This is a genomic window from Pontibacillus sp. ABV4_188 (assembly GCF_056311905.1).
Window position 1 is genome coordinate 1903163 of sequence record NZ_CM149975.1, and the last position, 230686, is coordinate 2133848.

Sequence of the window (230686 nt, forward strand, 5' to 3'; positions counted from 1 at the left end):
ATACCAGAATAATAAAAAACTAACATTCATTAAATATGGCCCCTATCTTTTTTAAAGGGGCTATATTTATGAGCAATTTAGCGAATAGAGGAGAACGTATGAATAAAACAAGGCTATTAATCCCAGTAATTTTAGCATTTACTTTCAACACCTCATTTTCTTCTATAGATGAACCAACAACTAATTTAGTAAGAGAAAAAGAGTCAGGTTCCGTTAGTTTCAAGAATCTAAGCCCTATGTTTCTAACAGGGGAGGTAAGCTATGTATCTAGTAAACTGTTATCACAAAAGCCAAATTGGAATGTTGCAGACTATGATTTATACGAAACATTTCAAGGGGAAGCGGAGTACATGTTTTTAAAAGCTGAATCATTTAAAAACCCTCTGAACGTCCCTTTACTAAACCAAATGGATGCACCCAGACTATATAATGGGTGTGAAGTCACTAGTTTAGCAATGGTATTAAATTATCATAACGTTGATGTAACAAAGAATGAGCTTGCAAACCAAATAGAGCGAGTCCCGCTTACTTATTCGAATGGTTTAAAGGGCAATCCAAATAAGGGTTTTGTTGGAGATATGGAAAATGGTCCTGGTTTATCGGTCTACCATGGACCTATTTATGAACTTGCCAAGTCATATGTGGGTGAACGGGCCGAGGATTTAACAGGCAGTGACCCTGAGACATTATATGAATTTGTAAAGGTTGGAAAACCAATATGGGTCATCACTACAGGAAATTTTGCCCCTACTAATGATTTCAAAACATGGGATACACCACACGGTGAGGTGGATGTAAGCTATAGTGTTCATAGTGTTGTTATAACAGGATACTCAGAAGAGTATGTCTATATTAATAATCCGTATGGAGAGAAAAACCAAAAGGTAGACCGGACCTTATTTGAAAAAGCCTTTAAGCAAATGGGGAGTCAGGCTATAGTGATTAAGTAAAAGGCTTCGGTGTGTATGGGCTTTCATTTGCGCCATGAAGGCTTTTGATAATATGTAAAAAAAGCTCACATGTATTGACAGAATATGATTCATTACATACAATGAAGATACATAAACGTTACGATAAGGAGGGCTAAATCATGAATGATGAACTACGAAGATCGATGCCTCTATTCCCGATAGGGATTGTAAAATCACTTACAGACCTTTCTGCACGACAGATTAGGTACTATGAAGAACATGATTTGATTCATCCTGTTCGCTCTGATGGAAATCGACGTTTATTTTCGTTCAATGATGTAGATCGTTTATTAGAAATTAAAGCATTAATTGAAAAAGGGGTTAACCTTGCAGGCATTAAGCAAGTGTTGTCCATGCAACCTCAACAACAAAATGATTACTCAGAAGAAGAGATTAAAGAAGTAAGAGAAGAGTTATCTGAGAAAGAGTTGCGAAAGATGCTTAAAAACGAACTGTTTCAAGCAAATAGGTTCGGGAAATCCTCGTTGCGTCAGGGAGAATTATCACGATTCTTCCATTAATATAAACTTATGTATACCGGGAGGAGAAAGTCGCTTATGGCAGCTAAATTGAGTAAGGATCAGATCCTTGAAAAGATCCAAGAAGAGAATGTTAAATTCATTCGATTACAATTTACAGACTTACTAGGAACGATTAAGAACGTAGAAATTCCATTCAGTCAGCTTGATAAAGCACTCGATAACCAAATGATGTTTGACGGGTCTTCCATTGAAGGCTTCGTACGTATTGAAGAATCTGATATGCTTTTATATCCTGATCTTGATACGTTTGTAGTATTTCCATGGACATCTGAAAAAGGGAAGGTAGCTCGCTTTATTTGTGATATTTACAATCCCGATGGTACACCATTTGAAGGGTGCCCGCGCTATAACTTGAAGCGTAACTTAAAGAAAATGGAAGAGCTTGGCTTCTCTGCCTTTAATCTTGGTACAGAACCTGAATTCTTCTTATTTAAGTTAGACGAAAAAGGCGAACCTACAATGGAGCTAAATGACCGTGGTGGTTATTTTGATTTAGCTCCAACAGATCTTGGTGAGAATTGTCGTCGTGACATTGTACTTGAACTAGAAGAGATGGGCTTCGAAATTGAAGCATCTCATCACGAGGTTGCTCCTGGGCAACACGAGATTGATTTCAAATACGCAGATGCTTTAAAACACTGCGATGATATCCAAACATTCAAACTGGTAGTTAAGACGATTGCTCGTAAACATGGTTTACACGCGACGTTTATGCCTAAACCCCTTTTCGGTGTTAATGGTTCAGGTATGCACTGTAATATGTCCTTGTTTAAAGATGGAACGAATTCTTTCTTCGACGAAAAAGGCGATCAGCAATTAAGTCAGACAGCTTATCAGTTTATTGCTGGTATTGTGAAGCATGCAACGAACTTTACAGCGGTGACAAACCCAACGGTTAACTCTTATAAACGTTTAGTACCTGGATATGAAGCTCCGTGTTATGTAGCTTGGTCTGGTCAGAACCGTAGCCCACTCATTCGTATACCGGCTTCACGTGGACTGAGTACACGCATTGAGGTTCGTAGTGTAGACCCTTCTGCAAACCCTTATCTAGCGATGGCTGTTCTGTTAGCTGCTGGACTTGATGGTGTTGAGAACGGTCTAAAAGCACCAACTCCAGTAGATCGCAATATTTACGTAATGGATAAAGAAGAGCGCATCAAACACGGCGTTCAAGACTTGCCGGCAACACTTTCTGACGCACTAGAGCTACTTAAAAAAGACGAAACAATGGTTAAAGCCCTGGGAGAACATCTATTTGAACATTTCATTGAAGCGAAAGAAATCGAATGGGATATGTTCCGTACACAGGTTCACCCATGGGAGCGCGAACAGTATTTATCAACTTACTAAGATTGAAAACCCTTGATGCCATTGGTGTCGAGGGTTTTTATTTTTTGGTCAAAAGTATATTGTTAAATCTCATAATCCTACTTGACCAAAATATGACCAAAAATATAAAGATCATTTTAGAAATTGTTTTGTATATGTTTCGAATTTGGTCATTGTTTCTTTTTCGATTTTCTTACTAACATGAGCATATACATCAGAGGTGATCTCAATACTTCCGTGGCCCAATCTTTCCTGAATGTATTTCATACTTGCTCCTGATTCTAATTGTAGAACTGCATGGGTGTGTCTTAAGGAATGAATAGGTAGGGAAGGAAGTTCAGCTCTCTTTAAGATGCGAGAAAAAGAATTAAATAAGGAAGACTTTGGCATGAAGTTACCGTCATTCCTTGCTAAAACAAGATCGAGATCATGATGGTATATATTGTTCAAAGCTAATTTGTTTTGGTTTTGATATTTCTTATGGTATTGCAAATCATTAGTGAGGGATTGGCTTATTGAAATACATCGTTTAGATGAGTAAGTTTTCGTATCACCAAAAAGCTCTTCTTTTTTCTTAGCACTAAAATCTAATGTTTTTGATATAGAGATTGTCCTTTCTTTTAAATCTACATCAGACCACTGAAGTGCAGCCGCTTCCCCTTTACGCATGCCAGTTTCTATTAGAACTTTAAAAAAGATCCAATAGATATACCCATATTTATAAGACTCTTGAAGAAAGTCAGGGATCTCACAGCTTTCAATAAATTCAATCTCTTTTTTCTTGCGTTCACCTTTAATAGTTACCCCATTACAAGGATTTGATTTGATTAAATTGATTTGAACAGCTTTTTTTAAAGCGTTTGACATAGTGGCATGCACAATCTCAACAGTTCGTTTACTATAACCTTGGTTGACTAATTGGCTAATGAACTTTTGATAAATCATTGGTTTTACATCATCGAGGTTAACATCTTTGAAGTATGGGATAATATGATTGGTAATGTTCGCTTGATGCAAGTTAAACGTATTTTTTCTAATAGTTCCTTCTTTATGCTCAAGTAGCCAATCGTTAAGGTATTTCTTTAAAGTAGGTGGACGTTGATAAAACCCCTCTTCTAATTCTTCTTCCATCACCCTTGCCGCAAGTTGAGCTTCTTTCTTAGTTTTAAATCCACTTTTTGATTTAACTTTGTGTTTATGCGTTAGCGGATCTTTATACGAAACTCTATATTCCCACTTTTCTCCTCTTTTGCGGAAAGTAGCCATATTATTCACCTCTCCATTTACAATACTAGATTAATTAAGCTTTGATGGTTAATTCAAATAACAGCCTCCTTTCATCAAGATTTTATTTATAGCCAACTCTATAGACTCTGTGTATATTGAATTGCTTTACCTATGATACGAACTGGATAAGTTTCATCGACTACAATAGGGTCAAACTCACTATTGTCGGGCATTAATAAAATGCGCTCTCCTTGCTTTCTAACCCTTTTTAAAGTAGCTTCTGTATCTCCGTTTACTAAAACTGCAGCAATTTCTCCAGTTTCTACATCTTCTTGTTGTCTAAATAAAACCTTTGAACCTTCAGGGATCGTAGGTTCCATAGACTTTCCTTTAGCTATAAGTCCAAAAACATTGCCTTTAGGCATCTGATCCGCAGGTACAGTAAAGTATCCCTCGATATTTTCCTCCGCAAGTATTGGGTCTCCACAAGCTATATTCCCTAAGATTGGAACGGAATAAGAGTCACTAGTCAGTTTGTATATATTAGAAGGTTTAACACTTTCTTCTAAAATATAGCTTTTTGGAAGATCAAAATGATCAGCGATTCTTTGAATAGCTCCCATTCTAGGCGATGATTTTTTTAAGATCCACTTACCTACAGTTGATTCAGACACACCTGCTATTTTACTCAGTTTTGATTGATTAATGTCATAATCGTTAAGAAGCTTTACTAAGTTATCAGAAATAATTTCTCTCATGCTCTTTTCAGTCAAAAACATTCCCTCCCTTCGTCTTAATTTAATTATGCACTATAATTGTAGCATTTTATTCTAGTAAATCAACATTTTTATAAACTAAAATAGAATTAATTTCTTGTTTCTCTTTACAATAGAATTTAATTCTAGTAACATAAAATTACAGAAAGGAGGTCAATGGATGGCGGATACTAAAGAAATGCCTCAAATAACTTTAAAAGCAGCAAGGGTTAATGCAGGCCTCAAACTAGTGGATGCTTCTAGACTTTTAGGCATTTCACATAGCACACTTGTAAAATGGGAGCGTAACCCTGGTACTGTCACACCAATATGGCAGAAAAAAATTCAAGAGATATATTCGTTTCCAATTGACTATATTTTTTTTGGAAGGTGAGTAGAATTTAATTCTAATAAGAGGTGAATAATTTGCTTAATATTGAAATCGACCAGTATCAAGCTAAAGAATTACTTAAGGAAAAAATTAATGAAGTAGTAAACAACATCGATACGGAGTTAGTTTATTGGGATACTGCAGAACTTAAACGAAGAACTTGCATGAGCTGGAACACTATCAAAGAATATTTCTTCTTTGATGAAAGGTGCCCTAAAGTCAAGTTGGGAGGAAAATACTACTTTCCTGCAGATAAAATGAAGCAGTTCTTGCTTCAATGGCTTGAAGAACAAAAGAATTGGAGCTCATAACGTGTTTAATATTAATTGGGGTAATAAGGAGGATCAAATGAGTAAAGCAGGTGATGTTCTTTTATTTCTCAGTAGTATGGCGTTTTTTTATATAGGTTTACTTATGAGTTAATCAGTAATGAAATTAAAGCTATAAAAAATTATTTAGGAGGTAGTCGCTTTGACAGATGAAGAAAATCAGAATCCTATTCTACAAAATGTTAAAACATTTAATGATTTTATTTCATTTAGCCAAAACATCGATATTGTTGAAGTAGAAAATCTTAGGAATACTGCTTTTTTCCAGTTTCTTGATGAGATTGTTGAACAATCTATGAATAGTGATGAGGGGATTACGTCTTTTGAAATTTTGGAAGGTCTTAATCGTGCTAATGAATATGCATTAGAGGAGTCAATGAAGACAGAAAAAACAAATACTTTACAGATTTTTGCACGACGTTTTAATCAAATAAAAGATTCTAAAGATAACTCTACTAAGGAAGCTCGTTTAACAAATCTCATGAACGATTTAGAGCAAGCCTTTAGGATTCCAGTTTTTCAAAACGATGTATTTGAAAAGAAATATCCAGAAGTAATTAAACTTTATCGAGATGTATCATTTGCACGTGACATGTAAGGAGGGATAGATGTTGAAAGCAACAGGGATTGTAAGAAAAGTAGATAACTTGGGGCGAATTGTGCTACCGATTGAACTTCGTAGAAGTTTAGGTGTTAACGTGAAGGATCCTATTGAAATCTATTTGGACAACGACAAAGTGGTTTTGAAAAAGTATCATCCAAGTGAAGAACGAAATAAAGCTCTAGAAAATCTGCGCTACCTAAAAAAAGGTGCAGATAATCAAGAGCTAGAGATAATTGAAGAACTCGTTAACTATGTGAATCGTTAACGAGTAAACAAAATTAAGTAGCAGCTTATTTTGTCTCAATTGTACTAATAATATCAAAATGCCTATGTAAGTGTAAATGAGCTATTGTTACCTCATCCCTTAGGATAGACATATTTCTTTTAAGACAAGAAACGTTATCCAGGGGATGTGGTTTTAATGAGAAACTAAGGTAAGAGGTGTTATAGGATGGCGAAATTTAGGCAAGTGCACACTACGTTTTGGGAAGATCCTAAAGTAACTGAGGATATGACTCCTGAAGATAAATACTTTTATCTATATTTACTGACAAACCCTAATACTACGCAAATTGGAGTCTACCAAATTACTAAGAAGAAGATGGCCTTTGACCTTGGCTATTCAATAGAGTCTATTAGAGCTTTAATGGAACGTTTTATAGAAAAACACAGTGTTATTCACTACAACGAAGAAACAAGAGAGGTAGCTTTATTGAATTGGGGGAAGTACAACTTAAATAAATCTGGAAAACCAGTAATGGATTTAATGAAAAAAGAGCTCGGTGAAGTTAAAGACACAACAATGTTAAAAGAAATTGCTAAGAATATAGAAAACGAAAAGGTTAATTGCTTATTTAAAGCCTTTTTTGACGACCCGTCTACGACCCGTGGTACGAGAGGGGGACAAGAAGAAGAACAAGAACAAGAAGAACAAGAACAAGAAGAACAAGAAGAAGGAGAACAAGAACAAGAAGATCAAGAACAGAAGTGTTTAGCTGGTAGTAGGAATGCTCACACATTTTACCAAAACAATATTGGCCCATTAAGTCCATTTATCTCTGAACAAATAACCAGCTATTGTGAAGATTCTTCAGACGAACTAGTAATCATGGCATTAAAAATCGCTTTAGAAAAGCAGAAGCAATGGGATTACACCAAGGGGATCTTGAATAAATGGTTTAACACAAACGTAAAAACCATAGAGCAAGCTGAGGCTGCTCAAGAACGTTACCGTAAGCAACATAAGGGAAGTCAACCACCTAACGATATGGCTGAAGATGAATATGACAAGTTATTTTAAGGAGGATTGCTGATGAACGGTTTTATAAGCCCAAAAGACTCTCCAATACTCCAAAACACCGGGATCCAACATATTGGAGACCGAACTTGTGAAAACTGTTGTTCGTCGGTTCCCATCTATTTAAGGGATGGCGAGGAAATAAGTGTTTGCCTAGCTTGCGACACTAAGAAATTAGCAGAAGAAAAGAGCAGTAAATACATTCCTCCCAAAAGACGTGAGCTGGTTAGCGTTTTGGAGCGAATAGAATACATTCCACCAGAGCTTCAGGAGGTAAATTTCGAAGATTACATTCCTAAGAAACCTGAACAGGAAGAAGCTATGAAACTAGTACATCAATTCATTAAAGGAGAACACAAGTCTTTGGTTTTTCAAGGTGCTCCAGGGACAGGTAAGTCTCATCTGTTCAGGTGTGCTGCTAGAGAAATGAAGCAAAAAACGATTGAGTATGAAGAAAACGGTAAGAAATGGACTGTACCTATAACGGTATTGTTTCTCAAGATACCTGAGTTAATGAAAACTATCCAAAGCACCTTTGGTAGTGGACGTAAAGATGGTTTAACAGAAGCTAAAATTTTAGATGCCATTACAAAAGTAGATGTATTAATACTCGATGAGATAGGTGGAGAACGATCTAAGTCTGATCCTAACGGTTTTGAATCTTGGAGCGGTGACATTCACTATCAAATTCTCGATCACAGACAAGGGGGCCGCAACTTATACAACCTCAACTATGATAGTAAGTCTGTGAAATCAAAATACGGAGAGGTTCAAGGCAAACGCATCCTCTCCAGAATGATGTTCGAAGCAAAGCACCATCATGTAGTCGGTCCAGATCATCGGATTATAGGTTTGAAATGATGGGAGGTACTGTTATTGACGATTCAAACGGAAGCGGATCGTGTATCCATTATAGAACAACTAACACTTGTTACAGGATACGGTCGTGAATATTACGAAAAGCTCTCTAATGATCAGCTGGATCACAAGATGAGAGAGTTATACGCACAATAAGAAAGGCGGGGAGAACATGTGTAGCATTTGCGGTGGAGAATATTCAGTCCGTACACCAGTTGATTATGGTTTTTTATATCAACCGTGTCCACAGTGCGGTTCACAATCTCAAGAAGAGCACGATAAAGAGTTTGCTGAACTCTACAGACGCCTGGATGAGGCAGAAGCTAGAAGTAAAAAGGGGAGGTCGGCATGAGTAAAGATCGCCTTTATATCGCTCTTGATAAGTGTAATTTGGATTGGTGGGAATCTGAGGTGAAGAGATTCCAAGAATATTGGGGCCAGGGCTATAGCTTTAAAGAAATAGCTAAGATGTTAAGACGGTCGCAGAAAGATGTATTGGCCTTGATGCTAGATCAAACAACGGAAGAACTTGTTTCCGGAAGACATGGAGGTTATTTAGGTAATGAATGGGGAGGAAAACTTGTTAAGAAAAGCGGTTAATGCTTCACGTCGGAGACAGTATTTGATCGATGTACTCCTTGATATGGATGTAGAAACTTCAGCTGATGGTACACCTATTAAAGAGCTGTCTCTCCATGAATTAGAAGTCCTGCACATTAGTAAGAAGTACCGGTTTGCTAATAGCGGGGTGAAGTCATGAAGCAAAATAGGCGAGCTGTGACTACGTACACTTTAAGCTCTGAGGAGCTAGAAAAGAAGCGGATAGGTGCTAAGTGCAATATTAACGATGGGCAGAATAGGAGAAAAGTAAGATATGAGTGGCCTGGTAACAAAGGGAAAGGCAAGAACTAATGGGGAAGCGTAAAGGCTGGAAGGTGATCTGATGGAACAACTGAATATTTTCGGTGAGATCGCTGAACATGGGTGGCCCAATAAAGGCGATGAGTTTCTGATTGAGGACGATGTGAAGATCAAGGTACTGTGCTTCAAGCGTACCTGGTCTTCCACTCAATCTAAAGAGCTCATCATTTGCACAGAAAAGAAGAGTCATTACGGAAAGGCTTATACGCTGGAAGAGTTCTCTGACAAGTTAGCAAATGCTCAGATCAGGAGAGCTTGAAGAAACAAAGTAAGCATTGTGTGTAATTCGAAGTGAGAGTAATAAAAATGGGTGTTTACATGGAAACGAAACATGACGCTTTTAACTTAACATTTAAAAAACATGAGGTATTTCCAAAAAGGTTGGTAGTTGTCGACGAATCAGATACGCCGGTGTTATGGCTTAACGAAGAAACAGGGAAGGTATAAAAAAAGCCTTGGTATCCCAAGGCAAGACTTTCTAAGCAGTTATGTAATCTATTATCATAGGTCCACCCTGATCATAAGAAACTATGATAATAGATTCATTAAACAATGTAATGGAATCTGTATTCATCACTTTATTTGTGCCAGCATAGTGAACGATCTTTCGAGTAGAGTATGTGTAGCCTTTTGAAATAGTGTAAAAGTAATTGGATAAGTCTTTCAATTCTTCTTGGTTTAAGAAAGCTTCGAAACTTTCAACAGAGTGAAGGTCTTTGGAGTAGAGATACTCATTCTCAGTAAGTGTAAAAGGTAAATTATTTTGGACTGAATCTTTAATGTTACTCCATGGCAAAATGTTTAAATCGCTATTATTAACTTGAATTGATGGAGTTCCTTCGCTATTAAGGATTGAAATTATGAGATCTTCGTTTATTATCTTTTTTACAAATGAAAGATTATCATCTTGAACAGTTTCACCAGGAGTATCCCTGATTAATGTTTCAATTTGAAAGACTTGTTCATCAGCAAGCCTTTCTCCCATACGCTCGGTATTAATTGTGTAGTGTCCCTCGTCATTCCTTTTCCAACTTTTAAGTGAAGGGTTGTTATTCATAATTGAAAAGCTCTTAAAGTTACTTGGTATTTCTCGAACCCCAAGTAAATCTGATATTTGTTTCAAGATCATTCTTAGCCCACCTTTTTTCTTAATAATTTATATATCGACCAAATATATAAATTATTTACAGGGAATTTGTCTTTTTGGATATAAAATCCATTTGGCGATTCAGTTTAATTAGTTTCAGATTGATGTGTTCATTAAATGGGTTCATTAATGAAGTTAGATGAAAAGGTGCACTAGGTTTACAAACATGATTAATAAGTAACGGAAACATTAAATTTCACAAAAGATATTATAGCTGAGGCGAAGAAGTAAGAGTTTAACGGGACAGAATGAAACAAAATGATAGTTGAGAATAATTGAGGGGGGTACCAATGTTCAACTTTTACTGCAGTTCTTGTGGAAAGCAATGGTGGTCAGTAAGAATTGAAGTAATATTATGTTGTGGATCTTATGTAGAGCACGTAGAAATGGAATATTAAAAAAGCCAGGGAAGGCCCTGACTCTTAATAGCTTATGTGGTGTAACTATTATAACATATTGGGGGTCTTGCCTGTGCGTTTACGTGAGGTAGAAGTAAATATAAATGATAACAAAATTAACTTTGATGTAGAAGGAGATCAGCCGTTTTGTGTAGTATATTGTGGAGGGAAGGCAAAAATTGCCGAATTACCTCCATATGGTGAGACAAAAGTCATAACTCATCAAGGGAAGGTGAAACGCTTGAAGTTTGATGAGGGGGAAGATTTTTAACTCAAATGACAAATTATGATGGAATGCTAAATAAGATTAAAAAGCTTTTGATTTTATTAATCATCTTAGCGCTTTTTTTACCAGTAATAGTAGTGGTTTGTTACTACTGGGGTGTAAATGAAAATGTTATGTCACTTTTATATAAGATACTGTCCTATGTAGGTGTTATTATCGGTGCAATAATCGGTATAAATAGTGCATTATACGCAGTTTTTATTAGTTTAAATCATCAAAGTAAGAATGAATTAAAGAAGGAAGCAACAAGAAAATTGCACTCTATTAATAAAATTAATGCAATTAATAATGATTTTACACTTGTATCCTTTAATGAAGGAATAGATCTACAAAGTTACAATATTAATGAAGCTTCAGCAAAATATATTAATAAGTTCCTTAGCTTTTACAATGATTTAATGGATAATGCATTAAATGAAGATATGGAATTCTATTATAACTGTGAGGAACTTTTTAAAGAGGTTAATTTTCTAATTAAAGTTTTATTAAACGCCTCTAAAAATGAGCATAAAATCGCAGATGTTAATCTGGGCGCTTCATTACTGAATTTAAAAATGCTTGATAAACAAAATACAAAGTCAATTATAGAGAGTTCTAATGATTTGTATAGAGAATTAGATGAACCCACCTTCGAGGAAAGGGGGTACTACAACATATATGAGTTAAGCTTTATTATTCGGAGTGAAATCAATACAAGGTTGAGAGAGTTATCTACTTTAACAAATGAACATAGGAATTCTCTATTAAAAACAATAAAAGAATAGGTTCTACCGGCCCACTGGAGGACACTGATTAAGTAAATTGCTAAATGCAATTGCTTGATTGGTGTCCTTTTTTATTTGCTTAGAAAGGGAGTATGGGAATGTCAGATCAACTAAGGGATCAACTGAAGAAGTACAAAAAGAAGCATGGCATTAAGACGCCAACACCAAAGAAGAGAAAGCGTAAGAAAAAGGCAGAGAACTTCTCTCATGATGATATTGAGGAGCTTGTGGGAATATATCGATCAACGTACAAAAAAGGTCGTGGCGGAGCTTATAAACAAAACTAGGGGTGTGATTCTAATGGTTAATAATCAATTGAGTTTCGAGTTACCTAAAATCAATCGTCAAGAAACAAAAGAGCGTGTGGAAGCTGCTCTTGAAAAGTATCGTATGTTCAAGCTCATGGAACCATTAGATGCTTCTACCAAGATCACGTCCTCATTCAAAGAGGTTGCGTCCAGCCCAAATGGACAGAATAGCTCTAAGACTGAAGAAGCTGCTATTCGAAAAGTGGACGATGAACGATACAGGGCTCAATACATGAAACGTATTGACCTGGCATTGAAGCGCTTGAATCGCAAGGAACATGCCATCATTACGAAGCGCTACATGGAAGATGATGATGTGTTTGATTACGAGACCTACAACGAGCTGGGGTATAGTGAGCGAACGTACTACCGCATAAAAGGTGATGCGTTCTACAAGCTGGCCTTCATATTAAAAATAGCTATGTATGAGGAGGTAGAATCATGAATTTAGTGCAACCGATACGGGATCCATTGATGATCCAGAAGATTAAAGACTACTTCCTAGTTGATAACGAACGGAACTACATGCTGTTTGTCATGGGGATCAACACAGGGCTTCGTATTTCGGACATTCTTCACCTGCAGGTAAAAGACGTTACGGGCATGCATATTAACCTACGAGAACAGAAGACACGCAAGCGAAAGAAGATCAGGATCACACCTCAGCTTCGACGGGAGGTCAAATGGTATGTGGAGGATAAGCAACCAGATGATTATTTGTTTAAGAGCAGAAAAGGGGTTAATCAGCCTATTGGACGGAGCATGGCATACAAGATATTAAGGAAAGCAGCAGATCATTTCAGACTCCAAGAAATCGGCACGCATACGCTTCGAAAGACATTCGGTTATCACTTCTACTTGCAGACAAAAAACACTGCTATGCTACAGGAGCTCTTTAATCATTCCAGCGAGAAGATCACGTTAATCTATATAGGTATTAACCAGGATACATTAGATAAAGCAATGTCAAAATTTAAAATCTAAACGTGGAGGAATATGGGAAATTGTGTAGAATAATACGAGTTGTAGAAATTTATTGGAGGTATTAAGATGACTGTAACATTGTATTATTCTAAGGTGAATGTTAGTTCACATATCTTAAAAGTATATGGTGATAAAGGATTGATGGGTGAAATCACCAACAAAATTTCAAATAACATAAAAGATAACATCACAGTTTCTAGGAAACAATTCTTACCAGATAAAGAGGGAGAAGAACGTTTCACTGAGAGAAAATATAAGTTTCATGCTATAGAAAAGAACTTTGGTGATGAATTAAACAATACAATTAAAGGGAAAATCGTAAAAGATAGTTTGATCTTTGCTTCAAAGTATGATGAGAAGACAGAACAACAGACTAAAGTTCCGATTGAGAGTAGCGAAGTAATTGATTTCTTCTATGATATAAAAAAGGAAATAGTGGTATTCCATACTCGGGATAGGTTTGGGTATGCGGACTTTACTGATGCGTTCCAAGAATTGTTGAATAAGAGCATGGAGAATGAAGAAGAAAAATTTTTATTTAAAGTGAGATTGGTAAGAAAAGGGTTAAGCGTTGAATTAATCAAGGAACAGTTAAAAGCTATTGGACAATTGCAAGAACTCAGAATAGAGATCGACCCTCCAAACCCAAACGATGATTTATTGGATAACATCCAGGATGATGGGGAAGAATATTTGGAAAGTATCAAACAGGGAAACATTACACAAAGAAGTGTATTATTTACATCAGATGCACCAGAAGGATTGAATGTAGATGCTAAGTTAATTAACAAAGAAATTAATCAGATCGATAAGATACACTCAAAACTCTCGGCAGAAAAAGCAACTAAAAATGGTTATGTTTATGTAGGGGCTAGAAATAAAGCTGGAAGAAGTTATTCGACTAAGCAAAACGAACTTGTTAGAGAGAGGGTTGAGGATTTACCTAGCAACCCAAAAGAGTTTGCTTTATTCTGTAAAAAGAAGGTTAGCGAGATGTTACGATCCGTCTTGTAGGAGGAGATCGTGTTATGAAACAAATGGGGAAAAGAATGTTTGATAGGTTTAAAGAGAACCGCAAATGGAAGGACTATGTAAACGCTCGGCAATTTGAATGTAAGGTATCATTTGTATTCGCCTTAATTTTTGTCGTACTTGCTGTTACAGCTGATTTTCATGAGAATTTTAACACTTACGTTCCAATGCTTAGGAATGTAACATTGTATATAGTTCAAGCCCTTATAGGGGTAATTGGAATAATTATTGCTGGAGTCACAATAGTGTTTAGTGTATTTAATAAAGATGTGGTAAAGTCCATTGAACGAGCAAGTAAAGCAAATGTGCAAAATTTAGTGGTAAGCTTTGAGTTTTTAGCTTTTAATGTAGGTGTGGGAATTTTCTTGTTTTTAATAATACATTTCAGCTTATACTCAACGTTCTCGTTATTTAGTGAATATTTATTATACTTTTCTTATGGGATAGTAACATACTTTTTGTTTTTTATAATTTTTTATTCCATCAGTTTGATAAGTAATATAGTTAGAATGTTTTATATATCAACTATATATGAAGGTATTAATGAGCATGAAAAAACTATTTATCATGTAGTAAATGAAGTGAGAATCGATTACATTTTAAATACCTTGTTAAAAGGGACCGATATTAAGAAAGAAGATTTCCTGAAGTCTTTAGATGAGATGGTAGAGGTTAGTAATGTAAACGATAAAGAAGCGATAAAGAGATATCTGGAGCAATACTACAGGTAATATTGATTATTACATTCGCGTAAAGTAAAAAAACACCTTAAGTAAGGTGTTTTTTTATTTGCTGAAATTCGAAGGATAATAATGGGTGATGTCGAAATAAAACCAGAGCAAGATAGAATTACTCACAGTAATAGACCGGGGTAATTCATATTCGGAAGTGAGTCAATAAGAGTGATATCAAGGCTTTCAGCCTTGGGTTGAATGAATCAAACTATAAGATGTGGGTAATTTAAAAGCATTTAATGAGGAGTGAAATACTTGAAAAGGGATATAGATTACTAAGAGAGCTATAGATTGAGATCTAAGGAAGCATTGATAGTCAGGGTGATTCTTTGACTTTTTCTAGTAGAGGATAGTGGAGAGCATTCAAATAAAAAAGCAAATGGTAAAACCATTTGCTTTTATTTTTTGAATAAATTAGTTATGAAGTTGGGTATTTTGGTATTATTCATGGAAGCTACATACTTTGTTATTCTGTAGACGTACGTTGATCCAATGAATCCAATCACATAATAGTGACAATTAACTAATTGGTTTTGAAGTATATTTGGATCATTTATTAATGTACTAAAAAAAGAATGGGCAGCTGTACCAGCAGTTATAGCGATTAAGTTTCCAGCAAATATCCACGTCTTGGCTGTGACTTTATGATCCTCCAGCTTGGATTCATCCTTAACTGCGTTCGGAAAAATGCCTAAAGCTCCATCGCAAATGGCAAGGATTAATAAAAAGATAAATCCATTTGTTAGTTGTTCTACTGAAAAACCACCAAAGTTAAGGCTAAATGTAAATAATAAAGCCATAGGGATTTTTAGTAATAATCCTTCATTAAAAGTCGCACTTAGCTCATTTTTAAAAGCAATAAAAGGTGTAGGCAAAGTGAAGGTCATAGTCATCACCCTTTTGGGAAATTTGAATATATCCATTATATGACCAATACCCGACTTTCTATACTTATATGTTTGAGAACCTTCAATTGTGTATCTATGTGAGTAAATAACTTTTTTAAAAATAAGGTCTTCAGTCTCTTTATTTAACCTGTTTAACTCCGACTGAATTAATTGTAGCTCATACTCAGATTCTTCAAGGCGTAAAAGGACTTCTCGATACTCATCTAGCTGTGGAGGAGGAGTTTTGTCTCTTTTTTTATTTAGAGTAAATCCGTGGTTATCAATTGTCATTTGAGCCATTTTTTCTCCTCCTTAAGAAAAATTCGTGTTTTGATATGATTTTTTCCCCATGGTAAAGTCGTAATTGGTACATTCCTTCTACATTAGTTTTAAATTCAGTTACTCTTAGTGACTGAAATACAAACCTTCTATGCTTCCTTTTGCACGGTTCTAAGGTAATGGAGTCTTCAAAGTTTTCTGCCTCTTTTGTAGGTCCGATCACTTCTATTCTTATAGTTCTATCTTCATTTTCCAAAAGAGTGTATTCTAGACCCATTATAATAGAGAACTCTATTTCATCTTGGTCTTTTTCAAAATCTAGTTTTTCAAATACTCCTTCGAAATTGAATGTGTTATTTATTCCTTTTTCTACATTTAAACACGTTAAAAAATACTTAGGAAAAACGAATGATGTTTGCATATTTTTAAACACTCTTTCTAATTAGAACTTACGATATGTAGTTAATAAATTCGGAACTTTTGTATGAAAATCCTTCTAATATAGTAAAATAAATGTTAATTTTTGTCCACTTTGGTATTTTTGTAGATGAAGGTATTCATTTGATTGTTGGCAGAAAATTGGCAGAAATATAGCAGAGCGCATCATTAAAAATGCTTTATAGTAGTAATATGAAGTAATAAAAAGGTGAGTCTATGAAGCAATTTGCAAAGAAATTTTATAATTCTATATCTTGGCGCAGTTGTCGGGATGCATATTTTAATTCTCAACATGGATTATGTGAAAGGTGTGGCAATCCGGGGAAGATAGTTCACCATAAAGTGTGGCTTAAACCGGAAAACATTAATAATCCAATGGTTACTTTAAACCATAGTCTACTGGAGCTATTATGTCAGGTTTGTCATAACAAAGAACACCATAGTACAAGTAGTTCTGTTCGAGATGATGTAATGTTTGATGAACAAGGGAAATTAATTAAACGCTAGTCCCCCCCTTTTTTTATTTAAACATCAGCTATTATGGGTACCGATGGGGGGAGATTCGTGTAATACACAGGTCATTTTCACATAACCCCCTCCCCTGAAAGAAGGTGATTTTATTTCGGCCAATGAAATGACTGAAAAAGAGAAGGAAATCAAAAAAGAATTCAATCGACTACGGCGTATTTTGAAAAAGTTTGATATCGATAAGAATCGTCTTTCTACGGCTGAGGGTTTGCTTCATGAATCAGCTTTTATGCGGGTTACACTGCAAGAGCTTAAGGAAGACATTAACCAAAATGGGGCCATTGATGAAATGCCCCAGGGCGACTACTCAATTATGAGGGAAAGCCCTTCGGTGAAAACATACAATACGATGGTCCAAAGATACGCTACAGTGAACAAAGAAATTTTCAGCTTGCTTCCTAAAGATCAACCGAAGGCAGATGATGATGGTTTTGAGTCGTTCGTGATGAAACGATGATCAATTATCCTTTAACCTACAATCCTATAATCGAATACTGGAATAAGATCCAGTCAGGCGAAGAAGTTGTAAGTGACAAAGTGCGCAGGGTTTATAAAAAACTCGTTGCCGACATCCATGATCAGTCTTCAATATATGAGTACAGTCCTGCGCGTGCCAATCACTCGATTGAGTTTGTAGAGAACTTTTGCAAGCACTCTAAAGGTGAAAAAGCGGGACAAGCTTTCGAACTTGAATTATGGCAAAAAGCGATGCAAGCTGCACTCTTCGGTTTTATACACAAAACCGAAGAGACTAGGAGGTATCGCGAATTAATTTTTATTGTTGCTCGTAAAAACGGAAAATCAGCTTGGGGATCAGCGGTTGCGTTGTATATGATGACTGCTGATGGTGAAGGTGGCCCCGAAATCGTAAGCGCTGCTACGAAAAAGGACCAGTCGAAGATCATATGGTTAGAGTCGAAGCGCATGGTTAAAAAGTCTCCTGTACTTAGAAAAAGAATCAGATCTTTAGTTTCTGAACTTCTATCGGATTTTAACGACGGTTCATTTAGGCCGTTATCAAGCGATTCAAATACGTTAGATGGATTGAATCTTCATTGCTCACTCATCGATGAGCTCCATGCTATTGAAGATAAAAATCTTTACGATGTTATCGTCGATGGAATGAGTGCTCGTCTACAACCTCTCTCCATTATTACAACTACTGCAGGTACGGTTAGAGAAGGGATCTTTGATATCAAGTACGATGAGATTGAAAAGATCATTAATGGATATGATGATCCAGATGGATACCATGATGAACATGTGCTCCCTATCGTATATGAACTGGATCGACGTGAAGAATGGACCGATCCAAAGATGTGGAAGAAAGCTAACCCTGGCTTAGGAACTATAAAAAATAAGGGTGAGCTTGAACGAAAAGTAAACAAAGCGAAAATGAATCCTTTGTTGGTAAAGAACTTACTGACAAAGGATTTTAATATTCGAGAAACATCCAGCGAAGCCTGGCTAACTTTTGAGCAGTTAGACAATAAAGATGTTTTCGATATAGAAGAATTGAAGCCTAACTATGGCATAGGCGGTGCAGACTTATCGAGCACCACTGACTTAACAGCTGCTTGTGCCACTTTCATGTTACCGGATGATCCCACCATTTATACCACAGCCATGTATTGGTTGCCTGAGGATTTACTAGAGCAAAGAACGCAAGAGGATAACATTCCTTACGATCAATGGCTGGAACAAGATTTACTAAGGACCACGCCAGGAAACAAGGTTCATCATAAATTTGTGACGAAGTGGTTCTTGGAGCTGAGAGACGAATATGGCCTTTACCTACCTTGGATTGGTTACGATAGTTGGTCTGCGAATTACTGGGTGGAAGAAATGAAAGGATACTTTGGTAAAGAGGCTATGGTCCCAGTCATTCAAGGTAAAAAAACATTATCTGGTCCTATGAAGTCACTAGGGGCGGATCTTGAAAGAAATAAAGTTAACTACAACAATAACCAGATTACAAAATGGTGTTTATCTAATACATCAGTTGAGGTCGATAAGAATGACAACTATCAACCAGCTAAAGGGAAGCAACAAAGAAAACGAATAGATGGTACAGCTGCGCTTTTAAATTCTTATGTAGTGCTTCAGGACAAGATGAATGATTACCAGAACATGATATGAGGGAGGTGAAGGAACTGGGGTTATTTGATTGGATGATGGGTCGCAGACCTGAACCGAAAACAACAACGAGTTTTAAATTACTCAATGATAGTAGTGAAGGTTTCTATGACTGGAACGGAAATTTGTTTAAGAGCGATATTGTTCGAGCCTGTATTAGACCGAAGGCTAAAGCAATAGGGAAGCTTCTAGGCAAACATATCAGAGAAAACGAAAGTGGTTTTCATAAGAACCCCGATCGAAATATTCGATTTCTTTTAGAAGATCCGAACCCTTTAATGTCGGGACAGATGTTACAAGAAAAGATTGTTATACAGCTCGATCTAAATAACAATGCCTTCATATTGATTAAAAGAGATGAAAACTTTCTACCTGTCGCACTCTATCCGTTACCAGCATCTATGGTTGAAGCTAAAGAGGGAGCGCTTGGGGACTTGTATCTTAAATTTACCTTTCGTAACGGGAATCATTTAACAGTCCCTTATGTGGATGTCATTCACTTGCGTCAGGACTTCAACGAAAATGATATATTCGCTGATCCTCCTGGAGAAGCGTTGCAAGAATTAATGGATGTAGTGACAACCATTGACCAAGGCATGAAAAAAGCAATTAAGAATAGCGCAATTATTAAATGGATTTTGAAGTTCAATAGCGTTTTAAAAGATGGGGACAAGCAAATGCAAGTAGAAGATTTCACGAATCGGTATTTGGATATCGAGAATTCTGGAGGTGCTGTAGCGTCTGATCCAAGGTACGAAGCTGAACAAGTCACTCCTCAAAGTTTTGTTCCTGAGGCTAAGCAGATGAATGCAACCACAAAGAGAATCTTGGACTTCTTCAATACGAATGAAGCAATTGTCCAAAGTAAATACAACGAAGATGAGTGGAATTCTTACTATGAGCAAGTAGTAGAACCAATATCGATGCAACTATCTGGAGAGTATACCCGCAAGTTGTTTTCCAGGAGACAAAGAGAACGTGGCAATAGAATTATTTTTGAGTCCGTTAATTTACAGTATGCTTCCATGAAAACGAAGTTGAATTTAAGAGAAATGGTAGATAGAGGAGCCATGACGCCGAATGAATGGAGGAGGGTTTTGAACATGCCACCAATCGAAGATGGCAATAAACCTATTCGCCGATTAGATACAGCTCAAGTTAATGAAGGAGGTGAAGATGATGGACAAGGAAAAAGTGGAGCAAAGGGAACTAGCGACGAAGAAGATTGAGATTCGTGAAGATGATGATGGAACAAGGTCTGTTGCAGGATATGCTTTGAAGTGGGAAATGAAATCAGAAGTGTTAGGGTTCTTCCGTAAGTTCCGAGAACAATTTACTAAGGGTGCTTTCGCTGAATCATTGTCCAAAGATGATCAGCGTTTTTTGTGGTCTCACGATGTGAGTAAAGTGTTAGGACGTCGATCTAACGGGACCTTGCGTTTGTATGAAGATGATGTTGGATTACGTTTTGAATTAGATTTACCAGACACCACGTTAGGAAGGGATACTTATCAATCAATCAAACGCGGTGATGTAGATGGTGTGAGCTTTGGATTTGGCATGGAGAAGCAGGAAATTGATGAATCGGATGAAGACAATATAATCCGTACGGTAACAAAAGCGAAATTGCTAGAGGTTAGCGCTGTAGCTTTTCCGGCTTATCCTGACAGCGAGGTATCTGCCAGAGGCTATGATCCGATTAAAGATCATGTGGAAGCCCGGCAAGAGGAAGAAAAACGAAAAAGATTAATATTAAAAACTTATTTGTAAAGGGGAATGTTCATGTACTCAAAGAAAGAAGTAACACCTTCAGTTGTGATGCGATCCATGCTCCGTCTAGGAGACCTACAGTTTTTCAATGGGAAAAAGGAAGATCGCAAAACAGAGATCGTAAATCGTAAAGCGGAAATTCGTACGAAACTGGAGAGCGACGAGAAATTAGATTTGGATAAGCTTAGTGAAGAGTTGCGTGATCTTGAGGCGGAGTTGGGAGAAATTCAAAAGCGCGAGCAACTCATGAAAGAAACAGAAGAATTCAATTCAGGAGGCGGTGAAGCTCGCACGCTAGAAACGTTTAATACTCAAACTGAAAATCCTGAAGAACGCCAGGAAGAACAAAAGGTAGACTGGGAACAACGGGGAAAGAATCTATATGACCGTCGCTCTGTAACTGTTGCAAGTGGAGACCTAGTACTCCCCAAACATGATTCTCCTACCATCAAAGGGACTTTCAATCAGGTATCTACATTGCTTGATCGTGTTACAACTGTTCCTTTAGATGGCGGTGAAACCTACACCTCTCCTTATGAAATTCAACACGGTGAAGGTGCTTATACTGCTGAAGGCCAGCCATATTTTGATGTGGATGTTGACTTCGGTTATGCGACTATTAATAAAACGAAAGTGACTGCTTATTCCGAAGTTACAGAGGAAGTATTAAAGCTCCCACGAGCTAACTATGCTCAGCGTACTATTGATGGTGTTCGAAAATCTTTACGCAAGAAGATCACTAAGGAGATCTTAGTAGGAACCGGTAATGCCGGTCAATTTACAGGTATCTTTTCTGCAAACGCAACGGCCATTAACCCAGCAACTGATATCGAAATTTCCCAAATTGACGAGGATACACTTGAGGACATCATTTATGCTTATGGTGGAGATGAAGATGTTGAAGATGCTTCAGTATTAATTCTTTCTAAGGATGATCTTCGCCAGTTTGCTAAAATACGACATTCTGATGGGAAAAAGGCATATGACATTGTAAACAATGGAAACACAGGCATAATTGATGGGGTTCAATACATCATTAACAGTTCTGCTGGTGTATTAGCCACAGCTGCAGATGGTGATTACTTGATGGCTTATGGTCCATTATCTAATTATGAAATGGCAATCTTCAGTTCAACAGATGTAAAGCGCTCGGAAGATGTGAAGTTTAAAGAGGGTATGATTGCTCACCGAGGATCTGTATTTGCAGGTGGAAACGTAGTAGCTCAAAACGGTTTCTTGCGTGTGAAGAAAGCTCCAACAGTCTAATTAGGGAGGGGATTATATGAAAAACAGAGTAAAACGGTCATTTATTGATAAAGAAACTAAAGAACGGTATAACGCGGGCGATATCTATAAACATGAAAATGAGGATAGAGTCGCTTTTTTAGTAGATAAAGGTTTCTTGCAGGATAAAAATCTTCAAACTGTTGGAGAAGAAAATACAGACATTTCTTCGGAAAGTAATGATTTGGAATTTGAGGGAATTAAGCATACTGGCGGTGGCTGGTATAAGTTGCCAAACGGTGGGAAGGTGCAAGGGAAAAAGGAAGCTGAAGAAGCATTGGCTGAACTAAAAGCAGGTGAGTAGATGTTTGACTCTATCAAGCAAGCATTAAGGATTACAACTACAGCTTTTGACGAGGAAGTTCGAGACTTAGTTGAAGCAGCTCGTTCTGAATTAATTCAGGCTGGAGTTTCATCTGATAAAGCTAATGATGATCGAGATCCTTTAATTAAACGGGCAGTTATCGTATACTGCAAGGCTAATTTTGGGTACGACAATCCAGAAGCTGAGCGTTTTCAGAACTCTTTTGAATTGATAAAGCAACAATTGTCCATGGCTGGTGATTACAATACGACACAATGATGTGATTCATCTAATGACACCAATAATAACAAGAGATGAATACGGAAATGAAATTCAAAGCAATACTTCTCGGATGGTTTACGTTAACAAAATGGGAGTAGGCCAACAAGAATTTTACAATGCATTAGCGCAGGGATTGAAACCTAGTAAGCAATTCGAGTTCTTCGGATTTGAGTATGGTGGCGAATCTGAGTTTAAGTACGAAGATGATCTATATAAAATTACCCGCACTCAAGAGAAGGGTGAGAGGATCCGAATCACAGGCGAAAGGTTGTGAGAAGATGGATATAGCTAATGAGATCGCCCAAGCCTTGTCTGACTACAAAGAAGAAGTTACAAAGGGTCTAGAAGAGGCTAAAGAAGAGATTGCTAAAGATACAGCGAAACGCTTGAAGTTATCAAGTCCGAATTTAACTGGCGATTATGCTAAAGGGTGGCGGGCTAAAAAAGCTGGTAATGGGTGGGTTGTTCACAACAAGACAGACTATCAGCTTACACACTTATTGGAGCATGGTCATGCTAAACGAGGTGGTGGGCGAGTCACTGCTGATCCTCATATTGGCCAGGCTGAAGATAAAGCAATTCAAGAGTATTTAGATAGGATGGAAAGGGTTATTAGAAGATGACATTGGTAGATTTAGTGGTTTTGTTGAAGCAAACCGGATATCCAGTAGCTTATTCTCACTTCACAGATACAGAATTTAGACCAGCTCCTGCTCCGCCATTCATCTGTTACACCACGCCTGATACATCTAACTTTTTTGCGGACAACAAAGTTCATTTGAGACTGGAGAATGTAAATATTGAATTGTATACAGACAAAAAGGATCCTCTTGCGGAGCAAACGCTTGAGGATCTTTTAGATCAATACGGAATTCCTTATGATTGTATCCAAACCTTTATACAAGGGGAAGGGCTTTTTCAAAAATTATATGAAATAGGAGTGATATAAATGGGCAATAAAATCACTTATGGTTTGCAAGATGTACACTATGCCCCAATCACAAAAGATGAAACAACAGGTGAAATGAAGTATAGTTCTCCTGTTCCATTACCTGGAGGTGTAGAACTTTCCTTAGAACCTCGTGGAGACATGGTCGAATTTTATGCGGATAACATGCTATTCTATTCTGCTTCTAATAACCAGGGCTATGATGGAACTCTCTCGATTGCCACGATCCCTGAACAGTTCGCTATAGATGTGCTGGGAGAAGAAAAAGACGAAACAGATATGGTGTTAACAGAAAAAACGACTGCTAAACCGACTCCATTTGCATTACTCTTCCAATTTGAAGGGGACGTAAAGGCAACACGCCACGTTATGTACAATTGTGCAGCGAATCGGCCAACGATTTCTTCGTCGACTAAGACCGATTCAGTAGAGCCGAATGCCAATGAACTAACGTTCGTATCAAGTCCTCGGGAAAAAGATTATGCAGTCAAAACGAAAACCACAGTCAACACCCCTAAAGAGGTGTATGAAAACTGGTATTCAGCTGTATATGAAAAAGATTCTACGCCAGTAGTATAGACTTGGAGGTGGGTTAAATGGAGAAAACAATCTTAATTGATGGAAAAAAAGTACGGTTCGAATCTAAGGGTTCAACTCCTTTACGATACAAGAAGCAATTTAATAGTGATTTCTTTTCAGATTTACTCAAGATGGAGAGTTTAGCCAAGGTTAAAAAGAAAAACTCTCTCTCATATGAGGAATTAAAAATGCTGGATATGGAAGTCTTTTATAATATTTGTTGGGTATTAGCTAAAACAGCTAACAAAGATATTTCAGAACCATTAGATTGGCTGGATGAATTCGAAGAGTTTCCTTTGTTTGAAATTCTTCCCGAACTACAACAGCTACTTACGAGCTCTTTACAAGGTAAAAAAAAATAAAAAAACAAGAGTCAGGTGGGGAAACGCTCACTACTGACTCTTTTTTATTTATTTGTAAGAGATGTGGTTTAGTATTTGAGGACTTAGAAGTAATGACAATAGGTATGTGTCTAGATTACGTTGAGGAATTTGTTGAAAATAACAATCCAAACAAGAAAGGTCGAGATATGAAAGCCAAACAATCTGACTTTGACGCGTTTTAACCCGAGAGTGAGGTGTTTAAGTGGGGAAAAGGGTTAAAGGAATAAGTATTGAAATTGATGGCGAAACCAGAGGGTTGGATAAAGCTTTAAGTAACGTAAATAAGCGATCTCGTGATTTGTCAGCTGAATTAAGAGACGTGGATAAACTGCTCAAATTCAATCCTGGTAATGCGGATTTAATTGCACAAAAGCAAAGGCTGTTGGGAGATCAAGTCGAAAATACTGCACAAAAACTGGAACAGCTTAAAGACGCTCAAAGTGAAGTGAATCGGCAATTTCAGGCGGGTGAGATAAGTGAATCTCAATATAGGGCTTTTAGAAGAGAAATCGTGGAAACAGAAAGCAGGTTGCAACATTTTAGGGGGCAATTACAAACCTCCGAGCAAAGTATAGACAACTTCGGAGATCGTGTAGAGAACACAGGTCGAAGCATGAATGAAATTGGAGAAGGTTTAAAAAATACGGGCGCGAAAATGTCAGCTGGGTTTACAGCTCCTGTAGTAGGTGGATTAGTTGCCGTTACAAAGGGAACCGAAGATTTGCGAGAAGGACTAGCCAGGTTAGAACAGAATGCCACTTCTGCTGGTGTAAGCTCCGAATCTATGAAAAAATCATTAGTTTCATTAAATGGTGTAACGGGAGAAGCTGATTCAAACGTTGAGGCCTTATCCAATTTATTGGCCTCAGGTTTTGATGAGCAAGGTATGAAATCTGCTGTTGATGCTCTGAGTGGAGCGGTTATTAAATTTCCGGATACTATGAAGATTGAAGGACTGGCTGATGGGTTGCAAGAAACATTAGCTACTGGGGAAGCGGTCGGACCCTTCGCAGAATTGTTAGAACGAATGGGCGTAGATCTCGATCAATTTAATGAAGGGTTAGCGCAAGCAGCTCAAAATGGAGAAGCTCAGAATTATGTTTTACAAGCACTAGCTGATACCGGCTTGTCCAAGGTTAACAAAGAATACAGAAAAAATAATGAAGAGCTAGTTAAGTCAAAAGAGAGCGCTGCCAGTTTCCAACAAGCTATTGCACAGATGGGAGAAACACTAGCTCCTATTGTCACCAAAGCCACTGCTTTCATTACAAAATTAATCAATACATTTAACGGTCTTAACCCCGTAGTGCAAAAAATTATCATAGCTGTAACGGGGTTAGTTGCTGCTATCGGTCCTTTGCTTATGGTGATCGGCTCAGTGGTGAGCGGATTCACCACCCTGCTGCCTATTATAAAGTCAGTCGGGGCAGCTATTGGTGTATTAAGCAGTCCAATCGCTTTAGTAGTTGCTGCAATTATAGGTCTGGTTGCAGTGATCGTCATGAATTGGGAGCAAGTAAAAACCATAACCATTAAGGTGTTTTCTGCAATTGAAAATTTCTTAATTAGTACATGGAATGGATTGCTCTCTAGTGGTAAGTCTATTTTTCAGACTTTGAGTACCTTTTTTGCTACCTTCTTAGAGGGTGCAAAAAGTTTGTTTACAACCATATTTAAGGCTATATCAGCTGGTGTTCAAGCGATCTGGAATGGTTTGAAATCAGCGGGTATGGCTATTTTTGATGGCTTAAAAGCCTATTTCTCCACAGTTTTCGGCATTTATAAATCCATTTTCACGACAAGTTTTAATGCAATTAAATCCATAGTGACCACTGTGCTAGGCGCATTGAAAAGTGTAGTTACAACCGGTTTTAATTTCATTAAGAATGCCATTTCTTCTGTACTCAATTCCGCCAAAAATATTGTATCCAGTATATGGGGTGGCATTAGTAGTGTTGTAGGTTCAACAATCGACAACATTAGAAGTGTTGTTAGCAGTGGGTTCAGTAAAACTAAAAACACAATCTCTAACATAATGCAGTCTGTAAAGGATCTAATATCAAATATTTGGAGCAAGATTACCGGTGGATTACGTGACAAGATTAGTAACTTTACCAGTATAGGTAAGGATCTAATTAAAGGCCTTATAAATGGCGTTAAAAATATGGCCACTAGCCTGATTAAAAGCGTGAAAGGTGTCGTAGGAGATGCTGTCCAAGGAGCAAAAAACTTGCTGGGGATCAATTCACCTTCGAAAGTGTTTATGGAAATTGGGGAATTTACAGGTGAGGGACTTGCCATTGGCATGGAGTCCATGAAAAAGAAAGTGGCTAAAGCTGGGGAGCGAATGGGCAAAGCTTCAATACCGAATACCCCTACATTGGAGCCTCCAACACCTTTCATGAATAATAATAATGACCCATCAATAGAGGGGAAAGGGCTCCCGGAAGGTGCATCTCATAGCGGAGATATAATTATCCAAAATATGCAGGTACAAAAAGAAGCTGATATTAAGAAGATTGCGAGAGAATTATATAACTTACAAAGACGAACGAACAGAGGGGTTGGTTTAACATGAGCGGATTAACTTTCAATGGTGTTCATTCTAGCTTGTTTAAATTAGCTATCCTAAAAACCAGTCGTCCCTTGCTTCCTGAGAATAAAGATAAGTATATAGATGTACCGCACAAGGATGGCAGTTTACTAGTACCTGATAACAGTAAAAAAGATGTAACGATAGAAGTAGAGTTCTTGATTAAAGATTCAGAAAACATTTATAGGGATGCACGAAATATTGCTGCTTGGCTCTCAACTGTTGAAAGAAAGAAGCTCATTTTCGATGATGACCTTAACCATGCTTATATCGGTAAAGTGATTAATAACATTGAGCTAGAAAAAGTGGTGCGGTTTGGGAAGTTTAGTGTGCAGTTTAGGTGCTTGCCATAAAGAAGGGAGGGGTGACTAAGTATGTCGGGAATGACAAATTATTTAGAAAAGCTGTTGCTGGAAGCAACTTTAAATGGCCAAACCTTCATGGGTCCATCAAAGGTGTATGCAGGGCTTTATACTTCTAATCTCTCAGAAGATGGAGCGGGGACTGAAATCCCTCAAGGTTCCTATTCGCGTCAAGTTGTTAGTTTTTCTGCACCAAACACTACAGATCAAGATGTGTCCTATGTAGAAAATACAAATGAAATAGAGTTTGAACCAGGAGTCTCTGAATACGGAGCAATTACTCATGTGGGGATTTCCGACAGCGCTTCAGGTGGGAATGTTCTTTTTTATGCCGAGTTATCTACTGCCATTGTGGTTCCAGCAGGGACTGGAATAAAAATGCATGCTGGTGATCTTCGAATCACATTAGACTAATGAAAAGAAAGGATTGAATTACAGTGTCAGATCTTACGATACATGGCTCTTCAGTAACCGAAGAGCAAGCTAAACAACAACAAACTTATGAAGATGCTGGGTACAGGTTTGATGAAGTATGGAAAATGACTGAGGGGGTAACATACCCGCGGTTACAGTATGAGACGCTGAATCCATCTGTAACACTTAACGGAAGTGGAACAGAAGAAGACCCTTATATTGTTTCAAGTCCAGAAGAGTTACAGGCTATTGCTTCTTATCTGCAAGAGTCAGCTTTCTTTACTCAGACTGTTGATATAGATTTGGCATCATTCGCCAATTATAAGCCTATAGGTACTATTGATACTCCTTTTGACGGTACCTATGAAGGCGGAGGATATAAAATATCAAATTTAATTGTTTCTGATGACGCTAATAGAAACATTGGTTTATTTGGTTATGCAGATGGCGCAACGTTTAACGACATGCAATTAGAAAGTGTAAATGTAACTGGAGGAGAAAAAGTAGGCGGTTTAATTGGATCAGCTAAGAATGTTTCAATTTCTAATGTTAGTGTTTCAGGTGATACCAAAGGTCAACTTACTGCTGGTTTGCTAGCAGGTCACTTGGAGGGGACAGAAGAGGTACCCGGAAATGTTGATAATGTAGTTGTTAACGGAAATCTTATAGCTGAAGATATGGGGTATTCAGGTGAGTTAAAGGATATTGGTGGCATGATCGGTAGTATCAAACACATCTTAGTTAAGGGCTCTCAATCAATTATTTCGGTGAATTGTGAAACTCACAATGGTGTGGGCGGCCTTGTTGGGAAGATGTATGCCGGGGGATATTACGCAGTGGAAAATGTTTTGGTTGAAGGTTCAGTTACCTCTAGTGGAACATATATAGGAGGTGTTATGGGAGATGTTCAGCTTGGACATGCTCTCATTGATGGTAGTTTTAAAGGTGATGTTTCAGGTCAGGATCGTGTAGGAGGTCTTTTAGGTAGCTTATTAGCTGAAGGTGTAGTTGAACGTTCCTACTTTGAAGGAAATGTTACAGGGAATAATTTTGTAGGGGGATTAATTGGATCGAGTGAATCGACTATAAAAGAATCTTTTGCAAGTAATGGTATCGTAATCGGTGTTGATCAAGTAGGTGGCCTAGCAGGTAATATGTCCGGAACCATAGTAGATAGTTATTCGGATATTGACGTATCTGGTGATTCCAACGTGGGTGGATTATCAGGGAAACAAGATGCAAATGGGTTAGCCCGGGGATATGCTGCTGGATCTATTACAGGGAGTAATGGAGTCGGCGGATTATTTGGTTTTTGCACGGATGGAGCTTTTGTTACAAATGGATTCGCATTAAATACATCCATACAGAGAAAAGCTGGCTCCACAAATACAACCTTTGCGGACGTGTACGGTGATACAGATGGTTCAGTATCTATTAGCGGTAGTTCTTCTCTGGATACTATAGAATTTATACAATTGTAGGTGAGATATGATGTGGTGGTCCATTCAAGCTGGGAATTCCCAAAGCTGGCATAAGATCCAAGCAAATAACAGTATATCTGCTGAAGATGCAAATGATTGGGCCATCTACTCTTCCGTTGGATGGTCCTCAGAGGTTTGGAATATAAAAGATGAGGATTCCTTTCCAACGCACAGAAATCTAGGAAGTACGCGGTTAACTGTAGAGTTAGGTTCTCATTCAAACTTAAATGTATTAGGTTACTCTCTTCCAAATTCTTATCAAATCTTAAAGCCACTGATTGTTTCGAAATCGAGCTTTATGGCATATGCAAACCCCCAAGCTGAAGTCGATCTTGGTCATTATATTATAGTTCGCAGTCCAATTGATCATTCAATACTAACAAGGGTTTATGCCATTATAGATCCCCTCATCAGCGAGGAGATCAACGCTGGTTTTACTTTCACTTTTGAAACAGTCTTTGATGAAAAAGTGAAATATCTCAAATACCCTAATCTTGTAGAGGTGGATGGTAACTTTTTTAGTATCACCAGAGTTCAAAAAGAAAGAAATGAATCCATCTCCGTTACGGTAGAATGCGAACATGTATCTTATAGTTTACTAAGGAAAAGCGATTATAAAGAAGAGTATGAAGAACCATTAATAAGTATAGCTAGGAAAATGATTCGTTACACACAGTTCACCATAGGGAAGGTTGAGTCAAATTGGATATCAACTAAATACTTCAAACCTAATCGTAAAGAAGTGAGAAAGAGGTTGCTTGACTTAGCAGATCTGGCAGGTGGGGAAATCGTATTTGATAAATATACCATACATCTGTTAAACGAAAGAGGCGGAAATAAAGGGGTAACATTTAATTTAGGAGAGAACATACTGGGCGTGTCAGAAGAGGTCGAGACGTCGGAAGGGTTTGAAAGAAAGGCTTATGAGGTGGATGTTCTTGATCTAGCTCATTTACAAGAATATGAGCAACTATCTACAGCAGACATAGGAGATACTGTAACAATTATTGACCCTGTGCTCCAGATTCATGAAACACTCAGGATTGTTACTCGTGAGTATAATCCCTTTGAAAAGGTCAATCCAAGGGTTCAAATAGGCAACGTTATTCGAGACATTACGTATTACGAAAAAGAGAAAGAGGAAGAAGATCAAAATGAAGACTCAACCGGTGAACCAGAAACACCAGTTCAAGAATATTACATTGAACATGAAAGTGCACCCTTTAGTGATAAGATTACATTTGAATTTAAGCGTAAGTATGATGAGGTGGTTTCTGTTACGACAGGCCTTTTAGGTAACGTGCAGGGTAATATTATGTTGCCGATTACCATTATACGAAGTGATGCCAAATGTAGCGGAGTTGAAATTGAGCCTATAGCGGATTTGGAAGAAGGACCATTGAAAGTTAGTATGCATGCCATTTGTCGAAATAAACCACCTGAAGAGGAGGAAGAGGGATGAATGGGGAATTTGGTGGGGGTGATGGTACCCAAGGAGCTCCTTATCTAGTCGAAGATGCTATCGATCTCATGGCATTGACCAGTGTAAACATGGGATCTTATTTCAAACAAACTAGAAATATTGATTTAAGTATTGTTGGGAATTGGGAACCACTAGGGACAGGGGAGGTACCTTTTATTGGGCACTATGATGGACAGAACTATAAAATAACAAATCTAATTGTTAATACAGATAAACAATTGATGGGGTTATTTGCATTTTGTCTTAGATCTACCTTACAAAACATGATTATTACAAATGCTGATATAAAGGGTAGTTACTATTCTGGTAGAGGAGGTATTCTAGCAGCTCTCCTCGACTCATGTGAGGTTATTCATTGTATATTAAGTGGATCTGTTGAAAATCTGGAAGGTAACGTAGGGACACTTTGCTGTAACTTTTATAACTCCTCTGCAGAAAGGTGTTCGTTTAATAATGTTATGGTAAAGGGATATCAGGTAGGAGGAATAGTTACGTTTGCGATAGATTCTTCCGAGGTTAAGGATTGTTATGTTCAAGGTGAATTGGTAGGTAATGGCGGTCCAAGTTATATAGGTGGTATAGCCAATAATATTTATGAGGGAGCGCTTTTCTCGAACAGCTATTCAGTGGTGAAAATATCAAACTACCAAAGAGTTTCATCATTTGTAGATCCAATCACAACTTTAACTCAAGAAGATGCGGTCATTAAGGGATGCTATGCTGATGTTAGTTTCTTGCAAAACGATCAATGGGGAGGAAACGACCAATGGGAGGGAAAAAGCACTTATGGAAATGGGGCATATGGTCGCGGGACTAATCAAATGCAGACTAAAGAAAACTATGTGGATTGGGACTTCGATGATGTATGGAAAATCAGAGAAAATGCGTACCCTGAATTAAGAAGTTTTTCTAAAGTAACATGCAGAGTTTTAACGATAAATAACTTTATGGCTTAATAGGCTATTTGTTAAAAAAATATGAAATTAGTTTTAATCATATACCAACTTATATTAAAAGGACCTCAAATTATAGAGGTCCTTTATTTAAGTTAGGGGGGGCAAATCATGGATAAGGGTTATATTACACGAGAAGAGTTTAATGTTCTGGACGAAAAAGTGGATGAGCTCCAGAATGAGCAGACGAAAACAAAGCAAAGGGTAGAGCATATGGAAAAGAAGCTAGACAAGATTGAAGATAATACCACATGGATTTTACGCCTTACTCTAGGCGCTATTATTTTGGCCATTTTAGCTTTTGTTCTGCAGTCACCGGAAACCAATATCTCAACGGGAGGCTTTATTAGTGGAAAATGAGATGATGGCTCAGGTATTGATGTTTGCGACCGTAATCAGTCCATTTGTGGCAGGCTTACTTGAGGTGGTGAAACGCCTGGCAGCTTTACCAAAAAACTTCTTACCAATGATTGCTGTCATATTGGGGGTGGTTCTTGGCTTTGTATCTTACCCATTTACGGAAATGGATGTTGCTCTTAGATTGTGGGCTGGTGCCGGAGCAGGTCTTTCTGCAACAGGGTTGTTTGAGTTGGTACAGAAACGGACTGGTCACACTACGAAAATCAAAGAGGACTAATCATGTTTAATTTTTGAGAATTTACCATAGTTAATAACTTAGTCGGAAAACGGTGCACAGAGGTAGTTAACTAATTGCTCAACAAAACTTAGCTACTTACAGCCATCCATATTGACGTTCTTAAACGAGGAATCAGTCAATTTCAATAATAAATCAATACAAAGTACTGCTGTCTTGCGTGGATTGATGCATGTTTTTTTGGGAGATAAAAGGTAAGAACAGAAGAAATTATTCGAAGAAAAGAGGGATAAAATGAGAATATCTTTACAGACACTAATTGATCGATCAGTTAAAGGAATGGGATCTGTACACTCTGTCGTTAAACAGAAGGCTATCTTACTTATCCAGCAAGCATACGTAGAGGGAATAAACGTACAAATCAGTTCAGGATATCGATCTAACTCTCAGCAGGAGCAGTTGTTTAACCAAGGACGTACTACATCAGGGAGAATTGTAACCAACGCTAAGCCAGGGCAGTCAGTCCACAATTATGGTTTAGCCATTGACTTTTTCTTGACTACAGAGGACGGGTCTCAAGCAGTGTGGACAGTAAATAACGATTGGCGCAGAGTTGCTGAGATAGGTAAGTCACTTGACTTCTCCTGGGGTGGTGATTGGTCATCATTTAAAGATTATCCTCACTTAGAATTAACGGGGGGGTTAACGTGGCAAGACCTCTCTCAAGGTAAACGGCCAACTCATTTGCTGGAAAGTTACCTCAAAAAGGGCATAAGTGGGGAGGAGGTTAAAGACCTCCAAGATAGACTTAATAAGCTGGGGTATGATATTGGAAAGTTTGGTGTAGATGGAGTGTATGGTGTAGACACAGAACGTGCTGTTAAAGAATTTCAAAAAGATCATAGTCTTAAATTAGATGGAGTATATGGAAAAAACACCAAAGCGCAATTGGATAAAGCGCTAATATCAAGTAAATCAGTTCATATTCAGACTGGTGGGTTAGGGCCAGAGGGAATAAAAAAAGTATCTGAATACTTCATAGTACATGATTGGTGGGCCAAGATTAAGTTCTCTGGTGGTAGAAACCCAACAGCTATAACAGGTGGATTGAATTATAAGCGCTGTCTTGATTTTGAAAGGTGGTTGAATCAGCTTGGTTGGTGGTATAAAGTGATTAAATAAGTGATAAAAGCCCCTTGGCCTTAATAGGTTGAGGGGCTTTTGATATGCTGGGGGTTAGAATGTGGTTTTATTCAGGTTGTGGATTACTTGTAAGCAATGTTGATGATCTTCGAGAGAACTTGACTTGCTTCTGCTTCTGTCATAGTCCCTTCATCATCTACTCTTCTATATGCTTCTCCCATTACAATAACATGTTTATATACTGGCGGCAGATCTTCTTCATCTGCTACAAGATCGATGATGTGCTCAATAGGAAGCTTCTCTAAATCTTCTGTAGTGATATCCCATATAGTCATAACATCCCTCCTTTCTACAAATACTTACATTCTCTTTAGGAGTAAACCTTTCCTTCTAATTTCAGGAATTGTGCAGAAATTGAAAAACTGTGTTTATCTTCAAGGGAATATGGTTATAATAAGAACAAGCGTTCGTAATTTTATTGGGAGGAGTTATGATGGAAGGAATGCTGTTAACGCAAAACAAAATCGAGTCACACTCGAAATGATTTTCTTATCAAAAGATGGCCAACTTTATCAAAGGAAGGTAAAGATCTTGAATACAGGGAAGTTATATATCTTAGCTTATTGTTATGACAGGAAAAAGGTAAGGAAGTTCAATCGTAACAGTATTCTTTCTATTGGTCCTCTCCGCAAGAAGGTGGGCTAAAAATGAATGAAGATCGATTGAAAGACAGAGGGACCATTAAATGGAATTCCCTAATGCTTCCTGAACATGTGGAAATGTTAAAAGAAGTTTGGAAAGAGGATGAAACTGAAGAAAAAGGAATGCTTGCAGAAGATCAGGCTGCGGAGATTGATTATAAACTACAAAGCGCTTTGAAAGACAATTTAACTGTTGGTTTAAAGTACTATAATGGACTTAATTACACTACGAAATCAGTAAAAATAATCAATATTGATAAAAATAAGCTGAAATGTAAAGATGAGGATTTAAAGGGAATTGTAAATATTAGTATAAATGCAATAGTAGAAATGAATATAATATAAAAGAAAGAGTTCAGTTTATACTGACTCTTTCTTTCTATGGCTATAAAACTTTATACTGGGTTGGGGTTAAAGTTCGCATTTCTGAGATATTCCCATAAACCACATAGCTTTTGGCACTATTACGTTCCGTGTTGAATTCATAAAGTCTGTAAAGGTAATATTTATTAGAGTTTACTTGCGAAAAATTAATTTCATTTATGCTCATATAATAAGGAGTTTTTGCTCCTCCTTTTGTAGTTTTCACCTCAATATACTTTCTCTGTCCATCCAAAGTCCAAGAAAGAATGTCATACCCTGCACCATCTCCTTCTATTTTAGATGTGTGAAAAACCTTCTTAGCAAGATCATTTCTTCCAATCTCACATAAATGTTTTTTTTCCCATAATACCACTAGTTCTTCACCTGCGAGCCCCAATGAGTGATTTCTTATGTTCTCTTGAGCAAAGTCTATCTGCTTGGAATAAAAATTTGTAGACGAATTCCCCTTTTTAGGCGATATCTCTGGAGGTTCTGTAAAAGTCAAAGTATTAACATTACTATTGAATTTCTCTTCTTGCTCAGTATTATTAGAAATGATATTTAAATTTGTGTATTTCTTTACTCCTTCTGTATCCCAATCTAAAAGCTGCCACTGAAAGTGAACAGGTTGTTCATGGTTAGGGTCATGTCCAATGTAGGCAAGTCTACCTAGATAGGTATAAGGTTCAGATTTCTTAGTTTGTGAATTAATCTTATTTGTTCTAAGAAATAAATAGATGTTATTAACCAAATGGTTATGACTTATAAATTGCTTAATTCTACGATCGGTAAGTTTTTGTTTAGGCTGTGATTGCCAAGTCAAAATACCTTCATTGTTAATACCCTCTTGAAAGGCGAAATCCCCCTCTTTATGACCAAAGGTAACAAAAAAGACGTAGTCATTACTCCTCCCAGGTATGTTAACTATACCCTGAAGCCCCCACGTACCTCTTCTAGGTTCAAAATTTGAAAACGGATCAAAAATGTCATGTACTTCTCTCCTGGTATATTTTTCGAATAGGTTTAATTTCACTAATAAATTCTCCTTTATAAGTCAAGACATTACAAGTAATTAATCATGCAAGGTTCAGGTAAAATTATGTTTTATTCCAATATATTGTAATATATAATTAGGTATAATGACATAATTATATTTAGTTAATGGTGACCCCAAGAATGTGTAAATTTATAAAGTTATTGGAAATTAAAAATTATAAGATGGGATGTGGTAAATAATGAGTTTTCCCAATATACCCAACACACTAAATACCTCAGATAATAACCTTACATCTGAATTTTACACCCCGTGCTTTAAATGGGCCAATCAATATGATAGAGGGGTAGGCTATTTTACTTCAGGATGGTTGACAGAAAATTCGGAGGGGATGAGCGACTTTGCCTCGAGAGGTGGAATTGCACGATGGATTACTAGCCCAATAATAGAAGAGAGAGATTTAGCCGGTCTAATGAACGGGACAAAAAAACCAGATGATATAGACCTTTTTAAGACGCTAAAAAATAATGTCGAAGAATTAAGGAAACATATGGAAATTAAAACGCAAAATGTGATTGGCTGGCTTATATATGATGAAATATTAGATTTCAAATTTGCGGTTCCAAGGCATAACTTAGACGGTGGAGATTTTCATGACAAATTTGGAATATTTCAAGATGATGAAGGAAATAAATTATCATTTATTGGTTCAATAAATGATAGTAAAAAAGGTTACATAAATTATGAGAGCTTAAAAGTATTTTCGAGTTGGAAAGGAATGACTAGCTTCATAGAAGATGACATTTTGAGGTTTAATAAATTATGGAATAATCATGATGAAAATGTCAGGGTATATGATTTACCAGAAGCGATTAAAGAAGACGTATTTAGATTAAGGAATTCAGATAGGCCTTATAAGAAAACAAACAAAAAAACATATAATAAATGGAAGCATCAAGATGAAGCGGCAGAAGCTTTTCTGGCTACAGGAAATGGTGTTTTGGAGATGGCTACAGGAACAGGGAAAACTAGGACGGCTTTACAGATAGTGAATCAATTGATAAGCAGTAAAAAAATAAATAATGTGGTTATAACCGTTAGTGGAACTGATTTATTAGAGCAATGGTGTTCAGAAGTTTCTTTAAGAACAAATTTAACGGTTTATAGGCAGTTTTCAGGACATAAGGAATTTGCAAGCTTTAAAATTGCTAACGATAAATCAGCTCTAATTATATCAAGAGATTTTCTTAAGGATTCTATTAATTACATGAGTGATTCATTTTTAAAAAAATCAATTATAGTTTGTGATGAAGTTCATGGTTTTGGTGCTCCCTCGATAGTAAACTCTCTATCAGGCAAGATAAAGGACTTTAAATACAGATTAGGACTTAGTGCAACTCCTGAGAGGGATTATGATGAGTCTGGTAATAACTTCATAAAGACTGAAATAGGAGAAAAAGTATACGAATTTAAGATAGAAGATGCTATTAAGCGTGGAATATTGTGTGAATTTGATTACCACCCTCTTGAATTTGAATTAACAGAAGATGATAAGAAGAAAGTAAAAAAGATTATTGGTGCATACCAAACTAGAAAGAAACTAGGGAAACCTGTAAGGATTGAAGATCTATATAGGGACTTAGCTCGGGTAAAAAAAGTTTCAGAAGCAAAGATCCCTGTTTTTTTTAATTTCCTAAAGAACAATCCAGAAATATTGAATAGGTCGATCATTTTTGTTGAAACAAAAGAATTTGGAGAGAAAATACAAAATATGATAATTCGTTATGAATCAAATTATCATACTTACTATGGTGAAGATGATAGAAACAATCTCATTAAATTTAGCGATGGTACTTTAAATTGTTTGATAACCAGTAAGAGGATATCTGAAGGAATTGATATAAGGTCTGTAAATAACATAATTTTATTCTCAGCTGACAGAGCTCGAATTCAAACTATACAACGTATTGGGAGAAGCTTAAGAACAGATCCATCTAACCCTGACAAGAAAGCTTCTGTTGTAGATTTTATTAAGATTGATAATGATACAGACACACAAGAAGGCTCAGACAAAGAAAGGGAAGCGTGGTTAAGTGAAATGTCCAATGTGGTAAAGGAGAGTGAGATATATGAATAAAAACTCAGAGCTAAAAGAAGCCGTAGAAGTAGTTTTAAAAAGTGAAACTGAGTTAACAAATCAGTTTAAACGAAGGTTTACAAGATTGATAGAGAACGCTTTCAAAGATGAATATCGCGATGATGATATCATTAACGTTATGGAATTACTGGAAAAGGAGGATAATTCTAATGAGAATTAGTATTCTAGGTTGGTCTTATAACAACATACGAGGCGTTAATAATTTAGAAGTTTCATTAGAGAAACAGTATAACGATCCGTATCATGTGAGTTTGATAATGATGCCTAATGGAACAGGAAAAACAACTACTCAAACACTATTAAGAGCAATCTTTGATGGTAATGCCGAAATGTGGAGTAAGGAAGAAGTTCTGGATTTTTCGCCACCATCTAGCGACAATCAAAGAGGGGAATTTCAAGCAACACTCTTAATAGATGAAAAAATTCACAAGATAACTATACACCTGGATTACCATACTGGAATAGCAAGTTATTCGACTGCTAGAGTAGGTGATCAGGGAGGGCTTGAACCTGGCCATAATATCCCTGCTCTCTTAAAAAGTACTTTTACAGAAGAGTTTGTTAAAAGGTTTGTTTTTGACGGTGAGCTAGCTAAAGAAATTATAGGTAAAGAAAGTGAAGAAGCTGAGCGAACTATCAGATACTTGTATCAATTGAATCGGTTACCTGAAATGAGAAATCGGATTGATGAAATAGTTAAAGTAAAACAAAAAGAAGCTGAGAAAAAAACTACAGCTAAAACAGAACAAAGTTTGAATAAATTTAAATTCGAGGAAGACTCTCTAAAAAAGACGCATATCAAATTAACGAGAAAGAAAAAATCACTTGAAAGAGATATTAAACATGATCAGGACAGGTTAAACGAAATCAAGAATGAAAAGGCTGAGCATATTAAATCCGATGATAATTTACGGAAAAGAGCTGAAGAAATAGAAAAGAAACAGAGCGAAGTGGAAAGTAAAGCTAATCAAAGCATAAATTATATTCAACATAATATTCGTAATCCTTATTTACTTTCAAAAAAACTGTCTGAACAACTAAGTGGTTTAGCTAATAAAATGACAGAATTGAAACTTCCTAAAACTATGTCCAAGCAATTTTTTGAAGATTTAAGTCATCATGACAAATGTATATGTGGCAGAGAAATCGGTCATGCAGAGAAAGAGCATATTTTAAATTGTGCTGATGACTACTTAGCTGAAGACCAAATAGGGGTCATAAATGCTATAAAAACTACAATAAGAGACCGGAATTACAGTGAAGACTTGAAAGAAGAAATTAATAATCTTAGTAGTACGCTTTCTGATAGGAATAAATTAAAACAAGATTGGGATAGGATTCAGACTGAAAGAATAAGCTCTGGTGACTCAAAACTTGAAGAGTTAGAATTAGAAGAGAACTTATTAACAGAACGAGTTAGGTCAAATAACGATGAACTAAAAACTCTTACTACAAAAGATCTGTACGAGAGAAGACTACTTGATTCTGGAAGTAATATTACTATATGTGAACAAGAATTAGAAAGTATAAGAGAAAAAATAATGCAAGTATCAGAAACTCTTAGTCTACACAAAAGAGCAAAAAAGTTAAAAGATTTGTTATTAGAAGTAGAAGATACTACATTGCATAAATTAAAAGAAAGAATAAAAAATGAAACAAATATAAAATTGTCTCAAATAATTAAGGATGAACCTATTTTAGTAGAAGATATTGAGGGTTCATTAAAATTAAAACATAAAGCTGGTGCAAGTGAAGGTCAATCTTTAGCGATAGCATACTCTTTCTTAGGCTCTATGTTTGAGACATCTTCATATACTCTGCCATTCATAGTTGATACCCCAGCAGGTCCCTTAGACCTCAGTGTAAGGCACGAGATTTCTTCAATATTACCGAACTTGTTTGAACAGTTAATTATATTTATTACTTCTGGAGAGCGGGAAGGTTTCACTGAGAATTTTATGGATAGTGATAATGTTCAATTTATGACAATTCACCGAGAAAGCAATCACACTAAATGTGTTATTGGTAGAGAATACTTTGAGTCTTTCCAAAGTGTGGAGGTTAACTCAAAGGCGGAGGAGCGAGTTTAAATGCCATTTAAATTACCAAAAGCTAGCGAAGATTACTTTAAATTGATAAACGATAAATTTAAGTATAAATTTGATATATATTATTTATGTTTAATGTTAGGGTTGCAAGATACAAAGTTGGGCTTGCCTGAGGAAGTTAAAACTGAATATTTCATAGATTATTATCCAGAGCCTTATGCGGATAAAGCTGAGTTAATAACTGGACTACTAATTAACGCTGAGATGGAAAGGTTAGATATAGAAAGTCAAGATAGGGGAGAAATAGAAAGGCTTATACTCCAGTTAATTGATAACAATTCACATATAAAATTGAGTGATAACGGAATGAAACTTTTAAATTGTTATGCAGCAGGTGGTATGCAATTGATAAGAGAGAAAATACCTAAAACAGGGGAGATAGAGACTTTTTATGTTCTTTACCATGAACTGATTAATAGTGAAAGCGAAGCTGTTTCTCAATCGTACTGAGAGTTTCACGAAACAGATGTTGTAAAAGAATTCTAAGTGTATTGATGAAACAGGGGGAATCATACCACAGCTAAAGAAGCAGCCTTTTTTGATTAGCTGCTCCTCTAAATGGTTGACCAAAATAATGACCAAAAATAGACCAAAAAAGATAAATCTAAGTTGATATCTATTGATATTAGGAAATGAAAAAGTGATGTAATAAAGTATATTTGATTGCGTTTAATCCGTGTTTCTTCCTATAGTATATGTTCCGTACACAGGTTCACCCATGGGAACGCGAACAGTATTTATCAACTTACTAAGATTGAAAACCCTTAATGCCACTGGTATTGAGGGTTTTTATGTGGGCAGTGTTTTAAATAGTGCTGATAATAAGGTTTGTATGTTTATTAGTAGAGAGCGTTGAAATAATCGAATATAAATAAACTATTTCATACAAAAAAGCATCGAATTAAACATTCGATGCTTCTCTGGGTTTATGACTTTTTTTAAAGTGAGGTTGGTGTAAATAAACGTTCTTAATCACTAATGGATATGGCGATATAATCCAACTACTTTACCTAGTATACTTACATTTTGCACAATGATTGGGTCCATCGTTGCATTCTCAGGCTGCAGTCGAATATGAGTTGATTCTTTGAAGAAGCGCTTAACCGTTGCCTCGTCATCTTCTGTCATAGCGACTACAATATCTCCGTTTTGAGCGGTTTGCTGGCGACGAACAATAACCATATCCCCGTCTAAGATCCCAGCCTCAATCATACTTTCTCCTTGAACAACTAGAACAAATATATCGTCATCTTGAGCTGCAAGTGTATCGGGTAGGGGTACATACTCCTCAATATTCTCAATAGCAGTAATAGGCATACCTGCTGTTACTTTACCAATTACAGGAGCATACGTTGCTTCTCCCTTAGGAATCGTTGTAATAGAATCTTCTTCTAATTCTAGCACTTCAATTGCTCTAGGTTTAGTAGGGTCTCTACGAATATATCCTTTTTTCTCTAACCTGGACAAATGCCCGTGTACAGTTGAGCTAGAGGCTAGACCTACAGCTTCTCCTATCTCTCTTACAGAAGGTGGGTACCCTTTTTCTAGTACACGGTTTTTTATGAAATCTAAAATTGCTTCCTGCCTTTTTGATAGTTTCGTCATATTTTCTACACCTCGTACATATCATTTATTACCGTCATTATACCATGGTAGGAAAGGTTATACAAACATTCGTTCGCAAAAAGTGTTGACAAGAACGGATGTTCGTATATAATGTGAACTAGACACGAACAAAAGTTCTTATTTTTCTGGAGGCGATGAATATGTTTCAAAATCTATCAAAACTAGACGTAGTGTATTTCTTGTTATTTGCAGGCAGTTTAGCCTTTATGTATATTGGGTTGCTTTCAAGTTAATCTTTACGGAACGAGGCATATCCTTATATGATAGAGAAAAAAGGAGATTCTATGAAAGCTATCATCTATTGTCGCGTCAGCACAGAAAAAGAAGCACAAGTTTCATCATTAAAACGTCAACGAATTGAACTAGAAGAACTAGCTACTCAACACCAATTTGAAATTCATAAAATTATAGAAGAACAAGCAAGTGGATACGAAATTGAAAGGGACGGCATCTTAGAAGTATTGGAAATTCTATCAAACAACGAAGCAGACTTGCTTCTCATTCAAGATGAAACAAGGCTTGGGCGGGGAAATACGAAAATTGCCTTGTTTCATCAACTTACAAAACTCGGCGTTCCTGTCTATTCCGTTTCTCATCAAGGAGAGCTTACTTTATCAGAATCAGATTCAATGGTGCTGCAAATTGTGGGAATTGTAGAAGAGTACCAAAGGAAAATACATAATATTAAGATAAAGCGCGGTATGAAGCGGGCTGTAGAAAATGGATTTAATCCAGCTCAAAACCTCTCTAACCAGCACTTGGCACATGGTCGAGAAAGAAAGGACTTCCCAATTGAAGAGGTTGTTCGATTGCGTCAAAACAATTTAACGTTCGATGAAATAGCAGCGACTCTGAGGGGGATGGGGTTTGATGTATCAAAGGCCACCGTCCACAGAAGGTACAAGGAATTCGTTTCACTTGAAAACAACGTCTAAACGCGTTACGATATAGGGAGTAGAAAGGCGGGCATCCTACTTTGGACTCTTGCCTTTTTTACTTGGAGCTTAACAAGTAAAGGAGCATGTAAATGATTTCTCAAGATAAATTAAACCGAATTAACGAACTATCTCATAAATCTAAACAACAAGGTCTAACTATGACTGAACAAAATGAACAAAAAAAATTACGTCAGGAATATCTTAAAAACTTTCGTAACTCTTTCAAGAGCCAGCTAAAAGGCATGAAAGTTGTAGACCCTGAAGGTAACGACGTAACACCAGAGAAATTAAAAGAAGAACAAGAACGAAATAAAAAGCATTAATCGAAACACACGAATATTCTTCGTGTGTTTTTTATTTTATTATGTAAAGGTGTTGTTAACAGGATAGGGGAGGTTACTAAAGAATTGGGACTTACGTGGTATATTTTCCATTCGATTTAGCACAGTGTAAGGGGGGGCCTATAAACTGAAGCAATTGCAATCACTCAAAAACTCAGTAGGCTCTTCTAGCTGAAACACCTCAACTTTGAGACGTACTCTTTTAGATCATGTGAAAAAAAGCGGATGAGGTTATTCTAAATTCATAATAACGCTCTATGCATAAGAAAACCCTTATAGTCACAATTTAAACTAGTCAAGAAAAAGAATTTTCGACTCTTTTCCTTGGAATGCTTGTCACTTAAACGATTTCATTATAGTATTTAGACTGTACATAGTTCGCGTAACGCGAAATTGAAAGGAGCAATTACATGACACATCAAACAGAACAACAATCTATTAATACAATCCGCACACTTTCTATTGATGCGGTAGAAAAAGCAAATTCAGGTCACCCAGGTATGCCAATGGGCGCTGCTCCAATGGCTTATACGCTTTGGACTGAATTTATGCAGCATAATCCTAAAAACTCTAGCTGGTTCAATCGTGACCGCTTTGTATTATCAGCAGGTCATGGTTCTATGCTTCTATATAGCTTACTTCATCTATCTGGCTATAATGTTACAATTGATGACCTTAAAAACTTCCGTCAATGGGGTTCTAAAACACCAGGGCACCCAGAGTATGGTCATACAGACGGTGTTGAAGCAACCACAGGCCCTCTAGGCCAAGGTTTAGCGATGGCTGTAGGAATGGCTATGGCTGAGTCTCACCTAAGTGCGAAATATAATAAAGATGACTTCAACGTTGTTGATCACTATACGTACTCTATTTGTGGAGATGGCGATTTAATGGAAGGGGTTTCTCAAGAAGCAGCTTCATTAGCAGGCCACTTAGGACTAGGGAAACTTGTTGTGCTTTATGACTCCAACGATATCTCATTAGATGGTGACTTACACCGTTCATTCTCAGAGTCTGTAGAAGATCGCTTCAAAGCTTATGGCTGGCAAGTCATTCGCGTTGAAGATGGAAATGACACTCAGACACTTCGCCAATCTATTGAGGAAGCGAAAGCTAATACAGATCAACCGACTTTAATTGAAGTGAAGACTGTAATTGGTTATGGTTCCCCAAATAAATCGGGTAAATCTGCTTCTCACGGTGCTCCACTAGGAGAAGAAGAAGCGAATCTGACGAAGGAACATTATAAGTGGGGCCATGAACCATTTAACGTTCCACAAGATGTGTACCAGGATTTTGAAACGAAAGTTCAAACTCATGGTGCGGATGCAGAATCAAAATGGAATGACTTAGTAAAACAGTATAAAGAAGCGTATCCGGAACTAGCAGAAGAATTCACTCGTGCTATTAACGGAGAACTTCCTTCTGATTGGGATAAAGAACTTCCTCAATACACACCAGGTGAGGACAAACTTGCTACTAGAGCAGCTTCTGGTGAAATGATCAATGCATTATCTAAACAAATTCCAAACTTCTTCGGTGGTAGTGCGGATCTCGCAGGTTCTAATAAAACAACCGTAAACGGAGAAGAAGATTTCTCTCGTAACAATTATGCGGGTCGTAATATCTGGTTTGGTGTACGTGAATTTGCCATGGCTTCAGCTATGAATGGTATGGCTCTTCATGGTGGATTAAGAGTTTATGGCGGTACTTTCTTTGTCTTTAGTGACTATTTACGTCCAGCAGTTCGCCTTTCTGCGTTAATGGGTGTCCCTGTAACATATGTATTCACTCATGATTCAATTGCGGTTGGAGAAGATGGTCCTACACACGAACCAATTGAACAATTACCTTCATTACGTGCAATGCCAGGCTTATCTGTTGTTCGTCCGGCTGATGGTGTAGAAACAGAAGCAGCATGGCGTCTTGCTTTAGAATCTACATCAACACCTTCTGCTCTTGTGTTAACTCGTCAAGGGTTGCCAACACTTGAAGGCTCAAGTTATGAGGGAGTTAAGAAGGGTGCTTATGTAGTGAGCCCGGCAAGTAAAGAAGAACCGGATTGCCTGTTGCTAGCAACTGGTTCTGAAGTTCAATTAGCGGTACGTGCTCAAGAGAGTCTTCGTGAAAAAGGTGTTGAAGCAAGTGTAGTCAGCATGCCTTCATGGGATCGCTTTAACGCTCAGGATAAAGCGTATAAAGAAGAAGTGTTACCAAGTAATGTGAAAGCGCGCCTAGCTATTGAGATGGCTTCCCCGCTAGGTTGGGAGCGATACGTAGGTCTAGAAGGAGATGTGCTTGGAATTGAAACATTCGGTGCATCAGCTCCTGGAGACCAGGTCATGGAGGAATACGGATTCACAGTTGAAAATGTAGTAAACCGTGTAGAGAACCTTCTAAAATAAAGCAATATAAAGCAATATAAAGCCTGTAAAAGTGCTCTTTTACAGGCTTTATTTTTTTTGTATCTATTATGGTTGAATGGTCGGATTCAGATGTTTATTTATTAGATAAAAAAGTTTTCGTTTTTATGAAGGTTAAGAGGAAGCGGGAAGGGTTCAATTTCTTCGAGTAAATGCTATCAAATGAGGGAGCTAAAGGGCTTCTAAGATAAGTACCACCTATATGAATAGATGCGAGAGGTAAAATAGCTATTAAATTCGACAAAACTTTCGCTGTATCTGTGACGAAATTAGACACATAATTTCTTCCAAATCGGGTAGAATGTCTCTAACAAGGGGGACATGCTATGCGTGAATATGCTTTATTTTGGATTAAGGACGAATTTTCAAGCCACTATTTTCATAAGACCAATATTCTATTTGACTTTTTGAAAGAATGGAAATACCATCCTGATCATACGTTGTCTACTACACAATTTCAGTATGTCACAAAGCCAATTCCGCTAGATATGTTAGTCCATTATGTCACAGAAAAAAATCGTAAACCTGTAGAAATGACCTATTATCAAAATAAAATGTCGTTTGTGATACAGTGTAAAGGTCAAAATATTCGTTTAACCCAAATGAGTGATCGAGAAGTACGGATTACCGCTGAGAGCCTTCATCAAGCAGAATCCATGATCTTTGAAACACTGCGCACATTCAATCATTCTTTTTTTATTATGGATGAAGATATGCGACAGTACGGGTGGATTGCTCCTATTAAAAAGGAAGCGATTCTCTAGCCTACTATTGTATTATCCTCCTCAATTTACTATAATATTTGAGAGACAACATGAAGGAGGAAATTTGTACGATGTCCTTAGGTATTGTTTGGGTAATTGTAATTGCCGTTGTAACGCTACTTGCTGGCGTAGCACTTGGTTTCTTTATCGCCAGAAAGTACATGATGAACTATTTAAAGAAAAACCCACCGATTAATGAACAAATGTTACGTACATTGATGATGCAGATGGGCCAGAAGCCATCGCAGAAGAAAATTAATCAAATGATGCGTGCTATGAATAACCAACAACAAAAATAAACTTCAAAACGCACAAAAAATCCTTCTCTTTTATGTAAGAGAAGGATTTTAATTATGGGTTAATGATTGTGTAACTTTGAATCTCTTTCATTGTAATGAGAAGTGATCCAATTTTTTAATTGAGTCAGTATAGCAAATGACCACACGAAATTAATAGTAAGGACACCCGCTAACAAGGACAGGTCATGGTATATGATATAATCATAAGGTTTTACAGCTACAATGATGGTAGACTGAACAATTAGAAGAATAATACTTGCAACCAGGGAAGCCGTGATCCGCACCATACATTCGTCCTCCTTTTTTAAAAGGGTTCCTTTTAGTAATTTTAATATACAATATATTCACAATTTGTTCAATTTTTAATCACATTTTTGTCAATTATTAAAAACAGATGAATCGTAGAGTTTCAAAACGTTATTGTTTACAATGATTAGGGAGAGTTTTCTACTCCTGTGTTAATTTTAAAATAAAGGAGCTTTACTACTATGGATCTTAATTTGTTTTTAACTTTTGGGGCAGGGTTTTTGTCATTTATTTCTCCCTGTGTATTACCCTTATATCCAGCTTTCCTCTCTTATATTACAGGAATGAGTGTAAATGAATTGAAATCTGAGAATGCTATGCTTAACCGAAGAAGTGTTCTACATACAGTCTTATTTTTACTGGGTTTTTCAAGCATTTTTATCTTTTTAGGCTATTCGACCTCTTTTATTGGGGAATTCTTTTATCAGTATCAGGACTTGATCAGACAATTAGGTGCTATTCTAATTATCTTCTTCGGTTTTGTCATTATTGGAGTATTTAATTTTGAATTTCTCATGAAAGACCGTAAAATTACCTTTAAGAACCGTCCAGGAGGATATGCTGGTTCTTTCCTTATAGGCATGGCTTTCTCTATGGGATGGACACCATGTACTGGCCCCATTTTGGCAGCGGTTTTGACGCTTGCAGCTCAAAACCCTGAAAGCGGAATGATCTATTTAATTACGTATTCTCTAGGTTTTTCTGTACCTTTTTTGATTTTGTCTTTCTTTATTGGTCGAATGAATTGGATCAAACGCCATAGTGCTCGAATAGTTAAAACTGGTGGATATATCATGATCTTTATGGGGATCTTTTTATTCTTTGATTTAATGACTAAGCTAACGTCATACCTAGCTGGTTTATTTGGGTTTAGTGGTTTCTAATCCATGATGGCATTCAAGGCACATTTATATTATTATAGAACTATGTTTGGAAAAGGAGAAATCTAAATGCGGACAAATGACCTAATACTACGAACAACAACAATACTTATTGCATTTATTTTGTTAGCATTTTCAATTTACCTATTCTTGGCCGGGCATAATGCTCCTGGCGGAGGGTTCATTGGAGGGCTGATGACATCAGCAGCATTCGTTTTAATGTATATGACGTATGGCTATGACCAAGTTAAAAAGATTATACCTGTCAACTTTCGTTATATCATTCCGATCGGACTTTTAATTGCAGTTTTAACGGGTGCTGGGTCCTTTTTATTCGGTGAGCCTTTCTTAAGTCAAACGTTTGCTCATTTACACCATGTTCCAATCTTCGGAGAGATGGAGCTTGCTACAGCAATGTTATTTGATCTAGGTGTTTACCTAACGGTCGTAGGTATTACCTTAACCATTATACTATCTATTGCTAACGATCAATAAGGGGTTTATCGTGCAAGGGGGGAGACATCTTTGGCTAACATATTAGTTGTCGATGATGCTAAATTTATGAGGATGACTTTAGGAACAATTTTAGAAAAAGGGGATCACAAGGTGGTTGGTGAAGCTGAAGATGGGCAAGAAGCCATTGATATGTTTCATAAACTCAAACCTGATTTAGTAACTATGGATATTACGATGCCAGAATTAAACGGACTCCAAGCAGTCGAATCGATCTTAACATCTCACCCTTCTGCTAAAATCATAATGTGCTCTGCTATGGGTCAGCAAAAGATGGTGGTGGAGGCAATTGAAAGAGGAGCAAAGGATTTTATCGTAAAGCCTTTTGATGAAACAAGAGTCCTTGACGCCATTAAACGGGTTTTGTAAAAGACCGTGAGTTTCAAAATACATATGATTAAGACATTCGAAGAGGGTTGATTTCATGTTTTGGGCGATAGCCAGTACCTTGGGTGCAGCCATAATGGCAACAACAATGATTTTTGTTCGAATGCGAGCTTCAAAGAAGCCCGCATCTGTAAAGAAAATTATATTACCACCATTTTTCATGAGTACAGGCGCATTAATGTTTGTTTTTGAACCTTTTAGGGTTGAATGGATACAAGTGTTAGAGGCATTCTCTGTAGGTGTATTCTTCTCTATATTTTTAATTAAAACATCTACATTTGAAGTTAGAGATCAGAATATTTATTTAAAGCCTTCAAAAGCCTTTGTTTTTATTTTATTTGGATTGCTTATTCTACGTATTATTCTAAAGTTAATTATTGGACAGACCGTCTCTCTAGGAGAGACAAGTGGAATGTTTTTCTTATTAGCATTTGGAATGATTTTAACTTGGCGTATTGCGATGTTAGTAAAATATATTCGACTACAAAGAAAGCTAGATGCAAGTGTCGGTGGAAAATGGAATGCTACAAATTAAAAAACCTGCAACAATATTGTTGCAGGTTTTTTATATTCTATCTTATTGTTCAAAAAGTGGTTGATAAGGTTGAATGTCAATATTTTTTTCGTGTAACGTTTTCTTCAAGAATTTATGGTCTCTCTTCGGGGTGGCCAGTATATATCCTTCAATAATAATCTCTTGTGTAATAGCAGTAGCTTTTTTTTGTAAGGCCACTTCAGCAATACGGGCCGCAATTTTCTGTTTAGCCACATCCCGGAATAACTCAGGAACAGGCGTTACCAGCTCTTCTAAAAATTGCTTTTGTTCATCGCCCCACATGTGAAGGGTTTGGTCAATATAATGTTCTTCCCAATCAATAATGGATTTCCCGTCTTCTTTTGGTAAGCGCTTCAAGAATTTACGAAACATAAAGAAGCCGCCAATGGCTAATAAGATTACCATTATGACAGTCCAGCCCAGGATTAAGAAAGCGAAGGTAGAGTTCATCCAATCACCTTTTCTGTTGTAATAAACTTACCTCTAGTATAGAACAGGTTATAACAGGATTCAATATGCATAACCACTTTATACCATTGTAATTAGACTTCCAAGAGGAATAGTTTATTCTTTACGAGAATAGGATGAGAATGTGTTAAATGTTATTTTTTAAACAAAACTACTAGTTTTTTGAAGTTTTTTAAGTAGTTTTCTTGAACGTTGTTAAATGGGTGGGATAAAATGTTATTATGTGTTGTAAGGAAGAGGAGGGCAGGTAGGATGAAGGATAAATCAGAACATACGTCCGTAGAACATCAATATACCGATTCTTTGTTGGTCTCATATACATCATTAGCTGATCTTCCACCTGTATTCCAGAGGTGGATTGATTCTTATGGGTTTGACCTCATAAGTGTATGTGACAAGCAAGGGATTATTCAATATGTTACTGCTTCCTCAAAGAAGTTAATGGGCTATCCCAAGGATACATTGTTAGGTACAAACAGCTTGGATTATGTTTCACCTCAAGATAAAAATCGGTTACTAAAATTACATAAAGATTGTGAAATTGGCGAATTGGTTACCTCTGAAGTGCAGGTTAAACATCGTTCAGGAACCTATGTGTGGGTTGAAGTTGTCTCTTCATCAGTTTACGACCCTAATACACATTCTCAAGTTTTTATCGCTGTACTAAGAGATATATCGGATCGTAAAGAAGCTGAAGAAATGATGATACGTTCAGAGAAAATGTCAGTAGCTGGTCAATTAGCTGCTGGAATTGCCCATGAAATCAGAAACCCTCTAACCTCTTTGAAAGGCTTTATGCAATTATTACAAGCAGGAATAGAGGGGAAAGATGAATATTACTCCATTATGGGAGAAGAAATCGACAAAATTGAAAATATTACATCAGAATTATTATTCATTTCTAAACCGATGACCAATGATCCTAAAGAAGAGTCTGTACTATCTTTAATGAAAGACGTATGTATGTTGATGGAAACGCAAGCTCATTTACATAATGTCAATCTTGTGATAAAACAAGAAGAGCCAATAAACGTATATTGTGACCGATCCCAGATTAAACAAGTATTTATCAATATCATAAAAAATGCCATAGAAGTAATGAGTGAGAGTGGTGGGACGGTAACGGTTAATGTTTATAAGAGGAATGATGTAGCTTGCATGGATATAATGGATGAAGGTCCTGGGATTCCGGTTCATTTAATTGAAAAAATTAAAGAACCTTTCTTTACAACTAAGAAAAATGGAACAGGGCTTGGGTTAATGATTACAAATCAAATTTTAGAAAAGCATGACGGGAGCTTAAATATTTTGGACAATGAACCTAGAGGGAGCATATTTAGGATATCTTTACCTCTTTATTAGCGCTACTGTCGGAAATTGATGCATGAACGGCGTCCTCTTACGCCTATGTTACCTTTGACAAGAGATATTTAGGAGGAATACATCGTGATTGATAAAGACATAAAAGATGAAATAGTAGAGGATGTCTATGAAAGGTATTTAATTCATTATCCTGAACTGTTTGTATATTATGATGAAACAAAACTAGCACATATAAAAAAAGATACTTACTACCATCTAGAGCACCTAGAGGCTACATGGCCAATAAAGATGGATATTATTTTCTTAGATTATGTTGAATGGGTGGATTCTGTCTTATCTAGCAGGGGCGTAGAAACTAGGTTATTAAAAGATTGCTTCGATTGGATGAAAGAAAGTTTGTTATCTTACAAATCATCAGAAGAAATTTCCTACTATATTTCATTGTTAGACCAAGCTTCCAATCAATTACAGATCGAAAAGAGTAAGTAAAAAAGGACCAACACCATATAGGTTTGGTCCTTTATTTATTCTACATATCATGAGATGAGTGGTTCTTTTGACGAGTGTGATTACGGTTTTTCACTTTATGAGAACCACTTGTTGGTTCCCCGTATGGTTGTTTGGGACCTTTAGGTAATGAAACACGATCTTGTTGCTTAGGGCCTTTTGGCTTACCAGACATAATTATCTCTCCTTTCAGGATTAGATTTCGACGTATCTTTCACTTTTATACAAGTGAAGGTATGGAAAGTTTAAATGTACATACACTAACTAGGAAATTAACTAAAGGAGTGGAATTATGCCTTATCATAAAAATAAACAACAGGCTTTTCAAGCAGCCCAGCAAGGTTACGAACAAGCAATTGATGCAAACGAAACTCGCCTTCAATCTGTAGATCAAGCTGACTATGGTAAAGAATTGGCTCACTTGACTCAAGAAGTTAATGAGGCCTATCAACAAATCGACAAAGCACTCGAAGTAGCCAGCGAACACCAATATGAACAGCTTAAACAGTATCAAAATCAGCTAACACAAATTATGTCCGAATTAGATCAATAAGAAAGTGTCCTTCCCTTACGGGTTAGGACACTTTTTTGTGGTTCAGTCCAGTCTATACGTTGCTAATCGGGCACTTACGCTTTAGTTACATCCAGCTTCAGTGCCCAGCAACTAGTAGACTTCCTTCACCTCTGGTCGATAAGTCAACATCGATTCGCTAAAGCTCTTCGTGTTTCCTTTATCTCACTCCGGTTCAGTCCAGTCTATACGTTGCTAACCGGGCACTTATGCTTTAGGTTATTACTGATTTTTTTTGCGTTTTTTATTATTTTGACGTTCTTCTGCGCTCAGTGGATGTTGTGGGGTTTCTTCGTTGTAGCCAGCTCCTTGTCCTTGTGCAGAAGCGTCATTCATGCCTGGTCTTACGTGATTGGCTTTACGTTTTTTACTCATATCATTCACCTCCACACTTATTATGAGGAAAAATTCGACGAAATATTTTACTTATAAATCGTTTTCATTTAAAATGAAAGTTGCAGAATTTTTCTTTCAATTCTTAATTGGAAGTCAAACAATGGGGGATCGATGAAACGTACTATTCGTTTCAAAGGTTTCATTATCATTGAGGGGGTAAAAGAATATGGCAGTAAATGATGCTTATAATTCGCGCAAGCAATTTGAACTTAACGGAAAAACGTACAACTATTACCAATTAAAGGCGCTAGAGGAAGCTGGATACGGAAAGATTTCTCGTCTCCCATATTCCATTCGCGTTTTACTTGAATCAGTACTACGCCAATATGATGGCGAAGTCATTCAAAATGACCATGTAGAAAAACTAGCAAAGTGGGGAGAAAAGGATTCAGAGAGCGTAGACGTTCCTTTTAAACCGTCTCGCGTTATCCTTCAGGACTTTACTGGAGTTCCTGCTGTAGTAGACCTTGCATCTTTACGTAAGGCAATGGTTGATATGGGAGGAAGTCCCGATAAAATTAACCCTGAGGTTCCTGTAGACCTAGTTATTGACCACTCGGTACAAGTTGATAAATATGGTACTCAGGATGCCCTTCAAGTTAATATGGAATTAGAATTTGAGCGTAACAAGGAGCGATATGAATTTCTAAATTGGGCTAAGAAGGCCTTTGATAACTATGAAGCAGTGCCGCCAGCAACAGGAATTGTTCACCAGGTGAACCTTGAGTACATTGCGAATGTGGTACATGCTTTAGAAAATGAAAATGGTGAATACGAAACATATCCTGACACATTAGTGGGTACTGACTCACATACTACGATGATTAATGGTTTAGGTGTATTAGGTTGGGGTGTTGGTGGCATTGAAGCTGAAGCTGGAATGCTTGGTCAGCCATCCTATTTCCCTGCTCCAGAAGTAATTGGTGTGAAATTAACAGGTGGTTTCCCACAAGGAACTACTGCAACTGACTTGGCACTAAAAGTTACTCAGAAACTTCGTGAGAAAAATGTGGTTGGGAAGTTTGTAGAATTCTTCGGGCCTGGATTAAAAGATATGCCACTTGCTGATCGTGCTACGATCTCTAATATGGCGCCTGAATACGGGGCTACATGTGGTTTCTTCCCGGTAGATGAAGAATCTCTTGAATACTTACGCTTAACAGGACGTAGTGAAGAGCATATTAAGGTTGTAGAGCAATATTGTAAAGAAAATGATCTGTTCTATTCTCCTGAATTTGCTGATCCGGAATTTACGGAACTTGTTGAGATCGATTTATCTGAACTTGAACCAAACTTATCTGGACCTAAACGTCCACAAGACTTAATACCTTTATCTGAAATGAAGAAGTCATTTAATCATGCATTAACAGCGCCTGAAGGAAATCAAGGCTTCGGACTTACAGAGAAGGAAAAAGAAAAAGAAGTGACCATCGAACATCCAAATGGTAAATCTTCGAATATGAAAACTGGTTCAGTTGCAATCGCAGCCATAACATCATGTACGAATACTTCTAACCCGCACGTTATGTTAGGTGCAGGTCTTGTTGCTAAAAAAGCAGTTGAAAAAGGTTTAGAAGTACCTGAATACGTTAAGACTTCACTTGCCCCAGGGTCTAAAGTTGTAACAAGATACTTAGAGGATTCTGGCCTTATGGAGTATCTGCAACATCTAGGGTTTAACCTTGTAGGGTATGGCTGTACAACATGTATCGGTAACTCTGGCCCACTTGCAGAAGAAATTGAAGAAGCTATTGCTCAGAATGATTTAACTGTTTCTTCTGTTCTATCTGGTAACCGTAACTTTGAAGGACGCATTCACCCACTTGTGAAAGCGAACTATTTGGCTTCGCCACCACTTGTTGTAGCCTATGCATTAGCAGGTACAGTTGATGTTGACCTTAAGAATGATCCAGTCGGTACAGATAAAGATGGGAAGCCTGTTTACTTTAATGACATTTGGCCATCAATAGAAGAGATTAAAGCTGAAATTGACAAAAATGTTAATCCTGAAATCTTCCGAAAAGAATATGAAAATGTATTTGATTCAAACGAAAAATGGAATCAAATTGATACTACAGATGAGCCTTTATATGATTGGGATGAGAATTCTACTTATATTCAAAATCCTCCGTTCTTCGAAGGGCTTTCAAAAGATCTTGAATCTGTAAAGAGTCTTAACAATTTACGAATGGTTGGAAAGTTTGGCGATTCTGTAACAACGGATCACATCTCTCCAGCAGGTGCAATTGCAAAAGATATGCCAGCAGGTCAATATCTTCAAGACAAAGGTGTTTCTCCGCGAAACTTTAACTCATATGGTTCTCGTCGTGGTAATCATGAAGTAATGATGCGAGGTACATTCGCTAATATTCGTATTCGTAATCAATTAGCTCCAGGAACTGAAGGCGGATATACAACTTACTGGCCTACTGGTGATGTAATGCCTATTTATGATGCGGCTATGAAATACCAACAAGATGGTACGCCATTACTTGTTGTAGCGGGTAAAGACTACGGCATGGGAAGTTCTCGTGACTGGGCTGCTAAAGGTACAAACTTATTAGGCATTAAAACAGTTATTGCTGAGAGCTTTGAACGTATTCACCGTTCTAACCTTGTCATGATGGGTGTGCTTCCACTACAATTTAAAGCAGGTGACAGCGCTGATTCCCTAGGTTTAACAGGTCAGGAAACGTTTAATGTAGAGATTGATGAATCTGTTCAACCTCATGATGAAGTGAAGGTTGTTGCTACAGATGATAAAGGCAATAAAACAGAGTTTAACGTTATAGCTCGTTTCGATAGTCCTGTAGAAATTGATTATTACCGTAACGGTGGTATTCTTCAAAAAGTTCTTCGAGACAAAATGGCATCTAAATAAAACATTGTTAAAAAGCAGCTGCTGTACTAGCAGCTGCTTCTTTATGTAGTATGCAATTAAAATCGTTGTAAATAGAGTTTCCATAAGAATAGGTATTTATACAATGTTAAGGTACAATTTAACAATTTATTTACGATGAGGGGTATATGCTTTACATAGATTTGAATCAAATATAATATAGAAAGTAATATAATTGTCTAGGGGTTGAAGTATGGAGATTCCTTCACTAACAATCGGTCCAATCTTTATCCAAAGTACATACTTACTATGGACTTTTGGGGCAGTTGTAGCATTTTTTTGGATCATTTTAATAAACCTGTATAATAAGAAGCCTCATGGGCGCTTCTTTGCCTTTGAGTGGGTACAATCGCTATTACTTATAGCGATCATTTGGAAGTTCAGTTATTTTTTGAGTCACCCCATTAAAGCTATTCAGTCACCAGAGACAATACTTTTCTTAAATGGTGGTACTCTTGGAATCATTTTGGGGATTTTGGTTTCATTTGTTGTTTATATTAGATCTATACATAAAGCAGGTTTTTCACTCATATATTCCATTAATTTATGGATGTCAGCTCACTTTCTGTGGTTTGGAATTACACAAATTGGGTTCACGTTAGGATTCACAATTTATTATATCCCTTTGTGGTTGTATGGGTATTTTGTAATTCTTGCGTTATCATACCTTTTTGTAAAGAACTTGTATCACTATAGAGTCATTGCAAATTATATCCAACTAGGTCTCTTGGGTTGGGTGTCATATAGAGTATTCTTTACCACTATACATTCTGGAGATTTAGCTGTCTGGTTTTCGTTTGTAACGATTGTAGGAATATCTCTTGGTAATTATGTGATAAATAAAGGACGTGAAGCCACGTGGTAAAACGAATATTGGGCGCAGTTGTCATTCTTGTATTGTTTGGGTTTGCTATTATAAATGTGGTTCAAAAAGATGAGGCTGGAGGAGAAGCTGTCTCATTAGATAATAAGAACGGAACTGCTATGCAACCCCCGGATGCTCCTGAAGGATTAAAAATAGGGGAATATGCACCTAACTTTACGGTAACAACATTCGAGGGAAAAGAAGTGAAACTATCTGATCTAAAAGGAAAGAAAATATTTTTAAATTTCTGGGCGACATGGTGTCCACCTTGTCGAGTAGAAATGCCTGAGATGCAAAGATTCTATGAAGAATTTGGAGAAGAGGTAGAGATTATGGCAGTCAATGTCACTTCAACTGAGAAAAGTGTTAAAGATGTGACTTCTTATGTTCATAATGAAGGATTTACATTCCCTATTTATTTAGACCGAGGTCGTGATGCCGAAGATCAATACCGGATCCCTGGCTATCCTACCACTTATTTTATAGGTACAGATGGAAAAATCCAGAGCCAATCGTATATTGGAGCGATGGATTACGATTTCATGAAGAAAATGAAGAATAAATTAGACTAAGTAGGTATATTTTCTGACAATTCAGCCGATCCTGATATTACTATAATAAAGGAGTGAAGGGATCGTGCCAAGAAAGAAAAAACCGACTTTTGAAGAACTAATACAGGAAAATAGAAGAAAAATTATAGAAGATGAACAATTGATAAATCAGATTGAAGAACGGATTGAAAAACGAATCAATGACACGCTAAACAGATAGCTTTTATGCTATCTGTTTTTGTATAGTTTTTATTATAGCGCGTAAACTAAACGGTGTAACCAAGAGAAAGGATGTGGCTACATTATGGGAAATCCGAAAAAGGATTCTAAACACTTTGCTCCTAGCCATCCAGGGACGCAACCTCGAGAAGCAGGGAGTAATAAAGGTAAACAAATGCAAATGCAAGATGCACATAAACCGAAAGTTATTCAAACTAAGGGGAAAAAATAGAGGGGGAAGCAATATGGGTAAAGAGAACCAACGATATGCGAATCCTGATGACCGTAGTGATAATGTAGAAAAGTTACAAGAAATGGTGCAAAATACGATCCACAACTTAGAAGCTGCTCATGAAACGATGCAGTTTTCTTCAGAGGAAGAGAAACGAAAGATTATGGATAAAAACAAACGGCGAGAAGAGTCCATTGCATCGTTCCGTAATGAAATTAAAGATGAAGCAAAGCATAATAAAGAAAAGTAAACTAAAGGAAAAGAGGGCTCTTATAAAGAGCGCTCTTTTCTATTTAGTAATGTGATTTTATAACTTATATGTCTAGTTCTTTGTTTCTGACCTGACTAGGAAAGTGTAGGGTTTACTAAGGAATTCATAAGGCTTTAGTGGAAGCAGCATAAAACATCATCATCAACGTCGAGGGCTTACTTATGATACAATATGTGAATGGATTAAGTATAGTAAGGATGATGACATGATGATTGATACAGAACAACTCGAAAACATACAAAAATGGACTACATTAAGCGCACATCCTCCTCTAAATGAAACGGAAGCGTTACGCCTTATTAATGACTATGAGCAAGGAACTAATCATATAGGTACTTTATTTGTAAGTAGGTTATATAGTTTGATTGCTTATTACCGATTAAATCGCACGATTAGCAATCGGGACCAAATAGCAGAAGAATTTATCTTAAAAGCGAAAAACTTAGCTGAAAACGATTCTGTTGTGGCAGAGCTTCAGGAACTAATGAACGTACAGTCTCATCTCCAAATGCTCAAAGGCCAAACGTATAAAAACTTGGCCGTGCATGAAACGGATCACCAATCAGTTAAACGAAAAAAGTTACAACAGATTTCAGAAATCGTAGAACCATTAGAAGAGAATTGGTCTAACCAATACTTTTATTCAAAAGATAGTAAGAGGACTCACTTCCAAAGCCTATTTGAAGAGGGCCAGCGATTATTTGATGAGTTAATCCAAGAGATAGAACCTCATAAACGTAATGAAACAAATGGGTTTAACCACGTATCAACGGTACGTATTAACCAATTATTAAGAGAGTTGGACCAATTGACCGTTGATCTTGAAGAATTATTACCCGGAGGTGTGGATCAACACCAGGGAAAAGATCCTTTAAAACAGTTGGATGAAATGGTAGGACTAACAGAGGTGAAAGCGTACATCCATCGCTATTATCACTATTTAAAATACCAGCAGTACCGTAAGGACATTGGTTTTCAAATGGTCGATGAACCAGAACTGCATATGATTATTACGGGAAATCCTGGTACAGGTAAAACCACAATTGCAAGATTACTGGCCAATATTTATTATGATCTTGGTTTACTTGAGACAAGAGAAGTAATTGAAGTCAATCGTTCTCATTTAGTAGGCTCTTATGTGGGGCAAACTGAAGAGAACACAATGAATTATGTGCAGCAAGCCATTGGGGGTATCCTTTTCATAGACGAAGCCTATAGTTTGCAAAGGGAAGGTCAAACCGGAAATGACTATGGTCAAGCTGTAATCGATACACTTGTATCTGCGATGACTAGTAAGGAATATGGGGATAAATTTGCAGTTATTTTGGCTGGTTATCCCGATGAGATGCGACAGTTTTTATGGGGAAACCCAGGCCTTAGAAGTCGGTTCCCTGAACAAAATCATGTTCATCTTCCCAATTATTCGATCCCTGAATTAATTGAAATTGGTGAACAAACAGCTCTAGAAAACGATTATTTCTTTACTAAGAGTGCCGTCTTAAATCTTGAACGCTCTATTGATAAACAACAAGTAGATGATACTTTTGGCAATGCGCGTGCTGTTCGAAATATAGTTCTTCAGGCCATTTTTCAAAAAGGGGCAAGTGAATCCGATCAAGCACATCATGAATCTAAGCTTGACCTAATGCGAATAGAGGAAAAAGACTTTGCTTCCCCCTCAGATAGTCAAGACGACTCAAAATCACCTATGGAACGGTTAGATCAATTAATTGGTTTGAAGCCTGTTAAAGATGAAGTGAAAAAGCTTTCTTCTTTCGTTAGGTTGCAAGGAAGGCGAGAAGAAAAAGGTCTTCCATCTGTGCCAATTCAATTGCATGCTGTTTTTTCAGGAAATCCAGGAACGGGAAAAACAACCGTTGCCCATATTTACGCAGATATCTTGAAAGAATGCGGACTCCTAAAGAGAGGCCATGTCATTGTAGCTTCAAGAAGTGACCTTGTGGCAGGCTACGTGGGACAAACTTCAATTAAGACAAAGAAAAAAATTCGAGAAGCGTTAGGTGGAGTTCTTTTTATTGATGAAGCGTATTCACTTTTCCAATCTGGATCTAATGATTTTGGAAAAGAGGCGGTAGATACTCTTGTTGATGAAATGACAAAGCACAATGAAAATTTAGTAGTAATATTAGCTGGGTATAAAAATGAAATGAGGACACTTATTCAGAGCAATCCTGGATTATCTTCAAGATTCAAAAAGTTTCTTCACTTCCCGGATTATGATGCAAAAGAACTTGTTGAGATGACGAAGTACCAGGCGAGTTTGTATCAATATGAGTTGGAAGAAGAAGGTGTAATGTATTTAGAAGATGTTTACACAACAAACGTTATTGATGGTAACGGTCGCTTTGTTAAAAACCTAATCGATGAAGCCATTCAATATCAAGCGCTAAGACTTGATGAACAAGATAGTGAAGCTCAGTATGAGGTCTTGTCAAGAGAAGACCTAGAGCTTGCATGGAGTGCTGTTAAAGGGAGAGAAGTAGGATGATTACGACAACTGAAGTAAAGGTACGGTATCAGGAAACAGACCAGATGGGAGTTGTTTATCATGCGAACTACCTGGTTTGGTTTGAGCTTGGGCGAACAGCCTTTATAGAAGCGTTAGGATTTCAATACCACGAAATGGAGAGGAGCGGGATTGTTTCTCCTGTGGTCGATGCAAATATTCAATTTAAAACACCGCTACGCTACGGCCAAACAGCAAAGGTAAAGACATGGTTAGAATATTATGATGGGATTCGGGTCACCTATGGATATGAAATTCAAACCCCAGAGGGTGAAGTTGCTGTAACGGGGACGACCAAACACGTTTGTGTCAAGAAAGATACCTTTAAACCTGTATCGATTAGACGCGTTTTTCCTGACTGGCATGAAGCTTACATGAAAGCTAAAGGAGAATCATAACGTGGCTTTTGGAATAAAGCGTGAAGAGGTAAATGAATGGAAGCGACTAGTAAAGTTAGGTAAAATCGCTTTTTTAACTCACTATTGGATAGATGATCGCTTTCCGGATGTGAAGACGGTTACCAAAGTGGGGTGTATGGATCTTCATAAATTAACAGAATGGGGTAAGCAATACGGATTGAAGCCTCAATGGATTCATAATGACCCCCGTTTCCCTCATTTTGATTTAATGGGAGAAACACAAAAAAAGATTCTAGACAAAGAAGGCCTTCACGAACATATAGAACGTTTCAACTTGTAGTAAGGCTTTATAGAGTGTTAGTCATTCGTAACAGAGCCAAATAGGTAAAAAAGTGCCATGATAGATCTCTATCATGGCTCTTTTTTTATGATTCATTTTCAGGTTCGTAGTAATCGAAATCAGGTTCTTGTTTATCTCGGTCATATTTGACGGTTACATTGTAATGATCAAAATACCAAGCGTCTTCTTGTTCTACATAAAAGCGTATGCCTTCTTGCTTGTCTTCAGCAATAGGTTCAGCAGGGTTATCTGGGCGAACCCCAAGAGACATACCAGGCTGAAGCCCGCCTACACCACCATATCGAACAAAAAAGCGTAAGGAATCGTTATCTTCTAGTTCTAATTCATTCTTGTACCATTGTGCTGCTTCTTCTTGTACTTTTAATATCATTTTTTCAACTCCTTGCAGGTATTGGCTTACTATCCATCGTAATACAATAAAGATTGGGATTCAAATAAACGGTACTAGGAATAGTTTTATAGGAGAGAAAAAGAAAAGAGGCTGAGATAAAAATAGACAAGTGTCAAAAAGACACTTGTCTATTTTTTACGTTTCTTTTCTGGCACATAATCAAATCCACCAGGGTGAAAGGGGTGGCATTTAACAATTCTTTTGATTGTTAACCATCCACCTTTAAGAGCTCCAAATCTTGAAATAGCTTCAATCCCGTATTGAGAGCAAGTAGGGTAAAAGCGACATGTAGGAGCTGGTTTTAATGGAGAAATGGCTTTCTGATAAAAACGGATAATCCATAAAAATATGGTTTTCATGCTGTTCACCCTCATTAATGCTATTCTTCAGTCTTATCATACGTTACTTCTGCAATGGCATCGTGAAGATGAATGGACTCTTCATTTCGGCATGCTACATAGAAACATTCCACAAAAGGAAGTTCATACAGATCAGCCGCAACTAATCGAACAATGTCTTCGACGAACCGAGGGTTTTCATAAGCTTGTTCCGTAACAGCTTTTTCATCCGGACGCTTAAGTACGGGATGGATACGGGCTGATGCATTTGACTCGGCAGCTTCTAACAAGGCTTCTTTCCAGTCCATGTCATTTTCATCGAAATCTTCGGTTAAACGAACAGACATCGTTACATTCCCACGTTGATTATGGGCGGAATACTCACTAATTTCTTTAGAACAAGGACATAGAGTAGTAATTTTCCCAGTTAGGGATACCTCTACATCATAGCCGGTGTGCTGATGATAAGAAACTTTCATCGTAGCGTCCGCATGGTTCATTCCTGCTAAATCAGAGAATGGACCTCTTCTTTCGAAAAACCATGGGTAAGTGACTTCCACTTCGGCATCTTCTTGTTTTAAGCGATCAGCTAATTCTTTTGTGAATTTCTTCAACGTCGTGATATCAACAGCGAAGCCATCATTATGATAGCGATCAAGCTGTTCAGTGAAACGGCTCATATTGGTTCCTTTGCTTCCTTTTCCAATGCTTGAAGCAAAGCGGAAGGTCCCAATCGTGGTTTGCATTTCTGGTTTTTTTGAACTATATATTCGAATTGGGTGTTTAACATTAGAGATACCTACAGCATCAAGATCAAATAAGAAATCTTCACGAGAATTTTGAAGGTCTGCCATTTCATCTTTCTCTATAGGTTTCGTGCGTGGACCTGGGTCCACAGAACCAAATAATTTATGACGATCTTCTTTAGAAGGTAGCTGTTTTTTTGTGTTTATATTTGTCTGGTTCATAGCAGTGACTCCTTTCAGCTTCTAGAATAAGCTATTCAAAGTATACAAGAAACGAATTCATAAGTTCAATTTTTATACTCATCAAATGGGTTTGAAAGTAGCATTGAAACGTTCTATTTATACTCTTTACATATAAATTCTATTTTACTACAAAAGGGACCTGGTTGGGAAATAAGGAATGCGTTTTCTAAAATCTAAAAATTTAAAATATGCTCCCACCTGTTGGCAATCCGAATAAAATTACATAAAATAAGGTTCGCAATAAGAATTGACCGAAAGAAGGTGGCCTGTATGAAAGGTACTGCTGTACTACAAACTCAAAACGAAAGAGTTATTGTACTTGAAGATATAAATAAAGAAACGTATGATCATTGGAAAGCACAAGGTGGATATGAAAAAGCATGCAACAAAACAGGTAATGTTGAACGTGTCTTTCCTGTTCAGTTTACAAGTGATGTAGATTGGACATTTGGTTACTAAACGATAAAACGGGCGCTTCCTATAGATGCGCCCGTTTTATCGTTCTATATTCTCGTTCCATTATGGGAATCTTTCTGGAGAAATAAAGAGTTAAAGTTATTTGGCAATGTACCTTTACTCTTATATAACACAGACTTTATTATTTAAGTTCCTTTGTGAATACTTAGTAGCAACTCCGATAACATTATTAAAATACCACTCTCATTTATCTGATCACTCATGTGGTTTCTTAGCCAGATCATAAGTCGCCTTTACTATTGTGTTACATTTGGAGTTTAATGGGTCCGTTGCTCATAGGCAAGACTTTCTCAAAAGTGGGTAGTAGCTAAAAAATCGAATATACAGCAAGAATGAGCGGTGTGTGTTTAACACTCATACTCAGTAGCAACTCCGAACGTATAAAATAAAGAAAAAAAGACGCCTATGGCGTCTTTTTTAATAATTAATAGTATGATTTCATTACATCCATTTAATTTTAGGTTCCGTTTTATCCATAATCCGTTTAATATTTGATCGATGACGATAGATAACGAACGCAGTTAATATACTCGTAACTATAACGAGTCCAATATGGCCGAGGATAATTGACATAATAACAGTAACAATTCCTGTAACCATTGAAGATAATGAAACATATTTACTAATCTTCAACATGATAAAGAATGTAAGCAACATGACTCCAAACAGTATTGGTTCTACTGCTAATATGACACCACCGGATGTGGCTACCGCTTTACCGCCTTTAAACTTAGCAAAAATAGGGTACATATGACCAATGACAGCGAAAATACCAATAATTAAAATGTTAACATCAGCAGCGAACATCCATGGAATGCGGGCTGCAATGGTTCCTTTTAATATATCTGAGATGGTGACAATGAGTCCTGCTTTCTTGCCAAGCACTCGGAAGGTGTTCGTACCACCCAAGTTCCCGCTCCCGTGTTCCCGGATGTCAATGTTATACCCTAATTTCCCTACGATTAGACCAGAGGGAATAGAACCAACTATATAGGCAATGATTGCAAACAAAACATAACTCATATGAAAACTCCTTTATCTTTCGCTCCTAGCTTTATATATTTTATCAGAAACGAAGAGTAGAAAGAACAACTATTCTATTTTTATTGTAACTATTTTCATTGATCATTCCTTTCTATAATATAGAGGGAAGAGGAGGAAAGGCAATGGCGTCGATCAATATGAACACTCAATCACAAAAAAGAATTTGGACTATTGGGGGGCTTGGGGTCTTTTTTTTATTATCATCTATAGCTTTCTGGGTGTTATATCCATTTCCCTCCAATGAGTTGGCAAGCTATTATAAAAAAGAATATCCAATAGTGTTTAACAGTGAGAAGTATGAAGGAGAAATACTCTACGAAGATGGTGTGTATATATCAATTGATTTTTTAAATAAAGAAATTGATAATGATTTGTTTTTTGACAACCCTACTGATTCAATCATTGTAACGACATCCCAAAATGTCTACCAAATGCCTATAGATTCAGAACAATACTTTATGAATAATAAACCCACAAAAGCATCAAAACCGCCAATTAAGTCGGTTGGAGATAAAGTTTATATCTCCGCCGATTGGTTGAAAGATATTTACCCTATTCATGTAGACTATCATCAAGAGACTACGATTGTCTCGATTTATGAAGGAGATCAAATGTTGCAACAAGGTGTTGTAGAAGTAGAAGAAGAGGACTTACGGAGGGTTCGAACTAAACCAAGTTTATCTTCAACTTATGTCCATGAATTAGAAGAAGGTGAGAAAGTAACTATAGAAAAAGAACAAAAGGATTTTTATTTTATTAGGACAAATGAAGGAATAGGCGGTTACGTGAAAGCTTCCTCTCTTGTATCAACAAATCCTAAACAAATTGCGGTCAATGAAAACAAAGAAAGTCCGTTTGTTCCTTCTGTTGAACTTCCGGTTCATGTTACTTGGGATCAATTAGCCACGAATGATCCGTTGCCTTCATTACCTGGGGTCCAGGTAGTATCGCCGACATGGTTTAAGCTACAAAATGGAGAAGGGGATATTAGAAATATTGCTTCAAAAAGTTATGTTCAAAATGCAAAGGAAAAAGGGTATTCGATATGGGCTTTATTTTCAAATGGGTTTGACCCTGATCTCACAACAGAGGCTTTAGAAACTTATGATAAGCGAAAATCTATGATAGACCAACTTCTATACTTTGCAGAGATTTATGGATTTGAAGGTATTAACATTGATTTCGAAAATGTTTATGAAAAAGATGGTAGAAACTATACACAATTTATTAGAGAACTTACTCCATTAGCCCACCAAAAAGGGTTAGTAGTTTCTGTCGATGTCTCATTTCAATCTGGGAGTGCTCAATGGTCTCGGTTTTATGAAAGAGAGGAATTAGCTGAAGCGGCTGATTTCATCATGGTTATGGCTTATGATGAACATTGGGGAAGTTCACCAGTTGCTGGAAGCGTCAGTAGCTTACCTTGGGTTAAGAGTAACCTTGAAAAAATACTTAAAAAGGTTCCAAAGGATCAACTTATTCTTGGAGCTCCTCTTTATACACGTTTATGGAAAGAAGAAGTAATGAATGATGGTTCTATAGAAATGAGTTCTGAATCTATGTCAATGGAAGAGGTTAAGGATTGGATGGAGGAAAGAAATATACAACCTACTTATGACCCAGAGTCTGGGCAAGATTATGTAGAATATCAGAGTGAGAATAACGTAACCTATAAGATATGGCTTGAGAACAGTTCGTCTCTTCGCAAAAGAGTGAACTTAGTCCATCAATATGAACTTGCAGGAATTGCTACTTGGAGTCAAACTTTTGCTACTAAAGAAGCTTTTAAAACCATTAAGCGTGAATTAAAGGAAGAAGGATCAACTGAATAGCACATTAAACAGGTAGGATTTTTAGCATTCCTGCCTGTTTTCATATATGATGGAAATACGTTTTCATGAAATAATAATTGCATATAGATTAAGGAGGAGAAGAATGATTGAATTTGAAAAGGTTCAAAAGAAATTCCCAGACGGTACAGAAGCTGTAAAAGAAGTTTCTTTTCGTGTTGAAAAAGGGGAATTCTTGACCTTAATCGGGCCGAGTGGGTGTGGGAAAACGACATCAATGAAGATGATTAATCGTCTCATTGAACCAACATCTGGGCTTATTAAAATAAATGATAAAGATATAAAAGAATATAATATTCACGAACTAAGGTGGAATATTGGCTATGTGTTACAAGAGATCGCTCTGTTTCCACATATGACTATTGAGGAGAACATAGCAGTTGTTCCGGAAATGAAGAAATGGAACAAGAAAGATTTAGGGAAGCGCACAGACGAATTAATGGAAATGGTCGGGTTAGACCCAAATACATATAAAACAAGAAAACCAAGCGAGTTATCAGGAGGCCAACAGCAAAGGGTCGGTGTGATTAGAGCTCTCGCTGCAGACCCAGATATTATTTTAATGGATGAGCCGTTCAGTGCCCTTGATCCCATCAGCCGTGAACAACTTCAGTCAGATATCCAAAAACTTCAACAAGAAATTCAAAAAACCATCGTTTTCGTTACACATGATATTGATGAAGCACTAGCTTTAGGGGATAGAGTTTGCTTAATGAACGAGGGGGAAGTCGTACAAATTTCAACTCCACAAGAGCTCATATTAAATCCTCAAACGGATTTTGTAAGAAACTTCGTAGGAGAGCGTAAATCGCCATGGCAAACAGCCATTGATGTAATGGTAGATACGACAAAGAAACACATTATTCAAGAAGGTACCACATATCCTGAGGTTGGCACTTATATCATTGAAGGCGAACACCAAAAATACATCGGTACTGTTCAAAACGGGAAAGTTATCAACCTCCCTCCTATACAGAATGATACGCATTTACGCAGAGCTACAGCAGTCTTTGATGAGTATGAAACTAGTATTATCCCTGTTGTAAAAAACAATCTGTTGATAGGTACCCTCTCTTATCGTGATATCGTCCATTACCTTCAAAGACAGACGAAGTTAGAAAACGGGGTGATCCATCAATGAGTGAATTAAAAGCTACCTTTCTAGATAGACAGGATATGTTTTGGCAAAGCATATGGGAACATTTACAATTATCGATTATTTCGCTGCTTATTGCTATTTTAATTGCAGTGCCTTTAGGTCTTCTGCTAACAAGGACGAAAAAGGTAGCTGAGCCAATTATTACCGTAGCAGCTATCTTGCAAACCATTCCTAGTTTAGCTATTTTAGCGTTTCTTATTCCGATTGTTGGAATAGGTTTTAAACCTGCAATATATGCACTTTCAGCCTATGCATTACTCCCTATTTTAAGGAATACGTATACTGGTATTAATGAAGTTGATAGAGCGCTCATAGAAGCGGCAAAAGGTATGGGGATGAGTTCATTTAGGCGATTGGCCAGAGTTGAATTACCTCTTGCTATGCCCGTTATTATGGCTGGTATTCGAACCTCTATGGTTCTTATTGTAGGAACAGCAACAATTGCGGCTTTAATTGGTGCAGGTGGATTGGGAGAGTTGATTCTTCTTGGCATAAATAGAGGGGGAGATATTCCGCTAATTTTATTAGGTGCAATACCTGCAGCTCTTTTAGCTATTGCACTAGATAATATCCTTCGTTTATTTGAAAGAACATCAGCAAAATCGGGATTTCGCTCATTAGCAACCATCCTTGTTGCATCGTTACTCTTTGTAACCATTCCTTTCGTTATAAATGGTGATGATGAAGCGGACCTTGTCATTGGAGGTAAGCTCGGTGCTGAACCAGAAATTTTAATGAATATGTACAAAGTATTAATTGAAGAAGAAACAGATTTGACTGTGGAGACAAAGCCGAATTTCGGAAAAACGGATTATGTATTCGAGGCTTTAAAAGGCGGAGATCTTGATATATATCCAGAATTCACTGGTACCGTTATAACCACACTCTTAGGGGAACAAGCACAGAGTAATGTGAAGCAGGAAGTGTATGAACAAGCTCGTGATGGTATTAAAGAGGCTGAAAATATGGTACTTCTTGACCCAATGGAATACAATAACACTTACGCTGTTGCCACAACAGAGGAAGTTGCCAATCAGTATGGGCTTGAATCAATTGGAGACCTTAAGGTTGCTGAAGACAAATTGACTGCTGGTTTTACTTTAGAGTTTAATGATCGCTATGACGGGTATGTAGGAATGCAAGAAGAATATGGGCTAGATCTTACTGTTAAAACGATGGAACCTGGTGTAAGACAAACTGCGATTAAAGAAGGCGATGTCCAGGTGATTGATGCGTATGCTACTGCTGGATATATGGTAGCTTACAATTTAAAAGTGCTAGAAGACCCTGAGAATATCTTCCCGCCCTATCAAGGTGCTCCATTAGTGAAGCAGTCTACATTAGATCAGTACCCTGAAATTGCAGATGCTCTAAATCAACTTGGTGGAAAGATTACTAAACAACAAATGCAAGAAATGAATTATAAAGTGGACTTTGAGGATGAAGATGCTTATCAAGTAGCTCGCAATTTCTTAAAAAATAATGGATTTATTGATTAGAGAAGGAGGATTTATGGTCATGCGCAACCCATCGAATGAGGAAATTAAAGATATATTACAGAAAACCAAAACGATTGCTGTAGTAGGCTTATCTGATAAACCAGATCGAACATCTTACCAAGTTTCAAAAGCGATGCAGGATGCTGGATACAAAATCATTCCTGTAAATCCAACAATTAAAGAATCACTCGGGGAAAAGGCGGTCTCTTCTCTTAGTGAGATTAAAGAGTCGATTGATCTCATTAACGTTTTTAGACGTTCTGAGTTTTTATCTGATTTGGCAAGAGAAGCAGTCGATACAAAAGCAAAAATTTTTTGGGCACAACAAGGTGTTCAAGATGAGGACACTTATCACTATTTAACGGAACAAGGCATGACTGTGCTAATGGACCTCTGTATTAAAGTTGCACATTCTGTTACAATAAGTAGGTAATACGAGAGAAAATCCCTGTTCTTGCAGGGATTTTTTTCTTTTAGTGGAAAAAGGTTATTTGATTAAATTGTAGAAACCGCTAAAATAAAAGACAGGCGCTTTGCCCGGGCTCTTATTTACAAAAACGAACATCCGTTCTATTATAGATGTAAGAGCATTGAAAGGAGTACAAACAGATTGGTTAAGAATTCTACTCAATATAATGATGATTCAATACAAGTGTTAGAGGGATTAGAAGCTGTTAGGAAGCGACCTGGTATGTACATAGGAAGCACAGACCATCGTGGGCTTCATCACCTCGTTTATGAAATAGTGGACAATGCCGTTGACGAAGCGTTAGCGGGATACGGAAATCGAATTACAGTAACCATCCATAAAGATCAAAGTGTATCTGTACGAGATGAAGGACGTGGTATGCCTACAGGGATGCACCGACTTGGAAAGCCCACCCCTGAAGTCATACTTACCGTGCTTCATGCTGGGGGTAAATTTGGTCAAGGCGGTTATAAAACAAGTGGAGGACTTCACGGAGTCGGAGCCTCTGTTGTGAATGCGTTATCAGAATGGCTTGAAGTGACAATTTATCGAGATGGACAGACTTATTATCAACGGTTTGAAAATGGAGGAAAAGCTGTAACCTCTCTTGAGAAGAAGGGGACCACACGAAAAAGTGGAACAACGATCCATTTTAAGCCTGATCCCGAAATTTTCTCAATGACAACGTATAATTTTGAAACGCTCTCAGAACGACTTCGAGAAGCTGCGTTTTTACTCAAAGGTATGGAGATCGTCCTTGACGACAAACGCCAAGAAGATCAAAAAGAAAGTTACCAATATCCAGATGGTTTAGAATCGTTTGTTTCGTACTTAAACGAGGAAAAAGATACACTCCATCCTGTTGTAGCATTTGAGGGAGTACAAGACGAAATAGAAATCGATTTTGGATTCCAGTTTAATGATGGCTATGCTGAAAGTATGCTCTCGTTTGTGAACAACGTTCGTACTAGAGACGGGGGAACACACGAGTCTGGAGCGAAAACAGCTATTACAAGAATATTTAATGACCACGCAAGGAAAACAGGCCTCTTAAAAGAGAAAGATAAGAACCTTGATGGGAATGATATCAGAGAGGGCTTTACAGCAGTTGTTTCTGTCAGAATTCCTGAAGAGAAGCTTCAGTTTGAAGGGCAGACGAAGAGTAAATTAGGAACTTCTGAAGCCAGATCTGCTGTTGATGCAGTGGTTGCCGAGAAATTATCCTATTTCTTAGAAGAAAATCCTGATGTTGCGACCATGCTTATTCGAAAAGCCATCAAAGCGAAGGAAGCTCGTGAAGCGGCTCGTAAAGCAAGGGAAGATGCAAGGTCAGGTAAGAAGAAAAAACGAAAAGAAACATTACTAAGCGGTAAATTAACTCCCGCTCAATCTAAAAATGCTCAGAAAAACGAATTATATCTTGTGGAGGGTGACTCAGCAGGAGGTTCTGCGAAGCAAGGTCGTGACCGTAGATTCCAAGCTATTCTTCCGCTAAGAGGTAAAGTTATAAATACAGAGAAGGCTAAACTGCAGGACATACTTAAAAATGAAGAGATCTCAACGATTATTCATACCATCGGAGCAGGAGTTGGATCTGATTTCGATATTAACGATTGTCAGTACGACAAAATCATTATTATGACCGATGCCGATACGGATGGGGCTCACATTCAAGTTCTTTTATTGACATTTTTCTATCGTTACATGCAAGAGCTCGTTAAAGAAGGTAAAATCTACATTGCACTTCCACCTTTATATAAAATTTCAAAAGGTAAAGGAAAGAAAGAGAAGACACGTTATGCGTGGGAAGAAGACGAAATGCAACAGGTCTTAAAAGAGTATAAAAACGGTTATACGATTCAGCGATATAAAGGTCTGGGTGAAATGAATGCAGACCAACTTTGGGAAACAACTATGAATCCAGAATCAAGAACATTAATTCGTGTTACAATAGATGACTTAGCTCAGGCAGAACGTAGGATTACCACTCTTATGGGGGATAAAGTAGAACCACGAAGAAAGTGGATTGAATCGCACGTAGCCTTTGGATTAGAAGAACAAAGTAATATCTTAGAAAATGATAAATTGCAATAGAGTAGGAGGTTCACCTTTTGTCTGAATCAGAACAGTATATGGATTTGCCATTAGAAGAAGTATTAGGTGACCGGTTTGGTCGTTATAGTAAATATATTATTCAGGATCGTGCACTTCCGGATGCACGAGATGGACTGAAGCCAGTACAGCGTCGTATTTTATATGCGATGCATCAAGAAAAGAATACGCATGATAAACCCTACCGTAAATCAGCCAAGACGGTCGGTACAGTTATTGGTAACTATCACCCTCATGGAGACACTTCCGTCTATGATGCAATGGTGAGACTGAGTCAGGACTGGAAGCTAAGGAACCTGTTAGTCGAAATGCACGGAAACAACGGTAGTGTAGATGGGGATCCTCCAGCAGCAATGCGTTATACAGAAGCACGACTTTCTAGTATGGCTTCTGAACTGTTACGTGACATTGATCAGGAAACAGTTGATTATATCCCTAACTTTGATGACACCATTGCTGAACCGGTTGTATTACCTGCAAAGTTTCCGAATTTACTTGTTAATGGTTCGACAGGGATATCAGCTGGGTACGCCACAGAAATCCCACCGCATAATCTGAGTGAAGTAATCGATGCTGTCATGATGAAAATTGATCGTCCAGATGTATCTGTGGATGAGTTGATGTCAGTTATGAAAGGACCTGACTTCCCAACAGGTGGTATTATTCAAGGTGTTGATGGGATTAAGAAGGCTTACGAAACAGGAAAAGGAAAAGTTGTCGTGCGTGGCCGTGCGGAGATTGAACAGCTCCGAGGTAACAGGGAGCAAATCGTAATTGATGAGATCCCATATGAAGTGAACAAAGCGAACCTTGTGAAGAAAATGGACGAACTGCGGATTGATAAGAAAGTCGAAGGTATAGCAGAAGTTCGTGATGAGACTGACCGTACGGGTTTACGTATTGTAATCGAGTTGAAAAAGGATGTAGATAGTGAAGGGATTTTAAAATACCTTTATAAGGCAACAGATCTGCAGATTAGTTACAACTTTAATATGGTTGCTATACATGATAAAACGCCTAAGTTAATGAGCCTGAAAGGTATTCTTGATGCCTATATTGCTCACCAACGGGATGTTGTAACTCGTCAGTCAGAGTATGAATTAAGAAAAGCTAAGGAAAGAGCTCATATAGTAGAGGGCCTAATTAAAGCTATTTCTATTCTGGATGAAGTCATTGCAACCATCCGTTCATCCAATGATAAACAGGATGCAAAACGAAGGTTGATGGAACAGTACGGGTTTACTGAGCCTCAATCAGAAGCCATTGTAAACCTTCAATTATATCGTCTAACGAATACAGATATTACGTCCTTAGAAAAAGAAGCGGAAGAATTAAATAAACGCATTAGTGAGTTAGAAGCCATACTTAGTGATGAGAAAAAACTTCTTAAAGTAATTAAGAAAGACTTGTCTTCTATGAAGAAAAAATATCATACAGATCGTATGACCGTTATTGAGGATGAAATTGAGAAATTAGAAATAAATCCTGAAGTAACGGTCCCAAGTGATGATGTGCTTGTTTCTGTTACACAAGCTGGCTATATTAAGCGAACGAGTCTTCGTTCGTATGCAGCATCAGGAGGAGAAGACTTTGCTATGAAAGAAGGAGACCGTCTGCTTGGTTTGTTTGAGATTAACACAACGGATACAGTCCTTCTTTTTACTAACAAAGGTAACTATCTGTACCTTCCTATTCATGGCTTACCGGACATTCGTTGGAAAGATCTAGGACAGCACATTGCAAATCTAATAACGGTTGAGAAAGATGAGCGTATAATAAGAGCTGTGCCAATTAGGGATTTCTCTGAAGCAAAATATTTCTTATTTATAACGAAGGCCGGCATGATTAAACGGAGTGAGCTATCTCTTTACCAGGCTCAGCGCTATTCCAAGCCGCTGGTGGCCATTAATGTTAAAGGCGAAGACGAGGTAGTAGATGTTCATGTCACAGATGGGCACCAGGACATTTTCCTTGCCACAAATACCGGTTATGGATTGTGGTATCATGAGTCTGAAGTGAAGATAATAGGTCAACGAGCAGCTGGTGTGAAAGCAATGGCTTTAAAAGATGATGAAGAGATTGTGGCAGGTAAGATCTTTGATGAAAATAGTGATCCATCCATTCTTCTTGTGACACAACGTGGAGCAGTTAAGCGGATGAGGCTAAAAGAGTTTGAGAAATCAACGCGTGCCAAACGCGGTGTGGTCATGTTAAGAGAGCTGAAAAGCAGCCCACACAGAGTGGTAGGGTTGCAGCTAACACAAGGAAAAGAAATACTGTTCCTAGAAACAGAGAACGGAACGACACAAGAAGTAAATGCAGGTTCCTTTAAAGCAAGTGACAGGTACAGTAATGGATCGTTTGTCATCGACCAAGATGAGTTTGGGGAAGTGGTTGCATTATGGCGAGAAGCGAATTATGAAAAAGTATTCGATAGTGAAGAAGAACCCTCATAATAACTATAAAAGACTCTAAAGGGATATCCTTTAGGGTCTTTTTGTATACTTCTGGATGACAAGTGATTAAAAATGCTTTTTTGTTAATTACTCTTAGTAAATGTAGTCAAGATGGATTGAATGAAGGCTTGATAGTCAAACCCCATAGCGATATGTTGAAGTGGATAATCTTCCTTTTGATCGCTAATTCTTACATCTGCGATCGTCTGACCATAAGCATCACCTTTTTCTACAACAACTTTTACTGGAGCTTCTATGTAATTCATGTATTGTGGATGAAATGCTGCCCAGAGGGCTAACAAATCGTGTATAGGGGCGCCTATGTTTGAATGGGTAGCGTTTGTTTCTTGATAAAATTCAAAATAGTAATCAAATATTTCTCTAATAATTGGTCCTATAGAAGGGTCCTTACAATATGTAGTGATAATTTGGATCATATCTTTTGTGAGTATGGCAAAGTTCGTCACATTCAGCGGAATGATCTTAACTTTCTTTAGAACAGTAAACACTAAGTTGGAAGCATAAGGGTCCCCGTATATATTTGCTTCTGCTACAGGTGTTACATTACCGGGTGTGAAGAAAGCGCCTCCCATCACATAAATCTCATTAATTATTTCGGCTACTTCAGGATAAAGGACAAGCATCGACGATAGAGAGGAAAGTCTACCTACATTGACGATAGTAATCTGGTTGTGATGTCTCTTGATCAAGTCTACAGCTTTTGAGTAGTCGTGAATTCGTTTATTCTCAATGTTAGTCGAATACGGAGAAAGTGGGCCAAGTCCATATTTCCCATGAATTTCTTCAGGATATTGAGGATAAGCACCGGTATAGGGTTTATAAGCCCCTCTTATTATATCGATAGAGCCTTCCGCTTTCGTTAACGCTCGTAAAAACAGAGCATTATCCTCTGCATTATGTTCTGAAATATTACCGTAACCCGTCACAAGTCCCACAATTTCTATCGTCGGATCCATTCTTGCATATAGAAGCGCGATAACATCATCAACTCCAAAATCTCCAAAAAATAGTATCTTTTTGACCAACTAAAACACCTCCTAAACCATTTATACAATATATGGTAAAAACAATGAATTATAACAATAAGTAACGCAACTAGTTGTGTATGCAAAACAAAGAAATGGTCGTAAAGAAACTTAGTAGCAACTCCGAATGGTAAAGAAGAACAAAGATCAAAAAAATAATTTTAATTATTCAGAAATTTGTGCTACGATGTAAAGGAAAAACAAACTGAAAGTAGATGGTCTATGAAAGAGTTAAAAGAAAGAATTATAGATTCAGCACTTATTTTATTTGAGAACAAAGGTTATCATGGTGTAACAGTCAATCAGATTGTGGAGAATTGTAATGCTTCAAAGGGAGGGTTTTACCATCACTTTGAGTCAAAAGATGAATTGTTATATGTGATACACGACACCTTCATTACATATGTTTTAGAAAAAGCGCATGTAGCGAAGGAAACCTACCAACATCCCACAGATCAACTTCAAGCGATGATTACATCCTTCGTAAAAGTGTTTGACCTATACAAACCACACATTTACGTATTCTATCAGGAAAGCACCTATTTAAAGCCTCAGTATGAAGAACGTATTAAAGAAAAAAGAAAGCAATTTAAAGAACTCTTATTTTCTGTAATTGAAAAAGGACAGCAAACTGGTGAATTCAGAAGTGAATTACCTGTTGTGATAACTGGCATGTCTATTCTAGGAATGGTGAACTGGACCTATAAATGGTACAGAAAAGACGGGGATAAGAGTATCGAAGAAATTGCAGATATTTATTTGGACTTAATTTTACACTCTATATTACAAGAACCCACAAAGCGTCTTTTACATTTATAAAAGACTCTTTTTATGTATCTTGATGAAGCGCTTACATTTAAATTCTACCGACTAAGCGGTCGGTCAATTTATCAATGATAAAAGGAGTGAAAGGCATGAATTTCGAATTAAGCAAAGAGCAAGAAATGACACAAAAAATGGTCAGGGATTTTGCTCAAGAGGTAATAGCTCCAAGAGCTGTAGAGTTAGATAAGACATCCACTTTTCCAAAGGATATCTTTGATCAGATGGGGGAGCTTGGACTTTTAGGCATACCATTCCCAGAACAATATGGAGGATCTGGCGGGGATACGATTACATATGCGTTAGCTGTAGAAGAAATTGGACGTGTATGCGGAGGAACGGGGCTCAGCTATGCTGCTGCTGTATCCCTAGGATCGAGTCCAATTTACTATTTTGGAACAGAAAAACAAAAAGAAGAATTCTTAGTTCCGCTAGCTAAGGGTGAAGCTCTTGCATCATTTGGGTTAACAGAGCCTAATGCGGGAAGTGACGCTGGAGGCACTCAAACAAGAGCAATAAGAGATGGAGATGAATTTGTTATTAACGGTGAAAAGTCTTGGATTACTAATGCGGGATACGCAAAAACCTTAACGGTGACAGCGGTATCAGGTAAAGATGATAAAGGGAAGAATATTATATCCGCTTTTCTTGTTCCTACAGATACTCCTGGTCTCAAAATTTCAAGTAACTATGACAAGATGGGGGTAAGGGCATCCAATACGTCAGAGATTATCTTAGAGGATGTACGTGTGCCGAAAGAGAATATATTAGGAGATCCATCAAAAGGGTTTAAGCAGTTTTTATATACACTAGATGGGGGGCGTATTTCTATAGCCGCTTTAGCCGTCGGCATTGCGCAAGCCTCCTTAGACAAAGCATTAGCATATGCGAAAGAACGAAAGCAATTTGGGCAACCGATTTCAAATTTCCAAGCGATTCAATTTAAGCTAGCAGATATGGCTATGGAAGTTGAGTTAGCTCGGAACATAGTTTTAAAGGCTGCGTGGTTGAAAGATCAGAAAAAGCCATTCACAAAAGAGTCAGCTTATGCAAAGTTGTTCGCTTCTGAAACCGCTTTCCGATCTGCTAACCAAGCCATTCAGATTCATGGAGGCTATGGATATATGCGTGAGTATGAGGTAGAACGCTTTTTGCGTGATGCAAAGCTTTTAGAAATAGGAGAAGGGACTTCAGAGATTCAGCGTTTGGTTATCAGTCGCCAACTAGGTTGCTAGAATTCAGTTCAGTAAAAAGGAGGAAGATGTCAGGTGTCCTTATTAGAAGTGACGGTTGGAGAGTTGTTAGAAGAGAAAGCGAACGCATTTCCAGACCATGAAGCTTTTGTTTATCCTGAGCTAGGGTTACGTAAGACATACCGAGAATTTGACGAAATGACAGATGCTGCAGCTAAAGGGTTTATGAGTTTAGGAATTGAAAAGGGAGACCATGTTGCTATATGGGCAGATAATAAACCTGAATGGCTAATCTCTCAATTTGCTACAGCTAAAATGGGAGCAATTCTCGTTACAGTAAATACAAACTATCAAGCTCGGGAACTAGAATATTTATTAAAACAATCGGATGCAACCACCCTTGTGTTGGCAGAAGAATATAAAGGAACGTCCTATTTAGATATTCTAAATGAAATATGTCCTGAACTTGAGCGCTCAGAAAAAGGAGATCTCTACTGTCCTTCATTACCTTATTTGAAAACTATTATTGTACTTAGTGACCGCCAATCTTCTTTCATGTATAACTTTGGAGAGGTCGTTGAAAAAGGAAAGAATATCTCTTCTAATCAGCTCGCTCAACGTAAGATGACATTGTCATATAATGATGTGATTAATATGCAGTATACATCTGGAACAACAGGTTTTCCAAAAGGCGTCATGTTGTCTCATTACAATATTGTGAATAACGGTAAACAAGTATCTGATGCAATGAAACTCACTGAAGAAGACCGCCTTTGTATACCTGTTCCGTTTTTTCATTGTTTTGGTTGTGTACTAGGAACAATGGCGGCTGTATCAAAAGCAACCACAATGGTCATCTTGGAACAATTCGATCCTGTAACTGTTATGAGAGCAGTTCAAGAGGAGCGGTGTACAGGTTTGCATGGAGTACCAACAATGTTTATAGCTGAACTCAATCATCCTGAGTTTGTTAACTTTACATTTACACATTTGCGGACCGGAATTATGGCAGGTTCTACCTGTCCAATGGAAGTAATGAAAAAGGTCATTGGAAACATGGGGGCATCGGAGATTACGATCGCCTATGGTCAGACAGAATCTTCCCCGGTAATTACTCAAACCACTACAGATGATCCTATTGAACGGAAAGTTGGAAGTGTAGGGAAAGCTCACCCTCATGTTGAAGTTAAAGTGATTGATCCCGCTACAAATGAAGAGGTAGATGCAGGGATCCCGGGAGAACTTTGTACCAGAGGATATTTAGTTATGGAAGGCTATTATAAAAATAAAGAAGCAACTTATGCTGCTATTGATGAAGACGGTTGGCTTCATACGGGTGATATAGCTGTAATGGATGAAAAAGGTTATGTGGAAATAACTGGGCGGATAAAAGACATGATTATACGGGGAGGTGAAAACATCTATCCAAGAGAGGTAGAAGAATTTATATATACTCACCCCGATATCCTTGATGTACAAGTAATTGGAGTTCCTGATGAGAAGTACGGTGAAGAACTAATGGCGTGGGTTATCGTTAAAGAAGGAAGAGTGCTTTCAAAAGATCAACTGAGATCGTTTTGTCAGGGGAAGATTTCTCGTCATAAAATCCCAAGGTATGTTGAATTTGTTTCAGAGTATCCGATGACCGCAAGTGGAAAGATACAGAAGTTTAAGCTAAGGGAAAATGCGCTCCACCTTATTCAACAAAATACTTAATTGGACTGGAGGATGCTACTATGTTTACAAAACTACTCATAGCAAATCGTGGTGAAATAGCTTCTCGAATTATTCGTACATGTAAGCGTTTAAATATTCAAACTGTGGCCATTTATTCCGAACCAGATGAAGATAGTCCTTATGTAAAAGAAGCAGATGAAGCGTATCCCCTTGGTGGGTCTCGGGTTCATGAAAGTTATCTGCAAGTAGATAAAGTGATGGATATTGCTAAGAAAGCAGATGTGGATGCCATTCATCCTGGATACGGGTTGTTAAGTGAAAATGCCGATTTTGCTGAGCGTATTCAGTCAGAAGGAATTGCATTTATAGGACCCACTAGTGATGTTATAAGAAGTATGGGAAGTAAAGTAGAAGCAAGAACTACCATGAAACGTGCTGGAGTTCCTATCATTCCTGGAACATCTTCATCAACGGAAGACGTAGATGCTGCTATTAGAGCTGCTGCTGACATCGGTTACCCCATAATGCTAAAAGCTTCAGCTGGGGGTGGTGGTATTGGAATGCAAGTCGTGAACAATGATGAAGAATTAAGAAAAGCTTATGAAAGCAATGCGAAGCGAGCTCAAATGTTTTTTGGCGATGGGACAATGTTTTTAGAGAAGAAGATTGTAAACCCTCACCATATTGAAATTCAGGTGCTAGCAGACCAAAGAGGAAATGCTCTTTATCTATTTGAAAGAGAGTGTTCTGTGCAACGCAGACACCAAAAAGTAGTTGAAGAAGCCCCATCTCCTTTTATTTCAGAAGAAACAAGGGGGAAAATGGGCGAAGCTGCTCTTAAAGCAGTTCGAGCCCTAGGGTATCAAAATGCAGGTACAGTGGAATTTTTGGTAGATGAAAATCAACAATTCTACTTTCTAGAGATGAACACACGTCTACAAGTAGAACATCCTGTAACAGAGGAAATAACAGGATTTGATTTAGTAGAAGAGCAGATCCGTATCACATATGGGGAATCTTTACGCTACAAGCAAAATGAATTAACGATTCATGGTCATGCCATTGAGGTACGAGTTTATGCCGAAGATCCAAAGACATTTTATCCAGCACCTGGCCAAATGACAGGTTTGCAACTACCAGTTGGAGATCACATCAGACACGAGCTGGCTGTTCACTCCAGCAGCTTCGTATCGCCTTTCTATGATCCTATGATAGCAAAATGCATTACTTGGGGAGAGACGAGGGAAGAAGCGATTGAACGGATGTCTTATGCCCTTAGTCAGTATGAAGTAGAAGGGATCAAAACGAACCTTCCTATGCTAAGAACTGTTCTTAGTCACGATGTATTTAAACAAGGAACTATCACAACTAATTTTGTAGAAGAACACTATCTAAAGGAGGAAGCAAAATGACAGAAGTAAAAGCTAATATGGCAGGAAGTGTATGGAAAATTGTTGTAACAGAAGGGGACCAAGTTACATCTGGTCAAGATCTATTAATTTTAGAATCCATGAAAATGGAGATCCCCATCGCTACAGATGATGAAGGTACTGTGAAAGAACTAAAGGTTCAAGAGGGAGATTTCGTAAACGAGGGAGATGTTGTTGCCATACTTGAATAAAGAGAGGAGATTTTTATGCAGCTACCTAGGGATGTAAAGGTTAAAGAAGTCGGACCAAGAGATGGCTTGCAAAATGAAAAGGAACATATATCTACTATCGATAAAATTGAGTGGGTTAACCAGCTTTCAGAAACAGGACTTTCCTATATAGAAATCACTTCATTTGTACACCCAAAATGGATTCCCCAATTGGGTGATGCAGTAGATGTAGCAAGACAAATTAATCGAAACCCGGACGTAACATATGCGGCCCTAGTTCCTAATGAAAGAGGGCTAGAACGAGCGTTAGAAGCTGACATCGATGAGGTTTCAATCTTCATGTCTGCTTCTGAAGCGCATAACCGGAAGAATATTAATAAGTCTATAGGAGAAACGTATCCTGTTTTATCACCGGTAGTTGAGACAGCTAAGAGTGAAGGGAAAACGGTTCGAGCCTATGTTTCTACTGTCTTTGGTTGTCCATATGATGGGAAAGTTGAAATGAATCAGGTTTTATCCGTCTGTGAACGCTTGTTTGAAATGGGAATTGATGAATGTTCAATAGGAGATACCATCGGAGTCGCAAACCCTTTGCAAGTGGAGCAAGTGCTTAGTTCTTTAAGTGATCATTTTCCAAAAGATAAATTAGCCCTTCATTTTCACAATACAAGAGGCACGGCTCTTGCCAACGTTTTAACGGCTTTACAATTAGGGTTTACAACATTTGATAGTTCCCTTGGGGGATTGGGTGGATGCCCTTATGCCAAAGGGGCTTCAGGAAATCTTGCTACAGATGATCTTGTCTATATGCTCGGGGAAATGGGCATTCATTCAGGTATTGATCACCGTAAACTTTTGAAGTCTGGAGAATGGATCCAAAACGTTGTCGGAAAACCACTTCCAAGTCATCACATGCAAATGCTCAGAAGCGGAGGGATACATGTTTGAAGAAAGTTGTAGAACTGCAAAAACTAGATGGATATGTATACGAAATCTCTTTATCGCGTCCTGAAGCAGCAAATGCCTTTTCGCATGTATTAATGGATGATCTGGACGCTTGTTTAGAAGAAGTAGAGGCATCAGGAGATGTAAGGTGTGTAATTATTAAAGGGGCGGGTGAAAAAGCCTTTTGCGCTGGTGCTGATTTAAAGGAACGGCAGGGAATGAGTGATCAACAAGTCATTAAAACCGTACATAGAATCGGCCAGTGTATTAAGAGAGTTGAAGCGTTAGAGATCCCTACCGTAGCTTCTATAAACGGAGTAGCCTTTGGTGGTGGACTCGAACTCGCACTAGCCTGCGATCTTCGCATAGCAAGGGATGATACGAAAATGGGTTTGACAGAAACATCCCTTGGTATCATTCCGGGGGCAGGAGGTACTCAGCGCCTTCCTCGCTTAGTGGGAATAGGTAAAGCAAAAGAAATGATCTATAGCGCTATGAGAATCTCTTCGGAAGAAGCGGTGAATATTGGTTTAGTAGAAAGGGTTGTTCCGTCGTCTCTACTATCAGAAGAGACGAGAGCCCTTGCTAGTCTTATTGCTAAGAATGCACCACTTGCACTAAAACAGGCAAAACGAGCGATTGACTCAGGAATAAATACAGATAAAGAAACAGGTCTTTATATAGAATCCCTATGCTATCAGCAAACCATCCCAACAGAAGATCGTTTAGAAGGATTGAACGCTTTTAAAGAGAAACGAGCCCCGCAATATAAAGGAAGATAACAAAGGAGGAGAATCTATATGACAACGAAATATGATCAAACATTTCAAGATAAAGTCGATGAAATTAAGCAAGGTGGATCAGACAAATATCATCAAAAAAATGCAGAAAAAGGGAAAATGTTTGTTCGTGATCGCTTAGAGCAGTTATTTGATGATGGAATCGATGTTGAAGATGCTTTCTTTGCCAATTGCCAGGATGGTAGTCTTCCTGCCGATGGCGTTGTAACAGGAATAGGTAAAATAAACGGAGAAACAGTTTGTGTGATGGCAAATGACTCTACTGTTAAAGCTGGGTCTTGGGGAGCACGAACTGTCGAAAAAATTATCCGTATACAAGAAACAGCTGAAAAACTTGAAGTCCCGATGTTATACTTAGTGGACTCAGCAGGAGCGAGAATTACGGATCAAGTTGAAATGTTCCCAGGAAGACGCGGAGCGGGTCGTATTTTCTATAACCAAGTTAAACTTTCAGGTCGTGTTCCTCAAGTTTGCTTACTCTTTGGTCCTTCAGCCGCTGGTGGAGCATATATTCCTGCTTTTTGTGACATTGTTGTTATGGTAGAAGGAAATGCATCTATGTATTTAGGATCTCCTCGTATGGCTGAGAAGGTTATTGGTGAAAAAGTAAGCCTTGAAGAAATGGGCGGCGCAAAGATGCATTGCTCTGAATCTGGTTGTGGAGATGTACTAGCAAAGACAGAGCAAGAAGCCATTGAATACGCAAGAAATTACTTAAGCTATTTTCCGAAAAATTTCAGAATACCTGCACCAACTAAAGATCCGCTCCCAGTAAAACCTCACGATAAAACCATCCAGGATTTAATACCTGAAAATCAAAATGCTCCTTTTGATATGTACGAACTAATCGACCATTTGATTGATGAAGACTCATTTTGTGAGATTAAGAAGTTATTTGCAAGGGAACTGATTACTGGACTAGCTCGAATGAACGGAAAACCTGTAGGAATTATCGCGAACCAACCACGCATGAAAGGTGGCGTGTTATTCCACGATTCAGCAGATAAAGCAGCCAAATTTATTAATCTATGTGATGCGTTCCATATACCGCTTCTATTCTTAGCTGACATTCCAGGATTTATGATTGGAACACGTGTAGAGAAAGCAGGGATCATTCGCCATGGGGCTAAGATGATATCAGCCATGAGTGAAGCAAGCGTACCAAAAATTTCTGTAATTGTCCGTAAAGCATACGGTGCCGGTCTTTACGCTATGGCAGGTCCAGCTTTTGAGCCAGATTGTTGCATTGCTCTTCCTAGTGCTCAAATAGCTGTAATGGGTCCTGAAGCTGCTGTTAATGCAGTCTATGCTAATAAAATTGCTGAACTATCAGAAGAAGAGCGACCTCAATTCATAAAGGAAAAGCAAGAAGAATATAAAGAGAATATCGATATCTATCGCCTGGCTTCTGAAATGGTTGTAGATGATATAGTTGATCCCGACCGATTGCGAGGAGAGCTGATTACCCGTTTTGCCTCTTATGAAACAAAACGTCTACAATTTACAGAACGAAAACATGGGGTATACCCGGTCTAGTACGTTTGTTTGTTGCAGATAGCTATGAAATGGCGATAGAATTGACAAGCACATCAAGGGCTTTTCTTTAGAGATTAAACTGACCCTTAATGGAGGTTCTACAAATGAAATTACAAACAATTTTAAACAAAATCGACTACACCACTCTGCAAGGGGACGTTCAAGTAAACATTGAATCTGTCGCTTACCATTCTGGGTTAATCCAACAAGATTCACTGTTTATTTGCCTTGAAGGAACGAAGCGAGATGGACATGATTACATCGCCCAAGCAGTTATGAAGGGCGCGGTAGCAATCGTTATTCAAAAGCAAGTAGGCCTGGAGTTCGTTCCAGATGACATGACGGTCATACAAGTTGATGATACCAGGCATGCGTTACCCATCATTGCAAGTCAGTTCTATAGCCACCCCTCACAAGCATTTCGTTTAGTAGGTGTCACAGGAACAAATGGCAAAACATCTGTATCTCACCTTATCTCCTCTATACTTCAGTATACAGGTAGAAAGGTTGGAACTGTTGGCACTCTTGGAAATCGTATAAATAATGAGGATATAAAAGCTTATCGCACTACACCGACGACGCCTGAAACAGTAGATCTGCAAGCATCTTTTGCAGCCATGCGCGATCAAAGCGTTACGGACGTAGTCATGGAAGTATCTTCAATGGGACTAAAAAATAAGCGTGTTTTAGAGTGTCAATTTGACGTGGGGATCTTTACGAATCTCTCACAAGAACATTTAGACGATCATGGTTCTTTTGAAGATTATAAGGAAAGCAAACTCTCTCTATTTCCCATGTGTCCTTATTCCATTCTAAATATTGATGATCCTTTTGCTGATGAATTTATTGGGGCAACGAACGGGTCTTATGAAACATACGGAATCGAGAATAAAGAAGCAGACCTTAATGCAACAAATATCAAAAGTGATGAAAAGGGTGTACATTTTCAAGTAAATCATAGAGAGTTTCAAAAAGATGTATATGTCCCCGTACCAGGTGAATTTACTGTTTCGAACTCCCTTGCAGCTATAAGTTGTTGTCTTCATTTGGGAATTGATATTGGAGATATAATTGAATCGCTAAATCACGTAAAAGGTCCAGATGGACGTTTGCAAACGATTCATTCTCCTGAAGGATACACAGTGATGGTGGATTATGCTCATACCCCTGACGCATTAGAGAAAATATTATTAAATTTATCCCCTATCAAGAAAGGGAATATATTTGTTGTATTTGGTTGCGGTGGAGATCGTGACCGAGGCAAACGGGCTGTAATGGGAGAAATAGCTTCTAGGTGGAGTGATTATGTTATTCTAACGACAGATAACCCACGTTCAGAAGAACCATCTAGCATTCTTTCTGATGTAGAAGAAGGCATGCAAGCTCCTGGAGACTATGAAATTATTGAAGACCGTGAAGAAGCGATTCATCGTGCATTAGGCATGGCAGAACCTCGAGACATTGTCGTGATTGCAGGGCGTGGAAATGAAAACTACCAGGAAGTAAACGGGTCAAAGCGCTCTTTGAATGATTTTGATGTGGTTGAAAGGTTTATGAATCAACACACTTCAACTATTAAGGAGGGGTAAATCATAACGAGCCAGGTGAAGAGGCGTATTGTGTTCGGTTGTGGACTTTTTTTGGGGTTATATCTACTACTGAAAGGGATCGATTTCTTCCAAGAATACGGAAGTAACATTGGCACATCACCTGAGTTACAATTATTTTTAATCGATGTTACCAATCTGCTCCCTTTTCAACAAACTTCAATCACTGGAACGATTTTGTTAGTCATGGGATCGATCATCGCTGTCTTATCATTTGTGGCTTTTCTTCGTACTAATCAACATGATCATTATCAAAATATGGATCAAAACGGTAAATGAGACGCTTAAAGAAAACCGCTCCCTTATAAGAGGGAGCGGTTTTTTATTGATAAACTTCATTCATAATTCTTTTCAAAATATGAATTTGTTCGTCAAAGAGAATTTTATAATGTTTTTTCATAACTTCAAATTCTTCTGTTCCTTGTTCTGTTACACGGTACCAATATACTTTTTGGCGCTTTTTCTCAAGGGACTTGTAGTCTTCACGTCGTTGTAACAGACCTTCTTCTGTCATGTCATGAAGAGTATCGAGTAACGTTGAAGGAGCTGGCTGCCAGTTGCCTGTCAGCTTACTAAACTCCTCTTTAAAATGTTCACTGATTAAAGATGTGCGCTTGTGCAACAAATGTAAAATATAAAACTTAGTAAACTGAGCGGCAGACATGTTCAAAGCAAATTTCTTTGGATTATTCTTGTTTGACATCCATTCCACACCCCTTTTGGTAGAAAATAAGTTTGTTGCCAACATCTACATATCTAGTATACCATATTATATACTTAGTAGTAACTCAGAATGTACATAATAAAACCCTTGAGAATAGCAAAATAACCATTCTCAAGGGCGAATATTATTCTATAAAACTTTTATCAACTAAACCTTCTAAATCTGGTTGTTCTTTTAAGAATTCCAAATCGAATGAAGAGTTAGCAAACATTTGAAGGTAATCGGGGTTAATTTCATATGTGAAAGTGATACGCTCCCATGCGCTGTCAATTACGCTTCGAGATAACTCTTGTTCTGTAATATCTTTAATCTTGTTAATAGCAATCGTTTTGGATTCATCAGGATTTTCTTGAATAAATTCTGTCGCCTTCATGTGTCCATCAACTAATTTTTGAACGAGTTCCGATTCCTTCTTGACCAAATTACTAGAAGTTACAAATACGGCAGCAGGAAGTGTTTCACCGTAAGCTACGTTTTTTGTGTCAATTAGCACATCTCCATATCCTTCTTCTTCAATGTAAGAAGCCCAAGGTTCTGGAACGGTTGCTACATCTACCTTGCCATTCGCAAATTGCTGAGCATATGTCGCTGGTTTACCTGTGACATGCTTCATATCTCCGTTTAAACGATCAGATTTCATACCAAATTCACGCATCATTAGCGTTTCGAATTGCACATCATGAGTACAGCCAACTCGAGGAGAGATAAACGTTTTTCCTTTAATATCTTCTGGTGAGCTAATACCGGAATCTTTTCGTGACATTATGACTGTGCCGCCTGTAGAACCTGCGGCTAATATGTTAATCTCCGCTCCGTTTGTAAAATGATTCATTGCCGGACCAGGGCCTACCAGCCCGCCGTGAATTTCACCAGTTTCAATTGCTGTCATAAAGCTAGAACCATCTGGAAAGTACTTATAACTTACTTCTGTACCATCTGGCAATGTTTCTTCGTAAAAGTTCTTTTCTTCTGCTACCATTCCAGCAACATGATTAATATTTGGGAAGTACCCAATTACAATTTCCTCAGGTGTTTCTCCTGATGTAGACTTACTTCCACAAGCCGATAATATAACGGCAAGGAGAGCAATCGTGCATACATATAGCATTTTTTTCATAAGTCATCCACCTCTTTAAAAGTTTTTATAATAGACCCCAGCGTTTCATGACGGTTTTCTCTAATTTAGAGAAAACAAGATGATCTACAGTTGAGCCAATCACACCAATAATCAAAATAATTGCCATAACAACGTCAACTCTTGCAAAGTCAAAAGCATAAGTTAAGGAGTAACCGAGACCCGGTCCATTACTTAATAATTCACCTGCCATTAACGCCCGCCAGCTAAATGCCCAAGCAAGTCGAATGCCCGTCATAAAGTGTGGAACAGAAGCAGGAATTTCAACTTTAAAGAACAGCTCTAAGCCATTAACTCCCATAGTTCGCGCTGCCTTCTTGAAAGATGAAGGTACGTTACGGAGTGCCGTTCGTGTGTTAAGAGCCATTACAAAAACTCCACCTATTACGACCACAAATATTACAGCCATTTCATTGAAACCAAACAGTAATAATGAAAGAGGAACCCAAGCGATGCTAGGGATGCTCTGTAATGCTATTAAGTACATACCAGCGGTTTCATCCGCTTGTTTAGATTTAGCTAACAATACCCCGATCGATGTACCAAGTACAATACTAATGGGGAGGCCATATAGTAAATGTTTAAAACTAGCCAAAAGAGCTTTCGTTAAAGTCCCATCTCCGAATCCTTCAATGAGAGCATAGTAGACATCAAGGGGAGGTGGAAATGCGATATCTGGGAAGACTCCCGCGGAATAGACACCTTGCCAGAGAGCAATAACCGCTACAAGAAACAAAATTCGCTTTAGTAAGATTTTCATTGTAATTCTTCCTTTAAAACTTTGTTGATTTCTCCTTCTAATAATCCCATTACATGCTGCTCCATAGCGATAACATCTGAGTTTGTTCTTACTCTAGGTCTTGGGAGTGTAATGGATAAATCCTCTATAATTCGACCAGGACGTGTTCCCATGACGATAATTCGGTCTGATAACTTAATAGCTTCAGAGATTGAATGAGTGACAAAGAGTATGGTTTTCTGGTCTTCTGACCATATCCGTAATAACTCATCGTGTAAGATGTGCCTGGTTTGTTCATCTAAAGCACCAAATGGTTCATCCATTAATAACACTTTTGGATCCATTGCAAGGGCGCGGGCAATTGCTACACGTTGCTGCATTCCACCTGAAAGCTCATGAGGGTAGGATTGTGTGAAGTGACTAAGGTGCACCATCTGCAAATACTTCTTAGCTGTTGTAGCTTGCTCTTTCTTCGATAAGTGTTTTAGAGGAAACTTAACGTTTTCTAAAACATTTAACCATGGGAATAGCGCAGGTTGCTGAAAGACCATCCCTCTATCAGGACCAGGCTTTGATACTGGCTGATCTTCTAAAAGAATATCTCCATTTGTTATAGACTCAAGTCCCGCTATCATTGAGAGCAGCGTAGATTTACCACAACCTGAAGGTCCTAATATCGATACAAAATTATGTTCCTCTATAGAAAGGTTGATATCGGAAAAAACCTCCCATGCTCCGTTCTCTTCGTGTGGAAAAGATTTCGACACGTTATTAAATTCTAAGTACATTAGCTCAGCCCTTTTCTTTAATTCTTATAAGAATAATCGGAATTGTATGCGTTATATTATACGGCCACATGGAAAAACGTGTCAACCTATTTTAGAATTTTGTGATTTTTCATATTCAGGATAAGTGATCGATCGAAAGTTGACCACTGTGTAATGTATAGAAATATGGTACAATATGTGCGGTATTGGCTTACATAATTTACGTTTTGTATATAAACCTCACATAGTTTTAACAAGGATTTCAGGCTTTTGTAGTGAAATAAAAGCTAGGTTACTGATATGATTAGAAATAGATGTAACAGTAAAACATATTTGGTTTATTAAAATGTACATAGAGTAAAATCCTATTGATATGGAAACCTTAAACATTAATAGTGAAATAAAGGAGTATGCAGCTTGAAGATCGCCATTGTAACAGAAACCTTCTTACCATCTACTGACGGAGTGGTAACAAGGCTTAAAGAAGCTATTAAATACCTGAGGAGTGAGCAACATGAAGTGGTAGTCATTGCTCCTGACTTAGGTGTTTATGAATATGAAGGAGCTATTGTAGAGGGTGTAAAGACAACGACGTTGCCCTTTTATAAATATCGTCCTTTCTCATTACCGAATAAGGTAGTGAAGTCGTTACTTCAAAAACACAATCCGGATATCGTTCATGTAGTGAATCCTGCCCTGGTTGGAGTGTCAGGAGTGAAATATGCAAAGGAATTGAACCTTCCCTTACTAGCTTCTTATCACACCCATGTTCCAAAATATTTGGATTACTATAAATTATATGCCTTTAAACCGTTACTATGGTGGCATTTTAAACGCCTTCACAATCAAGCAGACCTGAATCTTTGTACTTCACAAGCCGTTAAAGATGAACTTGATGAAGAAGGATTTTATAATGTTCATGTATGGAAACGAGGCGTAGCAGTGGATCGTTATTCTCCAGAACATTACAGTCAGGAAATGAGGAATCGTCTTACGGGAGGAGAACCTGATAAGAAGTTGCTGGTCTTCGTTGGACGACTTGCGGCTGAGAAGGAAATACACAAATTGAAGCCGCTCCTTGAACAGCGAGACGATGTCCGATTAGCCATTGTTGGCGATGGTCCAGCTCGTGAAGAAGTTGAGAAAACATTTGAAGATACAACTGCGATCTTTACAGGTTTTTTGCATGGTGATGAGTTAAACCAAGCATTTGCATCAGCTGATGCCTTTATTTTCCCTTCTGTAACGGAAACGTTAGGACTTGTTATTTTAGAAGCGATGGCTTCAGGACTACCTGTTATCGCAGCAAAAAGTGGTCCTACTATGGAGCAAGTAGAAGATGGACGAACAGGACTATTGTTTGAAAATGAAGATACAAAGAGCCTGATCGAAGCGGTAGAGAAGATAGAAGATGTGGAGCTTATGCAAACACTGCGAGAAAATGCTCGAGCAGAAGCGGAAAAGTTCAGTTGGACAAAACCTTCTGCACAGTTATTGGAATATTATGAGCAAGTGTTAGGATCTATAAAAATGAAACAAGCAAATTGAAACCATCATGAAAAGTCTTAGTCATCCTAAGGCTTTTTCTTTTTATCCTGAAAGGAGGCATATATAATGAATTCTGAAAAACATAAGATGCTAGCTGGGGAGTTGTATGACGCAAGTGACGAGGAATTAGTCAAAGACAGACTAAACGCCAGGGAATTAACAAGGCTTTTTAACCATTCAACAGAAACGGAAAGCACTAGACGTACAGATATATTAAAAGCATTGTTTGGCTCTACAGGCAACCATCTTGCCATAGAACCCACTTTTAGATGCGATTATGGATATAATATTCATGTAGGTGAGGATTTCTATGCCAATTTTGACTGCATTATTTTAGATGTTTGTCCAGTAACAATAGGAGATCAATGTTTATTAGCTCCAGGTGTTCGAATTCTCACAGCTACTCATCCGATAGATCCGAAAACAAGAAGTTCAGGACTTGAGTATGGGAAACCGGTAACCATCAAAGATCATGTATGGATTGGTGCGAATGCAATCGTTAATCCTGGTGTTACCATCGGTCATAATGTAATCATTGGTTCTGGAGCTGTCGTCACAAAGGATGTACCGGATAATGTCATAGTTGGGGGTAACCCTGCTCGAATGATTAAAAAAGTTGAATTTAACACAAACGCATAGCGTCTGAAAAAGATGAAGGAATGGATACTTAATTGTCCCTTCATCTTTTTTTTATAAAAAATTATAGTAATAATTTCATATATAGTCATGATTATACGTCTTAAGAAAACAGTCCCATTTTTACATAAATAAAACATAAAATGAATCGAACCCCCGATAATTTGATCATTATATACGGAATTAAAGAATAAATATGCATATCTAAAATTCTCTACGGATGCTTTAATTTGGTGTAGAGAATCATCTGATCCTACGCTTTTATGAAGATAGTGAGTTCAAACAATTCTCATATAATTAAGGAATTACATGTACGATTTACGGTCCTATTAAAGACATTGTTTCAAGGTACTCCTTACCATAAGATAAAAATAAATAGGATACTATGATTGTGGAAAAGGGGGATTAAATTTTGAGGAATATTCGTGATTTAGAGGAAAAAATGTGTGAACCATCCGCTGGTTTAGTACGAGATATCACCTTACTTGATGGTGATATTATGATATTAGGAGTAGGCGGGAAAATGGGACCGACATTAGCAAAGCTAGCTAAAAATGCAGTCGATCGAGCTAAAGAGCAAAAACAGATTTATGCTGTTTCGAGGTTCTCGAAAGGTTCTCTTCGGAGTGAGCTTGAAGCGTATGGGGTTAAGACTATTGCAGCTGATCTGTTGGATGAAGAGCAGTTACACCAGTTACCTGATGTGAAGAATATCATCTATATGATAGGGCATAAATTTGGAACTACAGGAAACGAGCATTTCACATGGGCTATGAATTCTTTCTTACCTGGTTTAGTAGCGAAAAAGTTTAAAAATTCACGAATTGTGTCGTTTTCAACGGGAAATGTATATCCCCTTACCTCTGTTAAAAGCGGTGGTGTATCGGAAGAACACCCTACGGCCCCGATTGGGGAGTATGCACAGTCATGCCTTGGGCGTGAACGTGTATTTACTTATTATTCTCACAAATACAACATTCCTCAGCTTCATTTTCGTTTAAACTACGCTATAGATCTTCGCTATGGCGTTCTCCTTGAAATAGCTAAATCTGTAAAAGAGGGCAAGCCCGTTGATGTTACGATGGGCCATGCTAATGTAATTTGGCAGGGTGATGCGAACGACATGGCTTTACGTTCTTTATTATATTGCAGTTCTCCCCCTCAAACCCTTAACGTTACAGGTCCTGAAACAATGTCCATTCGCTGGGCTGCTGAGCAGTTTGGTGAGTTAATGAATCGAACTCCTGTCATTATTGGAGATGAACAAGATACAGCTTTATTGAGTAATGCTTCAAAATCCCACAAACTCTTTGGATACCCAAAAGTAACTCTTCGAGAAATGATCGAATGGACGGCAGAGTGGTTGGAGCATGAGGGTGAGGTCCTTGCTAAACCAACCCACTTCCAGGAGAGGGAGGGAAAGTTTTAAGTGGATACACGTATAAATAAAGAAAAGTGGAAGTTGCTACACGAAGGTACTGTTATTCCAGCGCATCCTCTAGCACTAACGAAAGAGAAAGGATTAGATGAGAGAAGACAACGAGCCTTAACGCGTTACTATATGGATAGTGGAGCGGGTGGAATTGCTGTTGGCGTCCATACGACTCAATTTGAAATACGTGAACCAGGCATTAATTTGTATGAAACTGTTTTAAGATTGGCTGCAGAGGAAGTAAATCATGCAGGTCTTAATAAGCCTTTCTTAAAAATAGCAGGGATTTGCGGGCCAACTGATCAGGCTCTGACAGAAGCTACACTTGCAAAAGAACTAAACTATGATATAGGGCTTGTAAGCATGGGAGGGTTGCACTTAACAGAGAAAGAACATCTGGAGCGAATAAAGGAAATAGCAACTATTATTCCGGTCTTTGGATTCTATCTTCAACCTTCAGTAGGTGGGAGAACATTTTCCTATGAGTTCTGGGAACAATTTGCTGAAATTGAAGGGGTTTGTGCTGTGAAAATGGCGCCCTTTAACCGCTACCAGACCCTAGACGTAGTTAGGGCTGTGTGTCACTCCAGTCGAGCGGATGAAATCGCTCTTTATACAGGGAATGACGACAATATCGTCATTGATTTACTTACAAGTTATCAATTCACGGTCAATGAAAAAACCGTTACAAAACCGATTGTAGGTGGCCTCCTTGGCCATTGGGCTGTTTGGACGTCTAAAGCGGTTCAACTACTTGAAGACATTAAGAAAATACGAGAAAAAGAAATTCTTTCTTCCTCAATACTTACGACCGCTACACATGTTACAGATAGTAATGCGGCACTATTTGACGCTAGTCATCACTACAAAGGATGTATTGCAGGCATTAATGAAGTGTTGAGAAGACAAGGTTTATTGTCTGAGAATACGTGCTTAAGTGATCAAGACCGCTTAAGTCCAGGACAATCAGAAGAAATTGATCGTATATACGAGCAATATCCCCACCTTAATGATGATTGTTTTGTAAACGAGAATTTAGAGAAGTGGCTCTTGGAAAGATAGATGACTTAACAGAGGAGGCTTCCTTTGAATAAGCGATTTTTTTACAATATGGCTGATCGAAAAGATATTATTTCCTTTTGTGGCACAATGTGGCCAGAAGAAGTAAAAGAAGTCATCCATCGGGCAGATCTCGCTTCCGAGCAATCGTTTATCTTTACGCATCGGTGGGATATGGAAAGGTGTGAAAGTCCGGTAACGTTTACTAATAAGATCGACTGGACGTACCAATTTAGAGGAGATTTTGAGTGGACGGTTAACTTAAACCGAAGTAGGTTCATGTCTGAATTAGGTCAAGCGTATTGGTTAACGAGTGATGAGAAGTATGTAACCTCTTATATAAACCTGTTAAAAGACTGGATTAAGCAGAATCCCTTATCAATAGAAGAAATACATTCAAGTAAGGAACAAAATTATAATGTTAAAGATACATGGCGAAAATTAGACAGTGGCATTCGTATTGTAAATTGGATAAAAGGGTATCAATGTGTGAAGGCATCACATTATTGGACGAGTGAAGTTGAGCAGCTCTTCAAGGAAGCGGTGCATTTGCACGGTACTTATTTGAGTATAGCTTTTACTCCGCATGACAGGCAAAGTAATTGGGGATTTTTAGAGACAAATGGATTGTTTCAAATTGCTATGCTGTTCCCGGAGTTTCTTGAATCGAAAACTTGGCTTTCCATTGCTATAGAACGCTTAGTAAGGATGTGTGAGCTGCAGATCTTTGAAGATGGCATGCATAACGAGCAAAGCCCTATGTATCATCACGAAGTGCTCCATTGTTTATTTGAGTGTGTATGGCTAGCCAAGAAAAACGAATATCTCTTGCCTTCTATATGTGAGGAGTCTTTAGAACGTTTATTTCTCGCGTCTTTAGCCTTTGTCAAACCGACTGGCTATCAACCTATGATTAGTGACAGTGATGATACGGATATACGAGATATTCTATGTCGAGGAGCAGTTTTATTCAAACGAGGAGATTTGAAACATCAAGCTTATGGTCAATTGGACTATGAGAGTGCTTGGTACTACGGAAAAGAAGGGATAGATGAGTTTCATAATCTTGCTGCAACCCCACCTTCAAAAACATCCATCCATTTACCCGAGAGTGGTTATTCCATAATGAGGAGCGGGTGGTCAGAAAGAAGCCATTACTGTTTATTTGACGGAGGTCACATGGATATTATCCAGGCACATGGGCATGATGATTTTTTACACCTTGACCTAAATGTATTTGGTCAGGATATGCTGATCGACACAGGTCGATACACGTACGTGGAAGGAGAAGAACGACGATACTTTAAAGAATCGTTTCAACATAATACGACCATTGTAGACCATACTTCTATTTCTGAGTTTAGAGACTCCTGGACGTGGGGCGATATCGCAAGAACCACTCCGTCATATTGGAAGACATGTGAAACTTATGACTATGCTGAAGCGGGCCACGATGGTTATCGTAACTTAAAAGATCCCGTCCAAGTAGTCCGAAAAATTCTATTTGTAAAACCGTATTATTGGTTGGTCGTAGATGAATTCCAGGCGAATGAGGAACACCATTTTGCTCAACATTTTCATTTCAGTGAGGATGTTGCTGTGCATACTTATCACAATTGCTCTGAAGCGGTGTGTAAATTGAATGAAAAGGAAGGATTATTCATTCGAGGTATTACTCCAGCTATGCTAACAAGGGATAAGTGTTGGATCTCTCGGAATTACAATGAGAAACATCCATCTTCTAAACTTGTATTTGAGCATAAGGCTACAGGTAAAACTCAAATGGTTACAGCTCTCATCCCGTTTCACGAAACTGTGACTGAAGATGTTGTTATAAAAGAGATAGAAGTAAGAAATACGTTTGGTGATAATTTTACAAATCACGATGTAACAGGTTTGGAAATCAATATAGGAAAGAAGAAGCATTGGGTGGTTGTATCTCATTCCGGACCGAACAGCTTTCAATTTGCAGGGCATCACATGACTGGATCAGTGATGCTTGCGAAAGAAGAAGGAGGTCAATTTCAAAAAAGCGTGATAAAGGTTTAAATCAATTCTATTAACGGACGTTTAACGGTCAGTCTATTTATCCTCTTATAACCATAAACTCATCACAAAGGTGGTGGATTTATGGTTCTTTGCATTTCAAAATTTAATAGAAGGTGGTCTTTTCATGAAAAAATGGATACAACGTAGACGGATCGTTTTCTTGGTGCTGCTTATTCCTCTATTATTCTTCCAAGGTGTGTCTCCTCATATTGGGCATGCCGAGTCTTCTCTAACGATTACTTCCCATCAAAATGGTGATCTCCTTCCTGTTGGTGTGGTAAGAATATCAGGGTCTTATTCAGCTGTAACGAATATTGAGGTCATTATCAATGCTATGACAGTGAATAAAGCTCAACTCGTTCCAAACTCTTCTGACTCTGGCGAATGGTTTTATGATCTCGATACTAACCACTTAGACGGAAGTGTAGAAATCGTTCTAAAAGGAACAAGTACGATTACTAGATATTCCACTTGGTCTGAACCGCTTCTTCTTGAAGTAGATAACAATAAAGCCAACATCCCCACAGTTATAATAAAGAACCCAAAAACGGACACAACTATCAAAAAGAACACTAAGGTGACGGTAACAGCTTCAGGTAAAAATGAAATAGAAGCGGTTTATGTCAGGGTAAATGGGGGAGAATGGACGCTTACGAACAAGAAAAGTGACATTTATTCTTATCACTTAGTTACTCCTTCTGAACAAGACAAAACCTATAGCATTGAAGCTAAGGCTGTAGATAAGTTAGGGAATATCGGTTTAAGCCAAACTGTATATGTGAGGACGGGGGACGGAAGGCCAGTTGACACAACTGTTGATCAACAGGATCGTTCCATGTGGATATGGGAAAATGCTTCTTATAATTTAATCTACAATGAAGGTTCAAGAGACGTTTTAGATGCTTTTGCAAAAGACACCACAACATTTAACCAGGACGCTATTACAACTCTTTACCTAGGAGTGGATCGGTATAATGGAGTGGATATGCTTGAGGATGAGAGAGACCGGGTACGGGATCTTGTTTCCTGGGCACATTCGAAAGGATATAAGGTTCATGCTCTTATCGCTGGCGGAACGAAACCACCTCATTTTGGTGCGTTTGAAAGGTATCATGATATTGCCCTTAAAGAGGTTGAAAATATTATCAATTATAACCTTTCTTCAAGTAGTGAAGAGCAATTTGATGGTGTGAATATTGATATTGAACCCTATATAGCTTCTCAGTTTAAAACAGAGAAACCTTCCTTGCAGATTAAATATCTTGATTTACTAGAGAAGATTATGAATCTAAAACGTGTTTCTGATTCTAGTTTATTAATGGGAGCGGCGATTCCTAATTGGTATGACAGTTCTCCTTATGCTGAAAATATTACATGGGCTCCTAACATGGATGGTGGAGAAAGTAAAACAAAGTGGCTATCTCAACACATACAAGACACACTTGATTATATCTCGATCATGGATTATCGTGATTTTGCAGAAGGCTCAAATGGAATTATTGAGAGAGCTAAAGATGAAATAGAGTACGCTACATCCATTAATAAACCTAACTCAGTTGTTATTGGTGTAGAAACAAAGGACATAGCTGACGGAGGAGACCCCGAGCTTATTTCGTTTAGAGAAGAAGGACGCACTTATATGGAACATGAACTTGATAAAGTCTATGCATCTATGAGTTCATCCCCTTCTTTTGGTGGAATCGCGTTACATCACTATGATACATTGCGTTATTTACCATCAGAATGGAGTGGCGATGGCGTGTTTTGGGAGCCGCCACTTGATACTGAAGCTCCCACACAAGTGAACCGACAGCCCAATGCTTTACCAACTAGTTATCAATCGATTGTTATTGATTATGGTAGAGCATACGATAATGGTGAAGTTGAACATTATGCAATTTACAGAGGTTTGACACCTGATTTCACACTAGATGAAAGTAGTTTGGCCGGGAAGTCTAGAGGTTTATCCTATATAGATGAGGGGTTACTAGCAGATACTACCTATTATTATAAGGTAGCAGCAGTAGATGTAAATGGAAACATTGGTCCAGCCTCTGTCGTTACATCAGCTACAACCACTCAAACATCCTTAAAGCCACTAATGGTAGAAGATGCTTCTATAAGCTATTCTGATGGGGGGGCAAATGTAACGTTAACGGTTTCCGATCTACAAACGGGTTTACCTGTAAAGTCCAATCTAAGCGGAAGGTTTGAATATGTTAGTGGGAAAGTCGTAAATGGAACAACTGATGACCAAGGGCAGATCTCATTCAAGTCAGAAACGATTGGAACGAACAAAGGGAAAATTGGGTTTAAAATAAATGCAATCCAAGCCTCAGGGTATTACTGGGCTTCTTCAAAGGATGTTTCTTATGATTTAGAAACTACATGGGCGTTTGAAAGTATCCCAGCAAGTGAGGATGCCTATATACGAAGTGATTCTTATGGAGACCTGAACTATGGTGGTTCTCCTATTCTAGAAGTAAAAGGTTTAGAGGAATCTGTTGTGAACTACGATCGTAAAGCTTATATTCAATTCTCACCAGAGCCATCGTCACTTGTTCATCCTGCTAAACTTACGCTAAACATTTTTATCGACCGGGATATTCATGATTCTGAAGTATCAAGTGTACCGCTCTCGGTTTACGGAGCAGCCAACCAAGAATGGAATGAAGAGGACATAACGTGGAATACTCAACCAGATTCATTAACCTTTAGCAAAGTGGGGGAGATCGAGGTATCAGCTAAGGGATGGTACCAACTTGATCTAACAGAATGGGTTTCTAGTTTAGAAAATGTTCATTCGCTTACCTTACGCTTCTCTGATGATGCTCTAATGGATCGTTTAGTCCCTATTCAAAGTAAAGAGGGTACAAATCCTCCAACATTAGAAATTCGTAACTAACAAGTAAGGTTGCCTCCTTGTTCAGGGGCAACCTTTTGTTATTGAACTCCAATACGCTTTCTGTATTCAGTTGGAGTATAACCAGTGATTTTTTTGAAGGTCTTTGTAAAATGTGGGTAGTCAATATAACCAATGGTATCTGCGATTTCATAAGTTTTATAGATCGGATTCTTTAATAATAGTTTGGCCTTATCTATACGTAACTTTGTTACAAATTGTTTATAACTCTCTCCCATCTCCTTCTTAAACTCCATACTAAAGTAGGAGGGGGACATATCCACTATGTTTGCAACTTCATTTAAGGTCAATGTACTTTCTTTGAAATTTGCCTCGATATATCGAGCGGCAGAAAGGATATTTGTTTTATGACCAATATTTCTTTTTTGTATTAGAAGATTGATCCACTTCTTGCAATGTGCCCTCAGATGGTCTGGAAGAAGTTCTGTCTCATTAGGGAATGGTTTATGAGATGGTAGATTGTATGAAGTCTGATTCTCTAAATTAGTCGAAATATTAGTGAATAAATCCTGATAAAAGTCGTTTATGAGGGAAGTGGTAAACCTTTTATCTTGTAAAACTTTGTGGATTTCGCTGATTCTCTTAACAAGCTTCTCTTCTTCAAGCATCCACACCAAATTACTGATCTCCTTAGCAGACGAGCTTATTAACCCTAGGCGCTCCTGACGCTCAGAATAAGAAGGGTGCTCTTGTTGGATCTGAAGATAAACAGTATTTAATGTAGAGAGAAATAAGTCCGGTTTAATGGGTTTTAATAGAAAATCACTTACACCATACCTTAAAGCTTGTTGAGCGTATACAAATTCATCATAACCGGATATAACGATAAACTTTACTTGTTGATCTAAAGACCGCACTTTTTGAATGAAATCTAATCCATTTAATTTAGGCATTCGTATATCCGTAATGATTAGATGAGGGGTGTACTTAGAAACAAGCTCCAGCGCTTCTTGACCATCATTTGCTTCACCTACGACATGAAACCCTGTCTCATTCTTATGAATTAAGGCTGAAATACTCCGCTTAATTAATTTCTCATCATCCACTGTAATGACTTTGAACACAATTACGCCTCCTTTGTTATGTCTTCCATACGTAAAGGCAAACGGATTTCAATAACCGTACCAGATGGGTTAGATTTCTTGATGAATAATCCATAAGGGAACCCTAATTCAGAGTGAATTCTCTTATGAACGTTTAAGAGTCCAATACGTTTCGTCGTTCTGTAATCGTCGGGTGGCTCTGTATTGTGTATGAAGGCATAGTTATATGCTTCTGTGGTTTCGGCTACCATTCCTTTGCCATGGTCAACCAGGTATAAAATATAATCACCATTAACTTTCTTTCCGTATATTCCAATAAACGTTGGAACTAAAGAATGTTCTTCATAACCATGAGAAAATGCATTTTCGATTAGAGGTTGGAGCGTTAACCTTGGTGTTAAAACATGTGCAGTCAAAGATTCGTCTACCTCGATAGAAACATGTAGCCCTTCAAAACGTTCCAGTTGAATTTGAAAATAAGCCTTAATATGCTGCAGCTCTTCTTCTAGAGAGACAACCTTTTTCGTATTGCTAACATTGTAGCGAAACATGTCAGCAAGAGAGGTCGTCATGCGACTAATTTCCATTTGTTCTTCAATTATGGCGTAGGAATTAATGATCTCTAACGTGTTATATAGAAAGTGTGGATTAATTTGAGACTGCATCGCTTGTAATTCCGCTTCTTTCGTTTTAATTTGTAATTCTTGTTCTTTTAATTTTGATAAGCGGATTTGCTGTATAAGCTCTGAGAGTTTCTCCGTCATACTGTAAAAACTGTTATATAAGTCACTAATTTCATCTTCTTGATAAAGGGCAAGGGGGCGTGGCTTTTCTGCTGGGAACTTTCCAGAAGCTACTTCTCGCATGAGTTTTTGAAGATGCTGTAAGGAGTAAGTTAATGTGAAAGAAAAACCTCCTACGAAAAGAATAGCAAGTCCTATCAAAATTAAACCTACTAAAATGGTGAAATTCCTAAGTGTAACCAGCCTCGTCATCGCATCTTCTAAAGGAACGCTAGCCATAATCATCCAATTGGCATTGGGGAGAGATTCTCGAACGAGTAAGGTTTTTTGCTGATCAAGTTGAGTAATAAAAGGAATGGTCTCCTCCGTATAGTCAGCTTGAAACGGTTGCCCTAATTGATTACGAAGCGGATGATAGATAATTGTATTATCCTCATTTACTAACCACACCTCATTGAAATGATGATCTATAATCTCATTCAATATAGAAGCAATTTGGTTAAGGTTGAGGTCTACTACGATTAAACCAATCGATTCATATGTGTTTTGATCATATATTTTCTGAACAATTGTAAGGATAGGAGTTGATTTATAAAAGCTTAAATCTAGTAATTCATAACTCTCAAATTGTTCATGGTTATTCCATAAATCTCTATTTCTTTTCTTTATTTCATCAATATCAATAAATCCCTTCACCTGAGAGTAATTATGTTCTTGCCTCCCATCTTTGCTGATTAACGACAGGCCAAAAATATCAGAACGTCCGTTTAGAATTTGTCCAAATGTCTCTTCTTGAATTCTTTTCGTTTCAATAAATTGTTCATAGCGTGTATCAGGGGTATGTTTTGATTTCAAATAGTTCTGTATTGAAGTATTACTTAGAAGAGGAGTTGTGGCTTTTTTTAAGTCAGCTAAATAAAAAGATAAGTATTCTTTGGTTTGATTCAGGAGTTGTTGACTGGCATGAATGGCATTATCTTGTATAGCAGTGGTAGTTCTCTCATACCAAATATATCCGAATATTAATAAGGGGGTACACACAAAGATAATAATTACCCATAACAATTTAATTTGAATAGATCTTCTATGAAAGAGATCGTTCTTCAAGAGCTATTCACCCTTTCATTGTAGTGTATAGTTGATCCTTTTTGAAAAAAACACAACAAATCAAATCGATGTCTATTCTGTAATTTCGGCTTTACTACTAAGATAATATTGTAAGCGTTAACAATAGAGGGGGAAAAGGAATGAAGCATTCACAGAAATATGGTCTTTTACTTTTACTTTCTTTGATTTTAGCTTTTGCTATGGCAGGGTGTAGCAATGAATCAGATGCTGACAGTGGAAACGCAGAAGGACAAGTAGAAATTAAGCTCGGGTATTACTCTTCAGGTAGTGCTGATGAAAAAATGGAAGAGCTTATTGATCAATTTGAAGCAAAACATCCGAATATTAAAGTTACTACTCAAAATGCCCCGTATTCTCAATTCTTTCAAAAGTTAGATACACAAATTGCAGGTAATAATGCTCCAGATGTATGGTTATCTGACGGTGTGCTTGTATCAAAGTATGCTGAACGTGGAGCAGCAAAAGATGTTACGGATTGGATTGAAAGTGATCTAAATAAGGATGAGTATTATGGCCTTGATTTCAATAAAGATGCTAGCGGAAAGTACTTTGCTGTTCCACAAGGCATTCAAATCGGAGCGTTGTTTTATAACAAGGATATGTTTGATGAAGCGGGTGTAGACTACCCGGATGATACTTGGACGTGGGACCAACTACAAGAAACAGCAGAACAGTTAACCATTGATGCTAATGGGAAGCGAGCAACGGATAACGGTTTCAATTCAGAAGCAGTCAATCAGTATGGGATGACTTTCTTTAACATCACAGAAGGATGGATGCCTGTATTGAAATCTTTCGGTGGCGGAGTTCTTGATGAAGAGTTAAAGAATTCAATTATAGATTCTGAAGAGAATAAACAAGCTATGGAATGGATCGTTGATGGGATGCAGAAAGGTGTCTTAACAGATCCATCTGATCTTCAGAGTTTCCAAAGTCCAATGTCACCGTTCCCAAGTGGTACTGCAGCAATGAGGATTGGAATCTATGCAAGGGTACTAGCAGCAAATGAAACAGGCATAAATTACGATGTTACAGTTTTGCCAAAAGGTCCAGATGGGAAGCGGTTCGCCCCTGTAATTGCAAACTCTTGGATTGTAAATAATAACAGCTCAGATGAAAAAGCAGAAGCGGCTTGGGAATGGGTTAAATTCTGGGTTACAGAAGATGAAGTTCAAAAGGAATGGGCTGAATTAGGTGAAGCGGTACCCGTTAAGAAGTCTGTGGCCAACTCAGATCTGTTCTTAAATTCAAGTGATAACAAGATTAATAAGCAAGCGTTCTTAGATAGTTTTGAATTTGCAGGCACACTCGATACAAATGCTGTATGGTCGGAGTGGCTTCAAAAGTTTAATGACAACATAAACAGAGCTTTCCTAAATGAAACAAGTATAGAGGAAGCATTGCAACAAGCAGACAAGGAAGTGAAGAAAGTTTTGGATGATTTTTATAAGGAATAACCAAATTTAAAGAAGAAAGTGTGTCCTAGATGCCAAAACTTGTAGAACGAGTCAAACCTATTAAAAGTCCTAAACAAAAGAAGTTAACAGCAGAAGGGAGATGGGGATTCCTTATGGTATCCCCATACCTTATTCAATTCGTTGTATTCTTGTCATTTCCTCTAGCTGCGTCCTTATATTTTAGTTTCTCAAAATACGACATGCTAAATGCTCCCAAATGGATCGGGGTTGAAAACTATACAACGCTTATACAGGACCCTGTATTTCATAAAGCACTTTGGAACACCTTTTACTTTACAATCTTGTTCGTACCTGCTCAGACGATTCTAGCATTAGTGCTTGCTGTTGCACTTAACCAGAGTTTAAGAGGATTAAAGTTTTTTAGAATTGCTCATTTTATCCCTGTTATTTGTTCATGGACGGTTGTTCTTTACGTGGCAGATGCCATTTTAAATCCTCGTTTTGGGCTTGCAAATACAATCCTTGTGAAATTAGGAAACAACCCGCAAGCATGGCTAAGTGATGAAGGGTTGATCATACCTGTTCTTGTTGCTGTCGCTGTATGGAAAGGGGTCGGTTACATGATGATTATCTTTTTAGCTGGCCTTCAAAATGTACCAGAAGATTTGTATGAGGCAGCTGAAATAGAAGGGGCAGGGGTTTGGAGGAAATTCAGACACGTAACAGTACCGTTGATTTCAGGGACTACGTTTCTCGTATTAGTTCTAACAACCATCACAACTTTTCAATCCTTCGAACAAATTTATGTCATGACAAGTCATTTAGGTGATGTAACCTCTGCAGGAGGACCGAATAACGCGAGCATGGTACTGATGCTCTATTTATTCCAACAAGGCTTTTCTTTCTTAAAGATGGGGTATGCATCGGCTATTGCATGGGTCTTGTTTATCATCTTATTTGGCATCACGATGATTCAACTAAAGTTGCAAAAGAAGTGGGTTTACTATGAGAAATAGTCTGTTATGTTGGGGTGTTAATCATGTTTAATCGGTCTAAAAAAAGAAAGGCAATTAGCTATACGGTTATCCTGTTTAGTTCTCTGCTTATGCTCACACCACTTGTAAGTGCAGCACTTAATTCATTAAAGTCCTACAAAGAGTACACGGCCATTCCAGTACAATGGATCCCAAATCCCTTTCAGTGGCAGAATTACATTGAAGTATGGAAAATGACTTCAATGGATACCTATGCGTGGAATAGTTTCATCGTAACGATTTTATCGGTTATAGGAGCTTTACTTTCATGTTCAATGGTAGCCTATGCATTTGCAAGACTCGAGTTTCCATTTAAGAATTCTTTATTCGTGATGGTTCTTGGAACACTCATGATTCCCCCAGTCGTTATGATCATTCCGCAATTTATGATCTTTAATCAACTAGGACTCGTAGACACACTTGTGCCATTATGGATTCTTGAATGGTTAGCTCAACCTTTTGGGGTGTTCTTAATGCGACAAGCCTTTCTTGCTATTCCGAAAGAATATGACGAAGCAGCCAAACTGGATGGTTGTAATCCGTTCCAAACGTTTGTGAAAGTCTATTTGCCTATGTGTAAGCCACAATTAGCCACACTTACGATTTTTACCTTTATGACAAAATGGAATGAAATTATGGCGCCCGTAATTTATCTTTCTTCAGAAGATAAATTTACGTTACCGATTGGCATATTATCAATGTCTGGAGCTTGGTTTGGGCAAGAGCAGTACTTAATTGCTGCAGCGCTTATGTCTTTATTACCGATCTTACTTGTTTTCTTATTTGCAGAGAAATACTTTGTGAAAGGAGCTAGCTCTTCCGGCCTTAAATAGTTTTCGCGGGACAGAAAGAAGGATGTGAAGTGAGATGAACTTTAACGTATTGGTGATAGGGTGTGAAGAAATCGTTATGAAGGTTTCTGAAACGGATCATTTATACAAACAATTTACGTTCGTTCCGTATATCTATCAAGAAGGCAAACTTTTTGCAGAAGACATGAATCGTTTTCACGCGATTTTACTAGCCAATCCCCTAAGAATCCCTAAAGACCTCTTAGCTACTATTGAACATATTCCCATCTTTACACTTACAGTCTCTGAAACCACTCTTTATTCGAGTCTATTTAAGTGCAGTTATGATAATGCTTTTGAACAAACGGGTCATTATACAATTAGTGTTGATGCCATGAACCTTTCTCAATCTAGTATATCTGAAGAACTCCAGGGGAGTGGAATTATCCTTACTGAATATAAAGAGGGAGAAAGAGATCAGGTTTTGATGCATCATGTTCAATTATGGAACACAAGGCAAGCTCAGTGTGTCGTTACATGCGATCCTTTCATTAAGGATCAATTAGAAGCTTTGTGTATACCCGTACATTTGATCGTGCCGACCCAAAGGTGCATAGAGCAATCCCTAAATCATATAACAGAAGAGGTAAGGAGATATGCAATACAAGAGAAAGTCGAAACGAGTGAAAAGGTTCGATTGGAGAATCCATCCGCTTTTCAAGCGTTACAAGATCTAAAGGTTAGCGCTAAAACACTACACCGGCTGCAATGCCTCTGTTATTCCAATGGAAAGAATACCATTACAACTTCGGAACTTGCTAAAGGGTTTTCAATTACTTTACGTAGTGCTAGAAGAATCTTATCTACCCTTGAACATCATCAAATCGCTACTGTGATCGGAGAGGAACAGTCAAATAAACGAGGGAGGCCAAGCGCTATATTCCGAATTAATTTGCACCCTCTTCAAGAAGATATTCTCTCTAACTGTAGCTATCATTAATAAAGGGGTGAGTTTATGCCGAAGATTCTCTTAAATACTGTTTTATTGGAGAAAAATCGTTGGAAAGAAAGCCAAATACCTTCCATACAGGTTAGTGAATGGATACCTGCTATAAAAGAAAGTGGTTTTGATGGTTTGGAAATATGGCAAAACCACCTTTTGAAGGCAAGTGGGGAGGAACAAGCAAGATTAAGGCAAGGAAAATTGCCAATTGAAGTATTGAACTCTTATATTAAATTTGAGGACGGTCATGAAAATGAGAGGGCCAAAGTGGTTGATTTAGTAACAGATATTCCATGTAAGGCGGTTAAATTTAATCTAGGTCATTCAAAGGAGTATACAAGCAAGTATATTACCCACGTAAAAGCGTTTTTAAATCAGTTGCCACACTCCTCTGAGCTCCTATGTGAATGTCATCCAGGTACGGTTATGGAAGATCCAGAAACAGCTTACCAGGTTTTTGATCAAATTGGTTCTAACCGAGTGAAGGCGATTATTCACCCTTTCCATGATCAAGTTAATATAGAGCAATGGTTTCAACACTTAGGTTCATCCATCACACATGCTCACGTGAGTCTGTACAGAAATCAACTTTTTCATCTGTTGAGTAGCGACGAGTCGTTTGTGAGAGAGCGTATAAATAAACTACATGATCTTCGTTTTAAGGGGTCTTATTCCATTGAATTTACAGCAGGCGTGGCATCAGGAGATGAAAATACGGATCAAGTATTTACGAATGCAATTGAAGATCAATACTTATTACGTCAACTAACTTCAGAATTAGGAGTATAGCTTATGAGCATATCAATATGTGTAATTGGAGCTGGGATTATAGCGCAACATCATTTGAAAGCGATTAAAGAGATTACTAGTACTCAACTACTAGCTATAGCTGACAATGACTATGTTAAAGCCATGAATGTAGCTGCAAAAAACGGAGTGAAAGGGTATACGTCCTATAAAGAAATGATTGTGAAAGAAACACCAGACCTCGTGATTATCACACTTCCTCATTACCTTCATAAAGAAGCTGCCCTTTTTTCGGCAAATAAGGGATGCCATATCTTATTAGAAAAACCGATGGCTTTAAACGCTAATGAATGCGATGAAATTTTGCATTGTGTAAAGGATAACAGTGTTAAGCTTATGGTTGCTCATACTCAACATTATCTATCAGAAACTATCACGGCTAAAGAATATATTGAGACTCATGACCTGGGACCGCTATTGATGGTTAATGACTCAAGGTTCGTTCCTTATTTTGATCCTGACCGTCCGAAATGGTTTTTGGAGAAACGAAAGGCAGGGGGAGGGATCTTTATGAACCTTGGAACTCATTCAATTGATAAGATTCAGTGGCTTATAGGGTCAACATTTTCATATGTGAAAGCGAATTTATATTATCCTACATCGATCTTAGAAACAGATGTAGAAGGGAGTGGGACTGTTTATTTGGAAACAGATAGGAGTGTACCTGTAACGATCTCAATGTCTGGATTTTCTGGTGAGCCTTCACAGCGAACGGAATTCATCTTTGAGAACGGTATGGTGAAAGTTGAAATAGGAAAAGGAGTATTCATTGCTGAGAGCGGAAAATATGTAGCAGTAAACGTTCCAGATTTACCGGATCCGTTTGTATTGCAGCTAGAAGATATGATTCGAACCATTTATGGTGAAAAAGAAAGCAATGGAAACTATGCGAAATCATTAATTCGTACAGTTGAATGTATTTATGAATCGAATGATCAAAATAAAGGATTAATTATTACTAATAGATAATCATAGTAAAGGTTAAAAATTCTAGATAGATGTATTTTAAATGTGAATGGAAATTAGTTTTTTCTTGATTTATAAAAGTATAAATTTTAGAAGTTATATGTTTAAAATTTTAAATCTCATCTCAATATCACTAGTGTACTTTGGTTATGAGATGAGATTGACGATTTTTCTATTACTACCGATAATATATATTATGTCCGGGGCGTTATTTGATATCGATATAGATTTATTTTTCTATTCTATATCGATATGCCCTATCCTTACTTTCATCAATATCTATAAATTGAACACTATATTCAATAACATCATTCGTTCTTAACTTATTAGATTTAGCAAATTCTTTCGTTGCAGCTAAAAGTTCTTTATTGTATGTGGTCTTATATTGTGTACGATCTTTTGGCCTGAATTCTTTATTAAAAATAATTTCCCCCTGATTTAAAACGTTTCTTAAACCACTTTCTAATAAATAATTAACATGTGTATCATGCTCTTCAGCAATTCTTTTTAGATCATTAATAATTGATCTACTTAAATTCGTCCTAAACTTAATTCTAGATTCATCTGTAGTTTGTACTAGTCTTCCATCTACTGATTTCCACATAACAATCAACCTCTCAATTTTCTAATTTGTATGAATGGTCATACGAGCTTTCTTTTTAAATACGTATGCTTCTTCAGTATTATCATAAATAATTTGCGCTAACTTTGGGAGAGTTTCTTTACCTTTCACCCATACCCGATAAATCTTTTTACCATTTTTCGTTAATTCTTCTTTTATTTCAGATCGCAATCCCCAGGAGTGAAAGACACTTAGTAACCCATTAGCAAAGTGATAACTGGCACTAGTTACGTTCATTACATACCCAGTCTTTTGAACCCATCCATCACCGTCAATTACGCCTCTCACAAAAGAAGGTAAATACTTCTCTGGAACCTCAGGAAACTGAACATTACGTGACTTATTTGATGTAATTCCCATAATTTTTAAATCTTCTTTGATTTGTTTTGAATTAATAAGCAGTGTATATATATTTCTTGTAGAAGCAGGAGGTATGATATTATCTTTTGCATCCATATATCTTGCAACAATTTGAAGCAGTCTCTCATCCTTTTGAGAAAATGAAATACTATTCGATTGATTAACACACCCATCTGTAATAAAAAGCCCTAATACCCAGGCCATTTGGTGACTCCAGTTCTTGAAAAAATCTTCGTTCACAGCATGTTTCCTTGGTTGCCCTGAATATTGCTCACGATTCATCTTAACATTATTCTTATACATAATATTACGTATTGCACGATCTGATAATCCCGAGAGTACTGACATCTTTTTAAAAGGTGTCCCCTTCCTGTATAAGTCTATGAGGTACTGATCTGAAATACCAGGCTTACGGGGCATAATAGCGCCACTCCCTCTTTAATTATTTAGGAAACGTAAGGAAAATTTGTACATATACTCATTGTACAAACATTTGTTCCCGTGGTCTAGTTTTAGCACTCGGAATGCCTAGATAACAAATGGAGAGTGAAAGGATTAAGGTAAGCACCTAACAGGAAGTAAGGAGCTTACCTTATTGTAAGTAAGATTTACATCTCAAAGTCCACAGCTAAAATGTCTGAAAGTCCTATTTCTTTTAAGTATGCAACCACTTCTTGATGCTTCTCATGCGGTCCGTATTGCTCAAGAGCTTTCTTGTCTTCGAAGCGTACTGTTAATCCTAATTCGTACCCTTTGTTTCGATCTGAGAAATTCAAGCCAGCTTGTATATCGATAATGCCTGGTATTTCTTCTTTAAGAGATGTTAACCTCTTAATAGCTTCCTTTTGTTGTTCTTCTGTTGTCTGTTCTTCAAATTTGAATAAAACAATATGTTCAATCACTGTTCTCAACTACCTTTCTGTTACTCATGATTTTCTCTGATATTATATCACTTCTTGTCTTTTTACAAACTGACTTTGTTTTGCCCCTTCTCTATTTATAAATACTAAAAAGGTCATTTACTTTATTGTCAGAATATTATAAAATTAAATCGAGGTATGAATTTGTCTCCAAGCCCATCCCAGGCAGCTGCAGATGAATCACCTTGTGAAAATCCCTATCAATTAACTGTTTATCTTGCTTCCATGTCTTTATACAAGACAGGATTCAGCAGGTCAAAAGCCAGTTTGAAATCACGCATTCCCATGTGTGTATTTCAAACTGGCTTTTTTATTCAGAATAAGGAGCGTGAAAAACGTGAGCACTTCCTTAGAAGGAATTCGAGTACTGGACCTCACTCGAGTCTTAGCAGGTCCATATTGTTCCATGATCCTCGGTGATCTCGGTGCTGAAGTGATTAAAGTAGAAGCCCCTGGTGGTAGTGATGATACGAGGAATTGGGGTCCTCCCTTTCAAGAAGGTGTGAGTGCATATTACCTTTGTGCAAATCGAAATAAGAAGAGCATGACAGTAGATTTAAAGTCCTCAGAGGGAAAAGAAATCATTCAGAAGTTAGTCAAAAGAAGCGATGTGGTCATGCATAATTTTAAAACGGGAACGATGGAGCGTCTTGGTTTAGATTATAAGGCATTAAACGAAATAAACCCGCGTATCGTATATTGTTCCATTACAGGTTTTGGGGAAACGGGCCCTTATAAAAATCTCCCGGGGTATGACTTTATCATTCAAGCTATGAGTGGACTGATGAGCATTACAGGTGATGAACACTCCGGTCCTCAGAAGCTAGGGATTGCCATTACAGATGTTCTTACAGGGCTTTATGCATGCATTGGTATACAAAGTGCTCTTCTTGAACGACTGAAATCAGGAAAAGGACAAATGATTGACCTCTCTCTTTACGATGCAGCAGTGTCCTCTCTTATTAATATTGGTAGCAACTATCTTATGTCCGGAGACGTTCCGGAGAGATTGGGAAACCAACATGCCAATATTGTTCCTTACCAAACCTTTTACTCGTCTGATGGTGAGATGGTCATTGCGGTGGGTAATGACAGGCAATTCCGTTCCCTTTGCAGGCTGATCGGTCAGCCTCAACTCTCAGAGGATCCTCGTTTTATAACGAACCCTGATCGAGTTGCTCACCGCCAGCAATTAACACCTCTATTGCAACAATCATTCTTAGAGCAATCAACCGCTTATTGGAAAGAGTTGTGTGATAAAGAAGGAGTCCCCTTCGGTCCAATTCAAACGATAAATGAGCTGGTTCATGATCCTCAATTGCAAGCCCGTAATATGATTTTACAAACAGATCATCCAAAAGCTGGTCGTATTCAATTAATCGGTAGCCCTTTGAAGCTTTCAAGAACTCCAACCGTCTTATCGCACTACCCTCCTGAACCAGGAGAGCATACATCAGAAATATTAGATGCTCTTGGATATAGTGAAGAAGAAATCAAAAGAATGATACACGATCAATTAATATAAGGAGATGAATAGGATGAATTTTCAATTGTCAGAAGAACAACAAATGCTTCGCAAAACAGTCCGTGATTTTGTTGACCATGAAATTATGCCCCATATTGGTGAATGGGATGCTAAAGGTCACTTTGACACGAATACGTTGAAAAAAATTTCAAAACTTGGACTAATGGGTGTATGTATCCCTTCTAAATACGGTGGTAGTGGTATGGATTATAACTCTCTAGCTATCGTATGTGAAGAGTTAGAACGTGGAGATACTGCATTTAGAACAGCTGTATCCGTGCATACAGGTTTAAACAGCATGACATTACTTCAATGGGGAAATGAAGATCAGAAGGCAAAGTACTTAGTCCCTCAGGCTAAAGGCGAAAAGGTCGGTGCATTCGGATTAACGGAACCTGGCGCAGGATCTGATGTGGCCTCTTTACAGTCGACAGCGAAACGAGATGGTGATGATTATATCTTAAATGGTCAAAAAACGTGGATTTCACTTTGTGACACTGCAGATCACTTCCTTGTATTTGCATATACCGATAAGGAAAAAAGCCATCATGGTATTTCATGTTTCATCGTCGAACGTACGATGCCGGGATTCTCTTCAAAAGCTACGAAAGGGAAACTTGGTATACGAGCAGGTAACACAGGCGAATTATTTTTTGATGATGTACGCATACCAAAGGAGAATCTGCTCGGCAAAGAAGGTGATGGCTTTAAGATTGCTATGGCGGCACTTGACAACGGTCGATTCACTGTAGCTGCTGGCGCATGCGGGCAAATTATGGCTTGTCTTGAGGCGAGCATAGACTACTGTCACGAACGGAAAACGTTTGGGAAAGAAATCGGAAAACATCAATTAGTAAAACAAATGATTGCGAATATGGAAGCTGGTCTTCAGATGAGCCGATTACTAGTTTGGAAAGCTGGTGAGTTAAAGAATAATGGCAAACGGAACACTCGGGAAACCTCTTTAGCCAAATGGCAGGCATGTGATTTTGCAAACAAAGCCGCAGATGACGCTGTTCAAATCCATGGAGCATACGGATATTCAAATGAATATCCTGTTGAGCGCTACCTCCGTAATTCTAAAGCACCTGTCATTTATGAAGGAACTAGAGAAATTCATACAATTATGCAGGCTGATTATGTCTTGGGTTATCGTAAAGACAAATCTCTTGATCACATGCTCCCTGAGTGGCCATTCGAAGATTAGGAGGAGATTTGAATGATTACATGGGATAACAGCTTAAACTCCCTTTTTATTAATGGAAAGTGGCAAGGTTCCATTTCAGGAAGATCAGAAAGTGTCATTAACCCAGCCACGCATGAGAAACTAACGGAGGTCGCATGGGCAGGTCGAACAGAAGCAGAAAATGCAATCCAATCCGCTTCCTCTGCCTTTCCCTCATGGTCTAAGAAGACTGCACGAGAACGGTCGAAAATTTTATATAGAACTCATGAGTTATTATTAGAACGTGTGGATCGTCTCTCTACAATCTTAACGATGGAACAAGGTAAGCCCTTAGCAGAAGCTAAGGGAGAAATCCGGTCCGCTGCAAACTTTTTTCTTTGGTATGCTGAAGAAGCGAATCGTTTATACGGAGAATGGATTCCTTCTTCCATTCCAGGAAAACGACTACTTGTAAAGCCAGAACCTATTGGAGTAATTGCAGCCATTACACCTTGGAACTTCCCTTCTTCCATGATTGCTAGAAAGCTCGCTCCAGCGCTTGCTTCAGGTTGTACCGTTATCTTAAAACCTGCTCCCGAAACGCCTTTATCTGCTATAGAACTCGTTTCAATTTTAGCAGAAGCAGGCGTTCCAGATGGAGTCGTTAATTTAGTTACAGGCGATGCTTTAGAAATAGGTTCTGCTTTAATGGAGAGTAGCGATGTACGTCTGATTACCTTCACTGGATCTACAGAAGTCGGAAAACTTCTAATGAAAGGTAGTGCAGAAACGCTTAAGAAACTTTCACTCGAACTTGGTGGCCATGCACCTATTCTTGTATTTGAAGATGCGAATCTTGAACGGGCTGCTAGTCAAACTTTAGCTAGTAAATTTCGTAATAGTGGGCAAACGTGTATATGTGCTAATCGCGTTTATGTACATGAAAATGTTAAAGAACGTTTTATAGACTTGCTTCAGAATAAGATTCGTCATCTAAAAGCAGGAAACGGATTAGAAAACGGTGTAGATCTAGGTCCCTTAATTAATCGACAATCAATAGATAAAGTGCAATCCCATGTAGAGGATGCTATTCAAAAAGGAGCAAATGTTCTAAACGGAGGTGCTCCCCTCCAGGTAGACTTGAGTGGCCACTTCTATTCCCCCACTCTTCTAACGAAGGTCACTAATGATATGAAAGTGATGCAGGAAGAAACATTTGGTCCCCTTCTACCGCTTCAGACTTTTATAGAAGAGTCAGACGTAATTCATAGAGCCAATGACACAGACTATGGTCTAGCAGCCTACTTATTTACTGAAAACCTGAGTCGCGCTACGAGAGTATCAGAAGCTCTTCAATATGGAATCGTAGGAATAAATGATGTGTTTCCAGCTGTTCCGGAGGCTCCATTTGGAGGGATAAAGCAATCTGGAATCGGGAAAGAAGGAGGGGCACAAGGAATTCATGAGTATGTAAATATTAAATATATCTCGACGATAATTGATGAATAAAGACATGACTCTCTTTTGGATGACTCGCTCATTCATGAGAGAGTTTTTGTATATGAAAAAGAAAGCATCCATAGATGTGACTATGAATGCTTAGCTTGGTATTGTAGTTCGTACTGTTTGTATAAATCCCTTAAAGCGGATACGAGGGCATTCCCCGCTTTACCTAAATAATGCTGTCGTATAGCTTCTATAGGTTCATCAACAGAATGCCTCAAGCTATACCCTTTAAGAAGTTCGCTAATAAACTGACGTCCGTGTTCTGTTGCCAACGTACAGTTAGCCTCAATGATGACACCATAGTTACAATCCACTTCCGCTGTAATGGTTAGGACATCATACATGTTGTGAGCAGCCATTCCAGCAGGCAATCTAGCGTGACCAGCAATAAAGTACGTCTTCACATAATCCCCCCACTAGTATTGTCGATAACCAATACTTATAGAAATTTGATGTGCCGTGCGTTCTGCAGCCTCCTTAATTAGACTCAAATTGTGCCCTTCGAAATGACTCGACAACCCACTTACAGCGAGAGCGGCTATAACTTCATTCTTGTGATTATAAACTGGGTAAGAGATTCCCGTTGTATCATGGTCTTGCTCCCCCTTGCTAATTGAGTATCCTTGCATTCTAATCATTTCTAATTCAAGTTTAAGATCTTCTAAATCGATTCTAGTGCAATCATCCATGGATGATGATAAATCCCTTAAAATACTCATCTGTTTATCTGATTGTGTAAATGCAAGAAGAAGTTTAGGGCCTGAACCTATATATAGCGGAACCGTTTTCCCGATCTTCGTATACAATCGAAGCGCTCGATTCGAATCAACTTTCTCAATATAGGTCGCTTTATCATCATTCACTACTGCAAGATGGATGACCTCATTTATCTCTTGCGCTAAAGCCTCCATTAGAGGCTTTGCAATGCGCCGCAATTCAATTTGATCTGCCACACGGTACCCGAGTTCCATTAACTTAATTCCTAGGCGATAACGACTATCATAGTCAGATTCCTTTGATTTTACTATAAATCCTCCTTGTTCAAGCGACGAAAGTAAACGATATGCAGTTGCCTTTGGAAGGTTTGATTTTAATGTAATCTCTCTGAGGGTGAGTTCTGGTGTCTCTTCTGTAAAGTAGTCCAGTAGTTTCAAAGCTTTCATGACACTCTGATTCATCTTTGGTCTCCTTTGTTTATTTTTCCCTCATGATCTTCGTACAGCTTCTTTATAAAAAGGAGAGATCAATTGATCCCTCCCCTTGTATTCTTAGATCTGTACGTGTGATGGATGAATCGTCATTTTTTCTTTTATATCTACCCCTCGTTTCGCCATTTCTTTAATGTAGATATCTCCTGGCACAATTTTTTCAGGAGGGTGCACGCCTCTTTTCGTAATCACCCCACTACCAATTAATTGTGAGACGACTGAAATCGTATTAGCAGTTGCACGTGCCATTGCGGTTACGTTACTAGAACGGTCCTTAAAGGTTACCATTTCATATTCATAAGTTGTTTTTTGGCCATTTTTAAGCCCGCTTACTTGAACACGCAAGAGTACTGCATCGTCTTTATCCTTAAGGTCAACTATTGGATCAATGGTTTTAAGGAGCACTTCACGAGGTTTTACCATCATTCCGTTTATTTCTACTTCATAATCATTACTTGTAAGATTAAGATCTACTAACAGTTTCATTTTCTCAGCATGACCTGGGTATCGGATTGTTTTGTACTCAAGGTCATGGATATTCGGAAAAGAATGGAGCAATGTTGATGTGCCACCAGAAGTATGAAACGCCTCCAGAGGTCCAAATTTATCAAAGTAAAGCCGTTCAACCTCCGTTAAGGAAGCTACTTGTTCCTTTGACCCATTCCGAATAATCGTAGATGGATCCGTATAGTGGTCAAATAACCCTTCCATGGAGAAAACATGATTATACTCAAGTGGTGCTTCTGGTTTTACAGGGATGCCCCCAACAAATAAACGAATCGACTCAGGATGGTCCAGTTTGCTAGCTCCATAACCCGATAAAATGTTAATCATACCTGGGGCGACGCCAAGGTCAGGTATAATCGTTACATTAGCCATATTAGCATCTTGATGCATACGTAGAACATTATCTGTAACGCTTCCAATATGACCACCTAAGTCAACCGAGCTTACCCCCACTTCTATCGCTGCCTGTGCGACTCGTTCATTAAAGGAGTAGAATAATGCATTAATGACTACATCGAACTGTCTTATATATGCTTTTAATTCTGCAGGGTTTCCGGCATCAACTTGATACGCTTTAAGTTTAGAAGAGTTCAGTATACGACATACTGATTCCGCTCGCCCTAAATCAATATCGGCCAGCCCAACTTCTAAAACTGCTGGATTTTGAGTTAAGTCACGTGCGGCTTCTTTCCCCATTAAACCTGAACCTAATACACCTATTTTCATAAGATCAAGTCCCCCTTTTAAGAATTAATCAACGTCGATTTGTGCTCGTTGGAGTTTACCACTGTAATCAACATAGACTGCCTTCCACTCTGTAAATACATCAAGAGCCGCTACTCCTGAATCACGATGTCCATTCCCAGTACCTTTCGTGCCTCCAAATGGTAAATGGATTTCAGCCCCAGTTGTTCCAGCATTGACATAAACAATACCAGTATCTAAATCTCTTTGAGCAGCAAACACTCGGTTCACATCTCGCGTGAAAACAGAACTTGATAAGCCATATTCCACACCATTGTTCACTTCAATTGCCTCCTCAAAGCTCTTAACAGGTATCAGGGACACAACAGGACCGAATATCTCCTCTTGTGTAATCCTCATATCAGGCGTAGCGTCCGTAAACAGCGTTGGGGCAAAATAGTTCCCATCTGCATATTCTCCATTAGTTAATACATATCCACCCGCCAGTAATTTTGCTCCTTCTTCTTGACCGATCTTAATGTAGTTCTCGATCTTTTCAAGGCCACCCTTGTTAATAATCGGGCCAACTTTATTCGTTTCATCTAACCCGTTTCCAATAGTAAGTTTCTCCATTTCTGAGAGGAGTCGCTCTTCAAGACGTTCTTTTACATCTTCATGTACAATCACCCTGCTACAAGCGGTACAACGCTGTCCGCTAGTGCCAAAAGCACTCCATAGTATGCCTTCTGTGGCCAGGGATAAGTCTGCATCATCCATGACGATCACAGCGTTCTTCCCGCCCATTTCTAAAGATACTTTTTTAAGTTGCTCTCCGCATTTGGCTGCAATTGTTCTCCCTACATCATTAGATCCTGTAAAAGAGATTACGCGTATATCCTTATGATGGACCATCGTATTACCGACCTTAGAGCCGGAACCAAATACTACATTTAAAACCCCTTTAGGCAAACCCGATTCTTCAAAAATCTTGGCAAGTTCATAAGCCATGAGCGGAGTCTCTGTGGCAGGCTTCCACACCACTGCATTTCCTGCTACAATGGCGGGAAATGACTTCCAAGTAGCTATAGCAATTGGGAAGTTCCATGGCGTAATAATACCTACAACTCCGACTGGCGCTCGTACGCTCATAGCAAATTTGTCTTTTAGCTCAGAAGGAGTCGTTTGACCAAATAACCTTCGCCCTTCTCCGGCCATATAAAAAGCCATGTCTATGCCTTCTTGAACTTCTCCACGTGCTTCTTCAATGACTTTTCCATTTTCCATCGTTAAGATTTGTGAAAGATCCTCTTTTCTTTCTTTCATTAACATACCTACCCGATACAAAACTTCTGCTCGCTGCGGAGCTGGCACAAGCGCCCATTCTTTTTGTGCTTCCTTTGCAGTTTGGACAGCTTTGTTCACGTCATCCTCACTTGATAACGGAACTTGGACAAGTGTTTCCAAATTTGCTGGATTCTTCACCTCTGTGAATTGGTTGCTAGAAGAGTTCACCCAATTACCGTTAATAAAGTTCATTAGTTTTTCTTCTTGGATGAGTGTTTTTGTCATGAAAATGACCTCCTTAGAATGATAGTTATATGGTTAATGAACAAGAAGTCCATAACACTTACTTTTGTTGCTTTCTGATCCCCTCAATCGTTGAGGAGACCGAAATGAGATTTGGATCGCTTTCGATTTCAATGACGACCGGCTTATCGGTTTTTAGTGCTCCTTTAATAGCCATTTCAAATTCATCAATGGTGCGAACGAAGTACCCGGTCGCTCCGATAGATTCAGCCAGTTCAGTAAACGGAACGCTTCCAAGCTCTGTACCGATTGGCTTAAAAGGATAATGCATCTCCTGGTGCATACGTATAGTTCCGTACATTTTATTGTTAAATACAATAGATATGATCGGGATGTTGTATCTAACCGCAGTTTCAATCTCTTGTATGGTCATCATAAACCCACCGTCCCCTGAAAGAGAGATAACTGTACGTTCAGGGGAAGCAAGCTTCGCACCAAGAGCGGCAGGCATACCATACCCCATTGCACCAGAAGTAGGGCCTACATACGTATTTCTCTCTGTAAACTGAAAGAAGGTGTGTAACCAACCCGCAAAGTTTCCTGCATCATTTGTTACTAATGCATCCTTAGGTAAGTGAGCTTGTAGCTTACCTATAATTTGTGAATGGAAATTATGACTATCTATATCTTGTTGAGGAAGTTTCGTCACATTTTCATACACTCTCCTTCGCTCCTTTACCCAGTCTTTCCACACAGTTGGTAAGTTTATAGATAATAGATCTTGTAATCCTTCTTTAAGATCGGCAACTATGCCGATATCAGGCTGATAGGTTTTGCCAATTGTTTCGTAGTCAATATCTATGTGAACAAGCCTCTTCTCCTCTGTAATCATTGAGTAATCCTGTGTGGTAACTTCTGATAAGCGGGTACCAAAAGCAAGGATTACATCCGATTGTTGAACGGTTTCTAAAATAGATTTGTGAGTTCCTAAACCAAGGTGTCCTAAATATAGAGGGTGGTCATTCGGCAAAACATCATGTCTTCTGAACGATGCCATGACAGGAATTTGATACTTGTTTACAAATTGTTTTAATTCCTCCTCAGCTCCAGAAGCCTTAACGCCTCCACCAGCAATGATTATTGGATGTTCCGAAGATTGTAATAACTGTTCAACACTATTAATTTCATTTTTTGAAGGACGAGGTGTAGGTCTTCGTACAGGAGGCCCAAATGCCATAACAGATTCTTGTATCAAGAGATCTTCTGGGAGAGATACAACGACAGGACCTGGCCTACCGGTTAGTGCTACTCTAAAGGCTCTTTGGACTAATTCTGGAATCCTTTTAGCATCAGGTATCTCTATTGTCCATTTCGCAATATGGCTGAAATACTGATCAAGATCAACTTCTTGAAACCCTTCTCTCCCCCTGAAGTCGCTGTGTACTTGCCCAAGAAATACAAGCATTGGTGTGGAATCCTGGTGTGCTGTATGAACTCCAATCGTAAGATTTGATCCACCAACACCTCTTGTAGCCATTACTACTCCCGGTTTACCGCAAGCCTTGGCATAACCTTCTGCCATGAATGATGCTCCCCCTTCATGACGAGCGGATATGAGCTTGATGGAAGGTTCATCATAAATTGCATCCATAATAGGAAGGTAACTTTCTCCAGGAACACAAAACACATGGTTTACTCCTTCAATTTTCATGCACTCTACAATAGCGTGAGCGCTTGTAAACGTTCGTTTAGTGGGTTTTGAACTCTTCTCAATCATTTGTTACCTCCCAGTCCAAAGCTTTCATACGTTGAACAGCTTCATTTAAACGATCTGTTGGAACACATAAAGATAAACGAAAGTATCCCTCTCCCCCTTTACCAAATGCGTGACCAGGGGTGATAATAACTCCAGCTTCATTAAGTAGCTTTTCAGCAAAAGTTTGCGATGAATAGCCATATGGAACTTTTGCCCAAACAAAGAATGTTCCACGAGGTTTTTCTGCTTGAATGTTTAGTTCTTTTAAAACATGGAGTATACTTTTTAACCTTTCCTCATAGATATGATTATTCTTTTTTACTGTACTGAAGTCACTGTTAAGGGCAGTTGCCCCTGCCTGTTGAATGGGAATAAATTGACTTGTGTCTGTGTTGCTTTTGATGATCGACATTGCACGAATCAACTCCGGACTACCTGCGACATATCCGATTCTCCAACCGGTCATATTAAAGCTCTTGGAAAGAGATCCGAATTCAACAGCTATGTCTTTAGCTCCTGGTACTTCAAGTAAACTAGGAGCCTTATAGCCATTAAATGTTACAAGACTATAGGCTGCATCGTGAGCAAGACAAAGACCATGTTTTTTAGCGAATGTAAACGCTTCCAAAAATGTTCTGTACTCTACTGTCGCTCCCGTTGGGTTGCTAGGATAGTTTAATAACATGACTTTGGAATTCTTTATCTCTTCTTGAGACAGCTTCTCATACATAGGTGTATATCCATTGGAGGAATCAAGAGGTAATCGAATCGAGTTTCCGTAAGCTAGATGTACAGCAGATTGATAGACTGGATATCCGGGATCAGGAAGGAGAACACTGTCTCCAGGGTCTACAACAGCTCGAATTAGGTTAGCCAACCCTTCTTTCGAGCCAATAAGGGTCAATATCTCTGTATCAGGATTTAGAGAAACTCCGTGATAGTTCTTATAAAATCGAGCTACAGCTTCTTTGAATTCTTGAATACCACTGTAGGGTGAGTATTTATGGTGAGCTGATTTCCTAGCTTCCTCAGTTAGTCGATCAATAATAAAGGAAGGTGTTTGTAAATCGGGAGCTCCGATACCAAGGTCAATTACATCTATTCCTTGTGCCTCTAGTTCTTTTTTCTTTTGATGAAAAACGGAAAATAAATATGGGGGTAAACTACTTACCTTTTGGGACACAAATGTCATAAGGTGCACCCTCCTCTTTATCATTTCACTAATTGAAACGCCATTTCATTATATGAATAGTAGTGAATTCACATGACAATTTATAGAAAGGTATTACCTTTATTTATAATAATCGTGTTCTTTGTCCTGTCTTTTATTTCTGAATATTTTAATTATTGCATAAATGTTAGTTATAAGGAATGGTAGTAAAGAACGTTTTTGAAATAAATTCCATGTTAAAGATTCTTGTTACATATTACTATATAATCTTGTGAACAATCCTTGGGTATATGTTCTTCTAATTGGCTTGTAGTATGTCTGGTATGTATTAATAAAAAAACATAGTAAAAATACTTATTAGAAAACACCTCAAGAATTTAATCCGAAGGTGTAATAGATCCATATGTGAAATAAAAAAACCTCCAAATTAAGACTGGAGGTTTTCTTACTAATTACTTATTGAATTCTTTACTTGTTTCAGGTATGCCCGGTTGCTGTTCTTTTGTCCACGTACTTGTGGCTGGAATTTTTGAATAGTCTGCTCTGTGAGCATATTTCCCTGCAACTTCAGTTACTTCTTGTAAAAGCCCTGTATCTAATGTAGTTGGGTTTAACCCCTTAGATAAGAAGAGATCATTTCTTACGTGAAGATCGTTTGCAGCAGCTTCTTTACGTGGATTGGATACATAAGCAATTTCGCCGTTTGTCATTTCACTAACTAACTTTGCTAAGTCGTTAACACGATGGGTTTCTGTCATCTGATTAAAGATCATCACGCGATCCTCAATTGAAGGTGCATTTTCAATAGCGAGTTCAATACAACGGACAGTGTCTTGAATATGAATAAAGGCACGTGTTTGTCCACCTGTCCCGTGCACTGTGATTGGATAACCAACTGCAGCTTGCATTAAGAAACGATTTAATACTGTGCCATAATCACCGTCGTAATCAAAACGATTAATTAAACGATCATCCATATTTGTTTCAGCTGTATTTGTCCCCCATACAATGCCCTGATGCAAGTCAGTAATACGTATGGAATCGTTCTTATTATAGTATTGGAAGAGTAGTTGATCTTGTGTTTTAGTCATATGATAGACAGAACCAGGGTTCGTTGGGTAAAGAATTTGTTGTTCAATTCGTTCGCCCGCTTCTGTTTTCACTTCCACATCGAGGTACCCCTCAGGAATCTTCATACCCGCTGTTCCATAACCATAGACTCCCATAGTTCCAAGGTGAACAAGATGAGTATCTAAGCCTGATTCTACGATGGCACAAAGAACATTATGTGTAGCATTAATATTATTATTTACCGTATAACGTTTATGTTTTGGTGATTTCATTGAATAGGGAGCTGAACGTTGCTCAGCAAAATGAACAATCGCGTCAGGTTTTTCTGAATTTAAAATGGCAAGAAAACCTTCGTAATCTTCGGCGATATCAATATTATGGAAGCCGATCGTGTTCCCAGAAACTTCTTTCCATGCTTCAATCCTTGTCCCCATTGGCTTAATAGGGGTCAATGAATCCGCTTCTAGTTCGTTATCAATATTACGTCTGGAGAGATTGTCGATGATCACTACTTCATGACCTATATTAGATAGGTGAAGACTTGTAGGCCAACCACAGAATCCATCCCCTCCTAAGACAAAAATCTTTTTTCTTGATTGTGTGTGTTTACTTTCTGAACTCATTTAAATACACCCTTTTATCGTTAATATGTACTGTTTCTTTAGGAGAGAAAGTAAGGAAAGAACATAATGCTAGATGGTCTACTACAGGAGTATAATGTTTTCCTTTTTATAAAAACCCCTTTTCATCATAACGAAAGCGGGAATTTGGTGCAACTATATTCACAACCCGTTAACTATGATAACAATAAAAAAGAACTAAGAGCATGTAACTCTTAGTTCTTTTTGGAATATGAAGGGGCATTAGTGAGCTGTTTCTAGCTTTTTAGCCGGACCAAAAAATTCATAATGCATACGTTCTTCCGGTACCCCCCATTGCTGTAACGCCTGAGAAATTGCATGCATAAACCCAGAAGGTCCGCAGAAGTAAAAGTCCATCTCATTATGTGAAAGAACCTTTTGCAACCATTCTAATGTTATATAGCCTGTATTTAAATCCTTTAATTTCCTATCTTCTTCAGTTGGATTTGAATACAGCGTATAATTTTTTACCGTGTCAATTCGCTTTACAATTTGATTTATTTCACCTTTAAGTGCATGAAGCTGACTATTTCTGGCAGCGTGTATAAAGGTAACTTCACGATTTGGCTGTTGAGTTACAACTGTTTTTAACATGCTTACAAGAGGTGTAAGACCGACACCTCCACTAATGAACACTAATGGAGTATCTTTTGAGGTATCTAATACGAAGTCACCAGCAGGAGCACTTACCGGAATCGTATCCCCTTCTTTAATTGATTTGTGTAAATAGTTAGAAACCACTCCTTCTGGGTCATGATCACTCTCCTGTTTAACGCTAATCCTATAGTAATCTTGATGAGGGGCATCGGATAAACTATACTGACGAACATGTGTATAAGTCTCTCCCTCGATTTGTAATTGAACACTAATATACTGTCCAGGCGAAAAGCTAGGTAAAGGCTGCTTGTCAATAGGCTCCAAATAAAAGGAGGTAATGGCATCACTCTCGATCTCCTTACGGGTAACTTTAAACGTTTTAAATCCTTCCCATCCTCCAGGCTGCATGGCAGCTTCATCATACATGTCTTGTTCTATTTCAATGAAGACGTTTGCAATAATACTATAAGCTTCTTCCCATGCTTGTAATACTTCTGGAGTCGCTCCATCACCAAGAACTTCTTTCATGGCTAACAGCAAATGATTACCAACAACTGGATAGTGCTCAGCTTGCACACCAATACTTCTGTGCTTATGTGCAATTTGTTTCACTACAGGTAGGATTTCTTCTAGTTGTTCAATGTTTTCAGCCGCCGCATAAACTGCGTTTGCTAAAGCCGTTTGCTGACGACCTTTCTTTTGATTCGTTTGATTAAACAAATGTAAAAGTTCAGGGTGATTAGCAAATAAGCGTTCATAGAAACGGGAAGTAATTTCTACACCTCTCTCCTTTAAGATAGGAGCTGTTGACTTAATAATCGCTATATTTTCGTTAGAAAGCATCTATAAAACCTCCATAAGTACGTATTGTTCTTCCTATATGTATATTGTAAATAAGAGGATCCTTACGATTTGTGATGTATATCACACTATTTTTGACAATGTTGTTACAGAAACTATCTACATTATATTCTGCAAGGGCTTTACGTTAAACAATCTTTTAAATTTGAAAGGTTTATAATCTCAATGGAAGATCGATTATAACGGATAAGATCTTTCTTTTTTAATTCATTTAAAATCCGGTTTATACTTTCTCTTGTAGATCCTACCATATTAGCCAGATGTGTATTTGTAAGTGGAAGGCTAATATAAGCAGGTTGATTTTCAACAGTACTACCTGATTCTTCTGCTAGTCGAATTAATGTTGAAATCAAACGATGCCTTACATCTCTTGAAGATAACTCCTGTATACGTTCCGTGAGAAGTGACAACTTTTGCCCCATAACCTTCATTACCTGAACAGCAATAGTTGGGTAATCGAGCATAAGCTGGTCGAAGTCCTTAATGCGAATAACGTAAAGCTCCGCTTCTTCTAATACTTGCGCAGTAGCGGGATACGGTGTTTGTTCAAAAAAACCTACATGGGGAAACATTTCTCCAGATTGAAGAAAATTAATGATATGCTCCTTCCCATTTAGGTCTGTCTTAGATGTTTTAATGACCCCTTTTCTTATAAAGTAAACCGCCTCCCGTTCTTGCCCCTCCATAAAGATGATTTCTTGCTTTTGATAGAGACGCTTAGTGGTAATTGTCCCTAACGTATATAAGTCCTTTTCCTCTAATGTGGAAAATAAAGGGATTTGTTTCAATAGATCATTTGTTTCCTCGGTCATTTCCTATTCCCTCCTTTACTATGCAAGTGTAACACGTTGAAACTAAACGCAGAAAAAGACCCGATATGGGTCTTTTAATTACGTAGAATATCATTAATCCACTCTTCTTTTTTCTGATCTACAAAAGTATAGTCCATAGCTTTTGAATAAATGGTTTTAAGTTGATCTCTTACATTTTTCGCATTCTTAAGGAGGGATATAGCCTCATTCATTTTATCTTTATACTTTTTCGTGGTGCGAGCTATTTCAGTTGCATATGCCTCATCTGTACCCGCCTGGATACATCGCTTGTAAACATCAACAATTTCATCATTATCTCGGTCTGGGAAGTATTCATGGGGAGCTGTGGAGTCAAAAATAGCCATACCGAGTTCGCGTAAGATAATCATGTCTAGACTATTTGGGTCAAACCCGCAGTGATATACCTCCACATCATACCCTTTTTCTTCCCCTGCTTGAGCTATTTTCTTAAGCATTGTTGATTTACCAGAACCTGCCCTGCCTTTAATGAAATATCGCTTGTTTATGTCTGAAGTGAGTTGCTGTATAAAATCTTTAGCCCCTTCAGGTGTAGCCGCACCAAGAAAACGGTGTTCAACCTTTGCGGCTTTATGTTGAACTTCATTGCCATAAAAAAGCTGAATTAATTCATTCGTTAATTTATCCGCTTCGTTAAAGTTCATCGATGAAATGTAGATGTCCTCAAGTTCATCGTGAGCACGAAGAGAATCATTAAAGGTTTTATAGGACAAGTCGTAAAGTCGATCCAATTGCTTTCTTAGGAGAACAATATCATCCTTGTATTGTGTTAATGAATCTGGGTCTACCCCTTCACTTAAGTGAATAAAATGAGTATCCCCCATTTCAGCTCGTTTAAGATGACGAATTAGTAGCTCATCTACTAATGCAATTCTTTTATCACGGATGATTAAACCGTCCAAACTTCCTGGCTCCGATGGAGAATGTAGGTATTCTAAGAAGTGTGCCGTCCCTTTTAGGTCTTCAGCAACTGATTTAATAAATGTCGACTTACCAATGCCAGGCCCGCCCGTTAAAACATAACACTTATCCAACTCTTTTAGAATGGATTCTGTTAGGCGATAGTATCCTTCAGCCGTATTACCTGCAATATAATAGTGAAGATCGTTTTGCTTCATGCAGTCACCCTCTTTCATTCGATACCGCTAGCATATGAAGGGATCCTCTAATAGGTGAATGCCTAAACATTTATTCTTGTAAGCCAATCCTTTTTCTAGCTATAATAGAGCTACCGATTAATAAAGGAGTATTACATATGGAAAAGAAAGACTTAGAAGAACAAATTATTAAAAACTTTCAACAAGATGAACAGATGATGATTCTTGTTTTTGCTCAGTGGTGTGTTAACCATGACCTAGACCCGAAAGAATTGTATTTCAGAGCTTATCCAAAGCAACAAGATAATCCTTCCCTTCAACAAGGTATAGATTTAACGGTATCAAAACAGGAAGCAGAACATATACCAGACCAAACGCTTCTTGGTGTGCTATCGCTCTACGGAAACGATGACCTTGCATTTGTTGTAACAGAAGAAATTCATAAGAGGGACAAAAAGGAGTAGCGTATTAGGCGCTACTCTTTCTTTATGTATAGAGGAAGCATGAATCTTCTAACGTTGAATTCTCATATGCAAATTGGTATATTGATATACGCATACCCGTAGCGGGAGGGGTAATATGAATAACGAAAAAGGCATCCGCCAAAATTTGGTGCCGTTTATACTATTAGTATGCATTAATGTTTTCGTTGGCTCTATGGTGGGATTAGAAAGAACAGTATTACCAATATTAGCTAAAGAGGAATTTGGAATTGCTTCTGTTACAGCAACTTTGTCGTTTATTGTTTCTTTTGGTGTAACTAAAGCTTTCATGAATTTATTAGCTGGACATTTAGCAGATCGCTTTGGAAGGAAATCGCTTTTAATCGTTGGCTGGTTCATTGCAGGTTGTGTACCACTCCTTATTATATTCGCTCAATCATGGTGGATCATTATAGCGGCAAATGTACTTCTAGGCTTGAGTCAAGGACTAACATGGTCCATGACAGTAAACATGAAAATAGACCTTGCCAAAGGGAATCAAAAAGGAATCGCGGTTGGATTAAATGAATTTGCAGGTTATGTTGGTTTGTCTCTTACAGCCTTATTGTCTGGCTACGTTATGACTAAATACTCCGCAAGACCTGAACCTTTCTTAATCGGTTTCTTCATTGTGTTTGTAGGTCTTATATTGTCTGCAATGGTAAAAGACCATCAGCACAAAGACAAAAAAACGAAAGGGTCCTCACCTACATTTCGTTCTGTTTTTGTTAAAACTTCCTTTCAAGATTCCAATTTATCAACTACAAGCTTGATTGGATTAATGACCAACTTCAAAGACGGAGTAGCTTGGGGGTTATTCCCTTTGTTCTTTGCTACAACCTCTCTATCAGGAAGTCAAATGAGTTTTATTATTGCTCTTTATCCGGCAAGTTGGGGGATTTTCCAGCTGGTTACGGGTCCACTAAGTGACAAATGGGGGCGCAAGTGGCTCATCCTTTCAGGTGTAATGCTGCAACTTATTGGCCTCCTAAGTATACTATTTGGAACAATGTTTCACACCTGGATCATAGCCTCATTATTATTAGGAATCGGAACAGCGCTGGTTTATCCAACTTTAATTGCTAGTATAAGTGATGTAGCTTCTTCTTCATGGCGTGCCACTTCTTTAGGGGTGTATCGTTTTTGGCGTGATAGTGGTTATGCATTTGGGGCTTTAGCAGGTGGTGTTGTAGCTGATCAATTCGGAATAGAAAATGCTTTGCTATTTACGGTTTGTTTCATAGGCTTAACATTACTAATCGCTCTTTTCCGTCTAACAGAAACAAATATAAAAAATGACGCCCAATAAGGCGTCATTTTTTATTCTGAATCTTTAAGCGTAGTTAACCCGTCGTGTTGTTCAATCTTGCCTTGTTTTAACAAACGTCCTAATGCACGCTTAAATGCAGCTTTACTTATGTTAAACGTGTCACGGATTTCATCCGGATCACTCTTATCAGTAAAGAACATTTTACCGCCTCGTTCGTTCATAAATGCAAGTATTTCTTCTGAATCTTCATCCAAGGCCTCTTCTTTAACAGGACGTAGAGAAATGTTAAGTGAACCTACGCTTTTCACATCAATGACTCGTCCTTTCACCCATTCGCCTAAACGGGGTTCTTCTTTGCGCTCTGAATGGTGAATAAAGCCTCGGTACCCTTCTTCTGTAATTAAGAAAGATCCTACTTTATTAGAACGATAAATATGACCGCTTATCAACTGATGTAAAAGAGATTCTGGAGCAGGTTCACAATACATTTCAACTACGTTCTCAGTAGCAGGTTTAGCAAGCAAACGTCCCTTTTGGTCATTTGAAAGACAGACAAATAGTTTGTCCCCAACCTGTGGCCATACATGTTCTATTATTGGGAGGTCGTCTTCTGACACTAACAAATCTTTGCTAATCCCAATATCTACAAAGACACCTAGACGCTTAACGGATTCTTTTACTTCCACCCAGTCGTATTGTTCAAAGGAGACACTCGGTATGGACATAGTTGCAGCCATACTTCCTTTTTTCGTATGATAGAGAAAGACAAGGACGTCTTCACCGACTTCCAATTCTTTTGTAGCTTCATTTGTGTGCAATAATACTTCTTGATTATTAAGGGTCAACACGTATCCGGTTTCGATCGCTCTTAAAACAGAAAGAGTTTGTGTTGTACCGACTTGTAATTCTGTCATTCCTTAGCCTACTTCCTTTTCTAGATTCATCTATTATAGCATATCTTTTTAAGGCTTTTTAGTCCCTGTACCTAAATACTTTAACCAACTACCTTTGAAGGAGGAATTTGTTTGCACATATATGTAGACGCAGATGCTTGCCCTGTTAAAGAAATTATTATCGAAGAAGCAACTAAGAAACAGCTCCATGTAACCCTTGTAAAGAGCTTTTCTCATTATTCAAATAAACAAGAACCCCCTGGTGTGGACACTGTTTATGTAGATACTGGTGCAGAAGCAGCAGATTATCGTATTATGCAATTGGCTCAAGCTGGTGACCTCATTGTTACTCAGGATTATGGACTTGCTTCGCTAGCCCTTACAAAAGGGTGTATCGTACTCCATCATAGTGGTTTTGCATATACTCATGACAATATAGACCGTCTCTTAATTACCCGCCATGCCAGTGCTCAAGCAAGAAAAAGCGGAAAACGAACGAAAGGCCCTAAAGCTCTTACGTCTAAAGATCGAGAAGCATTTAGGGAATTATTGATGCATTACATAAATTAAGCACCTATTTAAAAGGGTGCTTTTTTTATTGCTGATGAAGCATAGAACAATCAATCAAGTAGAAAATAAGAATAATACGAATCCTTCAGGAGGATTGCATAATGATCGATGAAACCCTAGTAGTAGTGGTGAGAGTAATATTTTCATTCTTTACTCTCCTCATATTCACTCGTGTACTTGGAAAACAAGAAGTTGGGCAACTAACGTTCTTTGATTATATTAATGGCATTACTATTGGTTCTATAGCAGCTAATTTAGCAACGGATCTTTCAGCTACAACATGGGGTCACTGGGTAGGCCTTACAGGGTATGCCTTTTTAACAATGATTTTACAAGTCATATCTATGAAAAACCGTTATATAGGAAAGGTATTAGAAGGTGAACCTACTGTGGTTGTGAAAGGTGGAAAAATTCTTGAGGACAACTTAAAAAAAATGCGAATTGAAATTGGTGAACTTATGATGCTTCTCAGGCAAAGAGGCGTATTTAATATTACGGATGTAGAATTTGCTTTAATTGAGGTAAATGGGAAATTATCTGTGTTGCCTAAATCTCAATACTTGCCCGTCACACCTTCTGATTTGAGAATTCCTACCCATAAAGGCGGAATTGCTACAGAACTAATCCAGGAAGGACAGCTCATCACCCAGAACCTACAGCAAAAAAATGTGACGAAAGAATGGGTTGAAGAGCAGTTAAAGCAGCAAGGTATTCATCAGATTGAGGACGTCTTCTATGCCCTATACTTGCCCAATGGGACATTATATGTAGATTTGTACGAAGAACAAATCGGTGAAGAAGAAGATATAAGCGACTATCCAGGCCCTTATTAAGGTGAGGTGAAGAAAACATGAACCGATTTTTGTTATATGCCATTCCACTTGTAACCTTGGCCCTATTCATAGTCATCATGACAGGCGGGAGTTGGTTAAAACAGCCCTTTGGTGATCAAGATCGTGTCTATGATTCATTTGAGAAATTAGAAGATTATGTAGGAGATAAGGAATGGGATAAAGCCGAGAAGGAAGTTGATTATACAGCTAAGGCTTGGAAAAAGGTCGTCAATCGAATTCAATTTAGTGCTGAAAGAGAATACATGTTAGATATTGCAGGGGTTATTGCTAAAATTGAAGGAAGCATTAAAATCAAAGATAAAGAAGCCATACTTCAGGAGATTTACTATTTCTATTCTCTTTGGGAAAATTTAGGTCGTTAAAATTTAGTTAGGGATTAAAAGAAGCAGACATCAATAAATGTATTGACATCTGCAGTTTGTTCAAATAAACGCTAATCTTAAATACTACTGGGGTTTAAAAGATTGAAACACGTGTTGATCAGGAATTGGATAAACCTCTCTTTTTAATAAGTGGTTTATAATGACCTTGTTTCGATGAACAGCAAGCCCAAGATTGGTTGAACCCACTCCATGTGAATGAGATATGCCACTGTGAACAAAAATCTCGTTATCAGCCATTTTTGTCTTTCTAATGCGATAGTCAGCTTCAACTTTGTATCTTCCTTTTTCATCCCACTCTATTAATTCTTCTAATGAATGTACAAAGTTCGGGATATAAGGTTTATACCCTGTAGCGGCAATCACTACTTCCGTTTCATGTGTAAAGGAACTTCCTTCTTGGTGATGAGTGCAAGCTATTTCATAGCTTTTGCTTCCAGGTTTCTTGTTAATCCCATTTACTTCTGTTAATACTTGCAACCCTACATTGGGTTTCTCTCCACCAACAGAATATTCATATAAGAGATCATAGATGTCTGTAACTGTATGTGTACTAATTCCTTTATAATAAAGACCCTGGGTAGCAAACACCTCATCTTTTTTGGATTGAGGTAGTTGATAAAAATAATTGACATAATCTGGTGAGAAATGTTCTAGACTAAGTTTTGATTCTTCCATGGAAGCAAATCCAGGTGAACGTGTGATCCAATCGAGTCTAAAGTTATGTTCGCGTTGTTCATTTAATAACTCTCTAAATGCCTCAGCAGCACTTTGCCCAGAACCAATGACTGTAATAGACTTGGCTTTTCTACACCGATGTATGTTTTGTTTAAATTGTGCGGTATGAAAAACGTCTTCTTTTGGTAACTCGTTAAAGGAATCCGGCATTACAGGCACACTCCCTGTACCAAGTAGAATATGTTTAGTCTTGTAACTATTTTTTTCGCCTGTATTAGTATCGACTACAAACACTTCAAAATAGATTTCATTATCTTCTATGTAACGAACCGATTCGACTTTTGTACTGAATTGGCAACTGCTTAACTGCCCTGCAACCCATTGACAGTAATCATTATACTCCCTACGAGGAATATCTAAACGTTGAAGAAAATAGAACGGATACATTCTCCCGTGCTCATTGATGTAGTTTAAGAAAGAATAGTGACTTTTAGGGTTTGCCATTGTAACGAGGTCCGCAATGAAAGGCACTTGCATCTTTGTTCCTTCAATTAACATTCCTGGATGCCAATCGAATGAAGAGCGTTGTTCAAAAAATAAAGCGTCAACTTCCGAATGGTCATCCAAAAGAGCAGCCATGCTCAAATTAAAAGGTCCAACCCCTACGCCTATTAAGTCATATATTTTGTCTGAACTCATTATAAACATGTCCCCTTTGTCTTGTGAAATATTGTACAATTCTGTTATCTCTTATTTATAGTAACATATTCTTAATTTATAAGACGGAGAGGCTTTGATATGAAAAAAACGGAAAGGAGGTCTCCCCCTTTCCGTTTTAAGACTGAAAAGCCTCAGCTATTAGTTTATATGATTGCTTTTTCTTTTCGAAATCATAAATATTTGTAATAAGTAGCAGTTCGTTAGCATTGTATTTATGTGCAAGCGTTTCAAGTTTCTCCTTCACCTCATCAGGTGTTCCGATAACGGCTCTTGAACGGTTTTGTTCAATCTTTTTTAGTTCATCGTTTGTAAAGGTGTGTGCTTTTACTTCCTCGATCGAAGGAACTCTTGTTTCTTTCCCTTTTTCAACCTGGAGAAGCCACATGTCTTGACTTAAAGCTAGTTCTTCCGCTTCTTCTTTAGTTTCAGCACAAACTACAAATATACAAGCGTTGATGGCAGGATCTTTCCGCCCTGGTGAAGGACGAAAACGTTCCAAATACGTTGATATTGCTTCAGAGGATTTATCTGGGCTAATAAAATGGCCAAATGTAAAGCCTGTCCCGTTAATAGCTGCATGCTTTGCACCTCGGTCTGATAAGCCTAGAACCCAAGTCTCTGGGTTCGTTGAGGTTTGAGGAGTAGCAACAACCCCTTTATATTCATGTCCCTCAGGCAGTGTATTGTATAAGAACCCATGTAAATCTTTTACTTGTCGTGAGAAAGCACTGAGCATCTTTTGTGATCCATCTGTTAGAGCTAAGCGGGTCTTCTGACCTCCTCCTGGAGATCGACCGAGACCAAGATCGATACGCCCTGGAAACATAGCTTCAAGCATTTTAAAATTTTCAGCTACTTTTAATGGGCTGTACTGAGGTAATAAAACCCCGCCTGATCCAACTCTAATCTTATCCGTCAAGGAAGCAATGCGAGTAATTAATATTTCAGGCGCGGTACTTGCGAGCCCATTTGTATTGTGATGTTCCGCAACCCAATAGCGGTAGTATCCGAGTTCTTCTACAAATTGGGCTAATTCAACTGTGTTAAGTAAGGTTTGTTCAGGAGTATTTCCTTTTGATATAGGAGCCTGGTCTAATACGCTAATTTTCATAGTGCCCCCTCCTTCACTTTAGTGATTCTATCGTATTGTCCTATACAATTTGCAAGATTTCGAGTGGTTTGCTTAAAGGCACTAAAAAAGGGCAACTTAAAAGTTGCCCCATTCATGCTACTCTTTCTTGTTTAAAGCGGTTTGAATATCATCTTTATAGGCGTAAGAGAAAATAAGCGATACGAATATGGTACCACCTATTATGTTCCCAATACTAGCTGGGATAAGATTGAGGAAGAGAAATTCATACCACTCATATTTATCAGAAGATAATATACCCATACTAAAATAGCCCATATTTGCTGCGCTATGCTGGAAGTTTCCAGCCACGAATAGAACAACCGGTAATGTTGTCCCTAAAATCTTTCCAGTTAAATCCCTTGCTGCAGTTGTTAAGAAAGCAGCCATCCCAATTAACCAATTGGCAAGTACACCAGAGACAACAATCTGAAACCAGCCGACCCAACCGTGGTCAAGAAACTTCATCTTTTTATCTAAGTACATAGATAACTCTGTATAAAAGGAATTTGATAATGAGGAAGAAAGTTGTATCAAAACAGCAACGAATAATGCCCCAATAATATTCCCTATATAAGCCGAAAACCAAAATTTGAGTATGTTTTTTTGTTTTTCCATTGCGTTAAACACATAAGTTGGTAACAATACATTAACTTCCGTAAATAGGACAGAACCGGATATAAACACCATTGCATATCCTGCTGCAAATCCAAATCCGGAAAGAAGATGATAAAGACCTTTCACTTCTACTTCAATAGCAAGAAGAATTGAAAATAAGGCTCCAAATGTCATAAATGAACCTGCCGTTAAGGCAAGAATAAATTGAGACCGAAATGGTTTAGAAAGATGATCTTTCCCTTTTTGGGCAAATTCACTGACAATTTGAGAAGGAATATAAAATTGCCTTCCCGGCCGATCGGGATTTGCTCGGGATTCAATTGTGGTTCCAACATTTTTATCCTCTTTTTCCTCTTCTGTCATAGCTTCATTGTTTTTCTGTTCGTATTCCGACATTTCTTATCCCTCCACTTCCCTCGGCTATTCCCTATAAACATGTATTTTAATCACATGAAAATAAGTTAGTATCCATTGAGAGTAAATAGAGATGGTGTTTCCATTGTTATAGATGGGTCTTCGTGGAGTTGGTGACTCAATGTAAATAGGGCTTCATCTTTTAATTTCGCTTCAATCATACAGTCCACCTTTTGAACTGTTCCTGACACAGGTTTAAGGAAGCTTTTGAACATATCATAGTCGATCAGATCTGCATGGCTTTTAAAATCCTCGGTACTTTTAGGGCTCGAAATATGCATCTTCAACGGCAAAGGTGAATGCTCCCAAGTAGCCACGACCCGATTCCAATGCAATGTCCAGTCAGACTCATAATGATTTGCCATATGATGATGAAGATCAAAAATAAAGGGGATATTTAACTTTTCACACACATACAAACAATCCTCCATGGTAAATACCTTGTCGTCGTTTTCTAACATAATCATTTTTTGTAGACCTGTAGGGACATAAGCCCAGTTTTCAATAAACTGTTCAAGAGCTTTCTCTTTATTTTGATAAGCTCCTCCAAGGTGTAGTACACATCGATGAGTTGGGTCTATACCCATTCCGTGAAGTAAGCGATAGTGATATTTTAATACTTGAAGTGAGAATTTAAAGGTATCTTTGTCAGGACTATTGAGAACAACGAAGTGATCAGGATGAAAATCGATTCGCATTTCTTTCTCTTTAGCAAATGTTCCAATCGCTCGAAGTTCTTCTTTTATAGCGTGCATATAGTTCCAATCTGATAGGTTCTCATGAGTAGCAAGCGGGACAAGGCGTGAACTCATTCTGAAAAACGTTACACCAGAAGCTACAGAATGCTTTAAAAGCCTTAGTGTGTTCGTAAGGTTAGATTGAGCAATACGTTCTAGCTTCCTTATAGCTGCTTGTCGGTCATTTAGTGAAGAAAACTGTTTGAAGGTCATGGTTTGAGACGGGGATGCGTTTTGTACATGAACGCTCATGGCCACAAATCCTAACCGAAACTGGGTCATGGTTTCATCTCCTCAACTGTTTGGTATTATTAGTTTTTTCATAAGGCAAACGGTTTATGTACAAGAATCCATGTATGGTATAATCCGCATAAAGAGACATCTAGTGGAGGTAAATGCGAGTGAGCACAAGTTTATTTCAACAAGCAGAACAATTTATACATAGATGCTTCCGTGAGCTAGGGAAAACGGAGCAAGATACACATAATCGGATGGAAGAAATCAGAAGGCAAATCTCTGAATCAAATCATTATGAACATACATTTGAGGAACTAGAATATGGGGCTAAAATGGCATGGCGTCAAAGCAACCGCTGTATAGGCAGGTTATTTTGGGATTCGTTACACGTCTTTGATTTTCGTGAGATTTCCTCAGCAGAAGGAGTGTATGAATCTTTATGTAAGCATTTAAGTTATGCAACCAATGAGGGCAAGATCAGGTCGACCATATCCGTATTTAAACCACGAAAGCACGATCATGATCCAATTCGCTTATTGAACCACCAGCTCTTGAGGTATGCTGGATATGAGGAAGATGGTCAGGTTATTGGTGACCCGGCATCTGTTGCATTCACAAAATACTGCCAATCACTCGGGTGGCGTGGTGATTATACAGCCTTTGACCTCTTACCATGGGTGATTCGAATCAAGGATCAAGAACCAAAGTGGTATGAAGTCCCTAAATCGTTAGTAAAAGAAGTTCCACTATCCCATCCTGAATTCGAATGGTTTGCTGATATGCAGCTGAAGTGGTACTCCGTTCCAGTTATATCGGATATGATGCTTGAAATTGGTGGGATTGAATATGTAGCTGCACCTTTTAATGGCTGGTATATGGAAACAGAAATCGGTGCGAGAAATTTAGCAGATGAATTTCGATATGATTTATTGCCGCAGGTTGCTTATCGAATGGGATTAGATATAAAAAGAAACCGTTCTCTTTGGAAAGATCGGGCATTGTTAGAGCTAAATGCAGCGGTCCTTCATTCATTCAGAGAAAATGGTGTAAGTATTGTAGACCACCATACAGCAGCAAATCAATTTAAATTATTTGAAGAAAAAGAACACGCTTGTGGCCGCTCTATTACAGGGGATTGGACATGGTTGATTCCACCCATCTCTCCAGCTTCAACTCATATCTTCCATCAATCATATGATGATACGATAAAGAGCCCTAACTTTTTCTATCAAGACCATCCTTATAAATGAATTATACTTCTTTAAGCTGTCCCTAGGTCATAAAAAAAACAAACCGCTTAGAAACAATCTAAGCGGTTTGTAGTTATTGGCCCTTATTTTGATTCTAATACCTTAATAAATTCTCTCATATAGTCAGGAAGATCAGGAGGCCTACGACTTGATACAAGATGACCATCAACTGTAACGGGTTCGTTGACCCATTCTGCTCCTGCGTTCATCATATCGTGTTTAATTCCAGGCGTACTTGTTACACGTTTGCCCTTTAAGATATCTGCAGAGATCAGTACCCAGCCAGCATGGCAGATCTGACCAATCACTTTTTCATCATCATTCATACTTTGTACCATTGTTAGGATTGATTCATATCGGCGAAGTTTATCAGGAGACCATCCACCTGGAACCAGAATCGCATCATAATCACTAGCTTGTACTTCTTCAAATGAACAATCGGAAGTAACTGGTACACCGTATTTGCCTTTATATTGTTCATTTGCTTTCTCCCCTGCAATGTGAACTTCTGCTCCTTCTTCACGTAAACGTAGAACAGGGTACCACAGTTCAAGATCTTCGAATTCATCACTTACAATTTGAATCACTTTTTTTCCTTGTAATTTCAAAAGGATCGTCCTCCCTTACATTAACTTCTCTTCTTATTTAACATGATTCAATCTTGCAATGCAATGAAGAAGTACGTTCTTTTTTCTTGCATAAATTTATCTGAAAATTTAGAATGTAAAGAGAGGATTCCCTTCTTTGAAGTAAGAGGTTCTCTAATTTTTTGAAAGCGTTATCAATAAGGTACATATTAATAAGGAGGTATGTTAATGATTTATGCAAACCCAGGAGAACAGAATTCAAAGGTAACGTTTAAGGAACGATATGAGAATTATATTGGCGGTAAGTGGACAGCCCCTTCCGGTGGCGAATACTTTAAAAATGTCAGCCCTGTTAATGGGAAGGCCTTTTGTGAGGTAGCAAGGTCTACTGAAGACGATATCAATTTGGCCATAGATGCAGCTGATGAAGCTAAGGTTGCGTGGGGGCAAACATCTACTACCGAACGCGCTAATCTTCTTAACAAAATAGCAGATCGTCTGGAAGATAATCTTGAAATGCTAGCCGTTGCTGAAACATGGGATAACGGTAAAGCAGTTAGAGAAACACTTGCGGCTGATCTTCCACTTGCAGTTGATCATTTCCGCTATTTTGCTGGTTGTATACGAGCACAAGAAGGTTCAATAGGTGAAGTAGATGGAGATACCATTGCTTATCATTTTCATGAACCACTCGGAGTGGTGGGACAAATCATTCCGTGGAATTTCCCTATTTTAATGGCTACTTGGAAGCTTGCTCCAGCCCTGGCTGCTGGTAATTGTGTAGTGTTAAAGCCTGCTGAACAAACCCCTGCTTCTATAATGGTTTTAATGGAATTAATTGAAGACATTCTTCCACCAGGTGTCATTAATATCGTAAACGGATTTGGTGTAGAAGCAGGCAAACCGCTTGCTCAAAGTGATCGTATTTCTAAGATTGCATTCACTGGTGAAACAACAACTGGTCGCTTAATCATGCAATACGCGTCTCAAAATATCATACCCGTTACGCTTGAGTTAGGTGGGAAATCACCAAATATATTCTTTAAGGATGTTATGGATCAAGATGATGACTTTTTAGATAAAGCGATTGAAGGTTTCTTGATGTTTGCTTTAAACCAAGGTGAAGTATGTACATGTCCTTCACGCGCTCTTATTGATGAGTCGATCTATGACGAATTTATGGATAGAGCGATTTCTCGTTTGAAGGAAATAAACCAAGGAAACCCTCTAGATACAAATACAATGATTGGAGCTCAGGCATCAAGTGAGCAACTTGAGAAAATCCTCTCCTATTTAGAAATTGGTAAGGAAGAAGGTGCAGAGTGTTTAATTGGTGGAAGCAGAAACACATTAGAGGGTGACTTAAGCGAAGGATACTATGTAAACCCAACGATCTTTAAAGGATCGAATGATATGAGGGTTTTCCAAGAAGAGATTTTTGGTCCAGTCGTTTCTGTGACCACATTTAAAACTGAAGAAGAAGCAATGAGTATAGCAAACGATACGCTTTATGGTTTAGGAGCAGGTGTATGGACTCGTAACATAAATACTGCTTATCAGTTCGGACGTGGCATTGAAGCGGGACGAGTATGGACAAATTGTTATCATGCTTACCCTGCTCACGCTGCTTTTGGTGGATATAAGATGTCAGGTATTGGACGTGAGAACCACAAAATGATGTTGTCTCATTATCAACAAACGAAAAATATGCTTGTCAGTTATAGTCCTAAAAAGCTAGGATTTTATTAAAATGGAGCGGGTTACAGCGACTGATTCAGCACTTGAACTAATTGAGAAGCTAAAATCTAAACATGGTCCTCTCTTATTTCATCAGTCAGGAGGCTGTTGTGACGGCAGCTCACCTATGTGCTATTCACAAGATGATTTCTTAATTGGTAAATCTGATGTACATTTAGGTGAAATTGGTGGCTGTCCATTTTACATGAATAAAAAGCAATATGAATACTGGAAACACACATTACTCATTATTGATGTAGTTGAAGGCCGAGGCGGAATGTTCTCACTAGAAGGTCCAGAGGGTGTTCGTTTCTTAACTCGTTCGAAAATTCTTCCTGAATAGAAGAAAGGCTGTTCCGTTATTGGAACAGCCTTTTCTTTATTTATTATGTTTATTTGCTCGTTGATCCGCTGCCTTTGAACGTTCTTGTGCTTTGCGGTCTGCTTGATCTGCAAATTCTTGAGCGAATTCTACGTCACGTCCGTCTTCCACAATATCTTGTTTAGGCGTTTGAGAAAGGTCACGTGTATTATTTTTGTTTTTACCTTTTTTGCTTTGTCCTCTTGTCATGTAAATTCACCTCACCTGTGATTGGGGAGCTGTTTTATGCCCCCTTCTTAATATGTGTAAACTAGTGAGGGATATGAGGAGAAATTGTCTTATCGATAAACTTTGACTGTAACGCTTCTTCTTCCCCATTGAATCGCTTCTTGATAATCAGGTATGAAGACATCAATAGCCTTTCCATCAATGCTGCTGCCTATGTCCTCAGCTGTTGCATATCCATATCCTTCTACCCAAACAGTAGAGCCAAGTGGAATGACATCAGGGTCTACTGAAATTACTTTTTGGTTTGGATTCGCTTTTAAGTCTACACCTGTCGCTGTTATACCTGAACAACCTGTACAGTTTGCTGTATAAGCTGTGGCCGTTGCTGTAAAGGTTTCAATAACATCTGTCGTATCTCCATCAGAGGGTGTTCCTTGACTCGTCGAAGTGGTAGTGAGCGTATCTCCTGGATAGATGATCGTTGATGATAGGTGATTCAAGGATTGCAACTCCGTGACCGTTAGTCCATATGTATTTGCAATCGCCCACAGTGAGTCCCCGGAACGAACAGTATAGGTTTCTCCTTCATTTGCTGCTGAATAATTACTGACTGTAAGTTGATCCCCAGGGTAAATAGTAGTAGAGTGTAAATCGTTCCAATCTTTTAATTGAGTAACTGAAACGTTGTGCTCAACAGAGATCCCCCAAAGCGTATCCCCACTTTGTACAGTTATATCTTTAGCCGATGCTTGGCCTGTAATCGCAGCAGATAAACCCGTTGCAGCTACTAGTGTAAGTATTGTTTTTTTCATGTGTACGTCCTCCCAAGTTTGATGGATCATTTTACGATGAGTCCTCTTCCCATCAAACCACACCCGACAACAAGGTACAATCGGTTAACCATCCTATTTTGTGAAATCAACATAATTTAAATTTTAAATAAATAACCTTCTTATGAACCTCTAACATTGAATCCTTTTCCATAAAAACGTAATAAATGGATGAACTATAAGCGAATGACCCTATGTTTGTTAAATAAAAAAAACTCTGGTCAAAATAAAAGACCAGAGTTTTTTTGAACCTTTGATTTAAAATTGGTGCTCAGTTACTTTATGTTGTGTGAATAAACTTACTAGTACATAAATAACAAATGATGATACTACTGGCAGTACAACGGTATGCATGCCGAACAAAGGTGTAGATGTGAATTGATCAATCGCAATATATGATCCAATTCCTACTAACATAGAAGCTAATGCTCCATATTTATTCCCTTTTGACCAGTATAACCCCATTACAACAGGCCATATAAACACAGCCTCTAATCCACCAAATGCAAATAAATTCAACCATATAAGAAGATCAGGTGGGTTTAATGCCATTAGGAATACGAGGATACCAAGGACAGCCGTAATGGTAATACTTAGCTTTTTCACCCGTTGGTTACTAGCTTCTGGCTTCACGTAATTGAGGTAAACATCTTTAACAATGGCTGAACTTACAAGGAGCAATAGGGAATCAACTGTAGACATAATAGCAGCCATTGGAGCTGCAAGCACGATGCCTGCTAACCATGGAGGTAACACTTCCTGAGCGATCAGTGGCATGACTTTATCTCCCACTTCAATACCAGGAAGAATTGGGCGAGCAAACACTCCTATTAAATGCATGTTTAACATGATGAAACCAACAACAATGGTCCCAATGATAAGTGCTCGGTGCATGGCTTTAGAACTTTTATAAGACATTGCTCTTACGGTTACTTGAGGTAATCCTACAACCCCAACGCCGACTAAAATCCAGAAGGAGGATACGTAACTCGGAGTAAGATCAAGATTTGCTCCATATGGCGTTAGTAAGTTGGGGTTCTCAGCAGAAAGGTCTGCTACTATGGACGAAACCCCGCCTCCAGCAATGATTGTAGCAACGAGTAGGATCAACGTTCCAAAGAACATAACAATTCCTTGGACTGTATCAGTTAAAGCAACTGCTCGAAACCCTCCTATAATTACGTAAACTAGAACAGATAAAGCAAATAAGAAGAGTGCGCTTGTATAGGAAAGTCCTGTAATCGATTCAATCAGTCTGGCCCCACCGACCCATTGAGCAGCCATCGCAGAGAAGAGAAAGATAATAATGCTCAAAGCTGATGTAATGACCACCCATTTGCTGTTGTACCTTCCCTTTAAAAAGTCAATAAGGGTGACTGCATTGTATTTTCTGGCCATGATGGCAAATTTCTTCCCAAGGATCATAAGAACGAAATAACCAGTAGCCACCTGGCTCATGGCAAGTAAAACCCAGCCAAGACCCTGAGTATAAGCGACACCTGGACCTCCAACAAAGCTACTAGCACTTCCGTATGTAGCAGTCATGGTCATCGCTAGAATGAATCCTCCTAGCTGTCTACCTCCAAGGAAATAGTCTTCTAAGAAATTTTGTGAAGCGTGTAACTGACGACTGCTCCATAAGCCGAAGAAAAAGATTAACATTAAGAATAGTAGTAATGGGATAATAACAGATACATTCATTCTGGTTCCCCTCCCTCTTCATCAAAAGGAACCTCTTTAAACCATACAGTCACGACAAATGTAACAAGAGTCGCCATCAATATAAATCCACCTATACAGCTATAGACAAACCATGAGGGTAAACCCCAAATATAGGTATAATCCTCTGGAGTTTGATCGCCTAAACCGTAAGCAAAAGCAAACCACCATACAAAGTTAATTACGGCTAATCCAACACCAATCAGAGCTTCACGATGGGCAATTTTAAACCTGGGATCGCTATTAAAGTTTTTGTCCACACAGGGCCCTCCTTTTTAGTAATGTTCATAAAAGGTTTACATTAAATTCGTTCCTAACCTTTAATGTCGACATAACGTCTCTTGGTGGCACTAGTTATCATATCGGTTTTTGTCACGTATGAAAAGGTATATGTTTATGATTCTATATAAAAAGAAACGACAATTATGCCGTTTCTTTTAAAAGGGTGATGGTTAAAGGTACTTAGTCAATAGCAGAGTGAATAGGAAGAGAAACAATAAAGGTAGTACCTTCCCCCTGTCTGCTCTCTACTCGAATGGTGCCATTGTGACTTTCAATAATTTTATAAGACATCATTAAACCTAAACCGTTCCCATTATCTTTGGTAGTATAGAAGGGTTCCCCGAGCTGTTTCATTTGGTCTTCTGGAATACCCTTTCCTGTATCTTGAACATATACATATACATACTCACCTGAAATTTCTAGGAATAGCTTCACCTCTCCACCAGCGTTATTCGCTTCAATTCCGTTCTTAATTAAGTTGAGAAAAACTTGCTTTAGCCGGTCTTCATCACAATAGATTGCAGGTGATTCAGGGGGATCTTTAAAAATTAAAGAAACTTTGCTTTTCCTTGCTTGATAATCAAGCAAGGATATGACATTTTGCAGGATAGGCGTTATCCTCTTTTCTTCTAAATGAACGGCTTTTGGTTTGGATAAAACCATGAATTCTTCAACTATGACATTCACACGTTCAATTTCATCCACTATGATATCGAGCAGGTCCCGTCTTGTGAGATCTTCTTCGTCTAACTGAAGGTATTCTGCATATCCTCTCATTGAAGTAAGTGGATTACGTATTTCGTGTGCTACGCCTGCAGCCAATTGACCTACAGCTGCTAATTTGTCTTGACGATGAAGCACTTCTTCGGTTTTCTTTCGTTCTGTAATATCATTTCGTATCGCCAAATATTGATAGGGTTTTCCATTTTCGTTCATAAAGGGGATGATTGTCGTATCTACCCAGTAAAACGTACCATTTTTCGCTTTATTTCGGATTTCGCCACGCCATATGTGTCCTGTTCCAATTGTTTTCCATAGCTGTTTAAAAAATTGAGGGGGATGGTAGTCAGAATTCAAAATGCGATGATCTTCTCCTAATAACTCCTCACGAGTATACCCAGAAATCTCACAAAATTTATCATTTAAGGTTTGGATAATCCCCTTCTCATCTGTAATGGCTACAATGGTTGATTGGTTAAGAGCAAATTCAATATCCTGCACTTCTTTAAGGGCATCTTGTAATCGGTGCTCGGCTTCCTTTCTTGTTGTGATGTCAGATCGAATGGCAATATATTGATAGGGCTTTCCTTTCTTATTAAGAAACGGAACGATTGTCGTATCTACCCAATAAAAAGATCCGCTTTTTGCTTGATTTTGGATTTCACCTTTCCAAACTTGGCCAGTTCCAATTGTCTTCCACATATCTTTAAAGAATTCTTTTGAATGATAGCCAGAACTTATAATGCTATGATCCTGACCAATAAGTTCATCTTCTTTATATCCAGATATTTCACAAAACTTTTGATTTACATACGTAATCAATCCTTTTGAATCCGTGATGGCTACAATAGAAGACTCATCAAGAGCGAATGTTATATCTTTTAAATATGTATCTCTTGAAGCTAATCTTGTGTTTAGAAGCGTGCTCGAAACGAGAACACCTGCAATAACTAGTACAGACATAAAAAGTAAAAAATAGATGGAAAAAGAATACTCGCCTGTTACGGGTATTCCTGACGTATCTATATTCTCTTCAAATGATACAGACTTCGTTAATAAAAAGTACCCTTCAACGATCGCTCCTGTGATGATTAATGAACTTATAGGCTTCAACCATGGATTTTTTGAGTATATGATATTTTTGTAATAAAACAAGATCCATAATGCCAAAAGGAATGATCCATTTAGAAGTAACAAAGACCATACAAGGATGAATGGTTCGTAATACACCGACGACTTCAAGGTATACATTCCTGTAACATGAGTTGAAAAAACCCCCATAGTTAAAAAGAAGCTACCCATTACAAGGTTCATAGTCTTTATGGATTTATTGGTCACAAAGTAAAAGGAGATACCAGCAAACGATATTCCTAATCCCACCGACAAGATCGTAAGGGGAACTTGGTTGTTTATGATATTATAAGAGTCGGAAGATAACATCGTGAGAAAGTTCATCACCCAGATGCCAATTCCCATAGAAATCATACCGCCTATAAACAGAAATTTACCGTTACGTTCAGATGTTTTATACAATGTAAACAGATCTAGTGCTGTATAAGAGGTCATCATTGTTAGTAGAATAGCGATTAAAAATAAAATTGGACTATAGGAAGCTAACATCGATTCCATTATAGGCCCCCTTCCTTCGAGGTTTCTCCTACTATTGTACTGGAAACCCCATCCTTATAAAAGCGAATTTATTAGTCATATAGAAGAATTATAAAAAATCCTCCTCTTTTATAAGAGAAGGATTTTCATATCTACTAATTCATTATGAGATTTTTAAGTGGCGGTTTTTCCCTTTGAGAATCTGGAAAATGCCGAATAGTGCAAGACCTATTGAGACGATACCTAGTAACCATTTGCCATATGGTTGAGAAGCTAGCTCAGATAACGCAGCGTCAAGTCCTGTTGCTTGCTGAGAGCTTGAAGTCATTGCCATTTGAATAAAGAAGTAACCGATAATTAACATAACGACACCTCTAGCTAGTAGACCGTATTTCCCTGAGCGTCGAACAAGCTTCTTCTCACTCTGATTCATCTCACCAAATTTAAATCCTTTCTTAAATTTCTCAGTCATACCTTTGTACATTTCATATAAACCATATCCAATAATGCCAACTCCAACTGCTCCAATGATCCATTGACCTGCTGGTTGGGATAGAACTTGAGCGATAAAGGATTGCTTAGAGTTCCCTGATGAACCCCCTGAAGAACCTAATGAGCTTGAAGCAAGTGAAATGGCTTTATAAGCTAATGCACCATAAATGATTCCGCTAATTAAGTAAGCTATGCGCATTCCGATACCTGAACCATCTTTTCCTTTATGTTCCGGATCTTTAACAACCTGAATAATTCTCCACATAACATATCCTATTAATCCAATTGCAGTAATCCATAAAATGATGTTTCCATAAGGTTTACTTGCGATAGTAGCTAGCGCACCTTTAGTTCCTGTAGCTTTTCCTCCACTAACTCCTAACGCAGCCATTAAAGATAATATTCCTAGTAATACGTATACAGCACCTTTAGCAGTATAACCGAAGCGGGCAAAGCCTCGTAACCAAGGCTTAACATCTTGACTAGCTTCACCAGCTTTCTGCTCGGTTCGTTTAGCGGCGCGTTTGGCATCGTTCATTGCACCTGCCATTTTAATCACTCCTTTTGTTTGCTTGATACTCTACTGTCCCCGCTCAAAAGAAATAAGAAACCTCTCTTCTCTTAAAATAGGTACAAGGTGCCATTAATTCTGTGCCGTGCTTAAGTAAATAATAAGGAACAATAAAAAAGCTTGGAAAGGTACCTTTCCAAGCTTTTTGTTGATACATTATGAGGTTTGCATTAATTCTTTGCGCTGTTGTTCGACCTTCTCATCGTTAATATATTCGTCATATGACATCTCTTTATCAATTAACCCATTAGGTGTGATCTCAATAATTCGGTTCGCGATCGTATCGATAAATTGGTGGTCATGAGATGCGAATAACATTGAACCTTTGAAGTTTGTAAGCCCTTCGTTTAGAGCAGTGATGGCTTCTAAGTCCAAGTGGTTAGTAGGTTCGTCTAATAGAAGAACGTTAGATCCGCTTAGCATCATTTTAGAAAGCATACAACGCACTTTTTCTCCACCTGATAATACACTTGGCTTTTTCTTCACTTCTTCACCAGAGAACAACATACGCCCTAAGAAGCTACGTAGGAATGTTTCAGTTTGATCATCAGGTGAATACTGACGTAACCAATCTACTAACGTTTGATCATCATTTTGGAAAAATGCTGAGTTATCTTTAGGGAAGTAACTTTGAGACGTTGTAACGCCCCACTTGTAAGTTCCTTCGTCCGCTTCCATTTCACCCATGATAATCTTAAATAGAGTGGTTTTCGCGATTTCATTATCGCCTACAAGGGCAATTTTATCATCTTTATTCATTGTGAATGATACGTTATCTAATACTTTTACGCCATCAATAGTCTTGGTAAGTCCGTCTACTTTTAGAAGATCATTCCCGATTTCGCGATCAGGCTTAAACGCTACATATGGGTAACGACGGCTTGATGGTTGAATGTCATCAAGTGAGATCTTATCAAGTAGTTTCTTACGAGAAGTGGCCTGTTTAGATTTTGATTTATTCGCACTGAAACGCTGAATAAATTCTTTTAGTTCTTTAGCTTTTTGTTCGTTTTTCTTGTTCTCTTCTTTAGCTAACTTCTGAGCTAGTTGGCTGGATTCATACCAAAAATCGTAGTTTCCGACATAAATCTTAATCTTACCAAAGTCAAGGTCAGCGATGTGCGTACAAACACTATTTAAGAAGTGGCGGTCGTGTGAGACAACAATTACTGTACCTTCAAAGTTAATTAAAAATTCTTCTAACCACTGAATCGCACGGATGTCTAGGTGGTTTGTAGGCTCATCTAGAAGAAGTACATCTGGGTTACCGAATAGCGCTTGTGCTAGTAGTACTTTTACTTTCTCAGAACCTGTAAGGTCAGACATCTTCTTGTCGTGAAGATCTTCTGAAACACCAAGGCCGGTCAATAAACGTGCGGCATCAGATTCAGCTTCCCAACCGTTCATCTCTGCAAACTCTCCTTCAAGTTCTGCAGCACGCATACCGTCTTCTTCAGAGAAATCTGCTTTCATATAGATTTCATTCTTTTCTTGCATAACTTCATATAGGCGTTTATATCCCATCATAACAACTTGCATAACATCGTATTCTTCATATTCAAAGTGGTTCTGTTTAAGCACAGCCATACGATAATTAGATGCTAATGATACATCTCCGGACTGGGATTCAATTTCTCCGGAAAGAATTTTTAGAAATGTTGATTTACCAGCACCGTTTGCGCCAATAAGGCCATAACAGTTCCCGGCAGTGAATTTTATATTGACGTCTTCAAATAATTTCTGATCGCCAAATCGTAAACTAACGTTATTAACATTAAGCATATGGGTTGTATTCCTCCAATATTTAAATGGTACCAACGTGATTATATCACTGTGAGCTCAATATAGATAGTGGTACAACAAGAAAAAGGAGACGAGCTCTTTTTAAAGTCGTCTCCTCCATTATTTACACCCCAAAAAATTCTAACCAAATTTTTATTGCACTTCCTAAAATTAAGAGTGCAAGTATTGTTTGTAGAATCTTGGTATTCATTTTCTTAGCTGCATTTGCACCGAGTGGTGAAGCCAGAAGACTGGCTACGATCATAATGGCAGCTGGTCCATATTCTACTTGACCGGTTGTAATTTTACCTATAGTAGCTCCAATCGATGAAATAAATGTGATTGCAAGAGAACTTGCAATGGTCATGCGAGTAGGAATTTTTAAGACTACTAGCATGATAGGCACTAAGATGAATGCCCCCGCAGCGCCTACAATTCCAGCTCCAATACCAGTAACAAATGCTAACAAAGATGCTAATGCTTTTGGAAACGTTACTTCACTCATATTCTCATCGTCAATGCCTTTTTTAGGGATGAACATCATGATGGCTGCTATAGTGGCTAGTAAGCCATATACTAAGTTCACTCCAGTATCAGACATTAACCTAGAACCGTAACCTCCAATAAAGCTACCAAGTAGAATACTTACACCCATATAAGCAATAAGTGATTTATTTAAGTAGCCGCCTTTTCGATAAGCCCATACACCTCCGATAGTAGCAAAAAATACTTGCACAGCACTGATCCCTGAGACTTCATGGGCTGTGAAAGCTGTGAATCCTAATAATGGAGGTATATATAATAACATCGGATATTTAATGATTGATCCACCAATTCCAACCATACCTGAAACGAATGATCCTATAAATCCAATGAGGAAGATTGTAATAATAAAAGAAAATTCCATGTCTTGTCAGCCTCCTCTATTCCTCTATAACGCTGAACAATACCAATCCAATAAAAAGATCAGTCCCCTATCTTATATTGTTCTATCTCTTATTCTCAAAAGATTGGGAGCTGATCTTTCTATCGGACTGAGCTTATTGTAAGAATTAAATAAATAAGTTCACATTTCCTTCTTCTGCATCTGCAAGATAAGCCGCTACACCAGCATAGGTAATGTCATCTAGTAACTCTGCTTTTTGGAATCCAAGCAGATCCATAGTCATTTGACAAGCTACAAGATTAATCTCTTGCATTTGGGCCATCTCAATTAGAGCCGGTAATGATGTAGTATTATGTTTTTTCATGACTTTTTTAATCATTTTAGGGCCCATACCAGCCATATTCATGTTGGATAGTCCCATTTTGTCTGCACCACGTGGCATCATTTTTCCAAACATTTTCTCTAAAAAGCCTTTTTGTACATCCACCTGTTCATCTTTACGAAGTGCATTCAATCCCCAAAATGTATGGAAAATCGTAACTTCATGATCATAGGCTGCTGCTCCATTCGCAATAATATAGGCAGCCATCGCTTTATCGTAGTCCCCGCTAAATAGGATGATATTTGTCTTTTTTGTAGTAGACATTTATAGACTCCTCCTTTTATACTAATACAAGTAGGGGTATATGAGAGGGGTGATTCCCCCTCCTATTTACACCCTTTATTATCCTTTACGAATCCAAAACGTAATAACGCCATCTTCTTCTTTATGATCCACTACTTCGTGTCCGCCAGATTTAGCCCATGCGGACAAGTCTGCTACGGCTCCTTGGTCTGTAGTGTGTACTTCTAGTACATCTCCAGTGTTTAGATCCTGCATTGATTTTTTTGTTTTAATAATTGGCATTGGGCAAGCCATTCCTTTAACGTCTAATACTGTTGTATTCATTTCCATACCTCCAAGTTGTTTTTTATCAATACCTATATGGGTATCTTAATACGAATTTACACAAACGTCAACCCCCAGGGGTATAATTGTGTAAGAAAAGCTAGTGTTGGTTTAGGAGATCTATATCTGATATAGTTTGAAACAGATGAGAATGAGGAGTGTTAACAACGCATGAACAAGTTAGTATTAATTGGTGCAGGACATGCACATTTACATATTATTGATCAACTACGTAATGAACAACTTCCAGAAACTGAAGTTATTCTTATTTCCCCATCTCCTTACCAATATTATTCAGGAATGTTTTCTGGATACGCTGAGGGGTTATATAACGAGGAAGAAATTAGAGTGTCCCTTCCACAGTTATGTGAGAAAGCTTCCGTTGAATTTAAAGAGGAGTTCATTGTCTCAATTGATGCAGAGCAGAAAATTTTACTCACCGATCAGGGGAACGTTCTCCCCTATGATGTTGTGTCATTTGATATCGGATCACTCACAGCACATACCGAAATAAAAGGTGTTAAAGAACATGCCAGACGGATAAAACCAAATTATCACTTTCCTGCGATGGTTGATGAAGTTCGGCAGACTGATCATTTATCGATAGTCGGCGGGGGGATTGCAGGGGTTGAACTGGCTTTATCACTACAATCCTACCGAACACAACAAACCGTGGGTGAAACGGTTACCATTATAAGCGGTTCTGAACGATTACTCCCTGGAGAAACCGAAGACAACTCAAAAAAGATTGAGCGCATAGTAAAAGATAAAGGCATAGATATCCAAAAAGGAAGTCATGTCACTAAGATGTCAAGCGATACAATCTTTACCGATCAAGGAACTGAAATAAAATACACAGATGTCCTCTGGTTAGCAGGTCCAAAAGCTCCTAGTGTGTTTAAACAGTCCAAGCTTCCTGTCGACGATGAGGGCTATCTTCAAGTAGAATCAACCTTACAAGTGAAAGAACACCCCTCAATATTTGGAGCAGGAGATTGCATTAGCCTTTCTGAAAAGCCTGACCTACCAAAAAACGGAGTGTTCGCAATACGTCAAGCTCCTATACTATGGGAAAATATCAAAGGGTTTCTTTCAACCGGAGATGGTAGCCATTATATCCCGCAGAATAAATGGCTCGCTATTATGTCCATTGGCCAAAAAGAAGGTTTTCTTCTCTATGGAAAATGGTCATATAAGGGGAAAATTGCTTGGAATTTAAAGAATCGTATTGATCGTAAATTTATGAAACAATATCAAACATAAAGAAGCGAGCCTATTGGTAGGCTCGCTTCTTTTTATATTGTTCTACACGCCAGAACTAGACTGGCTCCAACTGCCACAGGAGTCTCGCAATTTCCTGAATCACCTCTGCCATATATGGCTTAACGAAAACATGTCATTTGTGGTAACCCTGAAAGTCTCATCCCTTTATGGTGTTGGACCGGTCCCTAGTCTTTTCTAAGCGATAATCAAACGTAACGGCCTGATATTATTCATAAAGGTCAGTTCGGCGATCTTGAAAGATAGGGATTTGTGTACGAATGCCTTCGACTATACTCATATCAAGTTCTCCGGTAAGGACCATTTCGGTATCATCTGCCTCTGAGATAATATCTCCCCATGGACTGATGATAACAGAGTGTCCTCCAAATGAGTTTTTAGGATCACTTCCTATTCGGTTACAAGCTACAATGAAAGACTGATTCTCTATCGCTCGACTAATGAGCAAGCTTTTCCAATGATCTATGCGAGGGGTTGGCCATTGAGCTACGACAAACAAAACCTCACTTCCACTGGTTGTGTGGGTTCTCATCCATTCAGGAAAGCGTATGTCATAACATATAAACGCAGCACTCGGATAGCCATTTAATTCAAAATGGCTTTTATTCTCTCCAGCATGTAAGTACAAATGTTCATCCATTAACTTAAATAAATGAACCTTGCTGTACTCTTTTTTGAGGTGCCCCTCCTTATCAAATACATACAACGTGTTTGTGTTCTTTCCGTTCTCTTTCTTTGCTATTGATCCTCCTACAATATTCACACCGTATTGATGAGCTAGTCGAGATAGGAAGCTTTGACTCTCTTCTCCTGAAGGATCAGCAATTTCATCCAATCTAGTAAGGTCATATCCAGTGTTCCAAAGTTCAGGCATGACCACTACATCTACTTGCTCAAGTGACTCGAGCTTTTTCATTTGTCTTTCAATGTGTTTTTGGTTTTCTGCAGGATTTCCATATGTAATATCTATTTGAAGTATGGCAACATGTAAACTCACAAAAATCCTCCCCATCTAGTTTGTTTACACGATAGCGCACATTACTCTCTTTTTGCAAGAAAATTCTTTCAATACGACATAAAAGAAGACCTCACTACTAGTGAGGTCTTTTTTATTCATCAATTCCATTTAGCGCTGTTGTTTTCTACTACTTGTAGCTCTTTGACAGATGTCACCATTTTGCTTTTGCAAATTGGGCAGGTAGGGGTTTCTTCTGATTTGAAGTTATCCCGCATCCATGCATTGCAATCTTCAGAGGAGCATTCCCAAATTTTAAGGTCTTGTTTCTTAATCTCTTCTTGTTTCTTCTTACCAAATGCCATCTACTGAACGCCTCCTTGGAAAAGACTTATATTAGAAAAACAAATAATCTTTCATTTGCTTCTCTCATACCTTCATCTTTTAGAGAACTGAAACTTAGAGAAAGTATATATATAAAAAGCTACCTTTGGAGGTAGCTTTTTAACTCTTATAATTTAGTTACGTTAGCCGCTTGTGGTCCACGGTTACCTTCTGTTACTTCAAATTCAACGCTTTGGCCTTCTTCAAGAGACTTGAAGCCTTCTTCGTTGATCGCACTGAAGTGTACGAATACATCGTCTTCACCTTGTACTTCGATGAAGCCAAAACCTTTTTCTGCGTTAAACCATTTTACTGTACCTGTTTTCATTAGAGAAAACCTCCATTACTAATTTCTAATATGTTACTTTTATTGAAGTAATAAAAAATCACATATTAGAAAAAGTACTAATGTGAATTAATACTCTTTCTGATATGTGAATCGGAGTATCTTTCAAATCGTAACTCATTACTTATCTTATGTTTCTAATGGTGTTTTATTCGTTCGAGTTATATTCTGTTGTTTTCTTTATTAATTTAATAATACTCCCTTCTTACACATAAGTCAAGTGGATAAGTGAAACGATTTCATTTAATTGGAATAGAAGAGTGGGATTAACTCTTTTCATAAGAGCTAATCCCGCTCCCTTTTATTGACTCAGGTGAAGGAATTCTTCAACATCTTTCACACATACTTTTATAGCATCTTCCCAGAATTCTGGTTTCTCAATATCAACATTCAGGTGTTTCATAGCTAGGTCTTCTACTCTCATACTACCTGTATCTTTCAATAACGCGATATACTTCTCTTCGAAGTCACTTCCCTCTTCTAAGGCTTTCGCATAAATCCCCAGGCTAAATAAGTAGCCAAATGTGTAGGGGAAGTTATAGAATGGAACACCTGTGATATGGAAATGAAGTTTAGATGCCCACATATGCGGATCATATTCTCCTAGAGCATCACAGTACGCTTCTTTTTGTGCTTCTTCCATCAGCTCATTAAGGCGTTCAACTGAAACTTGACCTTGTTTACGCTCTTCATAAAATCTAGTTTCAAATAAGAAGCGAGCATGGATATTCATGAAAAAGGCCACACTTCGATTCACTTTATCCTCTAAAAGAGATAATCGCTCTTGCTCCGTCTTTGCATTCTTAACAGCAGCATCTGCTACAATCATCTCAGCAAATGTTGATGCCGTTTCAGCCACATTCATGGCATATCGTTGATTTAACGGGTGAACATCATCCATTACATGTTGATGGAATGCATGCCCTAATTCGTGGGCGAGTGTAGCAACATTTGAGGCGCTCCCTGAATACGTCATAAAAATACGTGTTTGTTTGCTGTCAGGGAAGCTTGTACAAAAACCACCTGGCCGTTTGCCGCTTCGATCTTCAGCTTCAATCCACCGTTTTTCAAATGCCATTTCTGCAAATGAAGCCATCTTAGGACCGAATTGATTAAACTGATCCACTATAAACTTTGCCCCTTCATCATATGAAACTGTTTGTTCTTCATTTGTAATCGGTGCACCGACATCATACCAATTCAGTTTTTCAAGCCCCAGTAAATGTGCTTTTCGTTCAAGATATTTTACGAATGTACCCTTATACTTGGTAATTGAAGACCACATCGTATCAAGTGTTTTCTCACTCATTCGATTAATTTCAAGCGGCTCCTGAAGCACATTATCCCAATTCCTATGCTTATAGGTTTGTAGTCGAAATCCTGACAAGTGGTTAATCGTTTCTCCAAATAAGTCTTGTTGTTCCGACCAAGCATTTTGCAACTTGTGAAAAACAGATTGCCTTACATCCCGATCAGCAGAACTCAATTTGTTCGAAGCTTGTCCGACAGATAAATGATGAGATTCTCCATCTTCTTTTACTTCTACACTCATCTTGCCAACAATCGTATTATACATCTGGCCCCACGCGTGATATCCATCAATACTTAAATCATTAATAATTGCTTCTTGCTCAAGAGGTAAATTTTCATTTGCTCGTCTTCTTTTCTCATTTAATACATATTGTAAATGAGATAACTCAGGAGAATCGAGTAAGTCATTCCAAACCCTTTCTTCAACTTTAACTAATTTTTGATCGAGTTGTGTCATGGTTGTGGAGAATAAAGCACCCATCTGACTCACTTCGGCTCTTAATAAACCAGCTTTTTTGTCGTCTACATCCTGAGCAGATAAACAACTAATAAATGCACCGCTTTCTCTCATCTGCGTCGTAACGGTTTCTAGTTGCTGAATAATTGTCGCAAGTGCCTCTACTTCTTTAACACTTTCAGGGGTAGCAAATCGATCTACCTTTTCACTCAAGCCTTGTAAATTATCGTTTAAGGTATGTAAATATTGCTTGAAAGCCTCTGATTCACTGCCCCCTTCAAATATTACATCTAAATCCCACGTTAAATCATAAGACGTTTTCGTCATTGGATATCCTCCTTCATTATTTCGTAAATCTAAGTATATTAAATTTTCACAATATTTTCTACACTTAAGTACATTTATTTACAAAAAAACAAACGCCCCCCCTCCCGCCAGGAGGGGGGTCGTTTATATAAATATGGCTTCTAGCGTAGGTTCACCATCAGCATATCCTACTGCTACGGCATTGTAGATTCCTTCAGATTCTAACATTACACCTGGTACTGTGAGGACAACTTGATTCGATCCTGCTGGCCTAACTTCTAAATCCACCTGTGTCGGAGGGATCGTCACATAGTTTGTGGCCTCTTTAAAGCCTACATTTGGAAACAGAACTTCCCCTCCTTTAACCGCAATGTCAACCCGAGGAGCATCTGGAGACAAATGGATGAACCGAACTTTCGCTTCCCCTTGAGATGGTGTCATATCATCAACATAAGGTACCAGAGTTAGCCCTTCAACATTCCCGGCAGCAGCAACCGTATAAGCTTGACCAGGTTCTACTCTTACATCTTTCGTCAGTACTGCCTCAGATTTTCCAGTTGGAGTAATCTTAATGCGATAGTCCCCAGCCATAACCGGTACATATTGACTGACTTGCTTAAAAGCTACATTTTGAAGAAGTTGCTGACCATTTACATACACATCAACATTTGGAGCATTGGGTGATGCATGAAAAACCCTTACATAAGACATATTCTGATGATTTGCCTGCTGGGTATTCTGTTGTTCTGTTGAACGGTGCATCCCTGTTAGTTGTCTCATGCACTCATAATGCTTCATGTAATACATCATATGTTTATTAGGGTCTATATATTTGTAGTAATTAGCGAGCAAATCATACATTGAAGCATTTTGGATAAGGCTTTGTTCATATTGATTGTAATAGTATGGATTCATATTGCTTTACTCCTCCTTAAATAGCAATCTTCACTAATGACTATGTGAAATAGTTCCTAAACATGCCTTTAAAAATGGTATTTACATACTGAACAAGCCTCAATGTGAGAGGATGTATTTTACAAGGGCCTTTGTGGTATGATACAGTCTAACAGAATTGAATTTTCAGCAAGGGAGATGTTCTTTTGACATTCAAGAAAAAACTGGCCACATTGCTATTTGGCCTAGTCCTTTCCGTAGGAATCGTAGGGTGCTCAAGTAGCGACGAAGGCTCTAATGATAATGACTCTAAAGATACTGAAACGACAGAAGAAAGCAACGATAGCGAAAACAAAGAAGAAAAAAATTCAGAAAACAATGACAAAGAATCTGAAGGAGACGTAGCCGCTGTAGTAAATGGTGAAGAGATCCCTATGTCCCGCTTAAACGATTCGGTTGAGCAACAAAAACAAAGGTACAAGCAACAAGGAATGGAACTTAAAGATGAACAACTTACACAAATAAAAGATTCAACCCTGACTCAACTTATTAACTTAGAACTTGTCAAACAAGAAGCGGAATCTTCAGATATTAACGTTTCTGATGAAGAAGTACAGAAAGATTTAGATAGCATCATCAAGCAAAATGGTGGCGAAGAACAATTTAACAAGGTCTTAGAACAAGAAGATATTTCAAAAGAAGAAGTAAAAGATCAACTTCGCACTCAAAGGATGATTGATAAGTATATCTCGAATAACACAGAAGAAGTAAAAGTAACAGACGAAGAGATTCAAAAGCAATATGATCAAATAGCTAAAAGTAGTGAAGGAAGCGAACAAGAAGTTCCGGAGCTAAAAGAAGTGAAAGATCAAATAAAACAAAGAATTCAGCAACAAAAGAAACAACAGCAAGAAAAACAGCTAGTAGATAAGCTTAAAGAAGATGCTGAAATCGAAAAGAAAGTATAATGTAAAAAAGCAGCCATATCCTGGCTGCTTTTTTTATTGGACAAACTCCGCTTTTACAAGAATTTTTCTATTAACGAATCGAGTGTTCGATCTTTTGTTTTGTGGTTTTAAGTTTGTCGATATCAACACGCTCTTCAAGGGAGCTTAATAAACCATTGTAATACTCCTCAACGCTTCTTTTTGACTTTTCTTGATACGCTTCAGTGAGGGTGTTCCACTCTGAAATATAATAACGGATAAGCCATTCATCATTGGATTTTATTACCGATTCTACATGAGGTAGCAACCCATCTAATAGAGCCTCTTTCATTTTTTCTTTGTCATTTTGTTCGAAAAATGCTTTTGGATTTCTAAATAAACCTAGTGCCTGCTCCATCGCTTTATCTTTGTTTGAAACAGGTAGATCTGGTTGAATCTCTGGTGTCTGGATCTTCTCACCTTCATAGTAAGGAAGGGATACAGAAGCTATTTCTCGACTACATTTTTCCTCAAGGTCATCTTTCCATTCTTTGGCTGTTGTATTTGTGAACGTTTCTAAACGAATGGTTACAGCTCTCAGTTCCTGAAGCAATTCATGCTCAAGCATTTCTTTCAAATGATTGAAACTCTTGTGAAGGGCTTCTTTCGCCTCTTTACCATCCCCCTTTATGACAGCCGGATTAAATGATTGCTTAAATAAATCAGAATAAGCTAATAATAAACGCTCTTGAACATAATAGGTTTGTTTGGTCACTTTGTTTTCAATGGACTGCTCGTAGCGCGTTTTATCTGAACCTTCAATTTGACAGACTAAGTCTTTTTTCTCTTTTTGGTATTCAATTCTCTTTTCTTCTTTTTGCTTTTGGTCTAAAGAGGCAGATTGAATATATTGTTCGATTGAATCCTTTGCTCGCTCTAAATCATGAAAGGCAGCATGAATAAGGAGTTGTACTAGTTCTTGTTGTATAAATTGGTAGAACGACTGTTCAAACTCCGCTATTCCTGAGGTACCAGTAACAGATGTTATCTCGGACTTCCCTGTACGTTCTTCTATAGCCATTTTACTGGATACAGGAAATAACCGAGGTAAGCGAATTCCATATTGGAGCAACTGTTCTTCTACATAGTTTGTAACGAGATCTAATTCTTCACTTGTTTTAGCAAGATCTGACGCATTAACAACAAAGAACATTTTATCCATGCTAAATGCGTCCTTCACTCGACCGAGTTGTAAGAGGAAGTCCCGATCTGCACCTGAGAAAGCATGGTTATAATACGTTACAAATAAAATTGCGTCCGCCTCTTTAATGTATTCAAAAGAGGTTTCTGTATGGCGAGCGTTAACGGAATCAGCACCAGGTGTATCTACGAGGGTGATCCCTTCTCTTGTGAGGGCACAATCGTAGTACAATTCCATCCATTCAATGAAGCAAGATCGCTCTTCATTCGCGACAAATTCCTTGAATTCGTCTAAGCCAACTTCAAGCGTGCCTCCGAGATGATCTCTAATGAATGAAAACCCATTTGTAACAGCTCTAAGAAAGGACCACCTTTTTTGATCAGGGGTGATCGAAGATATTCGGTCGTTATCTTCTTCTATCCATTTTACTAAGTGATCAATAGTCTCAAATTGATCACTGTAGTGATCTGTTGCATAAGCGAGATCTTCTTTTAAATCTTCTAATTCTTTCACTTTTACCCGTACACTACCGTGAGGGTGCTTATCTGTTGCTGGTGAAATTTTATTAATAGTTGCAGTTGTGGGGTTAGGGGACACCGGTAACACTGCTTCACCTAATAGGGCATTTGCAAACGATGATTTCCCTGCTGAGAAAGCCCCGAATAAAGCAACTGTGTAATGCCTGGATTGTAAGCGACTCTTCTTCTCTAGTAAATCTTGTTGTAACGAATCGAACCCTTGTAACGGTAAAAGTGCAGCATGGGTCTCATCTAATCGCTCAATCGCTTTTTCAATTGTAACTCCTTTTTTGTTTTGAACTGTGGATCCTTCTTCTTCTCCATTACTGGATTGGGGCTTATTACTCTTTTTAGATGCGCTGACATCTAGTTTAACACCTCTACGAACACGGTGCTCTCGTGTGAATAATGTTGAAGTAGCATCATCAAGCGCCCCTTCAATATCATGAGCTCCTTTTCTGATATTCATTAGAGTGTCTTTTCTCTCAGATAACTCTTTATGAAGGGAATCAAGCTGTTTTTTATAAGATAAGTATTGGTTCTCGGATTCTTCCTTCGCCTTAAGCTGTTCTAATTTCTCTGCTTTTTCATTCTCTAAAAATTGAGAAGCTCCTCCCCAAAGTTTAAGTGCTTCGGCTTTAACTAAACGCTTGATCTCACGTGAAACATCTTCTGAATACTGAAGTACATAATCTCCGCCAGACCCTGCGCCTTTTTGAATGGTGTTTTCAAGTAAATCAGAAGTAAAAGTAAAGGTGAAATCCTCAAATTTTTGCAATGTAGACTCATCGAAAACATTGTATGATTTTGCAGTTTCGACAAGAGCTTTCCTTACCGGCCATTCGAGTTTCGCCTTAGCCTGTTGAGACAAGGCTTCATAAAATGCCTCTACTCTTTCTTCTCTAGCTGCCTCTGTTTTTGATTTTGAGAAGAAAACCCCTACCTTGAAATTTGATTGTTGAGACTCAATATAGGAACGTGCTTTTTCTCTAACTTCATAAGGCATTAGGGTCGCATTTCCTAATGAATGATCCACTCGCTTTCTTAAATCATCCTCAGCCTTCTCTGGTAAGGCTTTCGTTTCATTCATTTGTTCTTGAGGTGAAAGGTCACTAGCTTCATTTCGAAAAGATGCTAGCCTCTTTTCAAGATCCTCTTGTACGTCTTTGTTATCTTCCCTTAGTTGAGCAATGTATTCAGTAATAAGCGTTTTGCTCGATTGAGTGATCGTTTCTTTAATAATTGATCTCTTCTGGTTAATTAATTGATCAAGCGCTGACTTCATTTCCCCGAATTGATTAAAGTGTAGTTCGAAATTTGTCAGTGTAGTAAAGAAGACCCCTTCTGTTTTAATACTCCAATCGTTTAGAGCATCGTATACACTTTTCTTAAAAGAAGAAAAGGTTAATTCAGATTCGTCGTGTTTATCGATCTGATTCACTATAATGTATAAAGGCTTCCCCTTTTCCTGCATTTCTGATAAAAAGGCTAAATTCACCTCAGATTGAACATGATTGTAATCCATCACATAGAATAATACGTCCACTACATGGAGAGCTGACTCTGTCATGACTCGATCCGCATCATTTGATGAATCAATTCCTGGAGTATCAAGAATCGTTACGTTTTCCGGTAAATGAGTGTCCTCTTTAGTTAGTTCGAGTTCTTTAATGGCATCGCCATCTTTACAGAATTGTTGTATTTGATCCAAATTATATGGTTCAGGGTATTCGATTGGATCCTCCTCAGTGAAATAAACACGAGCATACCCCTCCCCCTTTTTAACTTTTACAAGATTCGCACTCGTTGGAATAGGACTCGATGGTAAAAGTTGCTCTTCAAGAAGCGTGTTAATCATAGTGGATTTCCCAGCCGAAAAGTGTCCGGCAAAGCCAATTACAAGCTCTTGATTTTGTTGTTTCTCCAATAAATCTAGCGCTTTTTTAGCTGATTCCCACGCGTCATACATAGTAAATTGCTTAAATAAACTAGCTAATGGATGTAAAGAATCTTGGTACTGATCAGTTGTCATGATACTGGTAACTCCTTTATAAACAAATCATACTTTATTGTATTGAAATTGTGTGTCAATTGATAGCGGTTACCATGATTTTAACATCTCTCTTCTTTTTATTCACGAAAAAACGAGGTACACGTGAACCATACATGTACCCAGAAGCATTCATTTGCCTAAATGTATAAACTTTTTTGATTGTTCATCGTCCTTTTACGTTCTAGTATCTCATTAGAACTAGGAAGAAATCCTCCTAGTTACAAATAACGACGTAAGGCTTTTAAGAATAGTTCTTCCACAGGAATGCCAAGTTCTTCAGCTTCCTGTTGATACCGATTCAGTATTTTGGTTGGTATATCAATCGAAGTTGTAGTAAAGCCCGACATAAGATGAGCTACAGAAGTCTCAGGATCATAATAGATTTCTCCCTTTTCTACATACCGGAGTAATAATTGGAGTTCATCCTCTGTAATCTTTAATTTTCCTAATCTGCATCGAACATAAAAGTCACCTAGATCTGTTTCATAGATTTGAATATTTGTTTTGCCTAGCTGCAAGATCATTTTGTACAACAAGTCATATACAGGGTGATCCATATTACGAGGGATAGGTACAGAAAATTCTGCAAATCCTTTTTGCTTAATATAGTCTCGCTCCGGCCATTTACCTTTTCCTTCAATATTTTCATGAATATGGATTTCCTTTCCGTTACTCATCAAAGTTTTCAAAGGAGATGTACTCACAACCCGCGTCATGACGCCATTTATACGCACTTTATCAAAAATACGGACTTCTCGCGAAATTAGTTGGACCCGAGCCCCATATTCCCCTTCTCGATTCGACACAGTTCGCTCTTTTAAACGGTCTTTGAATCGTTCAATTTCTTCCAATTCAAAGAAGCGCCTCTTTTGTTTACCAATAATCTTGGTGAAACTCTCCACGTCTCCTTTCCCTACAAACTGCATTAAGTATTGCGGGGAAATTCCAGCTCGTGTCGCTGCCTCTTTTACAGTTAACCCATTGGTTTCATAAGTTCGTCTAATATGTTCAATTTCTTCTTCCTTAAATCGATATCCCCCGTCCCGCCTGTAAGTATCTGGGTTAACCGGCATAATTTGCTCTTGTTTAACCATGTATCGAATTTGCCTCTCTGATTTATGTAACTTTTTAGAAACTTGCTGAATGGACAAGTACATATTTGCTCCCCCTATTACAAAACTATATAATAACTATATTTTCTATTATAATTTATATAAATGTAACTGAACATAGAATAATAAACAATTTTTCTAGGTTTATAGAAAAGTATTATGTTATAGTATAGATAGAAAGTTTTGGTTTTGTCATTCATTAAACGAAGGGAGAACATTATGAATAATCAAACAACATTACAAACCATTCATCACATTACCCAACAACAAATCGATTGGAGTTCTCCTGATTTGTACCATAAAATTATGCAAGTTGGTTTTAGGGATATTCCCTGGGAACAAGTTCCGGATGAGCTACTTCTTTATTTGTTTCTACATGACGACCCTACACTTGGGTCACGCCGGAAAACTTCTACCCTAAAAGAGTATTTCCGTGATGTTCGTCAGTTTATCGAATACATACAAGCTGATGGCCATACAATTCAAACCATTCATCACGAAGACTTAGGGCGCTATCAGCTGTATTTAGAAAGCTGCTCTTACCGTCCCACTACCTTACGTCGTAAAAGTACAGTTGTTAGTCAGTTTCTTTCTTATTTACATAATCGCGATATCGTAAACTATAATCTTACAAAAAGTATGAAACGAATCTCAGTAAAAAAAGAACAACTCGTCAATCGGGACTTTTATGAAGAAGAAGTTGAAGAACTTCTTAAATACTTCAAAGAGCATGACTATTATATGTATACAATGTTGTATACATTGGTTTCAACCGGCCTTCGTATTCAGGAATTTGCAGAAGCTAAATGGTCTGAAGTCTTTTATCAACCAGATGTTGGTCTTTATTTTGTCTCTGTTATTGGAAAACGAAGTAAGTTGCGAGAAGTCCCTTTATTTGAAGAAGTACTAGAAGTGATTAGTGAGTTTAGAATGAGGCGAGGCTTTTCAGGAAACTTAGATGGAGATGAGACCCCTCTTTTCCCTAAGCCTAACGGAGAACACTATAATTTTAAGTATTTAAGTAATGAATTCACTAAACAAATAGAAAACTTGCATACTATATTCCCATTCATCCAACAACGCTTAGATCGGCAGGAACGTTATGCGAAAACCTCTAATCCTATTAAATTTAAGATTACTCCGCATACGTGTAGACATTACACGGCTTCCTATTACTTATCTAAAGGAGCAGATTTAAAAGCGATACAAGACTTGCTAGATCATGAATCGTCCTCTACAACCGATAATTACCTCCGTCGTAAGCGTAAATTCCAGGACCATGCTGCTGTAAAAATCGGAGGTCAGTTTATGAAATAGTTACTGTTTGTACTATTGAAGTAAAAAAGTGCCCAGCTAAATGCTAAGTAGTTCGGTTGTGAAGTGAAAAAACGCTAAATCACAAGCGAAATAACAAGGTAAATCACATAGATGGACAGTAAAACCACAAGAAAACGCAGAGGTTTACGTACCCCTGCGTTTTTAATATCTTATTAACTTTCCTTCCGACTAAAGCGCCCGCTAGCTTAATAGTGTAAATGATCGTCAACCTCAGGCTCCAGTGTAAATCCAATATATCGTTCCTAACACAAAATAAACGATGACTCCAACTGGAATTATAAGACTTAATAAAAGAAAATTTTTCTTTCCTTTATTTTCCTTCAAGGCATTAAAATGAATAGCGACAGTAATGATAGACACCATAATCGTAGCTTGGTATAAAAATGTGGTTACTTTATATATTGGTTCATTAACAAAGAAACTATAAATGATAGATATTAAGATAAATAAAGTTGTTATATATGCCAAATTAGTGTGAGTTAACACTCTTTTCATCAGCTTCCCCCATATGCTGTTCAATTATCCTGCTATGTTAGTAATAGCCATTCTATCCCCTTTATATCCATATATTCCGAAACAGCATCTTTATATACTTTTCAAAAGCCGTATTTTTTGTTAGGTAGAAGCTTTTTGTTCGGCAAGCGCTTCTGTTAGTTGAATATCCAATCCCCTGTAATTTGAAGAATCATTATTACCACAACTATTGCAGGACCAACAATAAATACCCCTTGCAAAAAAGACCTCAATAAATCTGAAACTAACGAATGTCCTTTACTTTCACTTTTCTCATTATCTATTTTTTTGTTCATATATTGTAATGTATTATTGATATTTTTAAGTTCATTAAAGATTTTATCTTCTGTGTTTTTTTCCACATACATCCCCTCCCCTAAATACCATAGTAAAATAACCTGCTCCGTTTATGAAAGATTCGATTGTGCTACTTTAACATTTGCACCCTTTACTTGAAAAACCAGGGAGAACTTAATCATTCAAATGCCTTTGAAACCATTCATCTATTTCTTTTGATGATGCTTCATGATGACTTTTGATACCATGATCTGCATTAGGGTATTCTATGTATTTATATTCTTTATCATATTCCTTTAATTTTTCATCTAATTGCCTTACTTGTTCCACGGAAACTCTTTCATCTTTAGCTCCCTGGATAATAAGGATAGGGACGTCAATTTCATTCGCCCAATTCACCGCTGAACGTTTTTCGTATTCTGCTTGATCTTCTTCTCTATCTCCTACTAAATCTTCTAAGACTCGTTTCATGGCATATTCCCTCTTATCGTATGAATCTTTTAGATCGGCTACCCCACTCACCACAGCAGCTGCTTGAAGATCCATATCCTCTTTAATCGCGAGATATGTCATCATTCCTCCTCGTGAAACGCCTAACATCACTTTCTGATCCACATCTACATACGGAAGTTCTTCGGCAACGTCCGTTAAACGTAGAACATCGTTCACATCAGCACCACCGAATTCTTCTTGGCCTTCTCCTCCGTCTACTCCTCTATATTGAGAAGCTAGAACAACATATCCCCTTTGTGCCCAGTAGGATACATAAGTAGAAAGTACGTTTTTATCAAGCTTACCGAATTCTCTGTTCCCTCCTCGATTGAAGATCATCAATGGGAGCTTCCCTTCAACGGTTTCAGGTTTCACGATAAAACCCACTACCTTTAATCCATCACTAGAATATTCTATCTTTTTTGCTTGAACATCTTCACTGTAAGGTGTCTCTAAAAGGGGATAGTCTTCTTCGTTCATGATGGTTTTCTTATCTTCCTTAAATGAATAACCTAATAAGGTTAAAATCAGACATGTCACCACTATGATTGATTGTCTAAATTTCACTCTCAATTTTCCCCCAGTCTATTATGTATCTAACTAGAGCTTTACTGCACTGTTAATTTATTAAGCAAGAGATGATTTTCTTATTGTAATAAAGCCCCCGTTTGTTGAAGATATTTTACTTTAAATTATCATTAAAGCATTGTTCACAAATAAACTTGCCTTCATTTCTTAAATACGCCTTTATTTCAGTGAAACCTTTTCGCTTAGGGTAGCGCATTTTCACATAAACAACGTCATCATCTTTTATTTCTTTTTGACAATAAGCGCATTTAGGTTTATCCCACAACATTATAAAACCTCCCAATACCGTCTAATTAACTTCTATACGAAGAGATCCTATGGAAAGTTTCTTCAATTTTAGTGCCTTAAGTGATCTTTAACATTAGCACCCGCTAGTGAAACAAACACATTCTTAGCTTTTTCTTTTTTTAAAAATACTTTTAACAAATTCTTCCTTGAAATCAGTGTATTCATTTACTCCTGTTGACGAGTTTTTTAGATAGTCCATTTTTATATCTAAATAATCTTTTCTGGCGGTTTCATTTGAATTTAGATAGTCTCTAAAGAAAACCAGATTTCCCCATAGTTCTTTCTGATATTCAACCAAGTGAATAAAATGTGTCTTTTCTTCGTATGTATCATCAGTAAACTTTGCCAATACAATTTCTCCAGGTCTCTCTACTTTCAATCTCAAGAAACCTATTTTGCTGAAATTTTTAAGTAAGGGTTTATCAACCTCACTCAAGTCATCAACACCTACTAATATATCTATTATTGGTTTTGCTGACATACCTTTAATTGCTGTACTGCCAATATGCTGGATGCGATTTTCAGAAAGGTTTGTGTATTCCACTATTTCATTTTTCACTCTAACAAATTCTTCGTGCCATTCAGGTGTGTAATCCACTAATCTTACTTCATCCCTTTTAAGTCCTAATTTCAAAAATACCCCTCCATAATAATAACGTTTCTTTGCTTAACCCCTATTAAACAAACTTGCCCCATTTATTTATTAATCACATCCGAACCCATTTTAACATTAAATCCCATATTATAGGTTGAAATTTCTGAATCCCAACAGATTAGGACATCCTTAAAAAAAGTATTCGAAGTGATTATTATGTTATTATCCGAAGCTGCCAAGTCTTATGAACAAGAGAAAAAGATTGAAGGATTTTCGTCACAAACACTTAGGGTATATGAACCTTAAATGAAACTGCTTATAGAATATTTTGGGGATATTCAAATTAAGGAGGTTAATGCAAGTGGGCTAAAACAACATATGGCTGATTCAAGCGTATACTTGAAACCATCTAGTTTAGCTCATCGAATCCGATTTTAAAATCTGTATCCCGTTGGTCACATGAAGAGGGGATGATTAACAGTAATCCAGCAAGAAAGATTAAAGAACCTAAAGTAGGAAAACGGATTCCGAAGTTTTTAACAGAACGAAAAATTGAACTTTTGCGTGACGCATGTTCTTCCTCAATGGAAATAGCCTTATTTGAATTTATGTTTTCAACTGGTTGTCGTATAGGGGAAATTGTTAACCTTGATCGCAATATTATTAATTGGGGAAGTAGTTCAACAATTGTTAGGGGCAAAGGAGACAAGGAAAGAGAAGTTTATTTTAACGTCAGATGTGACATTTGGCTAAAAAAGTATCCAGAAGAAAGAGAAGATAATGATCTTGCCATTTTTGTGACAGAACGTTTTCCACACCTGAAGAGTATTGCACAAATGCGTTACATTATAAAGCGAATATCAAAACATGCTGGTATAAATAAAACGATCCACCCACATCAATTAAGGCATAGTTATGCCACCCACCTTTTAAACAATGGTGCGCCTCTTGAAATCATCCAAAGCTTACTGGGTCACGAGAAAAGCGACACAACAAGGATATATGCTCAACTAAGTGGGAGGATCTGACAAGAGTTTTATAATAAATATTTCTAAAAAAGCAACGTCAAAAGACGTTGCTCTTTATGACTTTAGCACCCTTTAATAAATAAGGAACAATAATTAATACAAATAAAAGAGTTATTACTAACTCCCATTATTTCTTTAAACTTTAATTAGCCTTTAAGTTTTTTATTTTCAAGACTTCAAATGGCTTTAAAATAATCCAAAGAGCAAATGCTATGTAAAATGGTAACATTGATATTGCTTCACTAATAACATCGTAGTTTCTTAGAAGTCCTATTCCCAAAATTATCATAGCGATAGTTTGCAACAATAAGGAAGGTAAGTAGGTGCTTTTTTTATATCTTTTAAAGAAAAGAAATGACAAGGACATCACAAACATGAAAGATAAAAAGTAATAATTCAACGCAATAGCTTCGCTAACGAGATGCTCATAGTTCATATAAACAGGTATCTCAGTTATTAATGTGCTTATTAAAACGAAGAGAAAAGCCAAATAGTTCATTAGTAAAACTCCTCCCAAAATAAAACCTTCCTAGTATTTGTCTCAACATACCTCTTCCGACTTCTGAAGAAACGCACCCGTTGCTTTAATACTCTTTATTTCTTTGTGAATACCCAAATAGATAAAATCCATAAAATAATAGTAATAACAATAACGAATAATTTTAAAGTGGCAAGCCCACCTAAGATCATCAAAACGACTATGACACTAAATATAATCGCTATAAATAAAGATGTTTTTACTTTACCTCTCTTCGCCAAGAAAAATTGCCAAATACAAAGGATAACTCCTAATACTATCAGTAAATTATACATAAATTTTCACTTCTTTTTATTTTAATACTGTAAACCTTATAATCCTTTTCCAAAATTACTCAAATAACTTGCCGCATTAATAATAGAAGCGACTTTGCTTATTCAACCATCGCACCCGTTTGTTGAAGAACAATATTATCTCCAAAACTAGAGCGTTACCAAGGTTTCCACAAAAAGAGACCTCTTAATAGAATTCCAGATTAATTTTCTCTTAGTGCATGCTGTTTCTTACTTTTTGAGGGATCATAACTACTTCTGTCTTCAAGTCAATTGGCTTAAAAATTTCGTCTATACATTCATCCCAGAACTCTAAATGCTTTTTATCTATCCAATGATCCGATTGCTCTACTTCTTGTCCGCCTTCACCTTGTACTGAATGCCAGTATAAAAACTCTTCTCCGTTCAAATGCTCTCTAAAAATGGTTTCAACATACATTTTTTCACTCTCTAACGTAACGAGAACATCTTTCGTATTATCGTTTAAAAACTTTAACCATTCATCCACTCGTTCTGACTTGCCCTCTTTAACCCTAAATCTCGTTATTTCTACGTTCACAATATACTCCTCCCTTTTTTTGGTTTCAAAATCCACTGTATCTTAACAGAAAATTTAGATATTTAATATTAAAAAGCACCCACAATCTCAATTTCCACTAAGTTTTTAACTCATCTTTGCTTAATCGAACCTGTTATTGCACCCGTTAGTAAAAAGCGGTCGTCCATTATTGAACAATCGCACCCTTTAGTTGAATTTCACCGCACTCTTATAATAAAAAATACAACCAACAGTTATTGTTAAAATAGCAGCGCCACCTAATATGTATGCTCCATCCCAATAATGGGAACTTCCAGTTATCACCCAAACTTGATACGGGGTAAATATAAGTGCTGAAATCACCAAAACTCCCCATAACAACGAGGCTGCATTTTGTTTAGCCTCTTTTATAGCTGTATGCCCTTTAGAATATTGAATCATAGAGATTTTTCTCAAGGCGTACAACAAAACAAAAATTGCAACAATAAGTAATAGATAGTTCATACAATTCAACTCCTTTGAAGCGGAAATTACACCTAATCACAGACGATCTTTATTCAACCATCGCACCCGTTACTTGAACAACAAACATAGCAAATGATTAATCTTCATGTTGTTCATTTTCCTTAATGAATTGCTTGATCCAATCGACATCAATAGGATCATTCAAAATACGGTAATACTTGCCTCCATTGAAAACATGAACACGCTTTTCATATATGGTAGCTTCTATCGGTGTCTGCTCACCTTTTGAATAGATCGAAACCATAAACCCTTCTTCTTTCGACACATCACCATCCCACTCATGATCCTTCATCCTTTTGACGCGAGAGTTGCTTAGAAAGTCTTTTAACGCTTCTATATGAGCCTTTTGATCCGTCCTCCATTCCTGATTCCCTGTTAGTCTAATTGAAAGCGATTCGACATCAGAAACATCGTAACGGATCACATCGTCTAACCCTTTTTCTCTATTATCATTAAAATACTTAACGGAAAAAAAGATTATGATAACAACACTTATGATTAAAAACCATCTATTTCTCATCCCCCCGCCCCCCTGGTTCTTCTTCGATATTCCTGCCCGTTAACGAAAGAAGGACTGCTCTTGTTCAACCATCGCACCCTTTAGTTTAATACCCCTTTATTAGTTACCAAGCATGCGAATTGAATTATCATTCTTTTGCCCATCTTGTCTTACATTTTATTTACCTTAATTTGAATTACATTCTCCTAATTTGCCCCTTTAGAAAATTAGTTGATAATACGGATAATGGTAATATCGCTAATAGACAGATAACAGATAGTATAAAAGGAAAAGAAGTAGGTAATATGTGATCAATTATATAGCCAAAAATCAAGAAATAAGTCACACAAAACATGACAAACAGAATTACATTTACAAACTTCTCGTTAAAAGTTGTCATTTTAACACCTCAAAATTTAAACTTCTTCAATATTACAGCCGCGTTAATGAAAGAAGCGACTGTGCTTATTCAACAATCGCACCCTTTAGTTTAATTTTACTATTTATCACTTTCTACTTTTCGCAAGTGAATTATTGTAAAAAAGTATACCCCCTGCAACTAATCCAAAAGTCTGTGCTATTCCAATTATTATATCAAACGTGCTTTGGGTATTTATTAAGCGGATAACCCCGCCAATTCCTAGCATCGTGAATGCAATACTCAAAAATATAAGGGCGGTAAGATTATTTTCTTTCTCTTTATTTTCATTCATTTGTTGTCACCCTTCTCCATACCTAACTCCCTCGTTAACGAAAGAACCGATTAATCTTCTTCAACAATCGCACCCGTTACTTTAATAAGAATTAAAACTTTATGTATGTTGAATTTCACATAAGACTTGATTTCTTTCCAACTACTCCATATTCAATATAAACTTTTTGTAGAAACTGGGCCCTATCTCATTAATAAAAGTAAGCAGGATATGATTTGCAATTTTCTCACACTAAGACATGTTTGTACTTTAACAGATAAAGAGTAATTCCTAGAATACTTAAGACCATTCCTAAGTAAATCGGCCATGGATTGTCTTCTTTTATTCTTTTGAAAGTAGATAATGCGTAGAAACAAAAGACCAACGATAACAAAGGGATTACGACATAATTATTTCCAAACGCAAAACCTAAACCACTTAATAACAAAGATAATATTCCTTTGTGGTTCTGTTTTGGCAAGGAATCAAGATACTCTTTTTCTTCCTCATTTATGTCATCATCCAGAAAGTTATACCTAAACCACTCGAATATGCTTTTGATACATATCACTACCCTTTTACTGTCTCAAAATTTTGTTAATGGATTCGTACCACTGGGCATGCGCTGAATACATTTGTTGTATTCTCCCTCCATACTCATTAGCTCCTCATGAGAACCTTCTTCTACTATCAACATTGTCATACCCGCTATTGTCAACAACATATAAAGTACAAACATATACAATAGGAGCTGCCCCATCGACAACTCCTATTCTTTAACAATCGTACCCGTTAGTTCATTAATGATTACTTATATCCCTTCTATGAAGGCTAAAAGTAAAATAACTAAAGAAGTAGACCAAAGAACAAACAACATAGCTGCGGAATGTTTTACAAGCCCATATTGGTGATGAGATTTGTCTGCCTTTATCGTTTTGATTAACTGTAAAACAAATAAATACCCAAAAATAAAAAACAACAATATGTACAATAAAAACATTTTCATGCCACCTCGACACATCTAATTTGTTTCGTTATTTTATAAAAAGATCAGAACTCCTACTTAAAGTAACGCACCCGTTAGTGGAAGAAGATAAAAGAGACACACATTCAACACTCTTGCTTGATCTTAGCTGACCGTTCTGCACACCTATGTTTTTCGGAGACATTTACTACAATTGAAGCGTCTCATCCAATTTCTGAATCTTTGAGTTAGAAATTAAAAAAACATTGCCAATAACATCAATTTGGTCTCCCTTTACACGTATAGCACAATCTTTGTTCGACGCATAAACATCTATTTCTTCTGATAGTAGAGAAAGTTCGCTTTGAACCAGTGCAATATTATTTTCAAGATCAAAATGAGACAGGACTGAAAAATTATCAAGACAGATTCCACTGTAAACAGAGCTCTTTTCAACTTCAAATCCAAAAGTTTTCGAGCATAACCATTTAGCGGACATGTTAATTGCACCAGCGCTTGCTCCCATCACAACTGCACTGCTGCTTTTTATTAAATCTGATAATCCATATTCCATCAAAAAGCTATTTTGTTCCAATACGTTTCCACCCAACAAAAAAATGACTGAAGCATTTTGAATTTTCGCTTGGGCTTCTTCCTTATGTAAGCGGTAATTAATTAAATGGTATTCATCAAACACAATGCCAGCCTGATAAAGCCAGGAGCGTTCAGTAGCACCATCATCTTCATAAACAGATGGATTCGAGCTAATCATAGCAATCGATTTTCTATCAGTTATATCCTCCTGTAACAGCCTGCTCAAAGTCTCTGGAAAGAAATTGTTAAACCAACCTAAATAATAGTGAGTTTTCATAAGTACCCCCGTATAAAAGTGTCAGTGCATTTACTCCTTGCGTCACTCATTCTGTTTACTTGTCACGAACAAAATACTCTCAATATGGCCTCGTTGTTTAACACAAGTTAAAACAACGCTCTTCGATTAATTCTCTCCTTTTATTTAATACCAATTATTTCAAAACGACCCAAATATTACAATAACTTTTTTCATAAGAAAAACGCGATGTCTGATCACCGCGTCCAATAGTTAAGAAATTAAAATATAATCTTCAACAAACGCACCCGTTAGTTGAAGAACAACTCCTAAAAAGGGAGCCTCTTTTACTTTGGTAACATTAAAGCCAGTACACTGAATGTAATTGCTACTATGATCATTGAAAATCCCACTATCCGTTTATTATTGTTGAAATACAAATAAACAAGGATAAAGTACAGTGTTGCGATACTTGGAAAGAAAATAGCTGCCTGGATTAATTTTTTGGTAGAGTATGCTTCTAGATGAAGCACAAAGTATAAGAGCCAGGTAATTGATGATACCAATCCGATTATGTACATGAATTTTTGATCAGACAAATAATTCCTCCTAAACAAGACAATACCTTAACGCTCAAGGTAAACTGAACTTAAACAATCGCACCCGTTAGTGAAGTAACAGCTGCTATTGTTTTTTTTTTGTTCTCGCGAGTTTAATTATCTTTAATATATTTTCGTAAGTATATGGCTGATATTGCTGACAATGGAAAATTAACAAGAAATAATGCCCAACTCATGAAAATTATAGCGCCTGCACTCATGAAAGGGAGTGAATATATAAGCCAGTTAAAGACCTTAAAGTAAAATAAAAAAAATAAAACGAAGATAAATACACTGATGATCTGTTCTGCTGAGGGTAAAAATCTTTCTTTCATAGGTATGACCTCCCTGCAATAGGAGCTGCCTCTCAACAACTCCTTGTTAAACTCTTGCACCCGTTAGTTAAGCAAGACATTCAACAGCAATTGATGTATTTTTTGTTATTTATGTATTGATATATGGTATCTCTTCTGCATTTATTTACTCTGGTCTTTAACTCTACGTTCCACAAAAAATCCAACTAGTAAGCCGATAATAATAGGAAGTATTGCTAGATCCGCATCGAAAAACAACCCGTTTTCTAGCGGTTCGTTTAATACGAATGAAAACCTTAAAAGAGATACATTAAATATTTCTCCAATCCAATATAATAGAGCCATTGTCCCAACTGATGATAATATAGGAAGCCATATTTTTCTCAAATAAACACCTCTTTTCAACACTTGTTATCGAACTAACCTGCCCTGTTAGTTTAAGTGCACCACTTCACAAAGTTTACATATGTAGTTAAGCTATAAGTGTTTCCTCCCTACAAAATCTTACAATTAACTATTCTAAAGTACTTTGGTTTTGACTACGGTTTTAGCATCATCCTAACTTGTAAACAATAGCTGTTGTAGAGTTGCTAATTCCTATGCTAAAACACTTGTTATTTCAGATGTATTACCAAAAGAAATCCTCTTAAATCAATAAAAAGAAACATGCAAATTCCTGTATGAATTCGCATGTTAAAAGGTTTGCTATTTTAATTTTCACCTCTAAAACAAACCTTCACCCTAATTAAGCCCTTTTTCATTTTACTTTTACAACGGTAAATCTCTTTTCTTAAATATCCATAAAGACATAGTCAAGGCTGCTAGGCCAATCACTATAAGCCAGAAATAGGAATAAACAGGGGCCGAACCACTTCTTAAAATATCACTTGCTTGAAAGAAAGAGAATAAGGTGGCATACTCCAACCAACTTAACTTCTCTGTTAATTTTGCTATAATATCAAACCCGTACATGAGAAAAACCACCAAGGAAGCAGCACCTAATGCTTTCTTCTCATCGTTCAATAAACAGGATAAGAGGAAATTCAAACTCCCAAGAGCGAAAAATAACAGTGTCCCCATTACATTCACTTCTAAAAACGCTTTGATCTCCATTTGATTACCACTTGTAACGATCACCGTTTGAGCCCATATCCCTATAGCTGTCGTTACAAACATTATGATGAGTAAGCCCGTGAGAAATACTGAAAATTGTATGAGTGCAATCTTGATTCGTGAATAAGGTGTTGCCAGTAAATAAGCCATTGATCCCCGATCTATAAATTGGGAGATGAGTTGATTCGTAATCATAATACTGTAGATTGATAAAATAATGATAAAGATCATATCGTAATATTTGCTTGATAAAAACTCTCCAAGACTCCCCATTCCAGCTTCTAAACCAAAGGCTTGAATAAATCCAGCAGGCATTCCTGATATGAGCTCATTCATAACATCCATCTTATCTGCAAACGTTGGGAAAATCCAAATAATGAGGATCATATATAGTACAGAGACAGCGGTAAACGCAACAATACTCATAGCATGTAGTTGTATCATACGTTTATAAAGGCTCATTATAACTCCCCCTCTTGATTAGAAGGCGTGTTTTTGTGATTATAGATATCCATAAAGACCTCTTCAAGTGTTTGAGACTCCATTTCCATATTTGTAACTGAATGATTTTGTAAGGAAGTAATAAAGGCATCATAGCTTCCTTTTATAGGAACTATAACCCGATTATAGGATCTACTTTCCACTTGGTCAGGAAACTGATCTTCGTAGGAGCAAGCCTCTATCTCATCTTCAAATGTGACTTCTACTTTTTTGGTTTGTAAGGAACGAAGATCTGACATAGAATCTGTCCTAACGATTCTACCTTCCTTAATAATAGAAGCTCTGTTACACGTACGCTCCACCTCAGGGAAATAGTGAGAACTCATTAATATGGTTTTCCCCCTCCCTCGTTCTTCACCTAACAAATTAAGAAACTCCCTTTGCATAAAGGGGTCAAGTCCTGATGTAGGCTCATCTAATATGTAAATGGATGGATCGTGCATAAAGGCAGCTACAATACCCACTTTTTGCTTCATCCCTTTAGACATCTTACGTATTTGTATAGAAGGGTCAAATTGAAAACGATCAATTAAAGCATCTTTTCTTGAGGTACCACGCAACGATCTCATATCTTCAAGTAAGTTAAGAAATTCAGTTCCTTTCATCTTTTCAATAAGAGCAATTTCACCTGGTAGATAGCCTACAAATTTCTGGATGGTAGGCGCGTCTTCCCAGCAGTTATATTTTGAAATAGATAAGTTCCCTTGATTCGGCTTCATAAAGCCCATTAGCTGACGTATGGTAGTTGATTTTCCAGCCCCATTTGGTCCAAGAAAGCCAAATATATCTCCTTCTTCTACCCTAAAAGAAACGTCAAATATCCCTTTGCCATTAGAGAAAGATTTTGTAACATTTTCAACGTGAATCATCTAAATCCCCCTTTCTAATGATAAAACTGTATTTTAGTGACTTATGATTATCGTAAGCTCCCCCTCTTAGTCTGTCAATTTAATCCTTTAGATTAAGTATAGTTTTTTAAGAGTCGTACATACTATCCGTAACAACATGTTAAAGGATGAAATCTATGTCTTCACATGACACATCAATTATTTATCGCCCTCTTGTATACGACGGGCAACTGAAAACTTATATCGGTAGTCCGAATGCCTATCACACTTCTGTAGAAGCAATTATTGAAGCCATGAATTTTGCAGAGCTTTATAATGAGGATATGTACGACGGAGCTATATTATGGGAAGATTCTGAAGTCACTAGAGGTGCTAATAACAATTTAAGAATTTTAAGTGGTACATTAAATAGCGACACTCCACCTACATTTTTTATTGAGATTAAGCAACTATTGGATAATGGTACCATCAAGGTTTCTGAGAAATCCCGCGCTAAACCAGTAGCAAGAGAACGTAATGAGGAACTTGCTATGCGAGTTGGTGAAGAAATTGACTTAATGGACTATCCTGTGAATGAATGAAACTGGCTCTTTTGTTGAGCTGGTTTTTTAATTTTTTATTTTGAGCGCTCGGAGTTGCTACTAAGTATAAATAGGTTATTATTCTTAGTATTGATAGGTTAAGGCCCCTTGTATCTATGTCCGCCTTCATTTTATTTGTATAAAAAGAGAATCCACCTTATAAAAGGTGGATTCTCTTTATCTTGATTGTGCAACTATCCCATTGTGCACTTTAATAAAGCCATGCTGCTTGATGTCAAACCCATTCTCATATACATATAACCCCATTTGCTCCACAGTCATTAGTTCTCGATACGTATGGTTCATTACATCGGCCATTACATTATAATAGAGCCTTGAGCGTAATTGATTTCTAGGTGTTGTTAAAATAGCATAGCCACCTGGTTTTAAAAACTTTCGGTGCCAGTCCATAACCTCAGGCTTATAGTCATCAGGGAAATGCTCCAACAACCCTACAGATAAGACAATATCAAATTCTTTACCAAATGGAAGATTCCTTATGTCATTGACAATATAATCGATGATGAAATCACCTTTGTAATAGACTTTCTGTTGTCCTGTAGATGGATTCTCTCCTAAAAATGGGTACGTATCAGGAAACTCTTCAAAGCGAGTGCTTCTACAATACTCATCGTAGTCAACCATTGTTATATGAGCTCCAGGATACATCGCACCTAACTGCATGCCTTCGTATCCTTCTGCTGCTCCGAGGAATAGTATTCGAGGGGTAGTTACATCTAAACCTTCAAATAATGCCCTTTTCCCCCTCGGATCCCACACCCCATCCTGAATGCGGTGAGCATAATTCCAAAGTTGTATTTTGGCCACATCTCCTAAGGCACTCTTGATTTGTTGAGGATTAAAAGACTTTAGGCTTTTAAAAAATTGATTTTTTTGTTCTTTCATTTCGTTCGGTACATCTTTTACAAACCATTCATGAAATGCCTTATTAAAATATTGCCACGATGTGAAAGGTTTCATTTCTTCTCCGTAAGATTTTTCGTATTGCTTTCGATCGCTTGAATATTTCTTGACTTCTAACGGTTTCCCTACATCTTTCCAACTTAGAGAAGACCAATCTTTTACACGATTCATTTTAACAAACTTATTATACTCTCTTTCTGTAAAGTTTCTTAAATCTACTCGATGGCTAGGAAGGAGAGCCGTTTTGCCAATATGCTCTTCAAGGAAGGGCTTTTCATCTTTAGAAACCCAAATTGAATTTGTTTCCACTACCTCACCTCTTACAGAATTTTCTTACATTATAAACGATCGTGATACCGCTTACAATTAGGTTTCTTCTATTGCTATGTCTTAGACGATTTTGTATTTATTGTATGGTTTTATTGTTTTTATTTTTTGTTCGGAGTTGCTACTAAGTTTCTATATGAATGATGTTGTTATATTTCTCTTACTTCTCTTAGACGGTATGGGGTGGCTGGCACTGGCAAAATTTTAATTTTTTATGTTCTTATTAAAAAAAGCCCGCTGCCTTATATTTCTAAGACAGATGGCTTGTTCTTACGAAGATTCTTTTTTTAAATGTTATGGTTTCCTTCCTACCCTAGTTCCTTTTTCGTTGGATCTTAACAACCTAGCTAGTCACTACTAATTAAATAAACGATTAATGGACTAGATTATTAGGATTACTTGTGTGCTCCTTAATTATGGTGTTTAAATGGTTTTACTATTCGGAGTTGCTACTAAGTTCCGCTAAGATTTCTTACACACCATTAGTTTACATAATATTTTTATGGTTCACTTATAACTTTAGTTTGTTTATCGAAGATTGTTTTTACCCAATCTAATACTTCATAAACGTTCGAATCCTCAGATATTATAGTATTGTGATTGTGCCCTTTTTGCATTTTAAATGGGTGGTTTGTCCGCCCTTTCCACCATTCGGCAAGCTTTGTAGCATTCGTTATTTCATCTTCATCCCCAATCATCATAAACAAAGGAATTTTTGATTTATACAATGTGTTTAACATCTTTGCGTCGGGAATACGGGAAATCATTAGACGAAAGCTTAAGTGTAGCAGATTATTTTCATGGAAGTCATCAGGTACCTTTACGACTTTAGTCTTACTAAAAATTTGCACCTTAAATTGGTGGAGTGTGTAAAGTAAAATTGATTTTACTAATTTTAATTCATAAATATCATTAAGGTCATTATTAGAGGAATTTTGGAAGTTGTAGACTGGCAAAGTTGGATGAAAAAATGGAGAGAGAAAAATGAAACCTTCACTTAATTTTGAAACAGTTTCCTTTTTGAGCACTCTCAATAAATTCCCGCAGCCCATTGAATGGCCACACCAATAAACATTTTGAAGGTCTATTGACTGTAAATATAAACATAAGTCTTCCAAGTCATCATCATACTGCCCCTTATATTGTAAATCACCTCTAATAAGAGTAGGGTGATACCCCCTTAGTATTGGGATAATCACATTTGCTTCCTTTTTGGCTTTAGAGGCAAATTGTCTTATATGGTGCAATTCAGCAGTAATTCCATGAATAAATATAATGGTAGGCTTGTTTTTTTCGTTCCCTTCGCTATAAAAGTAATATTGAAGATCCGCTTCATCCCTGGCTTTAAATGTACATACTTTTTCTTCTACCATACTGCACCTCTTTCTGAACTATGTAAGCTACTTGTATACTCATTTCATCTTCTCCTATCGAGGAAAGTTTATTACAAGGTCTGTACGGAAACATTCTCTCAGTTTTATGATTACTGAGCTTTTCTTGGGACCTATATCATAACAACATGAATCATTTACTGAGCCAATTTAAAAGAAGAACAATGAAACATGTATATTCTCCCCCATTTATTTAAATATAAAACGAACTTAAGTGACGAATATACGATAACATTATTATGTAAACTATCGTGACAAATATTAGCAAGATGAAATATGATTAGTTCTTTCTCATTTATATAAACTAAAGATAACGATTATAAAGGTGGGATAGAAATGGATATGATTGATCCAAAAGAGATTAAATCTGGAGATGAAGTATTTGTGCTCTACCGAAATCCTCACACTCCTACAGTAATGAATATTAAACAAGCAGAAATTGTGCCTCATCCTCATAACCCTGAACAAAATGCATTATTTCTACATGAGACCTATCACCTTATAGAAGAAAATGATGCCCTCTTCACTACAGAGGAAGCTGCACAAGCAGCTTATGAAGAAATATATGGAGACTACCCTTCTGACGAGTATATGTAACGTGTCTCCTAGTTTAAATCATCTCATTAAAGGTAATGGTTCTACGTATCTTAACTAGACATGAGGTGATAGGATGAAACGTATTCATATGATTGTAACTGGTCGTGTTCAAGGTGTTGGGTTTCGTTTCTCTGCTCAACAAAAAGCACAAGAATATAACGTAGTTGGATGGGTGAAAAATAAGTCAGACGGCACCGTTGAAATTGAAGCACAGGGAGAGAATGATCGCGTTCAATCTTATTCTGAAGCCATTAAACACGGACCGAGTCCATATGCTAAAGTATCGGATGTAACCATTGAAGAATTAGAAACAACGAATGAACTCCATACCTTTGAAATTCGCTAAATATAAATGCTGTCCTCATAAAAGAGGACAGCATTTTCTTTTCCTTATTTACTTTCTTTTTGCATGGGGCGAACAATAACTTCATTTACATTTACGTAGCTTGGTTGTGAAACTGCGTATACAACAGAGCGCGCTATATCTTCAGATTCTAGAGTGGTGCGCCCTTTTCGATCTGAGAACATCTCAAGCACCTCTTCATCTGTTATATGTTCAGGAAGTTCTGTTGAAACAGCTCCTGGGGATATATTTGTTACCCGTACGCCTGTTTTAGAAAGTTCTTTTTCCATCCCTTGTGAGAGGGCTTTAACCGCGTATTTTGTGGCACTGTAAACTGTACTAGAAGGAAATACTTCGTGCCCTGCTACAGATGAAACATTAATAATATGGCCACTCTCTTGTTCTAACATCGTTGGTAGTGTGGCATGGATACCGAAAAGGACACCTTTAATGTTTACATCAACCATTTTCTCCCATTCATCAACTTTGTCATTTTTTAAGAATGACAGAAGCATAACACCTGCATTATTAATGAAGTAATCTACAGAGTTAAACTCTTCTTTGGTCTCTTTAACGAGTCGTTCCATGTCCTCCTGCTTCGTCACGTCTGTTTGAACCACTTTCACCTGAATGTTATGTTCTGTTTTCAATGAATCAGCCAGCTTGTGTAAACGCTCTTCGCGCCTTGCAGCTAGTACTACGTTGGTCCCTTCAGCTGCGAAATGTTGAGCTATTGATTCACCTATACCACTACTAGCACCAGTAATAACTGCTGTTTTTCCTTTTAAATGTGACACATAAAGCCCTCCTCTTTTATCTTTTACTTAATCACTTTACCCTCTTGTTAAATGGTGTATTCACTATTTAACGCATCTCAGCACATTATATTCAGACAACAGCAAACTTAACGGAGCCTTTTATTAAAGACTTATTAAACAGTAGGTGTTATGGTTCTTTTTATAATCCTTTAGTGATACAATAGTGATTAGTGTGTTTAATTTTAAATAGAAAGGGAGTTTCATATATGAAAGACATGAAGCTCAACCCCATTACGCCTCATAATGATCCGTGGGAAGCGTATATGGATGTAACAGAACATGGAGAGATGATCCTCTCTAACGTCGAATTTACAACGACGCATCTTTGTAATATGCGATGTGACCACTGCGCGGTAGGATACACGCTTCAAAATAAAGATCCTGATGCACTACCATTTGAATTGTTAAAAAAGCGTCTAGATGAGATTCCTCACTTACGAGCGCTTAGTATCACAGGGGGAGAACCTGTCTTAAGTAAGAAGTCTGTTGAACAGTATGTAGTTCCGCTACTGAAATATGCACATGAACGTGGTGCGAGAACGCAGATTAACTCTAATTTAACTCTGCCCTATGAACGCTATAAGCCTATTATCCCATATCTTGACGTTTTACATATTTCTCACAACTGGGGAACTTTAGAAGAGTTTATTACCACAGGCTTTGCCAGAATGGAGAAAAAACCTTCTGAGGACATTAGAAAAGGGTACTTCAACCGTATGGTGGAAAATTCTCAAAAACTCTCAGCTGAAGGAGTTATGGTATCCGCAGAAACGATGCTTAATAAACGAACATATCCGTACTTAGAACAGATTCATGACCATATTATTGAAATGGGCTGTGCGAGACATGAAGTACATCCTATGTACCCAGTTGATTTCGCAAGTGGGCTTGAGACCTTGTCTCTAGATGAAATGCGTGATGGAATTAATCGATTATTAAATCATCGATCAGAAGATATGTGGATGCTTTTTGGAACCCTTCCATTTTACCCGTGTAGTACTTCAAAAGAAGACTTGGAATTACAAAAGCGCTTGTTTAGCGAGAAAAATGTTACAGTTCGTAATGATCCAGATGGACGTTCTCGATTAAATATTAATATTTTCAGCGGTGAAATTATCGTGACAGACTTTGCAGATGAACCACCACTTGGAAATATTCAAAACACCTCTCTTCCATTAGCTTATAATCGATGGAAGGAAAGTGCATTAGCACAAAGTTTAAATTGTCATTGCCCAGCTGCTGCTTGTTTGGGTCCCAATGTGCTTGTAAAAAATACGTATTATAAAGATGTTGATTTTAAAACGAGAGAAGCTAAGATTACTCGTTAAAGTTAAAAGACCGCTAAGAGAGTCACTCTTAGCGGTCTTTGTTTGTTATGTCCTTTTAATTGAAATCAACAGATATTGTGCAATTACTTATAATCGTGATGCGGTGGAAAATAAGGGATAACCTCTTCCCCAAGTTCCCTCATAACTTCTTCTGCTGGCCTAGTACTATCTCCTAAAGAAACGAGAACGTGATTTACTCCAATCGCTTCATATTCCTTTAACCACTTCACAAGCGCACGGCTCCCCACTCGGTATCCTAGAGAGATTCTTTCAGGCTCTTGATCTTTATTCTCAGCAAGATCAAAGACAACTGGTTGGAAGAAAGGCTTAAATGTTTCTGCTTCAAATCTGGCAACCTCTTGTCTGAATTGTTGTACAAGCCCCTTTTGTTCATCAACAGATTGAGGATAAAACATCCACCCATCCCCATGTTTGGCTACCCATTCTAAAGTTTGCTGTGCGTACCCAGTAATGAACATAGGTATTTTTCTCGTTGGCTTTGGTACGAGTGTAACATTCTCCATTTTACCAAGGGGTGTTTCCGTATTTGAATAATCCGTATACAACAAGTGCTGTAGATAATCAAAGCCCTCTCTAAACAAATGGCCTCTTTCCATGATAGGCACGTTCATGGCTTCAAAATCTCTGCGACGATCTCCAGATGAAAGTCCAACCATTAATCGTTCAGGTATTAAATTCTCTATACTTGCTACCTCTTTTGCAAAACGAGCAGGATGGCGTAAAGCCAACACAGATGCTGCTGTGCCCAAATTTATACGCTTTGTATGAGCTCCCAAATAAGTAAGATAAATAAAACTATCCAATAATTGCCCTGTAGCTGGATCATCGAAGGTAGGGTCTTCTAACAATACATCTTGGAACCATATTGAACTAAAACCTAATTTTTCTGCAAGCTGAACCCTCTCAACCTGATGATCTAATGTTGGCTTCTCTTTTCCGTGATTTTCAATTGGCATGTTAAGACCAATCGTTAAATGATTCGGTTTAATCATACGACTAAAACCATAATGACTTTGCCAATTCATAATAATATCCTCTCTAATTTACCTAATTGAGTAAAGATTATATAACACATAGAAGTATGATAGAAAGAAACCTTTATTTCAAAAAATTAGCTTAGCCTTACTTATATTGCACATTGTTTGGCAGAATACTATGAACAACGTTATAATCTGAAGGTAGTTAGAATGCATTCCTGCTGTTAGGAGGGTTCCCGTGAAACACTATAATATACCAGTAGAAGCAACCTTAGATGTAATTGGCGGAAAATGGAAAGTTGTCATTCTTTGCCATCTTATAGATAATGGCACCAAACGCACCAACGAACTAAAGAGACTAATTCCTGAAATCACCCAAAAAATGCTAACCCAACAGTTAAGAGAGCTTGAAGATGATGGGATCATTGAAAGAAGGGTTTATAACCAAGTTCCACCTAAAGTAGAGTACTCCCTAACTGAATATGGTTGGAGCTTGGAAAAGATTCTAACATCTTTATGCTCTTGGGGAGAAGAACACATTGCACAGACAGGCGATGGATTGAAAAAAGAACCTATAGAGTCATAATCACCATCAAATGTAATGTACGCTAAATTTTATATTTAATAGCAAACCAAAGGACCAAATCACATTAAGATTTGGTCCTTTGTCATAATTAGCTGTCTTCACGATTATATACACGCGTTCCTTTAGTCCACGTTTCTTCAACTGTAAGGGATCGTAATTGGAGAGGATCTACTTCTGCAGGGAATTTGTTTAATAATACAAAATCTGCTTGGTACCCTTCTTTTATTTGACCCTTTCGCTGTTCCTGAAACTCTAAGTGTGCAGGTGTTTCTGAAAAAGCTTTAAAACTCTCATCAATTGTAAGCTTTTCTTGTGGCATCCATCCTCCTTTTGGATTATGATTGTCGTCCACACGATTTACCGCTGCAAAAACAGAATCAATTGGGTTGATTGACCCAATTGGCGCATCAGAACTAAGTGTAATAGGTATTTGGTGAGTCAGCATCTTCTTAAAAGAATCACAATAAGGTAATAGCTCTTCTGGACTCCATTTTCCTTTCTTGTCCCATTCCGCCATAAGAAAAGTAGGTTGTGTTTCTATATATGCCCCTACCTCTCCTAACCGTTCCAATAGATCCTCCCCTAGCGTTTGGGCGTGAATAATGCGATGACGCAATTGATGCGTATTGGCCTCTTCTTGCTCTAACGCAATGAGTGCGGATTCTACAGCGCGATCTCCAAGAGCATGCATGGCTACTTGCATCCCCGCCTCAGAAGCTTTTCGGATCATGCGATTTAAATCCTCTTGCGGATAAATAAGTTGACCAGTCGTTTCCGGGGCATCTGGATATGGTTGTCTCATAGCCGCTGTATGAAGACGCTGTGTGCCGTCTAAGAATATTTTGATCGATCCAACCTTAACGTGATTTGTGCCTTCACCTGTCCGAAGTGACATATCTCGTATAAAGTCATCTAGATCTTTCTCATCGTACACATAATGATGCAAGAATGCCTCTATATGCAGGTCTCCTTGTGCCTCAACTTGTTCATATGCATCCCACAACGTTTTATAAGAACCAACAAAGCTTCTGTCATCTGAATGTACGGATGTAACTCCATTTTGAAGAAGAAATGGAATCGCTTCACATAAAGCTTTTTTAGTATCTTCGATCGATCTTTCCCAAAGGTGATAATTAATAAAATGAACCATTGTATCTTTAAATCGTCCAGTTAAATTTCCTTCTTGATCCCGTTCTTTAAAAACCTCTGGTTGCTTATAGAAATCTTCTTCCTCTTCCAATTTCTTTAAAAGCTTATTACTAATGACACACTCATGTTGGTCATGATGCATAAAGTACATATGTTTATTTACATCAATTTCATTTAAATCTTCTGATGTCAGCAGATGGTCAATGTCTTTAAATTTGGCATCATCAAAACCTTTTCCAAAAATCCAATTCTTATCCTCAATTGAAGTGTAATGTTTCTCGACTTCTTGCTTCATGTCTTCCCATGAAGTCACTTCCGTAAGGTCGAGTTCTTTCTTTAACAATCCATATCGTAATAAATGCATATGTGAATCAATAAACCCTGCAGCAACTGTTCTTCCCTCTCCATCAATTGCTCCTATTTCTCCACTAGAACCTTCCTGAACTTTTGTGAAAACTCCATCTTCAATATGTAATGAATACGTTTGGTCTGGATTGTAAAGACGCTCAGGTGAATATATACGCACGTTTTCTATAATCATGATTTCCCTCCTAATTTAATAAAGTAATCCCAAACTACTTTACCCGACTCTGAAAACCTAAAACGTAAGTAGATAGTAAGACCTGCACGAACGTAGACATAAAGTAGTAAAGAATAAAGAAAAGCGGATCTCTGGCAGAGATCCGCTTTTCTTTATTCTACTTCTTTAAAATAATCTTTTTTAAATCCACCCATACGCCCTGTATTGTCTACAATGAAAATAAACTCTTCTGTTTCGTTTTTTACATCGTATACTTTACCCGGGCTGAGTACTCGGTTTACTACGTATTTTTCTGCATCTGCATGCACACATTCTACTCTTTTAATGGTTTCTGTTTCATACCATGACTTATGAATCATCAAGACAACTCCTTTATGTAGAACTATACTTATCTTACTATAGATGAATCATTAGATTCAATATATTCACCACTTCTATCTTTCTTAAACGAAGACTGGGATCTGTTCTTGCAATGAAATTCCCTCAGGGGTAATCATTGTAGAATAGGCCAAGAGATTAACCCCATTTTGCTTTGCTTCTTGTAACGCCTTTGCAAACGCTGGGTCTATGTGATCAGCTGGCCGGACAGAATGGAGGCCATTACGTTGACAAACAAATAAAATTGACCCTAGCCAAGCATTTTTCTCTGCTACAATTGATGTTAGCTCCTTCACATGCTTTGTTCCTCGTTTTGTTATTGCGTCAGGAAAATACCCGACCCCTTTGATTCCTAATGAGACACTCTTCACTTCAATTAAATGGTGCAAATCCCCTTTAGCTACATAAAAATCCCATCTGGAATGACCTTTGCTATATTCTCTGGCTTTATAAGTAAAACGTTCAAAGGTCTTTAATTTATTTTCTTTTAAAGCTTTCTCAACTAGATGGTTCACCAAAGTAGTTTGTAAAGAAACAAGAGTACCATCTGAAGGATCGTGAACTAAAACAGCTGACCATTTTGTTTTACGGTCTTTCTTATCACTATAACGTAAATATAGAGATGCACCGTATTGAAGCAATTCTTTCAAGCGCCCTGGATCTGGTAGATGGACCCTTACCGTTTCTCCTGTATCGTCAAGTTTACAATGTAGTATAAATCGGTTCGGTCTTTCTATAAATGTTGCTCTATATAGCTTCTGTTCAAACGGGATAAACATGCTTCTCCACCCTTTAAAAAAGGATGCTCTTAACATCCTTCTTAGTTTAGTATAGGCTAGTATACCATTTCTTAGCTTCTAAGACCTCTGATTCCGTTAAACGATGTCCATAACTCTCCCAGTGCATATTGACTTCTGCTCCCGCTCCTTCAAGTAAACTTTTTAACTCCTTCGTTTCCTCAGGCTTACAAATTGGATCATTGGTTCCTGCACCGATAAAGATAGGCAATCGATTCATATTAGGTAAGTTTAAACTTCTGATTGGAACCATAGGATGGAATAGCACCGCGCCTTTTAAAACTTCTTCATAATGAAACAATAGACTTCCGGCTATATTCGCACCGTTGGAGTAACCCACTGCTATTACATGGTTACGATCAAATTTATATTCTAGTGCAGCCCACTCCAAAAATTGAAACAGTTCCTCTGTACGATATACAAGATCCTCTTCATCAAATACACCTTCTCTTAGTCGTTTGAAGAAACGAGGCATTCCTTGTTCATTGATTTGACCTCTAACACTTAGTACAGAGGCTTCACGATCAATCATTTCTGATATAGGTAACAAATCTTCTTCTGTGCCGCCTGTTCCATGTAAAAGAAGCAGTACTGGTTTACCTGCTTTACCTTGCCTGAATAGATGCTTCATATCAAACACTCCTCTTCAATTCTGGTAACAATGTGCCTTCAAACACACTTAGTTTACATAACATTATTATAGTCGCTAAATAACTGTTTTCAAATTTATGTTATCTCAGTTTCGAGATAGTGTCAATGAACGAACTCTCAGTTTACACTTGACCTATTTAATAACAGTTTCATCTCTCCCATATATTTTTCTTGACTCCATAAAAAAATCCCTCCGTTGACCTATTCAACGGAGGGGAGTAATCATTTAAATAAAAATTGTAAATATCCGTACCCTTTTTCTTCTAATTCATCTTTCGGTATAAATTTTAAAGCCGCAGAGTTAATGCAATAGCGTAATCCACCTTCCTCTTTTGGACCATCATCAAAGAGGTGTCCTAGATGGGAGTCTCCTGTCCGACTTCTAACTTCTGTACGAATCATACCGTGTGATGTATCTAAATTTTCTTCAACGAAATAAGAATCAATTGGGCGTGTAAAACTTGGCCAACCACACCCAGCATCATATTTGTCCCTTGAACTAAATAAGGGCTCTCCTGACACAACTTCTACATAAATCCCCTCTTCATCATAATCATGGTATTCGTTCCGAAACGGGGGTTCTGTACCGTTCTCTTGGGTCACCTTATATTGCATAGGTGTCAATTCTTGTTTTAACTGATCAGAGTCTTTTTCCATTTTCCAATGATTTTCAATAAAATCTTTTCGACCTGATCCTTGCTTATAACGCTTATAATGATAAGGTTGTTTTTTGTAGTAGTCCTGATGTTTTTCTTCTGCTGTATAAAAAGTGGAAACAGGTAAGATCTTTGTAACAATTTCATCTTTGAACTTACCACTTTCCTCCAACTCTTGTTTTGATTTTAAAGCTAATTCTTTTTGTTTATCATTATGAAAGAATATAGCTGTTGAGTAAGATTTCCCTCTGTCGGCAAATTGCCCATAAGCATCGGTCGGATCAATTTGTTGCCAGAATACTTGTAGGAGGCGTTCGTAAGGGAAAATATCCGGATCAAATGTGATTTGAACAGCTTCTACATGTCCGGTTGTGTCTGTTACGACGTCCATATAAGTCGGATTCTCAGTATGGCCTCCTGTATAACCAGAAATCACCTCATGAATACCTGGGCGCTGGTCAAATGGTTCTACCATACACCAGAAGCAGCCACCTGCAAACGTTGCTTTCTCAAGATTGTTGGTTGTCACGATGCATTCCTCCTCTAATCAAAACAATCCTACTGTATCCACTATTGTTTCCTTTTAGAGGAGAAAAATCAAGAATCTTGCTTATTTATATATACATCCGAGGTGTAGAAGGCCCGTTTCTTTCAGGTAGTGAATTTGAAACAGATTCTTTCGCGTTCCCTTTACTGTGAGGAGAAGCACTAGTAGATGAAGGGGTGACTTCTCTCTTTCTAGGACCACGCTGCTCCGTGTTCTGTCTTGATTGTTCTTCTGAAGTTGATTCTTCATCGCTTCCTTCATCTGGTTCGTTCATAATCTTCATTAAACGAAACATTGTAGGGATATTACGCATCATTGGTCCATACTCCTGCACCATCGGCATAGCTGATTGAGCCATTTTTAATACCTGCTGAACATTATTTAGCATTCCAGTGGCCCCTCCGCCCGTACCAGCTAACCCTTGTGCAGCTCCTCCTAGTGAAGGAAGACCACCTCCCCCTCCAGAAGAAAGTATTCTAGAAAGTAAGCCTCCTCCCCCTCGTGCTTGACTCCCTACTTCCTGAACACCCATATTAGACATCCCAGGAAATCCTTGCATCCCGCCCATTCCATTAAACCCTTGAAAATTCTGAGGAACAGGACTTTGAAATCCTTGTGGTCCAAAACGTTGCGGCATTTGAGGGATCCTACTAGGTCCCTGGTTAAACATTCTTCCTACTTGGGGCCTAGGCCCGGGACCAAATGATCTCATACCTTGATTCATGGGTTCCCCTCCTTTATATAATCACTACTTGTAATGTACGTTAAGCAGGGAGAGATGGTGTAGGCGAATTCACTATTTATTTAAAAGCTCTGCTAATGTTTGCTATTGCATTCTTTATAATAGGTTTGTTCAATAATAGGACAGTAATCTTGAAGACTCGATGCTGAGAGAATGTTTTCGTTAACTTTAGTTAAGCGTAAGGTGGGCCTGGAAACCACTCGCTTTCCTGTGGGGAGCTGGTGAGCCTCCTCAGCCGGCACGCCGGCTTCCGGGGTCTCACCTAGGCTCTTCTGCCCACGGGAGTCTCGCAGTTTCCAAGCCCACCTTTTCCACAAAAGGAGGAACGAAATCATGCCATATAGGGTAACAACAGACCTACAGATGTCAAGTGCTGGGCCGTTCACCCCCCCTCAAAGACAGGGCTTGCTCGGGGACTGCGAGACTCCCGCGGGAAAAGGAGCCTAGGGAAGACCCCGCAGTGAGCGAAGCGAATGAGGAGGCTTCCCAGCTCCCCGCAGGAAAGCGAGTTGGCCCCGAGCAAGCCCAAGCACTCTTAAACGTAACGGCCCCTTCCTGCTGAAAAATCTCTACTTCAACTGTTCCATATAGGGGGCATATATGGAACGAGTAATTTTACTAATACGGATAAGTCCTGAATTTACTCAGACTCATAAGGGTCATGGGGGAGTTGCCAATCTATGGACCCGAGGCCCTTTTCTGATAGAAATTCATTTGCTCTAGAGAAATGATGGCTACCAAAAAAGCCTCGGTAGGCTGAAAGAGGGCTGGGGTGTGGGGCTTTTAAAACAAGATGCTTATTCGTATCAATCATTTTTTCCTTTTGCTGGGCAGGTTTCCCCCAAAATATAAAGACCATAGGATCTTCTCGCTTGTTCAAAGATTTAATAACAGCGTCTGTGAAGGTCTCCCATCCTTTCTTTTTATGTGAATGAGCTTGACCTTCTCGCACAGTTAAAACAGTATTTAATAGTAAAACTCCTTGTTTAGCCCAAGATAACAGGTAGCCATGTGGTGGGGGATTAAAACCCACATCTTCTGATAACTCCTTATAAATATTTCTTAGTGAAGGCGGAACGCTCACTTTTGGATTAACTGAAAAACTAAAACCATGTGCTTGATCTTTTCCATGATAAGGGTCTTGTCCCAGCAAAACGACCTTAGTATTTGAGTAGGAAGTGTAGTGAAGCGCATTAAAAATATCGTGCATAGGTGGGTGAACCGCTTCATTTGCATATTCTATTTTCAAAAAATCTCTTAATCTTTGATAATAATCTTTGTGAAATTCTTCTTCTAGAATCTCTTTCCAGTCATTCTTTAAAATATCCAATCTTGTTCACCTCTCGCGTAACTCTGTAAATAAAAAGCAGGCACCTAAGGTACCTGCTCCGGAAGTATAGCATTCTAGTTTGTTCAATTCAATCTGTTGTTAGCTCGCTTGCAATAATTAAAGCAAAGCTACCACTTAAAATACATCCAAATAACATCGCCGTCATCATTGGTATCCCTTCCTTCTCCTAAGTAAATGTTTTTCTACTTTTAGTATACGGGAAGAGGGATCCTTTCGAACGTGTGAGTTATGGCAATTTCATGAAAATAAGCTTAGGAATAATCACTATTTCCCGGGCAAGCGCATGTTTCAACACAACTTTACTATTACTGTCGTTAATTGACGCTATATAACGAAATTAATTGATAAATCAGGCGTGTTTGACCATTCGCCCAGGTCATTTCGACAATTTTCGCTGTCCCTGTCTGTTCAGACTCAGCAGTTCGAGATATTTCCAATAGTTCATCCACTGGAAATAAGCAGTATTCGTCTAAATATAATTCAAATACATTTTCTTTCTCTTGGACACGCTTCTCTTCTCCAAAAGTGATTATTTTCGTAGCTAATGAAAGAGGCATTTTCATCCTCATCCCCTCCATCTCTTCCTTTTTCCTTTATCCTACTCCAGAGGGAGTTCGTTGACAAGAAATTTCTACAAAATCCATTGATTCTCAGGCTTCCCCATAAGTGACAATACTTCCTTATCTTTTGTATATAAGAAGTCTTCATATTTAAGTGGGAAATAAATGGAGTAATTATCTAAAATTTTTTTATTACGATCAAATTGTTTAGAGTGTATCTGGTCTTTTGAATAATCAGAAATACACTCTAACAAGCTTTGAAGCGTTTGAAGCGCAGCTGTTACTTCAAGTATCTCTTTAAGAGAGTACTCTTCTATGCCTTCAATAGAAAGGACGCCAAAGTTTTTAAGGTCTTCTGCATAGCTCTCCGAGAAGAAAAAAGGAAAAAGCGAATCGAAAAAATATGTAATCTTCTCTTTTACATATTCTTGTTGTTCAGGTGTTGAAGCTGTCACGATTTTCATAATGGTAAAGGCCTCCTAGACTTACTACATCATCTATTTCCAGTTTCCAAATGGAATAGACAGGGATTTACTCTACCCATTACTATATCATGTGAAATTGTCAGAATTTAAGGTGTAAATACTTCCAGTACTTTTAGTGGAACGTAAAATAACACGTTGATCCTTTAGGAGATGGGTGAATCTGTAGCTTAGCTGGTATTTCCTGCTTTAATTGTGGAACGTGAGAGATAATCCCTAGCATTCGATTTCCTTTTTGAAGATCTTTTAGGCAGTCGATTGCTTGTTCTAAAGATATTTCATCCAAAGTACCAAAGCCTTCATCGATAAATAACGTATCCAATTGTACTCCACCAGCGTGAGCCTGAACCACATCAGCCATACCTAGAGCAAGGCTAAGTGCAGCTTTAAAACCTTCTCCTCCTGATAAAGTTTTTACGGAACGCCTTTGTCCTGTGTAATGATCAAGTACTTCGAGGTCTAAACCACTTTGCGCTCCCCCTTTAGCTCGTTCCTTACTCCGCTCAAGCTGATAACGGTGCTCTGTCATCTGATCTAACCTAATATTTGCCTGAAGGATAATCTCATCTAGAAATGCTGAAAGAACATAACGTTCAAAAGATAACTTATATGCGTTATCCCCTTTAGCTAATTGAGCTAATTCCCCCACATAGTAATACCTTTGTTCTTTCTCTTTCTTTTCGTGTAAAAGTTCTTGAAGCTTTTTATAAATTCTCGATTGCTCGTTGATTTGCATATTCAATACTTGCTGTTTCTCGGTGATATTCTGAAGTTTCTGCTCTAGAGCTCGTACATTGTTATCATAGTAGGATAAATCAGGTACTTCTTCATTTTCTAATTGTTTTTTCAGGCTTTCATACCCTTCCATGATTGATTGATACCTTGCGTAAAAATTCTCTACCTCTATTTGTTGTTGTTCTACAATTTCAGAGTCCATTTTAGCTCCACTGTACTCATCTGTTGATCTGAAGCCCATTTCTTTGATGGTTTTCTCAAAAGACTCTCTAGCAGTTCTCACGTGGCGTCTTGTTTCTTCTAAGAATTGCTTATGACCTTCAACTTCTGTCTCTAACTTTTGCTTTTGTTCTTTTTCCTTTTGATACAACTCAGCCAACTCTTGTAATGATTTTTGTTGTCTGGAATATTCGTTTTCCATTTTATTCAGTTCTCGTTTAAACGCTTCAATATCTGTAGTAATATCAGCTACTTCTTCTCCTAATTGAGAGAGCTTCGTAGATACTTGTAGCCACCCGTCACGCTTAGATAAAGATTCTTTACGTGAATGTTCTAGCAGATTACTCCGTTCATTCATCTGTTGGCTTATTTGCTCCATCTCATGTTGAGCAGCCTCAGATTGCTTGATCTTTACCGATAGCGTCTCTTTTTCTTTTTTTAATCCTTCGTATTGACTTTGCCAATAGTGGATCTGTTCATGACGATTTTTCTCTAAAAGATGATCCTTTTGTAAATCACTTTGAAGCTCCTTAGTCAATTGATCTGTTATTTGACGCTGGGTTTGGCCTTCAGATTTGATCTTGATATACTTTTCCTGTTCTTCAGTAAGTGCCTTTTCTGCTTCTTCTAGTTTTCTGCTTACACGATTTATTTCTTCATCCGAGATTGGATCTTTCTGTGTGTAAGCTTTAGCCGGATGTTCCTTAGAACCGCAAACAGGACATGCTTCTCCATCATGAAGATGGTTGGCTAAGACCACAGCCTGGTTCTGCTGTTTGGACTGTTCCAATTGTTTAAGTTTTGATTTTGTGCTTTCTACTTGTTCCTTAGCTCGTTCCAACCGGGCATTTGCTTGATGATAGTTTCGTATCATGGACTGTATTTTATCTTCTTCTTTTATTAACTGGTGTAATTTCTCAATCCTTGAACCGTATTCTTTTTCTTGACTTTCCAGTTCATAGTACTGTTTCGTTAATCCTTGAGAATTAGTTGTGTCTTTAGAAAGTGATTGCCATCGATCATTTAATTTCTTTAATTGCTCTTCTAATCCCTTAACAGAAGCCTCAGCTTCTTCCTTCTTCTTTCGTAAGGACACCTCTTCAGTTTCCAACGTTTTAAAGCGTTCAACCTTCTCATAATCTTTCTTCTTTTGCTGTATTTTCAATTTTAATGACTCTAGCTCTTCTTCTTTAGAGAGAGCTTCGTCATAGTTTTTCTTTGTTTGGTCAAATTTATTTTTTACTTCCTGAAGCGTTTTTTCCTTTTGAACAAGTTGTTCCTGTTGTTTTTTCTCTTCTCCTTCTCTTTGAAGAACCTGATCTTCATATGGCTTTACGTGTTGTGCTTTATTAGCAACATACACTTCCTCTTCAAGTTTTTTAATAGAAGGTTTCTGATGATCTAACTGACTCACCTCTTTTTCTTGCTTTTCTAACTTAAGGAACAATTGATTTAACTGTTTTTTCTCATAAAACGTTTCCTGAGCGCTTGCTAAAGCCTTCCGTTCGGTTTCAATTTTGACTTTATTGTCTTGAAGCTGTTGTTGCTCTGTTTCTATATCGTTATGAAGCTTAGTCAGTACATCAGCAGAAGAAGTAAGGGAACGACGCGTTTCTTCATCCCATTCTAAACGATTGATTTCATCATCTTCTTTATATTCGATTTCCTGAATAGATTCTTTTAGTTCCTTTGACTCCTCTTTTAAACGATCTGTCATCTGCTCATAAACGTATGTTTGAAAGATTTTTTGAAGAATTTCTTCTCTTTCTTTACTATTTTCAGATATGAGACGTCTAAACTCTCCTTGTGGAATCATAATCATCTTCCTAAACTGCTCATAATCCAAATGAAGCATGCTTTCAATGGATTCATTCACTTCTTTTATTTTAGATGCTAATAAATCATGGTCCTCACCTTTAATCCTATAAAGTTCCGCTTTAGGCGGCTGTTCTGTGAACCCCTCTCCTTTTTCTTTCCTCTTTAATTGACGCGGGGTTCTTCTAACTTCATAAGTGTGTTGTTTTAACTCAAACCTAAACTTCACTTCCGTTTGTTGATCTTCATCAGCAAAGTGGCTTCGTAAAGTGTCCTGGTCCCGATCACTCCCACTTGCACGACCATATAAAGCATACACCATGGCATCAAAAATACTTGTCTTCCCAGCTCCTGTTGGTCCTGTAATTAAAAAGACGGTCTCGTGCCCTAACTGTGTAAAATCAACAACTTGGCGTTTTGAATAGGGCCCAAACGCTTCTATTACCAGCTTTATGGCTCTCATTTTATTGGTTCCTTTCTTCTTCTTGAATTTCATTTATAACTGTAGAAATTGCATTTCTTCTGTCTTGATCCATTTCATTCCCTTTTACTTCTTTATAGAATGATTCGAAAAGTTCCATATGAGACATTTGCTTTCGTTCCTGGACGCTAGATAATTGTTCCGTGTGTGCCTTTCCAATTAACCCAACGCGTTCAAGACTTAATACATTAGGGAATTTCTTACGGAGTTTACCCATAGGGTCAAGAATCTGACCTTCGTCTAACAATTTAATATGAAGATAGTCTTCCATACCTTCTTCATTCACCTCGAGAAGCTCATGTATGTATCCTTCTTTAACTCTCATATCTCTTTTTGGCTTTAGTCGCTCCTGCCGTATTGAAGATACACCCTCCCCATCTAGTTCAACTATGGTTACACCTTTTTTGTGATTGGCCTCTTGGAAGGAATACTTCAGTATAGAACCAGAATAACGAATGGTTTCTTTTTTTACCTTTTGAGGTTGGTGGAGGTGCCCAAGTGCTACATAGGAGAAATCATTGAAGAGTTCTGCGCTTATATATGGCGCTCCTCCGAGCATAGACAACCGCTCCTCTGATTCTGACTCCATTCCTCCAGCTAAAAATGCGTGGCCTACAAATATGTGACGGTCATCAGTCACTTGATCAGCTTTGATACGCTTTAAAATCGCTTCCATTGCTTGGTGGTGTGTTTCAATAGTTTCATCATCAAACTCTTTCCTTACTTCGCTTGGCTCTATATAAGGAATTAAATAGAAGTTTACCTGACCGTATTGATCCGGAATACGAACAGGCTTCCAAGCATCCTTAAGTCTCGCTTGTAAATAAAATTGCTGACGCCTAAAAAGCTCACTTCCAAAGTTTAATCTGTCAGGACTATCATGATTTCCTGATATAGCTAAAACAGGGATGTTTAAGTCATAGATTAGCTTAACTAGAGTACGGTTTAATAAATCAACAGCTTCTTTTGGAGGTACTGCCCGATCATACAAATCTCCAGCGATAATAACCACATCCGGTTGTTCAGCTTTCACTAACTCTATAAATTGATCAAGAATATATTCTTGGTCTTCCGTCATATGTAATTGATGGACAAGCTTACCTAAATGCCAGTCCGCGGTATGAATAATTTTCATTGTATTTCCTCCCTTATAAACATCGTACCAAATTCCAAAACACAATGCAGACTAACAAAATTATGAAAAGAGCTACCCATTACCTTAAGCAGGAACATTCGGGTAGGCTGCCAGTATATTTCTCTTTAAAAAATGACGCATCTGATGACGCAAATAACAATAACCGTATACAGAATTTTGATTGCAAGATACTACCTTAACTTTCCGCTGTGTTAACGTTCCACCTTTATCCATATATACAATCTCAATGAAGTGACCAGGTTGTTTCCATACTTTTTGCTCCATAAGTATCAACCTCCTGATTTAATTATATACGAACGTTCGTTCCTTTTCTATTGTTTTACAAACACTTGTTCGTTATACTAGATCCTGAGGTGAGATATGTGCTACGAGATCGAGGAACAATGAAGTGGACTTCACTTATGTTGCCAGAACACGTAGAAATGATGAAAGAGATGTGGGAAGAAGACGGTAAGATTTCGCCCCCATCACTTGACGAGCAGGCATTAAGTGAGCTTAATGAGGCATGTATAGAGGCATACGAAAACCAAGCTCTTGTAAAAATTACGCTGTATTCAAAAGGAGAATTAAAGCAAGTACAAGGTAAAATAACTCACTTAATCCCTCAAGAGCAATCGTTAAAAATGTTAACTGTCACAGGAAATCCTACAACAATAAGAGTTGGACACATATACCGCATCGATTAATCTTTAAATTTCCGCATGCGCCCATACAAACTTCTCCTTAGTTCCATATAGTAATACTATCTATAATTAAAGGAGGCGTTCACATGAGCTGTGGTTACGGAAACAACTTCGTATTAATCGTGGTCCTTTTTATTTTGCTTATCATTGTTGGTGCAACATTCGTTTGCTAATAAAAAAGAGGTTCGTACGAAAAGTGGAACGCCTCGCCGATTGAATTAGTTATAGGGATGCTAGCTTTTTAACGATCCTCAAACAAAAAACCGCCATTTTGGCGGTTTTTTGTTTGAATGTTAATACAATTTATAAAGCATTGATTACATTACTTCTTCCATTTGGTACTGCTCCCATAGTTCATCGAAAACGCTTAAAGCAGATGAGAATGGTATATTCCATTCTAAATATCGGCTAATTTCATCGTAAGAATATGACTGTTTCGGAAAATTTGAGTCTTTAAACATCCAGTCAGCTAACCGGCTTTTGTCATCTGGCACTAATTTACCCCGGAATGTCATCATAAAATGATAAAAAGATCGCATTGTTTCTCCCCCTTGCTCTTTATTGCTTTTTACTTTTGTAACATGTAGTCTGGCAAAAAGCAATCATACTGAAAAAAGATACCCTATTATGGGTATCTTTTCAAACGTTATGAATCTGTTGAAATGTCTTCCATTTTTCTCGCTTGCTTTCTGGCCACAACACTTGAAAGAATGATGGATACTTCATAAAGAATAATTAATGGAATAGCCACGACAATCTGTAAAATAAAGTCTGGCGGCGAGATAATTGTCCCTATAATTATTAGTACAAAGTAAGCATATTTTCTAATCTTTCGAAGCAATCCAGGTTCTACTATACCGAGACTTGTTAGAAACATAACGATAATAGGGATTTCAAAGAAAATGGCAAAAGGTAACGTAATTCTTAATAGAAAACTGAAATATTTATCAGCAGTAAACATCATTGTAAACATGTCTTCCCCTAAAGCAACCAAGAAATCAAAAATCAAGGGTTGAATAAGGAAATACCCAAATGATAATCCACCAATAAACAACAGAAAAATAGCCGGTATATAGGACAGTGACAGTTTTTGTTCTTTTGGAGTTAGAGCGGGCTTAATAAATAGCCATACCTGAAGACAAAGAACTGGGAGTGTTCCTGCAACAGCAATGATACTTGCCAGAGTAATATATACCCACAGCACATCGAATGGCCCCAATACCGTTAATTTAGTAATCTCATTCCCTAACTCTTTAGAACGTTCCTGAAACCCTTGCATAAAAAATTGGAAGATCTCTTCGATAAAGACAAACCCACCAATAAAGAAGAGGATAAAAACGCTTATCGTTATGATTAATCGCTTCCGAAGTTCCCCTAAGTGCTCCGTTACATTCATTTCTTTGTCTATACTATTATGATCTTGTTCCATTGTTGCACCTCCAGATGGGAGCGACGTGTCCTTTTTCATGAAAGAAGATGCAAGAGCGTATGCCTCTTACATCTCCACATTCAACTACTTTATGCATTTTTGTCTTGATTTTGATCAATCTTCTTGGATTCTTCAGAGTCAGAACTAGTAAGATCTGAAGTAGCTTTCTTAAACTCTCGAAGTGAACTCCCGACTGCCTTACCAACTTCAGGAAGTTTTGAAGGGCCAAACACAACAAGAGCAATCACAAGAATAAGTATTAATCCGGGTACACCAATTTGTCCTAACATAAATCACCACTCCATGTTGTTATTGTTGTTGAGTGTTAGGGGATGCTTGATCTTGATGAGAAGAAGTCCCTTTTGATTCAATCACTGTATTGTCATCTTCTTCGCTCGTTAATTCCCGGGCAGATTTCTTAAATTCCTTTAATGTTTGGCCAGTAGCTTTCCCAATTTCAGGCAACTTCTTTGGTCCAAAGATAATAAGTGTAATTGCAAGGATCAGAATTAACCCTGGAATGCCAATTGTCGATAGCATAGCTTCACCGTCCCTTGTCCAAATGGCAGTATTAATACTGCACATTTTTTCTATTTGGATCTCTTACTTTGAGTTTCTCACAAAAACAGAGACTCTAAACAGACCCACTACAAAAATATTCAAATACCTAAGGGAAAAATATGTCTTTCGTCTTCGATTGTAAGCCTTTTTATTTGTTTTGTCTATGTTTCCTTATTAATTCTAACAACTATATTAAAGGGTTATTTCACCTTTGTGTACATGAGCGCCTTGCTTAATTATAGCGGAGCATTCGTTACTATTTTAAACGGAGGGCTTTAATTGATTATTAAAGGTTCTAAACAAGCGTTCTAATGACAACCATTCCAAAAACTCATGCAGGAAAGCTGCATGAGTTTCATTTAAACCTTATTATTTACGATCGTATTGGCAAAAGTAGTACTCATATGGATTTTTTTCGTCCTGAACTCCACGCTCTTTTTTTGTTAAAACCCATTCATCTTCGTTAAATTCAGGGAAATAAGTATCTCCCTCAAAATCCTCTTCAATCCAAGTGATATACATTCGGTCCGCTTTATTAATCGTTTGTTCAAAGATATGACTGCCACCTATAATAAGGTATTCTGTATTAGGATTATCTTTCGCCCATTCAAAAACAGGATCTAGACTGTGAATGACCTCGCACCCATCTTCTTGAAAGTTAGAATCACGTGTCAATACAACGTTCTTGCGGTTCGGCAGAGGCCCATTCATGGATTCAAATGTCTTCCTTCCCATTATAATCGTCTTCCCTGTTGAAACCGATTTGAAAAATTTCAAATCATTAGGGAGACGCCATGGTAAATCATTATCTTTGCCTATAAGGCGATTCCGATCCATCGCCACTAAAAATGAAATCATATATTATCATCCTCCTTTATCATTTCTACACCGCAACTGGTGCTTTAATACGAGGGTGAGGTTCATATCCTTTTAGCTCAATATCATCGGTTTCTACTTCAAATAAAGACTTTCCTTCCATGTTAATTGAAATGGATGGCAGAGGTTTCATCTCTCGAGCAAGCTGCGTTTTAACTTGTTCTACATGATTCGCATAAATATGAGCATCTCCGAGTGTATGAATAAACTCACCTACCTCTAAACCACATTCCTCTGCAATTAAATGGGTTAGTAATGCATAACTGGCAATGTTAAACGGTACCCCTAAGAAAACATCTCCACTACGCTGGTATAACTGACAACTTAACTTTCCGTTAACCACGTAAAATTGAAATAGAATATGACAAGGAGGCAATGCTGCTTTCTCTGGAGCAATATCCTCAGGATTCCAAGCTGATACAATTAGACGCCTTGAATCTGGCTTAGTCTTAATATCATGAATAACTTGTTGAATTTGATCAATCCACTCTCCTTGAGAAGACTCCCAACGACGCCATTGCTTTCCATAAACATTTCCTAAATCTCCATATGTTTGAGCAAATGAGTCATCTGTTAATATGAGTTTTTTAAATCTTTTCATTTGTTCCTTATATTTCTCGTTAAAAGCTTCATCCTCTTGGCTACGAAGTCCAAAGTTCGTCATGTCAGGGCCTTGATAGTCAGAACTTTCAATCCAGCGTTTGAAAGGCCATTCGTTCCAAATATTATTATCGTGCTCCAAAAGATAACGTATATTAGTATCCCCTTTTAAAAACCACAAAAGCTCACTTTTAATAAGACGAAACGGTACTTTTTTTGTAGTTAAGAGCGGAAAGCCTTCTGATAAATCAAATCTCATTTGATAGCCGAACGTAGAAAATGTCCCCGTACCGGTACGATCTCCCTTATGTTCGCCATGCTCCATTATGTATCGACACATATCTAAATACGCTTTTTCACTTGTTTGCACAATCTTCACCTCATTTTTCACTAAACTAGTCCGAGACATTATACCATATCTCAGATTTAAGTAAGACGTTTGATCTCAGTAAAATATAACAAATTTTCTTTGTAAAAAGAGGATGCGATGTTTGCTTATACCCTATTAAGACATGTAGCTTACAACCACTTAGAGTTCTCTTAAATGGATTACATCCATTCCTCATAAAACTCTTGAAGGTATGTTTCAAGAAAAGCGTGCCTCTTTTGACCAATCTCTACCGCTGCAGATGTGTTTAGTAAACCCTGAATCTGAAGCAGTTTATCATAAAAATGGCGTATTGTCGTCTCCTCAGAAATTTCACTATGTAAAGCTTGACCATTGGCACCACCATAGGAGAAAGCACGTGCAATACCAATAGCTCCAATAGCATCTAATCGGTCAGCATCTTGTACAATTTTCCCCTCTAGGCTCCGCGGTATACGGTGGCCTGTTTTAAAAGAGACTGCTTCCATTGCAACGAAAATTTGCTCTTGTTCTTCTAGTGAAATTTGACAACATTCAAATAAGTCCATGACTTCTTGCTTAGCTTCTGAAAGATTCTTAGTAAGTTTAGGGTCTTGAGTATCATGGAGCCATCCTGCGAGCTCTGAGATAAAAGGATCGCCTCCTTCTAGCAAAGCCAATCGCTTTGCCATTTTCGCAACCCTTCTCATATGATAATAGTCATGCCCGGTAGCGTCATGGCTAAAACGATTGTATATAAAGCTTGATACTTTCTCCAACACATTGTTCTCCATAAACTCCACCTATTCTTGGAATAAATCCATTTGTCTTGGATTTAACTGCTCATACTCAATCTGGCATAAGTCGATAAATTGTTTAGCATTATCCGCTGCGTCCCCGCCAGAGTTATTATTGAACAATACCGTTACATGTTCAGATTGTTGAAGTAAATACTCAACATTCTCCTTCCATTCTTGAAGCTCTTCATCATTGTAGCGGTACAAAAAACGTACTTCTCTCCAATCTTCACGTCCATTTTTGTTCCAGCCATGCACGTTACGACCGTGTAGTCTGACAAGTGTATCTTTGGAATGTGTAGCTTGAAGAACCGTTGGTGCAGATCCCTCACCAGCTTGAGGTTCATCAACAATCCCATGAATCCAATTTCCCTTTTTCATAAAGGACAGAGTTTGTTCTCTATATTTACTTGAGTACCAAGATTGGTTACGAAATTCTAACGCAAGTGGTATGTCTCCCATCAATTCACGAATGACTCTTAGTTTTTGAACATTTTCCTTTGATACAGAAAACCACGGCGGAAATTGAAATAAAACAAAACGAAGCTTTCCTGAATCAAGTAAAGGTTGGATCGACTCTATATAAGCTTCGAACATCTCTCGAACTTCTTCTGAGGACATTTTTTCTCTTTGGTGACCAGTCATTTTACTAAATGCTTTAACTACGAATGTAAAGCCATCTGGTGTTTCCTTCACCCATTTTTCATAATTCCGTTTAGGTTGAATCGCATAAAATGCACTATCTATTTCCACAACAGGGAAATGAGAGGCATATACCGCTAATTTATCTTGATTTTTCGTTCCGGCAGGATATAGTTGGTCATGGTCTCCCCAACCTGTTACGCCTATTGATAAATTCATATGTACTATCCTTCCCCCCTTATCTTCACCTCTATATTACGAAGGAATAAATAAAACTGTAAAGCAAAAGAGATTGCTCCTTCAGGAAGGAGCAATCTCTTACAATCAGCTTAGAATAAGCCTACAGCATTCCCAGATGAGTCTATATCCATATGGAGTGCAGCTGGTTCTTTGGGTAAGCCCGGCATTGTCATCACATCACCGGTCAAAGCCACGATAAATCCTGCACCAATAGAGGGGCTAAATTCTCTAATCGTAATCGTGAAGTCAGATGGTCTTCCTATAAGGGAAGGATCGTCCGAAAGTGAATACTGAGTTTTAGCCATGCAAACAGGGAGATTTGCCCAACCCAGTTTTTCGAATAATTCCATTTGCTTCTTAGCTTGATTGGAAAATTCCACCCCTTTAGCACCATATACCTTTTTAGCAATCTTAGAGATTTTTTCTTCAATAGAGTCTTCAAGGTCGTACGTATAAGTGAATGAGCTAGCTTCCGTTTCCACAGTATCTATTACAGATTGTGCGAGTTCAAGCCCTCCTGAACCTCCCTTGGAATGAACCTCAGTAAGTGCAACCCGTACATTTCGTTCTTTACACCATTTTTCTATAAAGGCTAGCTCAGCGTCAGTGTCTGTAGGGAAACGATTTAATGCAACTACAAAAGGAAGACCAAACGACTGAATCGTCTCCATATGTTTCTCAAGATTGGTAATCCCCTGTTGAAGAGCGTCTACGTTTTCTTGTGCTAATTCGTCTTTCGATACTCCGCCATGCATCTTCAAAGCCCGAGCAGTAGCAACAATTACAACGGCGTCTGGAGTGAAATCCCCTGCTCGTGTTTTGATATTTAGAAACTTCTCCGCCCCAAGGTCAGCACCAAATCCTGCTTCCGTAATGACATAGTCCCCTAATTTTGAAGCAATCGTTGTCGCCATTACACTGTTACACCCATGAGCAATGTTGGCAAAAGGCCCACCGTGTACAATTGCGGGTGTATTTTCAATCGTTTGGACAAGATTAGGCTTAAGCGCTTCTTTTAACAGAAGCGTTAAAGCTCCTTCCATACCTAACTGTTGTACAGTAACAGGTTGATCCTCATACGTATAACCAAACACAATTCGAGCAAGTCGTTTTTTAAGATCTGCCAAGTCTGAAGCGAGACAGAGGATAGCCATAATCTCAGAGGCTACACTGATATTAAATCCATCTTCCCTAGGAACCCCTTTTAAAGGTCCACCTAGCCCTACCACAACTTCCCGTAGTGCACGGTCATTTAAATCTAAAACTCTTTTCCAACCAATCTTTCTCGGATCAATATTTAATTCATTTCCTCTGTGAATATGATTATCTATAAAAGCCGAAAGGGCATTGTTTGCACTAGTAATCGCATGGATGTCGCCCGTGAAATGAAGGTTAATATCTTCCATCGGTAAAACTTGCGAATAACCTCCCCCAGCAGCGCCTCCTTTTAATCCCATAGTTGGACCTAAGGAAGGCTCTCGTAGTGCAATGACCGTTCTTTTATTCAGCTGATTCATAGCCTGTCCTAACCCCACGGTAACGGTGGACTTCCCTTCACCAGCAGGAGTAGGGTTAATGGCTGTTACAAGTACAACCTTTCCATTCTTACGTTCTGACAACTTATGTAGTAATGAATCAGATAATTTCGCTTTGTATCGACCATAAGGTTCAAAGTCCTCGTGCTCTAAATTTAACTGGTTTGTAATTTCTTCTATTGGTTTTATATTAGCTTGTTGAGCAATTTCAATATCTTTTTTCATGACAGTTCTCCTTCCATTAATTCTTTTATAGTGTAGATGAAATACGACTAAAAATGCAAAGAACGGGTATTTTATAGGTAGAAGTCAGGAGATCTTATGCAGTATGTTGAGAATATACAATTTGTTTTAAAAATTCTCATTACTCCTTGACTTCCTTTATAAAAATAAGCTATATTAGACCTAAGCAAAGAAGATGTGGAATCATGAAAGACGAGGTAACTTCAATAGAAGTGTTCGGGATTTGATGATCCTACATTTCTATTGGAGTTACCCTTTTTTATGGATTCTTACATCAACTTTGTATTATTACGTCTCACGTTAATTCGTGAATGTTTTAGGAGGATTTTACAATGCAAAACGGTACAGTAAAATGGTTTAACGCAGAAAAAGGTTATGGTTTCATCCAAGTAGAAGGTGGAAACGATGTATTCGTACACTTCTCTGCTATCCAAGAAGAAGGTTTCAAAACACTTGAAGAAGGTCAAAGCGTTTCTTTCGAAATCGTAGAAGGCGACCGTGGCCCTCAAGCTGCTAACGTTGTTAAAAACTAATTAAATTATAAAAACGCATGACATATAGCGACAGCTCAATAGAGCTGTCGCTTTTTTATTTGCCTATGTTTACGTATTGTTATTGAATAGCTTTCACAAGAAAAGGGCAGTAATCATGAAGACTACAAGCTGAGAGAATGTTTCCGTGAACTTTAATTGAGCGTAAGGTGGGTCTCGAAACCACTCGCTTTCCTGTGGGGAGCTGGTGAGCCTCCTCAACCGGCACGCGGGTCTCCGGGGTCTCCCCTAGGCTCTTCTGCCCACGGGAGTCTCGCAGTTTCCAGACCCACCTTTTCCATATAAGGATGAACGAAAACATGCCATATAGGGTGACATTAGATCTCCTGATACCAACTTCAGGGCCGTTCACCTCATTAAAGCTAGGGCTTGCCCGGGAACAACTTGCTTTCCTGCGTGGAGCTAGTAAGCCTTCTCACACGCCAAGCTATCTTCCTGGAGCTCCCCTAGAATAAAGAGTGCAGGCGTGATGCCTAGGGATAAAAAGAAGTTCGACTAGGATCGTCACATCCTGTGACAACATCGAACGCCCCCACCTCGCTTGGGGCCGGATAAGACAGCTTTTCGGAAAAGGCGACTAGCATTTGAAAAAATAGATGACTTATTACACTAAACCCTCCCCGCCGGACCAAGATTGGCTCCTTTTCCCGTGTAATTTTCGCAGTCCTGGGAAAACAACCAGTTAATTTGAATAACGGCCCCACTTCTCAAAAGAGGGGGGAGATCGCCAAGATATGGCAACGTTTTTGTTTAACTCTAACACGGTAAAGGTGGTCCTTTGAAAATACGAGACTCCCGCGGGAAGACGGGCTTCAGAGATCCCGCAGGGAGTGAAGCGACTGAGGAAGCTCTGGAGTTCGTCCGCAGGAAAGCGAGTGTTTTCAAAGGACCACCTTCCTCTTATTAGAGTAAACAACAACGTTATTCTTTACTTTAAGTAGACTCTCAAAAGTACAGTTTAGGCAACATATTGAAAAAAACATCAACACCACGTATAATGGTCTATCGTTATGCATAGCGCAGTTCGAAACTTCCTGCGATATCAAAACTAGAAAGGATTGACAATATGAACGAAATTTTATGGATTGTATTCGCCCTTATAAACTTTTCAATGTTAACGTTAATTTATAAAGGGTTTGGAAGACAAGGTCTATTTGTATGGATTGGCATGGCCACTGTAGTAGCCAACATTCAAGTCACTAAAACGATTGAGATGTTTGGGTTGACTGCAACGCTTGGAAATATTATTTATGGAACAGTATTCTTGGCTACTGATATTCTCAATGAGAAATACGGTAAACAAGAAGCAAAAAAAGCGGTTTGGTTAGGTTTCTTTACTCTAATTAGTATGACAGTTATGATGCAAATAGCGGTTAAATGGTTCACACCTGTAGGTTCAGAAGTCCAAACGGCTCTTGAAACTATATTTGGATTATTACCCCGCGTTGCTGCCGGAAGTTTACTAGCCTATATCGTAAGTCAGTATGTGGACGTATTCATCTATTCTAAACTCAAGAGTAGGTTTGCTGGCGACCGCTTTCTATGGGTTCGAAACAACGGAAGTACTATGATTAGCCAGTTACTTGATTCCTTTGTGTTCACTCTCGTTGCTTTCTTAGGAGAAGTACCAACAAACGTTTGGTTTGAAATCTTCCTCACAACATATGTTATTAAATTTATTGTTGCCGCTTTAGATACTCCTTTCTTATATTTAGCGAAGCGATTTAATAAAGCATCCAACCATTGATAAAGGAGGTCAGCATATGCTTGAAGTATATGTAGATGGCTCTTCAAAAGGAGACCCAGGCCCAAGTGGGGTGGGAATCTACATTAAAAATGGAAATGACCATTACACCTATTCAATTCCAATTGGAGAAACATCTAATCATGAAGCAGAATTTACGGCTCTCATAAAAGCACTTGAAATTTGTAAGGAAATGTTTCCAGAAGAAATCATTAGTGTACGTTCTGATTCAAAACTTGTGGTCGACTGTATTGAAAACTCATCCACAAAGCAAGATCGTTTCCTCCCTCTTTTAAGAGAGGCGGAACAATTAGGGAATCATTTCCCTTTCTTTTTTATTAAATGGATCCCCGATAAGCAAAACAAAAAAGCAGATGAACTTGCACGGGCTGCTATACACGCTAATTAAAAAACCACACTCCTATTTAGCTAAGGAGTGTGGTTTTCTTCTTTTGTATAGCCCTTTTTCTTCAATCAGTAGCCAAGCTTCTCGTATAGTACGAGGTTGGTTTTCTTGTAAATACTCTAATACTCCAATGAAAAAACTTCCATCGAATTTCATTTGAAACTGAATGGTAACTTTTAATGCAAAGATTACAAGCCAGTCTTCAGAGTTCGTATAATTCTTGCCGAAATAAATAAAATGAATATCTTGATCTTTTAATCGAAATCCTTTCGACCATAGATCTTCTATAAAATACCCAAGTGATTTGGATAGCGGCATGTACTACACCCTTTATGTATAATCTGATTAAGAAGAGACAGAAGTATCAATCGGATTCTGGTCATTGGTAATCCAATCACTCCAACTACCCACATACAGTCGAACTTGTTTAAATCCCGCTTCATATAATGCAAGTGCGTTAGGTGCAGCCGTAACACCGGAACCACAATAGATAATCCACTCTTCCGGGTTTCCATATTGCAGAAAATGAGTTCTTAATTCCTCTTTAGATTTCCATCTTCCTAATTGATTTAAAACCTTCGTCCATTCCGAATTTACAGCCGAAGGAATATGACCCGCTTTTCGGTCTATTCGTTCGCTTATACCTGCAAAGCGCTCATAACTTCTCGAATCAAGGATAATTGTATGCTCATCATAAATGTGTTGAGCTACGTAGGTCTGATCCGCTATCATACAAGATTGAAATTCTGCTTTATATAAGGAGTGTTTGTTCACTGGGATTTCTGCAGACATACCATACCCTTTCTCATCCCAAGCTTTCAATCCACCATTTAAAACATAAATTTCTTTATGCCCCATATACATCATCATCCATACAAACCTTGATGCCATAGCACCATTCTGATTATCGTAAGCAACAATAATGTCACGATTATGAATACCTGCTTCTTGGATAACATCCAAAAAATCATTCATATTTGGCAGAGGATGACGCCCCCCTGATCGCCCAACAGACCCACTCATATCCTTCTCCAGATCTACGTATACTGCGCCAGGTATGTGCCCTTCTTCATATTCTAATCGGCCTTTGTCTGGATTTTTTAAATCAAACCGACAATCCACCAGTCGAATAGACTCTATGTGGTCTTGAACCCAATCAACCGAACGAATATATGTCATATCTATCGACCCTCCCTTCTCTTTAGCCTCTATGTATTAGTATACCGATTTTTGTATCAATTGAAAACGTTCTACTTAAATCAAACTGATTGTGAGTCGTTAAAAAACACCATATTCTTGGTGATAAAAACGCTAATAACCCCCCTATTTCTCACCATATAAAAAAGCCAGGTATATTACCTGGCTGACAAAACATCTTCATATTTTCTTTGTTTCGCTTCTGCTGATTGTAATGTATGTCTACCCTTAAACAAATCTACTAAGTACATTGCCTTTTCATCACGAAGCTTGGCTAGTATGCCAACCATTAGTATTGAATATAGCACTACAATTCCCATTATAAGAAAAATCATTTTTAGCTCCTCACTTCCGATGATAATGATTTTCATTTCTAAATAGAGTATAGCAGGGTTGAGAAGAGTTTTCAATGAGAATGAGAAATAATTTCAATCATTCAGACAGTTTCGTCAATGCCCTCTCTTCATGAGGAATGCGAATTTTCATGAGAGCCAAGTGAAGTAGCGGGAATAAAACAGCTGACATGTAGGCACTAAATAACAATGGAATTATAACAAACTCTAAACCCACCACTACATAATTAGGATGCTTCATCCATTTATAGGGTCCTCTAGCTACAAGTTCTGCCCCCGGCAAAACAATGATTTTTGTATTCCAGAACCTTCCTAGCGAAGTTAAGCACCAGATTCGAAAACCTTGAGTAACAAAGAACGCCCCTAGTAAAAAGCCTTTCCAATCAGAGAGGACTAGCTCCTTATTCCACGCTTCTAAACCAACTGAAACGAAGAACAACGAGTGTACTAAGACAATCCACTTATAATGACCTCCGGCAACTTCCATTGCACCACGACGTAACATCCAGATCTCATTACGTTTTGCTACCGCCACTTCAATAAGTCGTTGAACTATGATAAACAAGTATAATACAGCAAACCATAAAGTCATTCCGACCACTCCAATTCAACTAATTCAGAGCTAAACCCAGGACCTAGTGCCGCTAGTACGCTTGCTGTCCCTGCCTTTGGAAACTCTTCCATCCAATGTTTTAAAACATGTAATACTGACGCAGAAGACATATTGCCATGCTTTTTTAATACGTCATATGAATACTTGAATTTTTCTTTAGAACTCCCCAATACTTCCTCATAAGCTTGAAGAACCTTTTGGCCTCCAGGGTGAGCTACGTAGAAAGATAAGTCCTTCTCTTTCTTATTTATACTTCCTAAAAAGTGTTCAATGTGTTCTTTCCAAAACGTTTCAACGAGTCCAGGTATGCTTTTAGCAAAGACTACTTGAAAGCCATCCTCATTCACGTTCCATCCCATTACATCAAGAGCTTGCTTTTTTAATTTAGAGCTTGATTGAATCATCCTTGGAGCTGTAGACCTTCTTTTCAATGCAATCGGAGAATGTTCCCCCGTTACTAATGCTGCTGCAATCCCATCACCAAATAAAGCAGTCCCTATGAAATTGCTCTTTCTTCGATCGCCTTTTTGAAAAGTAAGTCCACAAAGTTCAACGCACACTACTAGAATCGTTGCTTCAGGATACATATGCGCAAAATCCATAGCTCGAGCAAGACCTGCACCTCCGCCAGCGCATCCCAATCCCCAAATAGGAACACGTTTTACATCATCCCTAAAATTCCGCTCATTCATTAGACGCGCATCAATAGTTGGTGTAGCTACTCCTGTACTAGATACATAAAGGATATAGTCAATTGATTCATAAGGGACCTCTTCTGTAAGGAATGAATCATTACTCAAACAATGATCAACAGCTTCTAAAGAGTACTGAAGTGCTTTTTCTTCATATAGATCATTTCGCTCCTGAAAGGTATGTTCTTCGCCGAACCACTCTTTTGGTACAACGAACTGACGTTTTTCAACCGCTGCGTTTTCAAATACAGGTAAAAGCCTATTGATCTCTCTTTCTGATCGAGGAAACACTTCTCTTACAAAAGATTGTATGTCCTTTTGTGTTATTTCATATTCGGGTATGCTCACACCGACGGACGTTATCCATGCCATACTATCCCTCTTCCATTTTTCTTTTAGCTTGCCTCCCCTTTTGAATCTTACTCATAGTTTTACACATTTTAACTATGTAGCTTTATAATGAATTTGTTTCAAAGGATACTGATACTACTCATCTCCTTATACCTCAGCATATGTGTTCAAAATGTACTATAAATCGGCAAGCAGTATAATTTACCTTAATCTATATAAATAGGCGCTAAGAGTCATAAAACTCCTAGCGCCAAAAACTACAATTATTAAATTAAAAAATTAAAAACCATAAACGCTCATTCCGCCATCTATAAATAAAGTTTGACCAGTCATGTAATTACTACCTTCTGAAGCCAAGAATACAGCAGCTCCTGCTAGTTCTTTTAACTCGCCAATCCTTCCCATTGGTGTGCGCTCTTTTATTTCTTTAACGTATTGTTCATCTTCAAGAAGCTTCTCCGTTAGAGATGTCGGGAAGTACCATGGACCGATAGCATTCACATGGATATTGTGTTTCCCCCATTCTAAAGATAGTGTCTTGGTCATCTGAATCAATGCTGCCTTCGTCATTCCATATACTACTCCTGTTCGAAGCGCTACATGACCTGCCACTGATGAAACGTTAACCACTTTGCCTTCTCCTCGCTTTTTCATTTGTTCTCCTGCAAATTGCGCCAAGAAGAAAGCACTCTTCATATTTGTCTGTATAATCTGATCCCATTCAGATTCTGTTACATTAAATGCCTCGCTTCTAATGTTAACTCCAGCGTTGTTCACCCAAATATGAATGTCTTGATAAGGAGTGGTTTCTTTTATTTGATTTATAATCTCCTTATAATTTTGTACATTTCCTACAATAGGGTAGGCAATTCTACCTGTTTGTTCAATTTCTTTACAAACTGTATGTACATCTTCTTCGGTTCTTGAAATAACAATAATGTCTGCTCCGGCTTCTGCATAAGCCATCGCAATAGCATACCCGATCCCTTTCGTTGCACCAGTTACTGCAGCAAGTTTACCTTCAAGGTTGAAACTAGGCAAAAACATAAAACTCTCCCCTTCCAACTATAATGTTTGTTCAGTATACCATTTTCTTCAAAGATAACGCCATTTTCACTACCGTTGTAGTGTAAACAAGTAGACTCTGACTATTGGGTAAAACCAGTAATCCTTTAAAACTATTCATTTCTAGTCAATTTGTCACGGATTGTTCATGAAATCGGTGTCATATATTCGTCACAAACGGCCGGATCCATTGATGTTAAAGGATTATTCGAGAGTTTTGAACTATTTGTGAAATGGATCTCCAACTTGTTTCTAAAGAGAAAAAATACAGTATGATAAAAATGTAAAAACCAATCAGGGGAAATTTGGAAGGAGTGGAATGGAAGATGGCAAAAACTCAATTGAACGATCCAAATACACAGACAAAAGTTCAAGCAGAAGAAGCGGATCTAAAAGGAACGTTTATCGCGGTTTTATTTGTGGGGGCATTCTTGGTCGTAACTTGGTTTGGGGTTTGGGGCATATTTGTAAATCGTTAAGTAAGTCATAATCAGATTTGTTTAAGGGGGGAAAGACCATGCATTTACACAAATATGAAAAGATGTGGATGTTAATTGGCGGAGGAGCATTATTAATCTTCTTAATTATGTTAGGCGTAGGGGCGTTTTATCAAGGAACGAAACCACCTAGCTGTTTAACAACTATCGACCCGCAAAATGTAGAGGCTCATGATTCATTTAAAAAAGAGAACTTAGGCATGCAGCAGCTAGATGAAAACCGTTATGTAATAAACGTCATTGCTTCAGCCTTTAACTACGATTTCGGAACAGATGAAGAAGGAAATGTAGTACGTACGATTAGAATTCCTGTAGGCTCAGAGGTCATGTTCCAAGGCACAAGTACAGATGTAGTTCATGGGTTTGAATTAGCAGGCACCAATGCAAATATGATGCTTGAACCTGGTTATATCAATACGGTAGAGACCACTTTTAACAAGCCAGGAACATATACATTTGTTTGTAATGAATATTGCGGAACAGGTCACCATTATATGACCGCTACTGTGGAGGTGTATGACGAATGATTGCTAACCAACTAACAAAGAAAGATTCAAAGTTATCTATGGCCCACATGTGGGTTGCCTTTATTTCACTGCTGATAGGCGGACTAATGGGACTTTTACAAACTCTAGTAAGAACAGGGAGATTCACATTACCGTTTGGAATTGATTATTATCAAATCCTCACTGTGCATGGAGTTATTCTTGCTTTAGTGTTAACCACATTCTTTATTATCGGATTCCAATTTTCTTTAATGAGTAAAACGGTTGGTATGAGTGATAAAGAAAGAGTTTGGGCTTGGATCGCCTTCTGGGTAATGCTTGTTGGTACGATTGCAGCTGCAACGATGATTCTGTTAGGTAAAGCAAGTGTATTATATACCTTCTATGCTCCACTTGCAGCCCATCCTATTTTCTACTTTGGCCTAACACTCGTTATTGTAGGCACGTGGATCGCTTGTTTCGTTAATTTTCATCAGTTATATAAGTGGAAAAAAGCAAATAAAGGAGAAAAATCTCCCTTACTAGCCTTTATGGTCGTTATTAATATGATCATCTGGTTTATTAGTACAATTGGCGTGGCAGCAACAGTACTTATTCAATTTATCCCTTGGTCCTTAGGTATTGTGGATGAAATAAATATCCTTGTAAGTCGCACCTTATTTTGGTATTTTGGCCATCCTCTTGTATACTTCTGGTTGTTACCAGCTTACATGGCATGGTATGGAATTATCCCTAAAATTATCGGTGGCAAAATATTTAGTGACGGCTTAGCACGTTTGGCATTCATTCTATTCCTATTGTTCTCTATTCCAGTTGGATTTCACCACCAATTATTAGAACCTGGTATTGATCCATTTTGGAAATACATCCAAGTTGTATTAACTTTTGCTGTTGCCATCCCTTCCCTTCTAACTGCTTTCAGCATGTTTGCAACTTTTGAAACAGCCGGAAGAGCAAAAGGGTTTAACACCTTATTTGGTTGGTTTAAAGCACTCCCTTGGAAAGATGTTCGCTTTTTCGCACCGATGGTTGGAATGATTGCATTTATTCCTGCAGGTGCTGGAGGTCTGGTCAATGCATCTAACCAATTAAATCTTGTTGTTCATAATACAATCTGGGTTACGGGCCACTTTCACTTGACGTTAGCGACAACTGTTATCCTCACATTCTTTGGTATATCCTATTGGCTCGTTCCTGTATTAACAGGTCGCAAACTGGATGAGAAAACTAACCGTTTAGGAATGATTCAAACCATTGTATGGGCGATTGGTATGTTCTTTATGTCAGGTTCCATGCATATTGCCGGTTTACTTGGCGCTCCACGCCGCTCCGCCTTTTCTGAGTATAATGGCAGTGAACAAGTAACAGAATGGATTGGCTATCAATACGGTCAGGCCATTGGTGGGTCGATTCTTTTTATCGGCATCATAATCATGATGTACACATTTATCTACATGACTTTCTTTGCTCCAAAAGGGGTAGAAGAATTCCCAATAGCTGAAACAGCTGAAGACGCTGAACCTACTCCTATGATCTTTGAGAACTGGCACTTATGGATTGGCATCGCAGTGGTCTTAATTGCATTCGCTTACACAATTCCGTTTATAGACATCATTCAGAATTCCCCACCTGGTTCACCAACGTTTAAAAGTTTAATAGGTAATTCATAAAAAATAGGAGGCCCTTGAAGGGTCTCCTATTTTTATTAAAATTGATACACTTTGCTATATTTATCTGATAAATGCTGAACTAGATGATTAGCATTTAATTTTTCACCAGTTACATCCTCTAAAATCTCAAGAGGCTTCTTAGATTTACCAAATTTATGAACGTTTTCAGTTAACCAATTTTTTATGACAGTAAAGTCACCTTTTTCAATTGAACCTTCTACATCTATCTCACTCTTCATAGTGTTATGGAACTGAGCTGCATACATATAACCTAGTGCATAGGATGGGAAGTAACCGAACATTCCGCCAGCCCAGTGAACATCTTGAAGGACGCCAACTTTATTGCTGGTTGGACGAACGCCAAGGTACTCTTCCATTTTATCATTCCATAACTCAGGAAGATCCGCTACTTCTATCTCTCCACTAATTAGTGCTTTTTCGAGTTCATAGCGTATCATAATATGGAGACAATAGGTTAATTCGTCCGCCTCAATACGAATAAATGATGGTTTGACTTCATTTACAGCTGCAAAGAAATCTTCGAATGAAACTTCCTTGAAAGACTCAGGTGCATGTTCTAAGAACAAGTCGTAATGGTTCTGCCAGAATGCTCTCGTTCTTGAGACAAAGTTCTCCCAGAACAAGGATTGCGATTCATGAATCCCCATTGAAGTACCACCCTGAAGAGCAGTATTTGCAAGCTCAGAACTAATATTTTGTTCATAAAGAGCGTGTCCACCTTCATGAATAGTACCAAATACAGCAGTTCGGAAATCAGATTCATCATATTTTGTAGTAACACGGACATCCCCTTGGTTTAATCCTGTCGCAAATGGATGTACTGTTTCGTCAAGGCGACCAGCATCAAAATCATATCCCATACGCTTTAGGATTTCTAGACTAAATGCTTGTTGTTGTTCTTTAGGGAAATGACCTGTAAGCACAGAAGCATCAACTTCCACACTAGAATTTTGAATTTTTTGCAGTAGTTCAGTTAGCGATTTTCGTACAGATGGAAATACCTCATCCAGGACATCTACAGTTACTCCAGGTTCAAAATTATCCAAGAGCGCATTATAAATGTGCTTCTCATAACCCCAATATTCAGCAAATCGCTTATTAAATTCCACCATCTTCTCTAGGTATGGTTTAAACATCTCAAAGTCGTTTTTGTCTTTTGCTTCTTCCCATACAGACTCAGCCTTAGACTGTAGTGCTACATATTCTTTTAACTCATCAGTAGGTATTTTACGAGCTTGATTATAGTCCTTCTCACATTCTTCAACTGACTTTTGAACAATTTCATTTTCAGTTTGACCCTTTAATGCATCAATGTATTCTTTCATTTGATCTGATGTTTGCATTTCATGTATTTTAGATGAAAGGGTCGCGATTACTTCTGAACGGCCTTCTACGCCCTTCTTTGGTGCATATGTACGTAAATCCCATCCCATCAAACCAATAGCTTCACCTATTTGTGTTATTTCTTTCACATAGTCCATAAATTTCTTCTCAATCGGCTGTAATTCTGTTTGAATTGTACTCATTACTTTCCTCCTCTTCTCCGTTTCCAATAAACGATAGATCTCCTACAATTATACTAATTATTCAGTAAACTTCAACAAATTTATCTTTTAGACATAACAAAAGTCAGGCACCGCTAGAGAAATAGCAGTACCTGACTAAGGTGTAATTTAATATTCTTTCTTGCCAAAATACTGATAGTAATCGATCTTAATAAAGCCATTGTATAACTTACGTCGCTTCGTAGCTGGGAGACCGTAAAGTTTTTCGAATTTTTCATTCGATGTTATAACATAAACACTCCATGAAGGATGATCACGCATGATTAATCCGAAGTCTTTGTACATCTGTTCGACTTCTTCTTTGTCGCCGATACGCTCTCCATATGGAGGGTTACCAACAATATAACCATTTTTTTCTTTTGGATTAAAGTCCTTAACCTGCATTTGCTTCCATGTAATCAAGTCACCAAGACCTGCTTCAATTGCATTCGCTTTTGCAGTCTCTATCATACGACCGTCCACATCTAACCCAGTTATATTTAACTCCTGGTCATAATTAGCGGCCTCTTCAGCTTCATTGAAAGCAGCTTCCCATAGATTATAAGGAATGAAGTCCCATGATTCTGAAGCAAACTCCCTATTAAACCCAGGAGCAATATTTTGACCTATTAAAGCTGCTTCAATCGGGATTGTACCAGAACCACAGAACGGGTCTACGAATGGCTCATTTGGGTTCCAGTTCGTAAGTTGTACAAGAGCAGCAGCCATTGTCTCTTTTAAAGGCGCCTCACCTTGGCCTGTCCTGTAACCACGCTTATGAAGCCCAGCCCCACTTGTATCCATTGTAAGTAGTGCATGGTCTTTATGAATAGCAATTTCCACTTTATGTTCAGGTCCTGACTCTTCTATACGAGAGGCAAGCCCGTACATTTTTCTCATTCGTTCAACGATCGCCTTCTTAACAATTGATTGACAGTCCCGAACAGAATAAAGTGTGGACTTTACTGATTTACCAATAACAGGAACCGCTCCATCTTCAGGTATATAATCTTCCCACGGTAAAGCTTTCGTTTGTTCGAATAAGTCGTCAAATGTGGTAGCTTTGAATTCGCCAATTACTAATTTTACTCGATCAGCACTTCTTAACCACAGGTTACTACGAGGAATAGCAGACAAATCTGCTTCATAACGAACTCGGCCATTTTCTACTGTGACATCTTCATAACCCAGTCCCTTAACCTCTTTAGCTACTATTGATTCAAGCCCCATGGCTGTAGTTGCAATTAAGGTTACCTTTTTCGGTTTCGGCATGCATAAGCACTCCTTTTAACGTAATAAAAAAACCCTTTCTAAGCTCGAGCTTTAGAAAGGGTTTGTGATGAACATTAATTGACCAGATGAATGCTTTGTAAGCCATGTTCTGTACCTTCGTACTGCTATCGGTGGTCAACCTCGTACGTAAGGTGGTAATCATCTATCTACAAGCTTTAAGCTTGTCTCTTCATATTGGTTGAATTTCCTCAGAAGAGTGCCCCTACCTAATTTTGGGTTGCTCGCTCGTGGGGTTTACCTCGTTCCACTTTGATTGTTTCCAATCAAACTTCGTCACTGTGGCACTTTCAAGATCGCAACACCTTATCTATAAGACGTAGGTGTCTTCCCTGCCGTTAGTGTGAACACTACCTTGACTTATGGTTTCGTCAAGCACGAACACTACAAGCATCTCAGCCTGTGCGAGCATGGACTTTCCTCTACATGCTAAAACATGCAGCGATTACCCAAGCATTCATCAACCGCTCAATTATTTTAATCTCTTTTCTTCGATTCGTCAATCTGTTTCTGCAAATAGTATACCATGAAAACAAGGATGTTTCATCAAGTATATTTTTCCATATACTAAGAATCTGCGTACTTCTTGCCGAATACAGCCTTTTCTAAGTTCGATAATCTTTGTAGAACATCATAATTAACCTGGCCTGTTTGTCTTGTAGGTGCAGGTGCTGCTTCAGAAGAACGAACTCGCTGTTTAGGTGCATCACCCTGCTTTTTCAATTTAGCATTTTCTTGTTTCAACCGTTCAATCTCTTGATGAAAAGCTTCATAATCTTGGATAATTACATCTAAGAACTGATCGACCTCATCTTGATTATACCCACGAATACCCGTTTTAAAATCTTTATCCAATATTTCTTTACCTGACAATTGAATACGATCTAAACCCATCTCTCTCACCTCAGATTTATACACTTATCATAATTCTTGCAGATGATCCCACGAATGTCAATTTAATCTTTAGGAATGATTCCAGTACCCTGGGTCTTCCATCTGCATTTCACGGACAGTGTCATCAATATCAAAAGGGGTTACGTAAAAAATAGAATAGTCATGTGCTTCTTGATAGGTTTTCGCTTTCTCGAGAAAATATCCAGGGCTCCCTCCTGTTTCTTCATCATATAGGATAAGACACCCGTCCGTTTTGTCCAACAACCATTGATCTTTTGCTTTAAACTGATAAGGTCCCTCATAATCCTTATTATATAAGGCTTGTACATGATCAACTTCTTCACAGAGACGTCGATACTCTTCTTGCTGAGCTTCTGGCCACCTACTTTCTTGATTATTAAAAGGAGGAAATATGCCAACATGCACATGGTATTGTTCTTTTAAATCTAATAAAACTTCACACGCCCACAATTCCACTCCCATTTGACCAGAGATAAGGACCCATTCAACCCCTTCTTCAATTAGAGGAATCAACCTCCTACGAAGCGTTTCTTTAACAAATACAATATTTGGGTCATCAACCTTAAAGATACCCATCTCCATTGGTTTATACCCAGTCACTGTGATTACTCTCATAAAATAACTCCTTTACTATATGTAAAATGAGCTGGTTAACCAGCTCATTCATGACTGTATTAGTCTCTCCAACAACCAGGACCTTTAGGACCCATACCCATTCCAGGGCCTTGCATTCCTGGTCCCATACCAGGACCCTGCATACCAGGACCCATAGGACCTGTTGAAGCCCCCATTACTTGACCTCCAGGGCCTTGTTGCCCCATAGGACCTGTTGAAGCGCCCATTACCTGTCCTCCAGGACCTTGTTGACCCATTGGAGAAGTTGGACCCATGTTTACATTTTGCTCAGAAAATTCGAATACATCAGATTGAGTTTGAGGGAAGAAGTTTTTGTTTACTGTGTTTACATGGTTAACATTTGTAGTGTGTGTAGGATACACGTTATTTACCTCTTGTTGATAGAAGTTGTGCTTAACACACTGTTTCGTAGGGAAAACATTAGTCTTAGCTGGACTCACCATTGAAGGTTGGCAAGGATGACACATTTTCTTGTGATGCATAATCATTTCTCCTTTCTTTATCTTAGGTTCACTAATAACCTATGTCAAAAGGAAGAGACATGTACTAAGACAGATACCTAATTCTGACAAAGTAAACTTACTACCCAAGCCTAAATTTCTAAACACATTCTCTGTGAACAGATAAACAGGCTCTCTCAGTAGAGAGTTTTTCACCCCACCTCACACTCAACTAAAATAGACGCCATACCCGAATTGGATGCTTATAGGCTGCAAAACTTAATCAGAACCTTTCATTAAGTATATAAATAAAGGGAGAGCGTTCTAATCAGAACCTCTCCCTTTTAAGTCTTATTTTGTAAGATCATCTTGATTAAATGAATATGGCAATAGTTCACGTACGGTAAGGGTCTTAAGCTCACCGCTTAGGTTTGTTGTGTGAACTTTAGTGTCTTGTTCAAAGAATTCACTAATAACTTGACGGCAAGAGCCACATGGTGGCACTGGGCGGTTTGTGTCTGCAACAACTGCAATCTCCTCAAAATCGGTTTCCCCTTCAGAGATTGCTTTAAAAATGGCTACCCGTTCAGCACAACAGGTTACCGGGTAAGCGGCATTTTCAATATTACAGCCTTCATAGACTTTTCCCGATTTCATTAAAATTGCTGCACCAACTGGGAATTTAGAGTACGGTACATAAGCTCGGTTTCTAACTTCTTTAGCACGATCAATTAATTGTTCTGTATTCATTTAAAATGACAGCCCTTTCTGGTCAGGAAAATAGATAAATGGATAATCATTATATGAGATAAATGACTAGGTGTAAAGCGTTTCCACCAATTATTTTCACTATAGCCGATTCATAATTGACCTATAGTCCAAGGTGGCATATGTTAATATTGTAATATAAACTCTTATAAGAGATAAAGGAGGATACTAATGAATTGGGTTCTTAAACATCGGAAAATTGTGTGGATATTTATTCTTTTACTCATCTTTACAGGCATCTTTACATACGCCCAGCTGCCTAAAAGAGAGATTCCAGAAATTAATGTAAACGTTGCTACGATCTCAACTGTCTACCCAGGAGCAACTCCTGAAGAGGTGGAAAGTACAATTACTAACCCCTTCGAGAACGACATGGAAGATATAGCAGGTATAGATACTCTAGAATCGGTTTCTTCAACAGGTTTTTCTTCTGTTACATTAACCTTAAACGGGGACGCAGATCGTCAAACCGTCTTCTCTAAAGTAAGACAAGCTGTATCTGATGTATCGAGGTCTTTCCCCGATAATGTACAAGAACCAAGTGTGCAAACAGATTTTAGAATGTCAGCTGTCGCATCTTATCACCTTACAGCAGACGAATTTGATCAACTTTATGACATTCGCGATACAGCACAAAATTGGAAAGAATCTTTAACAAGTATTGCCGGAATTGATCAAGTTCAAATTAAAGGCTTACCAGAACAACAGCTACTAATTGAACTAGATTCAGACTCATTAAACGAACAAGGGGTCTCTCCTTTTCAAATTACACAAAGGTTAACTCAAGAACTTTCACCTGGAGCAATTGGTACAACGGAAGAAGAAGGAAAGCAATACCAATTATTATTGGAGAAGACGGACAACTGGGAAGAACTCCAATCTCTAGCAATCGGAAAAGATCAAAACGGGGATCCACTATTCTTAAATGATGTTGGTTCAATTTCTCTTACTTTGAAAGAGACAGAAGACCTTATCACGTATAAAGGCAAACCTTCTCTTTCTTTTACAATCTTAGCTAATGAAGGGCAAAATATATCTGCTTTACAAGATAAAATTACAGAAGAAGTTAATATGCTTTCAAAAGATTTGCCATCAGCTATTGATGTTGACCGCTTCTATACGCAAAGCACGATCATTGAAGAAGTCTTTACGAGTCTAATTACTTCTTTCGCTATTTCTGTTGTGGCTGTGTTGATTATTATGCTATTTGGTCTCCCAATATCAAGTGCTATCCTTGTAGCTATTGCCATTCCAATATCAGTCATTATTGGCTTAATTCCACTTCCTTATGTAGGAGTTGACTTAAATCAAATATCCATTATTGGAATTATTATAGCTATTGGTATATTAGTTGACGATGCAATTGTTGTGAATGACAATATTCAGCGCAGATTCCAAATGGGAGACAGCCCTTGGCAAGGAACCATTCAAGGTGTGAAAGAAGTTCGTGTTTCGATTATAACTTCGACCCTTATGATCATTTTCAGCTTCTTTCCCCTAACCTTTATATCAGGATCTAATGGAGACTTTATACGAGCATTACCTACTACGCTCATAACAACAATTATTGCTTCAACAATTATAGCACTAACGTTAGTGCCTACTGTTCAGTACGTACGTCGAAAACGTAAAGACCAAAATGAAGCCCCTAAAAAAGTAGGAATACTCGGTTCATTGTTCAATTGGGTTGAAGATAAATATGCGAATCGTGTGTTACCTAGAGTAACCAAAAGACCCTTTATTTTTGGTTTCTCTGGCTTGTTAGCTTGTATTTTGCTAGCCCTTCTAGTTACACGGATTCCTTTTGAATTCTTTCCAGAGGCTGATCGACAAGAAGTTACGATTTCGGTCACTTATCCTCAAGAAACAACGCTTGAAAATACTCAAGAACAATTAAACGATATGGAAATGTTTCTTCAAGAAAAAAGTGAAAAGATTGATGAAACGGCTGTATTCACAGGTTCCGGAATGCCAAACCTTTTCAGCTCAGGTTTACAACAAAGCGGAGAATATACGGGCCAGGTCCTAGTAAGAGTCGACAAAAGCAAAACAAGTGCATCAGAATTTATTAATGAATGGGAACGACCATTAAGAGAAGAATATCCAGATGCAGAAATTTTCTTAGAAACCATTGTTTCAGGTCCACCTCCTAGTGCTCCTGTAGAAGTGAAGATTCAAGGCAAAGAAATTGATGAGCTTCTAAGCTTATCAAACGACTTAAAAGAGAAAGTTAAGTCTCTTGAATCTACAGAGCTTGTAACACTAAACATGAATGATGAGCAACCGTATATTGAATATAATTTGGATCGGGAGAAAATGGCTGACTTAAACATTTCCGTAGATCAGGTCTCTTCTCAGATCCAAGCTGCAAGCGCAGGTGTCCCCTTACCTGCATTTGATAACGGAGTAGAAAATTATTCTATGAAAGTGTTACTTGATGACGGAGACGATACAGGTGTTAACCTAAGTAACTTACAAATTGCTGCTCCTTCAACAAGTCAAAATGGGCCACCTCAAGTTATTACACTTGATGAGTTGATTACAGAGGAAAAAACTGAGCAAATCTCAAGCATTCCTCATATTGACGGGGAACGCACCATCACCATGAAAGCTTATGGAGAGGAAGGGTCAAATAGTTTCCAAGATGATGCAAATCAAATCATATCTGAATTCGAAGAAACATTACCTTCTGGATACTCCTTTACGCAAAGTGGTCAAGCAAGTGCTCAACAAGAGTTCTTTATTGAAGTGTCCAAACTGTTTATTATAATCTTGTTCTTGATTTACCTAGTTATTGCGATTCAGTTCAACTCGTTGTTGATGCCTTTACTCATTACAAGTACAGTCTTCTTAGCAGTAACAGGAGCAATTATTGGACTCTTCATTTTCAACCAGCCACTTAGCTTCCTAGCAGTGCTTGGTATTGTATCATTATCAGGTATTGTAGTACGAAACTCAGTTATTCTGGTCGAATTTATTGAGCAAAACTACAGAGCATCACAGTCTATTATTGATGCTGTTATTGAAGCAGGGAGAGCGCGTATACGCCCTATAATTCTAACAACTTTAACTTCAATTGCAGCCCTAGTGCCTATTATAGTTAGTGGAGACGTTTTATTCAGGCCTCTTGCTGTATCCATTGTAGCAGGACTTGCGTTTTCAACACTTTTGACTCTTCTATTGCTCCCTGCTTTCTACCTTATTTTATACCGTATTCGAAACGGTAAGAAATCATTGTCTTAAAAAGCCAGCAAAATAATGAAAGCCGAGAGACGATTGTCTCTCGGCTTTTCATTTTACCTTTATGCTAAATACATCTATTGTCTATGATTTTTCAATGATAACAGCAGTTCCATATGCTATGATCTCGGAAGCCGCACTCGTTACACTCGAAGTTTCTAAACGAACAGCAATAATAGCATTTGCACCTTTTTCCTTAGCATGTTCTGTCATTCTCCCAATGGCTAATTGACGAGCATCATCCATCATATTCGTATAATCGCGTATTTCTCCACCAACTATGTTTTTAAGTCCAGCAAGTAGATCACGGCCAATATTTTTAGATTGAACTGTACTCCCTCTTACAAACCCCTTTACTTCTTTAATGGTTGAGCCTGTTACAAAATCAGTAGTCACGATAATCATTACGTTCTTCCTCCTCTTTTTGACGATCTTTCACTAGCATAAACAGGACAATACCAATAAGCACATAAGACAAGACATAAAGGATGATTCCTGTCTCAACATCAATGAACAAACTAATAAGCCCTGTCATTTGAAGTAGTAAGCTTAAAAAGATTAGTCCAGCTCTCATTTCCTTTTCTCCCATAAAAGCTTCTTCATTACAAAAAATGCAACAGTCGGCATAGGAACCTGTACTAGACCGATTAAAGCCCAAAACCAGGGAGCTTTCCCCATTTTTTTAGCTTGTACGAACAAAAAAGTACTTTGACTAACTAATAATAATGCTATGAGACACCAAACTAAAATCGGCACTTCGTGAGGTTCAACTTGGGTCATATCGCATCACCTTCACTTTTTCCTTGTAGAAATAAACAATAAGACTTGTAATGACTCCTAATTGGGACAAGCCGAAAAGCACTGGTATATAAAAATAACAGATAGCGAGTAGTGTCAAAATAACCACAGACATACCCCATAAAAACATTAACTCTTTCCAAATATGTTGATGCCTTCGATTTTGTTCTGTTTGAACAAGATGCAATAGATGATTAAAGTCAGGTTGTTGCACATCAATGGATTCATGAAAATCCTTTAGATCGTTCGTCACTTTATCCTCAAACGCCTGTTTCTCATTACGTTTATTCATCACCCTGCATCTCCTTTCTTAAGAGCTCTAAGCCATAATGTACTCTAGACTTAACAGTGCCTACCTTCAAACCAATCATCTGACCAATCTCCTTATATTCATAGCCATACAAATGTTTTAAAAGGATCGGTATGCGATATGCATCCTCAAGAGAAGAAAGAACTTCCAATGTTTCAGACCAGCCCGTTCCCATATTTGTCATATAGTCAATTGATTGCTCATTTTCTTTCAGATATTGTTTCCTTCGCTTTTCTTTCCGCTTCATATCTAGGTAAATATTCGTAGCAATTTGAATCATCCATGTTGAAAACTTGGCACGCATTTCATATTTGTGAATCGAACGTATGATTTTAACCATCGTTTCTTGCGTAATGTCCTTTGCCATTTCTTTATTTCCTGTAAGTTGGACGGTATATTTAAAAAGAAATTCATAATGTTCTTTCAACACTTCAGAAAGGGCATGTTGATCCCCTTTTTTTATTTTCTTTAAAACTTCCTCTTCCATAACCACTCCCCTTTTATCACCCTTATAGATGTAACGAATAAGAATAACAATTCGTTCAAAAGAAATTAAATTTTTTCTTATTTTCCATTTCAATTCGTAAAGCATAGTTCACCATCTCGAAAGAAATAATAAATACGAAAGGAGGCGAATGGTAATGGGACGAGGTAAGGGATATAAAGTCAAACGTCAAAATCACGAAAATGAAAAGCCCCTAACCGCGAAACGTTTTGCAGAAGTGGGCGAAGAAAGACCATCAGAAATGCATACAAAAAAAGGTGGAGCCATTAAAGAATAGCTTCACCTCGTTGCTAGAGAGCACCTATTGATCGGTGCTCTTCTTTTGTAATCCTTCTACAAGTTGATCCAATACATAATGAATTGAATTGTATAATTCCATGAAACGCTTTTTAGGGACGTCAATGTAATAACTATGAAGAATAACAAGTTCTATATTTTCTTTTGTGTTTTTTAATTGTAACGGGTGCACAGACTGTCCCGGATGGTCCTTGAGGTACTGTTCAGCCTGACTAGCCCATCGTTCATTTAAAGTGAAAAGCGGAGCTGTTTCTACTTTTACACGTTCAAATAAGTCCCGGTCCTTCTTCTCTCTAGGTTTCTCTGATTGCACAAACTGCATTTTTAATCTTTCAAGATGTTCTTTTATTTGTAAAATATCCTCATATAATTGTGAATTCACAGTTGCTCACTCCCATGTCCACTTTAACATGAATAGGAGCAACAATCACTTAAAAATTCGGTGCCAAAGTTTTTTTATCTTAGAGGAATGATTGGCGGTCGCGTTATGGTCTACTACATTCTTTTGTTCCTTTTGCAGCCTCTTGACCTCACTTTGTAGCCGGTATAAATCCGATTGCAAATCTTCAATTTCGTGCCTATGAGCCAATACCATTGTCATAACGACTTCATCTGCTTTTCTTGAAACTTTCTCGTCCACCATTTCAATTCTGTCCATGAGCTCAACCCAGTTTTGCTCAAATTCAAACTTAGATACACCTTTTTGAAGCATTTCAATCTTCTTAGCAGCTACAGCCATTTGGCACCCTCCTCGAGAATTGTTTATATAAGATTTCTACCTCAGGTCCAATAACCCTCCACACCCGACAAAACTAGAAGAAAAGCTACAAAGAAAGTGAATATCGCCAAAATCCCCCTTGTTTCGTATGATTTCTTTAATCTGTCGCAAACTATTGTCGAGGAGGGATATCATGGGTAAAAAAGGTCGTAATACACAAGCAAAAAAGCCTTTAGAAAACAGCGAGCCAAAACAACGCAACCAAAATTTTAAAGGCGATGGAAATCCGAAACTAGACGGTGAAAATCGTCCAGCTACTTAAAGCGAAATCATAAAAAAAGAACGAGCATCTAAAAAGGTGCTCGTTCTTTACTGTGGACTTTTTAATTGTTGAAACGCTAACATCCCAAAACGCTTCGCATAAAACCGATGACTGACATCCATAGCGGTGTTATAATACTCCTCTTTCCACCACTTTTTCTTCACGGAACGCCCTGAAAGGTACCAGTCTGGTCGAATATTATCTTTGTGATGAAAGATAGGATACATCACTCTAAGCATAGGGGTTTTGGCCATAGGCAAAAGGAAATACTGTTCATACTCTGTTCTTGATCCGGTGGGTTCTGTTTGTATAGCATATTGGTGAAATAAAGGATAAAATTGAGGATCAAATAGTAATTGATACAGCTTCTTTCCTAATGAGATTCGTTTGGATACATTCGTAAAATCATGAACTGAAGCACCATATAGTTTCCCAGACGTTGTCGGAAAAAGAACAGCACTTAAATGAAATAAGTCTTGTGATAAGTATGGTACTCTATGAAAAACTCGTTTCTTGAAAAAGGGATGTTGTATGACAGGTTTTTCAATGACGTTTTGTTCATTAATAATGAGTGCTTTCACAAGACGTTTTTTGTCTTTAGTGTCCCAAAAAATTTCCCACTCGTTAATCATAAACTGCGATACATTTAAAGTTGATAAATGTCGAAATAACGGCTCTCCTTCTTCAATGGATCGTTTATATAGAAGTAATTGAGGGTAAGCATCTGAGAATATGAGCCAATTCGCTCGTTCAAAAGTGACAAACAATTGCTGTCTAACATCGCGAGGCAGTAAATCCTTTATTGGGTGCACATTAAGATCAGTCATGTTCCATCCTGCGTTTCTTGAAACCATACTAGCAAGAAATGCCCAATGTATCTCCTTATTTATCATATAAAATTGCTGATAGCATTTTGTTCTTGAAATGTTATCCTTATTCCCTTCTTCTGTAGCATGAATGATGTCTTGAATAAAAGAAGGGTATTTCACCTTATTCAAACGATCACCTCTCTTGTTCTTATTCAGAAATGCAATGTTTCAGCGATTTTTCACATTTTTGTTCTCATTTTTTCATCATTTCTGATATGATACTATCATGCACAGGGAGGGCACATTTATGAATTATCCAAACGGAAAAAAAGGACGATCCCCCTCTGCCGGGAAGAAGCGTCCTTCACAGAAACCGGACTTCTCTAATCGCGGCATGACGTTAGAAGAAGATATTAACCAAACAAATAAAAGCTATTTAGAATTAAATCGAGCTGTCATTCATAAGAAACCAACCCCCGTACAGATTGTCAACGTAGACTTTCCAAAACGTAGTGCTGCTGTAATTAAAGAAGCTTATTTTAAACAAGCTTCCACAACAGACTACAACGGAATTTACAAGGGTAGGTATATTGATTTCGAAGCGAAGGAAACTAAGAATAAAACATCTTTCCCACTTGCTAATGTGCACCAACACCAAATTGACCATATGAAACAAGTGTGTGAACATGGGGGAATCTGTTTTTTAATTATTCGATTTTCCACTTTAGGAGAAACGTATCTTCTCGAGGCAGAGAAACTTTTTCCTTATTGGGAGCGTCAAAATGATGGAGGGAGAAAATCAATTCCCTATCAAGAGATTGTAACAAAAGGGTATATCATCTCACTTAAGTATCATATACGTGTAGATTATTTACATGTTTTGGATGACTTATACTTTTAGAACGGAGGAAGATGGGAAATGGCCGAAAACAGCCAATCTCGAGCTGCTAGAAAGAAGCAGCAGAAGCAAAGCAAACAATCTGGGAAGAAATCGGTATTTAAACGAATCTTGACCACGTTATTGATTATAGGTTTAGTAGGTGCTCTGTTAGGCGGTGGACTTTTTGTCTACTATGTCCAAGGTGCCCCTGATTTAGATGAAGCGAAATTATCTGATCCGTATTCAACAAAGATGTATGACGTAAACGGAGATCTTTTTGCTGAACTTGGGACTCAGAAAAGAACAAAAATAACGTATGAAGACGTCCCACAAGTGTTAGAAAACGCAGTACTCGCAACAGAAGATGTACGTTTCTTTGATCACTTTGGTATTGATCTTCAGCGCATTGGCGGTGCCATTTATGCCAATATAACAGAAGGATTTGGAGCTCAAGGAGCAAGTACCATCACGCAACAGGTTGTTAAAAGATCATTCTTAAGCCCGAAAAAATCAATTGAGCGTAAAGTTCAGGAACAATGGCTCGCACTTAAGTTAGAGCAGAAATATTCTAAAGAACAGATTTTTTCTATGTACTTAAACAAAATTTATTATGGGAATAACGCATACGGTGTAGCCAGTGCAGCAAAACTCTACTTCAATAAGGATTTAAATGAATTAACATTACCTGAAGCCGCCCTACTAGCCGGACTCCCACAGCGTCCATCTGCTTATGATCCATACAAGAACCCTGATCTCGCTCAAGAACGTAAAAATGTCGTTCTTGACTTAATGGTTCAGCACGAAAAGATTTCTGAAGCAGAAGCAAAAGAAGCAAAAGCTGTAAAAGTACAATCCATGCTATCTGAAAAAACGGAAAGCAATATTCCATACGACGCCTTTATTGAACAAGTTCTAAAAGAGATACAAGGTAAAGTTGATGATGTGAATGTGTACGAAGACGGACTTAAAGTATATACAACACTTGATCCAAATGCACAACAAAAAGCTGAACAGCTTTTAGATGAAAACGGTGGGATCTCCTTCCCTGACAAAGAACTGCAAACGGCAGCTACCGTTTTAGATACAAAAACAGGAGCAATTAGAGCGATTGCAGGAGGACGAAATACAGAAGGTATTAACGCTACATTTAATTATGCGATTGACGGAGAATCTCAGCCAGGATCTACCTTTAAACCAATTATGGATTATGGTCCAGCAATTGAACATTTAAAATGGTCTACTCACCACCAGCTTAATGACGAACCATATAATTATTTAACAGGTGACAAAAACAAAATTCGAAATTGGGATGGAAGATTCATGGGGCAAATGTCTGCTCGTGAAGCATTGGCCCGTTCACGGAATGTTCCAGCAGTTAAAACCCTAAATGAAGTAGGCTTAGAAAAGGCTCTGTCCTTTGCAGAAGGCTTAGGCATTGAATTTAATGATAATACTAAGGTTGAATCAAACGCCATTGGTGGCGGTGAAAATGTCACAACGCTAGAGCTAGCTGAAGCCTATGCAGCATTTGGTAATGAAGGTGTCCATAATGAGGCATTCTCCGTTACCCGAATTGAATTCCAAGACGGATCAGAACCACTGGAATTTGAACAAAAATCCAATGTGGCAATGAATGATTCTACTGCCTACATGGTTACAGACATGTTAAAGGATGTAGTGAATTCTTCAATAGGTACAGGTACTAGAGCAAATGTTTCCGGACTTCCTTTAGCAGGAAAAACAGGTACAACAAACGAAGATAAAGATTCATGGTTTACTGGTTACACCACAAATTATACAATATCTGTTTGGACTGGTTACGGTAATGATAAGCGATCAATACCTGATGATAATTATTCAAAGTATATACCACAGCTATACTTCCAAACACTCATGAGCCATATCTCACAAGGGGTCGAAACAGCTGACTTTAACAAGCCTTCTTCTGTTGTAGAATCAAAAGTAGAAGCTGGCACAAGTCCAGCTAAACTCCCAAGTGAGTATACACCTAGCAACCTAATCCGATATGAGTTATTTGTAAAAGGAACAGAACCTACAAATACGTCACAAACCTATGATCAGTTAAACCCTGTTGAAGGCTTACAGGCGAACTATGATCAGGGAAATAAGAGCATTTCACTTTCATGGAAGTATAAACAAGATGAAGAGCGTCCTGTAACCTTTACCGTAAAAGGGGCATCAGAAGGACAATCGCCTCAAACCATTACTGAAGGCATAAAAGAAACGAAGATCCAGATTCCTAATGTAAATCCTGGTGCGACTTATTCCTTCGAAGTTATTGCTGTTAGTGAACGAAATGATGGAAATACAAGTTCACCTAAAACCGTCCAGATTGAAATACCTGAAAAAGAAGAAGAAAATGTAGATGATCTGCTAGATGGTTTAGATGGTGAAGAAGAAAATGAGGAACAAGAACAGAATCAAAACGAAAATGATGAAAATAACAATGGCAACAATAACGGGGACGGAAACAACCAAGAAGATAATGGTGAAGGAAATAATAACAACAACCAAAACAACGAATCAGATCAAGACCAAGAGCAACAAAACAATACGGATGACCAACAAGACTCCGGAGAACAGTCCTCAGGTAATTCGAATGAGGAAACTAATGAAGAAGAAAATAAAGAAGACGATTCAGAAGAAAATAACGATTAAAAAAAGATCGATCCTTTTTGGATCGATCTTTTTATTTGCTTGCTTTCTTCATTCTCTTCTGCCCTTCTCTACATAGTTCTAATAAGGGACATACTTCACATTGGGGATTTTGAGCTTTGCAATGATACCTGCCAAAGAAAATCATTCTGTGATGAGTAGCACTCCACTGTTCTCTTGGGATCTTACGCATAAGTGTTTTCTCTACCTCAAGGACTGAATCCTTCCATCTGCAGATCCCTAACCTTTTAGACACGCGCTCAACATGTGTATCTACAGCAATCGCTGGTTCTCCAAAAGCTACAGCACTTACTACATTTGCTGTTTTACGACCAACACCCGCTAGTTTTTCTAGTTCTTCTTTTGATGATGGTACTTGCCCGTCATATTCATCAATAAGCATCTGGCTTAACTTCCTGATATTTTTAGACTTGTTTCGATATAAGCCAATTGAACGTATATCTTGTTGAAGTTCTTCAAGAGGAACATTCACATAATCCTCTGGAGTTTTGTACTTCTTAAATAAATCCTTTGTCACTTTGTTGACCAAAGCATCTGTGCATTGAGCTGAGAGAACTACAGCAACAAGAAGTTCAAAAGGATTCTCATGTTCTAGTTCACAATCTGCATGTGGAAACATGTTTTCTAATGAATCTAAAACAATTTTTATTTGGGAACGATTCAGCATCTCCTCTCCCCTTTCTTCTATGCGTCATCATCAAGCCAATTATAATAAATGGAGACATCTCGTTTTGTACTTTGTTCCTCTGATGATTGATTTGGCTTACCTTGTTGGCTTCTAAATGATTTACTGGCTTCTCTGGCGTCTTGGACAGAACGAATCCCTTTTTTCTTCCATTCGCGTAGAATACGATCAATATATTTGAAATTTAATTTTCCCATTAGTACAGCTTCTCTCAAAGCCGCTTTTATGAGTGCGGGCTCTTGTTGATCTTCATCAATCCATATATTTATTGTTTCAATTTCAAATGGAGACAAAGCCCTCCCAAATTCCTGCTCAAACAAAACAAACATATTGGGTTGCTCAGGATCATCTTGCTTCGTTTGGTACAAATCTTTTTGTTCTTTAACAAGTGCTTCCCATAAGCCATTTAAAGAATAAACCTCATTCAGCACTTGCTCATCTGTGTTTTGCTCAATAGATAGGTAGCCCTTTTGAATTAATTTTCTAAGGACCTGCGAGCATTCATATTCGTTTATAGAAAGATATTCAGACAGTTCAGAAGGGGTAGGAAAGTCATTGCCTTCCGTTTGAAAGCGGTGGATGTGTAAAAGGACCATTACATCGCTTTCTGTTAACCCTAATTGTCTGTAATTCGTTAATAATCTCTTTGGTAGTGCTAATTGTTCTTTCATTAATGTTGCAATTCCGTTCATATCGTCCTACTCACCTCTACCTTTGTTTACACCGAAGTTATCCATTCACTGATTGTAACATGATTAACGAGTAAAGCCGACAGCCAATGAATGAAAAAGCTCCCAAAGTTTGGGAGCTTTCACTACGATGAGTGTATCATCGCTTATTGTCTTATGGGTATAGACGGTTTAATAAACGAGGGAACGGAATCGTTTCCCGAACGTGCTCAATACCTGCGATCCAAGCAACTGTTCGCTCAAGTCCAAGTCCAAAACCAGAGTGAGGAACACTACCGTATTTACGTAATTCTAAATACCACTGATAGGCATCTCCAGTAAGTCCATGCTCCTCGTAACGTTGTTCCATAAGCTCTAAATCATCTATACGCTGACTTCCACCAATGATTTCACCATAGCCCTCAGGCGCGATTAAATCAGCACACAGTGCCACATCAGGACGCTCTGGGTCAGGCTTCATGTAAAAGGCTTTAATGTCTAATGGGTAATGCGTAATGAATACAGGCTTATCATAGCTTTCAGCAATAGCAGTTTCATGCGGAGCTCCAAAGTCTTCTCCCCATTCAATATCGTCAAAGCCTTTTTCTTTTAGTAATTGAATTGCATCATCATAAGTGATGCGAGGGAATGGCGCTTGGATTTTTTCAAGCTTCTCAGTATCCCTTTCTAATGCATGTAGTTCTAATTTACAATTTTCAAGTACAGATTGTACAACATGGGAGACATATTGCTCTTGTACTTCAAGGCTATCATTATGATCCATAAATGCCATCTCAGGTTCAATCATCCAGAACTCAATTAAGTGACGACGAGTTTTAGATTTCTCAGCACGGAATGTAGGTCCAAAGGAAAATACTTTGCCAAATGCCATAGCAGCAGCTTCCATGTATAATTGACCACTCTGAGAAAGGTAAGCATCTTCTTCAAAGTATTTTGTATGGAACAACTCAGTTGTCCCTTCTGCAGATGATCCCGTTAAGATTGGTGGATCAATTTTAGTATAACCATTATTGTTAAAGAATTCGTAAGTAGATCGGATGATTTCATTACGGACTTTCATAATGGCGTGCTGTTTCTTAGAACGTAACCATAAATGACGATGATCAAGAAGAAATTCAGGACCATGATTTTTTGGCGTAATTGGATAATCTACAGACTCATGAATGATTTCAAGAGAACTAACCTGCATCTCGTATCCAAAAGGAGACCTTGTATCTTCCACGATTTTACCAGTAACATATAACGAGGACTCTTGTGTTACACTTTTTGCAAGGTTAAATGCTTCTTCCTCTACATCAGCTTTCACAACAACGCCTTGGATAAATCCAGTTCCATCACGTAATTGTAAGAAAGCAATCTTACCACTTGAGCGCTTGTTAGCTAACCACGCTCCAATTGTTACTTCCTCATTAACATGCTTATGTGCTTGAGAAATAGTTGTTTTCACTTTCTTTCCCTCCAAAAAACTTAAGATTGATGCTTCTCTACAAAACGATGAATTCGTTTTGCTGCTTCTTCTAATTGGTCAAGAGATGTAGCATAGGATAACCGAACGTTTTGATCAGCACCAAAACCTGAGCCCGGCACGAGTGCTACTTTCTCTTCTTCTAAAATTCCTTTTACCCAGTCATCAACAGAATGAAAGCCTGTAAGCTTTACCGCTTCTGTAACATTTGGAAATAAATAAAATGCACCTTGAGGCTTTACGCACGTAATACCAGGAATCGCTGTCACCCATTCATATAGTTTCTCTAGTCGTTGACTGAATGCTTCCTTCATTGTCATTACTTCTTCTTGGGAAGATGTGTAAGCCGCTAAAGCAGCATATTGAGCTACTGTTGTTGGATTTGACGTAGAATGAGAAGCAAGATTTGTCATAGCTTTGATTACTTTCTTACTCCCAGCAGCATATCCAATTCTCCATCCGGTCATAGCATGCGATTTAGAAACACCATTAATAATAACGGTACGTTCTTTTAACTCCTCAGATAATTGAGCAATGGAAGTATGTGAAACGCCACCGTATATAAGTGTTTCATAAATTTCATCTGAAACGATCATGATACCTTTACGGTTACACACCTCTCCTAGTGCTAATAGCTCTTCTTTAGAATAAACCATACCTGTAGGATTAGACGGTGAATTAATAATGACAGCTTTCGTACGATCTGTAATTGACTGTTCTAGTTGTTCGGGGGTCAATTTGAAATGGTTATCTTCCTGAGCTGAAACGACAACTGGATTACCTCCAGCTAGTTTAATTTGTTCAGGATAACTCACCCAATATGGAGCAGGAACAATGACTTCGTCGCCCTCGTTAAGTAATACTTGAAATAATGTATATAGAGCATGCTTAGCTCCAGTCGTAACGATGACTTGGTCGGGATCATATGTAAGGCCCTGATCATTTTTAAACTTTTCTACAATGGCCTGCTTGAGTTCTTTAATGCCTCCTGATGGAGTATATTTCGTATGCCCTTTATCCATCGCATTCTTAGCAGCATCTAAAATGTGCTCCGGGGTATTAAAATCAGGCTCCCCAGCTCCTAGACCAATGACATCGTGGCCTTGAGACTTGAGTTCGTTTGCCTTCGCTGTAATAGCTAGTGTACTTGAAGGTGTTAACGTTTGAACGCGTTTTGCTAATTCCATTCCATA

255 protein-coding genes and 1 other RNA gene (1 of these 256 only partly in view) are annotated in these 230686 nt (G+C 37.9%); 134 read left to right on the forward strand and 122 right to left on the reverse strand.

What is annotated here, in order from left to right; genetic code table 11:
* The 4 genes from ACYX4O_RS09625 to glnA all read left to right on the forward strand — a co-directional run.
* Positions 1 to 12: the 3' portion of a methionine gamma-lyase family protein gene (locus ACYX4O_RS09625; protein WP_476356690.1), read on the forward strand. The gene continues 1233 nt to the left of window position 1, outside the view; the window shows 12 of its 1245 coding nt (coding positions 1234-1245); its start codon lies beyond the left edge, outside the window; the stop codon is at positions 10 to 12.
* A gap of 56 nt (positions 13 to 68) precedes the next feature.
* On the forward strand, positions 69 to 950 hold the full coding sequence (locus ACYX4O_RS09630) for a C39 family peptidase (RefSeq protein ID WP_476356692.1): 882 nt from the start codon (positions 69 to 71) through the stop codon (positions 948 to 950).
* A gap of 140 nt (positions 951 to 1090) precedes the next feature.
* Positions 1091 to 1492 (forward strand): MerR family transcriptional regulator, encoded by a 402-nt coding sequence (locus tag ACYX4O_RS09635; protein WP_476356694.1) that lies wholly within the window; start codon positions 1091 to 1093, stop codon positions 1490 to 1492.
* Positions 1493 to 1528: 36 nt separating this feature from the next.
* Entirely contained in the window at positions 1529 to 2866 is a 1338-nt protein-coding gene (glnA, locus tag ACYX4O_RS09640) for a type I glutamate--ammonia ligase (RefSeq protein ID WP_476356696.1), read from the forward strand.
* A 111-nt stretch (positions 2867 to 2977) separates the two neighbouring features.
* Here the strand turns inward: glnA and ACYX4O_RS09645 are convergent, their stop codons facing one another.
* Positions 2978 to 4111 (reverse strand): site-specific integrase, encoded by a 1134-nt coding sequence (locus tag ACYX4O_RS09645; RefSeq protein ID WP_476357075.1) that lies wholly within the window; start codon positions 4109 to 4111, stop codon positions 2978 to 2980.
* Positions 4112 to 4209: 98 nt separating this feature from the next.
* A complete protein-coding gene (locus ACYX4O_RS09650) occupies positions 4210 to 4845 on the reverse strand; it encodes a LexA family protein (protein ID WP_476356698.1) in 636 nt (211 codons plus the stop codon).
* Positions 4846 to 5008: 163 nt separating this feature from the next.
* Here ACYX4O_RS09650 and ACYX4O_RS09655 point away from each other — a divergent pair, with 163 nt between their 5' ends.
* The 12 genes from ACYX4O_RS09655 (at position 5009) to ACYX4O_RS09710 (ending at position 9674) form a co-directional block, all read left to right on the forward strand.
* Positions 5009 to 5221 (forward strand): helix-turn-helix domain-containing protein, encoded by a 213-nt coding sequence (locus ACYX4O_RS09655; RefSeq protein ID WP_476356700.1) that lies wholly within the window; start codon positions 5009 to 5011, stop codon positions 5219 to 5221.
* A 32-nt stretch (positions 5222 to 5253) separates the two neighbouring features.
* Positions 5254 to 5529 carry a group-specific protein gene (locus ACYX4O_RS09660; protein ID WP_476356702.1) on the forward strand — a complete coding sequence of 92 codons (276 nt, stop codon included), beginning with the start codon at positions 5254 to 5256 and terminating at the stop codon, positions 5527 to 5529.
* A 160-nt stretch (positions 5530 to 5689) separates the two neighbouring features.
* The gene (locus tag ACYX4O_RS09665) at positions 5690 to 6145 is read left to right on the forward strand and encodes a hypothetical protein (protein WP_476356704.1); all 456 of its coding nucleotides are present in this window, start codon (positions 5690 to 5692) and stop codon (positions 6143 to 6145) included.
* 13 nt (positions 6146 to 6158) lie between these two features.
* A complete protein-coding gene (locus ACYX4O_RS09670) occupies positions 6159 to 6416 on the forward strand; it encodes an AbrB/MazE/SpoVT family DNA-binding domain-containing protein (RefSeq protein WP_476357077.1) in 258 nt (85 codons plus the stop codon).
* A 186-nt stretch (positions 6417 to 6602) separates the two neighbouring features.
* Positions 6603 to 7451, forward strand: coding sequence for a DnaD domain-containing protein (locus ACYX4O_RS09675; protein WP_476356706.1), 849 nt, complete (start codon positions 6603 to 6605; stop codon positions 7449 to 7451).
* Between the two features lie 12 nt (positions 7452 to 7463).
* Complete coding sequence (locus tag ACYX4O_RS09680) at positions 7464 to 8309, forward strand: P-loop NTPase family protein (RefSeq protein WP_476356707.1); 846 nt, start codon at positions 7464 to 7466, stop codon at positions 8307 to 8309.
* Between the two features lie 15 nt (positions 8310 to 8324).
* Positions 8325 to 8462, forward strand: coding sequence for a hypothetical protein (locus ACYX4O_RS09685; protein WP_476356709.1), 138 nt, complete (start codon positions 8325 to 8327; stop codon positions 8460 to 8462).
* 16 nt (positions 8463 to 8478) lie between these two features.
* Positions 8479 to 8658 carry a hypothetical protein gene (locus tag ACYX4O_RS09690; protein WP_476356711.1) on the forward strand — a complete coding sequence of 60 codons (180 nt, stop codon included), beginning with the start codon at positions 8479 to 8481 and terminating at the stop codon, positions 8656 to 8658.
* The gene (locus ACYX4O_RS09695; RefSeq protein WP_476356713.1) at positions 8655 to 8906 is read left to right on the forward strand and encodes a helix-turn-helix domain containing protein; all 252 of its coding nucleotides are present in this window, start codon (positions 8655 to 8657) and stop codon (positions 8904 to 8906) included. Before ACYX4O_RS09690 ends, ACYX4O_RS09695 begins: the two co-directional genes overlap by 4 nt.
* 22 nt (positions 8907 to 8928) lie before the next feature.
* Complete coding sequence (locus ACYX4O_RS09700) at positions 8929 to 9066, forward strand: hypothetical protein (RefSeq protein ID WP_476356715.1); 138 nt, start codon at positions 8929 to 8931, stop codon at positions 9064 to 9066.
* Between the two features lie 183 nt (positions 9067 to 9249).
* Entirely contained in the window at positions 9250 to 9486 is a 237-nt protein-coding gene (locus ACYX4O_RS09705) for a hypothetical protein (RefSeq protein WP_476356717.1), read from the forward strand.
* A 59-nt stretch (positions 9487 to 9545) separates the two neighbouring features.
* Entirely contained in the window at positions 9546 to 9674 is a 129-nt protein-coding gene (locus ACYX4O_RS09710; protein ID WP_476356719.1) for a hypothetical protein, read from the forward strand.
* 31 nt (positions 9675 to 9705) lie between these two features.
* Here ACYX4O_RS09710 and ACYX4O_RS09715 read toward each other — a convergent pair whose 3' ends face one another.
* A complete protein-coding gene (locus ACYX4O_RS09715; protein WP_476356721.1) occupies positions 9706 to 10356 on the reverse strand; it encodes a hypothetical protein in 651 nt (216 codons plus the stop codon).
* Positions 10357 to 10845: 489 nt separating this feature from the next.
* On the opposite strand from ACYX4O_RS09715, the gene ACYX4O_RS09720 reads away from it, so the two are divergent.
* The 7 genes from ACYX4O_RS09720 to ACYX4O_RS09750 all read left to right on the forward strand — a co-directional run bounded on the left by ACYX4O_RS09720 (position 10846) and on the right by ACYX4O_RS09750 (position 14877).
* Complete coding sequence (locus tag ACYX4O_RS09720; protein ID WP_476356723.1) at positions 10846 to 11043, forward strand: XtrA/YqaO family protein; 198 nt, start codon at positions 10846 to 10848, stop codon at positions 11041 to 11043.
* A 5-nt stretch (positions 11044 to 11048) separates the two neighbouring features.
* Positions 11049 to 11822: a hypothetical protein gene (locus ACYX4O_RS09725; RefSeq protein WP_476356725.1), complete on the forward strand. Its 774-nt coding sequence runs from the start codon at positions 11049 to 11051 to the stop codon at positions 11820 to 11822.
* 98 nt (positions 11823 to 11920) lie between these two features.
* Positions 11921 to 12109, forward strand: coding sequence for a hypothetical protein (locus tag ACYX4O_RS09730; RefSeq protein WP_476356727.1), 189 nt, complete (start codon positions 11921 to 11923; stop codon positions 12107 to 12109).
* A gap of 13 nt (positions 12110 to 12122) precedes the next feature.
* Positions 12123 to 12575, forward strand: coding sequence for an ArpU family phage packaging/lysis transcriptional regulator (locus ACYX4O_RS09735; RefSeq protein WP_476356729.1), 453 nt, complete (start codon positions 12123 to 12125; stop codon positions 12573 to 12575).
* Complete coding sequence (locus tag ACYX4O_RS09740) at positions 12572 to 13114, forward strand: site-specific integrase (RefSeq protein WP_476356731.1); 543 nt, start codon at positions 12572 to 12574, stop codon at positions 13112 to 13114. The genes ACYX4O_RS09735 and ACYX4O_RS09740 overlap by 4 nt, the downstream gene beginning before the upstream one ends.
* A 66-nt stretch (positions 13115 to 13180) precedes the next feature.
* A complete protein-coding gene (locus ACYX4O_RS09745) occupies positions 13181 to 14128 on the forward strand; it encodes a DUF4747 family protein (RefSeq protein WP_476356732.1) in 948 nt (315 codons plus the stop codon).
* Positions 14129 to 14142: 14 nt separating this feature from the next.
* Positions 14143 to 14877, forward strand: a complete 735-nt coding sequence (locus ACYX4O_RS09750; protein WP_476356734.1) for a hypothetical protein — start codon at positions 14143 to 14145, stop codon at positions 14875 to 14877.
* A 401-nt stretch (positions 14878 to 15278) separates the two neighbouring features.
* Here ACYX4O_RS09750 and ACYX4O_RS09755 read toward each other — a convergent pair whose 3' ends face one another.
* Positions 15279 to 16067: a hypothetical protein gene (locus ACYX4O_RS09755; protein ID WP_476356736.1), complete on the reverse strand. Its 789-nt coding sequence runs from the start codon at positions 16065 to 16067 to the stop codon at positions 15279 to 15281.
* Positions 16048 to 16467, reverse strand: coding sequence for a hypothetical protein (locus ACYX4O_RS09760; RefSeq protein WP_476356738.1), 420 nt, complete (start codon positions 16465 to 16467; stop codon positions 16048 to 16050). Before ACYX4O_RS09760 ends, ACYX4O_RS09755 begins: the two co-directional genes overlap by 20 nt.
* A gap of 233 nt (positions 16468 to 16700) precedes the next feature.
* On the opposite strand from ACYX4O_RS09760, the gene ACYX4O_RS09765 reads away from it, so the two are divergent.
* From ACYX4O_RS09765 to ACYX4O_RS09870, 22 genes are all read left to right on the forward strand, one after another.
* Positions 16701 to 16991: an HNH endonuclease gene (locus ACYX4O_RS09765; protein WP_476356740.1), complete on the forward strand. Its 291-nt coding sequence runs from the start codon at positions 16701 to 16703 to the stop codon at positions 16989 to 16991.
* A gap of 127 nt (positions 16992 to 17118) precedes the next feature.
* Positions 17119 to 17469, forward strand: coding sequence for a hypothetical protein (locus ACYX4O_RS09770; protein WP_476356742.1), 351 nt, complete (start codon positions 17119 to 17121; stop codon positions 17467 to 17469).
* Entirely contained in the window at positions 17466 to 19151 is a 1686-nt protein-coding gene (locus ACYX4O_RS09775; RefSeq protein WP_476356744.1) for a terminase large subunit, read from the forward strand. The genes ACYX4O_RS09770 and ACYX4O_RS09775 overlap by 4 nt, the downstream gene beginning before the upstream one ends.
* Positions 19152 to 19165: 14 nt before the next feature.
* Entirely contained in the window at positions 19166 to 20377 is a 1212-nt protein-coding gene (locus ACYX4O_RS09780) for a phage portal protein (RefSeq protein WP_476357079.1), read from the forward strand.
* Entirely contained in the window at positions 20328 to 20918 is a 591-nt protein-coding gene (locus ACYX4O_RS09785; RefSeq protein WP_476356746.1) for an HK97 family phage prohead protease, read from the forward strand. The genes ACYX4O_RS09780 and ACYX4O_RS09785 overlap by 50 nt, the downstream gene beginning before the upstream one ends.
* Before the next feature lie 57 nt (positions 20919 to 20975).
* A complete protein-coding gene (locus ACYX4O_RS09790; protein ID WP_476357081.1) occupies positions 20976 to 22184 on the forward strand; it encodes a phage major capsid protein in 1209 nt (402 codons plus the stop codon).
* A gap of 16 nt (positions 22185 to 22200) precedes the next feature.
* Positions 22201 to 22506 (forward strand): hypothetical protein, encoded by a 306-nt coding sequence (locus ACYX4O_RS09795; RefSeq protein WP_476356748.1) that lies wholly within the window; start codon positions 22201 to 22203, stop codon positions 22504 to 22506.
* Positions 22507 to 22785, forward strand: a complete 279-nt coding sequence (locus ACYX4O_RS09800) for a head-tail connector protein (protein ID WP_476356750.1) — start codon at positions 22507 to 22509, stop codon at positions 22783 to 22785.
* Positions 22786 to 22798: 13 nt separating this feature from the next.
* On the forward strand, positions 22799 to 23062 hold the full coding sequence (locus ACYX4O_RS09805; protein ID WP_476356752.1) for a phage head closure protein: 264 nt from the start codon (positions 22799 to 22801) through the stop codon (positions 23060 to 23062).
* Positions 23063 to 23066: 4 nt separating this feature from the next.
* Positions 23067 to 23411, forward strand: a complete 345-nt coding sequence (locus tag ACYX4O_RS09810) for an HK97 gp10 family phage protein (protein ID WP_476356754.1) — start codon at positions 23067 to 23069, stop codon at positions 23409 to 23411.
* Positions 23408 to 23737, forward strand: a complete 330-nt coding sequence (locus ACYX4O_RS09815; protein ID WP_476356756.1) for a hypothetical protein — start codon at positions 23408 to 23410, stop codon at positions 23735 to 23737. Before ACYX4O_RS09810 ends, ACYX4O_RS09815 begins: the two co-directional genes overlap by 4 nt.
* The gene (locus ACYX4O_RS09820) at positions 23738 to 24316 is read left to right on the forward strand and encodes a major tail protein (RefSeq protein WP_476356758.1); all 579 of its coding nucleotides are present in this window, start codon (positions 23738 to 23740) and stop codon (positions 24314 to 24316) included.
* A 17-nt stretch (positions 24317 to 24333) separates the two neighbouring features.
* Positions 24334 to 24678 carry a hypothetical protein gene (locus ACYX4O_RS09825; RefSeq protein ID WP_476356760.1) on the forward strand — a complete coding sequence of 115 codons (345 nt, stop codon included), beginning with the start codon at positions 24334 to 24336 and terminating at the stop codon, positions 24676 to 24678.
* Between the two features lie 223 nt (positions 24679 to 24901).
* Positions 24902 to 27277 (forward strand): phage tail protein, encoded by a 2376-nt coding sequence (locus ACYX4O_RS09830; RefSeq protein WP_476356762.1) that lies wholly within the window; start codon positions 24902 to 24904, stop codon positions 27275 to 27277.
* The gene (locus ACYX4O_RS09835) at positions 27274 to 27645 is read left to right on the forward strand and encodes a distal tail protein Dit (protein ID WP_476356764.1); all 372 of its coding nucleotides are present in this window, start codon (positions 27274 to 27276) and stop codon (positions 27643 to 27645) included. The genes ACYX4O_RS09830 and ACYX4O_RS09835 overlap by 4 nt, the downstream gene beginning before the upstream one ends.
* A 21-nt stretch (positions 27646 to 27666) precedes the next feature.
* Positions 27667 to 28068, forward strand: coding sequence for a phage tail fiber protein (locus ACYX4O_RS09840; RefSeq protein ID WP_476356766.1), 402 nt, complete (start codon positions 27667 to 27669; stop codon positions 28066 to 28068).
* Positions 28069 to 28091: 23 nt separating this feature from the next.
* The gene (locus ACYX4O_RS09845) at positions 28092 to 29549 is read left to right on the forward strand and encodes a hypothetical protein (RefSeq protein WP_476356768.1); all 1458 of its coding nucleotides are present in this window, start codon (positions 28092 to 28094) and stop codon (positions 29547 to 29549) included.
* Positions 29550 to 29559: 10 nt separating this feature from the next.
* Positions 29560 to 31011 (forward strand): phage tail spike protein, encoded by a 1452-nt coding sequence (locus ACYX4O_RS09850; protein ID WP_476356770.1) that lies wholly within the window; start codon positions 29560 to 29562, stop codon positions 31009 to 31011.
* Positions 31008 to 31988 carry a hypothetical protein gene (locus ACYX4O_RS09855; protein ID WP_476356772.1) on the forward strand — a complete coding sequence of 327 codons (981 nt, stop codon included), beginning with the start codon at positions 31008 to 31010 and terminating at the stop codon, positions 31986 to 31988. The genes ACYX4O_RS09850 and ACYX4O_RS09855 overlap by 4 nt, the downstream gene beginning before the upstream one ends.
* Positions 31989 to 32096: 108 nt before the next feature.
* On the forward strand, positions 32097 to 32345 hold the full coding sequence (locus tag ACYX4O_RS09860) for a hemolysin XhlA family protein (RefSeq protein ID WP_476356773.1): 249 nt from the start codon (positions 32097 to 32099) through the stop codon (positions 32343 to 32345).
* Positions 32335 to 32622 carry a holin gene (locus ACYX4O_RS09865; RefSeq protein WP_476356775.1) on the forward strand — a complete coding sequence of 96 codons (288 nt, stop codon included), beginning with the start codon at positions 32335 to 32337 and terminating at the stop codon, positions 32620 to 32622. The genes ACYX4O_RS09860 and ACYX4O_RS09865 overlap by 11 nt, the downstream gene beginning before the upstream one ends.
* Before the next feature lie 252 nt (positions 32623 to 32874).
* Entirely contained in the window at positions 32875 to 33762 is an 888-nt protein-coding gene (locus ACYX4O_RS09870) for a peptidoglycan-binding protein (RefSeq protein ID WP_476356777.1), read from the forward strand.
* Between the two features lie 83 nt (positions 33763 to 33845).
* Here the strand turns inward: ACYX4O_RS09870 and ACYX4O_RS09875 are convergent, their stop codons facing one another.
* Positions 33846 to 34058: a hypothetical protein gene (locus ACYX4O_RS09875; protein ID WP_476356779.1), complete on the reverse strand. Its 213-nt coding sequence runs from the start codon at positions 34056 to 34058 to the stop codon at positions 33846 to 33848.
* Positions 34059 to 34430: 372 nt separating this feature from the next.
* Between ACYX4O_RS09875 and ACYX4O_RS09880 the strand changes: the two genes are divergently transcribed.
* A complete protein-coding gene (locus tag ACYX4O_RS09880) occupies positions 34431 to 34769 on the forward strand; it encodes a YolD-like family protein (protein ID WP_476356781.1) in 339 nt (112 codons plus the stop codon).
* Positions 34770 to 34809: 40 nt separating this feature from the next.
* Here ACYX4O_RS09880 and ACYX4O_RS09885 read toward each other — a convergent pair whose 3' ends face one another.
* Complete coding sequence (locus ACYX4O_RS09885) at positions 34810 to 35820, reverse strand: DUF3427 domain-containing protein (protein WP_476356782.1); 1011 nt, start codon at positions 35818 to 35820, stop codon at positions 34810 to 34812.
* A 331-nt stretch (positions 35821 to 36151) separates the two neighbouring features.
* Here ACYX4O_RS09885 and ACYX4O_RS09890 point away from each other — a divergent pair, with 331 nt between their 5' ends.
* Genes ACYX4O_RS09890 through ACYX4O_RS09905 form a run of 4 tightly spaced genes read left to right on the forward strand, consistent with a single transcriptional unit; the run spans position 36152 to position 40497 of the window.
* Positions 36152 to 37918 (forward strand): DEAD/DEAH box helicase family protein, encoded by a 1767-nt coding sequence (locus ACYX4O_RS09890; protein WP_476356784.1) that lies wholly within the window; start codon positions 36152 to 36154, stop codon positions 37916 to 37918.
* On the forward strand, positions 37911 to 38099 hold the full coding sequence (locus ACYX4O_RS09895) for a hypothetical protein (RefSeq protein WP_476356786.1): 189 nt from the start codon (positions 37911 to 37913) through the stop codon (positions 38097 to 38099). The genes ACYX4O_RS09890 and ACYX4O_RS09895 overlap by 8 nt, the downstream gene beginning before the upstream one ends.
* Entirely contained in the window at positions 38089 to 40029 is a 1941-nt protein-coding gene (locus ACYX4O_RS09900; protein WP_476356788.1) for a hypothetical protein, read from the forward strand. The genes ACYX4O_RS09895 and ACYX4O_RS09900 overlap by 11 nt, the downstream gene beginning before the upstream one ends.
* Complete coding sequence (locus ACYX4O_RS09905; RefSeq protein ID WP_476356790.1) at positions 40030 to 40497, forward strand: hypothetical protein; 468 nt, start codon at positions 40030 to 40032, stop codon at positions 40495 to 40497.
* A 525-nt stretch (positions 40498 to 41022) separates the two neighbouring features.
* Here the strand turns inward: ACYX4O_RS09905 and lexA are convergent.
* On the reverse strand, positions 41023 to 41652 hold the full coding sequence (lexA, locus tag ACYX4O_RS09910) for a transcriptional repressor LexA (protein WP_188649939.1): 630 nt from the start codon (positions 41650 to 41652) through the stop codon (positions 41023 to 41025).
* A 305-nt stretch (positions 41653 to 41957) separates the two neighbouring features.
* Between lexA and ACYX4O_RS09915 the strand changes: the two genes are divergently transcribed.
* The 5 genes from ACYX4O_RS09915 to ACYX4O_RS09935 all read left to right on the forward strand — a co-directional run bounded on the left by ACYX4O_RS09915 (position 41958) and on the right by ACYX4O_RS09935 (position 46438).
* Positions 41958 to 42608 (forward strand): YneB family resolvase-like protein, encoded by a 651-nt coding sequence (locus tag ACYX4O_RS09915; RefSeq protein WP_476356792.1) that lies wholly within the window; start codon positions 41958 to 41960, stop codon positions 42606 to 42608.
* A 92-nt stretch (positions 42609 to 42700) separates the two neighbouring features.
* Positions 42701 to 42934, forward strand: coding sequence for a DUF896 domain-containing protein (locus tag ACYX4O_RS09920; RefSeq protein ID WP_188649944.1), 234 nt, complete (start codon positions 42701 to 42703; stop codon positions 42932 to 42934).
* A 428-nt stretch (positions 42935 to 43362) separates the two neighbouring features.
* Positions 43363 to 45357 (forward strand): transketolase, encoded by a 1995-nt coding sequence (gene tkt / locus ACYX4O_RS09925; protein ID WP_476356794.1) that lies wholly within the window; start codon positions 43363 to 43365, stop codon positions 45355 to 45357.
* Between the two features lie 344 nt (positions 45358 to 45701).
* Positions 45702 to 46139 (forward strand): sporulation inhibitor of replication protein SirA, encoded by a 438-nt coding sequence (gene sirA, locus ACYX4O_RS09930; protein WP_476356796.1) that lies wholly within the window; start codon positions 45702 to 45704, stop codon positions 46137 to 46139.
* A 71-nt stretch (positions 46140 to 46210) separates the two neighbouring features.
* On the forward strand, positions 46211 to 46438 hold the full coding sequence (locus ACYX4O_RS09935) for a YneF family protein (protein ID WP_036778920.1): 228 nt from the start codon (positions 46211 to 46213) through the stop codon (positions 46436 to 46438).
* Positions 46439 to 46497: 59 nt separating this feature from the next.
* On the opposite strand, the gene ACYX4O_RS09940 is transcribed toward ACYX4O_RS09935, so the two are convergent.
* Positions 46498 to 46725, reverse strand: a complete 228-nt coding sequence (locus tag ACYX4O_RS09940) for a hypothetical protein (RefSeq protein WP_476356799.1) — start codon at positions 46723 to 46725, stop codon at positions 46498 to 46500.
* A 201-nt stretch (positions 46726 to 46926) separates the two neighbouring features.
* Here ACYX4O_RS09940 and ACYX4O_RS09945 point away from each other — a divergent pair, with 201 nt between their 5' ends.
* The 4 genes from ACYX4O_RS09945 (at position 46927) to ACYX4O_RS09960 (ending at position 49060) form a co-directional block, all read left to right on the forward strand.
* Positions 46927 to 47628 (forward strand): cytochrome c biogenesis CcdA family protein, encoded by a 702-nt coding sequence (locus tag ACYX4O_RS09945; RefSeq protein ID WP_476356801.1) that lies wholly within the window; start codon positions 46927 to 46929, stop codon positions 47626 to 47628.
* Between the two features lie 66 nt (positions 47629 to 47694).
* Positions 47695 to 48120: a Na(+)/H(+) antiporter subunit B gene (locus ACYX4O_RS09950; RefSeq protein WP_476356803.1), complete on the forward strand. Its 426-nt coding sequence runs from the start codon at positions 47695 to 47697 to the stop codon at positions 48118 to 48120.
* Between the two features lie 30 nt (positions 48121 to 48150).
* Complete coding sequence (locus ACYX4O_RS09955) at positions 48151 to 48507, forward strand: response regulator (protein WP_476356805.1); 357 nt, start codon at positions 48151 to 48153, stop codon at positions 48505 to 48507.
* A gap of 55 nt (positions 48508 to 48562) precedes the next feature.
* Positions 48563 to 49060 (forward strand): CcdC family protein, encoded by a 498-nt coding sequence (locus ACYX4O_RS09960; protein ID WP_476356807.1) that lies wholly within the window; start codon positions 48563 to 48565, stop codon positions 49058 to 49060.
* A gap of 42 nt (positions 49061 to 49102) precedes the next feature.
* On the opposite strand, the gene ACYX4O_RS09965 is transcribed toward ACYX4O_RS09960, so the two are convergent.
* Entirely contained in the window at positions 49103 to 49531 is a 429-nt protein-coding gene (locus ACYX4O_RS09965; protein ID WP_476356809.1) for a DUF2621 domain-containing protein, read from the reverse strand.
* 270 nt (positions 49532 to 49801) lie between these two features.
* Between ACYX4O_RS09965 and ACYX4O_RS09970 the strand changes: the two genes are divergently transcribed.
* Both ACYX4O_RS09970 and ACYX4O_RS09975 read left to right on the forward strand, forming a co-directional pair.
* A complete protein-coding gene (locus ACYX4O_RS09970) occupies positions 49802 to 50911 on the forward strand; it encodes an ATP-binding protein (RefSeq protein WP_476356811.1) in 1110 nt (369 codons plus the stop codon).
* 84 nt (positions 50912 to 50995) lie between these two features.
* Positions 50996 to 51361 (forward strand): hypothetical protein, encoded by a 366-nt coding sequence (locus ACYX4O_RS09975; protein ID WP_476356813.1) that lies wholly within the window; start codon positions 50996 to 50998, stop codon positions 51359 to 51361.
* 40 nt (positions 51362 to 51401) lie between these two features.
* On the opposite strand, the gene ACYX4O_RS09980 is transcribed toward ACYX4O_RS09975, so the two are convergent.
* Positions 51402 to 51554 carry a small acid-soluble spore protein P gene (locus tag ACYX4O_RS09980; RefSeq protein WP_036778942.1) on the reverse strand — a complete coding sequence of 51 codons (153 nt, stop codon included), beginning with the start codon at positions 51552 to 51554 and terminating at the stop codon, positions 51402 to 51404.
* 117 nt (positions 51555 to 51671) lie between these two features.
* Between ACYX4O_RS09980 and ACYX4O_RS09985 the strand changes: the two genes are divergently transcribed.
* Positions 51672 to 51932: a hypothetical protein gene (locus ACYX4O_RS09985; protein ID WP_476356815.1), complete on the forward strand. Its 261-nt coding sequence runs from the start codon at positions 51672 to 51674 to the stop codon at positions 51930 to 51932.
* Positions 51933 to 52172: 240 nt separating this feature from the next.
* Here the strand turns inward: ACYX4O_RS09985 and sspO are convergent, their stop codons facing one another.
* Entirely contained in the window at positions 52173 to 52325 is a 153-nt protein-coding gene (gene sspO / locus ACYX4O_RS09990; protein ID WP_188649965.1) for a small acid-soluble spore protein O, read from the reverse strand.
* A 187-nt stretch (positions 52326 to 52512) separates the two neighbouring features.
* On the opposite strand from sspO, the gene acnA reads away from it, so the two are divergent.
* From acnA to ACYX4O_RS10035, 9 genes are all read left to right on the forward strand, one after another.
* Positions 52513 to 55227 (forward strand): aconitate hydratase AcnA, encoded by a 2715-nt coding sequence (gene acnA, locus ACYX4O_RS09995; protein WP_476356817.1) that lies wholly within the window; start codon positions 52513 to 52515, stop codon positions 55225 to 55227.
* Positions 55228 to 55438: 211 nt separating this feature from the next.
* Complete coding sequence (locus ACYX4O_RS10000) at positions 55439 to 56110, forward strand: hypothetical protein (protein ID WP_476356819.1); 672 nt, start codon at positions 55439 to 55441, stop codon at positions 56108 to 56110.
* Complete coding sequence (locus ACYX4O_RS10005) at positions 56104 to 56682, forward strand: redoxin domain-containing protein (RefSeq protein ID WP_476356821.1); 579 nt, start codon at positions 56104 to 56106, stop codon at positions 56680 to 56682. The genes ACYX4O_RS10000 and ACYX4O_RS10005 overlap by 7 nt, the downstream gene beginning before the upstream one ends.
* Positions 56683 to 56746: 64 nt before the next feature.
* Positions 56747 to 56881 (forward strand): FbpB family small basic protein, encoded by a 135-nt coding sequence (locus tag ACYX4O_RS10010; protein WP_476356823.1) that lies wholly within the window; start codon positions 56747 to 56749, stop codon positions 56879 to 56881.
* An 84-nt stretch (positions 56882 to 56965) separates the two neighbouring features.
* Complete coding sequence (locus ACYX4O_RS10015; RefSeq protein WP_476356825.1) at positions 56966 to 57112, forward strand: acid-soluble spore protein N; 147 nt, start codon at positions 56966 to 56968, stop codon at positions 57110 to 57112.
* 13 nt (positions 57113 to 57125) lie between these two features.
* Positions 57126 to 57362, forward strand: a complete 237-nt coding sequence (gene tlp / locus ACYX4O_RS10020) for a small acid-soluble spore protein Tlp (RefSeq protein ID WP_476356827.1) — start codon at positions 57126 to 57128, stop codon at positions 57360 to 57362.
* Between the two features lie 226 nt (positions 57363 to 57588).
* Positions 57589 to 59892: an AAA family ATPase gene (locus ACYX4O_RS10025; protein WP_476356829.1), complete on the forward strand. Its 2304-nt coding sequence runs from the start codon at positions 57589 to 57591 to the stop codon at positions 59890 to 59892.
* Entirely contained in the window at positions 59889 to 60308 is a 420-nt protein-coding gene (locus ACYX4O_RS10030; RefSeq protein WP_476356831.1) for an acyl-CoA thioesterase, read from the forward strand. Before ACYX4O_RS10025 ends, ACYX4O_RS10030 begins: the two co-directional genes overlap by 4 nt.
* A gap of 1 nt (position 60309) precedes the next feature.
* A complete protein-coding gene (locus tag ACYX4O_RS10035; RefSeq protein ID WP_476356833.1) occupies positions 60310 to 60609 on the forward strand; it encodes a hypothetical protein in 300 nt (99 codons plus the stop codon).
* Between the two features lie 85 nt (positions 60610 to 60694).
* Here the strand turns inward: ACYX4O_RS10035 and ACYX4O_RS10040 are convergent, their stop codons facing one another.
* From ACYX4O_RS10040 to folE2, 3 genes are all read right to left on the reverse strand, one after another.
* Positions 60695 to 61000, reverse strand: coding sequence for a HesB/YadR/YfhF family protein (locus tag ACYX4O_RS10040; protein ID WP_476356835.1), 306 nt, complete (start codon positions 60998 to 61000; stop codon positions 60695 to 60697).
* A 149-nt stretch (positions 61001 to 61149) separates the two neighbouring features.
* Positions 61150 to 61380, reverse strand: coding sequence for a membrane protein insertion efficiency factor YidD (gene yidD, locus ACYX4O_RS10045; protein WP_345238918.1), 231 nt, complete (start codon positions 61378 to 61380; stop codon positions 61150 to 61152).
* Between the two features lie 20 nt (positions 61381 to 61400).
* A complete protein-coding gene (folE2, locus tag ACYX4O_RS10050; RefSeq protein WP_476356837.1) occupies positions 61401 to 62327 on the reverse strand; it encodes a GTP cyclohydrolase FolE2 in 927 nt (308 codons plus the stop codon).
* Positions 62328 to 62618: 291 nt separating this feature from the next.
* Here folE2 and ACYX4O_RS10055 point away from each other — a divergent pair, with 291 nt between their 5' ends.
* Positions 62619 to 62807, forward strand: coding sequence for a hypothetical protein (locus ACYX4O_RS10055; RefSeq protein WP_476356839.1), 189 nt, complete (start codon positions 62619 to 62621; stop codon positions 62805 to 62807).
* Between the two features lie 459 nt (positions 62808 to 63266).
* Here the strand turns inward: ACYX4O_RS10055 and plsY are convergent, their stop codons facing one another.
* On the reverse strand, positions 63267 to 63848 hold the full coding sequence (gene plsY / locus ACYX4O_RS10060; RefSeq protein ID WP_476356841.1) for a glycerol-3-phosphate 1-O-acyltransferase PlsY: 582 nt from the start codon (positions 63846 to 63848) through the stop codon (positions 63267 to 63269).
* 143 nt (positions 63849 to 63991) lie between these two features.
* Here plsY and ACYX4O_RS10065 point away from each other — a divergent pair, with 143 nt between their 5' ends.
* The 6 genes from ACYX4O_RS10065 to parC all read left to right on the forward strand — a co-directional run bounded on the left by ACYX4O_RS10065 (position 63992) and on the right by parC (position 73414).
* A complete protein-coding gene (locus tag ACYX4O_RS10065; RefSeq protein WP_476356842.1) occupies positions 63992 to 65701 on the forward strand; it encodes a glycosyl hydrolase family 18 protein in 1710 nt (569 codons plus the stop codon).
* A 103-nt stretch (positions 65702 to 65804) separates the two neighbouring features.
* Entirely contained in the window at positions 65805 to 66860 is a 1056-nt protein-coding gene (locus tag ACYX4O_RS10070) for an ABC transporter ATP-binding protein (RefSeq protein ID WP_476356844.1), read from the forward strand.
* Positions 66857 to 68377 (forward strand): ABC transporter permease/substrate-binding protein, encoded by a 1521-nt coding sequence (locus ACYX4O_RS10075; RefSeq protein WP_476356846.1) that lies wholly within the window; start codon positions 66857 to 66859, stop codon positions 68375 to 68377. The genes ACYX4O_RS10070 and ACYX4O_RS10075 overlap by 4 nt, the downstream gene beginning before the upstream one ends.
* A 13-nt stretch (positions 68378 to 68390) precedes the next feature.
* The gene (locus ACYX4O_RS10080) at positions 68391 to 68810 is read left to right on the forward strand and encodes a CoA-binding protein (protein ID WP_476357083.1); all 420 of its coding nucleotides are present in this window, start codon (positions 68391 to 68393) and stop codon (positions 68808 to 68810) included.
* Positions 68811 to 68987: 177 nt separating this feature from the next.
* Positions 68988 to 70940: a DNA topoisomerase IV subunit B gene (gene parE, locus ACYX4O_RS10085; protein WP_476356848.1), complete on the forward strand. Its 1953-nt coding sequence runs from the start codon at positions 68988 to 68990 to the stop codon at positions 70938 to 70940.
* Positions 70941 to 70957: 17 nt separating this feature from the next.
* Entirely contained in the window at positions 70958 to 73414 is a 2457-nt protein-coding gene (gene parC, locus ACYX4O_RS10090; protein WP_476356850.1) for a DNA topoisomerase IV subunit A, read from the forward strand.
* Positions 73415 to 73497: 83 nt separating this feature from the next.
* Here the strand turns inward: parC and ACYX4O_RS10095 are convergent, their stop codons facing one another.
* Positions 73498 to 74460 carry a nucleoside hydrolase gene (locus tag ACYX4O_RS10095; RefSeq protein WP_476356852.1) on the reverse strand — a complete coding sequence of 321 codons (963 nt, stop codon included), beginning with the start codon at positions 74458 to 74460 and terminating at the stop codon, positions 73498 to 73500.
* A gap of 222 nt (positions 74461 to 74682) precedes the next feature.
* Between ACYX4O_RS10095 and ACYX4O_RS10100 the strand changes: the two genes are divergently transcribed.
* The 10 genes from ACYX4O_RS10100 (at position 74683) to ACYX4O_RS10145 (ending at position 84919) form a co-directional block, all read left to right on the forward strand.
* A complete protein-coding gene (locus ACYX4O_RS10100; RefSeq protein ID WP_476356854.1) occupies positions 74683 to 75279 on the forward strand; it encodes a TetR/AcrR family transcriptional regulator in 597 nt (198 codons plus the stop codon).
* A 95-nt stretch (positions 75280 to 75374) separates the two neighbouring features.
* Positions 75375 to 76517: an acyl-CoA dehydrogenase gene (locus ACYX4O_RS10105; protein WP_188650007.1), complete on the forward strand. Its 1143-nt coding sequence runs from the start codon at positions 75375 to 75377 to the stop codon at positions 76515 to 76517.
* Between the two features lie 33 nt (positions 76518 to 76550).
* Complete coding sequence (locus ACYX4O_RS10110) at positions 76551 to 78191, forward strand: AMP-binding protein (RefSeq protein ID WP_476356856.1); 1641 nt, start codon at positions 76551 to 76553, stop codon at positions 78189 to 78191.
* A gap of 20 nt (positions 78192 to 78211) precedes the next feature.
* Complete coding sequence (locus tag ACYX4O_RS10115; RefSeq protein ID WP_476356858.1) at positions 78212 to 79564, forward strand: acetyl-CoA carboxylase biotin carboxylase subunit; 1353 nt, start codon at positions 78212 to 78214, stop codon at positions 79562 to 79564.
* Positions 79561 to 79773, forward strand: coding sequence for an acetyl-CoA carboxylase biotin carboxyl carrier protein subunit (locus ACYX4O_RS10120; RefSeq protein ID WP_188650013.1), 213 nt, complete (start codon positions 79561 to 79563; stop codon positions 79771 to 79773). The genes ACYX4O_RS10115 and ACYX4O_RS10120 overlap by 4 nt, the downstream gene beginning before the upstream one ends.
* 15 nt (positions 79774 to 79788) lie before the next feature.
* Positions 79789 to 80700 (forward strand): hydroxymethylglutaryl-CoA lyase, encoded by a 912-nt coding sequence (locus ACYX4O_RS10125; RefSeq protein WP_476356860.1) that lies wholly within the window; start codon positions 79789 to 79791, stop codon positions 80698 to 80700.
* Positions 80697 to 81479, forward strand: a complete 783-nt coding sequence (locus ACYX4O_RS10130) for an enoyl-CoA hydratase (RefSeq protein ID WP_476356862.1) — start codon at positions 80697 to 80699, stop codon at positions 81477 to 81479. The genes ACYX4O_RS10125 and ACYX4O_RS10130 overlap by 4 nt, the downstream gene beginning before the upstream one ends.
* An 18-nt stretch (positions 81480 to 81497) precedes the next feature.
* Positions 81498 to 83033: an acyl-CoA carboxylase subunit beta gene (locus tag ACYX4O_RS10135; protein ID WP_476356864.1), complete on the forward strand. Its 1536-nt coding sequence runs from the start codon at positions 81498 to 81500 to the stop codon at positions 83031 to 83033.
* A gap of 104 nt (positions 83034 to 83137) precedes the next feature.
* A complete protein-coding gene (locus ACYX4O_RS10140; RefSeq protein WP_476356865.1) occupies positions 83138 to 84622 on the forward strand; it encodes a UDP-N-acetylmuramoyl-L-alanyl-D-glutamate--2,6-diaminopimelate ligase in 1485 nt (494 codons plus the stop codon).
* Positions 84623 to 84673: 51 nt separating this feature from the next.
* Positions 84674 to 84919, forward strand: a complete 246-nt coding sequence (locus tag ACYX4O_RS10145; protein WP_476356867.1) for a hypothetical protein — start codon at positions 84674 to 84676, stop codon at positions 84917 to 84919.
* A 43-nt stretch (positions 84920 to 84962) separates the two neighbouring features.
* Here ACYX4O_RS10145 and ACYX4O_RS10150 read toward each other — a convergent pair whose 3' ends face one another.
* From ACYX4O_RS10150 to ACYX4O_RS10165, 4 genes are all read right to left on the reverse strand, one after another.
* On the reverse strand, positions 84963 to 85343 hold the full coding sequence (locus tag ACYX4O_RS10150) for a PadR family transcriptional regulator (RefSeq protein WP_036779022.1): 381 nt from the start codon (positions 85341 to 85343) through the stop codon (positions 84963 to 84965).
* A gap of 145 nt (positions 85344 to 85488) precedes the next feature.
* Positions 85489 to 86481 (reverse strand): ABC transporter substrate-binding protein, encoded by a 993-nt coding sequence (locus ACYX4O_RS10155; RefSeq protein ID WP_476356870.1) that lies wholly within the window; start codon positions 86479 to 86481, stop codon positions 85489 to 85491.
* 25 nt (positions 86482 to 86506) lie between these two features.
* Positions 86507 to 87259 carry an ABC transporter permease gene (locus ACYX4O_RS10160; RefSeq protein WP_476356872.1) on the reverse strand — a complete coding sequence of 251 codons (753 nt, stop codon included), beginning with the start codon at positions 87257 to 87259 and terminating at the stop codon, positions 86507 to 86509.
* A complete protein-coding gene (locus ACYX4O_RS10165; protein ID WP_476356874.1) occupies positions 87256 to 88026 on the reverse strand; it encodes an ABC transporter ATP-binding protein in 771 nt (256 codons plus the stop codon). Before ACYX4O_RS10165 ends, ACYX4O_RS10160 begins: the two co-directional genes overlap by 4 nt.
* Positions 88027 to 88422: 396 nt before the next feature.
* Between ACYX4O_RS10165 and ACYX4O_RS10170 the strand changes: the two genes are divergently transcribed.
* The 6 genes from ACYX4O_RS10170 to ACYX4O_RS10195 all read left to right on the forward strand — a co-directional run bounded on the left by ACYX4O_RS10170 (position 88423) and on the right by ACYX4O_RS10195 (position 97634).
* Complete coding sequence (locus tag ACYX4O_RS10170; RefSeq protein ID WP_476356876.1) at positions 88423 to 89553, forward strand: glycosyltransferase family 4 protein; 1131 nt, start codon at positions 88423 to 88425, stop codon at positions 89551 to 89553.
* Between the two features lie 66 nt (positions 89554 to 89619).
* The gene (locus ACYX4O_RS10175; protein ID WP_476356878.1) at positions 89620 to 90192 is read left to right on the forward strand and encodes a sugar O-acetyltransferase; all 573 of its coding nucleotides are present in this window, start codon (positions 89620 to 89622) and stop codon (positions 90190 to 90192) included.
* A 409-nt stretch (positions 90193 to 90601) separates the two neighbouring features.
* Entirely contained in the window at positions 90602 to 91618 is a 1017-nt protein-coding gene (locus ACYX4O_RS10180) for an NAD-dependent epimerase/dehydratase family protein (RefSeq protein WP_476356879.1), read from the forward strand.
* Positions 91619 to 92683, forward strand: a complete 1065-nt coding sequence (locus ACYX4O_RS10185) for a dihydrodipicolinate synthase family protein (RefSeq protein ID WP_476356881.1) — start codon at positions 91619 to 91621, stop codon at positions 92681 to 92683.
* A gap of 24 nt (positions 92684 to 92707) precedes the next feature.
* Positions 92708 to 94729, forward strand: a complete 2022-nt coding sequence (locus tag ACYX4O_RS10190) for an alginate lyase family protein (RefSeq protein WP_476356883.1) — start codon at positions 92708 to 92710, stop codon at positions 94727 to 94729.
* 124 nt (positions 94730 to 94853) lie between these two features.
* Complete coding sequence (locus ACYX4O_RS10195; protein WP_476356885.1) at positions 94854 to 97634, forward strand: CBM96 family carbohydrate-binding protein; 2781 nt, start codon at positions 94854 to 94856, stop codon at positions 97632 to 97634.
* Between the two features lie 38 nt (positions 97635 to 97672).
* Here ACYX4O_RS10195 and ACYX4O_RS10200 read toward each other — a convergent pair whose 3' ends face one another.
* Both ACYX4O_RS10200 and ACYX4O_RS10205 read right to left on the reverse strand, forming a co-directional pair.
* Positions 97673 to 98716, reverse strand: coding sequence for a response regulator transcription factor (locus tag ACYX4O_RS10200; RefSeq protein ID WP_476356887.1), 1044 nt, complete (start codon positions 98714 to 98716; stop codon positions 97673 to 97675).
* A gap of 2 nt (positions 98717 to 98718) precedes the next feature.
* A complete protein-coding gene (locus ACYX4O_RS10205; protein ID WP_476356889.1) occupies positions 98719 to 100545 on the reverse strand; it encodes a sensor histidine kinase in 1827 nt (608 codons plus the stop codon).
* A gap of 140 nt (positions 100546 to 100685) precedes the next feature.
* Between ACYX4O_RS10205 and ACYX4O_RS10210 the strand changes: the two genes are divergently transcribed.
* From ACYX4O_RS10210 to ACYX4O_RS10235, 6 genes are read left to right on the forward strand one after another with little or no spacing between them, the layout of a single operon-like run.
* The gene (locus ACYX4O_RS10210) at positions 100686 to 102023 is read left to right on the forward strand and encodes an ABC transporter substrate-binding protein (RefSeq protein ID WP_476356891.1); all 1338 of its coding nucleotides are present in this window, start codon (positions 100686 to 100688) and stop codon (positions 102021 to 102023) included.
* A gap of 29 nt (positions 102024 to 102052) precedes the next feature.
* On the forward strand, positions 102053 to 103000 hold the full coding sequence (locus ACYX4O_RS10215) for a carbohydrate ABC transporter permease (RefSeq protein WP_476356893.1): 948 nt from the start codon (positions 102053 to 102055) through the stop codon (positions 102998 to 103000).
* Between the two features lie 23 nt (positions 103001 to 103023).
* Entirely contained in the window at positions 103024 to 103851 is an 828-nt protein-coding gene (locus ACYX4O_RS10220; protein WP_476356895.1) for a carbohydrate ABC transporter permease, read from the forward strand.
* Positions 103852 to 103885: 34 nt separating this feature from the next.
* Positions 103886 to 104809, forward strand: coding sequence for a hypothetical protein (locus ACYX4O_RS10225; protein ID WP_476356897.1), 924 nt, complete (start codon positions 103886 to 103888; stop codon positions 104807 to 104809).
* A 15-nt stretch (positions 104810 to 104824) separates the two neighbouring features.
* Positions 104825 to 105601, forward strand: a complete 777-nt coding sequence (locus tag ACYX4O_RS10230) for a sugar phosphate isomerase/epimerase family protein (RefSeq protein WP_476356898.1) — start codon at positions 104825 to 104827, stop codon at positions 105599 to 105601.
* A 3-nt stretch (positions 105602 to 105604) separates the two neighbouring features.
* Positions 105605 to 106588 (forward strand): Gfo/Idh/MocA family protein, encoded by a 984-nt coding sequence (locus ACYX4O_RS10235; protein ID WP_476356900.1) that lies wholly within the window; start codon positions 105605 to 105607, stop codon positions 106586 to 106588.
* A 226-nt stretch (positions 106589 to 106814) separates the two neighbouring features.
* On the opposite strand, the gene ACYX4O_RS10240 is transcribed toward ACYX4O_RS10235, so the two are convergent.
* The 3 genes from ACYX4O_RS10240 to ACYX4O_RS10250 all read right to left on the reverse strand — a co-directional run bounded on the left by ACYX4O_RS10240 (position 106815) and on the right by ACYX4O_RS10250 (position 108469).
* Positions 106815 to 107189: an rRNA methyltransferase gene (locus ACYX4O_RS10240; RefSeq protein ID WP_476356902.1), complete on the reverse strand. Its 375-nt coding sequence runs from the start codon at positions 107187 to 107189 to the stop codon at positions 106815 to 106817.
* Between the two features lie 21 nt (positions 107190 to 107210).
* Positions 107211 to 107915, reverse strand: a complete 705-nt coding sequence (locus ACYX4O_RS10245) for an LAGLIDADG family homing endonuclease (protein WP_476356904.1) — start codon at positions 107913 to 107915, stop codon at positions 107211 to 107213.
* A 260-nt stretch (positions 107916 to 108175) separates the two neighbouring features.
* Positions 108176 to 108469, reverse strand: coding sequence for a Dabb family protein (locus ACYX4O_RS10250; protein ID WP_476356906.1), 294 nt, complete (start codon positions 108467 to 108469; stop codon positions 108176 to 108178).
* A 355-nt stretch (positions 108470 to 108824) separates the two neighbouring features.
* On the opposite strand from ACYX4O_RS10250, the gene ACYX4O_RS10255 reads away from it, so the two are divergent.
* Genes ACYX4O_RS10255 through ACYX4O_RS10265 form a run of 3 tightly spaced genes read left to right on the forward strand, consistent with a single transcriptional unit; the run spans position 108825 to position 112686 of the window.
* The gene (locus tag ACYX4O_RS10255; protein WP_476356908.1) at positions 108825 to 110012 is read left to right on the forward strand and encodes a CaiB/BaiF CoA transferase family protein; all 1188 of its coding nucleotides are present in this window, start codon (positions 108825 to 108827) and stop codon (positions 110010 to 110012) included.
* Between the two features lie 13 nt (positions 110013 to 110025).
* The gene (locus tag ACYX4O_RS10260) at positions 110026 to 111219 is read left to right on the forward strand and encodes an acyl-CoA dehydrogenase family protein (RefSeq protein ID WP_476356910.1); all 1194 of its coding nucleotides are present in this window, start codon (positions 110026 to 110028) and stop codon (positions 111217 to 111219) included.
* Between the two features lie 12 nt (positions 111220 to 111231).
* The gene (locus tag ACYX4O_RS10265; protein WP_476356912.1) at positions 111232 to 112686 is read left to right on the forward strand and encodes an NAD-dependent succinate-semialdehyde dehydrogenase; all 1455 of its coding nucleotides are present in this window, start codon (positions 111232 to 111234) and stop codon (positions 112684 to 112686) included.
* Positions 112687 to 112766: 80 nt separating this feature from the next.
* Here the strand turns inward: ACYX4O_RS10265 and ACYX4O_RS10270 are convergent, their stop codons facing one another.
* The 10 genes from ACYX4O_RS10270 to ACYX4O_RS10315 all read right to left on the reverse strand — a co-directional run bounded on the left by ACYX4O_RS10270 (position 112767) and on the right by ACYX4O_RS10315 (position 124675).
* A complete protein-coding gene (locus ACYX4O_RS10270; protein ID WP_476356914.1) occupies positions 112767 to 113087 on the reverse strand; it encodes a DUF3870 domain-containing protein in 321 nt (106 codons plus the stop codon).
* Between the two features lie 12 nt (positions 113088 to 113099).
* Positions 113100 to 113861, reverse strand: a complete 762-nt coding sequence (locus ACYX4O_RS10275) for an IclR family transcriptional regulator (RefSeq protein ID WP_476356916.1) — start codon at positions 113859 to 113861, stop codon at positions 113100 to 113102.
* A 90-nt stretch (positions 113862 to 113951) separates the two neighbouring features.
* Positions 113952 to 115124, reverse strand: a complete 1173-nt coding sequence (locus ACYX4O_RS10280) for a saccharopine dehydrogenase family protein (RefSeq protein ID WP_476356918.1) — start codon at positions 115122 to 115124, stop codon at positions 113952 to 113954.
* Positions 115125 to 115148: 24 nt separating this feature from the next.
* On the reverse strand, positions 115149 to 116651 hold the full coding sequence (locus ACYX4O_RS10285; protein WP_476356920.1) for an aldehyde dehydrogenase family protein: 1503 nt from the start codon (positions 116649 to 116651) through the stop codon (positions 115149 to 115151).
* Between the two features lie 58 nt (positions 116652 to 116709).
* Entirely contained in the window at positions 116710 to 118386 is a 1677-nt protein-coding gene (locus ACYX4O_RS10290) for a thiamine pyrophosphate-dependent enzyme (protein ID WP_476356922.1), read from the reverse strand.
* The gene (locus ACYX4O_RS10295; RefSeq protein WP_476356924.1) at positions 118379 to 119557 is read right to left on the reverse strand and encodes an aminotransferase class I/II-fold pyridoxal phosphate-dependent enzyme; all 1179 of its coding nucleotides are present in this window, start codon (positions 119555 to 119557) and stop codon (positions 118379 to 118381) included. Before ACYX4O_RS10295 ends, ACYX4O_RS10290 begins: the two co-directional genes overlap by 8 nt.
* Before the next feature lie 431 nt (positions 119558 to 119988).
* On the reverse strand, positions 119989 to 121230 hold the full coding sequence (locus tag ACYX4O_RS10300) for an NAD-dependent epimerase/dehydratase family protein (RefSeq protein WP_476356926.1): 1242 nt from the start codon (positions 121228 to 121230) through the stop codon (positions 119989 to 119991).
* 240 nt (positions 121231 to 121470) lie between these two features.
* Positions 121471 to 122688: an NO-inducible flavohemoprotein gene (hmpA, locus tag ACYX4O_RS10305; RefSeq protein ID WP_476356928.1), complete on the reverse strand. Its 1218-nt coding sequence runs from the start codon at positions 122686 to 122688 to the stop codon at positions 121471 to 121473.
* Between the two features lie 140 nt (positions 122689 to 122828).
* The gene (locus ACYX4O_RS10310; RefSeq protein ID WP_476356929.1) at positions 122829 to 123518 is read right to left on the reverse strand and encodes a Crp/Fnr family transcriptional regulator; all 690 of its coding nucleotides are present in this window, start codon (positions 123516 to 123518) and stop codon (positions 122829 to 122831) included.
* A gap of 74 nt (positions 123519 to 123592) precedes the next feature.
* Positions 123593 to 124675, reverse strand: a complete 1083-nt coding sequence (locus ACYX4O_RS10315) for a PRK06851 family protein (RefSeq protein WP_476356930.1) — start codon at positions 124673 to 124675, stop codon at positions 123593 to 123595.
* Between the two features lie 137 nt (positions 124676 to 124812).
* On the opposite strand from ACYX4O_RS10315, the gene ACYX4O_RS10320 reads away from it, so the two are divergent.
* Both ACYX4O_RS10320 and ACYX4O_RS10325 read left to right on the forward strand, forming a co-directional pair.
* Positions 124813 to 125118 (forward strand): hypothetical protein, encoded by a 306-nt coding sequence (locus ACYX4O_RS10320; RefSeq protein ID WP_476356931.1) that lies wholly within the window; start codon positions 124813 to 124815, stop codon positions 125116 to 125118.
* Positions 125119 to 125233: 115 nt separating this feature from the next.
* Complete coding sequence (locus ACYX4O_RS10325) at positions 125234 to 126445, forward strand: MFS transporter (RefSeq protein WP_476356932.1); 1212 nt, start codon at positions 125234 to 125236, stop codon at positions 126443 to 126445.
* Between the two features lie 11 nt (positions 126446 to 126456).
* On the opposite strand, the gene ACYX4O_RS10330 is transcribed toward ACYX4O_RS10325, so the two are convergent.
* Entirely contained in the window at positions 126457 to 127320 is an 864-nt protein-coding gene (locus tag ACYX4O_RS10330; protein WP_476356934.1) for a CvfB family protein, read from the reverse strand.
* A 111-nt stretch (positions 127321 to 127431) separates the two neighbouring features.
* On the opposite strand from ACYX4O_RS10330, the gene ACYX4O_RS10335 reads away from it, so the two are divergent.
* The 3 genes from ACYX4O_RS10335 to ACYX4O_RS10345 all read left to right on the forward strand — a co-directional run bounded on the left by ACYX4O_RS10335 (position 127432) and on the right by ACYX4O_RS10345 (position 129085).
* Entirely contained in the window at positions 127432 to 127869 is a 438-nt protein-coding gene (locus tag ACYX4O_RS10335; RefSeq protein ID WP_476356936.1) for a YaiI/YqxD family protein, read from the forward strand.
* A 101-nt stretch (positions 127870 to 127970) separates the two neighbouring features.
* Positions 127971 to 128702 (forward strand): DUF421 domain-containing protein, encoded by a 732-nt coding sequence (locus ACYX4O_RS10340; protein WP_476356938.1) that lies wholly within the window; start codon positions 127971 to 127973, stop codon positions 128700 to 128702.
* 17 nt (positions 128703 to 128719) lie between these two features.
* Positions 128720 to 129085: a DUF4363 family protein gene (locus ACYX4O_RS10345; protein WP_476356940.1), complete on the forward strand. Its 366-nt coding sequence runs from the start codon at positions 128720 to 128722 to the stop codon at positions 129083 to 129085.
* 84 nt (positions 129086 to 129169) lie between these two features.
* Here the strand turns inward: ACYX4O_RS10345 and ACYX4O_RS10350 are convergent, their stop codons facing one another.
* From ACYX4O_RS10350 to uvsE, 4 genes are all read right to left on the reverse strand, one after another.
* On the reverse strand, positions 129170 to 130480 hold the full coding sequence (locus ACYX4O_RS10350) for a lysine N(6)-hydroxylase/L-ornithine N(5)-oxygenase family protein (RefSeq protein ID WP_476356942.1): 1311 nt from the start codon (positions 130478 to 130480) through the stop codon (positions 129170 to 129172).
* A 136-nt stretch (positions 130481 to 130616) separates the two neighbouring features.
* Positions 130617 to 131612 carry an LLM class flavin-dependent oxidoreductase gene (locus ACYX4O_RS10355; RefSeq protein WP_476356944.1) on the reverse strand — a complete coding sequence of 332 codons (996 nt, stop codon included), beginning with the start codon at positions 131610 to 131612 and terminating at the stop codon, positions 130617 to 130619.
* Positions 131613 to 131729: 117 nt separating this feature from the next.
* A complete protein-coding gene (locus ACYX4O_RS10360) occupies positions 131730 to 132644 on the reverse strand; it encodes a formate/nitrite transporter family protein (protein ID WP_476356946.1) in 915 nt (304 codons plus the stop codon).
* Positions 132645 to 132709: 65 nt separating this feature from the next.
* Positions 132710 to 133681: a UV DNA damage repair endonuclease UvsE gene (uvsE, locus tag ACYX4O_RS10365; RefSeq protein WP_476356948.1), complete on the reverse strand. Its 972-nt coding sequence runs from the start codon at positions 133679 to 133681 to the stop codon at positions 132710 to 132712.
* Between the two features lie 113 nt (positions 133682 to 133794).
* Here uvsE and ACYX4O_RS10370 point away from each other — a divergent pair, with 113 nt between their 5' ends.
* Positions 133795 to 134886, forward strand: coding sequence for a nitric oxide synthase oxygenase (locus ACYX4O_RS10370; RefSeq protein WP_476356950.1), 1092 nt, complete (start codon positions 133795 to 133797; stop codon positions 134884 to 134886).
* 83 nt (positions 134887 to 134969) lie between these two features.
* On the opposite strand, the gene ACYX4O_RS10375 is transcribed toward ACYX4O_RS10370, so the two are convergent.
* On the reverse strand, positions 134970 to 135494 hold the full coding sequence (locus ACYX4O_RS10375; RefSeq protein WP_188650103.1) for a type 1 glutamine amidotransferase domain-containing protein: 525 nt from the start codon (positions 135492 to 135494) through the stop codon (positions 134970 to 134972).
* A gap of 207 nt (positions 135495 to 135701) precedes the next feature.
* On the opposite strand from ACYX4O_RS10375, the gene adh reads away from it, so the two are divergent.
* Both adh and ACYX4O_RS10385 read left to right on the forward strand, forming a co-directional pair.
* On the forward strand, positions 135702 to 137222 hold the full coding sequence (gene adh / locus ACYX4O_RS10380; protein WP_476356952.1) for an aldehyde dehydrogenase: 1521 nt from the start codon (positions 135702 to 135704) through the stop codon (positions 137220 to 137222).
* A 1-nt stretch (position 137223) separates the two neighbouring features.
* Positions 137224 to 137553: a DUF779 domain-containing protein gene (locus tag ACYX4O_RS10385; RefSeq protein ID WP_476350632.1), complete on the forward strand. Its 330-nt coding sequence runs from the start codon at positions 137224 to 137226 to the stop codon at positions 137551 to 137553.
* A gap of 36 nt (positions 137554 to 137589) precedes the next feature.
* On the opposite strand, the gene ACYX4O_RS10390 is transcribed toward ACYX4O_RS10385, so the two are convergent.
* The 10 genes from ACYX4O_RS10390 to ACYX4O_RS10435 all read right to left on the reverse strand — a co-directional run bounded on the left by ACYX4O_RS10390 (position 137590) and on the right by ACYX4O_RS10435 (position 147599).
* On the reverse strand, positions 137590 to 137781 hold the full coding sequence (locus ACYX4O_RS10390; protein WP_476350634.1) for a YfhD family protein: 192 nt from the start codon (positions 137779 to 137781) through the stop codon (positions 137590 to 137592).
* A gap of 89 nt (positions 137782 to 137870) precedes the next feature.
* Positions 137871 to 138572 (reverse strand): 3D domain-containing protein, encoded by a 702-nt coding sequence (locus tag ACYX4O_RS10395; protein WP_476350636.1) that lies wholly within the window; start codon positions 138570 to 138572, stop codon positions 137871 to 137873.
* A gap of 276 nt (positions 138573 to 138848) precedes the next feature.
* Complete coding sequence (panF, locus tag ACYX4O_RS10400) at positions 138849 to 140291, reverse strand: sodium/pantothenate symporter (RefSeq protein ID WP_476350638.1); 1443 nt, start codon at positions 140289 to 140291, stop codon at positions 138849 to 138851.
* A complete protein-coding gene (locus ACYX4O_RS10405; RefSeq protein ID WP_476350640.1) occupies positions 140288 to 140569 on the reverse strand; it encodes a YhdT family protein in 282 nt (93 codons plus the stop codon). Before ACYX4O_RS10405 ends, panF begins: the two co-directional genes overlap by 4 nt.
* Positions 140570 to 140771: 202 nt before the next feature.
* Positions 140772 to 142940 carry a PAS domain S-box protein gene (locus ACYX4O_RS10410; RefSeq protein ID WP_476350642.1) on the reverse strand — a complete coding sequence of 723 codons (2169 nt, stop codon included), beginning with the start codon at positions 142938 to 142940 and terminating at the stop codon, positions 140772 to 140774.
* A 142-nt stretch (positions 142941 to 143082) separates the two neighbouring features.
* Positions 143083 to 143961 carry a DUF1206 domain-containing protein gene (locus tag ACYX4O_RS10415; RefSeq protein ID WP_476350644.1) on the reverse strand — a complete coding sequence of 293 codons (879 nt, stop codon included), beginning with the start codon at positions 143959 to 143961 and terminating at the stop codon, positions 143083 to 143085.
* A 177-nt stretch (positions 143962 to 144138) separates the two neighbouring features.
* The gene (locus tag ACYX4O_RS10420) at positions 144139 to 145764 is read right to left on the reverse strand and encodes an ABC-F family ATP-binding cassette domain-containing protein (RefSeq protein ID WP_476350646.1); all 1626 of its coding nucleotides are present in this window, start codon (positions 145762 to 145764) and stop codon (positions 144139 to 144141) included.
* 124 nt (positions 145765 to 145888) lie between these two features.
* Positions 145889 to 146671: a sulfite exporter TauE/SafE family protein gene (locus tag ACYX4O_RS10425; protein WP_476350648.1), complete on the reverse strand. Its 783-nt coding sequence runs from the start codon at positions 146669 to 146671 to the stop codon at positions 145889 to 145891.
* A 145-nt stretch (positions 146672 to 146816) separates the two neighbouring features.
* Positions 146817 to 147296 (reverse strand): DsrE/DsrF/DrsH-like family protein, encoded by a 480-nt coding sequence (locus ACYX4O_RS10430; RefSeq protein WP_188650123.1) that lies wholly within the window; start codon positions 147294 to 147296, stop codon positions 146817 to 146819.
* Between the two features lie 78 nt (positions 147297 to 147374).
* On the reverse strand, positions 147375 to 147599 hold the full coding sequence (locus ACYX4O_RS10435) for a sulfurtransferase TusA family protein (RefSeq protein WP_345238987.1): 225 nt from the start codon (positions 147597 to 147599) through the stop codon (positions 147375 to 147377).
* A 171-nt stretch (positions 147600 to 147770) separates the two neighbouring features.
* Here ACYX4O_RS10435 and ACYX4O_RS10440 point away from each other — a divergent pair, with 171 nt between their 5' ends.
* Complete coding sequence (locus ACYX4O_RS10440; RefSeq protein WP_476350651.1) at positions 147771 to 148862, forward strand: NAD(P)/FAD-dependent oxidoreductase; 1092 nt, start codon at positions 147771 to 147773, stop codon at positions 148860 to 148862.
* Positions 148863 to 149088: 226 nt separating this feature from the next.
* On the opposite strand, the gene ACYX4O_RS10445 is transcribed toward ACYX4O_RS10440, so the two are convergent.
* The 5 genes from ACYX4O_RS10445 to ACYX4O_RS10465 all read right to left on the reverse strand — a co-directional run bounded on the left by ACYX4O_RS10445 (position 149089) and on the right by ACYX4O_RS10465 (position 153554).
* Positions 149089 to 149877, reverse strand: a complete 789-nt coding sequence (locus ACYX4O_RS10445) for a carbon-nitrogen family hydrolase (RefSeq protein WP_476350653.1) — start codon at positions 149875 to 149877, stop codon at positions 149089 to 149091.
* Between the two features lie 119 nt (positions 149878 to 149996).
* A complete protein-coding gene (locus tag ACYX4O_RS10450; protein ID WP_036779151.1) occupies positions 149997 to 150200 on the reverse strand; it encodes a cold-inducible protein YdjO-related protein in 204 nt (67 codons plus the stop codon).
* Between the two features lie 146 nt (positions 150201 to 150346).
* Entirely contained in the window at positions 150347 to 150547 is a 201-nt protein-coding gene (locus ACYX4O_RS10455) for a cold-shock protein (RefSeq protein ID WP_036779154.1), read from the reverse strand.
* A gap of 319 nt (positions 150548 to 150866) precedes the next feature.
* Positions 150867 to 152660 carry a M3 family oligoendopeptidase gene (locus ACYX4O_RS10460; RefSeq protein WP_476350656.1) on the reverse strand — a complete coding sequence of 598 codons (1794 nt, stop codon included), beginning with the start codon at positions 152658 to 152660 and terminating at the stop codon, positions 150867 to 150869.
* A 123-nt stretch (positions 152661 to 152783) separates the two neighbouring features.
* Positions 152784 to 153554 (reverse strand): DUF4397 domain-containing protein, encoded by a 771-nt coding sequence (locus tag ACYX4O_RS10465; RefSeq protein ID WP_476350658.1) that lies wholly within the window; start codon positions 153552 to 153554, stop codon positions 152784 to 152786.
* Positions 153555 to 153739: 185 nt separating this feature from the next.
* Here ACYX4O_RS10465 and ACYX4O_RS10470 point away from each other — a divergent pair, with 185 nt between their 5' ends.
* Complete coding sequence (locus tag ACYX4O_RS10470) at positions 153740 to 154501, forward strand: SurA N-terminal domain-containing protein (protein WP_476350660.1); 762 nt, start codon at positions 153740 to 153742, stop codon at positions 154499 to 154501.
* A gap of 70 nt (positions 154502 to 154571) precedes the next feature.
* Here the strand turns inward: ACYX4O_RS10470 and ACYX4O_RS10475 are convergent, their stop codons facing one another.
* Entirely contained in the window at positions 154572 to 158210 is a 3639-nt protein-coding gene (locus tag ACYX4O_RS10475) for a dynamin family protein (protein ID WP_476350662.1), read from the reverse strand.
* Between the two features lie 239 nt (positions 158211 to 158449).
* Positions 158450 to 159388 carry a hypothetical protein gene (locus ACYX4O_RS10480; RefSeq protein WP_476350664.1) on the reverse strand — a complete coding sequence of 313 codons (939 nt, stop codon included), beginning with the start codon at positions 159386 to 159388 and terminating at the stop codon, positions 158450 to 158452.
* Positions 159389 to 159562: 174 nt separating this feature from the next.
* On the opposite strand from ACYX4O_RS10480, the gene ACYX4O_RS10485 reads away from it, so the two are divergent.
* A complete protein-coding gene (locus ACYX4O_RS10485; RefSeq protein ID WP_476350666.1) occupies positions 159563 to 160660 on the forward strand; it encodes a tyrosine-type recombinase/integrase in 1098 nt (365 codons plus the stop codon).
* Positions 160661 to 161331: 671 nt separating this feature from the next.
* On the opposite strand, the gene ACYX4O_RS10490 is transcribed toward ACYX4O_RS10485, so the two are convergent.
* From ACYX4O_RS10490 to ACYX4O_RS10505, 4 genes are all read right to left on the reverse strand, one after another.
* The gene (locus ACYX4O_RS10490) at positions 161332 to 161556 is read right to left on the reverse strand and encodes a hypothetical protein (RefSeq protein WP_476350668.1); all 225 of its coding nucleotides are present in this window, start codon (positions 161554 to 161556) and stop codon (positions 161332 to 161334) included.
* Between the two features lie 109 nt (positions 161557 to 161665).
* A complete protein-coding gene (locus tag ACYX4O_RS10495; protein ID WP_476350670.1) occupies positions 161666 to 162550 on the reverse strand; it encodes an alpha/beta hydrolase family protein in 885 nt (294 codons plus the stop codon).
* Between the two features lie 115 nt (positions 162551 to 162665).
* Positions 162666 to 162839, reverse strand: a complete 174-nt coding sequence (locus tag ACYX4O_RS10500; protein WP_476350672.1) for a Fe3+ hydroxamate ABC transporter substrate-binding protein — start codon at positions 162837 to 162839, stop codon at positions 162666 to 162668.
* A gap of 123 nt (positions 162840 to 162962) precedes the next feature.
* Positions 162963 to 163493, reverse strand: coding sequence for a GrpB family protein (locus ACYX4O_RS10505; RefSeq protein ID WP_476350673.1), 531 nt, complete (start codon positions 163491 to 163493; stop codon positions 162963 to 162965).
* A gap of 431 nt (positions 163494 to 163924) precedes the next feature.
* Here ACYX4O_RS10505 and ACYX4O_RS10510 point away from each other — a divergent pair, with 431 nt between their 5' ends.
* Positions 163925 to 164482, forward strand: a complete 558-nt coding sequence (locus tag ACYX4O_RS10510) for a tyrosine-type recombinase/integrase (protein WP_476350675.1) — start codon at positions 163925 to 163927, stop codon at positions 164480 to 164482.
* Positions 164483 to 164624: 142 nt separating this feature from the next.
* On the opposite strand, the gene ACYX4O_RS10515 is transcribed toward ACYX4O_RS10510, so the two are convergent.
* The 5 genes from ACYX4O_RS10515 to ACYX4O_RS10535 all read right to left on the reverse strand — a co-directional run bounded on the left by ACYX4O_RS10515 (position 164625) and on the right by ACYX4O_RS10535 (position 166875).
* Positions 164625 to 164981: a hypothetical protein gene (locus tag ACYX4O_RS10515; protein WP_476350677.1), complete on the reverse strand. Its 357-nt coding sequence runs from the start codon at positions 164979 to 164981 to the stop codon at positions 164625 to 164627.
* A gap of 95 nt (positions 164982 to 165076) precedes the next feature.
* The gene (locus ACYX4O_RS10520) at positions 165077 to 165241 is read right to left on the reverse strand and encodes a hypothetical protein (RefSeq protein WP_476350679.1); all 165 of its coding nucleotides are present in this window, start codon (positions 165239 to 165241) and stop codon (positions 165077 to 165079) included.
* Positions 165242 to 165506: 265 nt separating this feature from the next.
* Positions 165507 to 165851 (reverse strand): DUF6176 family protein, encoded by a 345-nt coding sequence (locus tag ACYX4O_RS10525; protein ID WP_476350681.1) that lies wholly within the window; start codon positions 165849 to 165851, stop codon positions 165507 to 165509.
* A 186-nt stretch (positions 165852 to 166037) separates the two neighbouring features.
* Positions 166038 to 166334 (reverse strand): hypothetical protein, encoded by a 297-nt coding sequence (locus tag ACYX4O_RS10530; RefSeq protein WP_476350683.1) that lies wholly within the window; start codon positions 166332 to 166334, stop codon positions 166038 to 166040.
* Between the two features lie 97 nt (positions 166335 to 166431).
* Positions 166432 to 166875, reverse strand: coding sequence for a hypothetical protein (locus ACYX4O_RS10535; RefSeq protein WP_476350685.1), 444 nt, complete (start codon positions 166873 to 166875; stop codon positions 166432 to 166434).
* A gap of 332 nt (positions 166876 to 167207) precedes the next feature.
* Here ACYX4O_RS10535 and ACYX4O_RS10540 point away from each other — a divergent pair, with 332 nt between their 5' ends.
* Positions 167208 to 167348 (forward strand): hypothetical protein, encoded by a 141-nt coding sequence (locus ACYX4O_RS10540; protein WP_476350687.1) that lies wholly within the window; start codon positions 167208 to 167210, stop codon positions 167346 to 167348.
* Between the two features lie 12 nt (positions 167349 to 167360).
* On the opposite strand, the gene ACYX4O_RS10545 is transcribed toward ACYX4O_RS10540, so the two are convergent.
* The 5 genes from ACYX4O_RS10545 to ACYX4O_RS10565 all read right to left on the reverse strand — a co-directional run bounded on the left by ACYX4O_RS10545 (position 167361) and on the right by ACYX4O_RS10565 (position 172735).
* On the reverse strand, positions 167361 to 167567 hold the full coding sequence (locus ACYX4O_RS10545; RefSeq protein ID WP_476350689.1) for a hypothetical protein: 207 nt from the start codon (positions 167565 to 167567) through the stop codon (positions 167361 to 167363).
* A gap of 1151 nt (positions 167568 to 168718) precedes the next feature.
* Complete coding sequence (locus tag ACYX4O_RS10550) at positions 168719 to 169381, reverse strand: Type 1 glutamine amidotransferase-like domain-containing protein (RefSeq protein ID WP_476350691.1); 663 nt, start codon at positions 169379 to 169381, stop codon at positions 168719 to 168721.
* A gap of 1033 nt (positions 169382 to 170414) precedes the next feature.
* On the reverse strand, positions 170415 to 170639 hold the full coding sequence (locus ACYX4O_RS10555; RefSeq protein ID WP_476350693.1) for a hypothetical protein: 225 nt from the start codon (positions 170637 to 170639) through the stop codon (positions 170415 to 170417).
* A 381-nt stretch (positions 170640 to 171020) separates the two neighbouring features.
* Entirely contained in the window at positions 171021 to 171827 is an 807-nt protein-coding gene (locus ACYX4O_RS10560) for an ABC transporter permease subunit (protein ID WP_476350695.1), read from the reverse strand.
* On the reverse strand, positions 171827 to 172735 hold the full coding sequence (locus ACYX4O_RS10565) for an ABC transporter ATP-binding protein (RefSeq protein WP_476350697.1): 909 nt from the start codon (positions 172733 to 172735) through the stop codon (positions 171827 to 171829). The genes ACYX4O_RS10560 and ACYX4O_RS10565 overlap by 1 nt, the downstream gene beginning before the upstream one ends.
* A 155-nt stretch (positions 172736 to 172890) precedes the next feature.
* On the opposite strand from ACYX4O_RS10565, the gene ACYX4O_RS10570 reads away from it, so the two are divergent.
* Entirely contained in the window at positions 172891 to 173295 is a 405-nt protein-coding gene (locus ACYX4O_RS10570; RefSeq protein WP_476350699.1) for a hypothetical protein, read from the forward strand.
* A gap of 177 nt (positions 173296 to 173472) precedes the next feature.
* Here ACYX4O_RS10570 and ACYX4O_RS10575 read toward each other — a convergent pair whose 3' ends face one another.
* On the reverse strand, positions 173473 to 174528 hold the full coding sequence (locus ACYX4O_RS10575) for a class I SAM-dependent methyltransferase (RefSeq protein ID WP_476350701.1): 1056 nt from the start codon (positions 174526 to 174528) through the stop codon (positions 173473 to 173475).
* 518 nt (positions 174529 to 175046) lie between these two features.
* The gene (locus ACYX4O_RS10580; protein WP_476350703.1) at positions 175047 to 175919 is read right to left on the reverse strand and encodes an alpha/beta hydrolase; all 873 of its coding nucleotides are present in this window, start codon (positions 175917 to 175919) and stop codon (positions 175047 to 175049) included.
* 354 nt (positions 175920 to 176273) lie between these two features.
* Here ACYX4O_RS10580 and ACYX4O_RS10585 point away from each other — a divergent pair, with 354 nt between their 5' ends.
* Positions 176274 to 176534, forward strand: coding sequence for a transcriptional regulator SplA domain-containing protein (locus ACYX4O_RS10585; RefSeq protein WP_188650153.1), 261 nt, complete (start codon positions 176274 to 176276; stop codon positions 176532 to 176534).
* A gap of 73 nt (positions 176535 to 176607) precedes the next feature.
* The gene (locus tag ACYX4O_RS10590; protein ID WP_476350705.1) at positions 176608 to 176880 is read left to right on the forward strand and encodes an acylphosphatase; all 273 of its coding nucleotides are present in this window, start codon (positions 176608 to 176610) and stop codon (positions 176878 to 176880) included.
* Positions 176881 to 176924: 44 nt separating this feature from the next.
* Here the strand turns inward: ACYX4O_RS10590 and ACYX4O_RS10595 are convergent, their stop codons facing one another.
* Positions 176925 to 177674, reverse strand: a complete 750-nt coding sequence (locus tag ACYX4O_RS10595) for an SDR family oxidoreductase (protein ID WP_476350707.1) — start codon at positions 177672 to 177674, stop codon at positions 176925 to 176927.
* A gap of 227 nt (positions 177675 to 177901) precedes the next feature.
* On the opposite strand from ACYX4O_RS10595, the gene yfkAB reads away from it, so the two are divergent.
* Positions 177902 to 179023: a radical SAM/CxCxxxxC motif protein YfkAB gene (gene yfkAB / locus ACYX4O_RS10600; RefSeq protein ID WP_476350709.1), complete on the forward strand. Its 1122-nt coding sequence runs from the start codon at positions 177902 to 177904 to the stop codon at positions 179021 to 179023.
* An 83-nt stretch (positions 179024 to 179106) separates the two neighbouring features.
* On the opposite strand, the gene ACYX4O_RS10605 is transcribed toward yfkAB, so the two are convergent.
* Positions 179107 to 180069 carry a TIGR03571 family LLM class oxidoreductase gene (locus tag ACYX4O_RS10605; RefSeq protein WP_476350711.1) on the reverse strand — a complete coding sequence of 321 codons (963 nt, stop codon included), beginning with the start codon at positions 180067 to 180069 and terminating at the stop codon, positions 179107 to 179109.
* Positions 180070 to 180259: 190 nt separating this feature from the next.
* Between ACYX4O_RS10605 and ACYX4O_RS10610 the strand changes: the two genes are divergently transcribed.
* Entirely contained in the window at positions 180260 to 180607 is a 348-nt protein-coding gene (locus tag ACYX4O_RS10610) for a winged helix-turn-helix transcriptional regulator (RefSeq protein WP_188650157.1), read from the forward strand.
* An 88-nt stretch (positions 180608 to 180695) separates the two neighbouring features.
* Here ACYX4O_RS10610 and ACYX4O_RS10615 read toward each other — a convergent pair whose 3' ends face one another.
* From ACYX4O_RS10615 to ACYX4O_RS10670, 12 genes are all read right to left on the reverse strand, one after another.
* Positions 180696 to 182297 carry an amidohydrolase gene (locus ACYX4O_RS10615; protein ID WP_476350713.1) on the reverse strand — a complete coding sequence of 534 codons (1602 nt, stop codon included), beginning with the start codon at positions 182295 to 182297 and terminating at the stop codon, positions 180696 to 180698.
* A gap of 152 nt (positions 182298 to 182449) precedes the next feature.
* Positions 182450 to 182656, reverse strand: a complete 207-nt coding sequence (locus ACYX4O_RS10620; protein WP_476350715.1) for a DUF6501 family protein — start codon at positions 182654 to 182656, stop codon at positions 182450 to 182452.
* An 84-nt stretch (positions 182657 to 182740) separates the two neighbouring features.
* Positions 182741 to 183454: a DNA/RNA nuclease SfsA gene (sfsA, locus tag ACYX4O_RS10625; RefSeq protein ID WP_476350717.1), complete on the reverse strand. Its 714-nt coding sequence runs from the start codon at positions 183452 to 183454 to the stop codon at positions 182741 to 182743.
* Positions 183455 to 183500: 46 nt separating this feature from the next.
* Complete coding sequence (locus tag ACYX4O_RS10630; RefSeq protein ID WP_476350719.1) at positions 183501 to 184103, reverse strand: alpha/beta hydrolase; 603 nt, start codon at positions 184101 to 184103, stop codon at positions 183501 to 183503.
* A 242-nt stretch (positions 184104 to 184345) separates the two neighbouring features.
* Positions 184346 to 185308, reverse strand: a complete 963-nt coding sequence (gene msrA / locus ACYX4O_RS10635) for a peptide-methionine (S)-S-oxide reductase MsrA (protein WP_476350721.1) — start codon at positions 185306 to 185308, stop codon at positions 184346 to 184348.
* Positions 185309 to 185393: 85 nt separating this feature from the next.
* Positions 185394 to 185963 carry a VrrA/YqfQ family protein gene (gene vrrA, locus ACYX4O_RS10640; RefSeq protein ID WP_476350723.1) on the reverse strand — a complete coding sequence of 190 codons (570 nt, stop codon included), beginning with the start codon at positions 185961 to 185963 and terminating at the stop codon, positions 185394 to 185396.
* Between the two features lie 745 nt (positions 185964 to 186708).
* Positions 186709 to 187398 (reverse strand): uracil-DNA glycosylase, encoded by a 690-nt coding sequence (locus tag ACYX4O_RS10645; protein WP_476350725.1) that lies wholly within the window; start codon positions 187396 to 187398, stop codon positions 186709 to 186711.
* Positions 187399 to 187733: 335 nt separating this feature from the next.
* The gene (locus ACYX4O_RS10650) at positions 187734 to 187982 is read right to left on the reverse strand and encodes a DUF2584 family protein (RefSeq protein WP_476350727.1); all 249 of its coding nucleotides are present in this window, start codon (positions 187980 to 187982) and stop codon (positions 187734 to 187736) included.
* Positions 187983 to 188050: 68 nt separating this feature from the next.
* Complete coding sequence (locus ACYX4O_RS10655; RefSeq protein ID WP_476350728.1) at positions 188051 to 188443, reverse strand: DUF5365 family protein; 393 nt, start codon at positions 188441 to 188443, stop codon at positions 188051 to 188053.
* A 133-nt stretch (positions 188444 to 188576) separates the two neighbouring features.
* The gene (locus tag ACYX4O_RS10660) at positions 188577 to 191726 is read right to left on the reverse strand and encodes an AAA family ATPase (RefSeq protein WP_476350730.1); all 3150 of its coding nucleotides are present in this window, start codon (positions 191724 to 191726) and stop codon (positions 188577 to 188579) included.
* Positions 191695 to 192846, reverse strand: coding sequence for an exonuclease SbcCD subunit D (locus tag ACYX4O_RS10665; RefSeq protein WP_476350732.1), 1152 nt, complete (start codon positions 192844 to 192846; stop codon positions 191695 to 191697). Before ACYX4O_RS10665 ends, ACYX4O_RS10660 begins: the two co-directional genes overlap by 32 nt.
* An 84-nt stretch (positions 192847 to 192930) precedes the next feature.
* Positions 192931 to 193131 carry a hypothetical protein gene (locus ACYX4O_RS10670; protein ID WP_476350734.1) on the reverse strand — a complete coding sequence of 67 codons (201 nt, stop codon included), beginning with the start codon at positions 193129 to 193131 and terminating at the stop codon, positions 192931 to 192933.
* 98 nt (positions 193132 to 193229) lie between these two features.
* On the opposite strand from ACYX4O_RS10670, the gene ACYX4O_RS10675 reads away from it, so the two are divergent.
* Both ACYX4O_RS10675 and ACYX4O_RS10680 read left to right on the forward strand, forming a co-directional pair.
* Entirely contained in the window at positions 193230 to 193553 is a 324-nt protein-coding gene (locus tag ACYX4O_RS10675; RefSeq protein WP_476350736.1) for a YolD-like family protein, read from the forward strand.
* 83 nt (positions 193554 to 193636) lie between these two features.
* On the forward strand, positions 193637 to 193723 hold the full coding sequence (locus tag ACYX4O_RS10680; protein ID WP_476357085.1) for a YjcZ family sporulation protein: 87 nt from the start codon (positions 193637 to 193639) through the stop codon (positions 193721 to 193723).
* Positions 193724 to 193867: 144 nt separating this feature from the next.
* On the opposite strand, the gene ACYX4O_RS10685 is transcribed toward ACYX4O_RS10680, so the two are convergent.
* The 9 genes from ACYX4O_RS10685 to ACYX4O_RS10725 form a co-directional block, all read right to left on the reverse strand.
* Positions 193868 to 194089, reverse strand: coding sequence for a YozE family protein (locus tag ACYX4O_RS10685; RefSeq protein WP_476350738.1), 222 nt, complete (start codon positions 194087 to 194089; stop codon positions 193868 to 193870).
* 107 nt (positions 194090 to 194196) lie between these two features.
* Positions 194197 to 194979 (reverse strand): twin-arginine translocase subunit TatC, encoded by a 783-nt coding sequence (gene tatC / locus ACYX4O_RS10690; protein ID WP_476350740.1) that lies wholly within the window; start codon positions 194977 to 194979, stop codon positions 194197 to 194199.
* Positions 194980 to 195068: 89 nt separating this feature from the next.
* Positions 195069 to 195269: a twin-arginine translocase TatA/TatE family subunit gene (locus tag ACYX4O_RS10695; RefSeq protein WP_476350742.1), complete on the reverse strand. Its 201-nt coding sequence runs from the start codon at positions 195267 to 195269 to the stop codon at positions 195069 to 195071.
* 19 nt (positions 195270 to 195288) lie between these two features.
* The gene (locus tag ACYX4O_RS10700; protein ID WP_476350744.1) at positions 195289 to 195519 is read right to left on the reverse strand and encodes a twin-arginine translocase TatA/TatE family subunit; all 231 of its coding nucleotides are present in this window, start codon (positions 195517 to 195519) and stop codon (positions 195289 to 195291) included.
* A gap of 390 nt (positions 195520 to 195909) precedes the next feature.
* Positions 195910 to 196398, reverse strand: coding sequence for a dihydrofolate reductase (locus tag ACYX4O_RS10705; protein ID WP_476350746.1), 489 nt, complete (start codon positions 196396 to 196398; stop codon positions 195910 to 195912).
* Between the two features lie 25 nt (positions 196399 to 196423).
* Positions 196424 to 197425: a thymidylate synthase gene (locus ACYX4O_RS10710; protein ID WP_476350748.1), complete on the reverse strand. Its 1002-nt coding sequence runs from the start codon at positions 197423 to 197425 to the stop codon at positions 196424 to 196426.
* A 140-nt stretch (positions 197426 to 197565) separates the two neighbouring features.
* Entirely contained in the window at positions 197566 to 198156 is a 591-nt protein-coding gene (locus ACYX4O_RS10715; protein WP_476350750.1) for an HD domain-containing protein, read from the reverse strand.
* A 9-nt stretch (positions 198157 to 198165) separates the two neighbouring features.
* Positions 198166 to 199020, reverse strand: coding sequence for a DUF72 domain-containing protein (locus tag ACYX4O_RS10720; RefSeq protein ID WP_476350752.1), 855 nt, complete (start codon positions 199018 to 199020; stop codon positions 198166 to 198168).
* Positions 199021 to 199130: 110 nt separating this feature from the next.
* A complete protein-coding gene (locus ACYX4O_RS10725; RefSeq protein ID WP_476350754.1) occupies positions 199131 to 200801 on the reverse strand; it encodes a formate--tetrahydrofolate ligase in 1671 nt (556 codons plus the stop codon).
* A 350-nt stretch (positions 200802 to 201151) separates the two neighbouring features.
* Between ACYX4O_RS10725 and ACYX4O_RS10730 the strand changes: the two genes are divergently transcribed.
* The 3 genes from ACYX4O_RS10730 (at position 201152) to ACYX4O_RS10740 (ending at position 203523) form a co-directional block, all read left to right on the forward strand.
* Entirely contained in the window at positions 201152 to 201352 is a 201-nt protein-coding gene (locus tag ACYX4O_RS10730) for a cold-shock protein (protein ID WP_036779253.1), read from the forward strand.
* A gap of 1084 nt (positions 201353 to 202436) precedes the next feature.
* Entirely contained in the window at positions 202437 to 203117 is a 681-nt protein-coding gene (locus tag ACYX4O_RS10735) for a queuosine precursor transporter (RefSeq protein ID WP_476350757.1), read from the forward strand.
* Between the two features lie 16 nt (positions 203118 to 203133).
* Positions 203134 to 203523, forward strand: a complete 390-nt coding sequence (locus ACYX4O_RS10740) for a ribonuclease HI family protein (protein WP_476350759.1) — start codon at positions 203134 to 203136, stop codon at positions 203521 to 203523.
* A gap of 12 nt (positions 203524 to 203535) precedes the next feature.
* Here ACYX4O_RS10740 and ACYX4O_RS10745 read toward each other — a convergent pair whose 3' ends face one another.
* From ACYX4O_RS10745 to ACYX4O_RS10770, 6 genes are all read right to left on the reverse strand, one after another.
* Positions 203536 to 203838 (reverse strand): DUF6123 family protein, encoded by a 303-nt coding sequence (locus ACYX4O_RS10745; RefSeq protein ID WP_476350761.1) that lies wholly within the window; start codon positions 203836 to 203838, stop codon positions 203536 to 203538.
* A 27-nt stretch (positions 203839 to 203865) separates the two neighbouring features.
* Positions 203866 to 204699 carry a sulfurtransferase gene (locus tag ACYX4O_RS10750; RefSeq protein WP_476350763.1) on the reverse strand — a complete coding sequence of 278 codons (834 nt, stop codon included), beginning with the start codon at positions 204697 to 204699 and terminating at the stop codon, positions 203866 to 203868.
* A 176-nt stretch (positions 204700 to 204875) separates the two neighbouring features.
* Positions 204876 to 205088 (reverse strand): hypothetical protein, encoded by a 213-nt coding sequence (locus ACYX4O_RS10755; protein WP_476350765.1) that lies wholly within the window; start codon positions 205086 to 205088, stop codon positions 204876 to 204878.
* A 61-nt stretch (positions 205089 to 205149) separates the two neighbouring features.
* Complete coding sequence (locus tag ACYX4O_RS10760) at positions 205150 to 205662, reverse strand: isoprenylcysteine carboxyl methyltransferase family protein (RefSeq protein WP_476350767.1); 513 nt, start codon at positions 205660 to 205662, stop codon at positions 205150 to 205152.
* The gene (locus ACYX4O_RS10765) at positions 205659 to 206747 is read right to left on the reverse strand and encodes a type III polyketide synthase (protein WP_476350769.1); all 1089 of its coding nucleotides are present in this window, start codon (positions 206745 to 206747) and stop codon (positions 205659 to 205661) included. Before ACYX4O_RS10765 ends, ACYX4O_RS10760 begins: the two co-directional genes overlap by 4 nt.
* A 258-nt stretch (positions 206748 to 207005) precedes the next feature.
* Positions 207006 to 207773, reverse strand: coding sequence for an SDR family NAD(P)-dependent oxidoreductase (locus tag ACYX4O_RS10770; protein ID WP_476350771.1), 768 nt, complete (start codon positions 207771 to 207773; stop codon positions 207006 to 207008).
* Positions 207774 to 208117: 344 nt separating this feature from the next.
* On the opposite strand from ACYX4O_RS10770, the gene ACYX4O_RS10775 reads away from it, so the two are divergent.
* Genes ACYX4O_RS10775 through ACYX4O_RS10785 form a run of 3 tightly spaced genes read left to right on the forward strand, consistent with a single transcriptional unit; the run spans position 208118 to position 210464 of the window.
* Positions 208118 to 208270, forward strand: coding sequence for a cytochrome c oxidase subunit 2A (locus tag ACYX4O_RS10775; RefSeq protein WP_476350773.1), 153 nt, complete (start codon positions 208118 to 208120; stop codon positions 208268 to 208270).
* 38 nt (positions 208271 to 208308) lie between these two features.
* Positions 208309 to 208815, forward strand: a complete 507-nt coding sequence (locus tag ACYX4O_RS10780; RefSeq protein ID WP_476350775.1) for a cytochrome c oxidase subunit II — start codon at positions 208309 to 208311, stop codon at positions 208813 to 208815.
* Positions 208812 to 210464, forward strand: a complete 1653-nt coding sequence (locus tag ACYX4O_RS10785; RefSeq protein WP_476350777.1) for a b(o/a)3-type cytochrome-c oxidase subunit 1 — start codon at positions 208812 to 208814, stop codon at positions 210462 to 210464. Before ACYX4O_RS10780 ends, ACYX4O_RS10785 begins: the two co-directional genes overlap by 4 nt.
* Positions 210465 to 210499: 35 nt before the next feature.
* Here the strand turns inward: ACYX4O_RS10785 and ACYX4O_RS10790 are convergent, their stop codons facing one another.
* The 7 genes from ACYX4O_RS10790 to ACYX4O_RS10820 form a co-directional block, all read right to left on the reverse strand.
* Positions 210500 to 212011 carry a carboxypeptidase M32 gene (locus ACYX4O_RS10790; protein ID WP_476350778.1) on the reverse strand — a complete coding sequence of 504 codons (1512 nt, stop codon included), beginning with the start codon at positions 212009 to 212011 and terminating at the stop codon, positions 210500 to 210502.
* Positions 212012 to 212158: 147 nt separating this feature from the next.
* Positions 212159 to 213301: a THUMP domain-containing class I SAM-dependent RNA methyltransferase gene (locus ACYX4O_RS10795; protein WP_476350780.1), complete on the reverse strand. Its 1143-nt coding sequence runs from the start codon at positions 213299 to 213301 to the stop codon at positions 212159 to 212161.
* Between the two features lie 93 nt (positions 213302 to 213394).
* Positions 213395 to 213776: RNase P RNA component class B (rnpB, locus tag ACYX4O_RS10800), an RNA gene on the reverse strand.
* 110 nt (positions 213777 to 213886) lie between these two features.
* The gene (gene gpsB / locus ACYX4O_RS10805; protein ID WP_188650212.1) at positions 213887 to 214213 is read right to left on the reverse strand and encodes a cell division regulator GpsB; all 327 of its coding nucleotides are present in this window, start codon (positions 214211 to 214213) and stop codon (positions 213887 to 213889) included.
* A 69-nt stretch (positions 214214 to 214282) separates the two neighbouring features.
* A complete protein-coding gene (locus ACYX4O_RS10810; RefSeq protein WP_476350783.1) occupies positions 214283 to 214849 on the reverse strand; it encodes an SLOG family protein in 567 nt (188 codons plus the stop codon).
* Positions 214850 to 214908: 59 nt separating this feature from the next.
* Complete coding sequence (locus ACYX4O_RS10815) at positions 214909 to 215352, reverse strand: CotD family spore coat protein (protein ID WP_476350785.1); 444 nt, start codon at positions 215350 to 215352, stop codon at positions 214909 to 214911.
* A 309-nt stretch (positions 215353 to 215661) separates the two neighbouring features.
* On the reverse strand, positions 215662 to 216060 hold the full coding sequence (locus ACYX4O_RS10820; protein ID WP_476350786.1) for a cytidine deaminase: 399 nt from the start codon (positions 216058 to 216060) through the stop codon (positions 215662 to 215664).
* A gap of 189 nt (positions 216061 to 216249) precedes the next feature.
* Between ACYX4O_RS10820 and ACYX4O_RS10825 the strand changes: the two genes are divergently transcribed.
* On the forward strand, positions 216250 to 219321 hold the full coding sequence (locus tag ACYX4O_RS10825; protein ID WP_476350788.1) for an efflux RND transporter permease subunit: 3072 nt from the start codon (positions 216250 to 216252) through the stop codon (positions 219319 to 219321).
* A gap of 81 nt (positions 219322 to 219402) precedes the next feature.
* On the opposite strand, the gene ACYX4O_RS10830 is transcribed toward ACYX4O_RS10825, so the two are convergent.
* From ACYX4O_RS10830 to sigY, 4 genes are all read right to left on the reverse strand, one after another.
* Positions 219403 to 219723: a YbjQ family protein gene (locus ACYX4O_RS10830; protein WP_476350790.1), complete on the reverse strand. Its 321-nt coding sequence runs from the start codon at positions 219721 to 219723 to the stop codon at positions 219403 to 219405.
* Positions 219704 to 219892: a hypothetical protein gene (locus ACYX4O_RS10835; RefSeq protein ID WP_476350792.1), complete on the reverse strand. Its 189-nt coding sequence runs from the start codon at positions 219890 to 219892 to the stop codon at positions 219704 to 219706. The genes ACYX4O_RS10830 and ACYX4O_RS10835 overlap by 20 nt, the downstream gene beginning before the upstream one ends.
* A gap of 192 nt (positions 219893 to 220084) precedes the next feature.
* The gene (locus ACYX4O_RS10840) at positions 220085 to 220408 is read right to left on the reverse strand and encodes a DUF5345 family protein (protein WP_476350794.1); all 324 of its coding nucleotides are present in this window, start codon (positions 220406 to 220408) and stop codon (positions 220085 to 220087) included.
* Entirely contained in the window at positions 220401 to 220913 is a 513-nt protein-coding gene (gene sigY, locus ACYX4O_RS10845) for an RNA polymerase sigma factor SigY (RefSeq protein WP_476350796.1), read from the reverse strand. The genes ACYX4O_RS10840 and sigY overlap by 8 nt, the downstream gene beginning before the upstream one ends.
* Positions 220914 to 221067: 154 nt before the next feature.
* Between sigY and ACYX4O_RS10850 the strand changes: the two genes are divergently transcribed.
* Positions 221068 to 221208, forward strand: a complete 141-nt coding sequence (locus ACYX4O_RS10850) for a hypothetical protein (RefSeq protein ID WP_188650224.1) — start codon at positions 221068 to 221070, stop codon at positions 221206 to 221208.
* A 24-nt stretch (positions 221209 to 221232) separates the two neighbouring features.
* Here the strand turns inward: ACYX4O_RS10850 and ACYX4O_RS10855 are convergent, their stop codons facing one another.
* Together ACYX4O_RS10855 and ACYX4O_RS10860 are read right to left on the reverse strand one after the other, a co-directional pair.
* Entirely contained in the window at positions 221233 to 221610 is a 378-nt protein-coding gene (locus ACYX4O_RS10855) for a DUF1798 family protein (RefSeq protein ID WP_476350799.1), read from the reverse strand.
* Positions 221611 to 221655: 45 nt separating this feature from the next.
* Positions 221656 to 221967 (reverse strand): hypothetical protein, encoded by a 312-nt coding sequence (locus ACYX4O_RS10860; protein WP_476350801.1) that lies wholly within the window; start codon positions 221965 to 221967, stop codon positions 221656 to 221658.
* A gap of 172 nt (positions 221968 to 222139) precedes the next feature.
* Here ACYX4O_RS10860 and ACYX4O_RS10865 point away from each other — a divergent pair, with 172 nt between their 5' ends.
* The gene (locus tag ACYX4O_RS10865; RefSeq protein ID WP_476350802.1) at positions 222140 to 222268 is read left to right on the forward strand and encodes a hypothetical protein; all 129 of its coding nucleotides are present in this window, start codon (positions 222140 to 222142) and stop codon (positions 222266 to 222268) included.
* A gap of 47 nt (positions 222269 to 222315) precedes the next feature.
* On the opposite strand, the gene ACYX4O_RS10870 is transcribed toward ACYX4O_RS10865, so the two are convergent.
* Complete coding sequence (locus tag ACYX4O_RS10870) at positions 222316 to 223257, reverse strand: DUF2515 family protein (protein ID WP_476357087.1); 942 nt, start codon at positions 223255 to 223257, stop codon at positions 222316 to 222318.
* Between the two features lie 127 nt (positions 223258 to 223384).
* Between ACYX4O_RS10870 and recU the strand changes: the two genes are divergently transcribed.
* Together recU and ACYX4O_RS10880 are read left to right on the forward strand one after the other, a co-directional pair.
* Complete coding sequence (gene recU, locus ACYX4O_RS10875) at positions 223385 to 223978, forward strand: Holliday junction resolvase RecU (protein WP_476350804.1); 594 nt, start codon at positions 223385 to 223387, stop codon at positions 223976 to 223978.
* A gap of 18 nt (positions 223979 to 223996) precedes the next feature.
* Positions 223997 to 226636 carry a PBP1A family penicillin-binding protein gene (locus ACYX4O_RS10880; protein ID WP_476350806.1) on the forward strand — a complete coding sequence of 880 codons (2640 nt, stop codon included), beginning with the start codon at positions 223997 to 223999 and terminating at the stop codon, positions 226634 to 226636.
* 31 nt (positions 226637 to 226667) lie between these two features.
* Here ACYX4O_RS10880 and nth read toward each other — a convergent pair whose 3' ends face one another.
* The 4 genes from nth to ACYX4O_RS10900 all read right to left on the reverse strand — a co-directional run bounded on the left by nth (position 226668) and on the right by ACYX4O_RS10900 (position 230680).
* Complete coding sequence (gene nth, locus ACYX4O_RS10885) at positions 226668 to 227321, reverse strand: endonuclease III (protein ID WP_476350808.1); 654 nt, start codon at positions 227319 to 227321, stop codon at positions 226668 to 226670.
* A 17-nt stretch (positions 227322 to 227338) separates the two neighbouring features.
* Positions 227339 to 228031: a DnaD domain protein gene (locus tag ACYX4O_RS10890; RefSeq protein WP_476350810.1), complete on the reverse strand. Its 693-nt coding sequence runs from the start codon at positions 228029 to 228031 to the stop codon at positions 227339 to 227341.
* 151 nt (positions 228032 to 228182) lie between these two features.
* A complete protein-coding gene (gene asnS, locus ACYX4O_RS10895; RefSeq protein WP_476350812.1) occupies positions 228183 to 229475 on the reverse strand; it encodes an asparagine--tRNA ligase in 1293 nt (430 codons plus the stop codon).
* A gap of 20 nt (positions 229476 to 229495) precedes the next feature.
* Positions 229496 to 230680 carry a pyridoxal phosphate-dependent aminotransferase gene (locus tag ACYX4O_RS10900; RefSeq protein WP_476350814.1) on the reverse strand — a complete coding sequence of 395 codons (1185 nt, stop codon included), beginning with the start codon at positions 230678 to 230680 and terminating at the stop codon, positions 229496 to 229498.
* Between the last annotated feature and the right edge of the window lie 6 nt (positions 230681 to 230686).

Coding starts and splice junctions, on each gene's coding strand:
- ACYX4O_RS09630 (WP_476356692.1), top strand. CDS start 69: ATGAGCAATTTAGCGAATAGAGGAGAACGTATGAATAAAACAAGGCTA.
- ACYX4O_RS09635 (WP_476356694.1), top strand. CDS start 1,091: ATGAATGATGAACTACGAAGATCGATGCCTCTATTCCCGATAGGGATT.
- glnA (WP_476356696.1), top strand. CDS start 1,529: ATGGCAGCTAAATTGAGTAAGGATCAGATCCTTGAAAAGATCCAAGAA.
- ACYX4O_RS09645 (WP_476357075.1), bottom strand. CDS start 4,111: ATGGCTACTTTCCGCAAAAGAGGAGAAAAGTGGGAATATAGAGTTTCG.
- ACYX4O_RS09655 (WP_476356700.1), top strand. CDS start 5,009: ATGGCGGATACTAAAGAAATGCCTCAAATAACTTTAAAAGCAGCAAGG.
- ACYX4O_RS09675 (WP_476356706.1), top strand. CDS start 6,603: ATGGCGAAATTTAGGCAAGTGCACACTACGTTTTGGGAAGATCCTAAA.
- ACYX4O_RS09680 (WP_476356707.1), top strand. CDS start 7,464: ATGAACGGTTTTATAAGCCCAAAAGACTCTCCAATACTCCAAAACACC.
- ACYX4O_RS09690 (WP_476356711.1), top strand. CDS start 8,479: ATGTGTAGCATTTGCGGTGGAGAATATTCAGTCCGTACACCAGTTGAT.
- ACYX4O_RS09695 (WP_476356713.1), top strand. CDS start 8,655: ATGAGTAAAGATCGCCTTTATATCGCTCTTGATAAGTGTAATTTGGAT.
- ACYX4O_RS09705 (WP_476356717.1), top strand. CDS start 9,250: ATGGAACAACTGAATATTTTCGGTGAGATCGCTGAACATGGGTGGCCC.
- ACYX4O_RS09710 (WP_476356719.1), top strand. CDS start 9,546: ATGGAAACGAAACATGACGCTTTTAACTTAACATTTAAAAAACATGAG.
- ACYX4O_RS09715 (WP_476356721.1), bottom strand. CDS start 10,356: ATGATCTTGAAACAAATATCAGATTTACTTGGGGTTCGAGAAATACCA.
- ACYX4O_RS09725 (WP_476356725.1), top strand. CDS start 11,049: ATGACAAATTATGATGGAATGCTAAATAAGATTAAAAAGCTTTTGATT.
- ACYX4O_RS09730 (WP_476356727.1), top strand. CDS start 11,921: ATGTCAGATCAACTAAGGGATCAACTGAAGAAGTACAAAAAGAAGCAT.
- ACYX4O_RS09735 (WP_476356729.1), top strand. CDS start 12,123: ATGGTTAATAATCAATTGAGTTTCGAGTTACCTAAAATCAATCGTCAA.
- ACYX4O_RS09740 (WP_476356731.1), top strand. CDS start 12,572: ATGAATTTAGTGCAACCGATACGGGATCCATTGATGATCCAGAAGATT.
- ACYX4O_RS09745 (WP_476356732.1), top strand. CDS start 13,181: ATGACTGTAACATTGTATTATTCTAAGGTGAATGTTAGTTCACATATC.
- ACYX4O_RS09750 (WP_476356734.1), top strand. CDS start 14,143: ATGAAACAAATGGGGAAAAGAATGTTTGATAGGTTTAAAGAGAACCGC.
- ACYX4O_RS09755 (WP_476356736.1), bottom strand. CDS start 16,067: ATGGCTCAAATGACAATTGATAACCACGGATTTACTCTAAATAAAAAA.
- ACYX4O_RS09760 (WP_476356738.1), bottom strand. CDS start 16,467: ATGCAAACATCATTCGTTTTTCCTAAGTATTTTTTAACGTGTTTAAAT.
- ACYX4O_RS09765 (WP_476356740.1), top strand. CDS start 16,701: ATGAAGCAATTTGCAAAGAAATTTTATAATTCTATATCTTGGCGCAGT.
- ACYX4O_RS09770 (WP_476356742.1), top strand. CDS start 17,119: ATGACTGAAAAAGAGAAGGAAATCAAAAAAGAATTCAATCGACTACGG.
- ACYX4O_RS09775 (WP_476356744.1), top strand. CDS start 17,466: ATGATCAATTATCCTTTAACCTACAATCCTATAATCGAATACTGGAAT.
- ACYX4O_RS09785 (WP_476356746.1), top strand. CDS start 20,328: ATGGACAAGGAAAAAGTGGAGCAAAGGGAACTAGCGACGAAGAAGATT.
- ACYX4O_RS09790 (WP_476357081.1), top strand. CDS start 20,976: ATGCTCCGTCTAGGAGACCTACAGTTTTTCAATGGGAAAAAGGAAGAT.
- ACYX4O_RS09795 (WP_476356748.1), top strand. CDS start 22,201: ATGAAAAACAGAGTAAAACGGTCATTTATTGATAAAGAAACTAAAGAA.
- ACYX4O_RS09800 (WP_476356750.1), top strand. CDS start 22,507: ATGTTTGACTCTATCAAGCAAGCATTAAGGATTACAACTACAGCTTTT.
- ACYX4O_RS09805 (WP_476356752.1), top strand. CDS start 22,799: ATGACACCAATAATAACAAGAGATGAATACGGAAATGAAATTCAAAGC.
- ACYX4O_RS09810 (WP_476356754.1), top strand. CDS start 23,067: ATGGATATAGCTAATGAGATCGCCCAAGCCTTGTCTGACTACAAAGAA.
- ACYX4O_RS09815 (WP_476356756.1), top strand. CDS start 23,408: ATGACATTGGTAGATTTAGTGGTTTTGTTGAAGCAAACCGGATATCCA.
- ACYX4O_RS09820 (WP_476356758.1), top strand. CDS start 23,738: ATGGGCAATAAAATCACTTATGGTTTGCAAGATGTACACTATGCCCCA.
- ACYX4O_RS09825 (WP_476356760.1), top strand. CDS start 24,334: ATGGAGAAAACAATCTTAATTGATGGAAAAAAAGTACGGTTCGAATCT.
- ACYX4O_RS09835 (WP_476356764.1), top strand. CDS start 27,274: ATGAGCGGATTAACTTTCAATGGTGTTCATTCTAGCTTGTTTAAATTA.
- ACYX4O_RS09840 (WP_476356766.1), top strand. CDS start 27,667: ATGTCGGGAATGACAAATTATTTAGAAAAGCTGTTGCTGGAAGCAACT.
- ACYX4O_RS09850 (WP_476356770.1), top strand. CDS start 29,560: ATGTGGTGGTCCATTCAAGCTGGGAATTCCCAAAGCTGGCATAAGATC.
- ACYX4O_RS09855 (WP_476356772.1), top strand. CDS start 31,008: ATGAATGGGGAATTTGGTGGGGGTGATGGTACCCAAGGAGCTCCTTAT.
- ACYX4O_RS09860 (WP_476356773.1), top strand. CDS start 32,097: ATGGATAAGGGTTATATTACACGAGAAGAGTTTAATGTTCTGGACGAA.
- ACYX4O_RS09870 (WP_476356777.1), top strand. CDS start 32,875: ATGAGAATATCTTTACAGACACTAATTGATCGATCAGTTAAAGGAATG.
- ACYX4O_RS09875 (WP_476356779.1), bottom strand. CDS start 34,058: ATGACTATATGGGATATCACTACAGAAGATTTAGAGAAGCTTCCTATT.
- ACYX4O_RS09880 (WP_476356781.1), top strand. CDS start 34,431: ATGAATGAAGATCGATTGAAAGACAGAGGGACCATTAAATGGAATTCC.
- ACYX4O_RS09895 (WP_476356786.1), top strand. CDS start 37,911: ATGAATAAAAACTCAGAGCTAAAAGAAGCCGTAGAAGTAGTTTTAAAA.
- ACYX4O_RS09900 (WP_476356788.1), top strand. CDS start 38,089: ATGAGAATTAGTATTCTAGGTTGGTCTTATAACAACATACGAGGCGTT.
- ACYX4O_RS09905 (WP_476356790.1), top strand. CDS start 40,030: ATGCCATTTAAATTACCAAAAGCTAGCGAAGATTACTTTAAATTGATA.
- lexA (WP_188649939.1), bottom strand. CDS start 41,652: ATGACGAAACTATCAAAAAGGCAGGAAGCAATTTTAGATTTCATAAAA.
- ACYX4O_RS09915 (WP_476356792.1), top strand. CDS start 41,958: ATGAAAGCTATCATCTATTGTCGCGTCAGCACAGAAAAAGAAGCACAA.
- ACYX4O_RS09920 (WP_188649944.1), top strand. CDS start 42,701: ATGATTTCTCAAGATAAATTAAACCGAATTAACGAACTATCTCATAAA.
- tkt (WP_476356794.1), top strand. CDS start 43,363: ATGACACATCAAACAGAACAACAATCTATTAATACAATCCGCACACTT.
- sirA (WP_476356796.1), top strand. CDS start 45,702: ATGCGTGAATATGCTTTATTTTGGATTAAGGACGAATTTTCAAGCCAC.
- ACYX4O_RS09935 (WP_036778920.1), top strand. CDS start 46,211: ATGTCCTTAGGTATTGTTTGGGTAATTGTAATTGCCGTTGTAACGCTA.
- ACYX4O_RS09940 (WP_476356799.1), bottom strand. CDS start 46,725: ATGGTGCGGATCACGGCTTCCCTGGTTGCAAGTATTATTCTTCTAATT.
- ACYX4O_RS09945 (WP_476356801.1), top strand. CDS start 46,927: ATGGATCTTAATTTGTTTTTAACTTTTGGGGCAGGGTTTTTGTCATTT.
- ACYX4O_RS09950 (WP_476356803.1), top strand. CDS start 47,695: ATGCGGACAAATGACCTAATACTACGAACAACAACAATACTTATTGCA.
- ACYX4O_RS09960 (WP_476356807.1), top strand. CDS start 48,563: ATGTTTTGGGCGATAGCCAGTACCTTGGGTGCAGCCATAATGGCAACA.
- ACYX4O_RS09965 (WP_476356809.1), bottom strand. CDS start 49,531: ATGAACTCTACCTTCGCTTTCTTAATCCTGGGCTGGACTGTCATAATG.
- ACYX4O_RS09970 (WP_476356811.1), top strand. CDS start 49,802: ATGAAGGATAAATCAGAACATACGTCCGTAGAACATCAATATACCGAT.
- ACYX4O_RS09980 (WP_036778942.1), bottom strand. CDS start 51,554: ATGTCTGGTAAGCCAAAAGGCCCTAAGCAACAAGATCGTGTTTCATTA.
- ACYX4O_RS09985 (WP_476356815.1), top strand. CDS start 51,672: ATGCCTTATCATAAAAATAAACAACAGGCTTTTCAAGCAGCCCAGCAA.
- sspO (WP_188649965.1), bottom strand. CDS start 52,325: ATGAGTAAAAAACGTAAAGCCAATCACGTAAGACCAGGCATGAATGAC.
- acnA (WP_476356817.1), top strand. CDS start 52,513: ATGGCAGTAAATGATGCTTATAATTCGCGCAAGCAATTTGAACTTAAC.
- ACYX4O_RS10000 (WP_476356819.1), top strand. CDS start 55,439: ATGGAGATTCCTTCACTAACAATCGGTCCAATCTTTATCCAAAGTACA.
- ACYX4O_RS10015 (WP_476356825.1), top strand. CDS start 56,966: ATGGGAAATCCGAAAAAGGATTCTAAACACTTTGCTCCTAGCCATCCA.
- tlp (WP_476356827.1), top strand. CDS start 57,126: ATGGGTAAAGAGAACCAACGATATGCGAATCCTGATGACCGTAGTGAT.
- ACYX4O_RS10025 (WP_476356829.1), top strand. CDS start 57,589: ATGATGATTGATACAGAACAACTCGAAAACATACAAAAATGGACTACA.
- ACYX4O_RS10030 (WP_476356831.1), top strand. CDS start 59,889: ATGATTACGACAACTGAAGTAAAGGTACGGTATCAGGAAACAGACCAG.
- ACYX4O_RS10040 (WP_476356835.1), bottom strand. CDS start 61,000: ATGATATTAAAAGTACAAGAAGAAGCAGCACAATGGTACAAGAATGAA.
- yidD (WP_345238918.1), bottom strand. CDS start 61,380: ATGAAAACCATATTTTTATGGATTATCCGTTTTTATCAGAAAGCCATT.
- folE2 (WP_476356837.1), bottom strand. CDS start 62,327: ATGAACCAGACAAATATAAACACAAAAAAACAGCTACCTTCTAAAGAA.
- ACYX4O_RS10055 (WP_476356839.1), top strand. CDS start 62,619: ATGAAAGGTACTGCTGTACTACAAACTCAAAACGAAAGAGTTATTGTA.
- plsY (WP_476356841.1), bottom strand. CDS start 63,848: ATGAGTTATGTTTTGTTTGCAATCATTGCCTATATAGTTGGTTCTATT.
- ACYX4O_RS10065 (WP_476356842.1), top strand. CDS start 63,992: ATGGCGTCGATCAATATGAACACTCAATCACAAAAAAGAATTTGGACT.
- ACYX4O_RS10070 (WP_476356844.1), top strand. CDS start 65,805: ATGATTGAATTTGAAAAGGTTCAAAAGAAATTCCCAGACGGTACAGAA.
- ACYX4O_RS10075 (WP_476356846.1), top strand. CDS start 66,857: ATGAGTGAATTAAAAGCTACCTTTCTAGATAGACAGGATATGTTTTGG.
- ACYX4O_RS10080 (WP_476357083.1), top strand. CDS start 68,391: ATGGTCATGCGCAACCCATCGAATGAGGAAATTAAAGATATATTACAG.
- ACYX4O_RS10100 (WP_476356854.1), top strand. CDS start 74,683: ATGAAAGAGTTAAAAGAAAGAATTATAGATTCAGCACTTATTTTATTT.
- ACYX4O_RS10105 (WP_188650007.1), top strand. CDS start 75,375: ATGAATTTCGAATTAAGCAAAGAGCAAGAAATGACACAAAAAATGGTC.
- ACYX4O_RS10115 (WP_476356858.1), top strand. CDS start 78,212: ATGTTTACAAAACTACTCATAGCAAATCGTGGTGAAATAGCTTCTCGA.
- ACYX4O_RS10120 (WP_188650013.1), top strand. CDS start 79,561: ATGACAGAAGTAAAAGCTAATATGGCAGGAAGTGTATGGAAAATTGTT.
- ACYX4O_RS10125 (WP_476356860.1), top strand. CDS start 79,789: ATGCAGCTACCTAGGGATGTAAAGGTTAAAGAAGTCGGACCAAGAGAT.
- ACYX4O_RS10135 (WP_476356864.1), top strand. CDS start 81,498: ATGACAACGAAATATGATCAAACATTTCAAGATAAAGTCGATGAAATT.
- ACYX4O_RS10140 (WP_476356865.1), top strand. CDS start 83,138: ATGAAATTACAAACAATTTTAAACAAAATCGACTACACCACTCTGCAA.
- ACYX4O_RS10150 (WP_036779022.1), bottom strand. CDS start 85,343: ATGTCAAACAAGAATAATCCAAAGAAATTTGCTTTGAACATGTCTGCC.
- ACYX4O_RS10155 (WP_476356870.1), bottom strand. CDS start 86,481: ATGAAAAAAATGCTATATGTATGCACGATTGCTCTCCTTGCCGTTATA.
- ACYX4O_RS10160 (WP_476356872.1), bottom strand. CDS start 87,259: ATGAAAATCTTACTAAAGCGAATTTTGTTTCTTGTAGCGGTTATTGCT.
- ACYX4O_RS10165 (WP_476356874.1), bottom strand. CDS start 88,026: ATGTACTTAGAATTTAATAACGTGTCGAAATCTTTTCCACACGAAGAG.
- ACYX4O_RS10175 (WP_476356878.1), top strand. CDS start 89,620: ATGAATTCTGAAAAACATAAGATGCTAGCTGGGGAGTTGTATGACGCA.
- ACYX4O_RS10195 (WP_476356885.1), top strand. CDS start 94,854: ATGAAAAAATGGATACAACGTAGACGGATCGTTTTCTTGGTGCTGCTT.
- ACYX4O_RS10210 (WP_476356891.1), top strand. CDS start 100,686: ATGAAGCATTCACAGAAATATGGTCTTTTACTTTTACTTTCTTTGATT.
- ACYX4O_RS10215 (WP_476356893.1), top strand. CDS start 102,053: ATGCCAAAACTTGTAGAACGAGTCAAACCTATTAAAAGTCCTAAACAA.
- ACYX4O_RS10220 (WP_476356895.1), top strand. CDS start 103,024: ATGTTTAATCGGTCTAAAAAAAGAAAGGCAATTAGCTATACGGTTATC.
- ACYX4O_RS10225 (WP_476356897.1), top strand. CDS start 103,886: ATGAACTTTAACGTATTGGTGATAGGGTGTGAAGAAATCGTTATGAAG.
- ACYX4O_RS10230 (WP_476356898.1), top strand. CDS start 104,825: ATGCCGAAGATTCTCTTAAATACTGTTTTATTGGAGAAAAATCGTTGG.
- ACYX4O_RS10235 (WP_476356900.1), top strand. CDS start 105,605: ATGAGCATATCAATATGTGTAATTGGAGCTGGGATTATAGCGCAACAT.
- ACYX4O_RS10240 (WP_476356902.1), bottom strand. CDS start 107,189: ATGTGGAAATCAGTAGATGGAAGACTAGTACAAACTACAGATGAATCT.
- ACYX4O_RS10245 (WP_476356904.1), bottom strand. CDS start 107,915: ATGTCAGTACTCTCGGGATTATCAGATCGTGCAATACGTAATATTATG.
- ACYX4O_RS10260 (WP_476356910.1), top strand. CDS start 110,026: ATGAATTTTCAATTGTCAGAAGAACAACAAATGCTTCGCAAAACAGTC.
- ACYX4O_RS10265 (WP_476356912.1), top strand. CDS start 111,232: ATGATTACATGGGATAACAGCTTAAACTCCCTTTTTATTAATGGAAAG.
- ACYX4O_RS10275 (WP_476356916.1), bottom strand. CDS start 113,861: ATGAATCAGAGTGTCATGAAAGCTTTGAAACTACTGGACTACTTTACA.
- ACYX4O_RS10280 (WP_476356918.1), bottom strand. CDS start 115,124: ATGAAAATAGGTGTATTAGGTTCAGGTTTAATGGGGAAAGAAGCCGCA.
- ACYX4O_RS10285 (WP_476356920.1), bottom strand. CDS start 116,651: ATGACAAAAACACTCATCCAAGAAGAAAAACTAATGAACTTTATTAAC.
- ACYX4O_RS10290 (WP_476356922.1), bottom strand. CDS start 118,386: ATGATTGAGAAGAGTTCAAAACCCACTAAACGAACGTTTACAAGCGCT.
- ACYX4O_RS10295 (WP_476356924.1), bottom strand. CDS start 119,557: ATGACATTTGTGTCCCAAAAGGTAAGTAGTTTACCCCCATATTTATTT.
- ACYX4O_RS10300 (WP_476356926.1), bottom strand. CDS start 121,230: ATGAGTTCAGAAAGTAAACACACACAATCAAGAAAAAAGATTTTTGTC.
- hmpA (WP_476356928.1), bottom strand. CDS start 122,688: ATGCTTTCTAACGAAAATATAGCGATTATTAAGTCAACAGCTCCTATC.
- ACYX4O_RS10310 (WP_476356929.1), bottom strand. CDS start 123,518: ATGACCGAGGAAACAAATGATCTATTGAAACAAATCCCTTTATTTTCC.
- ACYX4O_RS10315 (WP_476356930.1), bottom strand. CDS start 124,675: ATGAAGCAAAACGATCTTCACTATTATATTGCAGGTAATACGGCTGAA.
- ACYX4O_RS10320 (WP_476356931.1), top strand. CDS start 124,813: ATGGAAAAGAAAGACTTAGAAGAACAAATTATTAAAAACTTTCAACAA.
- ACYX4O_RS10325 (WP_476356932.1), top strand. CDS start 125,234: ATGAATAACGAAAAAGGCATCCGCCAAAATTTGGTGCCGTTTATACTA.
- ACYX4O_RS10330 (WP_476356934.1), bottom strand. CDS start 127,320: ATGACAGAATTACAAGTCGGTACAACACAAACTCTTTCTGTTTTAAGA.
- ACYX4O_RS10340 (WP_476356938.1), top strand. CDS start 127,971: ATGATCGATGAAACCCTAGTAGTAGTGGTGAGAGTAATATTTTCATTC.
- ACYX4O_RS10345 (WP_476356940.1), top strand. CDS start 128,720: ATGAACCGATTTTTGTTATATGCCATTCCACTTGTAACCTTGGCCCTA.
- ACYX4O_RS10350 (WP_476356942.1), bottom strand. CDS start 130,480: ATGAGTTCAGACAAAATATATGACTTAATAGGCGTAGGGGTTGGACCT.
- ACYX4O_RS10355 (WP_476356944.1), bottom strand. CDS start 131,612: ATGAAAATTAGCGTATTAGACCAGGCTCCTATATCAAAAGGAAATACT.
- ACYX4O_RS10360 (WP_476356946.1), bottom strand. CDS start 132,644: ATGTCGGAATACGAACAGAAAAACAATGAAGCTATGACAGAAGAGGAA.
- uvsE (WP_476356948.1), bottom strand. CDS start 133,681: ATGACCCAGTTTCGGTTAGGATTTGTGGCCATGAGCGTTCATGTACAA.
- ACYX4O_RS10370 (WP_476356950.1), top strand. CDS start 133,795: ATGCGAGTGAGCACAAGTTTATTTCAACAAGCAGAACAATTTATACAT.
- adh (WP_476356952.1), top strand. CDS start 135,702: ATGATTTATGCAAACCCAGGAGAACAGAATTCAAAGGTAACGTTTAAG.
- ACYX4O_RS10385 (WP_476350632.1), top strand. CDS start 137,224: ATGGAGCGGGTTACAGCGACTGATTCAGCACTTGAACTAATTGAGAAG.
- ACYX4O_RS10390 (WP_476350634.1), bottom strand. CDS start 137,781: ATGACAAGAGGACAAAGCAAAAAAGGTAAAAACAAAAATAATACACGT.
- ACYX4O_RS10395 (WP_476350636.1), bottom strand. CDS start 138,572: ATGAAAAAAACAATACTTACACTAGTAGCTGCAACGGGTTTATCTGCT.
- panF (WP_476350638.1), bottom strand. CDS start 140,291: ATGAATGTATCTGTTATTATCCCATTACTACTATTCTTAATGTTAATC.
- ACYX4O_RS10410 (WP_476350642.1), bottom strand. CDS start 142,940: ATGGAATCGATGTTAGCTTCCTATAGTCCAATTTTATTTTTAATCGCT.
- ACYX4O_RS10415 (WP_476350644.1), bottom strand. CDS start 143,961: ATGGCAGGTGCAATGAACGATGCCAAACGCGCCGCTAAACGAACCGAG.
- ACYX4O_RS10420 (WP_476350646.1), bottom strand. CDS start 145,764: ATGCTTAATGTTAATAACGTTAGTTTACGATTTGGCGATCAGAAATTA.
- ACYX4O_RS10425 (WP_476350648.1), bottom strand. CDS start 146,671: ATGGAATTTTCTTTTATTATTACAATCTTCCTCATTGGATTTATAGGA.
- ACYX4O_RS10430 (WP_188650123.1), bottom strand. CDS start 147,296: ATGTCTACTACAAAAAAGACAAATATCATCCTATTTAGCGGGGACTAC.
- ACYX4O_RS10435 (WP_345238987.1), bottom strand. CDS start 147,599: ATGAATACAACAGTATTAGACGTTAAAGGAATGGCTTGCCCAATGCCA.
- ACYX4O_RS10440 (WP_476350651.1), top strand. CDS start 147,771: ATGAACAAGTTAGTATTAATTGGTGCAGGACATGCACATTTACATATT.
- ACYX4O_RS10450 (WP_036779151.1), bottom strand. CDS start 150,200: ATGGCATTTGGTAAGAAGAAACAAGAAGAGATTAAGAAACAAGACCTT.
- ACYX4O_RS10455 (WP_036779154.1), bottom strand. CDS start 150,547: ATGAAAACAGGTACAGTAAAATGGTTTAACGCAGAAAAAGGTTTTGGC.
- ACYX4O_RS10460 (WP_476350656.1), bottom strand. CDS start 152,660: ATGACGAAAACGTCTTATGATTTAACGTGGGATTTAGATGTAATATTT.
- ACYX4O_RS10465 (WP_476350658.1), bottom strand. CDS start 153,554: ATGAATCCATACTATTACAATCAATATGAACAAAGCCTTATCCAAAAT.
- ACYX4O_RS10475 (WP_476350662.1), bottom strand. CDS start 158,210: ATGACAACTGATCAGTACCAAGATTCTTTACATCCATTAGCTAGTTTA.
- ACYX4O_RS10480 (WP_476350664.1), bottom strand. CDS start 159,388: ATGTACTTGTCCATTCAGCAAGTTTCTAAAAAGTTACATAAATCAGAG.
- ACYX4O_RS10485 (WP_476350666.1), top strand. CDS start 159,563: ATGAATAATCAAACAACATTACAAACCATTCATCACATTACCCAACAA.
- ACYX4O_RS10500 (WP_476350672.1), bottom strand. CDS start 162,839: ATGTTGTGGGATAAACCTAAATGCGCTTATTGTCAAAAAGAAATAAAA.
- ACYX4O_RS10510 (WP_476350675.1), top strand. CDS start 163,925: ATGATTAACAGTAATCCAGCAAGAAAGATTAAAGAACCTAAAGTAGGA.
- ACYX4O_RS10515 (WP_476350677.1), bottom strand. CDS start 164,981: ATGAACTATTTGGCTTTTCTCTTCGTTTTAATAAGCACATTAATAACT.
- ACYX4O_RS10530 (WP_476350683.1), bottom strand. CDS start 166,334: ATGAACTATCTATTACTTATTGTTGCAATTTTTGTTTTGTTGTACGCC.
- ACYX4O_RS10535 (WP_476350685.1), bottom strand. CDS start 166,875: ATGAGAAATAGATGGTTTTTAATCATAAGTGTTGTTATCATAATCTTT.
- ACYX4O_RS10540 (WP_476350687.1), top strand. CDS start 167,208: ATGACAAACAGAATTACATTTACAAACTTCTCGTTAAAAGTTGTCATT.
- ACYX4O_RS10545 (WP_476350689.1), bottom strand. CDS start 167,567: ATGAATGAAAATAAAGAGAAAGAAAATAATCTTACCGCCCTTATATTT.
- ACYX4O_RS10550 (WP_476350691.1), bottom strand. CDS start 169,381: ATGAAAACTCACTATTATTTAGGTTGGTTTAACAATTTCTTTCCAGAG.
- ACYX4O_RS10560 (WP_476350695.1), bottom strand. CDS start 171,827: ATGAGCCTTTATAAACGTATGATACAACTACATGCTATGAGTATTGTT.
- ACYX4O_RS10565 (WP_476350697.1), bottom strand. CDS start 172,735: ATGATTCACGTTGAAAATGTTACAAAATCTTTCTCTAATGGCAAAGGG.
- ACYX4O_RS10570 (WP_476350699.1), top strand. CDS start 172,891: ATGTCTTCACATGACACATCAATTATTTATCGCCCTCTTGTATACGAC.
- ACYX4O_RS10580 (WP_476350703.1), bottom strand. CDS start 175,919: ATGGTAGAAGAAAAAGTATGTACATTTAAAGCCAGGGATGAAGCGGAT.
- ACYX4O_RS10585 (WP_188650153.1), top strand. CDS start 176,274: ATGGATATGATTGATCCAAAAGAGATTAAATCTGGAGATGAAGTATTT.
- ACYX4O_RS10590 (WP_476350705.1), top strand. CDS start 176,608: ATGAAACGTATTCATATGATTGTAACTGGTCGTGTTCAAGGTGTTGGG.
- yfkAB (WP_476350709.1), top strand. CDS start 177,902: ATGAAAGACATGAAGCTCAACCCCATTACGCCTCATAATGATCCGTGG.
- ACYX4O_RS10605 (WP_476350711.1), bottom strand. CDS start 180,069: ATGAATTGGCAAAGTCATTATGGTTTTAGTCGTATGATTAAACCGAAT.
- ACYX4O_RS10615 (WP_476350713.1), bottom strand. CDS start 182,297: ATGATTATAGAAAACGTGCGTATATATTCACCTGAGCGTCTTTACAAT.
- ACYX4O_RS10620 (WP_476350715.1), bottom strand. CDS start 182,656: ATGATTCATAAGTCATGGTATGAAACAGAAACCATTAAAAGAGTAGAA.
- sfsA (WP_476350717.1), bottom strand. CDS start 183,454: ATGTTTATCCCGTTTGAACAGAAGCTATATAGAGCAACATTTATAGAA.
- ACYX4O_RS10630 (WP_476350719.1), bottom strand. CDS start 184,103: ATGAAGCATCTATTCAGGCAAGGTAAAGCAGGTAAACCAGTACTGCTT.
- vrrA (WP_476350723.1), bottom strand. CDS start 185,963: ATGCCGCAACGTTTTGGACCACAAGGATTTCAAAGTCCTGTTCCTCAG.
- ACYX4O_RS10650 (WP_476350727.1), bottom strand. CDS start 187,982: ATGAAAATGCCTCTTTCATTAGCTACGAAAATAATCACTTTTGGAGAA.
- ACYX4O_RS10655 (WP_476350728.1), bottom strand. CDS start 188,443: ATGAAAATCGTGACAGCTTCAACACCTGAACAACAAGAATATGTAAAA.
- ACYX4O_RS10660 (WP_476350730.1), bottom strand. CDS start 191,726: ATGAAATTCAAGAAGAAGAAAGGAACCAATAAAATGAGAGCCATAAAG.
- ACYX4O_RS10665 (WP_476350732.1), bottom strand. CDS start 192,846: ATGAAAATTATTCATACCGCGGACTGGCATTTAGGTAAGCTTGTCCAT.
- ACYX4O_RS10670 (WP_476350734.1), bottom strand. CDS start 193,131: ATGGAGCAAAAAGTATGGAAACAACCTGGTCACTTCATTGAGATTGTA.
- ACYX4O_RS10680 (WP_476357085.1), top strand. CDS start 193,637: ATGAGCTGTGGTTACGGAAACAACTTCGTATTAATCGTGGTCCTTTTT.
- ACYX4O_RS10685 (WP_476350738.1), bottom strand. CDS start 194,089: ATGCGATCTTTTTATCATTTTATGATGACATTCCGGGGTAAATTAGTG.
- tatC (WP_476350740.1), bottom strand. CDS start 194,979: ATGGAACAAGATCATAATAGTATAGACAAAGAAATGAATGTAACGGAG.
- ACYX4O_RS10695 (WP_476350742.1), bottom strand. CDS start 195,269: ATGTTAGGACAAATTGGTGTACCCGGATTAATACTTATTCTTGTGATT.
- ACYX4O_RS10700 (WP_476350744.1), bottom strand. CDS start 195,519: ATGCTATCGACAATTGGCATTCCAGGGTTAATTCTGATCCTTGCAATT.
- ACYX4O_RS10705 (WP_476350746.1), bottom strand. CDS start 196,398: ATGATTTCATTTTTAGTGGCGATGGATCGGAATCGCCTTATAGGCAAA.
- ACYX4O_RS10710 (WP_476350748.1), bottom strand. CDS start 197,425: ATGTCTCGGACTAGTTTAGTGAAAAATGAGGTGAAGATTGTGCAAACA.
- ACYX4O_RS10715 (WP_476350750.1), bottom strand. CDS start 198,156: ATGGAGAACAATGTGTTGGAGAAAGTATCAAGCTTTATATACAATCGT.
- ACYX4O_RS10720 (WP_476350752.1), bottom strand. CDS start 199,020: ATGAATTTATCAATAGGCGTAACAGGTTGGGGAGACCATGACCAACTA.
- ACYX4O_RS10725 (WP_476350754.1), bottom strand. CDS start 200,801: ATGAAAAAAGATATTGAAATTGCTCAACAAGCTAATATAAAACCAATA.
- ACYX4O_RS10730 (WP_036779253.1), top strand. CDS start 201,152: ATGCAAAACGGTACAGTAAAATGGTTTAACGCAGAAAAAGGTTATGGT.
- ACYX4O_RS10735 (WP_476350757.1), top strand. CDS start 202,437: ATGAACGAAATTTTATGGATTGTATTCGCCCTTATAAACTTTTCAATG.
- ACYX4O_RS10740 (WP_476350759.1), top strand. CDS start 203,134: ATGCTTGAAGTATATGTAGATGGCTCTTCAAAAGGAGACCCAGGCCCA.
- ACYX4O_RS10745 (WP_476350761.1), bottom strand. CDS start 203,838: ATGCCGCTATCCAAATCACTTGGGTATTTTATAGAAGATCTATGGTCG.
- ACYX4O_RS10750 (WP_476350763.1), bottom strand. CDS start 204,699: ATGACATATATTCGTTCGGTTGATTGGGTTCAAGACCACATAGAGTCT.
- ACYX4O_RS10755 (WP_476350765.1), bottom strand. CDS start 205,088: ATGAAAATCATTATCATCGGAAGTGAGGAGCTAAAAATGATTTTTCTT.
- ACYX4O_RS10760 (WP_476350767.1), bottom strand. CDS start 205,662: ATGACTTTATGGTTTGCTGTATTATACTTGTTTATCATAGTTCAACGA.
- ACYX4O_RS10765 (WP_476350769.1), bottom strand. CDS start 206,747: ATGGCATGGATAACGTCCGTCGGTGTGAGCATACCCGAATATGAAATA.
- ACYX4O_RS10770 (WP_476350771.1), bottom strand. CDS start 207,773: ATGTTTTTGCCTAGTTTCAACCTTGAAGGTAAACTTGCTGCAGTAACT.
- ACYX4O_RS10775 (WP_476350773.1), top strand. CDS start 208,118: ATGGCAAAAACTCAATTGAACGATCCAAATACACAGACAAAAGTTCAA.
- ACYX4O_RS10780 (WP_476350775.1), top strand. CDS start 208,309: ATGCATTTACACAAATATGAAAAGATGTGGATGTTAATTGGCGGAGGA.
- ACYX4O_RS10785 (WP_476350777.1), top strand. CDS start 208,812: ATGATTGCTAACCAACTAACAAAGAAAGATTCAAAGTTATCTATGGCC.
- ACYX4O_RS10790 (WP_476350778.1), bottom strand. CDS start 212,011: ATGAGTACAATTCAAACAGAATTACAGCCGATTGAGAAGAAATTTATG.
- ACYX4O_RS10795 (WP_476350780.1), bottom strand. CDS start 213,301: ATGCCGAAACCGAAAAAGGTAACCTTAATTGCAACTACAGCCATGGGG.
- gpsB (WP_188650212.1), bottom strand. CDS start 214,213: ATGGGTTTAGATCGTATTCAATTGTCAGGTAAAGAAATATTGGATAAA.
- ACYX4O_RS10810 (WP_476350783.1), bottom strand. CDS start 214,849: ATGAGAGTAATCACAGTGACTGGGTATAAACCAATGGAGATGGGTATC.
- ACYX4O_RS10815 (WP_476350785.1), bottom strand. CDS start 215,352: ATGCATCACAAGAAAATGTGTCATCCTTGCCAACCTTCAATGGTGAGT.
- ACYX4O_RS10820 (WP_476350786.1), bottom strand. CDS start 216,060: ATGAATACAGAACAATTAATTGATCGTGCTAAAGAAGTTAGAAACCGA.
- ACYX4O_RS10825 (WP_476350788.1), top strand. CDS start 216,250: ATGAATTGGGTTCTTAAACATCGGAAAATTGTGTGGATATTTATTCTT.
- ACYX4O_RS10830 (WP_476350790.1), bottom strand. CDS start 219,723: ATGATTATCGTGACTACTGATTTTGTAACAGGCTCAACCATTAAAGAA.
- ACYX4O_RS10835 (WP_476350792.1), bottom strand. CDS start 219,892: ATGAGAGCTGGACTAATCTTTTTAAGCTTACTACTTCAAATGACAGGG.
- ACYX4O_RS10840 (WP_476350794.1), bottom strand. CDS start 220,408: ATGAATAAACGTAATGAGAAACAGGCGTTTGAGGATAAAGTGACGAAC.
- sigY (WP_476350796.1), bottom strand. CDS start 220,913: ATGGAAGAGGAAGTTTTAAAGAAAATAAAAAAAGGGGATCAACATGCC.
- ACYX4O_RS10850 (WP_188650224.1), top strand. CDS start 221,068: ATGGGACGAGGTAAGGGATATAAAGTCAAACGTCAAAATCACGAAAAT.
- ACYX4O_RS10860 (WP_476350801.1), bottom strand. CDS start 221,967: ATGGCTGTAGCTGCTAAGAAGATTGAAATGCTTCAAAAAGGTGTATCT.
- ACYX4O_RS10865 (WP_476350802.1), top strand. CDS start 222,140: ATGGGTAAAAAAGGTCGTAATACACAAGCAAAAAAGCCTTTAGAAAAC.
- recU (WP_476350804.1), top strand. CDS start 223,385: ATGAATTATCCAAACGGAAAAAAAGGACGATCCCCCTCTGCCGGGAAG.
- ACYX4O_RS10880 (WP_476350806.1), top strand. CDS start 223,997: ATGGCCGAAAACAGCCAATCTCGAGCTGCTAGAAAGAAGCAGCAGAAG.
- nth (WP_476350808.1), bottom strand. CDS start 227,321: ATGCTGAATCGTTCCCAAATAAAAATTGTTTTAGATTCATTAGAAAAC.
- ACYX4O_RS10890 (WP_476350810.1), bottom strand. CDS start 228,031: ATGAACGGAATTGCAACATTAATGAAAGAACAATTAGCACTACCAAAG.
- ACYX4O_RS10900 (WP_476350814.1), bottom strand. CDS start 230,680: ATGGAATTAGCAAAACGCGTTCAAACGTTAACACCTTCAAGTACACTA.